At 71.9% G+C, this 222,351-nt stretch carries 228 protein-coding genes and 6 pseudogenes (2 of these 234 running past the window's edge); 129 read left to right on the forward strand and 105 right to left on the reverse strand.

Annotated features, from left to right (window positions below):
- Positions 1-358, forward strand: the final stretch of a protein-coding gene (locus tag MUY14_RS07380) for a tetratricopeptide repeat protein (protein ID WP_247022009.1). It extends 3,734 nt beyond the left edge of the window; only the last 358 of its 4,092 coding nucleotides appear in the window; its start codon lies off the left edge, out of view; its stop codon occupies positions 356-358.
- A gap of 756 nt (positions 359-1,114) precedes the next feature.
- Here the strand turns inward: MUY14_RS07380 and MUY14_RS07385 are convergent.
- A complete protein-coding gene (locus MUY14_RS07385) occupies positions 1,115-1,507 on the reverse strand; it encodes a hypothetical protein (RefSeq protein WP_247022010.1) in 393 nt (130 codons plus the stop codon).
- A 408-nt stretch (positions 1,508-1,915) separates the two neighbouring features.
- Between MUY14_RS07385 and MUY14_RS07390 the strand changes: the two genes are divergently transcribed.
- From MUY14_RS07390 to MUY14_RS07420, 7 genes are all read left to right on the forward strand, one after another.
- The gene (locus MUY14_RS07390) at positions 1,916-2,917 is read left to right on the forward strand and encodes an IS481 family transposase (protein ID WP_247022011.1); all 1,002 of its coding nucleotides are present in this window, start codon (positions 1,916-1,918) and stop codon (positions 2,915-2,917) included.
- 267 nt (positions 2,918-3,184) lie between these two features.
- Positions 3,185-3,508, forward strand: coding sequence for a hypothetical protein (locus tag MUY14_RS07395; RefSeq protein ID WP_247022012.1), 324 nt, complete (start codon positions 3,185-3,187; stop codon positions 3,506-3,508).
- On the forward strand, positions 3,505-6,198 hold the full coding sequence (locus MUY14_RS07400; protein WP_247022013.1) for a cation-transporting P-type ATPase: 2,694 nt from the start codon (positions 3,505-3,507) through the stop codon (positions 6,196-6,198). Before MUY14_RS07395 ends, MUY14_RS07400 begins: the two co-directional genes overlap by 4 nt.
- Entirely contained in the window at positions 6,195-7,313 is a 1,119-nt protein-coding gene (locus MUY14_RS07405; RefSeq protein ID WP_247022014.1) for an acetate/propionate family kinase, read from the forward strand. Before MUY14_RS07400 ends, MUY14_RS07405 begins: the two co-directional genes overlap by 4 nt.
- Before the next feature lie 64 nt (positions 7,314-7,377).
- Positions 7,378-7,998, forward strand: coding sequence for an HPP family protein (locus tag MUY14_RS07410; protein ID WP_247022015.1), 621 nt, complete (start codon positions 7,378-7,380; stop codon positions 7,996-7,998).
- 37 nt (positions 7,999-8,035) lie between these two features.
- Complete coding sequence (locus MUY14_RS07415; protein ID WP_247022016.1) at positions 8,036-10,453, forward strand: phosphoketolase; 2,418 nt, start codon at positions 8,036-8,038, stop codon at positions 10,451-10,453.
- Between the two features lie 204 nt (positions 10,454-10,657).
- The gene (locus MUY14_RS07420) at positions 10,658-11,122 is read left to right on the forward strand and encodes an STAS domain-containing protein (protein WP_247022017.1); all 465 of its coding nucleotides are present in this window, start codon (positions 10,658-10,660) and stop codon (positions 11,120-11,122) included.
- A gap of 238 nt (positions 11,123-11,360) precedes the next feature.
- Here MUY14_RS07420 and MUY14_RS07425 read toward each other — a convergent pair whose 3' ends face one another.
- Positions 11,361-12,269: a helix-turn-helix transcriptional regulator gene (locus MUY14_RS07425; protein ID WP_247022018.1), complete on the reverse strand. Its 909-nt coding sequence runs from the start codon at positions 12,267-12,269 to the stop codon at positions 11,361-11,363.
- 105 nt (positions 12,270-12,374) lie between these two features.
- On the opposite strand from MUY14_RS07425, the gene MUY14_RS07430 reads away from it, so the two are divergent.
- The gene (locus MUY14_RS07430; protein ID WP_247022019.1) at positions 12,375-13,073 is read left to right on the forward strand and encodes an SDR family NAD(P)-dependent oxidoreductase; all 699 of its coding nucleotides are present in this window, start codon (positions 12,375-12,377) and stop codon (positions 13,071-13,073) included.
- A 113-nt stretch (positions 13,074-13,186) separates the two neighbouring features.
- Here the strand turns inward: MUY14_RS07430 and MUY14_RS47250 are convergent.
- The 4 genes and pseudogenes from MUY14_RS47250 to MUY14_RS07445 form a co-directional block, all read right to left on the reverse strand.
- Positions 13,187-13,414 (reverse strand): annotated as a pseudogene (locus MUY14_RS47250) (aldehyde dehydrogenase family protein); the annotation flags it as partial.
- 47 nt (positions 13,415-13,461) lie between these two features.
- Positions 13,462-14,310, reverse strand: a complete 849-nt coding sequence (locus MUY14_RS07435) for an SCO6745 family protein (protein WP_247022020.1) — start codon at positions 14,308-14,310, stop codon at positions 13,462-13,464.
- A 42-nt stretch (positions 14,311-14,352) separates the two neighbouring features.
- Positions 14,353-14,841 (reverse strand): hypothetical protein, encoded by a 489-nt coding sequence (locus tag MUY14_RS07440; protein WP_247022021.1) that lies wholly within the window; start codon positions 14,839-14,841, stop codon positions 14,353-14,355.
- Positions 14,838-15,008: a hypothetical protein gene (locus MUY14_RS07445; protein WP_247022022.1), complete on the reverse strand. Its 171-nt coding sequence runs from the start codon at positions 15,006-15,008 to the stop codon at positions 14,838-14,840. Before MUY14_RS07445 ends, MUY14_RS07440 begins: the two co-directional genes overlap by 4 nt.
- Before the next feature lie 188 nt (positions 15,009-15,196).
- Between MUY14_RS07445 and MUY14_RS07450 the strand changes: the two genes are divergently transcribed.
- Both MUY14_RS07450 and MUY14_RS07455 read left to right on the forward strand, forming a co-directional pair.
- Positions 15,197-15,904, forward strand: a complete 708-nt coding sequence (locus MUY14_RS07450; protein WP_247022023.1) for an acyltransferase — start codon at positions 15,197-15,199, stop codon at positions 15,902-15,904.
- 118 nt (positions 15,905-16,022) lie between these two features.
- Entirely contained in the window at positions 16,023-17,066 is a 1,044-nt protein-coding gene (locus MUY14_RS07455; protein WP_247022024.1) for an acyl-CoA desaturase, read from the forward strand.
- A 377-nt stretch (positions 17,067-17,443) separates the two neighbouring features.
- Here MUY14_RS07455 and MUY14_RS46810 read toward each other — a convergent pair whose 3' ends face one another.
- From MUY14_RS46810 to MUY14_RS07480, 5 genes are all read right to left on the reverse strand, one after another.
- Positions 17,444-18,313, reverse strand: coding sequence for a hypothetical protein (locus MUY14_RS46810; protein ID WP_281506265.1), 870 nt, complete (start codon positions 18,311-18,313; stop codon positions 17,444-17,446).
- Positions 18,314-18,919: 606 nt separating this feature from the next.
- Positions 18,920-20,101, reverse strand: a complete 1,182-nt coding sequence (locus tag MUY14_RS07465) for an ice-binding family protein (RefSeq protein WP_247022025.1) — start codon at positions 20,099-20,101, stop codon at positions 18,920-18,922.
- 305 nt (positions 20,102-20,406) lie between these two features.
- Complete coding sequence (locus MUY14_RS07470; RefSeq protein WP_247022026.1) at positions 20,407-21,891, reverse strand: glycoside hydrolase family 130 protein; 1,485 nt, start codon at positions 21,889-21,891, stop codon at positions 20,407-20,409.
- Positions 21,888-22,907, reverse strand: a complete 1,020-nt coding sequence (locus tag MUY14_RS07475; RefSeq protein WP_247022027.1) for a hypothetical protein — start codon at positions 22,905-22,907, stop codon at positions 21,888-21,890. Before MUY14_RS07475 ends, MUY14_RS07470 begins: the two co-directional genes overlap by 4 nt.
- Entirely contained in the window at positions 22,904-24,028 is a 1,125-nt protein-coding gene (locus MUY14_RS07480; protein WP_247022028.1) for a glycosyltransferase, read from the reverse strand. Before MUY14_RS07480 ends, MUY14_RS07475 begins: the two co-directional genes overlap by 4 nt.
- A gap of 384 nt (positions 24,029-24,412) precedes the next feature.
- Here MUY14_RS07480 and MUY14_RS07485 point away from each other — a divergent pair, with 384 nt between their 5' ends.
- The 3 genes from MUY14_RS07485 to MUY14_RS07495 all read left to right on the forward strand — a co-directional run bounded on the left by MUY14_RS07485 (position 24,413) and on the right by MUY14_RS07495 (position 26,197).
- Positions 24,413-24,625, forward strand: a complete 213-nt coding sequence (locus MUY14_RS07485) for an RGCVC family protein (protein WP_247022029.1) — start codon at positions 24,413-24,415, stop codon at positions 24,623-24,625.
- Positions 24,622-25,095, forward strand: a complete 474-nt coding sequence (locus MUY14_RS07490) for a DUF5994 family protein (RefSeq protein WP_247022030.1) — start codon at positions 24,622-24,624, stop codon at positions 25,093-25,095. The genes MUY14_RS07485 and MUY14_RS07490 overlap by 4 nt, the downstream gene beginning before the upstream one ends.
- 115 nt (positions 25,096-25,210) lie before the next feature.
- A complete protein-coding gene (locus tag MUY14_RS07495) occupies positions 25,211-26,197 on the forward strand; it encodes an Acg family FMN-binding oxidoreductase (RefSeq protein ID WP_247022031.1) in 987 nt (328 codons plus the stop codon).
- Positions 26,198-26,232: 35 nt separating this feature from the next.
- On the opposite strand, the gene MUY14_RS07500 is transcribed toward MUY14_RS07495, so the two are convergent.
- The 7 genes from MUY14_RS07500 to MUY14_RS07530 all read right to left on the reverse strand — a co-directional run bounded on the left by MUY14_RS07500 (position 26,233) and on the right by MUY14_RS07530 (position 33,678).
- On the reverse strand, positions 26,233-27,102 hold the full coding sequence (locus tag MUY14_RS07500) for a universal stress protein (RefSeq protein WP_247022032.1): 870 nt from the start codon (positions 27,100-27,102) through the stop codon (positions 26,233-26,235).
- Entirely contained in the window at positions 27,099-28,043 is a 945-nt protein-coding gene (locus tag MUY14_RS07505) for a universal stress protein (RefSeq protein ID WP_247022033.1), read from the reverse strand. The genes MUY14_RS07500 and MUY14_RS07505 overlap by 4 nt, the downstream gene beginning before the upstream one ends.
- A complete protein-coding gene (locus tag MUY14_RS07510) occupies positions 28,040-28,480 on the reverse strand; it encodes a flavodoxin domain-containing protein (protein WP_247022034.1) in 441 nt (146 codons plus the stop codon). Before MUY14_RS07510 ends, MUY14_RS07505 begins: the two co-directional genes overlap by 4 nt.
- An 80-nt stretch (positions 28,481-28,560) precedes the next feature.
- A complete protein-coding gene (locus MUY14_RS07515) occupies positions 28,561-29,385 on the reverse strand; it encodes a universal stress protein (protein WP_247022035.1) in 825 nt (274 codons plus the stop codon).
- Between the two features lie 224 nt (positions 29,386-29,609).
- Entirely contained in the window at positions 29,610-30,293 is a 684-nt protein-coding gene (locus MUY14_RS07520; protein WP_247022036.1) for a CBS domain-containing protein, read from the reverse strand.
- A 42-nt stretch (positions 30,294-30,335) separates the two neighbouring features.
- Entirely contained in the window at positions 30,336-30,926 is a 591-nt protein-coding gene (locus MUY14_RS07525; RefSeq protein WP_247022037.1) for a DoxX family membrane protein, read from the reverse strand.
- A gap of 31 nt (positions 30,927-30,957) precedes the next feature.
- A complete protein-coding gene (locus MUY14_RS07530) occupies positions 30,958-33,678 on the reverse strand; it encodes an HAD-IC family P-type ATPase (protein WP_247022038.1) in 2,721 nt (906 codons plus the stop codon).
- 197 nt (positions 33,679-33,875) lie between these two features.
- Between MUY14_RS07530 and MUY14_RS07535 the strand changes: the two genes are divergently transcribed.
- Entirely contained in the window at positions 33,876-34,043 is a 168-nt protein-coding gene (locus tag MUY14_RS07535) for a hypothetical protein (RefSeq protein WP_247022039.1), read from the forward strand.
- 142 nt (positions 34,044-34,185) lie between these two features.
- On the opposite strand, the gene MUY14_RS07540 is transcribed toward MUY14_RS07535, so the two are convergent.
- The 5 genes from MUY14_RS07540 to MUY14_RS07560 all read right to left on the reverse strand — a co-directional run bounded on the left by MUY14_RS07540 (position 34,186) and on the right by MUY14_RS07560 (position 37,585).
- The gene (locus MUY14_RS07540; protein ID WP_247022040.1) at positions 34,186-34,368 is read right to left on the reverse strand and encodes a hypothetical protein; all 183 of its coding nucleotides are present in this window, start codon (positions 34,366-34,368) and stop codon (positions 34,186-34,188) included.
- A 345-nt stretch (positions 34,369-34,713) separates the two neighbouring features.
- Entirely contained in the window at positions 34,714-35,193 is a 480-nt protein-coding gene (locus MUY14_RS07545; protein ID WP_247022041.1) for a DUF1003 domain-containing protein, read from the reverse strand.
- Between the two features lie 38 nt (positions 35,194-35,231).
- Complete coding sequence (locus tag MUY14_RS07550) at positions 35,232-35,771, reverse strand: DUF5994 family protein (RefSeq protein ID WP_247022042.1); 540 nt, start codon at positions 35,769-35,771, stop codon at positions 35,232-35,234.
- A 120-nt stretch (positions 35,772-35,891) separates the two neighbouring features.
- The gene (locus MUY14_RS07555; protein WP_247022043.1) at positions 35,892-36,197 is read right to left on the reverse strand and encodes a hypothetical protein; all 306 of its coding nucleotides are present in this window, start codon (positions 36,195-36,197) and stop codon (positions 35,892-35,894) included.
- 212 nt (positions 36,198-36,409) lie between these two features.
- Positions 36,410-37,585 carry a YbdK family carboxylate-amine ligase gene (locus tag MUY14_RS07560; RefSeq protein ID WP_247022044.1) on the reverse strand — a complete coding sequence of 392 codons (1,176 nt, stop codon included), beginning with the start codon at positions 37,583-37,585 and terminating at the stop codon, positions 36,410-36,412.
- Positions 37,586-37,861: 276 nt separating this feature from the next.
- Here MUY14_RS07560 and MUY14_RS07565 point away from each other — a divergent pair, with 276 nt between their 5' ends.
- From MUY14_RS07565 to MUY14_RS07575, 3 genes are all read left to right on the forward strand, one after another.
- On the forward strand, positions 37,862-38,764 hold the full coding sequence (locus MUY14_RS07565) for a hypothetical protein (RefSeq protein ID WP_247022045.1): 903 nt from the start codon (positions 37,862-37,864) through the stop codon (positions 38,762-38,764).
- Positions 38,765-38,933: 169 nt separating this feature from the next.
- Positions 38,934-39,290, forward strand: coding sequence for an HPF/RaiA family ribosome-associated protein (locus MUY14_RS07570; RefSeq protein ID WP_247022046.1), 357 nt, complete (start codon positions 38,934-38,936; stop codon positions 39,288-39,290).
- On the forward strand, positions 39,287-39,733 hold the full coding sequence (locus MUY14_RS07575; RefSeq protein ID WP_247022047.1) for an STAS domain-containing protein: 447 nt from the start codon (positions 39,287-39,289) through the stop codon (positions 39,731-39,733). The genes MUY14_RS07570 and MUY14_RS07575 overlap by 4 nt, the downstream gene beginning before the upstream one ends.
- Before the next feature lie 51 nt (positions 39,734-39,784).
- Here MUY14_RS07575 and MUY14_RS07580 read toward each other — a convergent pair whose 3' ends face one another.
- The gene (locus MUY14_RS07580) at positions 39,785-40,114 is read right to left on the reverse strand and encodes a hypothetical protein (RefSeq protein ID WP_247022048.1); all 330 of its coding nucleotides are present in this window, start codon (positions 40,112-40,114) and stop codon (positions 39,785-39,787) included.
- Positions 40,115-40,151: 37 nt separating this feature from the next.
- Positions 40,152-41,285 carry an AI-2E family transporter gene (locus MUY14_RS07585; protein WP_247022049.1) on the reverse strand — a complete coding sequence of 378 codons (1,134 nt, stop codon included), beginning with the start codon at positions 41,283-41,285 and terminating at the stop codon, positions 40,152-40,154.
- Between the two features lie 431 nt (positions 41,286-41,716).
- Between MUY14_RS07585 and MUY14_RS07590 the strand changes: the two genes are divergently transcribed.
- The 7 genes from MUY14_RS07590 to MUY14_RS07620 all read left to right on the forward strand — a co-directional run bounded on the left by MUY14_RS07590 (position 41,717) and on the right by MUY14_RS07620 (position 46,933).
- Positions 41,717-42,748, forward strand: coding sequence for an acyl-CoA desaturase (locus MUY14_RS07590; RefSeq protein WP_247022050.1), 1,032 nt, complete (start codon positions 41,717-41,719; stop codon positions 42,746-42,748).
- Positions 42,745-43,179: a DUF5994 family protein gene (locus MUY14_RS07595; RefSeq protein WP_247022051.1), complete on the forward strand. Its 435-nt coding sequence runs from the start codon at positions 42,745-42,747 to the stop codon at positions 43,177-43,179. Before MUY14_RS07590 ends, MUY14_RS07595 begins: the two co-directional genes overlap by 4 nt.
- A gap of 127 nt (positions 43,180-43,306) precedes the next feature.
- Entirely contained in the window at positions 43,307-43,909 is a 603-nt protein-coding gene (locus tag MUY14_RS07600; protein ID WP_247022052.1) for a hypothetical protein, read from the forward strand.
- 19 nt (positions 43,910-43,928) lie between these two features.
- Entirely contained in the window at positions 43,929-44,492 is a 564-nt protein-coding gene (locus tag MUY14_RS07605; protein WP_247022053.1) for a sigma-70 family RNA polymerase sigma factor, read from the forward strand.
- A 138-nt stretch (positions 44,493-44,630) separates the two neighbouring features.
- Positions 44,631-45,356 (forward strand): GAF domain-containing protein, encoded by a 726-nt coding sequence (locus MUY14_RS07610; protein WP_247022054.1) that lies wholly within the window; start codon positions 44,631-44,633, stop codon positions 45,354-45,356.
- Between the two features lie 42 nt (positions 45,357-45,398).
- Positions 45,399-46,169 (forward strand): GAF and ANTAR domain-containing protein, encoded by a 771-nt coding sequence (locus MUY14_RS07615; protein WP_247022055.1) that lies wholly within the window; start codon positions 45,399-45,401, stop codon positions 46,167-46,169.
- A 107-nt stretch (positions 46,170-46,276) separates the two neighbouring features.
- The gene (locus tag MUY14_RS07620) at positions 46,277-46,933 is read left to right on the forward strand and encodes a phosphoribosyltransferase (protein ID WP_247022056.1); all 657 of its coding nucleotides are present in this window, start codon (positions 46,277-46,279) and stop codon (positions 46,931-46,933) included.
- Positions 46,934-46,954: 21 nt separating this feature from the next.
- On the opposite strand, the gene MUY14_RS07625 is transcribed toward MUY14_RS07620, so the two are convergent.
- Positions 46,955-47,590: a hypothetical protein gene (locus MUY14_RS07625; protein WP_247022057.1), complete on the reverse strand. Its 636-nt coding sequence runs from the start codon at positions 47,588-47,590 to the stop codon at positions 46,955-46,957.
- Between the two features lie 17 nt (positions 47,591-47,607).
- On the opposite strand from MUY14_RS07625, the gene MUY14_RS07630 reads away from it, so the two are divergent.
- Positions 47,608-47,784 (forward strand): hypothetical protein, encoded by a 177-nt coding sequence (locus MUY14_RS07630; protein WP_247022058.1) that lies wholly within the window; start codon positions 47,608-47,610, stop codon positions 47,782-47,784.
- A gap of 7 nt (positions 47,785-47,791) precedes the next feature.
- Here the strand turns inward: MUY14_RS07630 and MUY14_RS07635 are convergent, their stop codons facing one another.
- The 3 genes from MUY14_RS07635 to MUY14_RS07645 form a co-directional block, all read right to left on the reverse strand.
- Positions 47,792-48,289, reverse strand: coding sequence for a GNAT family N-acetyltransferase (locus MUY14_RS07635; protein ID WP_247022059.1), 498 nt, complete (start codon positions 48,287-48,289; stop codon positions 47,792-47,794).
- Between the two features lie 90 nt (positions 48,290-48,379).
- Positions 48,380-49,228 (reverse strand): slipin family protein, encoded by an 849-nt coding sequence (locus tag MUY14_RS07640; protein WP_247022060.1) that lies wholly within the window; start codon positions 49,226-49,228, stop codon positions 48,380-48,382.
- Between the two features lie 36 nt (positions 49,229-49,264).
- Positions 49,265-49,939 carry a BON domain-containing protein gene (locus tag MUY14_RS07645; protein WP_247022061.1) on the reverse strand — a complete coding sequence of 225 codons (675 nt, stop codon included), beginning with the start codon at positions 49,937-49,939 and terminating at the stop codon, positions 49,265-49,267.
- A gap of 92 nt (positions 49,940-50,031) precedes the next feature.
- Between MUY14_RS07645 and MUY14_RS07650 the strand changes: the two genes are divergently transcribed.
- A complete protein-coding gene (locus tag MUY14_RS07650) occupies positions 50,032-50,700 on the forward strand; it encodes a response regulator transcription factor (protein ID WP_247022062.1) in 669 nt (222 codons plus the stop codon).
- Here MUY14_RS07650 and MUY14_RS07655 read toward each other — a convergent pair.
- Positions 50,660-51,562, reverse strand: a complete 903-nt coding sequence (locus MUY14_RS07655; protein ID WP_247022063.1) for a hypothetical protein — start codon at positions 51,560-51,562, stop codon at positions 50,660-50,662. The two genes, MUY14_RS07650 and MUY14_RS07655, sit on opposite strands and share 41 nt — an antisense overlap.
- A 145-nt stretch (positions 51,563-51,707) precedes the next feature.
- On the opposite strand from MUY14_RS07655, the gene MUY14_RS07660 reads away from it, so the two are divergent.
- Complete coding sequence (locus tag MUY14_RS07660; protein WP_247022064.1) at positions 51,708-53,300, forward strand: GAF domain-containing sensor histidine kinase; 1,593 nt, start codon at positions 51,708-51,710, stop codon at positions 53,298-53,300.
- Positions 53,301-53,440: 140 nt separating this feature from the next.
- Here MUY14_RS07660 and MUY14_RS07665 read toward each other — a convergent pair whose 3' ends face one another.
- Positions 53,441-53,980 (reverse strand): SRPBCC family protein, encoded by a 540-nt coding sequence (locus MUY14_RS07665; RefSeq protein ID WP_247022065.1) that lies wholly within the window; start codon positions 53,978-53,980, stop codon positions 53,441-53,443.
- A 68-nt stretch (positions 53,981-54,048) separates the two neighbouring features.
- Between MUY14_RS07665 and MUY14_RS07670 the strand changes: the two genes are divergently transcribed.
- Positions 54,049-54,519, forward strand: a complete 471-nt coding sequence (locus tag MUY14_RS07670; RefSeq protein WP_247022066.1) for a MarR family winged helix-turn-helix transcriptional regulator — start codon at positions 54,049-54,051, stop codon at positions 54,517-54,519.
- A 5-nt stretch (positions 54,520-54,524) separates the two neighbouring features.
- On the opposite strand, the gene wrbA is transcribed toward MUY14_RS07670, so the two are convergent.
- A complete protein-coding gene (wrbA, locus tag MUY14_RS07675) occupies positions 54,525-55,151 on the reverse strand; it encodes an NAD(P)H:quinone oxidoreductase (RefSeq protein WP_247022067.1) in 627 nt (208 codons plus the stop codon).
- A gap of 106 nt (positions 55,152-55,257) precedes the next feature.
- Here wrbA and MUY14_RS07680 point away from each other — a divergent pair.
- Together MUY14_RS07680 and MUY14_RS07685 are read left to right on the forward strand one after the other, a co-directional pair.
- Positions 55,258-56,064 (forward strand): annotated as a pseudogene (locus MUY14_RS07680) (SAM-dependent methyltransferase).
- Positions 56,065-56,071: 7 nt separating this feature from the next.
- Entirely contained in the window at positions 56,072-56,461 is a 390-nt protein-coding gene (locus tag MUY14_RS07685) for a RidA family protein (RefSeq protein WP_247022068.1), read from the forward strand.
- Between the two features lie 32 nt (positions 56,462-56,493).
- Here the strand turns inward: MUY14_RS07685 and MUY14_RS07690 are convergent, their stop codons facing one another.
- The 3 genes from MUY14_RS07690 to MUY14_RS07700 are packed head-to-tail and all read right to left on the reverse strand — an operon-like array spanning position 56,494 to position 58,471.
- On the reverse strand, positions 56,494-56,793 hold the full coding sequence (locus tag MUY14_RS07690; RefSeq protein ID WP_247022069.1) for an antibiotic biosynthesis monooxygenase: 300 nt from the start codon (positions 56,791-56,793) through the stop codon (positions 56,494-56,496).
- Positions 56,794-56,802: 9 nt separating this feature from the next.
- On the reverse strand, positions 56,803-57,984 hold the full coding sequence (locus MUY14_RS07695; protein ID WP_247022070.1) for an NAD(P)/FAD-dependent oxidoreductase: 1,182 nt from the start codon (positions 57,982-57,984) through the stop codon (positions 56,803-56,805).
- Positions 57,985-58,009: 25 nt separating this feature from the next.
- Entirely contained in the window at positions 58,010-58,471 is a 462-nt protein-coding gene (locus MUY14_RS07700; protein ID WP_247022071.1) for a MarR family winged helix-turn-helix transcriptional regulator, read from the reverse strand.
- A 64-nt stretch (positions 58,472-58,535) separates the two neighbouring features.
- Here MUY14_RS07700 and MUY14_RS07705 point away from each other — a divergent pair, with 64 nt between their 5' ends.
- Positions 58,536-59,147, forward strand: coding sequence for a DUF3159 domain-containing protein (locus MUY14_RS07705; protein WP_247022072.1), 612 nt, complete (start codon positions 58,536-58,538; stop codon positions 59,145-59,147).
- A gap of 189 nt (positions 59,148-59,336) precedes the next feature.
- The gene (locus MUY14_RS46815; RefSeq protein WP_396126841.1) at positions 59,337-59,516 is read left to right on the forward strand and encodes an IS3 family transposase; all 180 of its coding nucleotides are present in this window, start codon (positions 59,337-59,339) and stop codon (positions 59,514-59,516) included.
- Between the two features lie 208 nt (positions 59,517-59,724).
- Here MUY14_RS46815 and MUY14_RS07715 read toward each other — a convergent pair whose 3' ends face one another.
- The 3 genes from MUY14_RS07715 to MUY14_RS07725 form a co-directional block, all read right to left on the reverse strand.
- Positions 59,725-60,459, reverse strand: coding sequence for a GAF and ANTAR domain-containing protein (locus MUY14_RS07715; RefSeq protein ID WP_247022073.1), 735 nt, complete (start codon positions 60,457-60,459; stop codon positions 59,725-59,727).
- Between the two features lie 1,044 nt (positions 60,460-61,503).
- On the reverse strand, positions 61,504-63,309 hold the full coding sequence (locus MUY14_RS07720) for a glycoside hydrolase family 15 protein (RefSeq protein ID WP_247022074.1): 1,806 nt from the start codon (positions 63,307-63,309) through the stop codon (positions 61,504-61,506).
- On the reverse strand, positions 63,306-64,487 hold the full coding sequence (locus tag MUY14_RS07725; RefSeq protein ID WP_247022075.1) for a glucose-6-phosphate dehydrogenase: 1,182 nt from the start codon (positions 64,485-64,487) through the stop codon (positions 63,306-63,308). The genes MUY14_RS07720 and MUY14_RS07725 overlap by 4 nt, the downstream gene beginning before the upstream one ends.
- Before the next feature lie 193 nt (positions 64,488-64,680).
- Between MUY14_RS07725 and MUY14_RS07730 the strand changes: the two genes are divergently transcribed.
- From MUY14_RS07730 to MUY14_RS07740, 3 genes are read left to right on the forward strand one after another with little or no spacing between them, the layout of a single operon-like run.
- Positions 64,681-65,160, forward strand: coding sequence for a pyridoxamine 5'-phosphate oxidase family protein (locus MUY14_RS07730; RefSeq protein ID WP_247022076.1), 480 nt, complete (start codon positions 64,681-64,683; stop codon positions 65,158-65,160).
- A gap of 52 nt (positions 65,161-65,212) precedes the next feature.
- Entirely contained in the window at positions 65,213-65,650 is a 438-nt protein-coding gene (locus MUY14_RS07735; protein WP_247022077.1) for an SRPBCC family protein, read from the forward strand.
- Positions 65,651-65,656: 6 nt separating this feature from the next.
- Positions 65,657-66,490, forward strand: coding sequence for a DUF1295 domain-containing protein (locus MUY14_RS07740; RefSeq protein WP_247022078.1), 834 nt, complete (start codon positions 65,657-65,659; stop codon positions 66,488-66,490).
- 5 nt (positions 66,491-66,495) lie between these two features.
- On the opposite strand, the gene MUY14_RS07745 is transcribed toward MUY14_RS07740, so the two are convergent.
- From MUY14_RS07745 to MUY14_RS07775, 7 genes are all read right to left on the reverse strand, one after another.
- Positions 66,496-67,479: a putative zinc-binding metallopeptidase gene (locus MUY14_RS07745; protein ID WP_247022079.1), complete on the reverse strand. Its 984-nt coding sequence runs from the start codon at positions 67,477-67,479 to the stop codon at positions 66,496-66,498.
- A 798-nt stretch (positions 67,480-68,277) separates the two neighbouring features.
- A complete protein-coding gene (locus tag MUY14_RS07750; protein ID WP_247022080.1) occupies positions 68,278-68,835 on the reverse strand; it encodes an alkaline shock response membrane anchor protein AmaP in 558 nt (185 codons plus the stop codon).
- Positions 68,832-69,359, reverse strand: coding sequence for a DUF6286 domain-containing protein (locus tag MUY14_RS07755; protein ID WP_247022081.1), 528 nt, complete (start codon positions 69,357-69,359; stop codon positions 68,832-68,834). The genes MUY14_RS07750 and MUY14_RS07755 overlap by 4 nt, the downstream gene beginning before the upstream one ends.
- Positions 69,356-69,730, reverse strand: coding sequence for an Asp23/Gls24 family envelope stress response protein (locus tag MUY14_RS07760; RefSeq protein WP_247022082.1), 375 nt, complete (start codon positions 69,728-69,730; stop codon positions 69,356-69,358). Before MUY14_RS07760 ends, MUY14_RS07755 begins: the two co-directional genes overlap by 4 nt.
- Positions 69,731-69,733: 3 nt before the next feature.
- Positions 69,734-69,910, reverse strand: a complete 177-nt coding sequence (locus MUY14_RS07765; RefSeq protein ID WP_247022083.1) for a hypothetical protein — start codon at positions 69,908-69,910, stop codon at positions 69,734-69,736.
- An 11-nt stretch (positions 69,911-69,921) separates the two neighbouring features.
- A complete protein-coding gene (locus MUY14_RS07770; RefSeq protein ID WP_247022084.1) occupies positions 69,922-70,197 on the reverse strand; it encodes a hypothetical protein in 276 nt (91 codons plus the stop codon).
- The gene (locus tag MUY14_RS07775) at positions 70,194-70,643 is read right to left on the reverse strand and encodes an Asp23/Gls24 family envelope stress response protein (RefSeq protein ID WP_247022085.1); all 450 of its coding nucleotides are present in this window, start codon (positions 70,641-70,643) and stop codon (positions 70,194-70,196) included. The genes MUY14_RS07770 and MUY14_RS07775 overlap by 4 nt, the downstream gene beginning before the upstream one ends.
- Positions 70,644-70,825: 182 nt before the next feature.
- On the opposite strand from MUY14_RS07775, the gene MUY14_RS07780 reads away from it, so the two are divergent.
- Entirely contained in the window at positions 70,826-71,035 is a 210-nt protein-coding gene (locus MUY14_RS07780) for a CsbD family protein (RefSeq protein ID WP_247022086.1), read from the forward strand.
- A gap of 110 nt (positions 71,036-71,145) precedes the next feature.
- On the opposite strand, the gene MUY14_RS07785 is transcribed toward MUY14_RS07780, so the two are convergent.
- The 5 genes from MUY14_RS07785 to MUY14_RS07805 form a co-directional block, all read right to left on the reverse strand.
- Positions 71,146-72,129 (reverse strand): YdcF family protein, encoded by a 984-nt coding sequence (locus MUY14_RS07785; RefSeq protein ID WP_247022087.1) that lies wholly within the window; start codon positions 72,127-72,129, stop codon positions 71,146-71,148.
- Between the two features lie 190 nt (positions 72,130-72,319).
- Positions 72,320-73,090: an SDR family NAD(P)-dependent oxidoreductase gene (locus MUY14_RS07790; protein WP_247022088.1), complete on the reverse strand. Its 771-nt coding sequence runs from the start codon at positions 73,088-73,090 to the stop codon at positions 72,320-72,322.
- Between the two features lie 10 nt (positions 73,091-73,100).
- A complete protein-coding gene (locus tag MUY14_RS07795) occupies positions 73,101-74,015 on the reverse strand; it encodes an NADP-dependent oxidoreductase (RefSeq protein ID WP_247022089.1) in 915 nt (304 codons plus the stop codon).
- A gap of 15 nt (positions 74,016-74,030) precedes the next feature.
- Positions 74,031-74,438: a PPOX class F420-dependent oxidoreductase gene (locus MUY14_RS07800; RefSeq protein ID WP_247022090.1), complete on the reverse strand. Its 408-nt coding sequence runs from the start codon at positions 74,436-74,438 to the stop codon at positions 74,031-74,033.
- 17 nt (positions 74,439-74,455) lie between these two features.
- Positions 74,456-75,913, reverse strand: a complete 1,458-nt coding sequence (locus MUY14_RS07805; RefSeq protein WP_247022091.1) for a DHA2 family efflux MFS transporter permease subunit — start codon at positions 75,911-75,913, stop codon at positions 74,456-74,458.
- 91 nt (positions 75,914-76,004) lie between these two features.
- Between MUY14_RS07805 and MUY14_RS07810 the strand changes: the two genes are divergently transcribed.
- Positions 76,005-76,676: a TetR/AcrR family transcriptional regulator gene (locus tag MUY14_RS07810; protein WP_247022092.1), complete on the forward strand. Its 672-nt coding sequence runs from the start codon at positions 76,005-76,007 to the stop codon at positions 76,674-76,676.
- 286 nt (positions 76,677-76,962) lie between these two features.
- Here MUY14_RS07810 and MUY14_RS07815 read toward each other — a convergent pair whose 3' ends face one another.
- Together MUY14_RS07815 and MUY14_RS07820 are read right to left on the reverse strand one after the other, a co-directional pair.
- Positions 76,963-78,018 (reverse strand): alpha/beta fold hydrolase, encoded by a 1,056-nt coding sequence (locus tag MUY14_RS07815; protein ID WP_247022093.1) that lies wholly within the window; start codon positions 78,016-78,018, stop codon positions 76,963-76,965.
- Between the two features lie 11 nt (positions 78,019-78,029).
- Positions 78,030-79,289, reverse strand: coding sequence for a triacylglycerol lipase (locus MUY14_RS07820; RefSeq protein ID WP_247022094.1), 1,260 nt, complete (start codon positions 79,287-79,289; stop codon positions 78,030-78,032).
- A 673-nt stretch (positions 79,290-79,962) separates the two neighbouring features.
- On the opposite strand from MUY14_RS07820, the gene MUY14_RS07825 reads away from it, so the two are divergent.
- A complete protein-coding gene (locus MUY14_RS07825) occupies positions 79,963-80,484 on the forward strand; it encodes a LuxR C-terminal-related transcriptional regulator (RefSeq protein ID WP_396126842.1) in 522 nt (173 codons plus the stop codon).
- 443 nt (positions 80,485-80,927) lie between these two features.
- Here the strand turns inward: MUY14_RS07825 and MUY14_RS07830 are convergent, their stop codons facing one another.
- The 4 genes from MUY14_RS07830 to MUY14_RS07845 all read right to left on the reverse strand — a co-directional run bounded on the left by MUY14_RS07830 (position 80,928) and on the right by MUY14_RS07845 (position 84,261).
- A complete protein-coding gene (locus tag MUY14_RS07830; RefSeq protein ID WP_247022096.1) occupies positions 80,928-81,173 on the reverse strand; it encodes a hypothetical protein in 246 nt (81 codons plus the stop codon).
- 157 nt (positions 81,174-81,330) lie between these two features.
- Positions 81,331-82,128, reverse strand: coding sequence for a GAF and ANTAR domain-containing protein (locus MUY14_RS07835; protein WP_247022097.1), 798 nt, complete (start codon positions 82,126-82,128; stop codon positions 81,331-81,333).
- Between the two features lie 661 nt (positions 82,129-82,789).
- Entirely contained in the window at positions 82,790-83,248 is a 459-nt protein-coding gene (locus MUY14_RS07840; protein ID WP_247022098.1) for a VOC family protein, read from the reverse strand.
- 47 nt (positions 83,249-83,295) lie between these two features.
- Positions 83,296-84,261, reverse strand: a complete 966-nt coding sequence (locus MUY14_RS07845; RefSeq protein WP_247022099.1) for a ferritin-like domain-containing protein — start codon at positions 84,259-84,261, stop codon at positions 83,296-83,298.
- A gap of 79 nt (positions 84,262-84,340) precedes the next feature.
- On the opposite strand from MUY14_RS07845, the gene MUY14_RS07850 reads away from it, so the two are divergent.
- The 3 genes from MUY14_RS07850 to MUY14_RS07860 are packed head-to-tail and all read left to right on the forward strand — an operon-like array spanning position 84,341 to position 87,253.
- Positions 84,341-84,553, forward strand: coding sequence for a hypothetical protein (locus tag MUY14_RS07850; protein ID WP_247022100.1), 213 nt, complete (start codon positions 84,341-84,343; stop codon positions 84,551-84,553).
- A 34-nt stretch (positions 84,554-84,587) separates the two neighbouring features.
- Complete coding sequence (locus MUY14_RS07855) at positions 84,588-85,484, forward strand: hypothetical protein (protein WP_247022101.1); 897 nt, start codon at positions 84,588-84,590, stop codon at positions 85,482-85,484.
- 53 nt (positions 85,485-85,537) lie between these two features.
- Positions 85,538-87,253 carry a hypothetical protein gene (locus MUY14_RS07860; RefSeq protein WP_247022102.1) on the forward strand — a complete coding sequence of 572 codons (1,716 nt, stop codon included), beginning with the start codon at positions 85,538-85,540 and terminating at the stop codon, positions 87,251-87,253.
- A 324-nt stretch (positions 87,254-87,577) separates the two neighbouring features.
- Here MUY14_RS07860 and MUY14_RS07865 read toward each other — a convergent pair whose 3' ends face one another.
- From MUY14_RS07865 to MUY14_RS07875, 3 genes are all read right to left on the reverse strand, one after another.
- The gene (locus tag MUY14_RS07865) at positions 87,578-88,297 is read right to left on the reverse strand and encodes an anti-sigma factor domain-containing protein (protein ID WP_247022103.1); all 720 of its coding nucleotides are present in this window, start codon (positions 88,295-88,297) and stop codon (positions 87,578-87,580) included.
- A complete protein-coding gene (sigK, locus tag MUY14_RS07870; protein WP_247022104.1) occupies positions 88,294-88,887 on the reverse strand; it encodes an ECF RNA polymerase sigma factor SigK in 594 nt (197 codons plus the stop codon). Before sigK ends, MUY14_RS07865 begins: the two co-directional genes overlap by 4 nt.
- Positions 88,888-89,187: 300 nt before the next feature.
- Entirely contained in the window at positions 89,188-89,325 is a 138-nt protein-coding gene (locus MUY14_RS07875; RefSeq protein WP_247025559.1) for a hypothetical protein, read from the reverse strand.
- Positions 89,326-89,356: 31 nt separating this feature from the next.
- Between MUY14_RS07875 and MUY14_RS07880 the strand changes: the two are divergent.
- The 7 genes and pseudogenes from MUY14_RS07880 to MUY14_RS07905 all read left to right on the forward strand — a co-directional run.
- Positions 89,357-89,431: pseudogene (locus MUY14_RS07880) on the forward strand (hypothetical protein); the annotation flags it as partial.
- Between the two features lie 255 nt (positions 89,432-89,686).
- Positions 89,687-89,884 (forward strand): 3-oxoacyl-[acyl-carrier-protein] synthase III C-terminal domain-containing protein, encoded by a 198-nt coding sequence (locus tag MUY14_RS07885; protein WP_247025079.1) that lies wholly within the window; start codon positions 89,687-89,689, stop codon positions 89,882-89,884.
- An 82-nt stretch (positions 89,885-89,966) separates the two neighbouring features.
- On the forward strand, positions 89,967-91,550 hold the full coding sequence (locus MUY14_RS07890; RefSeq protein ID WP_247022105.1) for a molybdopterin-dependent oxidoreductase: 1,584 nt from the start codon (positions 89,967-89,969) through the stop codon (positions 91,548-91,550).
- 113 nt (positions 91,551-91,663) lie between these two features.
- Positions 91,664-92,335: a fasciclin domain-containing protein gene (locus MUY14_RS07895; protein ID WP_247022106.1), complete on the forward strand. Its 672-nt coding sequence runs from the start codon at positions 91,664-91,666 to the stop codon at positions 92,333-92,335.
- Between the two features lie 340 nt (positions 92,336-92,675).
- Positions 92,676-92,984, forward strand: coding sequence for a hypothetical protein (locus MUY14_RS07900; RefSeq protein ID WP_281506266.1), 309 nt, complete (start codon positions 92,676-92,678; stop codon positions 92,982-92,984).
- Positions 92,985-93,038: 54 nt separating this feature from the next.
- Positions 93,039-93,167, forward strand: a complete 129-nt coding sequence (locus MUY14_RS46820) for a hypothetical protein (protein ID WP_281506267.1) — start codon at positions 93,039-93,041, stop codon at positions 93,165-93,167.
- Between the two features lie 288 nt (positions 93,168-93,455).
- Positions 93,456-99,188 carry an RHS repeat-associated core domain-containing protein gene (locus tag MUY14_RS07905; RefSeq protein WP_247022108.1) on the forward strand — a complete coding sequence of 1,911 codons (5,733 nt, stop codon included), beginning with the start codon at positions 93,456-93,458 and terminating at the stop codon, positions 99,186-99,188.
- 13 nt (positions 99,189-99,201) lie between these two features.
- Here the strand turns inward: MUY14_RS07905 and MUY14_RS07910 are convergent, their stop codons facing one another.
- Positions 99,202-99,456, reverse strand: a complete 255-nt coding sequence (locus MUY14_RS07910; protein WP_247022109.1) for a hypothetical protein — start codon at positions 99,454-99,456, stop codon at positions 99,202-99,204.
- Here MUY14_RS07910 and MUY14_RS07915 point away from each other — a divergent pair.
- Both MUY14_RS07915 and MUY14_RS07920 read left to right on the forward strand, forming a co-directional pair.
- Positions 99,455-99,748, forward strand: coding sequence for a hypothetical protein (locus MUY14_RS07915; RefSeq protein ID WP_247022110.1), 294 nt, complete (start codon positions 99,455-99,457; stop codon positions 99,746-99,748). The two genes, MUY14_RS07910 and MUY14_RS07915, sit on opposite strands and share 2 nt — an antisense overlap.
- A gap of 112 nt (positions 99,749-99,860) precedes the next feature.
- Positions 99,861-101,630 carry a hypothetical protein gene (locus MUY14_RS07920; RefSeq protein ID WP_247022111.1) on the forward strand — a complete coding sequence of 590 codons (1,770 nt, stop codon included), beginning with the start codon at positions 99,861-99,863 and terminating at the stop codon, positions 101,628-101,630.
- A 359-nt stretch (positions 101,631-101,989) separates the two neighbouring features.
- Here the strand turns inward: MUY14_RS07920 and MUY14_RS07925 are convergent, their stop codons facing one another.
- From MUY14_RS07925 to MUY14_RS07935, 3 genes are all read right to left on the reverse strand, one after another.
- Complete coding sequence (locus MUY14_RS07925) at positions 101,990-102,313, reverse strand: hypothetical protein (protein ID WP_247022112.1); 324 nt, start codon at positions 102,311-102,313, stop codon at positions 101,990-101,992.
- A 470-nt stretch (positions 102,314-102,783) separates the two neighbouring features.
- Entirely contained in the window at positions 102,784-103,968 is a 1,185-nt protein-coding gene (locus MUY14_RS07930) for a serine/threonine protein kinase (protein WP_247022113.1), read from the reverse strand.
- A gap of 10 nt (positions 103,969-103,978) precedes the next feature.
- Complete coding sequence (locus MUY14_RS07935) at positions 103,979-104,515, reverse strand: AlpA family transcriptional regulator (RefSeq protein ID WP_247022114.1); 537 nt, start codon at positions 104,513-104,515, stop codon at positions 103,979-103,981.
- A 96-nt stretch (positions 104,516-104,611) separates the two neighbouring features.
- Between MUY14_RS07935 and MUY14_RS07940 the strand changes: the two genes are divergently transcribed.
- Genes MUY14_RS07940 through MUY14_RS07950 form a run of 3 tightly spaced genes read left to right on the forward strand, consistent with a single transcriptional unit; the run spans position 104,612 to position 105,880 of the window.
- On the forward strand, positions 104,612-104,914 hold the full coding sequence (locus MUY14_RS07940) for a hypothetical protein (protein WP_247022115.1): 303 nt from the start codon (positions 104,612-104,614) through the stop codon (positions 104,912-104,914).
- 16 nt (positions 104,915-104,930) lie between these two features.
- Positions 104,931-105,254 (forward strand): hypothetical protein, encoded by a 324-nt coding sequence (locus MUY14_RS07945; RefSeq protein ID WP_247022116.1) that lies wholly within the window; start codon positions 104,931-104,933, stop codon positions 105,252-105,254.
- Positions 105,254-105,880: a hypothetical protein gene (locus MUY14_RS07950; RefSeq protein ID WP_247022117.1), complete on the forward strand. Its 627-nt coding sequence runs from the start codon at positions 105,254-105,256 to the stop codon at positions 105,878-105,880. The genes MUY14_RS07945 and MUY14_RS07950 overlap by 1 nt, the downstream gene beginning before the upstream one ends.
- Before the next feature lie 451 nt (positions 105,881-106,331).
- Here the strand turns inward: MUY14_RS07950 and MUY14_RS07955 are convergent, their stop codons facing one another.
- On the reverse strand, positions 106,332-106,802 hold the full coding sequence (locus tag MUY14_RS07955) for an ArsI/CadI family heavy metal resistance metalloenzyme (protein WP_247022118.1): 471 nt from the start codon (positions 106,800-106,802) through the stop codon (positions 106,332-106,334).
- Positions 106,803-106,875: 73 nt separating this feature from the next.
- Between MUY14_RS07955 and MUY14_RS07960 the strand changes: the two genes are divergently transcribed.
- Genes MUY14_RS07960 through MUY14_RS07980 form a run of 5 tightly spaced genes read left to right on the forward strand, consistent with a single transcriptional unit; the run spans position 106,876 to position 110,053 of the window.
- A complete protein-coding gene (locus MUY14_RS07960) occupies positions 106,876-107,238 on the forward strand; it encodes a metalloregulator ArsR/SmtB family transcription factor (RefSeq protein WP_247022119.1) in 363 nt (120 codons plus the stop codon).
- Complete coding sequence (arsB, locus tag MUY14_RS07965) at positions 107,235-108,290, forward strand: ACR3 family arsenite efflux transporter (protein WP_281506268.1); 1,056 nt, start codon at positions 107,235-107,237, stop codon at positions 108,288-108,290. The genes MUY14_RS07960 and arsB overlap by 4 nt, the downstream gene beginning before the upstream one ends.
- Positions 108,287-108,487: a hypothetical protein gene (locus MUY14_RS07970; RefSeq protein ID WP_247022120.1), complete on the forward strand. Its 201-nt coding sequence runs from the start codon at positions 108,287-108,289 to the stop codon at positions 108,485-108,487. The genes arsB and MUY14_RS07970 overlap by 4 nt, the downstream gene beginning before the upstream one ends.
- A complete protein-coding gene (locus MUY14_RS07975) occupies positions 108,471-108,869 on the forward strand; it encodes an arsenate reductase ArsC (protein WP_247022121.1) in 399 nt (132 codons plus the stop codon). Before MUY14_RS07970 ends, MUY14_RS07975 begins: the two co-directional genes overlap by 17 nt.
- Positions 108,866-110,053, forward strand: coding sequence for an MFS transporter (locus tag MUY14_RS07980; RefSeq protein WP_247022122.1), 1,188 nt, complete (start codon positions 108,866-108,868; stop codon positions 110,051-110,053). Before MUY14_RS07975 ends, MUY14_RS07980 begins: the two co-directional genes overlap by 4 nt.
- Here MUY14_RS07980 and MUY14_RS07985 read toward each other — a convergent pair.
- Positions 109,957-110,424 (reverse strand): arsenate reductase ArsC, encoded by a 468-nt coding sequence (locus MUY14_RS07985; RefSeq protein ID WP_247022123.1) that lies wholly within the window; start codon positions 110,422-110,424, stop codon positions 109,957-109,959. The genes MUY14_RS07980 and MUY14_RS07985 overlap by 97 nt on opposite strands.
- 79 nt (positions 110,425-110,503) lie before the next feature.
- Complete coding sequence (locus tag MUY14_RS07990) at positions 110,504-111,541, reverse strand: permease (protein WP_247022124.1); 1,038 nt, start codon at positions 111,539-111,541, stop codon at positions 110,504-110,506.
- A gap of 333 nt (positions 111,542-111,874) precedes the next feature.
- Between MUY14_RS07990 and MUY14_RS07995 the strand changes: the two genes are divergently transcribed.
- Genes MUY14_RS07995 through MUY14_RS08030 form a run of 8 tightly spaced genes read left to right on the forward strand, consistent with a single transcriptional unit; the run spans position 111,875 to position 119,867 of the window.
- Positions 111,875-113,128, forward strand: a complete 1,254-nt coding sequence (locus tag MUY14_RS07995) for an RCCLKC-tail radical SAM protein (RefSeq protein ID WP_247022125.1) — start codon at positions 111,875-111,877, stop codon at positions 113,126-113,128.
- Between the two features lie 36 nt (positions 113,129-113,164).
- Positions 113,165-114,424 (forward strand): GNAT family N-acetyltransferase, encoded by a 1,260-nt coding sequence (locus MUY14_RS08000; RefSeq protein WP_247022126.1) that lies wholly within the window; start codon positions 113,165-113,167, stop codon positions 114,422-114,424.
- Positions 114,425-114,443: 19 nt separating this feature from the next.
- On the forward strand, positions 114,444-115,556 hold the full coding sequence (locus MUY14_RS08005) for a GTP-binding protein (RefSeq protein WP_247022127.1): 1,113 nt from the start codon (positions 114,444-114,446) through the stop codon (positions 115,554-115,556).
- A gap of 15 nt (positions 115,557-115,571) precedes the next feature.
- Positions 115,572-116,330 (forward strand): methyltransferase domain-containing protein, encoded by a 759-nt coding sequence (locus MUY14_RS08010; RefSeq protein WP_247022128.1) that lies wholly within the window; start codon positions 115,572-115,574, stop codon positions 116,328-116,330.
- Between the two features lie 36 nt (positions 116,331-116,366).
- Positions 116,367-117,404 carry an inorganic phosphate transporter gene (locus MUY14_RS08015; RefSeq protein ID WP_247022129.1) on the forward strand — a complete coding sequence of 346 codons (1,038 nt, stop codon included), beginning with the start codon at positions 116,367-116,369 and terminating at the stop codon, positions 117,402-117,404.
- A gap of 9 nt (positions 117,405-117,413) precedes the next feature.
- Positions 117,414-117,764 (forward strand): helix-turn-helix transcriptional regulator, encoded by a 351-nt coding sequence (locus tag MUY14_RS08020; protein ID WP_247022130.1) that lies wholly within the window; start codon positions 117,414-117,416, stop codon positions 117,762-117,764.
- Complete coding sequence (locus tag MUY14_RS08025; RefSeq protein ID WP_247022131.1) at positions 117,761-118,975, forward strand: ATP-grasp domain-containing protein; 1,215 nt, start codon at positions 117,761-117,763, stop codon at positions 118,973-118,975. The genes MUY14_RS08020 and MUY14_RS08025 overlap by 4 nt, the downstream gene beginning before the upstream one ends.
- A gap of 49 nt (positions 118,976-119,024) precedes the next feature.
- The gene (locus tag MUY14_RS08030; protein WP_247022132.1) at positions 119,025-119,867 is read left to right on the forward strand and encodes a metalloregulator ArsR/SmtB family transcription factor; all 843 of its coding nucleotides are present in this window, start codon (positions 119,025-119,027) and stop codon (positions 119,865-119,867) included.
- A 4-nt stretch (positions 119,868-119,871) separates the two neighbouring features.
- Here the strand turns inward: MUY14_RS08030 and MUY14_RS08035 are convergent, their stop codons facing one another.
- From MUY14_RS08035 to MUY14_RS08050, 4 genes are all read right to left on the reverse strand, one after another.
- A complete protein-coding gene (locus tag MUY14_RS08035) occupies positions 119,872-122,325 on the reverse strand; it encodes a molybdopterin-dependent oxidoreductase (RefSeq protein WP_247022133.1) in 2,454 nt (817 codons plus the stop codon).
- A gap of 535 nt (positions 122,326-122,860) precedes the next feature.
- Entirely contained in the window at positions 122,861-124,372 is a 1,512-nt protein-coding gene (locus MUY14_RS08040; protein WP_247022134.1) for an FAD-dependent oxidoreductase, read from the reverse strand.
- A 140-nt stretch (positions 124,373-124,512) separates the two neighbouring features.
- Positions 124,513-125,265: a PIG-L deacetylase family protein gene (locus MUY14_RS08045; RefSeq protein ID WP_247022135.1), complete on the reverse strand. Its 753-nt coding sequence runs from the start codon at positions 125,263-125,265 to the stop codon at positions 124,513-124,515.
- A gap of 46 nt (positions 125,266-125,311) precedes the next feature.
- Positions 125,312-125,689, reverse strand: coding sequence for a DUF5684 domain-containing protein (locus MUY14_RS08050; RefSeq protein WP_247022137.1), 378 nt, complete (start codon positions 125,687-125,689; stop codon positions 125,312-125,314).
- Positions 125,690-125,888: 199 nt separating this feature from the next.
- On the opposite strand from MUY14_RS08050, the gene MUY14_RS08055 reads away from it, so the two are divergent.
- Positions 125,889-127,688, forward strand: a complete 1,800-nt coding sequence (locus MUY14_RS08055; RefSeq protein WP_247022139.1) for a ricin-type beta-trefoil lectin domain protein — start codon at positions 125,889-125,891, stop codon at positions 127,686-127,688.
- A gap of 684 nt (positions 127,689-128,372) precedes the next feature.
- Here MUY14_RS08055 and MUY14_RS08060 read toward each other — a convergent pair.
- Positions 128,373-128,582, reverse strand: coding sequence for a CsbD family protein (locus MUY14_RS08060; RefSeq protein ID WP_247022140.1), 210 nt, complete (start codon positions 128,580-128,582; stop codon positions 128,373-128,375).
- 226 nt (positions 128,583-128,808) lie between these two features.
- Between MUY14_RS08060 and MUY14_RS08065 the strand changes: the two genes are divergently transcribed.
- The 7 genes from MUY14_RS08065 to MUY14_RS08095 all read left to right on the forward strand — a co-directional run bounded on the left by MUY14_RS08065 (position 128,809) and on the right by MUY14_RS08095 (position 135,686).
- The gene (locus MUY14_RS08065; RefSeq protein ID WP_247022141.1) at positions 128,809-129,276 is read left to right on the forward strand and encodes an Asp23/Gls24 family envelope stress response protein; all 468 of its coding nucleotides are present in this window, start codon (positions 128,809-128,811) and stop codon (positions 129,274-129,276) included.
- Positions 129,273-129,581 (forward strand): hypothetical protein, encoded by a 309-nt coding sequence (locus MUY14_RS08070; RefSeq protein WP_247022142.1) that lies wholly within the window; start codon positions 129,273-129,275, stop codon positions 129,579-129,581. The genes MUY14_RS08065 and MUY14_RS08070 overlap by 4 nt, the downstream gene beginning before the upstream one ends.
- Entirely contained in the window at positions 129,578-129,754 is a 177-nt protein-coding gene (locus tag MUY14_RS08075; protein WP_247022143.1) for a hypothetical protein, read from the forward strand. Before MUY14_RS08070 ends, MUY14_RS08075 begins: the two co-directional genes overlap by 4 nt.
- Before the next feature lie 5 nt (positions 129,755-129,759).
- Positions 129,760-130,140: an Asp23/Gls24 family envelope stress response protein gene (locus MUY14_RS08080; RefSeq protein WP_247022145.1), complete on the forward strand. Its 381-nt coding sequence runs from the start codon at positions 129,760-129,762 to the stop codon at positions 130,138-130,140.
- Positions 130,137-130,667: a DUF6286 domain-containing protein gene (locus tag MUY14_RS08085; protein ID WP_247022147.1), complete on the forward strand. Its 531-nt coding sequence runs from the start codon at positions 130,137-130,139 to the stop codon at positions 130,665-130,667. Before MUY14_RS08080 ends, MUY14_RS08085 begins: the two co-directional genes overlap by 4 nt.
- On the forward strand, positions 130,664-131,236 hold the full coding sequence (locus tag MUY14_RS08090) for an alkaline shock response membrane anchor protein AmaP (protein WP_247022148.1): 573 nt from the start codon (positions 130,664-130,666) through the stop codon (positions 131,234-131,236). The genes MUY14_RS08085 and MUY14_RS08090 overlap by 4 nt, the downstream gene beginning before the upstream one ends.
- A gap of 364 nt (positions 131,237-131,600) precedes the next feature.
- On the forward strand, positions 131,601-135,686 hold the full coding sequence (locus tag MUY14_RS08095; protein WP_247022149.1) for a hypothetical protein: 4,086 nt from the start codon (positions 131,601-131,603) through the stop codon (positions 135,684-135,686).
- Positions 135,687-136,444: 758 nt separating this feature from the next.
- Here MUY14_RS08095 and MUY14_RS08100 read toward each other — a convergent pair.
- The 3 genes and pseudogenes from MUY14_RS08100 to MUY14_RS08110 all read right to left on the reverse strand — a co-directional run.
- Positions 136,445-136,540 (reverse strand): annotated as a pseudogene (locus MUY14_RS08100) (fasciclin domain-containing protein); the annotation flags it as partial.
- A 247-nt stretch (positions 136,541-136,787) separates the two neighbouring features.
- Entirely contained in the window at positions 136,788-137,390 is a 603-nt protein-coding gene (locus MUY14_RS08105; RefSeq protein ID WP_247022151.1) for a DUF305 domain-containing protein, read from the reverse strand.
- Positions 137,391-137,444: 54 nt separating this feature from the next.
- A complete protein-coding gene (locus MUY14_RS08110) occupies positions 137,445-137,831 on the reverse strand; it encodes a hypothetical protein (protein WP_247022152.1) in 387 nt (128 codons plus the stop codon).
- 120 nt (positions 137,832-137,951) lie between these two features.
- Between MUY14_RS08110 and MUY14_RS08115 the strand changes: the two genes are divergently transcribed.
- The 4 genes from MUY14_RS08115 to MUY14_RS08130 all read left to right on the forward strand — a co-directional run bounded on the left by MUY14_RS08115 (position 137,952) and on the right by MUY14_RS08130 (position 141,542).
- Complete coding sequence (locus tag MUY14_RS08115; protein WP_247022153.1) at positions 137,952-138,200, forward strand: hypothetical protein; 249 nt, start codon at positions 137,952-137,954, stop codon at positions 138,198-138,200.
- Between the two features lie 338 nt (positions 138,201-138,538).
- A complete protein-coding gene (locus MUY14_RS08120; protein WP_247022154.1) occupies positions 138,539-139,744 on the forward strand; it encodes a sodium:proton antiporter in 1,206 nt (401 codons plus the stop codon).
- A gap of 39 nt (positions 139,745-139,783) precedes the next feature.
- Positions 139,784-140,230, forward strand: a complete 447-nt coding sequence (locus MUY14_RS08125; protein WP_247022155.1) for a CBS domain-containing protein — start codon at positions 139,784-139,786, stop codon at positions 140,228-140,230.
- Between the two features lie 16 nt (positions 140,231-140,246).
- Positions 140,247-141,542, forward strand: a complete 1,296-nt coding sequence (locus tag MUY14_RS08130) for an SLC13 family permease (RefSeq protein ID WP_247022156.1) — start codon at positions 140,247-140,249, stop codon at positions 141,540-141,542.
- Positions 141,543-141,680: 138 nt separating this feature from the next.
- On the opposite strand, the gene MUY14_RS08135 is transcribed toward MUY14_RS08130, so the two are convergent.
- From MUY14_RS08135 to MUY14_RS08160, 6 genes are read right to left on the reverse strand one after another with little or no spacing between them, the layout of a single operon-like run.
- Positions 141,681-142,217, reverse strand: coding sequence for a DUF2231 domain-containing protein (locus MUY14_RS08135; protein ID WP_247022157.1), 537 nt, complete (start codon positions 142,215-142,217; stop codon positions 141,681-141,683).
- Between the two features lie 44 nt (positions 142,218-142,261).
- On the reverse strand, positions 142,262-142,957 hold the full coding sequence (locus tag MUY14_RS08140; RefSeq protein WP_247022158.1) for an FAD:protein FMN transferase: 696 nt from the start codon (positions 142,955-142,957) through the stop codon (positions 142,262-142,264).
- A 41-nt stretch (positions 142,958-142,998) separates the two neighbouring features.
- The gene (locus tag MUY14_RS08145) at positions 142,999-143,442 is read right to left on the reverse strand and encodes an FMN-binding protein (RefSeq protein ID WP_247022159.1); all 444 of its coding nucleotides are present in this window, start codon (positions 143,440-143,442) and stop codon (positions 142,999-143,001) included.
- A gap of 13 nt (positions 143,443-143,455) precedes the next feature.
- Positions 143,456-144,838 (reverse strand): ferric reductase-like transmembrane domain-containing protein, encoded by a 1,383-nt coding sequence (locus tag MUY14_RS08150; protein WP_247022161.1) that lies wholly within the window; start codon positions 144,836-144,838, stop codon positions 143,456-143,458.
- A gap of 48 nt (positions 144,839-144,886) precedes the next feature.
- The gene (locus MUY14_RS08155) at positions 144,887-146,266 is read right to left on the reverse strand and encodes an ATP-binding protein (protein ID WP_247022162.1); all 1,380 of its coding nucleotides are present in this window, start codon (positions 146,264-146,266) and stop codon (positions 144,887-144,889) included.
- Positions 146,263-146,961 carry a response regulator transcription factor gene (locus MUY14_RS08160; RefSeq protein ID WP_281506326.1) on the reverse strand — a complete coding sequence of 233 codons (699 nt, stop codon included), beginning with the start codon at positions 146,959-146,961 and terminating at the stop codon, positions 146,263-146,265. The genes MUY14_RS08155 and MUY14_RS08160 overlap by 4 nt, the downstream gene beginning before the upstream one ends.
- Before the next feature lie 586 nt (positions 146,962-147,547).
- Here MUY14_RS08160 and MUY14_RS08165 point away from each other — a divergent pair.
- Positions 147,548-147,880 carry a DUF2267 domain-containing protein gene (locus MUY14_RS08165; protein WP_247022165.1) on the forward strand — a complete coding sequence of 111 codons (333 nt, stop codon included), beginning with the start codon at positions 147,548-147,550 and terminating at the stop codon, positions 147,878-147,880.
- 185 nt (positions 147,881-148,065) lie between these two features.
- Here the strand turns inward: MUY14_RS08165 and MUY14_RS08170 are convergent, their stop codons facing one another.
- The 7 genes from MUY14_RS08170 to MUY14_RS08200 all read right to left on the reverse strand — a co-directional run bounded on the left by MUY14_RS08170 (position 148,066) and on the right by MUY14_RS08200 (position 151,836).
- Positions 148,066-148,698: a DUF4232 domain-containing protein gene (locus MUY14_RS08170; RefSeq protein WP_247022166.1), complete on the reverse strand. Its 633-nt coding sequence runs from the start codon at positions 148,696-148,698 to the stop codon at positions 148,066-148,068.
- A complete protein-coding gene (locus MUY14_RS08175) occupies positions 148,647-148,925 on the reverse strand; it encodes a hypothetical protein (protein ID WP_247022167.1) in 279 nt (92 codons plus the stop codon). Before MUY14_RS08175 ends, MUY14_RS08170 begins: the two co-directional genes overlap by 52 nt.
- Positions 148,926-148,937: 12 nt before the next feature.
- Entirely contained in the window at positions 148,938-149,162 is a 225-nt protein-coding gene (locus MUY14_RS08180; RefSeq protein ID WP_247022168.1) for a hypothetical protein, read from the reverse strand.
- A gap of 158 nt (positions 149,163-149,320) precedes the next feature.
- Positions 149,321-150,226, reverse strand: coding sequence for an NAD(P)H nitroreductase (locus tag MUY14_RS08185; protein ID WP_247022170.1), 906 nt, complete (start codon positions 150,224-150,226; stop codon positions 149,321-149,323).
- A gap of 29 nt (positions 150,227-150,255) precedes the next feature.
- Positions 150,256-150,588 carry a hypothetical protein gene (locus tag MUY14_RS08190; RefSeq protein ID WP_247022171.1) on the reverse strand — a complete coding sequence of 111 codons (333 nt, stop codon included), beginning with the start codon at positions 150,586-150,588 and terminating at the stop codon, positions 150,256-150,258.
- Positions 150,585-151,022 carry a pyridoxamine 5'-phosphate oxidase family protein gene (locus MUY14_RS08195; protein ID WP_247022172.1) on the reverse strand — a complete coding sequence of 146 codons (438 nt, stop codon included), beginning with the start codon at positions 151,020-151,022 and terminating at the stop codon, positions 150,585-150,587. Before MUY14_RS08195 ends, MUY14_RS08190 begins: the two co-directional genes overlap by 4 nt.
- A gap of 172 nt (positions 151,023-151,194) precedes the next feature.
- A complete protein-coding gene (locus MUY14_RS08200) occupies positions 151,195-151,836 on the reverse strand; it encodes a phosphoribosyltransferase (protein WP_247022173.1) in 642 nt (213 codons plus the stop codon).
- A gap of 419 nt (positions 151,837-152,255) precedes the next feature.
- Here MUY14_RS08200 and MUY14_RS08205 point away from each other — a divergent pair, with 419 nt between their 5' ends.
- Positions 152,256-152,516 carry a hypothetical protein gene (locus tag MUY14_RS08205; RefSeq protein WP_247022174.1) on the forward strand — a complete coding sequence of 87 codons (261 nt, stop codon included), beginning with the start codon at positions 152,256-152,258 and terminating at the stop codon, positions 152,514-152,516.
- A gap of 162 nt (positions 152,517-152,678) precedes the next feature.
- Positions 152,679-155,309: a SpoIIE family protein phosphatase gene (locus MUY14_RS08210; protein ID WP_247022176.1), complete on the forward strand. Its 2,631-nt coding sequence runs from the start codon at positions 152,679-152,681 to the stop codon at positions 155,307-155,309.
- On the opposite strand, the gene MUY14_RS08215 is transcribed toward MUY14_RS08210, so the two are convergent.
- Positions 155,281-155,532, reverse strand: coding sequence for a hypothetical protein (locus MUY14_RS08215; protein WP_247022177.1), 252 nt, complete (start codon positions 155,530-155,532; stop codon positions 155,281-155,283). The two genes, MUY14_RS08210 and MUY14_RS08215, sit on opposite strands and share 29 nt — an antisense overlap.
- A 454-nt stretch (positions 155,533-155,986) precedes the next feature.
- Between MUY14_RS08215 and MUY14_RS08220 the strand changes: the two genes are divergently transcribed.
- Positions 155,987-156,493, forward strand: a complete 507-nt coding sequence (locus MUY14_RS08220) for a MarR family winged helix-turn-helix transcriptional regulator (protein ID WP_247022178.1) — start codon at positions 155,987-155,989, stop codon at positions 156,491-156,493.
- 7 nt (positions 156,494-156,500) lie between these two features.
- On the opposite strand, the gene MUY14_RS08225 is transcribed toward MUY14_RS08220, so the two are convergent.
- The gene (locus tag MUY14_RS08225; RefSeq protein ID WP_247022180.1) at positions 156,501-156,860 is read right to left on the reverse strand and encodes a spore germination protein GerW family protein; all 360 of its coding nucleotides are present in this window, start codon (positions 156,858-156,860) and stop codon (positions 156,501-156,503) included.
- Between the two features lie 159 nt (positions 156,861-157,019).
- On the opposite strand from MUY14_RS08225, the gene MUY14_RS08230 reads away from it, so the two are divergent.
- The 9 genes from MUY14_RS08230 (at position 157,020) to MUY14_RS08270 (ending at position 166,906) form a co-directional block, all read left to right on the forward strand.
- Complete coding sequence (locus tag MUY14_RS08230) at positions 157,020-157,913, forward strand: class I fructose-bisphosphate aldolase (RefSeq protein WP_247022181.1); 894 nt, start codon at positions 157,020-157,022, stop codon at positions 157,911-157,913.
- A 62-nt stretch (positions 157,914-157,975) separates the two neighbouring features.
- A complete protein-coding gene (locus MUY14_RS08235; RefSeq protein WP_247022182.1) occupies positions 157,976-158,566 on the forward strand; it encodes a 2-oxoacid:acceptor oxidoreductase family protein in 591 nt (196 codons plus the stop codon).
- Positions 158,550-159,788, forward strand: a complete 1,239-nt coding sequence (locus MUY14_RS08240; RefSeq protein WP_247022184.1) for a transketolase C-terminal domain-containing protein — start codon at positions 158,550-158,552, stop codon at positions 159,786-159,788. Before MUY14_RS08235 ends, MUY14_RS08240 begins: the two co-directional genes overlap by 17 nt.
- A gap of 4 nt (positions 159,789-159,792) precedes the next feature.
- Positions 159,793-160,788: a thiamine pyrophosphate-dependent enzyme gene (locus tag MUY14_RS08245; protein ID WP_247022185.1), complete on the forward strand. Its 996-nt coding sequence runs from the start codon at positions 159,793-159,795 to the stop codon at positions 160,786-160,788.
- Between the two features lies 1 nt (position 160,789).
- Positions 160,790-162,412: an NAD(P)-binding protein gene (locus tag MUY14_RS08250; protein WP_247022186.1), complete on the forward strand. Its 1,623-nt coding sequence runs from the start codon at positions 160,790-160,792 to the stop codon at positions 162,410-162,412.
- 10 nt (positions 162,413-162,422) lie between these two features.
- Positions 162,423-162,692 (forward strand): DUF1876 domain-containing protein, encoded by a 270-nt coding sequence (locus tag MUY14_RS08255; protein ID WP_247022187.1) that lies wholly within the window; start codon positions 162,423-162,425, stop codon positions 162,690-162,692.
- Positions 162,693-162,703: 11 nt separating this feature from the next.
- Positions 162,704-163,210, forward strand: a complete 507-nt coding sequence (locus MUY14_RS08260; RefSeq protein ID WP_247022189.1) for a flavodoxin domain-containing protein — start codon at positions 162,704-162,706, stop codon at positions 163,208-163,210.
- On the forward strand, positions 163,182-164,324 hold the full coding sequence (locus tag MUY14_RS08265; RefSeq protein ID WP_281506269.1) for a glutamate--cysteine ligase: 1,143 nt from the start codon (positions 163,182-163,184) through the stop codon (positions 164,322-164,324). Before MUY14_RS08260 ends, MUY14_RS08265 begins: the two co-directional genes overlap by 29 nt.
- Positions 164,325-164,335: 11 nt before the next feature.
- Positions 164,336-166,906, forward strand: coding sequence for an HAD-IC family P-type ATPase (locus tag MUY14_RS08270; protein WP_247022194.1), 2,571 nt, complete (start codon positions 164,336-164,338; stop codon positions 166,904-166,906).
- A 27-nt stretch (positions 166,907-166,933) separates the two neighbouring features.
- Here the strand turns inward: MUY14_RS08270 and MUY14_RS08275 are convergent, their stop codons facing one another.
- The 3 genes from MUY14_RS08275 to MUY14_RS08285 all read right to left on the reverse strand — a co-directional run bounded on the left by MUY14_RS08275 (position 166,934) and on the right by MUY14_RS08285 (position 169,350).
- Positions 166,934-167,887 carry a magnesium transporter CorA family protein gene (locus tag MUY14_RS08275; protein ID WP_247022196.1) on the reverse strand — a complete coding sequence of 318 codons (954 nt, stop codon included), beginning with the start codon at positions 167,885-167,887 and terminating at the stop codon, positions 166,934-166,936.
- A 7-nt stretch (positions 167,888-167,894) separates the two neighbouring features.
- Positions 167,895-168,335: a hypothetical protein gene (locus MUY14_RS08280; RefSeq protein WP_247022198.1), complete on the reverse strand. Its 441-nt coding sequence runs from the start codon at positions 168,333-168,335 to the stop codon at positions 167,895-167,897.
- A 139-nt stretch (positions 168,336-168,474) separates the two neighbouring features.
- Positions 168,475-169,350, reverse strand: coding sequence for a universal stress protein (locus tag MUY14_RS08285; RefSeq protein ID WP_247022200.1), 876 nt, complete (start codon positions 169,348-169,350; stop codon positions 168,475-168,477).
- A 170-nt stretch (positions 169,351-169,520) separates the two neighbouring features.
- Between MUY14_RS08285 and MUY14_RS08290 the strand changes: the two genes are divergently transcribed.
- Entirely contained in the window at positions 169,521-170,522 is a 1,002-nt protein-coding gene (locus MUY14_RS08290; protein WP_247025081.1) for a zinc-binding alcohol dehydrogenase family protein, read from the forward strand.
- A gap of 20 nt (positions 170,523-170,542) precedes the next feature.
- Here the strand turns inward: MUY14_RS08290 and MUY14_RS08295 are convergent, their stop codons facing one another.
- Entirely contained in the window at positions 170,543-170,890 is a 348-nt protein-coding gene (locus MUY14_RS08295) for a hypothetical protein (protein ID WP_247022202.1), read from the reverse strand.
- A 151-nt stretch (positions 170,891-171,041) separates the two neighbouring features.
- On the opposite strand from MUY14_RS08295, the gene MUY14_RS08300 reads away from it, so the two are divergent.
- Together MUY14_RS08300 and MUY14_RS08305 are read left to right on the forward strand one after the other, a co-directional pair.
- Positions 171,042-171,926, forward strand: coding sequence for a universal stress protein (locus tag MUY14_RS08300; protein WP_247022204.1), 885 nt, complete (start codon positions 171,042-171,044; stop codon positions 171,924-171,926).
- A 2-nt stretch (positions 171,927-171,928) separates the two neighbouring features.
- Entirely contained in the window at positions 171,929-172,561 is a 633-nt protein-coding gene (locus MUY14_RS08305) for a CBS domain-containing protein (protein ID WP_247022206.1), read from the forward strand.
- 162 nt (positions 172,562-172,723) lie between these two features.
- Here MUY14_RS08305 and MUY14_RS47255 read toward each other — a convergent pair.
- Positions 172,724-172,786 (reverse strand): annotated as a pseudogene (locus MUY14_RS47255) (hypothetical protein); the annotation flags it as partial.
- Between the two features lie 18 nt (positions 172,787-172,804).
- On the reverse strand, positions 172,805-173,830 hold the full coding sequence (locus MUY14_RS08310) for an Acg family FMN-binding oxidoreductase (protein ID WP_247022208.1): 1,026 nt from the start codon (positions 173,828-173,830) through the stop codon (positions 172,805-172,807).
- Between the two features lie 170 nt (positions 173,831-174,000).
- Here MUY14_RS08310 and MUY14_RS08315 point away from each other — a divergent pair, with 170 nt between their 5' ends.
- Entirely contained in the window at positions 174,001-174,444 is a 444-nt protein-coding gene (locus MUY14_RS08315; protein ID WP_247022210.1) for a DUF2267 domain-containing protein, read from the forward strand.
- On the forward strand, positions 174,434-176,698 hold the full coding sequence (locus MUY14_RS08320; RefSeq protein ID WP_247022212.1) for a heavy metal translocating P-type ATPase: 2,265 nt from the start codon (positions 174,434-174,436) through the stop codon (positions 176,696-176,698). Before MUY14_RS08315 ends, MUY14_RS08320 begins: the two co-directional genes overlap by 11 nt.
- 290 nt (positions 176,699-176,988) lie before the next feature.
- On the opposite strand, the gene MUY14_RS08325 is transcribed toward MUY14_RS08320, so the two are convergent.
- A complete protein-coding gene (locus MUY14_RS08325; RefSeq protein WP_247022214.1) occupies positions 176,989-178,119 on the reverse strand; it encodes a site-2 protease family protein in 1,131 nt (376 codons plus the stop codon).
- A 129-nt stretch (positions 178,120-178,248) separates the two neighbouring features.
- Here MUY14_RS08325 and ppk2 point away from each other — a divergent pair, with 129 nt between their 5' ends.
- Positions 178,249-179,055: a polyphosphate kinase 2 gene (gene ppk2, locus MUY14_RS08330; RefSeq protein WP_247022216.1), complete on the forward strand. Its 807-nt coding sequence runs from the start codon at positions 178,249-178,251 to the stop codon at positions 179,053-179,055.
- 16 nt (positions 179,056-179,071) lie between these two features.
- Positions 179,072-179,263, forward strand: a complete 192-nt coding sequence (locus MUY14_RS08335; RefSeq protein ID WP_247022218.1) for a hypothetical protein — start codon at positions 179,072-179,074, stop codon at positions 179,261-179,263.
- Here the strand turns inward: MUY14_RS08335 and MUY14_RS08340 are convergent.
- The gene (locus MUY14_RS08340; RefSeq protein ID WP_247022220.1) at positions 179,254-179,787 is read right to left on the reverse strand and encodes a hypothetical protein; all 534 of its coding nucleotides are present in this window, start codon (positions 179,785-179,787) and stop codon (positions 179,254-179,256) included. The two genes, MUY14_RS08335 and MUY14_RS08340, sit on opposite strands and share 10 nt — an antisense overlap.
- A 129-nt stretch (positions 179,788-179,916) precedes the next feature.
- Here MUY14_RS08340 and MUY14_RS08345 point away from each other — a divergent pair, with 129 nt between their 5' ends.
- The 16 genes and pseudogenes from MUY14_RS08345 to ctaD all read left to right on the forward strand — a co-directional run bounded on the left by MUY14_RS08345 (position 179,917) and on the right by ctaD (position 195,116).
- Complete coding sequence (locus MUY14_RS08345) at positions 179,917-180,723, forward strand: universal stress protein (RefSeq protein ID WP_247022222.1); 807 nt, start codon at positions 179,917-179,919, stop codon at positions 180,721-180,723.
- A gap of 20 nt (positions 180,724-180,743) precedes the next feature.
- The gene (locus MUY14_RS08350) at positions 180,744-181,328 is read left to right on the forward strand and encodes an HPP family protein (RefSeq protein ID WP_247022225.1); all 585 of its coding nucleotides are present in this window, start codon (positions 180,744-180,746) and stop codon (positions 181,326-181,328) included.
- Positions 181,325-181,849, forward strand: coding sequence for a flavodoxin domain-containing protein (locus tag MUY14_RS08355; protein WP_247022227.1), 525 nt, complete (start codon positions 181,325-181,327; stop codon positions 181,847-181,849). Before MUY14_RS08350 ends, MUY14_RS08355 begins: the two co-directional genes overlap by 4 nt.
- The gene (locus MUY14_RS08360) at positions 181,846-183,225 is read left to right on the forward strand and encodes a DUF4389 domain-containing protein (protein WP_247022229.1); all 1,380 of its coding nucleotides are present in this window, start codon (positions 181,846-181,848) and stop codon (positions 183,223-183,225) included. The genes MUY14_RS08355 and MUY14_RS08360 overlap by 4 nt, the downstream gene beginning before the upstream one ends.
- A gap of 14 nt (positions 183,226-183,239) precedes the next feature.
- The gene (locus MUY14_RS08365) at positions 183,240-183,518 is read left to right on the forward strand and encodes a DUF1918 domain-containing protein (RefSeq protein ID WP_247022232.1); all 279 of its coding nucleotides are present in this window, start codon (positions 183,240-183,242) and stop codon (positions 183,516-183,518) included.
- Positions 183,502-184,413 (forward strand): universal stress protein, encoded by a 912-nt coding sequence (locus tag MUY14_RS08370; protein WP_247022234.1) that lies wholly within the window; start codon positions 183,502-183,504, stop codon positions 184,411-184,413. Before MUY14_RS08365 ends, MUY14_RS08370 begins: the two co-directional genes overlap by 17 nt.
- Complete coding sequence (locus MUY14_RS08375) at positions 184,410-184,817, forward strand: hypothetical protein (RefSeq protein WP_247022236.1); 408 nt, start codon at positions 184,410-184,412, stop codon at positions 184,815-184,817. Before MUY14_RS08370 ends, MUY14_RS08375 begins: the two co-directional genes overlap by 4 nt.
- Positions 184,814-185,236, forward strand: coding sequence for a CHAD domain-containing protein (locus tag MUY14_RS08380; protein WP_247022238.1), 423 nt, complete (start codon positions 184,814-184,816; stop codon positions 185,234-185,236). Before MUY14_RS08375 ends, MUY14_RS08380 begins: the two co-directional genes overlap by 4 nt.
- A gap of 15 nt (positions 185,237-185,251) precedes the next feature.
- A pseudogene (locus MUY14_RS08385) lies at positions 185,252-185,932 on the forward strand (CHAD domain-containing protein); the annotation flags it as partial.
- A 98-nt stretch (positions 185,933-186,030) separates the two neighbouring features.
- Complete coding sequence (locus MUY14_RS08390; RefSeq protein ID WP_247022242.1) at positions 186,031-186,639, forward strand: HPP family protein; 609 nt, start codon at positions 186,031-186,033, stop codon at positions 186,637-186,639.
- Positions 186,636-187,541, forward strand: a complete 906-nt coding sequence (locus MUY14_RS08395; RefSeq protein ID WP_247022244.1) for a universal stress protein — start codon at positions 186,636-186,638, stop codon at positions 187,539-187,541. Before MUY14_RS08390 ends, MUY14_RS08395 begins: the two co-directional genes overlap by 4 nt.
- Positions 187,538-189,883, forward strand: coding sequence for a phosphoketolase (locus tag MUY14_RS08400; RefSeq protein ID WP_247022246.1), 2,346 nt, complete (start codon positions 187,538-187,540; stop codon positions 189,881-189,883). Before MUY14_RS08395 ends, MUY14_RS08400 begins: the two co-directional genes overlap by 4 nt.
- 3 nt (positions 189,884-189,886) lie before the next feature.
- Positions 189,887-190,888, forward strand: coding sequence for an inorganic phosphate transporter (locus MUY14_RS08405; RefSeq protein ID WP_247022248.1), 1,002 nt, complete (start codon positions 189,887-189,889; stop codon positions 190,886-190,888).
- Entirely contained in the window at positions 190,885-191,490 is a 606-nt protein-coding gene (locus MUY14_RS08410; protein WP_247022250.1) for a hypothetical protein, read from the forward strand. The genes MUY14_RS08405 and MUY14_RS08410 overlap by 4 nt, the downstream gene beginning before the upstream one ends.
- Before the next feature lie 80 nt (positions 191,491-191,570).
- A complete protein-coding gene (locus MUY14_RS08415; RefSeq protein ID WP_247022252.1) occupies positions 191,571-193,262 on the forward strand; it encodes a GAF domain-containing protein in 1,692 nt (563 codons plus the stop codon).
- Positions 193,263-193,403: 141 nt separating this feature from the next.
- Positions 193,404-195,116 (forward strand): cytochrome c oxidase subunit I, encoded by a 1,713-nt coding sequence (ctaD, locus tag MUY14_RS08420; protein WP_247022254.1) that lies wholly within the window; start codon positions 193,404-193,406, stop codon positions 195,114-195,116.
- Positions 195,117-195,123: 7 nt separating this feature from the next.
- On the opposite strand, the gene MUY14_RS08425 is transcribed toward ctaD, so the two are convergent.
- Positions 195,124-196,095: an SDR family NAD(P)-dependent oxidoreductase gene (locus tag MUY14_RS08425; RefSeq protein ID WP_247022256.1), complete on the reverse strand. Its 972-nt coding sequence runs from the start codon at positions 196,093-196,095 to the stop codon at positions 195,124-195,126.
- Positions 196,096-196,158: 63 nt separating this feature from the next.
- On the opposite strand from MUY14_RS08425, the gene MUY14_RS08430 reads away from it, so the two are divergent.
- Positions 196,159-196,713 carry a TetR/AcrR family transcriptional regulator gene (locus MUY14_RS08430; RefSeq protein WP_247022258.1) on the forward strand — a complete coding sequence of 185 codons (555 nt, stop codon included), beginning with the start codon at positions 196,159-196,161 and terminating at the stop codon, positions 196,711-196,713.
- 21 nt (positions 196,714-196,734) lie between these two features.
- On the opposite strand, the gene MUY14_RS08435 is transcribed toward MUY14_RS08430, so the two are convergent.
- The 4 genes from MUY14_RS08435 to MUY14_RS08450 form a co-directional block, all read right to left on the reverse strand.
- Complete coding sequence (locus MUY14_RS08435; RefSeq protein WP_247022260.1) at positions 196,735-197,208, reverse strand: GyrI-like domain-containing protein; 474 nt, start codon at positions 197,206-197,208, stop codon at positions 196,735-196,737.
- A 68-nt stretch (positions 197,209-197,276) separates the two neighbouring features.
- On the reverse strand, positions 197,277-200,633 hold the full coding sequence (gene cydD / locus MUY14_RS08440) for a thiol reductant ABC exporter subunit CydD (RefSeq protein ID WP_247022262.1): 3,357 nt from the start codon (positions 200,631-200,633) through the stop codon (positions 197,277-197,279).
- Positions 200,630-201,649, reverse strand: a complete 1,020-nt coding sequence (gene cydB, locus MUY14_RS08445; RefSeq protein WP_247022263.1) for a cytochrome d ubiquinol oxidase subunit II — start codon at positions 201,647-201,649, stop codon at positions 200,630-200,632. The genes cydD and cydB overlap by 4 nt, the downstream gene beginning before the upstream one ends.
- Positions 201,650-201,662: 13 nt before the next feature.
- Positions 201,663-203,063: a cytochrome ubiquinol oxidase subunit I gene (locus MUY14_RS08450; RefSeq protein ID WP_247022266.1), complete on the reverse strand. Its 1,401-nt coding sequence runs from the start codon at positions 203,061-203,063 to the stop codon at positions 201,663-201,665.
- A 165-nt stretch (positions 203,064-203,228) separates the two neighbouring features.
- On the opposite strand from MUY14_RS08450, the gene MUY14_RS08455 reads away from it, so the two are divergent.
- Together MUY14_RS08455 and MUY14_RS08460 are read left to right on the forward strand one after the other, a co-directional pair.
- Positions 203,229-203,867 (forward strand): response regulator transcription factor, encoded by a 639-nt coding sequence (locus MUY14_RS08455; RefSeq protein ID WP_247022267.1) that lies wholly within the window; start codon positions 203,229-203,231, stop codon positions 203,865-203,867.
- A gap of 82 nt (positions 203,868-203,949) precedes the next feature.
- Positions 203,950-204,960: a DUF3644 domain-containing protein gene (locus tag MUY14_RS08460; RefSeq protein WP_247022269.1), complete on the forward strand. Its 1,011-nt coding sequence runs from the start codon at positions 203,950-203,952 to the stop codon at positions 204,958-204,960.
- Between the two features lie 22 nt (positions 204,961-204,982).
- Here MUY14_RS08460 and MUY14_RS08465 read toward each other — a convergent pair whose 3' ends face one another.
- Positions 204,983-205,960, reverse strand: coding sequence for an Acg family FMN-binding oxidoreductase (locus MUY14_RS08465; RefSeq protein WP_247022272.1), 978 nt, complete (start codon positions 205,958-205,960; stop codon positions 204,983-204,985).
- Positions 205,961-206,106: 146 nt separating this feature from the next.
- Between MUY14_RS08465 and MUY14_RS08470 the strand changes: the two genes are divergently transcribed.
- The 7 genes from MUY14_RS08470 (at position 206,107) to MUY14_RS08500 (ending at position 216,028) form a co-directional block, all read left to right on the forward strand.
- Positions 206,107-207,801, forward strand: a complete 1,695-nt coding sequence (locus MUY14_RS08470) for a GAF domain-containing protein (protein WP_247025082.1) — start codon at positions 206,107-206,109, stop codon at positions 207,799-207,801.
- Positions 207,802-208,049: 248 nt separating this feature from the next.
- Positions 208,050-208,457, forward strand: coding sequence for an Hsp20/alpha crystallin family protein (locus MUY14_RS08475; protein WP_247022273.1), 408 nt, complete (start codon positions 208,050-208,052; stop codon positions 208,455-208,457).
- A 71-nt stretch (positions 208,458-208,528) separates the two neighbouring features.
- A complete protein-coding gene (locus tag MUY14_RS08480; protein ID WP_247022274.1) occupies positions 208,529-211,180 on the forward strand; it encodes a bifunctional GNAT family N-acetyltransferase/acetate--CoA ligase family protein in 2,652 nt (883 codons plus the stop codon).
- Positions 211,181-211,199: 19 nt separating this feature from the next.
- On the forward strand, positions 211,200-212,285 hold the full coding sequence (locus tag MUY14_RS08485) for an acetate/propionate family kinase (protein WP_247022275.1): 1,086 nt from the start codon (positions 211,200-211,202) through the stop codon (positions 212,283-212,285).
- Positions 212,286-212,289: 4 nt separating this feature from the next.
- Positions 212,290-212,685, forward strand: coding sequence for a hypothetical protein (locus MUY14_RS08490; RefSeq protein ID WP_247022277.1), 396 nt, complete (start codon positions 212,290-212,292; stop codon positions 212,683-212,685).
- Positions 212,682-213,410, forward strand: a complete 729-nt coding sequence (locus MUY14_RS08495; protein ID WP_247022279.1) for a hypothetical protein — start codon at positions 212,682-212,684, stop codon at positions 213,408-213,410. The genes MUY14_RS08490 and MUY14_RS08495 overlap by 4 nt, the downstream gene beginning before the upstream one ends.
- Positions 213,410-216,028 carry a cation-transporting P-type ATPase gene (locus MUY14_RS08500; protein WP_247025083.1) on the forward strand — a complete coding sequence of 873 codons (2,619 nt, stop codon included), beginning with the start codon at positions 213,410-213,412 and terminating at the stop codon, positions 216,026-216,028. Before MUY14_RS08495 ends, MUY14_RS08500 begins: the two co-directional genes overlap by 1 nt.
- On the opposite strand, the gene MUY14_RS08505 is transcribed toward MUY14_RS08500, so the two are convergent.
- Complete coding sequence (locus MUY14_RS08505; RefSeq protein ID WP_247022280.1) at positions 216,009-217,244, reverse strand: hypothetical protein; 1,236 nt, start codon at positions 217,242-217,244, stop codon at positions 216,009-216,011. The genes MUY14_RS08500 and MUY14_RS08505 overlap by 20 nt on opposite strands.
- Positions 217,245-217,312: 68 nt before the next feature.
- Entirely contained in the window at positions 217,313-217,762 is a 450-nt protein-coding gene (locus tag MUY14_RS08510) for a universal stress protein (protein ID WP_247022281.1), read from the reverse strand.
- 170 nt (positions 217,763-217,932) lie between these two features.
- Between MUY14_RS08510 and MUY14_RS08515 the strand changes: the two genes are divergently transcribed.
- The 4 genes in view from MUY14_RS08515 to MUY14_RS08530 are tightly spaced (each overlapping or abutting the next) and all read left to right on the forward strand, a layout consistent with a single transcriptional unit that may run on beyond the window.
- A complete protein-coding gene (locus tag MUY14_RS08515) occupies positions 217,933-218,910 on the forward strand; it encodes an Acg family FMN-binding oxidoreductase (protein ID WP_247022282.1) in 978 nt (325 codons plus the stop codon).
- The gene (gene ppsA, locus MUY14_RS08520) at positions 218,907-221,150 is read left to right on the forward strand and encodes a phosphoenolpyruvate synthase (RefSeq protein ID WP_247022283.1); all 2,244 of its coding nucleotides are present in this window, start codon (positions 218,907-218,909) and stop codon (positions 221,148-221,150) included. The genes MUY14_RS08515 and ppsA overlap by 4 nt, the downstream gene beginning before the upstream one ends.
- Complete coding sequence (locus MUY14_RS08525) at positions 221,147-222,055, forward strand: ABC transporter ATP-binding protein (RefSeq protein ID WP_247022284.1); 909 nt, start codon at positions 221,147-221,149, stop codon at positions 222,053-222,055. The genes ppsA and MUY14_RS08525 overlap by 4 nt, the downstream gene beginning before the upstream one ends.
- Positions 222,052-222,351, forward strand: the 5' portion of a protein-coding gene (locus MUY14_RS08530) for an ABC transporter permease (RefSeq protein ID WP_247022286.1). Its footprint extends 1,293 nt past the window's final position; the window shows 300 of its 1,593 coding nt (coding positions 1-300); its start codon is at positions 222,052-222,054; its stop codon lies off the right edge, out of view. Before MUY14_RS08525 ends, MUY14_RS08530 begins: the two co-directional genes overlap by 4 nt.

Below are 222,351 nucleotides of genomic sequence, written 5' to 3' on the forward strand. Positions count from 1 at the left end.
CCGGGGAGTGGCGGTGGTCCAAGAGCGCCTAGCCCAGATTACGAACCTCTCGGAACGCCACGCCGATGCCATGACCCACTTCAACCAGGCGCGGGCCATCCGCGAAGCACTTGCCGAGCGTTTCCCCGGCCGGGTGGACCTCGCCGAGGAGTACGGAGTCCTCATGCTCCTGCTCGAGCGACTGGAGCCAGATCAGGCGGCGGAGGCGAAGCGCCGCGCGCTCGAGGTTCTGACTCCCGTTAGTGACCAGTTGTCTGAGACCCAGGCGGCCCTGCTGACCTGGGCCGCGGCGGGCCCCGACGCGACCGTCGAGGTCGCGCGATACGACATGGGTTTTCGCACTTCACCGCCACTGTGACCGGGTGCCGCAACTATCGCAGGGTTTCAACCTCTTCTCGCAATACGATGATCTGCTGCCGTTAACCTGCTCCACGTGCCGCCGCCCGGTCATGTAGCCGCAGACCGGTCGTGCGGCGTTCCGCTGAGATTCAACGATGGATCAGCAGCGACCCGTCAACAATCAGCGTCCGCTCGTCGGCGCATTCAGAACCCGGCCGTCCACGCGAGATCACCCTTGAGCGGAGGCGTGAGCCTGACGGAGGAACGCAGCTGAGCCCATGCCAGCCTCCCGAGGTCGAGGGATCATCGCCTGGCTCGAAGGTAACCCGGCTAGCCCAACTTTGCTGTGTTTGCGCTGGTCAACATCCTGCTCGGCGACAGTGGGTACGGAGCTGAGCGCCGTACGCGGCGGCAGCGTCACGGAGGGGTGAGGTTGTCCGGCTTGGCTTGACAGCGCCCGCGTCGTCTCGCAGACTTCGAACAAATGTTCGAGGAGTTCGGGGTCGCTCGCGGCTTCCCCTCGTGGCGTCTCCGGTGGGCGTTCGTGGTGCTGGAGGTGCGTGGTGGCGGGACTCGCGGCGATCCCCGGCGTCCGCACAGCCGCGCAGCTCGGCGAGCCGACGGCGCGAGCTTGTCGTAGAGATCCAGGTTCAGCCAGTGCCCACGCGAACACGTCGTGACGGTCGTGACCCGCTCGACGTGTAGATTATCCGGCGACCTCGCGCAGCCCTCGGCCAGCAGGCTCCTCACCAGACGCGACGTCGTACTCAGGTAACTACGGCTGACCGGGCAAGAGTGTCCGCTTGGGGCCGTTCTTCGCTCGGAGCACCAGCCGCTCACCGCCGGCAAGCCAGTTTGTCGCGACCACCGCGACATCCGTCACCGGATCAGTTCCCACGTTCTCGATCTTCATCGTCGGGCGCTTGTTCTCCAACCTCTGCTCGCCGTTGTTCGTGCCGACGTGGACCACGTCGGAGTAGGTCCACGAGCCGCTGACGAAGTACGCGTGCACCCGCAGCCGCTCATTCTCGCGCCGGTTCTCGCGGCCGGCCTCATCGCGGGCGATCCGCAGTGCTGCCCATGCGGCGTAGAACGCGCCGAGCCCGCCGACCCACTGGCCGAGCCCAGCCCAGTCGTTAGTGCCGAGCCAGACGCGGAGACCGATCATGGCCAGGACTGCTGCGGCGATGCTAGCCAGCAACCATCACGGGCGGGAGCCGCTGAACAGCGCCTTCAAACGCTGCACCGAGACATCCCGGTTCACAGCGACGCCTCGGGGCAAGTGGGATTCAGGCACTGGACGCGTCCCTTCGTGTTCGTAGCCGCGTTGCCTCGGCGGACCAAAGACTACGGAGGGTCGCAGCCAGCCGCGCCGCCACACGTGGGCTCAGCTCGCACCCACTGTGAGCACTCACTGTTCGACCGGTTGCTGGCGCGAGGCCTGCATCGGCCAGGCGCTAGCTGTTGCGGGTCATTACGTTGGTGACGTGGGCGAAGGCCTAAGACGAGGGACGGGTCTTTCGACGGCAGGATGAGAAGTGCGACCAACACATCCGCCGAGGAGAAAGACCCGTCCGTGCACCACCGTAATGCCCCACTGTCCCTCGAGGGCCGCCGCCGGCTCGTCGCGCGTTGCCAGACCCGCCCGATCGCCCACGTCGCCGCCGAAATGGGCATCTCCCGGCAATGCGCCTCCAAATGGGTCAACCGCTGGCGCCGCTATGGCGAGACCGGCCTGCTCGACCAGCCCAGCGTCCCGCACCACCAGCCCACCGCCACCCCCGCCGAGGTCGTGGCCCGGATCGAGCAGCTGCGCAGGCAACGCAAGTACTCCGCCCGCCGCATCGCCACCGAACTCACCACCGAAGGCATCACCCTCTCCGTCCGCACCGTCGGCCGGCACCTGCTGCACCTCGGGCTCAACCGGCGCCGCTTTATCGACCCCACCGGCGCCACCAACCGGGAACCCCGCAAGATCATCGCCCGCTGGCCCGGGCACATGGTCCACCTGGACGTGAAGAAGACCGGCCGGATCCCCGACGGCGGCGGCTGGCGCATCCACGGCAAAGGCAGCGACCAGGACAAACGCGCCCGCCGCGGCAAGACCCGAGGCCAGCGGGCCCGCTACACCTACCTGCACTCCGCCGTCGACGGCTACTCACGCCTGGCCTACACCGAAGCCCTGCCCGACGAAACCGCCCGGACCGCGATCGGGTTCGTCCACCGCGCCCGAGCCTTCTTCGCCCGCCACGGCATCACCCACATCCACCGCCTGGTCACCGACAACGGCGCCTGCTACCGCGCGAACGACTTCGCCACCGTCCTGCGCGGAGCCCGGCATCAGCGGATCACGCCCTACACCCCACGCCACAACGGGAAAGTCGAGCGCTACAACCGGATCCTGGCCGAAGAGTTCCTCTACGCCCATGTCTGGCTCAGTGAAGAACACCGCACCGCAGCCCTGGCCGTCTGGAACATCCACTACAACTACCATCGACCACACACTGCCGCTGGGAACCAGCCACCGGTCACCCGGCTCCACACCGGCGTCACCAACGTCATGGCCTCATACAACTAGTCCTGCCCGCGCAACTGGATGACCCAGGCCGACGCCGACGCGACCGCCTCGGCGACGAGACTGCGTACTTCGCGGGCGGTATCGATATCGCGGTGGCCTGCTCGAGTCGCCCTGGTCGGGGACCCGGCCGGCATGGCACAGCCGGCTCTGCCGGGCGTTGCTTGTTCGTCACCTCGTCTCGGCGCGAGGTGCGGCGGGTCGGCGCGTAAGCTGACGGCGAGTGCCCCGGACCCCGGTGCGACGACCAGTCGACCCGAGGGGACTGTCATGGCGCGCGTTGAGTTCGCGGGGATCGCCGAGCCCTACCGGAGCACGGTGACCGCGATCATCGGTCTCGGCCGTCAAGGCCGGTCCACCGGTGCGCCGGCGCTCCCGATGGCCGGTCGGATCCGCGCCGTGGCCGGTGCACGTCTTCCGGCCCGGTGCCACCGGCTCTTCGGGCTCGGCCTGGCGGGACTGACGAAGCTCGCAGCGCGCCGGTCCGTCGCCGGGCACGAGGGTGTCCGCCGGTTCGTCGCCGACGTCCTGGCGGAGAACGCGGTCGCCGGACAGGCCGTCGCCGTGCGCTACCGGGACGGTGAGCCGCGATGACCACGCGGGTGGGCGCCGAGCCCGCCGCCGCCGCGGAACCGCAACCGGACGCCCGGGAACCCGTCGCGCGGTTGCTGCGCGACCTCCGTACCACCACCGAAGGGCTGACCTCTCGGGAAGCCGCCCGCCGGTTGCTGGCACGGGGTCCGAACGAGCTGCCGTCGCACCGCTCCCGGCAGTGGCCGCTCGCCCTGGTGCGCCAGGTGATCCACCCGCTCGCGCTGCTGCTCTGGGTGGCGGCGGGCCTGTCGTGGCTCGCGGGCACCACCAGCCTGGCGTACGCGATCGTCGGGGTGATCGTGCTCAACGGCGTCCTCGCCTTCGTCCAGGAACAGCAGGCCGAGCGGGCCGTCGACGCGCTCGGTGCGTACCTGCCCGCGCAGGCGTCCGCGCTGCGCGACGGCCGGCCGCGGGCCGTGCCGGTGCGGGAACTGGTCCCGGGCGACGTCCTGCTGATCGCCGAGGGCGACCGGGTCCCCGCGGACGTGCGGCTCGTCGACGGCGTCCTCGAGGTGGACGCCTCGATGCTGACCGGCGAGCCGGGGCCGGTGACCCGCACGGCGGACGCGGTCGACGACGCCGATCGTGCCCTCGACTCGCCGGTGCTGGTGTTCAGCGGCACCGCCTGCGTCGGCGGTGCCGCCCGGGGCGTGGTCCACGCCACCGGACGGCACACCGAGATCGGGCGGATCGCCGCGCTGACCGCGGGGGTCGGCCACGAGGAGAGCCCGCTGGAACGGCAGGTCCGGCGGGTGGCCTGGCTCATCGCCGGCGTCGCGCTCGCCGTCGGGATCGGCTTCCTGCCGCTGGGCGTCGCGGCGGGCCTGTCGTGGCCGGCCGCGTTCGTGTTCGCGATCGGCCTGCTGGTGGCGAACGTGCCGGAAGGGCTCCTGCCGACGATCACGCTGGCGCTGGCCGGCGGGGTGCGTTCGATGGCGAAGTCCGGCGCGCTCGTCAAACGGCTGTCCGCGGTGGAAACACTCGGGTCGACGACCGTGATCTGCACGGACAAGACCGGGACGTTGACCCGCAACGCCATGCACGTCGTGGAGGCGCATGACGCGGCGGGGGAGCCACTGACCGGATCGATGCCACTGGCCGAGACTCTCGCGCGGTGCAGCACCGCCGATCTCGGCTCGCGCACCGGGGATCCGACCGAGCTGGCCCTGCTCGACTTCGCCGCGGCGAGCGGTGTCCGGCTCGACGCGTCGACCCGGGACGCCGACCGGCTGGTGCTGTATCCGTTCGACCCGCGGCTCAAAATGATGTCCACAGTGGACGGATCGCGCACCGGGCCCCGGATGCGCGACACGAAGGGTGCGCCCGAGCAGGTCGTTCCGCGCTGCCTGACCGCCCTCGACGCGGCCGGTCACGAGGTCGGCCTGACCGCGCCGCGCCGCGCCCGGATCACCGCGCTGGTGGACGAGATGGCCGGCCGCGGGCTCCGGGTGCTGGCCGTCGCCGACGGACCGGTGCCCGGCGAGGCCCCGCTCACCCGCGACGCGGCCGAATCCGGGTTGCGCCTGCTCGGCCTCGTCGGGCTGGCCGACCCGCCGCGTCCGGAAGTCGCCGGCGCCGTCGCGGCGTGCCACTCGGCCGGGATCACCGTGCACGTGGTGACCGGGGACAACGGGCTGACCGCGGCGGAGATCGCGCGCCAGGTGGGGATCCGCGTGAGCCGCGTCATCGACGGCGGCGAGCTGCTCGCCATGCCGGAGGCGGAGCTGGATGCGGTCTTGGCGGGCGGCGGAGAGATTGTGTTCGCCCGGGTGGCGCCGGAGGACAAGCTGCGGATCGCGGACGCGCTGCGCCACGGCGGCGCGGTCGTCGCGATGACCGGTGACGGCGTGAACGACGCTCCCGCGCTCCGGCGGGCGGACATCGGCGTCGCGATGGGGGCCGGCGGAACGGACGTCGCCAAGGAGGCGGCGACCGTCGTGCTCACCGACGACAACTTCGCCACGATCGTCGCGGGCGTCCGCGAGGGCCGCCGGGTCTACGACAACGTCCGCAAGTTCGTGCTGTACATCTTCGCGCACGCCGTCCCCGAGGTCCTGCCGTTCCTGCTGTTCGCGATCTCGGGCGGAGCGATCCCGCTGCCGCTGACCGTGCTGCAGATCCTGGCGATCGACCTCGGCACCGAAACCCTGCCCGCACTCGCCCTCGGGCGTGAGCCGGCCGAACCCGGGTTGATGGACCGCCGTCCCCGCAGCCGGTCCGAGGGTGTCGTCTCCGGGTGGATGCTCCTGCGTGCCTGGGGAATCATGGGGCTGCTCTCGGGAATCCTGGTGCTGGCCGCTTTCTTCGCCGTCCTGTACGAGGCGGGCTGGCACTACGGTGTCGACGTCTCGGCCGGCGCACCGCTGCACCACGCCTACCTGCAGGCCACCACGGCGAGCTTCGCCGCCATCGTGTTCTGCCAGCTCGGGACCGCCTTCGCCGCGCGCACCCAGCGGGCGTCCCTGCGTTCGGTCGGGCTCACCACGAACCGGCTGCTGCTGGCCGGCCTGGTCTTCGAGCTGGCGTTCGCCGCGGCCCTGATCTACGTCCCGGCGCTGCAGCCGGTGTTCGGCACCGCCGCGCTGCCCGCCTGGGTGATCGCACTGCTGCTGCCGATGCCGCTGCTCGTGTGGGGTGCCGACGAGGTGTTCCGCTGGGCGGGGCGCCGGCACACGCGGGACGTCCGATGAGAGTGCTGACGGTGAACCCGGGCTCCTCGAGCGTCAAACTCTCGGTCGTCGACGACGGCCGTGAGGTCGACCACGCCACGGTCGGCGCCGCGTCCGCTGCCGAGGCCCGGCAGCCGCTGGCCGACCTGGTGGTCCGCCGGCACCCGATCGACGCGGCCGGCGTCCGGTTCGTGCACGGCGGGCTGAGCACCGACCCGGTCCCGCTGGACCACGCGGAAACCGCGCGGCTGACCGCCTTGACCCCGCTGGCGCCGCTGCACCAGCCGCTGTCGCTCGAACTGGCCGCGGTGGTCGCCGAGATCGTGCCGGGCCCGGTGTACGCGTGTTTCGACACCGCTTTCCACGCCCGGATGCCGGAATCCGCGGCGCACTACGCGCTGCCGAGGAGCTGGGTCCGCGAGCACGAGCTGCGGCGCTACGGCTTCCACGGTCTCTCCTGCGCGTCCGCCCTGCGCCGCACGGCCGAGCTGCTCGACCGGGAACCCACCGGGCTGCGGCTGGTCTGCTGCCACATCGGGGCCGGCGTTTCGGTGACCGCCGTCCGCGACGGCCACGGCGTGGACACGTCGATGGGCTTCACCCCGCTGGAAGGGGCGGTGATGGCCACCCGTTCCGGCAGCGTCGACCCGGGCCTGCTGCTGTACCTGCTGCGCTCCGGCGTCACCGACGCGGCCGGCCTCGACGACGCGCTCGACCGGGGGAGCGGCCTGGCCGGGATGACCGGCACCGGCGGTGACGTGCGGGACGTGCTGACCGCGCGGGACCGCGGCGACCCGGACGCCCGCACCGCGATCGAGGTCTACCTGCACCGGCTGCGCCGGGAGATCGGCGCGATGGTGGCGTCTTTGGACCGGCTGGACGCGCTGGTGTTCACCGGCGGCGTCGCCGAACACCAGCCGGCCTTGCTGGCCGAGCTCTGCGAGCGGCTGGGGGTCTTCGGGGTGCGAACCGATTCCGGGCGCCTGGCCGCTGACGGCGACCGGCAGGTCGGCCGGGCGCACGGGGCCGTGCGGGTGCTGGTCGTGTCCGCGCGGGAGGGCCTGGAGATCGCCCGGCAGACGACCCTGGCGATGGCCGCCCGCGCCGCGGGTGCCGGTGGACCCCGCGATCGGTGACGAACGGCCGCAGCGCGCCCGGCGCGCACGCCCCTAGCGTGAAGGCCGACGGAAGAGGAGTTCGATGCAAGCACGCGACATCATGAGCAGCCCCGTCGTCACCGTGACACCGGGCATGACGGTGAAGTACGCCGCGAACCTGTTGTCCGCCCACGGCTTCACCGCGCTCCCGGTCCTCGACGACGACGGCCGGCTCGTCGGCGTGGTGACCGAGGCGGACCTCGTGCGGGACCGGTTCCCGCGTGACGCCCGGTACCACCCGGCCGACGGCACCGGCCCGGACGAGCCGCCCGAGCCACCGGCCGGGACCGTCGGCGGCGTGATGACCACCCCGGCGGTCGGGATGGGCGCGGGCACCGACGTGGTCGACCTGGTGCGCGTCCTGCTCGAAGACCGGATCCGCAGCATGCCGATCGTCGACGGCGCGCACGTCGTCGGCATCGTCACCCGGCGCGACCTCGTCCGGGCGCTCGCCCGCGACGACGAAGTCATTTCGGCCGACGTGCGCCACCAGCTGTCGATCTACGGCGGGCCGGCGCGCTGGACCGTCGCGGTGCACGGCGGCGAGGTCGAGGTCGTGGACGCGTTCGACGACGAGACCGACCGGCACGTCGCGACCGTGCTGGCCCAGGCCGTGCCCGGGGTGACCGCGGTCCGCGTGAGCGGCACCAGCCCGGCCGGCTGACCGGCCGGCCAGACCCACCTGGCGGAAGGCCACGGCGATGCAGCGGACCACGATCTCGACCAGCACCACGACCACGGCTTCGGCGTACGAGGAGCACGAGCGGGACCTGGACCTGAGGTGGTGGGCCGCGGCGAACTACCTGACCGCCGCCCAGATCTACCTGCAGGACAACCCGCTGCTGCGCGAGCCCCTTTCAGTGGAGGACATCAAGCCGCGCCTGCTCGGGCACTGGGGCACCAGTCCCGGGCTGTCGATGATCTACACCCTGCTCAACCGGCTCATCCGCGACACCGGCGCCGACTGCGTGTACGTCGCCGGTCCGGGCCACGGCGGGCCGGCCCTGCTCGCGAACGCCTATCTCGAAGGCACCTACGGCGAGGCGTACCCCGCCGTCTCCGCCGACGTCGCCGGGCTGACCCGGCTGGTGCGGCAGTTCTCCACGCCCGGGGGCGTGCCGAGCCACGTCGGCGTCCAGACGCCCGGCAGCATCCACGAGGGCGGCGAACTCGGCTATTCCCTGGCCCACGCAGCGGGCGCCGCGTTCGACCACCCGGACCTGATCGTGGCCTGCGTGGTCGGGGACGGTGAGGCGGAGACCGGGCCGCTGGCGGGGTCCTGGAAGATCCCCGCCTTCCTCAACGCCCGCCGCGACGGTGCCGTGCTGCCGATCCTGCACCTCAACGGGTACAAGATCGCCGGGCCCACCGTGCTCGGCCGGGCCGACGACACCGACGTGCTCGGGTTGCTGACGGCGCAGGGCTGGGACCCGGTCGTCGTGGCCGGGGACGACCCCGCCGCGGTGTTCACCGACCTGCACCACGCCCTGACCGCGGCGCACGACCGGATCCGGGACAACCAGCGGCGGGCGCGCACGGGCTCGGCCGAGCCGTTCCGGCCGGTCCGCTGGCCGGCGATCGTCCTGCGCACGCCGAAGGGCTGGACCGGCCCGACGATCGTCGACGGTGTCGTCGTCGAAGGCACGTTCCGGGCGCACCAGGTACCGCTGACCCTGGTCCGGGAGGACGTCGGACACTTCCGGTTGCTCGAGCGGTGGCTGCGGTCCTACGCCCCGGAAACCCTGTTCGACGCCGCCGGACGGCTCGTCCCGGAACTGAGGGCGCTCGCCCCCGCAGGTGACAAGCGGATGTCCGCCAGCCCCTACGCCAACGGCGGCCGGCTGCTGCACCGGCTCGACATCCCCGCCCTGGCACCGTATTCCGTCAGCGTCCCGGCGCCCGGTGCCGTGCACCACGGCAACACCCGTCCGTTCGGTGAGCTGCTGCGCGACGTCTACCGCGCCAGTACCCGGGAATCCGACGGTGGCGGCACGTTCCGGTTGTTCTGCCCGGACGAAACGGCCAGCAACCGGCTCGGTGCGGTCTTCGAGGCCACCGACAGCTGTTTGCAGGCGCCGGCCCTCACCACCGACGATCACGTCTCACCCGAAGGCCGGGTAATGGAGGTGCTCTCGGAGCACCTGTGCCAGGGCTGGCTGGAGGGGTACCTGCTGTCGGGCCGGCACGGCGTGTTCGCGACCTACGAAGCGTTCGCGATGGTCTCGGCCTCCATGCTGATCCAGCACGCCAAGTGGCTGCAGCACGCCGCGGACCTGCCGTGGCGGCGCTCGATCGCATCGCTCAACGTGTTGTTGACCTCGACCTGCTGGCGCAATGACAACAACGGTTTCTCGCACCAGGGACCGGGCCTGATCGACATCGCCATCCCGCTGGCGCCCGCTGTCGTGCGCGTCTGGTTCCCGCCGGACGCCAACACCACGCTGTCGGTGGCGGAGCACTGCCTGCGCAGCCGCGACCACGTCAACCTGATCGTCGCCGACAAGCAGGAGCACCTGCAGTACCTCGACCTCGAGGAAGCGGCCGCGCACTGCGCCGCGGGAGCGTCCACATGGGACTGGGCCGGCACCGAGACGGCCGACAGCGAACCCGACATCGTGCTCGCCGCCGCCGGTGACGTGCCGACGCTGGAGGTCCTGGCCGCGGCCCGGCTGCTCCGCGACTACGTCCCGTACCTGCGGGTGCGGGTGGTCAACGTGGTCGACCTGATGGGCCTGCTCCCGCCCGCCGACCACCCGCACGGGTTCGGCGAGCGGAAGTTCGAGCGGCTGTTCACCGCCGCCACCGACGTCGTGTTCGCCTTCCACGGCTACCCCCGGGCCGTGCACCAGCTGCTGCACGGCCGCCCCGAGCCGGGCCGGTTCCACGTCCGCGGCTACACCGAGCAGGGCACCACCACGACGCCGTTCGACATGGTCGTGCTCAACCGGATGAGCCGCTACCACCTCGCCCTCGAAGCACTGCGCAGGTCCGCCCGGGTTCCCGAAGGCGGCGCGGCACTGGCCGAGCACTGCCACGCCATGCTGACCCGCCACCACGGCTACATCCGTGAACACTTCGAGGACATGCCGGAAATCCGCGGGTGGACCTGGGCCGGCTGACCGCGGGTTTCGCCTGCCGGGAAACGAAGTTGGGCTGAACGACCAGGCTCACCGGTACCGGGGCGCGGTATGCTGAGGAGGACAGCGCCGAAGTGCCGAGTCCCCGCTCTTGCGACGACCGACAGCCGATGACTGAACGTCCGCACCGGACCCGTGCAGTGTCCGACGTGGCGGGAGCCGGACGGCGATGCTTGGAGCGAATCCATGAACCTCAGCGCGCTGGCCACCCGCCGTCGTCACGGCCTCGCAGCGGAACCGTTGGTCCTGGTCATGTTCGGCCCGCACGGGACACCGTCGCTCCCGGCCGGGCTGAAGCTGTCGGAGGAGCTGATCGGCCGCACCGCGATCCTGGCCCTGGACGGCGAATTCGACCTGTACACCGCGCCCGAGGTCGACCTGGCCCTCGACCTGATCCTGCGCCGGGCCCCGCGGCGGCTGGTGGTGGACCTTTCGCAGGTCAGTTTCCTGAATTCGGCGGGACTCGAGGTGCTGCTCGGCTGCCACCGGCGCGCCGCACCGCAGACCGATCTACGCATCGTGGCGGCGACGCGATCGACGTGGCGGTTCCTGCAAATCGCCCGGCTGCACGAAACCCTGGTGATCCACACCTCGCGCGCGGCCGCCGTCGCCGCTCCGGTGTCCAGGGATCCGCGCGCCTGGTCGCCGTGACCGTCGTCTCCGGTACCTCGTTCCGCCGATCAGGAAGCACGACAAGGGCTCGTGGCCGAGCCCGAGCCGGCGTCCCGCGTCTGCTTGCTGTTGTCCCGGTCGCTGCGCGCGTCGATCACGGCGTTGTCCGCGCGAGGTGAACGCCGAGCGGCAGCCCGCTGCGTGGCCGCGCACTCGAGCACCACACCACGGAGCACCGCGTAGGTGCGGATGGCCAAGACGGCCGCCGGGCGGACTGCTACGAGATCGACGACGTCTCATCACCGCTTGGCTTGTCGCGACTGGTGATCGCCGGGCTGACGATCGCCGCGAGGCGCAGCTTGGTCTCGTCCTCGCTGCCGGGCGCGGCGCTCATGATCACGATCTTCAGCTCGGAGTCGCCGTCGGTCAGCACGTCGCAGTCCACCGTGACCGGGCCCACCGCAGGGTGTTCGATCGTCTTGTGGTCTTCACGATGAGCGGTCACCGTGCCGGTCGCCCACAGTTCGGCGAAACGCCGATTGCCCTTGTGCAGGAGGCGGATCAGCTCGGCCAGGCGCTGGTCACCGGGGAAGCGTCCAGTGGCGCGGCGCAGGTCGGACACGACGGCCGCGTCGGTGGCGTCACTGTCTGCTTCGGACACCGGCCAGAGCGTGAGGTGTGCTGGACCGGCGTTGACCGGGAACCTGTCGCGGGCGAAGTTCCGCAGGTGCGGAGGCGATGAAGCGGGGTGCCCGAGCAGCGCGGCCCAGCCGGGGTTCCACCAGATCAGCTGCCAGTCGGCCGCGAAGACGGCGACCGCGACGTCACCCAGCCGGGTGAGTACCCGGCGGACGCCGGGCGGGATGTGGTCGGAGATCGCGCCGTCCGCCGGTGGCGCGAGACGGGCCAGCCGGTACAGGTGTTCACGCTCGGCGGTGGACAGCTGCAAGGCGCGCGCCAGCGCCGCGACCACCGGCGCCGAAGGTGTCGTGGCCCGCCCCTGCTCCAGGCGCACGACGTAGTCGACCGACACGCCGGCGAGCTCGGCGAGCTCCTCGCGGCGCAGCCCGGCCGCGCGGCGCGTCCGGCCGGCCGGCAGCCCCGCGGCCGAGGGCGGCAGCCGATCCCGCCACGTGCGGATCATCGCACCGAGCTCGGTGCCGGAAGCAGGGGTCACGACGGCCATCTTCCCGCAGCCGCGGCCGCCCGGCCGGGTAAGAGGGTGGTACTGCTGTTCCTCCCGTCGAGGCGTCCCTGGCCGGGGCGCCGTGAGCGGACGAAGGTGGATTCCATGACGATCACCTTCATCACCGGAGCGAACAAGGGGCTGGGCCGCGAGACCGCCCGCCGGCTCGTCGAACTCGGCCACACCGTGCTGGTCGGCGCCCGCAACGCCGAACTGGGCGCCGAAGCCGCTACGGCGCTCGGCGCGCGGTTCGTCCCCATCGACGTGACCGACGACGCTTCCGTCGCCGCCGCGGCGGCGAACGTCGCCGGGCACGAGGGTTCGATCGACGTCCTGATCAACAACGCCGGCGTCAACGGCCCGGTCGGCGACCCCAGCGCCTTGACCGCGGCGGACGCCTTCGGGGTCTTCGACGTCAACCTGGTCGGTGTGGTCCGGACGACCACGGCGTTCCTGCCGCTGCTGCGCCGGTCGGCGGACCCGGTCATCATCAACGTCAGCAGCGGGCTCGGCTCCCTGGCCATCACCCACGACCCGGCGCGGATCGAGTCGAAGGTCATCGCGCCGCTCTACACCGCCTCGAAGGCGGCGCTGACGATGCTGACCACCCAGTACGCCAAGGCGCTGACCGACGTTCGCGTCAACGCCGTCGACCCCGGCTACACCGCGACCGACCTCAACGGCCACAGCGGGCCGCAGACCGTGACCGAAGGCACGGACGCCATCGTCGGCCTCGCGACCGAGAAGCCCGGCGCCCCCTCCGGGCGCTTCGTCGACCGGGACGGCGTCATCACCTGGTCCTGAGCCACGCCGCGGCCGACGGTGACCTGCTGGGTCTGGGTGAACCCGGCGAACACTGCTTCCAGTGGCACCTCACGGCCGCTGTCCTCGTCCCCGCCGTCGGACCGCGACCACCTGCCCGCCTGGTCCGGGGCGTGCGACCACACGTGGGCCGCGAGCCCGTGATCGCTTTCGTCGGCCATGCCAATCGCGCTCCTCGCGGTCCCGGCGCGGGATGACCACCAGGACGGGACGGGACCGAAGATCTCCTCCCGAGCGAGCCGGAAATCGTTGCGGGTCGCGGCGAACACCCTCGTCGAACTGCTTCTCGTCGAGCACCCTTGCCCGCGTCGCCGGCCGGCCACGCCGGACTGTCAGCTCGGCCCGCCGGTGAGCAGTGGCAACCGCGCCGCTATTGCCTCGTGAGCACCCACGGCATGAGTTTTCCGGCGAGCGCCCGGGTGAACGGGCGAACCAGTGCCTGCAGTTCGGCGCAGGCGGACTCGCCGATGTGCGCGTAGGGAGTCACGCTGTTCTCGTCGGTCGCTTCTTCGATTTCCGCTCGGCGGGCCGCGCCCGCGGGCGTGAACGCCGGGTCGGCGTCGCCGGTGAGCCAGTCTCGCTCACGGAGGCGGGCGGCGGCCCGGTTCCAGTCCCCTTCGGACCACGACCGGGAGGTGCGCAACGTCTCGGCGGGGACGGCGCCGGAAGCAGCGTGGGTGAGGAGGGCTTCGATGCCGTCCAGACGTGCCGTCAGCAGGGCCGCGATGTGCGCGTCGCCGCGGTACTCCCGGAGCAGGGTCTGCGCGTGCCACAGGACCAGATGGGGCTCGGTGGGCGACGGCAAGGCCGCGTGGGCGGCGAAAAGGGGCCGGCCGATGACATCGCCGGCGACCGTTTCGGCGGCCTCGCGCGCCAGAGCGGCGGCCCGGCGCATCTCCGGTGAGCCGGTCGCCTCGCCCAGGATGCCGCGCAACGCCCGGTCGGCCGCGGCGTACCGCGCGGCCAGGACGGCGTCCGGGTCGGTGGTGGACCAGGCGGCGGTGATCGACGCCCGGACGAGGGCCGGGTTGAAGTTGTAGAAGGTCGCGACCACGACCGGCGCCGGGACCGCGCCGAGCGCCGCCGACCTCGACGCGAAATAGCCGGCGCGGCCGGTGAGACCGAGCTTCTCGTACGCGGCAGCGGCTTCCGGGGCGAAGTAGATCATTCCGTGGTAGGGCTCGAGAAGTCGCCAGGTCCGGCGCGCCGCTTCGATCACGCGGGCAACATACCATCCGGTCGGTACGGCGTGAGTCGCCTTTCACCCGGGCAAGGTGGCTTTCGAAGTCACGGTTCGCAGTGCGCCTCGCAGCAGCCGGGCGATCTGGGGGGACGTCCAGCCGGTGCGGATGGCGAGTTCGGCCGTCGTGAGGTGGTCCACCGCCGTCGACCACAAGGCGAAGCGCTGGCGAGGCGGTAGCTGCGTCACCTCGTCGAGCAGCACCGCGTCCCGCAGTGCCGCGTCCAGCCGTGGCCGGTCGATCCGCCGGCCCAGTTCGGTGCGCAGCTGCATCAGGACGCGCGCGCGCACCTGCCGCCCGGCGTCCGCGACCGCTCGTGAGTCGGTGGCATCCGGCTGTGCGCAAAGGATCCGGCTGCACAACGTGGCACTCCGCCGGCGGGAATGGCCGGTCTGGCACGCGACCCGGTAGACCAGCGTCAGCATCCGGCCGGGCAGGTCGACCTCCGCGGGCTCCCACTCCGGCACCGGGCGCGTCGGCGAGGGCCGGGAGTGGCTCTCGGTCGTCATCCGGTCACCTTCGGCCGCGCTGAGTCCGCCGGCAGGTGCTCCAGCAGCCAGACGAGTTCCGCGGCGTCGATGATCCCGGCGTCCGCGGCGCGGACCCAGGCATCGGCTGCGCGCCGGGTGAACTCGCGCGTGAGGAGGGCTTTGGTCGTGTGCTGGACGCTGGTCATCGGCTGCTCCCGGTGGGCGGGTGACGCGGGTTGGCCACCGGGGTCCGGGGTTGCCGTGACGTGTTGTTCTCCCGAATCCTAGGCCCGTTTCCGCGGGCAAGCGATTCGGTGACCGATACTCCGCCTCCGGCGGCAGCCGGTTCCCGATCCTGGACCCGCCCGGCAGTCTCTGGGGTGCGGACTTCACGGTGGCGCTGTGGTACCTCCGCGCCTACCTGTGGTTCGTGCTGCTCAGCCCGCTGCTGCTGCTCGCGTTCCGCCGCCGGCCGGTCGTCACCGTGCTCGCCCCGCTGGTCTTCGTCGCGGTGGACGCCGTACTGGGCTCCCCGCTGGCCGATTCGGGGCCGGTCGGCGAGGGGGTGCTGGACTTCGTCACCTTCGGGGCGTGCTGGATGCTGGGCTTCGCCCACCGGGAAGGCATGCTGCGCCGGATCCACCCGGCCGTGCTGGCAGGACTGTTCATCGCCGCGGTGGGGCTGGGCGCCTGGTGGACGGCGGGGCACCCGCTGCCGGACGGGACGTTCGACCTCAACGAGATCCCGCTCGGGCAAGCGCTGATCTCCGCCGCCGCGATCCTCGTGTTCCTGCGGGTGTCGCCCAAGCTCGCCTGGCTGGACCGGACGCCGGTGCTCGGCCGGCTGGTGACCGTGCTCAACGCGCGTGCGGTGACGATCTACCTGTGGCACAACGTGGCCATCGACCTGTCCTATCCCCTCGGCGACCGGCTCGGGTGGTCGTCCCAGCCGGTTCGGCTGGCGACATCGGCCGTCCTCACGGCCGTGGCCGTGCTCGCCTTCGGCTGGGTCGAGGACGTGGCGGCCCGCCGTCCCCCGCGGCTCGTTCCCGGTGGCCGCCGGAAGCCGGTCGTTCCCGCGGTCGTTCCGGCGGGCGTCTGACGATCCTCGTGGTGTCGATCTTGTCTCGTTTAGCGGGGATTCTGCGGGGAATCCCGGAGCAGTAAGTGCACCAGTGGTCGCCCCGGTCCCCGGCGCCATGACTTGGGGAAAGGCTTCCATGGTTGTATCTCCGGAGAGCGTCGATGTTCGCGCGAAGTCGCGTGACGACTTCAGTGAACTTGTTCGCCTCGTGCGGGGTGAAGGCTTGCTCGACCGTCGCCGCGGCTACTACGCGGTGAAAACCGGTCTCACGCTGCTCGCGCTGGTCGGCGGGTGCGTCGCATTCGTGGTGCTGGGCGATTCGTGGTGGCAGCTGGCCACCGCGGTCTTCTTCGCGGTGATGTTCGCCCAGATCGCTTTCCTCGGCCACGACGCCGGGCACAACCAGATCTTCCGCACCGGGCAGGCCAACGATCGCGCCGGCTACGCCTTCGGCGCCGTCGTCGGGATGAGCTACGGCTGGTGGATGGGCAAGCATCGCCGGCACCACGCCAATCCCAACCACGAAGGCGACGATCCCGACATCGACATCCCGCTGCTCGCCTTCACCCGGGGACAGTCGGTCGGCAAGAGCGGGTTCGTGCGCTGGACTTCGAAGCATCAGGCGGTGCTGTTCTTCCCGTTGCTGTTGCTGGAAGGGCTGAGCCTGCACTGGGCCGGCATCCAAGCGGTGTGGCGCGGCGAGGTCAAAGCGCGCCGGCTCGAGGCGGTGCTGCTGATCGCCCACGTCGGTGTGTACCTCGGTGCGCTGTTCGTGGTGTTGTCGCCGCCGGTGGCGGTCGCGTTCATCGCGGTGCACCAGGGGCTGTGGGGCGTCTACCTGGGCTGTTCGTTCGCGCCGGGCCACAAGGGCATGCCCATCTTCACCGACAAGACGCAGCTGGACTTCTTGCGCAAGCAGGTGCTCACCAGCCGCAACGTCCGTGGCGGTCCGTGGGTCGACTTCACGCTCGGCGGGTTGAACTACCAGATCGAGCACCACCTGTTCCCGAGCATGCCGCGCGCCAACCTGCGCCGCGCGCAGCCGCTCGTGCGCGCGTTCTGCGCCGACCACGGGATCGACTACGCCGAATGCGGACTGCTGAAGACCTACCACTACGTCCTGCGACACCTGCACGACGCGAGCGCGCCACTCCGTGCGAAGAGCGCACCCGCCCGGTAGCCGCGGCCTGACCCCACCGCCGCAATCCCGCGGTCGGCCGCGAGAAGCGGCACTTTCACGTGAAAGTGCCGCTCAGCCGGGGGAGACGTGGGCAACCGGTCGACGGTACTTTGCGCCGCGACCCCGGTGACGCGGCCAAAGGGGTGGACACGTTCGGCCGATCAGGGCTATCCGGACGACCCCCGCCGGCGGGGTGGCCTGCGGGGGTCGTGGTGGTCGAGCCGGGGCGCTACAGCGGCAGGAGGGGGAGGAAGACGGCGCCGGCGGCGCTGGTGATGGCGACGACGGCGCCGTTGACGATGCCGATGACGGAGTCGATCAAGCCGCCGACGATGACGATGCCCATGATGGGTTCTCCTTCGTGTTCGGTGTGCTGGTCATCCGGTGCAGTTGGGGACGGCGGGGACGCTGCCGACGCAGTTGTTCGGGGTGTTGGCGGTGATGGGTGCGTTGGTGGTGGTCATGGTGCCGCCCTGGCGGTAGACGCCGCCGGCGTCGCCCAGGAGCAGCAGTGCGTGGTTGTTGGTGACGGCGGTCTGGGTGAGGGTCGTCGCGGTGGCGGCGACGGCGGAGATCCCGCCGCCGCGGCCGGCGTTGTTGCCGGTGATGAACAGGGGGCTGCCGGTGACACCGGTGACGGTCAGGGTGCCGCGGAGCCCGTTGTAGATGGCGCCGCCGTCGCCGAGGAGGGTGGTGTTGCCCGACAGCGGGCTGTTGGTGAACGTCGCGGCGGGTGCGGTGCCGGTGGGGGTGTCGGCGTTGGCGAGGCCGCCGCCGTTGCCGGAGGCGGTGTTGCCGGTCAGGGTGCTCCCGGTCAGGGTGACCGCGCCGCGGTTGAGGATGCCGCCGCCGTCGCCGACGACGTTGCCGCGGGTGAAGGAGACGCCGGTGGTGAGCGTGAGGCTGCCGGTCGGACCGACTTCGGCGATGCGGAAAAGCCCCAGGCCCAGCAGCGAGGCGTTGGTGACGGTGGCGGGGCCGATCATCTCGATCGGGGTGGTGATCACGGGGAGTGCGTTCGCGGCGCCACCGTGGGCGGTGGTCATGCCGTAGGTGCAGCCACCCGCCAGGACGAGGGTGTCCGGGGTGGGGGTGGAATTGGCCAGGTTGACCGCCGCGACGAGGGCGTTCTGGCTGCAGGCCACCGGAATGGTGATGGCTTGCGCCGCCGGAGCCAGCGCGATCAGGCCTCCGGTCACGACGGTGGCGCCGAACATGAGCCTGGCTATGCCGTGGATGCGTCGCATGACGATTTCTTTCCTGGAACACAATAGTGTCGGGCTGCGGCGCGGCGCGCCGGCAGGAGAATTTCGCAGTGGCCGGCCCGATTCATAGAACCGGCCGGATGAGATTGGTCCATGAAAAAGGACCTCGGCTCGTGATCTGCGCCGTAATCGTGGGGCGCGGATCAGGTACCGAGGTCCGGGGCAACAGAAGTCAGCCTATCGCGGCCCGCCGGATGATCGATACCGGGGTCCCCCGAATGGCGGCACATGAAGGGATTCACCTGCCACAACTGTACCGATTCGATTAGTGTCCAGGCTTGCGTGATTAATCGGATTCATGGGAAATCGCTCGTTTGTCTACGGATTCGACTCTCTCGTCGGCGAATATCCTCGCGGAAGGGTGAACTACCCTCTTCTGGTCGCCGAAGTGTCCGCGACGAGACGGGTGTGGGTCTTGAGAGTGCCGGCCGACCTTCGGCGGTACGGCCGGCCTCACCGTCGTGTGCTTCGCCTGAACGCAACTCGCCGAACCGGCCCGGGAGCCTTGTCGGGGGCCCGGCGAGCTCCGTTCATTCAAGCGGGAAGTGCGGGTGAACGACACCCGACGGCCGCGGCCGGGGCCGATGGCTACGGCCTCGCCCTGCGGCGACGGGCGATCGTGAGCAGCAATCCGCCGAGGACGACGAGCAGCACTCCGAGCGCGATCAGCGGCCGGAGCAAGGGGCTGGCTCCGGTGCCGGCGAGGTTGGACGTACCACCGGGCACGGTGTCTTGAGTCCCGCTACCACCGTTGCGGTCGGTGGTAGTCCAGGTCGCGCCGAGGCCTGCCGCGGGTGAAGTGGTCGTCGTCTCGCTGCCGATGGTCTCACTGCCGGTGGAGGACGTGGTGCTCGTGGTCGATCCCGTGGTGGTGCCGGTGTCCGAAGTGGAGGGTGTAGTGGTTTCGGTGGTGGGGGGTGGCGTGGTGGTGTCGGTGGTGGGAGCTGGTGTGGTCGTGTCGGTGGTAGGAGACGGCGTGGTCGTGCCGGTGTCCGAAGTGGAGGGTGTGGTGGTGTCGGTAGTCGGAGGTGGTGTGGTGGTGTCGGTGGTGGGGGATGGTGTGGTGGTGCCGGTGGTGCCCGGCGTCGTGGTGGGGTTCGGGGTGCAGCCGGGGGTGGTGAAAGTGTTGTCGTCGAGGGAAACCTGGCCGTTGCGGGCCAGCGCGCGCCCCGCGACGGTGGTGCCGGTCGTCACCGTGATCGAGGTCAGCGCCATGATCGTGCCGACGAAGTCCGAGTTCGTGCCCAGGGTCGCCGAGCTGCCGACCTGCCAGAACACGTTGCACGCCTGAGCACCGTTGATCAGCGCCACCCTGCTCGACGAAGCCGTGATCAAGGTCGAGGCGACCTGGAAGATCCAGACGGTGCCGGAGGTGCCCTGGCCGTCCAGGGTCAGGGTTCCGCTGAGCGCGAGCGGGCCGGTGGACTTGTAGACACCACCGACCAGTGTCTGGCCGACGAGGTCACCGGCGACGTTCGCGGTCGGCGCGCGGCCGGCCGCGTCGTCGTAGGCGACGACGAGGTCGGACTGGGCCTGACCGGCCACCGCATCCCCCGCGTGCGTGGCCCCGGCCGCCGTGCCGGGCGGGAAGCCGGTGATGGCTGTCCCGGGGGAAACGCCGAGGTCCCCGGCCAGCGTGCTGGGGCCGGTGTTGGTCACCGCCTGCCCACCCAGCACGGAATAGGGCCCCGCGGTACCGAGCCCGACGGGTGCTTCGGCGGCGACGGCCTGAGGCACCCCGATCACCAGGCCCAGCACCAGCGTGCTCACGGTTGCGCACAGTCCCATGACCGCGCTACCCCGGCGCCACGTCCGCGCCGGCCGGGTGGTGCGGAAAACGCGTTTCATTGGTGTTGCCTCCGCCGACTCGATGATCGAAGCCGGCGAGGTCCGGGCCGGGAAGTTCGTCCCACATCGGAGCGGTGCGCATACGCCACCTGCCCTCGATCCGGTGAACGGTAGGCCGAGTCGGCTAGCCCCACCAGGGAATGCCCCATAATGAACACGAAAGTGTAGGCACGCATTAACTCACACGAGTGGCGGCAACTTTTCGTCGCAATGGCAGCTCGTACGGGTCACGGGCCCGCTTCTTCGAGCCGGGCGACGAGGGCGTCCACCGGTACGGTGGCCAGGGCGACCCGGGTGTCGCTGCTGCCGTAGGGCAGCCAAAGCGTGCCGTCGTGGATCAGCCCGCCGCAGGAGTAGACGACGTTGGGAACGTAGCCGTCACGCTCGTCCTCGTCCGGCACCAGCAGTGGTTCGGGCAGCGCGCCCACGATCCGGGCCGGGTCGGCGAGGTCGAGCAGCAGCGCGCCGATGGCGTAGGTCCGCATCGGGCCGACGCCGTGGGTGAGCACCAGCCAGCCCGACGGCGTTTCCAGCGGCGAGCCGCAGTTGCCGACCTGCAGCAGCTCCCAGGCCGCCGTCGGGCCGTGCAGCGGCACTTCGCCGGACCAGGAACGGCCGTCGGACGAGGTCGCCAGGCTCATCGTTTCCCCGTCCCCGCGGCACAACGCGAGGTGCCGGCCGCCGACGGGCCGGGGGAAGAGCGCCATTCCCTTGTTGCGGGCCGCCGGTCCGGTGAGGGCGAACGCGGTGAACGACGTCAGGTCGGCGCTTTCCAGCAGCCGGGGGGTCACGGTGGCGCCGTTGTACGCGGTGTAGGTGGCCCGATATCCGGTCTCGCCCGTGTCGGCGGTGAAGCGGACGAAGCGGGCGTCTTCCATGCCGTGGCTTTCGGTCGCGCCGACCGGCCACAGCAGCCGTTGCGCGAGATCGGTGTCGCCGGGGAAGCTCACCGTGTAGCCGGAGGCGGCGAGTTCGCGGATGCGCTGGGTCGTGCCGGCCGCCCCGGCGCGTTCGAGCAGGCGCGGATCGAGGGTGGCGAGCGCGTGGTCGAGGTCGGACTGGCCGAAGGGATCGGGGAGGGTCGCGGTCACGGTGGCGGTGATCTCGTTGTCGCAGTCGTCGTGGTCCAGGGCGGCGCGCAGCCACGAGCGGCTCCAGGGGTCCGGCCGGCGCTCACCCGTGCTCACCGGCCCGGTCCGGGAATGCCACTCCGCGCGGGTCCCGGGCCCCAGGACGCCGGTGGCGAACCCGATCGAGGAGATGTGTCCTTCGCCGATCCCGCGCAGGCTGAGCACCACTCGGACCTGACCGGGCGACAGCCCGTCCTGCCGGGGGTGCGCCACCAGGGACGGGTTGCACAGCGCGGCCGCCTCGACCGCGTATTCGTGCGTGAAGTACGCGCCGAGGAGCAGCCGGCGCCGAGCGTCGAGCGAGCGGGGATCGACGAGCCGGTGGCTCATGATCGACGCGTTGTGCTCGAGGACCGCGAGCAGATCCCGGTGGCGGCCGGCGAAACCGGCCAGGACCCGGTCCACTGTGGAATCGATCGACCCTTCCGGCAGGGCGAGGACGCGCGCGATCAGCGCACCCGCCCGCGACCGGGTCTCCGGTGCCTCCTCGCCGGGCACGAACAGCTTCGTCACGACCCGCGTGGGGTCGGGCCGGAACCCGGCCGGGTGCCGGGTCACCAGTCCCGCGCTCTCGCCGATCACGCCGTACCGACGCCCGTCAGCGCGCCGGTGCGCAGCCGCGTGAGCTGGAACGTCGCGAGCATCGCCAGCGTCGATTCCGCACCCTGGTTGCGGTTGACGCCGTCGGCGCGGAGCCCGTCGCCGCAGCCGCCGGTGTCCCGGTCCAGCAACGGCACACCGGCGTCGTTGGTGCCGAGGAACCAGGCACGGGCCAGCTCCACAGTGGACGTCCAGCGGGGGTCACCGGTGACCGCGTGGGCCCGGGCGCAGGCCGCCGCTAGTGCGGCCACCTCGATCGGCTGCTGGTCGAATCCAGGTGGCGACTGGCTCGGTGCCCAGCCCCCGGTGGGCACCACCGACAACCGGGCCTCCCGGGTCTGCCGGTCCGCCAGCCAGTCCAGGGCACGCAGGCCGTCGGCGAGTGCGCCGGAATCGGGCAGTAGTGCGCCGGCGGCGATCAGGACCTCGGCGACCGCGGCGTTGGCGTATGCCAGCCGGGGCTCGGGCCACGGCCAGTCCCGGCCGGGCGGAACCGGCCCGATCGCCGTGACAGCGGCGCCGAGCAGCGCCCGCGCCGGCTCGTCCGCCGGGAACCGGGTGAGCACCTCGGCGGCACCCAGCGCGGCGAACACCATCGCGCGCAGGTCCGGAGACCGGCGGCGGGCTCCCGCGTCGAACAGCAGGCGGGCTTCGGCGCGCAGCCACGCGCGTCCGGCGTGGGCCGCTGTGCTGCCGAGGCCCCAGAGCGCGCGGCCCCACCAATCCCCGAGACCGGGGGCGTCCTGCCAGCGGCGGTCGTAGCCGAGCCGGTTGCGGAAGCGGCCGTGTTCGTGCGCGTGCGCGGTGAAGGCGAAGAGCGTTTCCTGCGCGCGCGACAGCTGGGGGGTCAGGTCCTGCTCGCGGCTCAGCACCACCAGGCCGCGAGCGGCGTCGTCGAGGCAGTACCCGTGCTCGCGACGCGGGATGGCCCCGCACGCGTGCTCGAAGAGACCGACGTCGTCGGACATGCGCAGCAGGTGCCGGTCGTCCAGCATCACGCCACGACCCGGGGCCGGGCGGAGACGAGCTCGGCGCCGAGCCGGCTGTACTGCGCGGCCACCGACGCCCAGCCGAGGTCACCGGCGACGATGCCGGCGGCCGCGGCCATCCGGCCCGCCGCGGCCCGGTCGGTGAGGATCTCCTGGAGCGCGTGCGCGATGGCCGCCGGATCCCGGTGGTCCACGAGCAGGCCCGCACCGCCGGAGAGCAGCTCGACGGCGTGCGGGAAGCGGGTCGCCACGACCGGTGTCCGTGAAGTGACGGCTTCGATGAGCACCCCCGAGGTGACCTGTTCGCGGGAGTCGTAGGGCAGGAGGACCACCTCCGCGTGGGCCACCAGGCGCCGCAGCGACGCGGCGGCGAGGTAGCGGGCGTCGAACCGGACCCGGTCCCGCACGCCGAGCCGCTCGGTCCGCAGCTGCAGCGACCGGCGGTAGCTTTCCCCTTGCTGCGCCTGCACCTTCGGATGGGTGCGGCCGGCCACCAGATAGCGCGGCTCCGGCCACTGGGCGGGGAGCAGGGCCATCGCCTCGATGCCCCATTCGATGCCCTTGCCGGGACCGAGCAGGCCCCACGTCAGGATCTGGCGGTGCTGGCTGTGGTGCGGCACCGCCGCCGGGCCGCCGTGGTCGGGGGCACCGTGCGGGATCACCACGAGCCGGCCGGCGGGGACGTCGTAGCCGGCGACGAGCCGGGCCCGCGCGGTCTCGCTCATCACCACGACCGCGGCCGCGGTGGCGAGCACGCGGTCGAGGACCACGCGCTGGTGCGGTGTCGGCGCGCTGAGGACGGTGTGCAGCACGACGATCGCCGGCACGCGCAGCAGTTCCAGGACGCGCAGGACGTCTTCGCCGTCCGGGCCGCCGTAGATGCCGTATTCGTGCTGGACGATCGCCACGTCGTCCCGGTCGAGCAGGGCCGCCGCCGCGTGGCAGCTCGCCGGCGAGCCGGCGATCAGGTCCCCGACCACTTCGGGGCCGGCCGTGGGAGCCGCGGACTCGACCGCGCGGACCACCCCGCCCGCGGAGCCAGGCGGCAACGCGGCGCGCAGCGAGGCCGTGAACGACGCGAGGCCGCAGAGCGTGGGCGGATAAGTACTCAGGAGACCGAACGTAAGCACACGGGCCCTTCGGGTCGGAGGCTGCACGCGGCAGCCGTCAACGGCTGAACGGTGGCGCTCGGGCTCACCGGGCGGGGAACGTACCGCGACCGCGGTACGTCGTCCTCGTGTCCGGAGCGGCGCCGAGGTCATGCCGCGACTCTGTTTCCTCACGTGGCCCGGGCCTAGAGTCGTGAGACCTTTTTTCGAGGGGCGTTCGGCGGCCGGGGCCGGGGCGCGGGTGTGGCCGGCACGGCGCGTAAGGTGGAGGTATCGTCCCGGACCCCGGCGTATTCGGTGAAGCCGGGACCCGAAGCCGGAATACCCGGCGATTCCTGACTTTTCTCGTCTGATCAGCGGACCGCGCCCGCGTGGTCGGCCATCCGAAAAAAAGGAGAATCCGGTATGTCGGGTATCGATGTCGAATCGGGCGTCGCCGTCGCGGAAATCGGCGATCCGGTGGTGACCGCCTGTGCGGTGTGCCCCCATCCTGCCGAATCGCACGACGTGATCGCGCGCCGATTCTGCACGGCAACGCAGGCGGGCGCGTTCACCCGTGGCTGCGTCTGTTCGGGCGGATCGGAAAAAGCCACCGCCGCGATGCGAGTCCGGAAATGACGTTCTGGTCGGAGAGCACCGCGGGGCCCGTGGTCGGCTCCCCGGCCGTCGAGCGGCGGCTGCGGCTGAAACCGCCGGGTGCGGTCAAGGGCTGCTTCGACGGCGGCTGGTGGCCACGCTCGCGGGAGCCGGTCGCGGAGTTCAGCGCCCTGGTCACCGCCCTCGCCGCGGACTCGGGCCCGGTCGACCGGATCGGCTTCAACCCGGGTGTGTGGGATCTGGCTCCCCGGACGCTCGCGCTCGAGAGCGGTTCCGTCCGGCTGGCGGGGTTCTTCGGCCTGGATCGGCACACGATCGTCGTGATCGGACCGCGCATCCGCCGGTTGACCCTGCTGGTGGTCCCGGCCGGCGCCGACCCGGCCGCGGCGGAGCGAGCGCTGGAAGCGGCCGCCGCGCCGGACGCGGTGGGTTCCGCCGAGCTGATCCTGACCATCAGCGGCGCCCTCGGCCCGCCCACCGGGACGGCTTGAACGCCACCGCTCGTGGGCCATAGGTCCCGGCCACCGGTGACCAACGGCCGGCGCGCGGGACGGCCGTCTTCCGCGATGCTGGAGTGGTACAGGATCCCGACGTCCGGAGCGCGCGATGAGCCGACCGCACCCGGCGATGTTCGAGCAGGCCCTCGCTTCGGCCGTCGGCGCACCGTCTCCGCACAACACCCAGCCCTGGCGGTTCGTGCTCGAGGGCGAAGCGATCGAGGTGTGGCTGGATCGCGAGCGCGTGCTCGCGGTGGCGGATCCGCTCGCGCGCGAAGCACGGCTGTCCTGTGGCGCGGCCGCGTTCAACGCGGCCGTCCACCTGGGAGCCGGCGGGATCGCGACGACCGTCCGGACGATCCCGGATCCCGACGCACCCGACCTGCTGGCCGTGATCCGGTTCGACGGCAACCGGAGGGTCACGCAGACCGACCGCGATCTCGCCGCGGCCGTGTTCCGGCGGCACACCAACCGCAGGCCCTTCCTGGACCGGCTGGTGCCGCCGGTCGCCCGCGTCGCGCTGAAGTCGGCCGCGCTGCGAGAAGGCGGGCAGGTGGAGTACCTCGACGAGGCCGGGCACTTCTCCACCGTCACGACGTTGGTGCGCCGTGCCGAAGCACTGCAGGGGAACGATCTCGCGTTCCGGACTGAGACCTCGTCCTGGATGCGCCGCGATACCGCGTCCCCGGACGGCGTGCCGGCGAGCGCCTCCGGGCCTCCGCCGTACGGGGCCAGAGCGGTATCGCTGCGTGCCTCGCACGCCAACCAGGAGCTGCCGCCGCGCGAGTTCGAGCAGGACCCGCTGCTGGCCGCCGTCCTCACCCGGGACCGCGGGCCGCACGCCGAGGTCCGGGCCGGGATGGCCATGCAGCACGTGCTCCTCACCGCAACCGCGGCGGGCCTGGCGACCTCGTTCCTGTCGCAGCCCTTCGAGACACCGCAGACCCGGGAAGCGCTCGACCGGATCTTCGACGGTCACGGGCAGGTCCACACACTGCTGCGCGTCGGCTACGGCCAGCCGACGGCGACGACGGCACGACGAGCCGTGGCCGACGTCCTGACCCGCCGCGTCACCCCGGATGCTCCCGTGCGGTGAGCGACGAGGCGGCGGCCGGGCAACGGTCCGGTGCTTCATTCCGCGACCGGGTCCTCCGGACGGACCACGAGCACCGGGCAGCCGGCGTGCTGCACGAGCGCCTGGCCGGTCGAACCGAGCCGCATCCCGGTGAACCCGCCGCGCCGCGGTTGCCGACGACCACCAGCTGGGCCTTCTCCGCGGCTTCGAGCAAGGCGTGCCGGGGGGCGGTCGCGGCGCAGCACACGGCGGATTTCGACGTCCGGGTACTTCTCCTGCCAGCCCGCCGGCCGCTGCGCGAGCAGCCGCTCCTCGTCGTCCTTCACCGCCGCCCACCGCGGCATGATCCGGATGGTGTCGGAGAAGTCTTCGTCGGCGACGTCGCTCCAGGCGTGCACCGCGACGAGCGGCGCACCGCGTGCCGAGGCCCCCGAACGCCGCGGCGATCGCCAGCTCGCTCGGCGGGCTCCCGTCGACCCCGACCACCACCGGCCCCGGATCACCGCCACCGGGGAGTGCGTGTGGTTCACGAGGGTGGCCGTCGTGGTGCCGAGCAGCATTCCGGCGAGGCCGCTCGAGCCGGTCGCGCCGACGACGACCAGCCGGGCCCGCCGCGAACGTTCGGCGACCAGCGGCGCCGGCGCCTCGATCGGCGTCTCCGTGGTGATCACCAGATCCGGATCGACCTGGGCGGCCAGCGTCCGGGCGAGGGCGACGACGCGTTCGCCGTCCTGGCGGACCGCCTCGACCAGGACGTCCGTGCCCGGCCGGCCGCCGCCGTGACCGAGCGCCGCGATCTGCAGGCCGTGCACGATCTCGAGGTCGAGATGACGGGAGGAGGCGAGCTCGGCGGCCCACGACACCGCCGTCGCCGAGGCTGCCGAGCCGTCGGTCCCCACGACGATCGTGCGGTTCCGGTCCTTCATCGGACCCCCTCGCTTCCCGCGTCGTGGGGCCGGATCACCGCGACCGGGCACGGCGAGTGCACGATCAGCGCCTGGCTGGTCGAGCCGACCAGCATCCCGGTGAAGCCACCGCGGCCCCGGCTGCCGACCACGATCAGCTGCGCGTGCTCCGCGCGCTCGAGCAGCGTCCGGACCGGGCGGCCACGGGCGGCCTCGAGGTCGATCGTGAGGTCCGGGTACTTGTCCTGCCAGGGCCGCACCTGCTCGGCGAGCCTGGCGCGTTCTACCTGTTCGAGCTCGGCGGGGTCGTCCTGCAGCGGATGCGCCCGGAGCACTTCGCCGGCGACGATGTCGCTCCAGGTGCGCACCGCGGTCAGCCCGACGCCGCGCAACCGTGCCTCCTCACAGCCGAACGCCAGTGCGCCGTCGCTGGGGGACGAGCCGTCCGTGCCGACGATGACCGGGCCGGTGTCCGGTGGCGGATCCTGCGGCCGCCGGCCACGCACCACCACGATCGGGCAGAGCGCGTGCGCGACCACGGAAACGGCCGTCGAGCCGACGAGCATCCCGGTCAACCCGCCGAGGCCGCGGGAACCCAGTACCACCAGCTCCGCGTGCCGTGACTCCTGGACGAGGGCCGCGACCGGGTTCCATTCCCGCGCGGCGACCCCGATGTCGAGGCCGGGAGACCGCGCGAGCACCGCGGCCCGCGCCTCGGCCAGCCGGCCTTCGGCGTACTCGGCCAGGCCGGCGCGCACCTGTTCGCCGGCTCCGACCGCGATCGGCGCGCGGACCGGCGGCAACGCGTAGACCTGTACCAGCCGCAGTGGCCGGTTTCGCCGGAGCGCTTCGGTACCGGCCCAGACCGCGGCGCGCAGCGCGGAGGACGAGCCGTCGACCCCGGCGACGACGGCGCCGTGCGTGGCCCGGGCCGCCCGCCGGACCCCGGGTGGTGTGGTCATGACGTACTCCGGGCGACGGCCGCGGTGGCCAGGATCGCGCCGATCTCGTGGCCCCAGGCCCGGATCAGCGGCCGGTCGGCGGTTCCGTCGAACACCCGGTGGTCGCGGGCCGCCAGCTGCCGGACGAGTTCGCGGGCGGGTTCGTCCCGCTCGTCCACCGGACCGCGGGAGAACAGCCAGACCGGCAGCCACCGCAGACCGTCCGAAAAGGACTCAGCGAACTTCCGGGCCGGGTCGAGCCACTGTCCCAGGTGCACGGCGCTGCCGAGGACCACGGCGTCGAAGCCCTCGAGCGAAGCGACGAGCCCGACGTCGCGCACCTCGACCTCGGGCGCCACTCCGGCCTCGGTCAGCGCGGAGCCGAGCGACGTGGCGAGGTGTTCGGCGATTTCCCGGGTGGCGCCGTGCCGGGTGGCCACCGCAACGAGGATTCTCATGGTGCCAGCCTCGCGCGTCCGCGGCTTCGTGAGCAGAGGCCAACGACCTCGGCGGACCGGCGAAAGGCTCCGCCACCCGCTCAGTGGACGACGGCGACCGGGCAGGTGGCGTGCGCGAGCAGGTCGTTGCCCGTCGATCCCAGCAGGGCACCGGCGAGCGGGCCGCGACCGCGGCTGCCGACCACGATCAGCTGGGCGGCGGGCGTGATCCCGATGAGCGCACGCGACGGATCACCGTCGTCGACGACCCGCGTCGTGATCTCCAGCCGGGGGTGCTTCCGTGACCAGCCGGCGACCAGCTCCTCGACCTTGCGCCGGTCCTCGGCCTGCTGGTCGGCGAAGGAGGGTTCGATGCTGGGTGCTCGTTGGCGGGCGGCGTGCGCCACGACCAGCGGTACGCCACGCGCGGCCGCCCCGTCGGCGGCGAAGTGCAGCGCTTCCGCGCTCGCCGGTGAGGAGTCCACGCCGACCACGACCGGGCCCCGCGGGTCGGCGTGGCCGCGGAAGACGACCACCGGGCACTTCGCGGCCGCGGCGACCCGGAGGGCGACCGAACCGACCAGGACGCCCCGGAGTCCGCCGAGGCCGTGCGAGCCGAGCACGAGCAAGGGGGCGGTCACGGACTCGGCGAGCAGCAGGTCGACCGCGAGGCCGAGCCGAACGTCGATTTCGACTTCGAGGCCCGGTGCCGCGGTGCGGGCGATCTTCGCCGCGTGGCGCGTCCGCCGGGTCACGTGTTCGGGCAGGAATCCGGCCTCGTCGCCCGGATCGACCACGCAGGCGTGGAGCAACCGCAGTCCCGTGGTGCGCCGAGCCGCTTCCCGCGCCGCCCACCGGACCGCGCGCAGCGACCCTTCCGAGGCATCCACCCCGGCGATCACCGCGGCCGTCGTCTGTTCGGACATCGCCGACTCCTGCCCTCCGGCGCCGCCCGGACGGCGGCCCTTGCCAGCATGTCCTCCGCCGCGTCCGCGCGGCAGAGCACGAAGACCTTTCGCCGGGTGACCAAATCCGCCGAACGGAATCGCTGCTGCCGGAGAGGGGCAACGCGGCCGTCCCCGGAGCCGCCCAGTCGCACCCGGCTGGGGCGTGCTGCCCTCCGACCGCGCTCACCGGGCGGGGACAGCGGTCAGCCGCCGGCGTGCTGCGGTCCCTCGCCCCGCCAGACGAAGTCCATCCGATTCCGGACCCCGACCACGCCGGGAACGGCGAGGGCCAGCCGTTGCGCGGTGGCCACGTCGGCTTCGTACTCGAGCCGGCCGGTCAGCAGGACCACGCCGTGCTCGACGCTCGCGAGCACGCTGTTCTGGTCGGCGTGCAGCGCGTCCTCGAACACGGTGCGGTCGATGTCGGCCCGCACGTCTTCGTCCGTGCGGAGGAACGTGCGCAAGAGGTCCCGCCGCGCGACGACCCCGACCAGCTGCCCGCCGTCGAGCACGAACAGCCTGCGGACACCGCTCGTCGTGAGCAGCCGCGCGACCTCGGGCAGGGTGGCGCCCGGGGTGGTGGTCCGCGGCGCCGCGGACATCAGCGTGGCCGCGGTTTGCGCGGCCGCCTTCCGCCAGTCGTCCCGCGTCAGGTGGCCGGCGAAGTGCGGACAGCTCGCGCCGAGGGCGTCGTCCTCGTGTGCCTGCCGGCACAGCAGGTCCGCTTCGGTCACGACGCCGAGCAGGCCGCCGCCGGGGCTCACGACCGGGACCGCGCTGACGCGGTCGGTGACGATCATGCCGGCCAGGTCCTTGAACGACGTCGCCGGCGTCGCGGTGATCACTTCCCGGGTCATGACGTGGCCGACGGTCGTGCTGGTGCGCATGGTTCCTTCTTCCGGTGTCCGTTGTGGACGAAATGGCGGCGCTCAGCGAAGCCAGCTATTGCGCCGGACGAGTTCCAGCTTCGCCCAGCGGCGGCCCAGGCCCCAGGTGTCGCCGGCCGCGAAGGCGGCCAGAACGACGATCGCGACGAGGTACACGAGGTGGTAGTCGAGCAAGGGATTGGTCGAAGAGGTGGCCGTGCCGTCCGAGGTCGTGCGGGCGAGCGGCCATTCGGCGATCCACATCAAGGCGAGCAGGATCGTGCCCGCGACGGCGGCCGGGCGCAGGCCCACCCCGAGCAGCAACGCGAGCCCGATGCCGAGCAGGGCCAGCATGAACAGCCCGTCGGCCCAGCCGGTGCCCGCCCAGTCCCGGAGCATCGACTGCAGCGGGCCGACCTGCACGTGCCCCAGGAAACCCTTGGTGGGCGACCCGCCGCCGACCCAGGCCTGCGCCGGGCTCGTGGCGTACCCCAGCCCGAACGCCTTGTCGAAGAACGCCCACAGGAAGGTCAACCCCAGGACGATGCGCAGGATCGCCAGCGCCGGGCGGCGGCCCGGTTCGGCCGCCTCGTTCGCCGGCCGGTCGGAGAGGAACGTTTCCTGCGTGGACGGACTGCGGTCCCGGATGGACATGAGGGGCTCCTTCTTGGGGTCACCCGGAGTATCAGCCCCGGGTGGCGGCCGGCGCTGGTGCCGAAGTCCCCTTTTCGGAGGGTCTTGGGGAACCGGGACCGCGGCGCGGCCGGGGACGCCAGAGGTACTTGTCGAGCTCGGCGATCAGGAACGTCGTGGCGGCGAGGCCGAGGACCAGCAGCCAGCCCCCGACGGTCAGCGGCGCGGTGTGGAACAGCTCGTTCATCAGCGGGACGTAGAGGATCGCCACCTGCAGTGCGATCATGACGGCGACGCCGCCGAGCACCCAGGGGTTCCAGCCCGCCGGCCGGAACCGGTCGAGGGACCGGCAGCTGAACAGGTACGCGATCTGCGCGAACACGAACACGGTCACGGTGATCGAGCGCGCTTCGGTGACGGAGGCGCCGGTTCGCAGCTGCCAGGTGAACACCGCGAAGGACCCGGCGACGAGGATGACCGACACGAGCGTGATCCGCCGGAGCAGGTCGGCGGTCATCAGCGCCTGTCCCGGTGGGCGGGGGCGGCGGGCCATGATGGCTGTTTCCTTCGGTTCGAACGCCAGCGCGAGGCCGAGGAAGACCGCGGTGGTCATGTTGATCCACAGCACCTGGACCGGCAGCATCGGCAGCTGGGCGCCGAGCACGATCGCGACCAGGATGACCAGCCCTTCGGCGATGTTGGTCGGCAGCGTCCAGGCCATGAACTTCCGGATGTTGTCGAACACCGCCCGGCCTTCCTCGACGGCGGCCTCAATGGTCGCGAAGTCGTCGTTCGCCAGCACCATGTCGGCGGCTTCCTTCGCGACTTCGGTCCCGCTGCGGCCCATCGCGATCCCGATGTCGGCTTTGCGCAGCGCAGGCGCGTCGTTGACCCCGTCGCCGGTCATCGCGACCACATCGCCGCGCTCCTGCAGGAGGGTGACCAGCCGCAGTTTCTGTTCCGGGGAAACGCGGGCGAACACGTCCACGCCGGCGAGGGCGTCGTCCGGGGTGACGGCGATTTCGGCACCGGTGAGGACCACCGGTTCTCCTTCGGTCAGCGCGAAGTTCCGGGCGATCGCCCGTGCGGTTTCGCCGTGGTCACCGGTGATCATCTTGACGGTGATCCCGGCTCGTCGGCACGCGGCGACGGCGGCCACCGCGGCCGGCCGGGGTGGGTCGTGCATGGCCTGGAAGCCGACGAGGGTCAGCCCGTCCGGAGGCGTGTCCGCGGGGAAGGCGGCTTCGGCCGCCGGGGTGAACATCGCGAAAGCCAGTACCCGCAGCCCGCGGCGGGCGAGGGCTTCCGCCGTGCCTCGTTGCGACTCCCGCTCCAGTGGTTCGCCGATGCCGTCTTCCCGCAGCTGGTCGCGGCACAGTGCGAGCACCTTTTCGGGAGCGCCCTTCAGGTATCCGGTCAGCCGGCCGTCGGCGGTCCGGTGCACCGTCGCCATCAGGTTCCGGCCGGATTCGAAGGGCAGCACGTCGACGCGCGGCCGGGCCGACCGTTCCGCGCCGATGTCCAGCCCCGCTTCCCGCGCCGCGGTGAGGAGGGCGGTTTCGGTCGGGTCGCCGATCGCCGCAACGGTGCCGTCGGCCGGTTGCGCCTCGTTGCACAGCACCCCGGTGAGCAGGCACTCCCGCAGGGCCGGCGGGAGCGGGTCGCCACCGGCCCACTCGTGGGTGCGTCCGCCGGCGAACACGGTCGTCACGGTCATCCGGTTGGTGGTGAGGGTGCCGGTCTTGTCGGTGCAGACGACCGTGGTGCTGCCCAGGGTCTCCACCGACGGCAGCCGCCGGACGATCGCGCCGCGCCGGGCCATCCGGACGACGCCGATGGCCAGGACGATCGACACCGCGGCCGGCAGGCCTTCGGGGATCGCGCCGACCGCCATCGTCACCGCCGCGGTGAACATCTCCCCGGCGCGGTAGCCCCGCAGCAGGCCGACGAGGAACAGGACGACCGCCAGCGCCACGATGCCGACCGAGAGCCGGCGGCTGAACCCGGCCAGCTTGCGGGTCAGCGGTGTGGTCGGCACCCCGGTCGCGGTCATGAGCTGGTTGATCAGGCCCAGTTCGGTCGCGGCGCCGATCGCCACGACGACGGCCGTGCCCTCGCCCCGCGTCACCACGGTGCCCGCGTGCGCCATGTTCCGCCGGTCGGCGAGCGCGGTGGCCCGGGGGAGCGCGCCGGGGACCTTCGTGACGGGTGCGGCCTCACCGGTGAGCGCGGATTCGTCGATCTGCAGGGTGCGCGCCGAAATCAGGAGCGAGTCCGCCGCGACCTTATCCCCGGCGCGGAGAAGCACGAGGTCTCCCGTGGCCAGTTTTTCGGCGCTCAGCCGGATCGGTGCACCGCCGCGCACCACCCGGACCTCGGTGGTCACCATGCCGGCCAACGCGGCGAGCGCGTGCTCGGCCCGCGACTCCTGGAGCAGCCCGACGACCGCGTTGAGCAGCACCACGGCGAAGATGACGCTCGAGTCGACCAGCTGGCCGAGGCTCAGGGTCACGGCGGCCGAGGCGAGCAGGACGTAGACGAGCGGATCCTCGAACTGGCGGAAGAACCGGCCGAGCGCGCTGGTGGGCCGGCCGGTCGGCAGCACGTTCAGTCCGTTGTGGACGTTGCGGGCGGCGGCCTCGGCTTCGGTCAGCCCGGTTCGCCCGTCGGTCCCGAGCAGGGTGATCGTCTCGGCCGCGTCCAGCGCGTGCGCCGGTGCCCGGCCGGCTGTGTCGGCCTGGCCTCCCGGCCGGGCCGGTGCCGGCACTCGCATGATCGGTTCCCTTCGACGGTCGTGGCGAACCTTTCGTCCCGATCCTCCAGGTGATCGAGGTGCCGGGCACAGGGCCGAACTGCTCCACCTCCGGGGTCCGAGGGCCTCGAACTCCTCGACGTCGCCAACCGGACGCGTAGCATGTGTGGTGAGTGCCCCGGACCCGGCGCGACGACCAGCCGACCGAGGAGCACACCATGGCATCCGTTGATCTCGCGGGAATCGCCGAGCCGCACCGCAGCGCGGTGACCGCGATCATCGACCTCGCCCGGCAGGGGCTGTTCACGGATGCGCAGGCGCTCCGCATGATCGGCCGGATCCGCGCCGTGGCCGATGACCTCGTCGTCCGGGAGCGGACACCGTGACGGCCGCGCGGGTCCGGCCCGCTCACCGGTGACGGGCACCGCGAACCTCTTGTCCGCTCACGGTTTCACCGCACTGCCGGTCCCGGCGCCGACGGCGGCCCGGAAATCCGCGGCTGCCCCGGGCCGGCTGACCGACGTCGGTTCAGCCCGGGACGGGGGGCTCGTCGTCCGGCGCCGTGAGGCCGTCGGCGGGTTCCAGCCCGAGGATCGCGAGCAGCGTGGCGCAGTCGCCGGCGTCGTCGGCCGACGACGCGACCACGCGGGCGCCACGCCGGCGTTGCTCGGAGCTGAGCGCGAACGGGTCCGGCTCTCTGCGCTGGGCCACCTTCGGCTGCCTCACCGGCGTGGGGACACGAAGGGGGCGCCCGGCTCCGCCCGCGGGTGACCCGGTGTGCCCGGTGTCGCAATGATCATCACAGCCCTCCGTCCGGACCGGCCACTTCGAGGTGGCACCGCCGAGGTCCGGGGCGGACACCTCCGAGGATAACCCGCCCGGCCCGCTCGGAGCGTCGGCGAACGGGTGGGCCCGGGTGGCCCGCTGCCGGCGCCCTCGACCAGGTTCGGCGCTGTGCTCGCACGAGACCCCGGTCAGCCACAGCTCGCGAGCGGCCGCCGTCGCCGCTCCCGGGTTCGGGGAGCCACGCGCGTGAACCGCGGTTTCCGGCGGCTTCTAGGGGGTCGCCGTCGCTTCGCGTGCGATCACGTCGTCGGCCAGCCGGGCGAGGACGGTGTCGACGGCGGGGCCGAGCTTCTGCACGCAGTCGCAGCCGGGGCCGTGGGCGTCCCGGTGCCAGGCGAAGAGGTACTGCAGGGCGAGCTGGTCGACGCGGAAGTCGTGCTCGGCTTCGATCCGGTCGCGTTCGGCCTGCCGGTTCTGCGACAGCAGCAGCAACGGGGCCGCGTAGGCGGCTTGGGTCGAGAACACGAGGTTCAGCAGGATGAACGGGTACGGGTCCCAGCCGCCCGCCCAGGCCACGAGGTTGAGCCCGATCCACAGCAGCACGATCACGCTCTGCCCGACGATGAACGGCCAGGAGCCGAACGACGCGGTGACCCGGTCGGCGATCCGTTCACCCGCGGTCCGGTGCTCGTACCGGTGCCGGTTGGCGGGGGAGCGGTACTCACGCTTGTGTCCTTTTCGGACGTTCATCGGCCCGTTCCGGTCGTCCTGTGGTTCGGCGGGGGAGGTCAGGAGACTTGCCCGCCTTCGGTTTCCCAGCCGTCTTCGCTGGTGTCGGGGTGGAGCCGGGGTGCCGCCGGAGCGACGAGGGCCCCGCTCGCGGCCAGGATGTCCGCGGGCCGGTCGGTGTTGCCGCGACGGGACGCGGTCGTCAGCGCTCGGTGGCCCGCGGGGGCCGCCGCCTCCGGTGGAACGACGAGGAGCGTGAGCTGGTCCGGTTCCGGGCCGGTGATCGACAGGACGTGGCCGTCCCGGTCGAGGAGACCGTCGAGCCGGACGACGTGGCCGCCGATCTCCAGTCGCCGCGGCGCACTGTCCCATTCGGACACGGGGTACGCCACCCTGGTGAGGTGGCCCATCCGCGCCGTGAGCGCCGCGGCCAGCCCCGGCAGTTCCGCCGCGAGATCACGCGACCGCGGCCACCAGCCGCCGTCGACGTGACCAACCGGCCCGCCCTGCGGTTTCCACCCCAGCCTGGGGGCGGGAGGGGTAGCTCCACGCGGTCGCGCGGAGGGCGTTCCGGTTCTGGTGGGCGATTCCGGCGTCATGCCGTGTCCCGTCCCGATCGCGGTGATCGATGTGGAGGGCGACCGAGGACGGCGCGGGCTCGGCCGCCGACGCGCGAAATGCTCTCGGTACCCGGGATTCTACACCGGTCGCCGCGCATTTCACGGCTCGCCCTGCTGCGAGACGTGATCCGGCCGGCCGGCCGGCTGCGCGGTCACGGCGATGATGTCCCGGTCGTCGACCCAGCGCACCGAGGTCGCGGGGCCGTCGTCGGCGACGATGGGGACGCGGGCCCCTCCGGGGCCGAACTCGGGCCGGCCGGCGAGGGTGCCGGTCCGCGGCGAGCGGGGATCCGGGCCGGCGTAGGTGACGCGCCAGTTCCCGACGCTGAACGCGATCTGGCGCCGAGGCGGGAGGGGAGTGCCGTCGTCCGCCGGTGCGCCGCGGTCCGGGTTCCCGGCAGTCATCCGTCTCCTCCTCGGCCGTGGGTACGTTCCGCGCGGTGCGGGGAACGGCGGGCACGCCGAGGTCTGGGGCGGTCCGGACAGCCTAGGCGTCCTACGCCATCCACCAGGGTTGAATCCCCCGGACGGGGGACCTCGAATGGAGGCGACGGTTGCGGGTCCGGTCGGCGCGCGAGATCGGTCTGCCGCGGACCGAGGTCGTCCCCGGAGCCGGCTCAGCCGTCGTGGACGGCCACCGGTCGTCGCCTCGGTGCCGGGCCGTAGCCGCCTCTCCCGGCGAGTGTCGCCGAGGCCAGCTCCGCCACGAGCGCGGCCGGTGAGCCGGCGTCGGCGAACAGCGCGCGTTGGCGTGCCGCGCCGGTTTCCCCGGACCGCACCGCGGCGAGCTGCCGATCGATCGTCGCGAAGTCCCCGTTGGCCTGCAAGGCCGGCCGGACGTACTCCAGGAGCCGGGCAACGAGCACGTGGTTCGGGACGACCTGGCCTGTGCCGGGGTCGATGCCTTGGCCGGGGTAGCCGCCGCGGGCCGCTGCGGTGAGCGATGCGGCGACCGGCGCGGTCCGCACCGGCCGGGGCGCGAGGCCGGCCCGGGCCTCCGCGAGGATCGTGACCACCAGGGCGCGGATCAGCCCGGCGAGCAGCACCGCGTCTTCGGCCGTCAAGCCGACGTCCGCGATGCGGACTTCGACTGTCGGGTACTTCGGTGAGAGCCGGGCGTAGTAGTAGACCCCGTTCGCGTCCAACGCCTCGCCACGGCTTACCGCGCCGTCGACGCTCGCGGCGTAGGCGGTCGCGTCCGGCCAGTCCAGCGGCGGGTTCGCGGTCGGCCAGCGCGACCACAGCGGGTACCGCCCGCTGGCCCACCCGGAGTCCGCGTCGTGGGCGAGCGGCGAATTGGGGCTGATGGCGAGGAGCGGGGCGAGCCAGGGGCGCAGGCCGGCCAGGACCCGGACGCCGAGTGCCGGTGACGGGATGCCGACGTGCACGTGGCAGGCGCACGTGCCGGCGTCCGGGAGGAGAGCGGGATATCGGGCGGCCAGCGCGCGGTAGCGGGGTTCGGCGGTGACGCCGGGCAGGCCCGGCAGATCACCGCAGGGCGGCGTCCCGGACGCCAGTACCAGGCAGCCGGCGTGGCCGGCCGCGTCGGCCACGAGCCGGCGCAACCCGAGCAGCTCCGCCCGGATCTCGTCGAGGCGGGTGTGGATCCCGGTGGCGGTTTCGATCTGGAAGCGCAGGAACTCCGGCATCACGGCGGGTTCGCCGTCGAGCAGCTCCAGCACCCGGGGCGCGGCGAGCGCCACCCCACCGGTCGCCGGATCCGCGAGGACGAACTCCTCCTCCACACCGAGGGTGAGATCGTTCCTTTCCGGCAGGGAAAGTCGCACGTGCACGGCCGGGCTCCGTCCCTCGGTGGATCGCCAGTCTCAACCGGCTCACCCGGTCCTGCGTAGGGCCTCAGGTCACCCATCGGGGATCTTTCGGCCCTTTCGCGGTTGTGTTCCAGCGAATGCGCGTGAATGTTCCCGACCTTTTCAAAAGAATCTTCCGGCATTACCCTTCCGGTCGGTTCGTGGCGCTCACGATCGGTTGAACTCGGTTGACGCTCCGGACCCTGGTGGTGCATCCGGTCACGCCTGGAAACGGAGGCGCTGCCGTTCCGGGTCGAGGTGAGCGATCTCGAAGCGCTCGAGGCGACGACACGCGCGTTCCGCGCCCTCGACTACCGGTACGGCGGCGGGTACTGCCACACCCCGCTCGCCGCGCTCGCCTCGTGGACGGTTCTGCTGCGCGAGGGATCCGTGGCGCCGCGGCTGCGGCGCCGGCTTTGCCGCGGTCTGGCCGACCTGCACAACCTGCTGGCGTGGACGGAGTTCGACTCCGGTCGCGACGGGTCGGCGCTCCGGTCGTTCGACGTGGCGGCGGAGCTGGCCGGGGAAGCCGGGGACCACGATCTGCTCGCCAACGTCAGCTACCGGCGCGGTCGGCTGCACCTGCACCGCGGCTCGGTCGACGACGCGCTGGCGGAGTTCGATCGGGGGCAGGACGCGGCAGCGCGGGCCGTCCTTTCGATCAACCAGGCGTGGGCCTGGGCGATGCGGGCGGACGAGTCCGCCGCCTTGCGGTACCTGGGCCATGCGATCGACGCGTTCCCCGGCGAGGCGTCCGCGGCGCCCTGGACGCGGTTCTTCGACGCGAACGATCTCGCCGCCATGACCGGAACGGTCCGGGTCGAGCTCGGCCGTACCGTGGATCGCCACCACGCGGTGCTCGCGATCCCGTTCCTCGACGACGCAGTGGCCGCTTACGGGCCGGAGATGAGCAGAAGCCGCTCGCTGACCCAGATCATGCTCGCCCTCGCCCACACCCTCGGGCGTGACACCGAGGCGGCCGCACGGGTGGGGGCGGAGGCCATCAGCCTCGCCCGCGAAATCCGGTCGGTGCGCGCAAAGGGGCGCTTGCGGCCGCTGGAGGCCGCGCTCCGGGCCCGCCCGGGCAGCCGGGCCGGCGGGGAACTGCTGACCCGGATCGCCGAGTTCCGGGCGGAACCCGGGGACGTCCCGGCCGGCTGAGCCCGGCCGGAGGCTGTCACGGCAGCGCGGTGGCGGCGGGAAAAGGTCCCTTCGGCCTTCGGGTGGGGGACGTGTGACTCTGGGCGGATCGTCGCCGCGGTGGACACGATGGTCGGAGGCCGGACGCCCGCGTCGTGCAGACCCGGGCCGGCCGGCGAGAGGACAACGCATGCAGATCCAGATCAGCACGGAGCGGACCGTGCCCGGCGGCGAAGAGCTGGTCCGGTACTTCGAAGGAGAGCTGGCCGCCAAGTTGTCGCGGTTCAGCGACCACATCACGCGGCTGGAAGCCCACTTCAGCGAGGAATCCGCTGCCGCCGACGGAATGGACCGCCGCTGCGTGCTCGAAGCCCGGCCGACCGGACGCCGGACCGTGGCCGTCAGCCACCACGCGGGTTCGGTCGCCGAGGCGTGCCGGGGTGCCGTGCACAAACTCGAGAGCGTGCTCGAAGGTGTGTACGGGCGGACGGACCACCACAAGGGCGGGGACTCCATCCGGCACCAGGGTGGGCGGGCCGGGTCATGACCGCCCACTGTGGACAGAGCGGGTGGATCGTGCCGTCCGTCGTCATCGACTTCTCGCGCGCGCCGGTCGCCGGTCGCCGGCACCAGGATCTGACCATCACCGTGGAGCGGCTCGGCGAGACGCTGGTCGTCGCCGTGGCCGGGGACGTCGACCTCGGCACGGCGCCGATGCTCCACGACGTCCTGGACGCGAACCTGAGCCGGGCGCCGCGGCGGATCGTCGTGGACCTGTCGCTCGTGCGGTTCCTGAACGCCGCCGGGCTGGAGGTGCTGCTCGACGCCCACCGCCGGGGCTCCCCGGGCACCGACGTGCGGCTGGTCGCCACGACGCGCGCGACCCGGCGGCCGCTGCAGCTCACTCGCACGGATGAACGCCTGGCCGTCCACACCTCCAGGGCCGCGGCCATCGCCGCGCCGCGATGGGCGGCGGCGGGAACCCGCTGACCGCGGACCCCGTTCCACTGCTCGGCCGCGCCTGCGTGAAAGCGCGGCGGCTCAGATGCCGGTTCGCTCGTCGGAACCAGGTGGCCGGGCGTCGAGGATGTCGGTGGCCCGCACCAGGCTGATCTGCGCGTCCGAGGCGGACCCCTGCCGGCGGATGGGCACCCAGGTGGTGCTGGTGTGCTCGTCGCGCAGGCTGCGCCCCGCGACGGTCCCGACGGTTTCGCGCCACGCCGGGGTCGCGCGCGACGCGCGATCGGCGCGGTTGCGGTAGCGGACGAGCCACCCGGGTGGGTAGCCACCGCCGTGGCGCGTGGGCCAGTTCCGGTTCGCGCTCCCCGCGGTCCGTCCCGCCGGGTACGCATCGGTCTGCTCGTCGTCCACCGTGCCCGCCTTCGCTCGCGGCGCACGGAGTGCACCGTCATGCTTCGCCGGGGTCCGGGGCGCGGTCTTCCAGACTAGAACGGGTGGCCCCGGGCGCGGTTCGCCCGGGCGGGTGGTTCTCCGGCCGCGCGGTCAGGCTGCGCACGCCCGAGCTGAAGACGGCGAGCAGGGGCACGGCGAACAGGGCACCCACGATGCCGGCAGCGACCAGTCCGACCGCGAGGGCGAGGACCACGGCCAGGGGATGCAGCCGGACCGCGCGCCCGAGCAGCAGAGGCTGCAGGACGTGGCTTTCGAGTTGCATGACACCGACGACGACGGCGAGCACGATGACGGCCGCCCACACGCCGTTGGTCACCAGCGCCACGAGGACGGCGATCGCGCCCGCGATCACCGAGCCGATGACCGGGACGAACGCGCCGAGGAAGACCAGCGCGCTCAACGGAGCCGCCAGCGGGACCCCGATGATCACCAGCCCGAGGCCGATGCCGGCGGCGTCGACGAACGCGACGGCGGCGGTGCCGCGGATGTAGTGCGCCAGGGTGGTGAACCCGCTGCGCCCGGCCACGTCCACGCGGTCGCGCAGGCGGACCGGCACGGCCCGCAGCATGAACACCCAGATCACGCGGCCCTGGGCGAGGAAGAAGATCAGGCAGAAGACGACGAGCAGGGACTCGGCGAGCAGTTCCCCCACGGTCACCGCCGTGGTGAGCGCGCCCGAGGCGATCGCCGACTTGTTCCGGCCGAGCATGGCGGTCAGGTTGCCGAGCATCTCGTCGAGCTGGCCCTGGCTCAGGTGCAGCGGCCCGGTGCGCAACCAGGTGTGCAGGTCGGTCAGGCTCGCGGTGATCTGGTCGATCAGCCCGGGCATGCCGACGGTGACGCTGATGACCACGAACGTCACCACGCCGCCGGCCAGCGCGATTCCCCCGACCAGCACGATCGCGGCCGCCAGTCCGCGGGGGACCTTCTTGCCCGCCAGCCAGGAAACGGCCGGGGCGAACAGCCCCGCCAGCAGCAGGGCAACGGCGACCGGGACCAGCACCGAGGCCAGCTTGACGGCCAGGAAACCGACGACCGTCAGAGCGGCCGCGACGACCAGCGCGCGCCAGGCGACGGCGGCCGCGACGCGGAGCCCGTACGGTACCGGGGAAGAGTCGGGGTCCGGCATCGGATCAGCGCGCGATCGGGTGCGTTGCGATCATGAAGATCCTGCTCCTGGTGTGGGACGGCCGGACCGGCGATACTGCCGGTCGCCGCGAGAGCAGGGGCCGGACGCTCGGGAAGCCGCAGCCCGATCCTACCGCCGGCGGGCTTCCGGCGCGCCTGCGGCTTCGGCGGGATCGGTTCCACCGCGAGCGACCCGCCGCGCGTGTGTTCGCCACGCCAGGCGCGGTACCGGTCCGTGCCCGAGGGGATCCACGGGAATCTTTCCAGGGTTTCGTGCGTTGGAGAAAGTGGTTGCTCTCGTCCGCACAGCACCTTCGCGGACCTCTTGCAAGTCTTCACCTCCTCCGGGTTTGCTCCGCCGTCGGCGGGCGACCCGATGTTCACTCGCTCCGGACCCTGGCGAAGGCAGATGTCACGGAAAGAGCGATGGAAATGACCCACACCCTGGACCGCCCGCCCCGGGCCGCCGAGCCGATGCTCGCGGGCGAAAAGTCCCGCACCGAAACCTTTCTCGTCAAGCTGTTCGCGGTGGTGCCGTTGCTCGCGCTGGCCGCGGCGGTGCCGTTCGCGTGGGGCTGGGGCCTCGGCTGGACCGACGTCGCCCTGACGGTCGGGTTCTACTTCCTGACCGGGCTCGGGGTGACGATCGGGTTCCACCGCTACTTCACCCACGGAGCGTTCAAGGCCGGCCGCGGCCTGCGGATCGCGCTCGCCGTCACGGGCAGCATGGCGATGCAGGGGCCGGTGATCGGCTGGGTCGCCGACCACCGCCGTCACCACGCCTACGCCGACCGCGCCGGCGACCCGCACTCGCCGTGGCGCTACGGCACGTCCGCCGCCGCGCTCGCGAAGGGTTTCTGGCACGCCCACATGGGCTGGTTGTTCGACCGCGAGAAGACCAACGCGCAGCGGTTCGCGCCCGACCTGCTCGCCGACCGCGACATCGTCCGGATCGACCGCGGGTTCCCGGCGCTCACCGTGCTCACCCTGCTCGCCCCGGCACTGATCGGCGGCCTGGTGACGCTGTCCTGGTGGGGTGCGCTGACCGCGTTCTTCTGGGCCGGCCTGGTGCGGGTGGCGGTGCTGCACCACGTCACCTGGTCGGTGAATTCGCTGTGCCACCTGATCGGCGAACGGCCCTACGCCGCCCGCGACAAGTCCGCGAACTTCTGGCCGCTGGCCATCGCCTCGATGGGCGAGTCCTGGCACAACTCCCACCACGCCGACCCGACCGGCGCCCGCCACGGCGTCCGCCGTGGCCAGCTGGACATGTCCGCGCGGCTGATCTGGCTGTTCGAGAGGTTCGGCTGGGCCACCGACGTTCGCTGGCCCCGGCCCGAACACCTGGCCCGCAAGCTCAACCCCGGCTACACCGCGGCCCCCCGCGGGTTCGGCAAGCCGGAACGCGGACTGCTCACCGGGACACCGGCCCGGCAGCAGCCCGGCGACGGGAGCCGGTCATGACCGCCGTTCGCGACGAGGTGCGCCTGCAGCTGAAACCGGCGGCCGGCGGCGGCTACGTCGACGGAGCGTGGTGGCCGCGCTCCCGCGACGCCGGCGCCGAGTTCGCCGGCGTGCTCGCGGCGGTGCGCGACCAGGTCGGCCAGGTCGAGCGGATCAGCTACCCGCTGGGCGACGGCTGGGAGATCACCCACCGCAAACTCGTGGTGGACGGCCACCTCGTGCGGCTGGAAGGGTTCCACGCGATGCCGGCGGACACCCTGGCCCTCATCGGCACGCAACAGCGGCGCCTGATCCTGCTCGTCGTGGCACCCGGCACTCCGCACGACACCGCCACCACCGCCCTGAAAACCGCCGCGGACCCGGACAACACGGCGAGCCCCGACGACCTCCTCGCCGCGCGGACCGGGGTGCCGGCGCGGGCGAACGGGTAGCGAACGGGCGCCGGGGCTAGACTGGGCACCACGCCCCGGACCTCGGCGATCCTGGTTTCCCCGGCACGGCTTTCCCGGCCGGCGCCCGACCCGGACGGTGAGGCGCACGATGGTGGGACGTTTGGCGGTGGCCGTTCTGATCGGTCCCGTCAGTGCCCTGGCCGCGATCGGTGCCCTCACCTTGCCGGGCGACGTCCTGTTCGGCTGGATCCTGCTGGGCGCCGGCACGGGGATCCTCGTCGCTTTCGGCGCTTCCCGGCTCCGGCGTGGGCGGGATGCGGCGCGGGGACCCGATCTACCGGTGGGCGTGGCCACGGCGGCGGCGTTCGTCACGGTGTGCCTGGTCCTCGTCGGCTTGCTCGCGACCGTGGGCGGCGCCCTGACGGCGACCTTCCTGGTCCTCCTGGTCTCCGGGGGGCTGGGGGCCGGCTATCGCCACCGCGTCACGCCGCCCACCGCGCCGGGGCTCCACGACGGCCCGGTCGCGCGCCCCGTGCCGCCCGTCCCGGTGGCCGACCTGGCCACCGAGGACCTGTGCGTGGCGTGGCGGCGCAGTTACTTCCTCCTGCTCCTCGCCACCGACGAGCCGGCTCGCCGGCTCGTCGTCCAGCGCCGGCAGGACTTCCTCGACGAGATCGAACGACGGGACCGCCGCGGATTCCTCCGCTGGCTCGACAGCGGCGCCAAGGCGGGCAGCGATCCCGGCCCGTACCTGACCACGCGAAGCTGACCGAGGAGGGAAGGACATCATGTGGGTCGACGGCGCACTCCTGGCGTCAGCGGTGTCGGGCGACCGCGCCGCGACGGGCGCGTTGCTGGGTCTGCTGCACCCGGGCGTGCTGCAGTACTGCCGGGCGCGGCTGGGGGACCGGTGGCACCGCGACAGCGATGCGGACGACTGCGCGCAGGAGGTCCTGATCGGCGTGCTGGGCGCGCTGCCGGGCTACCGGCACGGTGCCGGCAAGTTCGTCGGTTTCGTGTACGGCGTCGCCGCGCACAAGGTCGTCGACACGTACCGGCGCCGCGGTGCCGATGTCAGCGTCCCGGTTCCGGCGTTCGCTCCGGAACCCGCCGGGCACCAGGAACCGCTCCACCACGTCGAAGACCTCGAGTGGCGGCAGCGGCTGCACCACCTGCTCGCCCTGCTGGCACCGCAGCAGCGCGACGTCGTGGTCCTGCGGGTCATGGTCGGCCTGTCCGCCCAAGACACGGCCGCGGTGCTCGGGGTCGCCAGCCCGGGAGCGGTGCGGGTGAGCCAGCATCGGGCGCTGACCTCGCTGCGCCGGCACCTAGCCGCCGCGCCGGTGCCGTGATGGCCCGGGCCGGCCCGCGGTTGCGGGTAGGGTGGGTGCCCGCGGCCGCGACAGCGGTGCTGATCCGGACCTGGCTGTGTCCGAGTTGGTGTGGCGATCACGTGCACCGACATGGGCGGAACTGGATGTGGAAACGCGGTGGCTGAGGTCGAAGTCTTGCGCGCGAGTGTGCTGGCCGCCCTGGGCGAGGGAGGGGCCGGCAGCGGCGTCGACGTCGTCGGGCGGGTGTGCCGAGCGTGCGTGCGCCTGTTACCGGTGGACGGCGCGGCGGTGTCGGTGATGGTCGACGCCGGGCACCGGGAGGTCGTCTACGCGAGCGACGCGGTGAGCACCGCGCTGGCGGAGCTGCAGTTCTCCCTGGGGGAAGGGCCGTGCTTCGAGGCGTACAGCCTCGGTGGCCCTGTGCTGGTGCCGGATCTGGCAGCGGGATCGCCACCGGCGTGGCCGGTGTTCGCGGCCGAGGCCGCGGCACAGCCGGTGGCCGCGTTGTTCACGTTCCCGGTGCAGATCGGCGCGGTCCGGGTGGCGACCCTCGACACCTATCGGTCGACACCGGGCTCGCTGAGCGCCGGCGAGCTGTCGACGGCCCTGCAGGTGGCCGACATCGCGGCGCTCGCCCTGTCGGGACTGCGCGGCGGAGGTGGTCTTTGGCTCGACGGGGACGGGCGGTGGATGGCGGGCGCGGGGATGCGGCACCGGGAGGTGCACCAGGCCACCGGGATGTTGATCGCGCACCTGGACCTGCCCGCGTCCGCCGCGTTGGCCCGGTTGCGAGCGTACGCGTTCGGGCACGGACGTTCCCTGCTCGAGGTCGCGGCCGACATCGTGGCCGGGCGACTGCGACTGGACGAGGAGTTCGGGTGAGGATCACCATGAAAGCAGCTGACGAACCAGGAGATGGTGGGCATGGCCGACCGTGAACGACAAGTGACCCGGGCGTTCGTCGCGCTGGCGGACACGCTGGTCGACGACTACGACGTCGCCGACCTGCTGCACACGCTGGTGCAGCAGTGCGTGGAGCTGCTCGACGTCGCCGCGGCCGGGCTGACCCTGGTCGACGAGCGGGGCGGCTTGCAGCTGCTCGCCTCCTCCACCGAGCAGGCGCGGCTGCTCGAGCTGTTCCAGCTCGACATCGACGAAGGGCCGTGCATCGAGTGCTTCACGACCAGCACGCCGGTGCTGGTGGCCGACATCGCCGCGCAGGCCGCGCGGTGGCCGCGGTTCGCCATCGAGGCGGCCAAGGACGGGTTCGCGTCGGTGCACGCGCTGCCGTTGCGACTGCGCAAACAGACGATCGGAGCGCTGAACCTCTTCGGGCTGAACTCGGGGGACCTGTCGGCGGACGACGTGGCACTGGCGCAGGGGCTGGCCGACACCGCGACCATCGGCATCCTCCACGAACGAGCCTTCCGCCGAGGGGAGATCCTCTCCGAGCAGCTGCAGACCGCGTTGAACAGCCGGGTGATCATCGAGCAGGCCAAGGGTGTGCTCGCCGTCAGCGGGCAGCTGAGCATGGACGCGGCCTTCCAGGCCCTGCGCGGCTTCGCCCGGCGGAACAACCTCCGGCTCAGCGACGTCGCACGCGCGCTGGCCGACCGCGATCTCGCTCCCGCGGTCGTGCTGGCCCCCGTGGAGACGGCCACTCCCACTCACCTGGGTCCGTTGCGGCACCGGTGAAAGGGTGCCGAACGGTCCACCTGGCGGTGACCAACGGCCCTCGCGCCGCGGACGCGGTGCCGTGATGCTGGAGCCGGCCGAACGGCCTTCGACTCCCGGGAGTGCCCATGCGGTTCCGTGATCGCCGGGAAGCCGGCGAGCGGCTGGCCCTGCGGTTGCGACCGCTGCGCGGCGACCGGGCTGTGGTCCTCGGCCTGTCCGAGGGCGGGCTGGTGGTGGCCGGCGAGATCGCCGACGTCCTCGGCGCGCCGCTGGACATCCTGCTCACCGGCCGGATCGAGGCCGCGGGGCCGCCGCCGACGACGCTCGGCGCCGTCGGGGAGGGCGGCTTGGCCGTCTGGGACCACGACGCCATCCGCCGGTTCGACATCGAGGCGGGCGAGCTCACCCGGCTCGCCGACGAAGCGCGGGCCGGGCTGGCCCGGCAGATCACCGGGTACCGGGGCACGGTGGTGCCGGCGGCGATCGCCGGCCGCACGGTCGTCCTCGCCGACGACGGCGCCGCCACCGGCACGACCGCGCACACGGCGATCCGCGTCCTGCGGGCCCGCCAGGTCCGCCGGATCGTGCTGGCGGTTCCGGTCGCCCAGGCCGACGTGGTCGACCGGCTCGCCCGGGAGGTGGACCAGTTCGTCTGCCTGCGCACGCTGCCCTGGCTGCACGCGGTCGGCAACAGCTACCGGAAGTTCCCCGCGGTCGCCGACACCGAGGCGCTCGAACTGCTGCACCGCGAACCCCGCCTGCCGACCGAGGTCCGCCGGTGACGTCCACAGTGGACTGACAAGTCAGCTCTGGAGGCGCACGGTGATTTCGTCGCCCAGCGCCGCGCCGCCCGCCAGCTCGAGGTCGTCGCCGCTCCAGAACCGGCCGGCGTCGTACCAGTTCGGCCGGCGGCCCGGGGACAGCAGGCCCATGGCTTCGTAGGTCAGAGCGACGATCTCGGCGCAGTAAGCGCTTTCGAGGCCGGCCTCCCGGGCCTCCCGCCTGCGCCGGGGCAGCCGGCCGCCGAGCCAGCGCGACGCGAGGCGCGCGGTCGACGGGAACGGCGTGCCGTCCAGCCGCGCGATCGTCCGCAGGACTGCGTCCTCCACCTCCCCGGTGACCGGGTGGTCGAGCTGGCGCAGCCACACCCGCTGGTGGTACTTCTCCGCCCACACGAGCACCGCCTGGCGCAGGTCGTGCAGCTGGGCGCCCCGCTGGTGGGTCCCGGACCAGACGTCCGGCAGGGCCCGCCCCAGCTCCGCGTGCCACAGCAGCGGCGGCAGGTCCTCGATCACCACGGCCATGCCGACGTGGTTGACCGGGCTGTTCGTCACGACGCGGATCGTGCGGTCGGCCGCGGACCGGCCCCGGAACAGCCACAGGTCACCCGTGCGCGTCCCGGCCACGGCTTCGTCGAAATCCAGCTCGCTCCCCGGCACGGCAGTAGCCTAGGCCGATGCGCTGGTGGAAGACAGTGGGACTGGCCGGGCTCGTCGGGGTCGCCGCGACCGGGGTGGTGATCGCCCGGGAAGAACGCCGGCGGCGGGCCTACACCCCGGACGAGATCCGCGAACGGCTGCACGCCCGCCTGGATGCCTCGTCACCGACGCCCCAGGACCGAACCGACGGCTGACCGGACGTCACTCCGGGGAGCGGTTCCGCCCCGGCAGGCCGGGGCGGAACGGGATGCCCAGTGCCGCGAAGACGCCGAGCATCTTCGCGTTTCCCGCGTCCACGTCGGCGACGAGCATCCGCACACCCTCGTGTTCCGCCGAGACGACGAGCTGTTCGAGCAGCAAGGCCGCCACGCCGAGCGTCGGGCCGTGGCCGTCGACCGCCAGCGCGACCTGCGCTTCGGCCGGGTCGGTGAGGATGTCGTAGCGGGCGATGCCCACCAGCCGGGAGTGCAGGAAACACCCCACCGCGGTGTGCCCGACGCCGGAGCCGCGGGACAGCTGCGTCGAAAGCTCGGCCAGGCCGGCCACGCCGAGACCGAAGAACCGCAGGTGCCGATCCCGCCCGGAGACCCGGGCCCGCAGCGCGAGGACCGCGGCGGCGTCGCGAGCTTCCAGCGTGCGCACCCAGGCGACTTCGCCGTCCGGGAGCAGGGCTCGTACCGGTGGGGTGGCGGTGGACATGGCGTGCTCCTCACGGTTCCGGCGGCCCGCCCGAGTCCGCGGTGCTCTGTCCTTTTCGGACAGAACACCGCGGAGTCCGTGGGCCGCGGGTCAGCGGTCTTCGGCCCGGGTTCCGTTCACGGCCGCTTTCGGCGGCACGATCGGGGCCGTGGTGACCGGTTCCGGCCGGGTCGCGGCGGCGCTCTCGCGGGCCAGGAAGGAGCCCAGCTCGCCGATGGTGCTCATCAGCGGGGCGGGGAAGACGACGGTGGTGTTCTTGTCCACGCCGATCTCCACCAGGCTCTGCAGGTTGCGCAGCTGCAGCGCGAGCGGGTGCGCCATCATCGTGTCGGACGCGTCGCCGAGTGCGGCGGCGGCCAGGGATTCGCCTTCGGCGCTGATGATCTTGGCGCGCTTTTCGCGTTCCGCTTCGGCCTGCCTGGCCATCGCCCGCTTCATCGTGTCCGGCAGCTGGATGTCCTTCAGTTCCACCAAAGTCACTTCCACACCCCAGTCGAGAGTGGTGACGTCCAGGATCCGGCGGATGTCGACGTTGATGCTGTCGGTCTCGGACAGCGTCTCGTCCAGCGTGTGCTGCCCGACGACCTTCCGCAACGTGGTTTGGGCGATCTGGTCGATCGCGGCGTAGACGTTCTCGATCGCGACGACCGACTTCACCGCGTCCCGCACCCGGAAGTACGCCACCGCGGACACGTCGACGCTCACGTTGTCCCGGGTGATGATGCCCTGGGACTGGATCGGCATCGTGATGATCCGCAACGGCACCCGGCGCAGGACGTCGACGACGGGGATGATCAGCCGCAACCCCGGCTCGCACACGCCGATCACCCGGCCGAGCCGGAACAGGACACCCTGTTCGTACTGCTTGACGATCCGCACCGCGGTAGCGAGGAGAAGCAGCAGCGCGGCGGCGATGAGGACGATCACGAGAACGTTCATGGTGCTCCAGACTTCGCGGCTAGCGCGGGAGGAGGCTCAGCCGGAGAGCTTCACCTGGTTGTCGACCGCGGTCACGCCGGGGGCGAACCACGCGGTCTGCTCGGCCGAACGGCGTTCGGCCGGGGTGAGGACCTGGCCGGTCAGGGTGACCTGGCCGTCGTCGATGCCGACCTCGACGTGCTGCGCGAACCCCGGGGCGTGCCGGGCGAGCGCCGCGACGATCTGCGCCTTGGTCTCGGCTGCCGAGACACCCGGCGAAGGCCGCAGCGTGATCAGGTTGCGCACCCCGCTGATGCCGGGGAGCACGGCCACCGCCCGGCGGGCGGCTTCACGCTGGTGGTGCCAGTCCACCGAGCCGCGCAGGGTGACGACCTGGTCGCGCACGTCGACCTGCACCGAGTCCTTCGGTACGAGGATCGTGTGGTGGTCGAACACGGCCATGGCCGCCCGGGCGAGATCCGCGTCCACCGGAACGTCTTGACCGTGCCGGACGATGATCTTGTCCGTGGTCGTGGTCACGCCCTGGACCCGGGCCGCGGCGCGCAGCGCCTCTTCCTTCTCGGGGTAGGTGCCCACGTGCCCGGACAGCGCCGCGACACCGCCCGAGACGGTCACGCCGATCCCTTCGGCGTTGACGCTGGGGGTCCAGGCGAGTTCATCGGTGACAGCGGTCTTGAGGTGATGATCGGGCCTGTGCTGGATCTCTGTCATCCCTCCACCGTGGTCCGCGCGCCCCGCGCGGCCTAGTGCCGCCGGACCTTTCTTCCGGGGTCGTTCGGCGCGGGCGGGCGTAGCCTGAGAACGTGGACGAAAACGCGCTCGTCATCACGGTCTTCCTGGTCGACGACCACGAACTCGTGCGGCGCGGGGTCGCCGAACTCGTCGACGACGAACCCGACCTGACCGTCGTCGGACAGGCTTCTTCGGTCGCGGAGGCCATGGCCAGGGTCCCCGCGCTGCGCCCGGACGTGGCGGTGCTCGACGTGCGGCTGCCCGACGGGAACGGCGTGGAGCTGTGCCGCGACCTGCGCGTGGCACTGCCCGGCCTGCGGTGCCTGATACTGACCTCTTTCACCGACGAGGATTCGATGGTCGAAGCGGTCCTGGCCGGCGCCGAGGGGTACGTCATCAAGGATGTGAAGGGTTTGCAGCTAATCGACGCCATCCGCCGGGTGGGGTCCGGCGAAACCCTGCTGGACACCCGGGCGGTCGCCGCACTCATGGCCGAGCTGCGGGCGAAGGCCGGGAAACCGGGTCCGCTGGCGGGGCTGAGCGAGCAGGAGCTCGTCCTGCTGGACCTGCTCGGGGAAAGCCTGACGAACCGGCAGATCGCCGAGCGGATGTTCCTCGCGGAGAAGACCGTCAAGAACTACGTGTCCCGGCTGCTGGCGAAGCTCGGGTTGGAGCGGCGGTCCCAGGCGGCGGTGCTGGTCACCGGGATCCACGACGCGGAGCGCCGTCCCGGCGGTTAGTGGCGAACGGGTGCTCGTCGCTGATCACGACGTCCTCGAGCGGTGTCCGCGCCGACGACGGCACCGCGGTGCCGTGGCCGAGGCGCAGCATGATCTGGGGCCAGAGCCCGCCGCCGAGCAGCTGCCGCAGTTCACGCCGGCTCGCCGGCTCGGCCATCGCCTGTGAGGAGAGTGCCGCCGAAATCCCGGCGGCGGCAGCCGTCAGCAGCACCCGCTGCATGGCCTGGCCGGCCTGGAGCCGGCCCAGGGCGGTGTCGTGCAGCGAGCCGATGACCACGACCAGCCGGTCGGGTTCGACGTCGAGGTCACTCCCGCCACCGGGACCCGGGGGTGCCGGCGGGACTTCGGCGTGGCGCATGATGTCGCGCAGCTGTGGCACCTGGTCGGCGGTGATGGTGGCCAGCCACGCGCGTTCCACCTCGGCCGCGCGCCGGAGCTGCCGCTGCACCGCGTCGGGGACGACGGCAGCGGTGAAGGGACGCCGGTTGCTCTGCCGGCCGGCGATGGCCGCCACGAGTTCCTCGTCGTGCGGGGCGATCGTCTCGTACCCGTGCGGCTGCACGACGGCGAGCAGGTCGGGCCGCCCCGCCGTGGGGAACAGCCGGACGTCGGCGTGGCTGCCCTGCGCCTTGATCGCCAGCCGGAGGTTGAGCAAGGCCGCACCGCAGTCCAGCATCCGTTCCCGTTGCTCGCTGTCGGTGCCGGTGGTGAGCGGATCCGCGTACAGCTCGACGGAATCCGGGGTGCACTGGAACCGCCACGGCCGGGCGGACAGCAGCGGCGGAGGAGCCGTGGCCGCGAGGAGGGCGGCGTGCACCTGGCTTGCGCTGAGGTGCCCGACGGGCATGACACCGGTCTTCATGGACGGCTCCGAACTCCTGGACTACTGGATGCGCTTTCACCGTCCGCCCGGGCCGCGGGCTCCGCCCAGTGCCGAACGGCCTCCGCCTCCGGGCGAAGGTCGTCGGTTGCGACCCGGATCGAGACCGCTGTGTCACAGTGGTGGCATGCCCGAGGAACCGACGTCGGGCCGGGACCGGATGGACGCGCTGCCGGCGGCCGTCCTCGCCTTTTCCGCCGGTCTGGAGCTCGAGACGACGCTGCGCCGGATCGTCACGGCCGCGGCCGGCCTGGTCGGCGCCCGGTACGGCGCGCTGGCCCTGCTCGACGAGGACGGCCGCACGACCGCGTTCGCCGTGACCGGCGTCGACGACGCCACGCGGGAGCGGCTGGGCCCGCCACCGGACGGCCACGGGCTGCTCGGCGAGCTGGTGACCGGCCGGGCCCCGGTACGCCTGGCCCGCCTCGGAACCGGTGGGTTCCCGCCGGCCCACCCGTCGATGCGCGCGTTCCTCGGCGTCCCGCTGCCGGTGCGGGGCGAGGTCCTCGGGCGGTTGTACCTCAGCCGCGAGCAGCCGTTCACCGCCGACGACGAACGAGCGACCGTGGCGCTGGCGGCGGCGGCCGGGATCGCGGTCGACAACGCGCGGCTCTACGAGGAGAGCCGGAGCAGGCAGCGGTGGCTGGAAGCCATCGGGGAGATCTCCGCCGAGCTCCTGGGCGGCACGGACGTCCGTGCGGTGCTGCACCTGATCGCGACCCGGGCCGCCGAGCTCACCGGCGCCGACGACGCGCTCATCGCGCTGCCCGAGTCGCCCGGTGGGGCATTGGTCGTCACGGTGTGCGCCGGCCCCGACGCCGACTTGCTGACCGGTCGCCGGATCCCGCTCGACGGGTCGACCTCGGGTGCGGTACTGCGCGACCACGTGCCGCGCAGCGTGCCGAGCCTGGCGTTCGACCTGGCCGGCGGCCTCGGCGTGGACCTCGGGCCGGCGCTGGTGGTGCGGTTGCGGTCCGGCTCGCGGTCCGGCGCGGCGGTGCTCCTGGCGATCCGCGGCCGCGGCGCGGCGCGGTTCGACGAGCACGAGCTGCAGCTGGTGTCCGCCTTCGCCGACCAGGCCGCGCTGGCGCTGCGGGACGCCGAAAGCCAGGCCGCCCGCCGGGAGCTGGACGTCGTGGTGGACCGCGACCGGATCGCCCGCGACCTCCACGACCACGTCATCCAGCGGTTGTTCGCGGTGGGCCTGGGGATCGAGGGCACCCGTCGCCGGTCCGGTTCGCCCGCGGTCACCAGCCGGCTCACCCAGCACATCGACCAGCTCCAGGACGTCATCGAGGAGATCCGCAGCGCGATCTTCGCCCTGCACGCGCAGCCGGGAGCCGGGCGGGGCCTGCGGGCCCGCCTGCAGAACGCGATCGCCGACACGACCGCCGACTCCGCGATCCGCACGACGGTGCGGCTGTCGGGTGCGTTCGACCGGGTGCCCGCCGGTCTGGCCGAGCACGCGGAGGCCGTCGTCCGCGAAGCGGTCACCAACGTCCTGCGGCACGCGAGGGCGGCCGAACTGGCGGTCACCGTGTCCCTGGACGGCGCCCTGGTCGTCGAGGTATCGGACACGGGGATCGGGATGCCGGAAGCCGTGGCCCGCAGCGGACTCCGCAACCTCGAGCAGCGCGCCGCGGAGGCGGGTGGATCGTTGCGGCTCGACCACCCGGCCGGAGGCGGAACCCGTCTGGTGTGGACGGTCCCCGTTCCCTGACGCCGGGCGACCCTGCGGACGTCACCGACCGGGTGGTCCTGCGTGACCCGTTCGGCACCAGCATCCGGTTCAACCAGCCACTGTCCGGTTCCCGAGCAAGCCGTCCGTTGTGGACGACTTGCACAGATCGGGTACCCGGGTCAGCCGGGGCGCAGCCGGTCGCGCAGACCGGCCGCGAGCCCGGCGACGGTCAGCAGATCGACCAGCCCACCGCCGTGCTCGACCAGCCGCGGCCGGCGTGCGCCGCTCAGCCGGAAGCGGAGGTGGACCCGGGTGGTGCCGCCGCCGTCGTCCGTGAGGCGGATCGCCCAGCTGATTTCGAGGTGGCCGCGGGTGGAGCGGTGGACCAGGGTGTGGGGCGGGTCGTGGGTGACGATCTCGAAGGTCGCGTCGCGGCCGCCCCAGTCGTCGATCACGTCGCCCGGGCTCAGGTGCTGCAGCGCGGGGTCGAGCCGGCGCAGGGCGCGGCGGCGCCGGGGAAGGAGCGCCTCGATCCCGGTGGGCAGGTACCAGCCCGCGCGGTTCTTGCCGAGCTGGGCGAACCAGGGCCAGACCCGCTCGGGCGGCGCGTCCAGGGTGAACCCGCGGTCCATCACGACGTCCGGGTGGGGGACGAGGTCGTCGCCGGGCACAGCGGCGGCGACCTCGTCCGCGCGGGGTGCCACTCCGAAGCCGATCACACTGACCACCACCGTTCCGTATCGAATGAAACCGTATCACTTGACGCCCTTTGGGGTAGGGTGCTCGCATGACCGGTAAGCCCAGGATCCGCGCCACCGACCGCCCGGGGGACGTGTCCCCCTTCGCATTGGGACTGCTGCTGCGCCGGGCGCACGCCCGGGCGGCGGGGGCGATGGCTGCCGCTATGCGCCCGCACGGGTTGGAGCTGAGGCACTTCGCCGTGTTGATCGTCCTCGCCGACCGCGGGCCGACGATGCAGCGGGACTTGGTCGAGGCGACGGGTTCGGACAAGGCCGGGGTCATGCGGGTCGTCGACGACCTGGAAGCGAAGGGGTTCGCGGTCCGCAACACCGTGCCGGGTGACCGGCGGGTGCGCGAGATCGAGATCACCCCGGCCGGCCTGAAGGCGTTCGACGCCGCACACGAGGAGGCGCTCACCCCGGCCCGGGAATTGGTCTCGCATCTGGGCGCCGGCGAGCCGGCGAAGCTGATGGACCTGCTGACCAGGTTCACCTATCCGCCCGTCGACGAGGCGTAGGCCGGTCATGCCGCGGCGAGTCCGTGCTTGAGGGCGGCGGCCATCGTCGCGACCCGGTGACCTTGCGAGCGTGCCGCCGTCGATGCCGTGTCGTCGACGGCGATCGAGCCGTCGTCGCCGGTGACGTGGCTTGCCCCATAAGGGTTTCCGCCGGAGTCGTCGTGGTGGTCCTTGTACCCGGGCGGGACGATGACGCCGCCGAAGTGATACGCGGAGTTGTACAGCGCCAACAGCGTCGATTCCTGGCCCCCGTGCGCGGACGCCGTCGAGGTGAATCCACTGTAGACCTTGTCCGCGAGCAGATCCCGCGTCCAGAGCCCGGACAGGGTGTCGAGGAACTGCTTGAGCTGGCTCGCGACGTTCCCGAACCGCGCCGGGGTGCCGAACACGATCGCGTCGGCCCAGAGCAGGTCGTCGTGCGTGGCCACCGGGATGTGCCCGGTGCCGGCCAGGTGCTCGACCCAGGCGCCGTTGCGGGCGATCGCCTGGACGGGCACGATCTCCTCGACGCGCCGTAGCCGCACCTCCGCCCCGGCGTCGGCGGCGCCGGCGCGCACGGCGTCGGCGAGGGTGAAGATCGTGCCGGTCGCGGAGTAGTAGACGACGGCGACGTGACAGGTCGGCTCGGGCATGACCGCATCTCCTCGGTGATTCATCACTCGGTGAATCCTTCACGAGTGAACGTATCACATGATACCGTCGCGAACGCAACCAAATAACTGCGTCGAGAGGAGGCGTATGGACCTGGACGGGATCGACGCGATCGGGCGGACCGCGTTCGAGGTGGCGCTGCTGCGCGCGGCCGAGGACCGCCGTCCGGACCGGCTGGCCGCCGATCCGTGCGCGCGGCTGTTCCTGGAGGCCGCCGGGATCACCGAACAGAAGCGGGACTTCGCCGCGCTGATGGGACCGCAGGTCGCCGTGCGGACGCGGTTCCTCGACGACGCCCTGCTGTCCGGCGGAGTTCGGCAGGTCGTGCTCGTGGCGTCCGGAATGGACGGACGTCCGTGACGGCTCGGCTGGCCCGACGGCACCGAGGTCTTCGAGATCGACCAAGCCCCGGTGCTCCGGTTCAAGGACGCCGCGGCGGCGTCCTTTACGGCCCGCTGTGTCCGGCGTCCCGTGGTCGCCGACCTGCGTTCGGACTGGGCCGGGCCGTTGCGGGCGGCCGGGTTCCGGCCCGGCCGGCCCACGGCGTGGCTGACCAAGGGCCTGCTCTACGCACTGGACGAGGCTGCCGCGGACGGGCTGCTGGCGGCCATCACCGGGCTCAGTGCGGCGGGCAGCACGCTCGCGTTCGACCACCTCGAGACCAGTGAACCCCTACGCGTGGCGATCGGTCCCGACCTGGCCCGGTTGTGGCGGTCGGGGCCGGTCGATCCGGCGCGATGGCTGACCCGGCACGGCTGGGAACCGGACATCAGCGAACTCGCCGACGTCGCCGCGAAGTACGGGCGGCGGATCCACCCGGCCTACGACCCGGCGGCCGGTGGCACAGCACGAGCGTGGCTGGGCCAGGCCGTGTTACTCGGACAAGAAAGGTGATCGGCCCATGAGCACCACGAAGTTCGTCACCCACCCCGACGGCGTGCACCAGCCGCCGGGCAACGCGTTCTCGCACGCGGTCGTCGCAGGTGGCCTGGTGCACACCTCGGGCCAGGTCGGCATCAACCCCGACGGTTTGCTGCTGGACGGTTTCGAGGGCCAGGCGCAGCAGGCGTTCGAGAACCTGAAGGTGGTGCTCGGCGCGTGCGGCGCCGGGCTGGCCGACGTGGTCAAGGTGAACGTCCTGGTCGCCGAGACCGCCGATGTCCGCAAGTACCTCCCGATCGCGGCCAGGTACCTCGCCGACCGCCCGGCGAGCACCCTGCACGCGGTGAAGGCCTTTGCCATGCCGGGGCTGCTGTTCGAGGTGGACGCGGTCGCGGTACTGCCGCGCTGAGAGGCGGTTCCGGGGAACCTCCCCGGAACCGCTCACTTCGCCGGCACGTGCGTCGACGACACCGTGAACTGCTGCACCACCGGCCGGGCGATCGCCCACGCGGGCGCCATCCGCTCCCGCGTCGCCGGATCTTCCATCATCGTGCGGACGGCCGCCGCGCCGGTCCACCGGGCGTGGTTGACGACCGTGGTGCCGTCGGGGGTGGCCAGCAGGTCTGCCGTCACGAAGCCGGGCTGGTGGCGCAGCACCTCCTCGGCATTGGCGCGCAACAGGTCCAGGAGTTCTCGCTGTTTTCCGGGCGGGACCGTGAAGGTCGAGATCACCACGAGCACGTCTGCTCCTCAGCTGACCGGGAACATGCGCTGCTTGACCGGCGGCAGCGCTTCGGCGAGGCGCAGTACCGTCCGGAAGGCGTGCCGCGGCAGCCGGGACGTCGTCGCCGCGCCGCGGGCGTTGCGGGTGGACAGCGCCAGCGCCGCGTTGGCGTAACCGCGCATTTCGTCTTCGTAGCCCGGCACACCGCCGTCGCCGGCCAGGTGCCGGCGCAGCGTGCCGGCGTCGCGCAACGCCGTGTTGGCGCCGATCCCGGCCATCGGGGTCATGGTGTGGATCGCGTCGCCCAGCAGGGTGACGGCCGTCGGTGCCCACCGCGGCAGCTCCGGCATGGTCTTGAGCGGGATTGCCGCGACGGTCGCCGGATCGGTCTCGGCGATGATCCGCCGGAGCGGGGGCGCCCAGGTGGCGGTCCGGTCCCGGACCAGCTCGAGCAGGTCGGTGCTGCCGAGGTCGCCCGGGTAGGTCGAGCGGTCCGCGGCCCACGCCCACACCACGTACCGCGTCTCGGCGCCGGCGTCCCAGGTGGACAGGAACATCCAGCCGGGCCGGGCGGGCACCACGTTGTTGACGGCGCCGTCGATGAGCATCGCCGGCAACGCGCTTGCGAGCTCGGGAGTCAGCCGGACGCGGCCGGCGACGTTGACGATGCCCAGGTCCTGACGTCGGAGGTCAGGCAGCCGCTGCTCGCGGAGGCGGGAGTTCGCGCCGTCGGCGCCGACGAGCAGGTCCGCGTCGATCGCGCGGCCGTCGGCGCTGTACACGCGGACGCCGTCGCCGGTGTACTCGAAGCGGTCGAACGAGGTGCCCCAGCGGATCACGTCGTCGCAGCCGAGGAGCAGGGCGTCGCGCAGCGCGTCACGGTTCACCGCCCGCCGGCGCGTGACGGGATCGGTGTTGGCCGGGGTGCCGGTGTGGTCGCGCTCGGCGAGCACCCGCAGGTCTTGGTCGTGGAAGCGGACGATGTCCGGCGCCGGGGCCGACGTCTCGATCAGCCGCGCCCAGTTCTCTCCGGGGAGACAGGCGTGCAGGGCGCGCAGGCCGTCGGCGTTGAGGTGGATGCCGTAGCCGGCGGGCCGGGAGTCCCGGGTCGGGTGGCGTTCGAGTACGACGACGTCCACGCCGTCGCGGCACAGTCCGTGGGCCAGGCACAGGCCGCCGAGCCCGGCGCCGGCGATGACGACTCGCATGAAGGTTCTCCCAATCGGTGGTGGATCAGGCTTCGCCGGGAAAGGCGAGCCGGGTGAGCAGGTCCAGGAGGAGCCGGACGTCGCCGAGGCCTTCGCGCAGGTGCGCGGCGACGGGCTCGGCGTGCCGGTGGGCGGTGTCGAACACGGCTGTGCCGGCGGGGGTCGGGGTGATCGTGTGCACCCGCCGGTCGCCGGGTCGCGGGTCGCGGGTGACGAGCCCGGCGCGCTCGAGGTCGTCGACGACGCGGACCATCGTGGTCTTGTCGCTGCCGACGGCGCCGACCAGCGCCCGCTGGCTCATCGGCCCACTGCGGTGGAGCGCGACGAGCACGATGAAGTGCCGGAACTCCAGCTCCAGCGGCCGCAGGACGCCCAGCAGCTCCGCGGCGACGCGGTCGTGGGCGCGCCGCAGCAGCAGGCCGAGGGCGAACGGGGATTCGTCGCCCGGTCCGTCCGTCGCTCTCGCCGTGCCCAGCCGCATCGTCATGACCGAGAACGTATCAGTCGATACAACCTTGTGCAAGAAAGTTTCATGTGAGACGTTCTCTGGTGTGAACACGAACCACGAAGTCCGCGTCCCGTCCGAACCCGCGGCCCCGCCGCGCAAGAACCGCTGGGAGACCGCCGTGGTGACCGCCGCGCCGACGGTGGCGTTCGTGGCCGCCAACGCCGTCGGCGATCTCACCGCAGGCCTCGTGACCGCCGCGGGCACCGCGATCGCCGCGTTCGGCTGGCGGCTGTATCGGCGTCAGCCGCTGCGCCAGGCCGCGCTGGGCTTGCTGCTGGTCGCGGCGTGCGCGGTGGTGGCCGCCGTCACCGGTGAGGCGCGCGGGTTCTTCCTCATCCCCGCGCTGATTCCGTTCGCGGTCATCGCCGTCTGCCTGACGACCGTCCTCATCGGACGCCCACTGACCGGCCTCATCCTCAACCGCGTCGCCGGCGGCCCCGCCGACTGGCGGTCGGTGCCCCGGCTGCGGCGGATCCACACGGTCTCGACGCTCACCTGCGCGGCGGTCAACGTCGTCAACGGTGCGCTCCAGGTGAGCTTCTACCGGGGCAACCAGCCCCTGGTCCTGGGCGCGGTGCACATCGCGACGGGCCCGGTGTTCGCCGTCATCGTGGCGGTGACGATCGCCTGCGTCCGCCGCGCCCGGCGTCCCTGACCTGTCATCCACGGCGGCGGGCGGAAGTCGTTATGGCCGGCCGGCAGCTCGCCACGGCGGCGCCACGCCCGCCAGTGCCTGGCCGACCGCGATCGTGCGGGGCACTCAAGCTGCAGGTCGGTCACGAATTTTCGGGTGAGGCTATAACGGGAGTCGGCCCCGTCGGCTCGCGCGGTCCGGGACGAATGGCTGAAGGAGGGGATTCTCCGGGTGTGGCGTGGGCCGGGACGTGGTCTGTGCGGGGCACGGAAGGTCTGGGGCCAGCTCCATCGCGAGGGCATCGAGGTGGCGCGGTGCAAGGTCGAGCGGCTGATGCGCGAGCTGGGCATCGGGGCGACCGACCCGCCCCGGAGACGACGGGCTGGCTGAGGCGCTTCCGGTGCTGCTCGTGTCGGCCGGTCTGCTGCCGGGTGGCGAGCCCGCGGGCGCTGTCACGCTGACCTGGAAAGCACCTCGCTCCGTGGCACTGCGGCCGACGACAAGCCGGTCAGCTCGCGCCGGCCTCGGCTTGGCTTCGAGGGCGGCGACGAACGAGATGCATACGTATGATTTTGCGGATCGTAGATTTGATCGGCGGTCAGTCAGCGGTCCTCGGCCGACTCGAAACCTCGACGACGAATCGGCCGGCGACGTCGCGCAGCTTGGTGTTGGTCTGCTGGGATTCGGTGACCAGTCTCCGCATGGCGGTTTCGGCGTCGACGCGGTGAATGGCCATGAGCATGCCCTTGGCTTGTTCGATCACCGCGCGGGACCGCATGGCGGTGGTGAGGTGCTCGCACTGTTCGGCCGCGTGACGGTAGCGGCGCGCGCTGCGCAGCCCGAACGAGACGAGGGTGGTGTAGACGGTGATCAGGTGCGATTCCGCCGCGGCGAACCCGTGGTCGCCGAAGCCGAACAGGTTCAGCGCACCGGCGAGCGTGTCATCCACGCGCAGGGGCGCGGCCAGGTAGCTGCCGACGCCGAAAGCGGAGGCGTGGCGGGCGAACTCGGGAAACCGGTCGGCCGCGTCCGGCATGGCGATCCGCACGACGTCACCGGTTTCGGCGGCGCGCAGGCAGGGGCCGGTACCGGCCTGGTACTGGCCGCGGTCGATCTCGACCGCGCGCGGGTCGGAGTGCGCGGCGGTTTCGGGTTCACCGTGGTGGAAGGCGGTGATGCTCGCCATATCGGCATCGGGGAACGCTCGCACAGCCTCGGCGACGATGGTGTCGAGAACGTTTTGTTCGCCTTCGTCGCTCTCGAAGGACTCGGTCAGCGATCGGGCCGCGCCGGCGAGCTCGTCGAACGCGCGGGGCAGGTCGTGGTCGAGCATGGTCGCTCCTGTCGAACCGTGGCGGGTGCGTGCGGAGGCCGATCCCGGTCTCGTGCCGCCGCTGTGGTTTCAACGGAGCGGTCGGAAGCGTAACCGCCGGCACCGACACTTTCCGAGCAGCGGCGGTCCAGCGTCGCACGTGATCGGGGGAAGGGCCGGTAGTTGCGCTGGATGCCGCCGGGACAGCCCCACAGTGGATGGGCAGTGTGGTTGATCACATCCGGTGGTCGTTTCGCGCGAGCCGCGTGTGAGACGGTGCGAAAGGGGTATGCGCCGGTGTCTTGCGTACGCGCAAGGCGGCTGAAAAGGGGTGGCGCCGGTTCAGCCAGCAGCCGGCGCCACCGCCGGGTCGGGAATTTTCGACCGGCGTTCTCGAGCGGCGCCGTCTGCCGGGGACGTGGTTGCGTCATGCCTGGTCGAGCCGAGGGTAGAGCACCTCCTTGACCAGCAGGAGAATCGCCGCGGCGATGGGAATGGCGCGATGGCCAGCAGCGCCGCGTTGGGCACCCCGAAGACCAGCAGCCAGACCAGGGTGAGCGCGCCGGCGATCACGGAGACGGCCAGGTTGCCCAAGACGTAACCGCCGGCCTTGGCCAAGATGTCGTCTCCGGTCAGGATGGCGCGTGGCCGCTTGCCCGCGCCCAGGACGCCACTGGTGACGGCGGTGGCCCGCTGGCGTCAGCCGGTCGGCGTGGGCCAGGCACAGCCTGCCGGCATCGCCGTCCTCGTCGGTGACGACCGCGGCGACCGGTTTCCGCACGCGGGCTGTGGAGCCGGTCGTAGCTCCACTCGCGGCCGCAGCCGATGACGGCGCACCGGGCCCGGTCGGCGTCGGACCGCAGCGTCATCCCGTGGACGGAGCAGACGCCCCGCGGAACGTCGGCGTCCGCGGCCGGCGCGCGCAGCTCGGTCGGCACGGCTCGGGCGTCTTCTGCTCACGCATCGTCGTCCTTGGAGGTGAGGGAGCGGGAGGAGGAAATCGATCCGCTTTTGCTTACCCAGCAGCGAATCCGGGTAATCGGATCGTCTCGGGTGAATCGTGGCTCACCCGTCCAAGGCGCGGTCGAGGTTGATCGCGGAGCTGATCAGGGACAGGTGGGTGAACGCCTGGGGAAAGTTGCCCAGCTGGTCGCCGGTCAGGCCGATCTGCTCGGCGTACAGACCGACGTGGTTGGCGTAGGTGAACATCTTTTCCAGCGCCAGCCGGGCGTCTTCCACCCGGCCGGTGCGGGCCAGGGCTTCCACGTACCAGAACGAGCAGATGGAGAACGTGCCTTCGGCGCCGTCCACCCCGTCCGGTGCCTCGTCCGGGTCGTAGCGGAAGACCAGGCTGTCGACGACGAGGGACCGCTCGAGGGCGGCCATGGTGGAGACGAACCGCGGGTCGGTGGGACTGCAGAACTTCACCAGGGGCATCAGCAGCAGCGACGCATCCGGGGCGAAACCGTCGTAGCGCTGGGAAAAGCTGTTCTCCTCGGCACTCCAGCCGCGGGTCTGGATCTGCTCGTAGATCTCGTCGCGGACGCTCGTCCAGCGGCCGAGGTCGGCCGGCAGGCCCCGGCGGCGGGCGACGCGGATCATGCGCTCGATCCCCACCCAGCACATCAGCCGGGAGAACGTGTGGTCCTGCCGCCCGGAGCGCGCTTCCCAGATCCCTTCGTCCGGCTGGTCCCAGTGCTCGAACAGCCAGTCCAGCACCCGGACGAGGTTGTGCCACGCCTGGTGGGAAATGCCGGCGCTGTACTTGTCGAACAGGTAGATCGAGTCGATCAGCTCGCCGTAGATGTCCAGTTGCAGCTGCCGGGCCGCGGCGTTGCCGATCCGGACCGGCGCGGAGCCGCGGTAGCCCTCCCAGTGGTCGAGGACTTCTTCTTCGCGCGCGGGTTCGCCGTCGATGGTGTACATCACCCGCAACGGGCCGAGGTCGCCGTCGCCGGGGTCGTCGAAGCGATCGGTGAGCCAGCTGAAGAAGTCCTCCGCTTCGCAGGTGAAACCCAGGCGCAGCAAGGCGTAGAGCGAAAAGGCGGCGTCCCGGATCCACACGTGCCGGTAGTCCCAATTGCGCTCGCCGCCGACCTGTTCCGGCAGCCCGCAGGTCGGCGCGGCGATGATCGCGCCGGACGGTTCGTGGGTGAGCAGTTTCAGCAGCAGCGCGGAGCGGTGCACCATCTCCCGCCAGCGGCCGGTGTAGGTGGACTGCTCGATCCAGGACCGCCAGAACCCCACCGTGGCCCGGAAGAGGTCTTCGACCTCGTCGTCCAGCGGGCCGGCGGGCAGGTCGCCGTCGAGCACCTCGAGCACGAACACGGCGGTGTCGCCGGGGCCGAGGTCGAACTCGCCGCCGAGACCGCCGTCGGCGGGCTCCAGCGGGATCGACGTGCGCAGGCCCAGCCGCAGCCCCGGGCCTTCGAAGACGGTCCCGGTCCCGTCGGTTTCGGTCCGGTGTGCCGCGCGGCCGTAGTCGAAGCGGGGGCGGACGTCGGTCCTCAGGCGGACGTGGCCGCGGATGTTGACGACCCGGCGCACCAGCCGCTGCCGGTGCTCCGGGTCGCGCCGGCACCGGATCGGCATGAAGTCCTGGACCTCGACGATGCCGTCCTCGGTGAGGAAGCGGGTGACCAGGATGTTGGAGTCGGGGATGTAGAACTGGTGCCGGTTGGTCACTTCGCACACGGGGTGCAGCGCCCACCGGCCGCCGTCGTCGGCGTCGAGCAGGGCGCCGAACACGCTGGGGGAGTCGAACCGGGGTGCGCAGAACCAGCTGATCCCGCCGTCGGTGCCGACGACGGCGGCGGTGCGCAGGTCGCCGATGAGACCGTGCTCGGCGATCGGGAGGTACCGCTCGCTCATCGGCCCGCCGCGTTCCGCGGTCCCTGCGAACCGCGGTCGTACCGCCGGGTGGGCGGCGGCGAGTCCAGTACCGGCGCGGCCACCTCCCACAGCCGCTCGACCTCCTCGGCGCTGTTGAACCAGGTCCGGTCACCCCGCAGCGCGTCGTGCAGCAAGTGCGCGTACGGCGTCGCTTCCGACTCGTCGGCGAGGTCGAAGCGGTGCGGACCGGCCGTGACCACGATGTGTGTCTCGGCCAGTGCCTTGCCGGTCCGCAGGCGGAAGGGCACGCCTTGCCAGCGCCCGGTGTCGACGAATGCGTCCAGCTCGACATACGTTTCCCGGTCGGATTCCGGGTCGACGTCGTCTTCGTCGCGGTAGCCCTCGTACTGGCCGAACACCGTGCGTTCCGGGTCGAAGGGCCGCAGCGCGCGGAACACCGCCAGTTTCGCGGCGTGCAGGCTGTCCGCGTCGAGGGCGTCCGGGGGATCCATGGCCAGGACGCCGAGGACCTGGCACAGGTGGGTGGGGATCATGTCGCGGAAGGTGCCGGTGGACTCCATGAACGACCCGCGGCCTTCGATGTCGATTTCTTCGGGCACGTCGATCCGCACGGACGACACCGGCCCGGTCACTGTCCCGGCCAGGTCTCGGACCGCGTCCTTGCCCAGGAAGTGGTCGATCCGGAAGATCCGCTCTTCGGGGAAGACAGCCCGTACGGTCTCGTTGAGCTCGCGTGCGGAGGCGAGGTCGTGGCCGAACGGCTTCTCGACGATCAGGCGCGCGTCCTCGGCCAGACCGGTGTCACCGAGCATGCGCACCATGGGCCCCATCGCCTCCGGCGGCACGGACAGGTACAGCATCGTCCGGGCGCCGTCGCCCAGCTCCGCGCGCGCCGCGCGCACGGCCGCGGCGAGGTCTTCACCGTCGTCGCTGTCGGACGTCACGAACGAGAGGTGGCCGGCGAAGGCATCCCAGGTCGCCGTGTCGACATCGCCGAACTCCCGGACGTCCCGGCCGAGGGTGTCGCGGAATTCACGGTCACTTCCCGGCGACGTCCTCCCCGTGCCGATGACGCGGAATCCGTCCGGCAGGCCGCCCGCGCGCCACAGCTGGACAACCCCGGGGAACAGCAGCCGCTTGGCCAGATCGCCGGTGGCACCGAAGATCACCAGGACGTGCGGAGGGATCTCCGACATAGGGCACCTCGTTCGATGGCGGGGTCTCGCATTGATCGGATGCTAAGCGGCCGCTCGGGGCCTCGCACCGCGAAGGACGGCCGGCTGTCCTCTCGTCCGGGGCACTTTCAACCGATTCACCCTCGTGGAGCTTCGCCGGCGACTTCGTGGGTACCCCGAGTGCACCAGTAACCGGATGAAAACGGAGGAGCTCGTGAGCGACGACGACCACCGCATCGTCACCGAGATCGCGCGGAAGGTCCGCACGGCGATGATCACCAGCCGCGGCGCGGACGGCAAGCTGACCAGCCGGCCGATGACGAGCCAGCAGGTGGACTTCGACGGCACCGCCTGGTTCTTCGTCAGCAGGACCGCCGACCTGGTCGCGGACATCGCCCGGGACGGCCAGGTCAACGTCGGCTACGCGGGCTCCGGCTCGTGGCTGTCGCTGAGCGGCACCGCGTCCGTGGTCGACGACCGGGCCCGCAAGAACGAGCTGTGGAACGAGTTCGTCCAGGCCTGGTTCCCGAACGGTCCGGACGACCCCGACGTCGTGTTGCTGAAGGTGGACGCGGACTCAGCGGAGTACTGGAACACACCCGGCGGCAAGCCCCGGGCCCTGTTCGAGATGGCGAAGGCCCGGGTGACGGGGCACCGGCCGGATCCGGGGGACAACGACACCGTGGACCTCTGACCCCGGCGGATCCCGGTTCGCAGGCCTGCCACGACTACCGAAAGAAGACGCTGTGACCACCGTTTCCCGTACGTTCACCGTCGGCCCCGCGCCCGACGTCGTCGTCCCGTACCTCGCCGACTTCGGCCACGCCGAGCAGTGGGATCCCGGCACCGAGCGGTGCACCCGCAACGACGACGGGCCCGTGCGGGTCGGGTCGTCGTGGCACAACACCTCGAAGATCGCGGGCATCAGCACGGAGCTGACCTACACGCTCGAGCAGCTCTCCGCCGACCGGATCGTGCTGGTGGGCCGCAACGACACCGCGACCTCGACCGAGACCATCGACGTCGTCCCCGACGGGAGCGGGTCGCGCCTGACCTACACGAACGACCTGGAGTTCAAGGGAGTCGCGAAACTCGCGGCGCCGCTGGGCAAGGTGGTGTTCGAGAAGCTCGGCAACGACACCGAGCGGCAGCTGACCGACGTGCTCAACGGCCTGGGCCGGTAGCCGCCGATGCGATCGCGACGGCGGATGACGCCGGACGTGCGCAACCTGCGCCGGGTGGCCGTGCTCTCGGCCGGGGTCGTGGCGGGTGCCCAGGCCGCCACCGCGGTGGCCGCGCTGCGTGCGGGCCGGCGTGATTACGCCGATGCGGTGTGGGGCCCCGGCTTGGCCGCGGTGGCCGTCACGAGCGCGCTGGCCGGGCGGGGCGACGCTCGTCGGCGGTGGGCGCTCGCGGCCGCGACGACCGCGTGGGCGGCCCGGCTCGAACGCCAGATGCTCGCCCGGATCCGCGGCAGCCGGGAAGAAGACCCGCGCTACACCGAGTTCCTGGACGGCGACTCGACGGCGGCCGTCGTCGGCAAGGTCTTCGTCACCCAAGGGCTGAGCCAGCTGCTGGTGTCCGTGCCGATCCAGCTGGCCGCGGCGAGCGCGCTGCCGCGCGGCCGGCGCAAGTGGCTCGCTCCGGCGGGGCTCGCGGTCATGGCCGGTGGTGCACTGGTCGAGGCGCTGGCGGACCGCCAGAAGGCGCGGTATTCCGAGCGTGGCGAGGACGAGCGGCCGGCCGTGCTCGACACCGGGCTCTGGGGCTGGTCGCGGCACCCGAACTACTTCGGCGACTCACTGGTGTGGGACGGGGCGTGGCTGGCCGCGACGGCGTCCCCCTTCGGCGGGTGGACGCTGCCCGCCCCGGCCTTGATGAGCTACCTGCTGATGTTCGCCACCGGAGCCAAGCGCACCGAACGGCGGATGCAGGACCGCCCGGGTTACCAGGACTACCGAAGCCGGGTCGCGTTCTTCTTCCCCCGGCCACCGCGGACCGCACCGACGGACGATGCACGGTGACGGTGTCACTCGGCCCGGCCGAGCTTGCGGTCGACGAACCGGAGTTTCGCCTGCACGGCCGGTGACAGCGCGAACGGGTAGAGGTCGTCCTTGCCCATGCTGCGGTTGAGCTGGTTGAGCGCCCGCGACAGCGGGACCCAGGTGGCCATCAGGGCGTCGACGTCACGCGGGTGGTCTTCGGGCTCCGCGTCGACCGGGCTGCCGGGATGCGGCGCGATCGGCGTGCCCGCCACGAGCACGCCCAGTGCGGCGGCGGTCTGGACCGTGTCGCGGATGTGGAGCAGGTGGGCGAACGTCTCCGCCCAGTCCTCCCACGGGTGCGCGGCCGCGTAGTGGCTGACGTGGGTGTCGGTCCAGCCGGTGCCGGGGTCGGTCGCGTAGTGCGTCGCCAAGGCTTCTTGGTAGTCGGCGCGCTCGTCACCGAAGACGCGCCGGAACTCGCCGGGGTCGCCGGCGACGAGCACGTCCCAGTACCAGTGGCCGACTTCGTGGCGGACGTGCCCGAGCATCGTCCGGTAGGGCTCGGCCAGCTTCGCGCGCAGCCCTTCCCGGAACCCGTCGTCGCCTTCGGCGAGGTCGATGGTGATCACGCCGCCGGCGTGTCCGGTGATCACCGGCTCTTCGGCGCTGGACAGCAGGTCGAACGCCAGTCCGTGCTCCGGGTCGTCGGTCCGTGGCGTGGTGGGCAGGCCGAGGTCGTCGAGCTGGTAGAGCAGCCGCCGCTTGGCGGCCTCGGCGACCCGGAAGGTGTCGTCGACGTCCACGTCGGCGGGGCGGGTGCGGGTCAGGGCGCAGCAACCGCACAGTGGGCCGTCGGCGGCGAGCCAGTTGCACCCGGCGAGTTCGGCGTTGGCGCAGCGCCGGTTCTCGTCGGCCCGCAGCATCGACGCGCTTTCGCGGTCGAAGCCGACATCGGTGCCGCACACCACGCAGGCCGAGTTCTCGAAGAACAGCAGGTTCGCGCATTCCGGGCAGGTGAAGGTGCGCACGGGTCCCCTTTCGTGATCGTCGCCGCCCGTACGCGGTTCCGGCGTTCGGGCGACGGTCCCGCACCGAACCGAACAGACGGTGATCCGGACGTTGACGGACGTTCCGGTTGTCGCGGACCTATGAGCTCATCAGGCACCCCTTGCGCGACCGCTGCGTGTCGTCCTCGGAGCCGCTCGAGGCAGTGGCGGTGGCTCGTCACCCCGCGGGGCGTTCGAAGATCTGATCGATCCCGTTCCGGGCGTCGTCACGGACGTGGCCGAAGCCGTGGCGTTCGAAGAGGCCGCGGATCCGGCTGCCGCGGTCGATCGCGAGCCGGAACGGTCGCCGGTCCGCCGTCCCCCGCGGGATCGGCGGCCAGGACCTCGCCGCCGATCCGGCGTCCGTGGACCACCGTGGACAGGGAGAAGTGCCCGATCCACCGAGCGTCCCGGCTCCGGGCGAGGACGAATCCGGCGAGGAACCTGCCGCGCGCCCAGTCACGGTCCCAGAGCCCGAGTCGTTCGAGGTCCCGCCGCATGGCCTCCGCCTTCAGGACGGCCGGCCATTCCGAGTCGTCCGCCGTCGCCGCCCGGAAGGTCCACCGCACCACGCCATCTTTTCACGGGTGCCCGGTGCCGGCGCGACGGTGTCGGTCCACCGGGCACGACCTCTCCGAGGTGCACCGCGGCGGAGAGCTCGACGACGCGTGGCCGGCGGTGACCGAATCGGTCGGCAACGCCTGCGAACACGGCGGCGGACCTCTGCACCTGGCGTTGTCAGTCAGTACGGCGCCGTGTACTCCGGCTAAGCGGGGGCCGTCAGGCGACGCGGGAGCCGGCTGCGGTGGTGAAGCGCAGTTCGACGCGGGTGGGCAGGTCGTCGAGGTCCAGGGCCTGGCACAGCCGCGGCACCCCCTCGTCGCGGATGCGGTCGCGGATCTCGGCCGGGTCGCCGTCCTGCTCGACCGAGACGACCACGAGCAGGTCCGGGTGGTCGCGGGAGCCGGTGAGGGACGCCGTCGCGGTGCGCACGCCCGAGTAACCGCGCACTTCTTCGGCGAACGGGGCGACGGCCGTGGTGGTGGCCAGGTCCGTGGTGCCGGTGTCGGTTTCGAAGTGCCAGGTGCGGTTGCCGGGTTTGCGGATCAGCTGGGCGGCCAGCCAGCGCAGCCCGGCCAGCGCGACGACGATCCCGGCGGCCGCGGCCACGTACCACGCCCAAGTCGGCGGCAGCTCGGTGCCTGGCACGATCGGCCGGTCCGCGCCGAGCGCCGGGAGCCAGTGGAAACGGATCGCGGCCGGGATCGCGCCGGCGGCGAGCAAGAGCAGCCCGAGGATGGCGAGCAGGGTGCGGTTGAGTCCGGCGGGACGGTTCACGACGTGCTCCTCACTGCGCGGAGACGGACCTTGACCTCGGGACGGCGGACCGGATCGATCCGGTCGAGCCGCTCCGCGACGGCGACGCGGACCGCGTCGGCGATCCCGTCGGGGCGGGTGCGGCGCGTCCGCACCCGGACGCGGACGCTGCGCCGTCGCACCTTCAGCCGCACTTTCTCCACGCCGTCGACCCGCGCCGCGGCGGCCCGGAGGGTGGAGCCGTAGCTGTGGCGCGAGGCGCCTGAGTCCAGGTCACCGCGCAGCGGCAGCACGGTGAGCTTGCCCGGTAGCACCGCCGCGAACACCAGGACCAGGCCGAGCAGCGCGACGGCCCCGCCGGTGATGACGACGGGCAGGTCGGCCCAATGCAGGTCGTGCAGCCGCCGTGCGGTGGCGCCGTAGTCCAGCCACGGGCGCTCGCCGAGGATCATCTGGACGGCGACGATCGCGGCGAGCGCGCCGGTCGCGGTCACGACCAGCGCGGTCAGCGCAGCCGGGGTGCTGCGGCGTGGGCGGCGTTTCACGACACCCTCCTCGAGGACGTGGCCGGCGGGTGCAGTGCGGTGACGGTGATGTCCACCCGTTCGACGTCGAGCCCAGTCAATGCGCTCACCCGCTCACGCAAGTGGGTCCGGGCCTGTTCGGTGGTGCGGGCGACCGACGCCGGGTAGGTGATCGACAGCCGCGTGGCCAGCCGCACCCGGTCGCCGTCGACCTCCGCGTCGACCTTGACCGAGCGCCCGGCGTCTTCGCCGCCTAGCGCGACCCCCAGCACCCGCCCGGCGGCGCCGCGGACGTCATCGAGCTCGCGGGCGGCGTGCGCGGCGATCCGTTCGACCGCGTGGCCGGCGATGACCAGGTCACCCCGCTCTTCGGCGGGCACGGTGGTGGTCATGGCTCAGCCTCGGTCCCGGCCGAACAGCTGGACGAGGTCGATCTTGCCGTCGAGGTGGCGGCCGATCAGGGAGCCGATCGCCCCGAGCACGAGCACGGCGAGGAACGCGCCGAACCCGCCGAAGGCGAGGGCGAAGCCGAGCACGAGGCCGGTCAGCAACCCGGTCCTGGTGGCATTCATGGGTACCTCCGTCAAGAAGTGGTGGGTGCGGCGATGTCGCCGATGAACACGCGCACGGGCCGGTCGAGCGGGCCGATCGCGGCCTGGACTGCGGTCGCCGCCGCGGCGGCGGTGACCGGGTAGGTGAGCACGACGCCGATGGTCACCTCGTCGTCGGTGACGCGGACCCCGGCGACTCGCCGGCCGGGCAGCAGCGTCGCGATTTCTCCGACCCGGCCGCCGTGCGGGCCCGCCACCTCGGGCAGGCCCGCCACGGCTGCGGCGATCGCGACCGCGTCGGGCGTCACTGCACCCGGCCGGTGTCGGTGCTCTGCTCGTCGGCGTCGTCGCCGGGGAGGTTGAGGTCGCCGACGGCGATGTTGACCTCGACGACCTCGAGGCCGGTCATCTGCTCGACGGCGGTGATCACGTTACGCCGCACCGAGCGTGAGAGGTCGGCGATGGACACGCCGTACTCCACGACGACCTGCAGGTCGACCGCGGCCTGCTTCTCGCCGACCTCGACCGAGACGCCCTGCCCCGCGGAGGCGGTCGCACCCGGGATGCGCTCCCGGATCGCGGAGAAGGCACGGGCGGCACCGCCACCGAGGGAGTGCACGCCGGACACCTCACGGGTGGCCAGACCGGCGATCTTCTGCACCACGGTGTCGGCGATCGTGGTCGAGCCTTGGCTGGTGACGAGGGCGCCGGTCGCCTCGGTGGTGGCGGGGGTCTTCGTGGTCGTCTCGGCCATGGTGTTCCTCCTTCGTCGGGTGAACTGTTGTGCCGGGAAGACCCGGGGTGGGCCGGAATCGTCACGGCCACGATCGAGTGAACACGGTCACGCGGCCGGGGAAGTGACGAATGGGTCGCCGGGGTGTCTTGATGGGCATGGCCGTCCACAAGGGACGGTGACGGCACCGGAGGAGCGAAGACATGTCGTTGGGCGACAAGATCGGGAACAAGGCCGAAGACTTCGGCGGCAAGGCCAAGGAGACGGCGGGCACGGTCACCGGCGACGACGAGCTGCGCGCCGAAGGCCAGGCCGACCAGGCCAAGGCCGGTGTGAAGGACGCGGTCGAGAACGTCAAGGACGCGGTCGGCGACGCGGTCGACAAGGTCAAGAACGTCCTGAAGAAGGACTGAGCCCGCCCGGGAGACCGGTGGCCGGCGCGGCAAGAGGGAGCGCGCCGGTCACCACCCGGGGACAGCGCCGGTTCGGCAGCGCATCGCGGATCGGGCTGGTCCGGTCCGGCTCAGGGGAGAGCGGCCAGGAAGCCGGTGAGCGCGAGCAGCCCCGTCACTCCGAAGTTGACCAGCCGGTGCTCCATGAGGATGGCGGTGAACTCCCGGATGGTGGCGCTGGGCCAGTAGTAGAGGGCGGTGGGGGCGCCGACGACCTGACCGTTCACCTTCGCCGTGCGGGCGAGGATCGCGGTGCGGAAGGCGTGGAAGTTGTTGGTGACGACCACGCACCGGTGCTCAGGCCGGTGTTGCCGCATGAGTTCGCGGCTGAAGGTGAGGTTTTGCGCGGTGGTCGCCGAGCGGTCTTCGCGGAGCACCTCGCCGTCGGGAACGCCGTGCGCGACGAGGTAGTCGGCCATGGCGTGGGATTCGGGCTGGTTTTCGTCCGTTCCCTGGCCGCCTGAGGTGATGACGATCGGCTTGCCACCCTGGTCCCGTTCGTTCCGGTAGAGGGCGATCGCTTTGTCGAGCCGGGAGGCCAGCAGCGGCGGGATTCTGCCGTTGATGATCCGGGAGCCGAGCACGACCACGAAGTCGACGCCGGAACGGACGCGGAGCCGGCCGTAGAGGAAGGCGTAACCCAGGTAGCAGCAGAACAGGAAGCTCACGTAGGCCACGGCGGCCAGCGCCGAAACGGCGACCGCGCCGATGGCCGGGTGCTGGGTGTACTCGGCGGCGATCAGCAGGACGACGAGGGCGAACAGGCCCAGGCCGGTGAGGAAGGAGAGGAGGTTGCCCAGTGACCTGCTCTCGCGCCGGATCATGGTCACACCGTTGGCGAGCAGGAAGACCGCCAGCACCAGGACCGTGATCAGCGGTATCAGGAGGACGAAGAACACGACGGTGCCGGCCACGTCGAGGGGAAGCCGGTCGATGTCGCCGAGCAGCGCGATGATGAGGCTGGCGACGGCCAGGCCGAGCAGGACCGCGTTGCGGAACCGACGGCGGTCTTGACGGATGCTCACCAGCGCCACGACGAGGAACAGCGCGGCCAAGGCGTAGAGAATGGCTATCGCCTCCGGGGTCTCGGTGTCGGATCGCCAGCAAGGATCTTCGGACTTCAGGGGCCGACGGGCAGGCTGTGTCACTCTTTGGTGCTTGTTGTTCACCTGCCCGGACGTCGCCGGGGAAATCGCCGCGGGGCAGCCGAGCCGAACGAGGTGTGCTGTGCCGGCCAGAGCGAGCTCACATCGTGACGACCGCGTTTTTGCCGCCGTCGACGGAAAGGGTCGCGCCCTGGATGTAGGACGCCTGCGGGGAAACCAGGAACCGGATGGCTTCGGCGACTTCTCCGGGTCGGGCGCCGCGGCCGGCCGGGAGCGTGGCGAGGTAACCGCCGAACATGTCGCGGATGTGCTCGTTGACGCGGGTGAGGACGTAGCCGGGCTCGACGGAGTTGACCCGCACCCCACGCGGGCCGTACTCGGCGGTCCACGACTTGGTCAGCATGCTCAGGGCGGCTTTCGCCGCTTGGAAGGCGCTGGTTCCCGAGGCGGCCATGGTGGTGCTGAGACTGCCGACGTTGACGATCGCGCCGCGGCCGCGTTCCGCCATGCCGGGAGCGAACGCCCCGGTCAGCAGGTAGGGCGCTTTGACGTTGAGGGCGAACGCCGTGTCGAACATGGCTTCGGTGGTGTCCTCGGTGGGCGCGAACCCACCGCCGCCGGCGTTGTTGACCAGGACGTCCACGGTGCCGCCCGCGGTCGCTTCCCGTGTTCCGGCGATGAGCCGCCGGACCTCGGCGGGGTCGGCGAAGTCGGCGATCAGGTGGACCGCGCGGCCGCCGGCGGCCTCGATGGTCTTGCGGGTTTCGGTGGCCCGGTCGGCGTCGCGGCCGCAGACGACGATCGCGTACCCGTCTTCGGCCAGCTTCAGTGCGGTCGCCCGCCCGATGCCGCTGGTCGAACCCGTGACGAGCGCCCAGGAGTTCGGTGGGGCGGATTCGGTGTCGCTCATGGGGTTTCCTTCAGTTGACGATGAGGACCAGGCGGCCGCGGACGTGGCCGGTTTCGGCGGCGTGGTGGGCTTCGGCGATGTCGGCCAGGGGGAAGGTCCGTTCGACCGGCAGCCAGAACTTGCCGGCTTCGATGAGTTCGCCGATGGTGGCGAGGGCGTGGAAGGCGTTGCCGTCGGCGAAGCCGTTGCTGAAGTGCACGCCGTGCGCTTCGGCGCCGGCGAAGTCTGCGACGGTGATGACGTTCTTCGCGTCGCCTCCGGCGAGGGCGATGAGCTCGGGCAGGACGCCGTTGCCGGCGACGTCGAGGGCGACGTCGACGCCGTCGGGAGCGAGCGCGCGGACGCGGTCGGTCATGCCGTCCCCGTAGACGACCGGTTCCGCGCCCAGGGTCTGCAGGAAGCCGGTGTTGCGGGCGCCGGCGGAGCCGATGACCCGGGCGCCGCGGGCGAGGGCGAGCTGGACGGTCGCGGTGCCGACGCCGCCGGAGGCGCCGTTGACGAACAGGGTGGTGCCGGCGGTGACGTGGAGCTGGTCGAGGCCGCGGGTGGCGGTTTCGAGAGCCGCGGGGATGCCGGCCGCGTCGACGAACCCGAGCGAGGGCGGGATCGGTGCCCGGTAGGTCAGCAGCGCGTATTCGGCGGTCGCGGCCTGGGTGTCGGAGATCCCGAAGACGCGGTCGCCGACGGCGAGGTCGGTGACGCCGTCGCCGATTTCGTCGACGATTCCGGCGACGTCGGCTCCGGTGGTTTGGGGGAGGGTGGCGCCGAAGCTGAGTTCGCCGCGGCGGATTTTGGTGTCGCTGGCGCTGATCCCGGCCGCGCGGACGGTGATCCGGACCTGGCCGGGGCCGGGGTGCGGGTCGGGGAGGTCGACGAGTTCGAGGACTTCGGGGCCGCCGTACTGTTTGAACTGCACTGCTTTCATGGTGGTGGGCTCCTGTCAGACGTTGCGGCTGTGGGGGGTTTGCTGGGTGTAGTCGACGTCCCAGTCTTCGACGCCGATGGCGATGATGCGTTTCGGGTGGACGCGGATCATCGCGTTGTCGTGGTGTCCGGGGGTTTCGACGTCGGTGAGCGCTTCGGCGTGGCCGCGGATTTCCAGGGAGCGGACTCGCCAGGGGTCGGTGCTGGGGACGTCGTCGATGACGAGGGCGATGCGGCCGTTGTCGGCGACGTTGCGGAAGCGGCGGCTCTTGCGGAGGTCGAGGCCCATCAGGTCGATGGTCTGCGTGTCGGGGTTGTAGGTGAAGCCGACCGGGCTGACCTGGAGGGTGCCGTCGGGCTGTGCGGTGGCCACCCGGCACAGGGGCTGGTCGTGCAGGTATTGGACTTCCTTATCGGTGAACATGGTTCTCCTCGGTCTGTTCAGTGGGTGAGCACGGGTTCAGGGGTGACCGGGAGCGGGCCACGGCGGAAGAGGCCGGCGGCGAGCAGGGCACCGGCGAAGAACAGCGCGGCGGCGATCCAGAACACGAAGTGGTAGCCGGCGAAGGTCGCCGCGGCGAGGGTGGCGGGGTCGCTCCCGGTCGCCGCGTGGGCGGTGAGGTAGCTCGTGGTGGCGGTCGCGCCGAGGGAGCTGAACACCGCGAGGCCGATCGAGCCGCCGACTTGCTGGGTGATGTTGGCCATCGCCGAGGCGACGCCGGTTTCGTGCGGCCGCACGCCGCTGGTGGCGGCGTTCTGGCCGGGTCCGAAGATCAGGCCGAGGCCGAGGCCGATGAGGAGCAGGGCCGGGAGCACCCCGCCGGGGTAGGTCGAGTCCGTGTCGATGCCGGTGAGCAGGACCATGCCGGCCGCGGCGAGGAGGCTGCCGATCGGGACGATCGGGCGGGGGCCGACGCGGGGGAGCAGCACGGCTCCGGAGACGACCGCGCCGGCCATGACGAGGACGACCATGGGCAGGAACGCCAGGCCGCTCTGCACCGGGGTGAACTTCAGGGTGTCGGCGAGGTAGTAGGTGACGAAGAGGAACACGGCGAAGCCGCCGGTGCCGGAGATCCCGATGGTCAGGTAGGAGGCGCCGCGGTCGCGGTCCAGGACCACCGACAGCGGCAGCAGCGGGTTGCGGACCTGGCGTTCGACCAGGACGAACGCACCGACGAGCAGCAGCCCGAACACGGTCGGACCGAGGGTCCACAGGTCGGTCCAGCCGCGGGTGGCGGCGTTGCCGAGGCCGTAGACGACACCGAACAGGCCGAGCAGCGCGAGGACGGTGCCGGCGAGGTCGAGCCGGGTGCGTTCCGGGCGGGCGTGGTCGACGAGGAAGAGCAGGGCGCCGGCGACGGCGATCGCGGCGATGACCACGTTGACGTAGAGGCACCAGCGCCAGGACAGGTGCTGGGTGAGGACGCCGCCCAGGAGCAGGCCGAGTGCGCCGCCGGCGCCGGAGATGGCGCCGAAGACGCCGAAGGCCCGGCCGCGTTCGTCGGCGTTGTCGGCGAAGGTCACCGACACCATCGACAGCGCGGCCGGGGCGAGCACGGCCGCGAACGCACCCTGCGCGATGCGGGCGATGAGCAGCAGGGTGAAGCCGTCCGCTGCGCCGCCGAGGGCGGAGGCGGCGGCGAAGCCCAGCATGCCGATGGTGAACAGCCTTTTGCGACCGAAGAGGTCGCAGAGCCGGCCGCCCAGCAACAGGAGGCTGCCGAAGGCGAGGGCGTAGCCGGTGACCACCCATTGCCGGTTGTCGTCGGAGAACGCCAGGTCGTGCTGCGCGGTCGGCAGGGCGATGTTGACGATCGTGGAGTCCAGGATCACGGTCAGCTGGGCCAGGCTCAGGACGACCAGCGCGAGCCACCGGTTCGGAACGGCTTCGGATTTCATGGGGACCTTCGATCGCTCACGGGCTTGACTTACCGATGTTATATTAACTTACCGATGATAAGTCAAGTGTCGACGGGTAAGGTGATCTGCCATGACCGACGACGTCCTCTGGCTGCGGGACGAGCCACCGCGACCGCCGAGGCGGAACACGCCGCTCACCCTGGAGCGGATCATCACCGCGTCGATCGCCGAACTCGACGCGGCGGGGGCGGAACGGCTGACGATGCGCAAGCTCGCCGAACGGCTCGAGGTGACTTCCACCGCGCTCTACTGGCACGTCGCGACCAAGGAAGACCTGCTCGACCTCGCGCTCGACCACGTCGTCGGCGAAGTACCGGTGCCCCCGCCCGGCTCGGAGCCCCGGCCCGGACTCCGGACGCTGCTCGTCGGCTGGCGCGCCGCGATGCTCGCCCATCCGTGGTCGCCCGCCCTGCTCGGCCGCCCGCTGCTCGGACCCAACGTGCTGGCGCGCACCGAGTTCATCCAGGCGAAGCTCGTCCAGGCCGGGCTGGCGGGGCTGGAACTCGCGGCCGCGACCCGCACGCTCGCCGGCTTCGTGCTCGGGGCGGCGATGGCGGACGCCACCTGGCGCCGGCTGGACGACCCGGCCGCGATCGCCAAGGTCCGCGCGCACATCCTCGATTCCGCCGAGCGCTACCCGACCCTCAGCTCGTCGGGGTTCGTCGATGCCGGGTGGCCGGACGACGAGCTGTTCGTCTTCGGCCTCGACCGGGTGCTCGACCGGCTTCTCGCCGGAACCTGAGCGCGACGGGCTCGCCGAACTCGCGAACCCGTAGCACATCTGCCCGGAGACAAGGCCGAATGCGGCGCGAGGTAGTCGGCGCAAGTGCGGCCGTGGTTCCTCGGCTTCCGCAAGCAGCCACGCCGGTGCAACCCGCCGACTGCCACCCGAACCGCCGCTTCGCCGTCAACTCCGTGGTCCGCCGTCGTGGCGCGAAAGCGGCCTGGCGACACCGCATACGAGCGGTGCAAGGCGGCGGAGAAGGTGAACTCCGTATCCCGCCAAGGCGGCAGATGGCGGTGACGGATCAGCCCTTGGCCAACCCCTCGAGCAGTGCCGCCGAGAACTCCTTCGGATTCTCGATGTGCGGGCTGTGCCCGGTGTCCGCGATGACCACTTCACGGTAGTCGCCGCCCGTCGCCGCGTAGCGGTCGAGGACGGCTCTGGTCTGGGTGACCATCGGCTGCGCGGGATGGGTGTCCCCGCCCGGCCAGCCGGGCACCGCGCCGAGCCGGCCGAGGTGGGCGAGGTCGAACAGGGAGGTGTCGGACACGATCTGGTCGTCGGCGCCCCGCATCCAGAGGATCGGAGGCTTGGGCTCGATCGCGTCGAGGTCGTCGAGGCGGAAGTTGCCGGGCGCCAGGGTGTTGAGCACGCCACGGGTGCCCGGCGCGACGCCCGGCCACGCGTCGGTCGCGGCGAAGTCGCCGGGGTAGTGGTCGTCGCCGACCCGGGTGGTGAGCATCGACTCGACGAAGTCGTCGAGGCGGGCGGGGCGGAACGGGGGTTTGACGTAGAAGGCCAGCAGCACCTGCCGCGGGGAGAACGGCGACTCGTCCGAGGTGTCGCCGTCCTTGAGCCGGGCGACGAAGTCGGGGTTGGCGCCCCCGCCGCCCGAGCCCGTGCCCGCCGCGTCGACCAGCTCGCCGTCCGCACCCTTGGTACCGCCGAAGCCGTAGGGCGAGACCGGGTTGACCAGCGTCACGGTGCGCGCGACCGCGGGGTGCTCGCGCAGCAGCTGCAGCACCACGCCGCCGCCCAGACTCCAGCCGGCCAGGTGCGCGGCGTCGATGCCCAGCGCGGCCAGCGTGGCGGCCACGTCGTCGGCGTAGTCGCGCACGCCCCGCGTCGCGTCCACCGGCAACGGGTCGGTGCCGCCGAAGCCGCGCAGGTCCACCGCGATCGGACGGTACCGCGGCGGCAGGTCGAGCATCGACTCCTGCCAGAAGGCGGCGGATGAGACGTTGCCGTGGACGAACACGACCGGCTCGCCGTGCTCCCGGCCGGCCACCTCCAGCACGTGCACGGTCAGCCGGTCGGTCGGCACCTTCGCCGAAGTGATTCCGTCGAGGAGTGTGGTCACTGCCGTTCCTTTCACGCCAGCCAGCTGGTCACCTGGGACATCGACGCCGATGCCCAGCCCAGCTGCAAGTGGTTCACCGATCCGACCAGCGCGGTCGCGGCGAGGTGGCCGATGCCGGTGCTGTCCAACGCGCTGGTCGTGAACACGATGCCGTCGCTCGGGCCGCGGTTCTCGTTGAACACGCCGACGATGCTCGGCGAGCCACCGGCCAGCAAGTACACCGAGACGCTGGCCGGGGTGCCGGCGGACTGGATGGTGGAGATCATCGAGCCGGCGTCGATCGCGGCCTGGATGCCCGTCCCGTCGGTGTAGAAACCCTGGCCGCCGTAGTAGGTCGTGTACCAGTCCTGTTGCGAGCCGTCCACGCCGAACGTGCTGTCGAAGCGGGCCAGCATCTGCCGCTGCCCGGGGTAAGTGTCCCAGCCGGCTGTGGGTGTGATCGACAGTTCCGGGTGGTAGGTGTACCTGCCGTAACACGTCATCCTGGTGTGCGGGCTCGGCGCGTTGATGTTGACGCCGCACTCCGGCCAGATCGACAGGTCGTGCGCGTAGCCGTGCGCGAACGGGTAGTCGAAGCCACCGTTCGGTCCGCCGAGGGTGATCAGCTTGCGCACGTCGCCGGCGTAGGCCCGTCCCCACGGGGGCTTCACCGAGGAGACATACATCCGGGTGGACAGCTCGCCCTTGCTCCAGCCGACCAGGTCGACCTGGCTCACGCCCAGCCGTGCCTTGATCAGCGCGATCGCGTCGCCGACCTGCTGTGCCTGCTGGCGGTTCTCGCCCTGCTTGTGCGCGAAGCCGATGGCGAACACCCGGTACCCGCGCGAGCTGAGGTACTGCATCAGCCCGGTCGACGGGCAGGTCGCCGAGCCGCATCCGAAGCCGCCGGATTCGTTCGGATTGGCCCATGCCCGGTCGGGGTTGTCGTTGGCACCGTGGACGAGCAGCACCGGCGTGGCCTTCGCACCGGTCGACCAGCCGGGTGCGGAGTAGAGCAGGAACCGCGACGAGGACGGCTGCGTCACGCCGCCGAAGAAGGTCAGCCGCTGCCCGTCCTGGTTGCCCCGTCCGTCCGGCGGGTACTGCTCGTCGGCGAATCCCGCCGTGGTGTCGCGGTACCGCTCCACCTTGTCCCACCCGTTGGCGACGGTGCCGAATGTCGCCTCCTTGGTCAGGTAGGCGGGATCAGCGGCGGCAACCGGCAAGGCCGGCGCGGCGACCTCCACACCGGCGACGATGGCCGCAGCGACCACCAGGCTGAGCAGGTGCACGACGGGCTCCTCACGACATCGGGAGAACTCCGCAACTATCGGCCACCGGACGAACCGGGGGCAATGTGCACCGCCCACGCCTCGCGTGCCTCGGACATGGTCGTGGGCGCCATGTCGAGGGGTGCGGTCACGGGTCGCCGAAGGTGCTCGATCCAGGGTGCCGTGGGTGAGGGCCACCGCCGCGTCGACGCACACGCAAAGCCCGCCCTGAACACGCAAACGTGGGAGATTTCCCGCAGGGAGGCAGCTCACTCGAGCTGCAGGACAGTGGCGAACTTCAGGATGGAGTTATAGATCAACTCGGTCCTCGGACACAAAAACCAGGAATATCTCCCGCATCGCAGAGTAACAGGCCCGCCACGGCGGGTCTTTCTGGCGTTCAGCCTCAGTCAGGCTCGGCGACGCTGATCTTGACCGTGCCCTCCTCGCGCGACCGTTGTCGGGGAGGTGCGTCATGACCGGCATCGCGCCGCTCGCGCTCCCGCCTCGCACCGGCGGCCCTGAACCCGCTCCTGTACGAACCGGAGCCCTCGTCCCGCTGCCGATACCGGCGCTGCCGGACCTGGCCACCGACGGGCAGCGGCGATTCTCCACCGCGCTATTGGACGCCTCCGGCCGGATCCAGGACCGCGGCATCGTCACCGCCCTGGACTGGAAACCCGGTGACCGTCTGCTGATCACCCAGCTCAGCTCGTCCGCTGTAATCTGCCGCCGCAGCGACGGCGTCTTTCGGATGATGGACATTCGGATGCCCGGCGTGGACGGGCTGCGGGCTACGGAGCTACTGGCCGGCCCGGGCGTCCCGGAGCCACTGCACGCCGTGATGGTCACGACGTTCGGGCTGGACGAGAACGTGCACGCGGCGCTGCGGGCCGGCGCCTGCGGGTTCCTGCTCAAGGACGCGGGGCCGAACCTGCTCGTCGAAGCCGTGCACGCGGCCGCGAACGGCGAGGCGATGGTCTCCTCCGCGATCACCGCGCGGCTGCTGGAGCACTTCGCGCGCCGCGGTCCCGGACGGGCCGGCACCCCGGAAAACCCGCTCACGCCCCGGGAATCCGATGTCGTGCAAGCTGTGGCGCGCGGTCAGACCAACGAGGAGATCTGCCGCTCACTCGTGGTGTCGATGCCCACGGTCAAGACCCACATCGGCGCGGTCATCGCCATCTGGGCCTGGGAAAGCGGGCTGGTCCGCTGAGCGCGGGACGCGCACGACGAGCGTGCGCGCCACGATGTCGCCGAACCGCTGCCGCCGCTTGCTCACCAGCATCACCACGATCCCGGCCAGCCCCCAGGCAAATCCGTCGACCAGCATCAGCAGCTCGCGCGCGGCGAAGGCGCCCAGCGACGGGGTGCCCGCCGTCGACGGTGACGACCCGCAGGCGCAGCCAGCGCATCGCCGGCGTCTGCCCGCCGTGGCGGTACGGCCACCACGCGCCGACGAACCACAGGCCGGCGAAGTCGAGCGCCTCGTCCGGCAGGAACTGCGCGAGGCAGCGCCCGACGACGCCCAGCCCCGGCCGGGAACCGGTCGTGGAGCCCATGATCTCGGTCCCGCCGGCGTCGGGGCGGCTCCACTCGTCTACATTCTCCCGTTCCGCACAATTCGAGGGTTCTCAAGAGACATCAGCAGGCTATCTCTTACCCGCGCCCGTTCCAGGTAGCCGTGGGAGAGGCGGATGTCGAGCGTTGCAGCGCCGTCGGCGACGTGTGCGGTGACCTGGACCGGGCCGCCGGATCTTCAGTACCGAGGCTGAGGCCGAGGAGCCGGCCGGACGCACCGCCGATGTCGTCGACCGCCAGCACCTCGCTGGCGGTCAGGCATTGCGCCGCCTGCTCGACGATGATCAGCATGCCGCGATCCCGGGCGGCCAACGTGGTCGTCACGGCGCTCACTTCGGTTGCACGGAAGGATTGTCGGGGAACCGGCGTCGATGGTTTCTTCCGCACAGGACAGACGCCGGCTCGGAAGATCGTCGCGACCAGCTCCAGTGAATCAGGCCACCTTCAGGCGGCGAGGGTCTCTTTACGCTGGGTGCGATGGTCAGGGGGTCGGCAGGTCGACCTCGGTGTGACGCGTTGCCAAGGTCGAAGCCACTTCGGCCAGCTTGACGTTGAGGTCTTGGGAGGTGCGCCGGAGCACGTCGAAGGCTTCGCCGGCTGAGACGCCGCGTCGGGCCATGATGATGCCCTTGGCCTGGCCGATCACGTCTCGGCTTTCGATCGCCTTGCGTAGGTTGGCGGCCTGCAGCTCGGCTCTCGTCACAGCGTCGGTGGTGGCCAGGGCGAGCGATGCGTGCGTGGCCAGCAGGAGCAGGACGTCCCGGTCGGCCTCATTCAGCCCGCCTGCGGACCGCGAGAAGACGTTGAGCGCTCCGATGGACCGGCCGGCCGGGGGACCGGGGATCAGCGCGGTGGCCAGGACCGACCGGACACCGAGGCTCAGCGCCGCGGGCGCCCACTGCGGCCAGCGTCGCTCGTCGGCCAGATCGGGGGAAACAGCCATTGCGGGACCGCCCGGGAGGGCTGCTTCGACGCATGGTCCCTCGCGGAAGCGGTACTGCAGCACATCGAGGTCTGTGGCGGTGTCTTCGGTCTCGGCGGGGGTGTGGAAGCCGCCGTCGTCGTCGAGAAGGGTGAAACTGGCCAGGTCGGCGGCCGGGACCATCACGGTGGTGACATCGAGTATGCGCTGAAGCACGTCTTCGACCGAGGGCGCGGCGAGCAGCGTGGCGGTCAGCTGTGCGAACTGTTCGGCCAGCGCTCCTGGACCGGGCTCGGTCTGGTCGGTGCCTGATGTGAACGCTTTTCGGTCGAGTTGCCAATCCTGCTCACGGGTCATGCCGTTCTCCCTGATGTCCGCGGAGGACGGCTGCTTGCTCAACCATCGCAACGACCAACTTAGCCCCCGGCGTCGCTGCTTCAAGAGTGGGTTTTGATCCGCGCAGGCGGGTAGGGTGTCTCAGGTCTGGTGGTCTCGTACGAGTTCGGGCAGACCTAGACCCCGTTGGCTCTAAAACCAGGGCCAACGGGGTCGCCGAAGTCGGCAGTTCGATGCGGCTTCGGCGGGGTTGGGCAAGCCACGCGCCGACCTGCTCGCCGTTGACCTTCGACGTGACGCCGGTCGACGACGCAGGGTAGCGAGACACCGGGACGTCCTGTGTCCCGCTTCGCCGGGTCAGCCGAGGTCGAGCAGACCGTCGTAGCAGCCGTCGTCGTGGTGGCCGCCGGTGACGGGCACGCGGTGGGGGGTGACCGGGTTCGTGGCCGGCGACCGGGTGCGGCGGGCAGGTCCGCGACGCGCGTATCAGTCCTGTGGGTGACGAACCGGCGGTTCGAGCGATGCCGGGCATCGCCGGTTCGGTCACGCAAACATCGTCATACCGCCGAAGAAAAGCTCCAGCAGCGCCCCGATTCCGAAGCCGTGTGCGTCATCATGGTGACCTACCCGTCGGATCACCCCAGTCTCACACGGTTCACGCCCGGTGACCCTTGCCGCACGGTTACCGCGTTTCGGGAGCCTGCAGTTCCTCGGCGAGCATCACGATGATGCCGCTGGGACCGCGGACGTAGGTGAGCTTGTAGGTACCTTCGTAGGTGGCCACGCCGCGAAGCGGGTGGCATCCGTGTTTCGCTGCCGTCTCGAGGGCTTTGTCGATGTCGTCGACCGAGAAGGCGACGCGGTGCATGCCGATCTCGTGGGGAAGCGTGGGATCCGACTCGATCGCTTCGGGGTGGATGTACTCGAAGAGCTCGAGGCGGCCGGCGCCGTCGGGCGTCTGGAGCATCGCGATGCGGGCGTGGTTGCCATCGAGGCCGACGGCTGTGTCGGTCCACTCGCCACTGACGGTGTCGCGGCCGACGACCGTGAGACCGAGGTCTGTGAAGAAGGAGATCGCTGCTTCGAGGTCGCGGACGGTGATGCCGACGTTTTCGAGTTTTCTGATGGCCATTTGCCGCATGCTACCGAGGCCGGACCGCCCCGACGGCGGTCCGGCACCCGCTTCGATCAGTTGGCGGCGCTGGTGTTCACTTCGCCGTTGACGCCCTTGGGGAAGAAGCCGCCGGACTTGGCGGCCTTGTTCGTCAGGTACACGATGTTGAGCACCTGACCCGGCGAGCGGCTGTAGGCGATACCGTTCGCGTCCGTCGGGACGATGTTCGCGTTGCCGTGGCTGTCGATGACGCCCTGGTCGTCGTCGGTGGGGCCGTCGAGGCTGTCGCGGGCGTTGGACAGCTTGACGGTCGCCTTGGCGTCGCCGCGCTGGTAGAGCGCGCTGCGGATGTTGGCCGCGTGGTACGCCTCCACCGCCAGGATGCCCGCCGCGGCTTCGAGGTAGGTCTTGTTGGTGATCAGCGGTGCGGCCCCCTTGTAGGCCGTGACGCCGACATCCTCGAACAGGAACGCCGCGAGCAGGAAGTTCTCCTCGCACGAGAACGCGTCGAAGCTCTGGCCCGGCTTGACCAGCCCGGCGGCCTGCGCGGCGGCGGTGAAGCTGGACTGCAGGTCGATCGCCGGCCGGCTGACCGCGGCCGAGCCGAGCGCGGTGCGCAGGAACTGGACGTGGGCCTTCTCGTCGCTCGCGATCTCCTGCGCGTACTGGCGGGCGGCGCGGGTCTGGAACCGGACGGCGCGGCCGCCGGTGACGCCGCCGCGGGTGCCCGTGCCGGTCGTCATCGAGTCGGCGAGACCCTTGCCGGTGGTGGCGTGCAGGTAGAACTCGGCTTCGAGGTACTCGAGGTTGAGGGCGAAGTTGAGGACGGCGCCGTCACTGACCTCAGCGGACGCGGCGGCCGCCGCTGCGGTGGGCCTGGTGTTCGCGGCGGATGCGGTCCCGGTGGCGAGGCCGCCGAGCGCACTCGCGCCGACGACCCCGAGGCCGGTCATGCCGGCCGCTTTGAGGAAACGGCGGCGGTCCTGGTCGTTCTCCGCGCTCCGGTTGATCATCGAAGCGGCATAGCGTTTGCCAAACACGGACGAACTCCTCCCCACCCGCGCGAACGGCGGGCGTCACCCGGCGTCGAGCGTTCCGGCGCTGGGGGATGGATCCTTCGTGGACAGTTCGCTTTCGAGGCTGGGTGCGCTGCGGATGGGTGGTGGCCTCGAGTGGGTGACCGCGGGCACGACTTGGGCGATTCGTGCTGTTCGCCGACGAAAAATACGATGGTTTACCCGCTACTCAGCGGTAGAAACCCGTGTGGCCGGAAATAAAAAACTTGGATTTGCACCCAATCCGGTGAAGGTCGTCGCCCCGAAATACGACTGACAGTGAAGTCCACACTCGAAGGGGGGTGAGATGGATGGATACTTCCCTGACGGATGACGCACCGACGGGGCAGCCGCTCTTGCTGCGGATGCTCGTGGTCGCCGGCGCGTTGTTCGGGTTCACCCTGCTGGCCTTGGCCGTGTCGGGGACCGCGGACGCTTCCGAGGGTTCGCCCCTGGATCGGCCCGGGTTGCTCGACCACGTCGGGAGCACGGCTCACAGTGTGCTCAAGCCGGTCGAACCGGTGCTGACGTCGGTTACGAAGCCGGTGCACGCGGTGACGTCGCAGGTGGCTCAGGTCGCGAAGCCGGTGACGAACGGGCTCGAGCCTGTTCTCGCGCCGGTTACGCGTCCGGTGCTGCGCGCGGCGGAGCCGCTCCTGTCGGCCCTGCGTCCGGTCACCGAGCCGGTGGTGCACGCGGTGTCCCCGGTGACCTCGCCGGTGCTGCACGCCACGGCACCGCTGACCGCGCCGGTGGCTCGGTCGATCGGGGCCGAGGACGTGGTTCCGGTGGTGACCGGGCGCCAGGACGGCGACTGGCCGGCAAAGCCCACGCCGCGTGAAGACGTCGTGTCTTCGCCGAGCGTGGCCGCGCCTGCCGGGAGCAGTACTCCGGTCACGGTCACCTCGGCCGATCCGTGGCGTTCTCGTTTCGTGCACGCTGCTGTCCGGTCGGCTGCCGAACAGCCCGGTTCGCGGATCGGTGTTGCCGATCCGGTGCCCCTGTCGGGCGGTGGCGGGCTGCCCGCCGACGTCTCCGGTGCGAGCGGGGCGATGTCGGCGAGTCCGGGTGGCCAGCACGGTGGCGAGTACGCCGTGACCACGGCCGGGAGCGCTGTTCCCGGTACCGATCGCACGTGGCGGGCACCACCCGCCGGGGCGTGGTCGTTGCACTGGCTGGAGTACTACGGCAACGACCACCCGAGCTGACGGGCCCTTCCACCTCAAAATCCACAATGGACAGAGAGCTAGGAAGGGAAGTCATGCACAAGTACGTGCGACGCGGCCTGACCGCCGCGTTCATCTCCGGCGGGTTCGTCCTGCTGGGATCAGCGGTGGCCAGTGCGGACACCGGGAACTCGGGCCCGCTGGGCGGGCTCGGCACCACGCTGCACTCGGTGGTCTCCGGCGCTTCGGCCGGCGGCACCGGCGGGGACTCCGGTTCCGGCGGCAACGCGAGCAGCAGCAACAACGCTGTCAGCGGGAACTCCGGCAACTCGGGCAACTCCGGGTCCACCGGGCACAACAGCGCCTACGGCGTTTGCGTGCTGGCCAAGTGCACCACCTCGGTGTCCTCGGGCAACTCCGGGAACACGGGCGCGACCGGCTCGACCGGGAACGCCTCGAACACCAGCAGCACCGCCGGCGGCCACTCCGGGAACGCCGGCAACGGCGGCTCCGGGACCACGGCGGCGTCGGGCAGGAACACCGCGGACTCGCGGGGCGCCCGCGGCGTCCTCGGCTCGGTGACCGGCACCGCCAGGGGCGGCAACGGTGGCGACTCCGGTGACGCCGGGAACGCCACCAGTTCCAACTCGGCGGTGTCGGGGAACTCGGGCAACTCCGGGAACTCCGGGTCGACCGGCGGCAACAGCGCCTACGGCCTCTGCCTGCTGGCGCAGTGCTCCACCACGGTGACCTCGGGTGACTCCGGGAACACCGGCGCCACCGGCTCGACCGGCGACGCGAGCAACACCAGCACCACCACCGGCGGAAATTCCGGCTGGGCGGGCAACGGCGGCGACGCCACCGTCGTCAGCGAAAGCCGCAACTCCGCCACGAACACCGGTGGGCACAGCTGGAAGCGTCACGGGCAGGGCGGCGACACGGGCGTCCTGGGCTGGGTCACGGGCACGGCGAAGGGCGGCAACGGTGGTGACTCCGGCGACGCCGGGAACGCCACCAGCCACAACAACGCGGTGACCGGGAACTCCGGCAACTCGGGTGACTCGGGCTCCACCGGTGGCAACACCGCCATCGTGTGGACGCTCGGCGGCCAGGACAAGGGCCGCGGCCACGGTGGGCACCAGTACTGCGGTGGGAACCACGGCGGCACCTGGAACCACCACGGCAGCTGGAAGCACGAGGGCACGACGTCGCACACCGCGGTGACGTCGGGCAACTCGGGTGACACCGGCGCCACCGGTTCGACCGGCGACGCGGGCAACTGGAGCACCACCACCGGCGGGAACTCCGGCTGGGCGGGCAACGGCGGCGGCGCCACCGTCGTCAGCACCGGCCAGAACTCCGCGATGAACAACGGTGGGCACAGCTGGAAGCGGCACGAGCAGGGCGGCCGCACCGGCGTCCTGGGTGTCGTGACCGGCATCGCCAAGGGTGGCAACGGTGGCGTTTCCGGCGACGCCGGAAACGCCACCAGCAGCAACAACGCCGTGAGCGGCAAGTCCGGCAACTCGGGCGACTCGGGCTCGACCGGCGGCAACACCGCCGTCGTCTCGACCCGCGGGCACGAGCAGCAGGGCCGTCACCACGGTGGCTGGAAGCACGAGGGCACGACGTCGCACACCGCGGTGACGTCGGGCAACTCGGGTGACACCGGCGCCACCGGCTCGACCGGCGACGCCTGGAACACCAGCACCACCACCGGCGGCAACTCCGGCTGGGCGGGCAACGGCGGCGACGCCGGCGTCATCGCCACGGGCTGGAACACCGCCGCGCACACCCCGCACACCGTCTGACGGTCAACGGGGAGCGCATGAGTGGGGCACCGGCGAGATCCGGTGCCCCACTTTTGTCGGAGGACCGCGCGACCGCTGGGCGGGACTGGTGGAGGCGGACGCCGTGGCGGGCAGTGCGGCAGTCACGAGCAGATGACGGCCGGAATGTGCCTGCGATGTTCTCCTTCTCCTCAAACGGTCACCGGTCACGATCCGGATGGCGAATGGATCACCAGGAGTTCAGCGGAATCAGGCCCGGCGGACAAGTTCCCGGCACTGGACGAGGCCCTGTGGCTGCCAACGCGGAAGGCCCGGTCACCTCGGTGACCGGGCCTTCGCGCTGGTTCAGCTGACTACGAGGCTCGCGACGGACGGTGTCGTCGGCTGCAGCGACCCGGTGGCGGGTTCGACGGTCACCGCGACACCGTCGGTCGTGGCGGGCAGGGCGGTCTCGACGGTGCCCCCGGGCCCGAGCAGTCCCGCCGATCGTGGCGTGCCCGGTCCGGTGAGCCACAGCTCGTAGGCGTGGCCGGCGTCCAGCTGTGGCAGGGCCTGCGCGGTGACCAGTACTTTGCCCAGCTGCCGGGAAGCCGTGGCCGAGACCGAGCCTCCGCCGGCCACGGCCGCGCGCACGGTGGTCGCGTCGGGCGCGGATGCCACCGCGCCACTGTCGGCCACCGGCACCGGGCGGCCGGAGACCGACTGGTCCAGCCCGATGCTGATACCGCCGGCAAGTACCGCGGCCGCTGCGGCGACCGACACCGCTGCGGTCAGTGCGCGCTTGCGCCACCGGGAGCGTCGTGCCGGGGCGGCAGGCTCAGGGGTGACGCGGGGCGGCTGCTGCCGTGTCTGGGAGATCTCGGCGAGCACCCGCCGTCGCAGTCCCGGGCCGGCAACGACTGTTGTGGCAGCGCCCAGTCTGGCGGCGGTTTCCCGGAATTCGGCGACCTCGTCCGCGCACGCGGCGCATTCGGCCAGGTGCCGGGCGAAAGCGGCATTTTCGAGGTCGTCTACCGCGTCGAGGGCGTACGCGCCGGCGAGGATGTGGACGTCGGCGGTGGTCATCGGTGCACTCCCAGAGCATCGCGCAAGCGGAGCAGTCCGTCCCGCATACGGGTCTTGACGGTGCCGACGGCGACACCGAGTTCTTCGGAAACTTCCCGGCAGGTGTAACCCTGAAAGTAGGCGAGCAGGATCGACTCCCGCTGGAGCTCGGTCAGGACCGCCAATGCGGCGCGAACCTGCGCCCGGTCGTGCTGATCGAGCATGGTCTCGGTGACGTCGTCGTAGGGACGGCGCAGGTCCAGCCGCTCGGCCCGGTCCTCCCGGTTGACCGCGGACTGCTCAGACCGAACCCGGTCGATCGCCCGCCGGTGCGCGATGGTCAGCGCCCAGGTCTGCACCCGTCCGCGCCCGGCGTCGAACGTCGGCGCCTTGCGCCAGATCTCGAGCAGCACTTCCTGCGTGACCTCTTCCGCATGCGCCCGGGAGCGCAATACGTGGAACACGGTGCCGAAGATCGGCCCGGCCAGCTGGTCGTAGAGCGCGGCGAAAGCCTCCTCGTCACCGAGAGCGGTGCGGGCGAGCAGCTCTTCCGGTTCTAATTCCGGCTCCGCTCCGGGCACGGCGCGGAGCGCGACTGTGCGGGCTGTCATGGCACCTGTCCTTCCCGGCGGGCGCCGAGTCACACGCCGCCCTCGGCGGCGTGTCACCAGGAGTTCGTTCCGGCCGGCCCGCGCGGATTGGTGCTGTGCCGAGATACGCAGCTCTCACCCATAAGGAGGGGCGAAGCGACGCTGTCCACAAAGGATCACCCAACCCGCGAGGTCACTCGGCTCTCGTTCGGGCACTACCAGCCGAACCGGACGGTCACGAACGACGGACTCGCAGACCGGCTAGGTACGTCCAACGCGTGGATCCGCGAGCGCGTGGGCGTGCGACGTCGACGGATCCGGTCACGACGCGGCCGAGGTCGACCTCGTGATCGTCGCCACGTACACCACGTTCGACCGGATGCCCAGCGTCGCTTGCCGAGTCGCCGAGCGGCTGGGGATCACCGCGCCCGGCGCGTTCGCCACGGCCGCCCACGCCATCCGCGCGGATACTGCCTCCCGGGCCATCGTGGTGGGCGTCGACAAGATGAGCGACTTCCTCGACTGGACTGACCGCTCGACGTGCGTGATCTTCGGCGACGCTGGGGGCGCGGCTGTCGTCGAGCGGGCCCCGGGCGGGATCGGACCGGTGGTGTGGGGCTCGGACCCGGCGAATGGCCACTGCATCACGCTCGAAGCCGCCGGGCCCGGTGTGCTGCCCGCGGTGTTCGGCAGAAGGGCCAGGCAGTGTTCCGCTGGGCCACCACCGCACCAGCCCGATCGCCCCGGAAGCGTGCTGCCGCGCCGGCGCCGACCTCGGCGGTGTCGGGACCCACAGGCCGACGTTCGCATCATCGATGCGTTGGCCCGCAAGATCGGTGCGACCGGCGCGGTGCTCGCGACGGACGTGACGGAGTCGGGCAACACCTCGGCCGCGAGCATCCCGCTGGCGTTGTCGAAGCTCGTCGAGCGCGGGGAAATCGCGGCGGGCGCGCCGGTGCCGCTGTTCGGGTTCGGCGCCGGGCTGACCTACGCCGGGCAGGTCATCAGCTGCCCGTAATGCTCAAGTCTTTCACCCGATCCGGCGAAACAGAACTACCGCGCGGACCAATACTTCGACCGAGCCGCCTCGAATCACTGTCATGACCGCAACCGAGCTCGACACCCCGGAAGCCCCGTCAGCGCCGCCGCGCGCCCGGTTGCGATTCTTCGCGGCCGCGTTCACCGGCATTCTGGCGCTGGCCGCCGCGCTGGCCGCCGGGCATCTGGTGGCCGGTCTCATCAGTATCAACGCCTCTCCCTACCTCGCGGTCGGCAACGGCGCCATCGACCTCACCCCGGTCGAGCTGAAGGACTTCGCTGTCCGCACCTTCGGCACCTACGACAAGCTCGTGCTGCTGGGCAGCATGGCCGTGGTCATGGTGCTGGCCGCGGCGCTCGCCGGTGTGCTGTCGCGGCGTTCCCCGGTGCCCGGGACGGTCATCATCGTCCTGTTCGGACTGCTCGGCGGGTTCGCCGTGTCCCGGCGCCCGGATCTCACGGTCGTCGCGCTGCTGGCGCCGGTTGCGAGCCTCGTGACCGGCGTGGCCGTTTTCCTTCTCCTGCACCACATCGCGCCCCGTGTCTGGCGGGAACCGGACTCCGACGAGAAGACCGGAACATCGCGGCGGTCGTTCCTGCTCGGCGGAGCCGGGGTGGCCGTCGGCGCGGGCGCGATGGGTCTCGGCGGCCAGCTGATCAGCTCGACCCGGGACGCGACGGCGTCGCGGGAGGCGATCGGCAAGCTCGTGCCCGCGCGGACCGCGCCGATGATCCCGGCCGACGCGGACTTCGCCAAGCTCGGAACCCCGCCGTTCCTGACGCCGAACGACAAGTTCTACCGCGTCGACACCGCGTTGTCGGTGCCTCAGCTGCGCGCCGAGGACTGGAGCCTGCGCCTGCACGGCATGGTCGACCGCGAAGTCCGCTTCAGCTACAACGACATCCGCAACCGGCCGTTGGTCGAGCGGACGGTCACGATGACGTGCGTGTCCAATGAGGTCGGTGGCGACTACGTGTCGACGTCGAACTTCATCGGCGTCGACCTGGCCGACCTGCTCGCCGAAGCCGGCGTGAAACCCGGCGCCGAGCAGCTGTTCTGCACCAGCGTCGACGGCTGGACGTCGGGCACGCCGGTCGCGGCGGGGCAGGACCGCGCCCGCGGCGCGATGCTCGCGATCGGGATGAACGGCGAGCCGCTGCCGCTGGAGCACGGCTTCCCGGCCCGGCTCGTCACCCCCGGCCTCTACGGCTACGTCTCGGCGACGAAATGGGTCGTGGACATCGAGGTCACGACGTGGGCGGCGCGCCAGGCGTACTGGCTCAAGCGGAGCTGGAGCCAGGAGGCGCCGATCAAGACGGAGTCCCGGATCGACTCCCACCGCGGCTTCGCCAACGTCCAAAAGGGAAAGGTGCGGGTCGCCGGGGTCGCGTGGGCACAGCACACCGGGATCGAGAAGGTCGAGGTGCGCATGGACCAGGGTCCGTGGCAGGAGACGACGTTGTCGAAGGAGGTCAACCTGAACACCTGGCGGATGTGGTGGACCGAAATCGACATCCCTGCCGGGGTGCACCAGGTTTTCTGCCGTGCCACGGACAAGTCCGGCTACACCCAGACCGACATGCGCGCGGGCACCGTCCCGAACGGCGCTACAGGATGGCACAACGTCACGTTCACCGCCGCCTGAGAAATATTTTCCGATCGACCAATCCGGGCCCGCCCGGGCACCGAATCACCAGCAACAAGAGGTTCTCGCCGACTGGGCAGCCTCAGCCGCGTAATCAATTGGAGTGAATTCTCGTGCGTAACCTTCGTATTGCCGGTATCGGCCTCACCGCGGCCGCCGCGCTCACCCTCACCGCGTGCAGCGGCAGCGACACCGCGTCTTCGGGCAGCTCGAGTGCGCCCGCGCCGTCCTCGTCCGCGGCCGCCCCGTCCTCCAGCGCCGACGCGGGCGCCTCGGACGGCATGACCACCAACGCCGACGTGTTCGGCCCGGCCTGCTCCCAGCTGCCGCAGGGTTCCGCGCCGGGTTCGCTGGACTCGATGGGCCCGCAGCCCGTCGCTTCCGCTGCCTCGACCAACCCGCTGCTGACCAAGCTGGTCGCCGCGGTCAAGGCCACCAACCTGGTCGACACCCTCAACAGCGCCCCGGCCATCACCGTGTTCGCGCCCGCCGACCCCGCCTTCGCCGCTCTCGGCGACGCGAAGTTCAACGAGCTGGCGGGCAAGCCGGCCGAGCTGGCGCCGATCCTGCAGTACCACGTCGTCGGCAAGCGCTACAACGCCAAGGGCCTCGAAGGCGCCGGCACCCTCGACACGCTGAACGCCGCCGGCGGGCCGCTGAAGATCGAAGGCACGGGCGAGAACATGACCGTCAACGGCGCGAAGATCCTGTGCGGCAACATCCCCACGAAGAACGCGACGGTCTTCGTGATCGACAAGGTCATGACCCCGGGCACCAACAAGTAACACCACAGCGTCCGGTCGCCGACGGGTGACCTGACACCGCACGGCCGCCTCGCCTCCACTTACCTCCTGGAGCCGAGGCGGTCGTCCTTTCGCCGCCCGAGGACTTCTTCCGGGCTCGGGCGGCGACCATGTCTGGTGGCGGATTGCAGAAATCCTCTACCGGGGACGCCGAAGCGGCGGCGTCCGCCGGTCGTCGCCACCGCCGGATCACTCCAGGGTCGGTGGCGGCGATCGGCCCTTTGCTGTCATTGCCAGCTCGCACACCCCCATCGAGGTAAGGTCGCCGACCAGTCGGAGACCGTAGCGGCCGGACCCGGTTTGCCTTGGTGACGGCTGGATCGTGGCCGCTGACTTTGCCCATCGGGCTCTCGCAGTTGCGGGTGCGATCAGTTCGCGAGCCGCCGAGGAGCCGGAGCCCTTGATGGCGATGCGGCGCGGCGCGGCCGGCAACGAGAACGCGTGCGTGCAGCTGCGCGACTTCATCCAGTCCCGGTTGCTGCATGGCGCAGGCGGCGGTGGCGATGCGATGCTGCGCGCCGGCCTGGCGGCGGCGATGCTGGTCGGCATCGTCACCGGCAGGCGGATCGTCGGGGGTGCCCGTCCGACGCGGGCCACCGTGGCCGAGGCTGTCACCGTGGTCGAAGGCTGAGGCGGCCGTACAGGAAGTCACAGTAACTGCCTCTTTTTTGTCGTCGTAGAGGACTTGCAGGCTGAAGTCCTGGTAGACCTCCGCCACGTCGATCGCCTGTGCGTCCGGCAGGTGCTCACCCACGGCTTGACCTTCCTGCTCATGGCCCGCGTCGTGCTGCCCGGTCACACGTCCTTGGCTTGACCGCGGAGGACTTCAGCGGCTCACGCCGGGCGAGCCTGGCCTGGGACCTTGTCCGCGACGTCGCCGGGCTCGACGGCCCACCCTCTTGGGTGGGCAGAGAGCTGACTGTGCGTGACCGAGATGGCACGGGCGATGTAGCGATCTGTAACTCCACTGTGACACAGACCCTTTCAAGTGCACGGACTGCGATGTAGCATCGGTCCGATCAAGCCGACGGATCAAGCCGGACGGCACAGTCGCCCTGGACGGTGTGCCCGTCCACTCCGAGAGTGCCGAGGGGTCAGGCCCATGGAGTCCGCAGTAGTCGGCCGCGCGCTGCGCGGAATTCTGGTCGTCGTCCTGTTGCTGGCCGGCAGCGTGGGCACCGCGGGGGCGGTGACCGCGCCCGCCGATGGCCCATCGGCCAAGGAGAAGGAGCGCACCTCGCTCGCCGACGTCGCCAAGACGCCGGAGCCGCAGGTGCCCGACAAGTCGTGGCAGGTCGACGGGAACGGGACGTTCACCGATTCGATCGCGCTCCGGGTCCCGGCCTTCCACGACATCACCCCGCAGTTCTCGCTGGCCTACGATTCGTCCGCCCTCAACGGGCTGGCCGGGGTCGGCTGGACGCTGAGCGGCCTCAGCGAGATCGAACGGGCCGGCGCCGGCAAGGGCGCCCCCCGCTACGACGCCTCGGACGTCTACCTCGCGGACGGCGAGGAGCTCGTGCCCTGCGTCGCCGGCAGCGTGAGCCCGAGCTGCACCTCGGGTGGCACGCACGCGACCAAGAACGAGTCCTTCCGGAAGTTCGCGCTGACCGGCACCGGAGCCGCCAGCCGGTGGACCTTGACCGCGAAGGACGGCGTCAAGCGCGTCTACGCGCCCGTGCTGTCGGCCGGGACCGATCTCGTCTACCGGTGGGGCCTGAGCCAGGTCGTCGACCCGAAGGGCAACACGGTCACCTACAACTGGGCGGCCAACCAGTTCGCGTGCTGCTGGGAGTACCTCGATTCGGTCACCTACAACGGGACGACGGTCAAGTTCACCTACGAGCAGCGCACCGACACCGATCTGCGGGCGATGGGCAACGGCGGCATCCGGACCGTCCAGGGCCGCATCAAGACCATCGACGTGAGCGTCGGCGGCAGCCGGGTCCGCGCGTACAAGCTGACCTACGCCACCAGTGACGCGACGGGACGGTCACTCCTGTCGGCCGTGCAGCAGTTCGGCACCGACGCCGTCCTGGACGCCGCGGGCACCGTCACCGGCGGCACCGCGATGCCACCCGTGACGGCGACCTACCAGGCCGGCGCGCCCGCGTTCGTCTCCGGCAGCAACAACCAGGCGTTCACCGGCAACAACAACGCCGCCAAAGACTTCCCGATGGACATCAACGGCGACGGCAAGACCGACATGCTGGAGCTGTGGCCGAACTTCGGGACCTACCAACGCAAGACGTGGCTGTCCGACGGCACCGACTTCACGCTCGCGTCGGCGGAAGGCGCGACGTCGCTCAACGAGAACGCGCGCTACCTGCCGGGTGACTTCACCGGCGACGGGAAGTCCGACCTGCTGGAGTTCTCCCCCTCCGGCCTCGGTATGGCGCGGCAGCTGTGGGTGTCCACCGGCACCGGCTTCACGGCGGGTTCGACCGGCGCGGCCCAGGGCCGCAACGACGCGAACGCGCGCTTCCTCCCGATGGACGTCAACGGCGACGGCAAGACCGACGTCCTGGAACTGTATTCCTGCGGCATCTTCCCGGTGAACTACTGCCGCGCGACGTGGCTTTCGGACGGCACCACCTTCACCCTCGCCTCCAACGACGCCGGTATCGCCTACGACGCGAATCGGCAGTTCGAGGCCGCCGACGTCAACGGCGACGGCAAGACCGACTTCGTCGAACTGTCGCCCGCGCTCTTCGGCGCCGGCAACCGGCACATCTGGCTGTCCACCGGAACCGGCTTCGTCTCCGGGGCGAGCGACTCCGGCATCTCCTGGAGCGCGCCGAACGCGGAAGGCGCCGGCAGCCGGTTCCTGATGATGGACGTCAACGACGACGACAAAGTCGACATGGTCGAGCTCTACCCGCTGTTCGGCACGTACACCCGCCGGACGTGGCTCTCCACCGGCTACAGCTACAAACTGGGCGCCACCGACACGAGCATGGCCTACGCCGAGACGTCCAAGCAGCTCGTGATGGACGTCAACGGCGACCACCGGATGGACATGGTCGCCCTCTCCCCGGGATTCCTGGGGGCGTCGACGAAACGCGACATCTGGTTGTCCACCGGCTCCGGCTTCACGCCCGGCGCGAGCGACCCGACGATGGGTACCTACTCCTGCAGCAAGGGCACCTGCACCAGCGACTTCCTCGAAATGGACGTCAACGGCGACATGCGCACGGAAATGGTGGAGCTCTACAACACCAACTTCGGCCTCAACAAGGGGCGCCACATCTGGAACATGGGCGGCGCGGCGACCGACGTGCTGACCTCCCGCACCAACGAGTGGGGCGACAAGACGTCGGTGAGCTACCAGCCGTCGTCGGCGTGGGCGAACACGAACAACCCGCCGCTGACCCAGACGGTGTCCGCCGTGACCGACAACGCCGGCCCGGGTGGCGCCGCGACCACGAACTACAGCTACTCCGGCGGGGCGTACCACCACCCGGAGCGCACGTTCCTCGGGTTCCGCACGCAGCGGGAGACCAAGCCGTGCAACGCGGGCGAGACGCAGTGCCCGTACGTCGACACGACGTTCCGCCAGGACCTCGCCGCGATCGGCCAGGCGGAACGCGTCGAGAACCACGGCGGCGACGGCGCGCTGCTGAGCTCGACGGTCACCGACTACGTCACCAACGGCACGACCGTGCCGAGGACGGCGCTGCCGACCGGCACGATGGAGACCGCGTACACCGGCAAAAGCGCGGTGTGCCCCGGAGCGGACTGCAAGCGCAGCTACACGAGCCGGGCGTACAACGCCTACGGCGAAGTGGTGACCCAGATCGAGAACGGCGACAACGAGCAGGCGGGTGACGAACGCACGACGGTGACCACGTTCGTGCCCAACACGGCCGCCTACATCGTGAACAAGCCGGCCGCGGTGAAGGTAGTCACCGGGGTCGGCGCCGGCGGGACGAAGCTCAGCGAGACCCGCACCGGGTACGACGGCGCGGCGTGGGACCAGGCTCCCGCGGCCGGTTACGCGACGTCGTCGGCCCAGTGGCTTTCGACGCGGGACGCGTTCGTCGGGACGGGCAAGGAGTACGACGCGTGGGGCAACCTCACCGCTGAGATCGACGCGCTCGGCGGACGCACCACACTCGGCTACGACCCGGCGTACCACAGTTTCCAGACCTCGGAGACCAACGCGCTGTCCCAGACGGTCGACGCGACGTGGGATCCCGTCTGCGGCACACCGACCCGGGTGAACGACCTCAACCGGCAGGCGACCACGGTCACCTACGACCCGCTGTGCCGGGCGGCCGAAACCACCCAGCCCGGCGGCAAGTTCGAACGCCACAAGTGGGTGGACGTCGGCGATCCGGCCAAGCAGTACGAGCAGATCGAGAAGCCGGCCGCGGACGGGACGAGCGCCCCGCAGTGGAGCCGCCGCTACGTGGACGGTCTGCAGCGCCCGTACCGCACCGCGAACAAGGGCCCGGACGCGGCGACCGGTGACATCTACGTCGACACGGCGTACAACGCCCGCGGCCAGGTCGCGTCGAGGACCGCGCCGTACTACTGGGTGGCGGGCACCGCGCAGCCGGTGACGTACCCGACGCTCACCGCCTACGACGGGCTCGACCGGGTGGTCAAGACCACGCTGCCGGGTGGCGCGGTCCAGACCAAGAGCTACGGCCCGTGGTCGACCACCAGCACCGACGAGAACGGGCACGCCACGACCGACCGCCTGGACGCCTACGGCAAGCGCGCCGAGCGCCAGGAGCCGGTCGGCGGCAAGCCCGTGACCGCGCGGTACGACTACGACCTGCGGGGAAACCTCGCGAAGTCCACCGACCCGTCCGGGGCCGTCATCACCTACACCACCGACTCGTTCGGGCGGCAGACGAAGGTGGCGGACCCGGACAAGGGCGTCACCACCTACGAGTGGGACGACGCCGGCCGCGCGGTCGCGCAGACCGACGCGAACAACCAGCGCACGACGTTCACCAACGACAAGCTGGGCCGCAAGACCGCCAAGACGACCAACGCGGGAACCGCGTCCGCAACGACGGTGTCCTGGACCTACGACGAGGTCCGCGCCGGCTACGCCAACGTCGGCAAGGTCACCGCGAACACGGACGCCGCCGGCACCCGGACGTTCGACTACGACGCCCTCGGCCACACCGTCAAGACCGTGCGGACCGTGGGCGCCGCGAGCTACGAGTTCCGGTACGGCTTCGACGCGGGTGACCGCAAGCTGTGGACCACCTACCCCGACGGGGACACGCAGGGCACCGCGGCGGCACCGTTGCGCTACGACAGCGCGGGCCGGCTCACGGCGATCCCCGGCTACGTCACCTCGGCGACCTACAACGCCGACGGCAAGGTGACCCGGATCGCCAACGCCAACGGCACCACGACCACCCGCCCGCACGACGCGGAACGCGGCTGGCTCACCGGCATCGAGACGAAGTCGGGCGCGAACGTCGTGCAGGACAACAAGTTCACCCGCGATCCGAGCGGCAACATCACGAAGGTCACCAGCCCGTTCCCCGACGAGAGCTGGACCTACACCTACGACGACGGCGGCCGGCTCACCAGCGCGACCGACGACGCCGGCCCGGCGAACAACCAGTCCCTCACCTACGACGCGGCCGGCAACATCGCCGCGAACTCCCGGACCGGTGCCTACGCCTACGACCCGGCGCACCCGCACGCGGTGAGCACCGCCGGGGCGAACACCTACACCTACGACGCGGCGGGCAACATGACCTCCGGCGCCGGCCGCACCCTCACCTGGAACGGCAACGGGCTGCTCGCTTCGGTCGTCAAGGGCGGTGTCACGTCGACGTTCACCTACGACGCCGACGACACCCGGCTCCAGCAGGTCGAGGGCGGCGTCACCCGCCGCTACCTCGGCGTCGACTACGAGGTGAACGTCACCGCCGGCACGACCACCAAGTACATCTCGATCGAGGGCACGCCGGTGGCCCGGGTCGACGGCGGGACGAAGTACTGGGTGCACACCGACATCCAGGGCTCGGTGCAGGCCGAGACCGACGCCGCGGGGGTGGAGGTCCACCGCAAGAAGTACCGGCCCTTCGGCGAGGTCCTGTCGGCCGGTGGGTCGCTGCCCTTCGAGTCGCGCGGCTTCATCGCCGAACGCCAGGACTCGACCGGGCTGGTGTACCTCAACGCCCGCTACTACGACCCGCAGCTCGGCCGGTTCATCTCGCCCGACCCCACCATCGACGGCGAAGACACCATCGGCCTCAACCGGTACGCCTACGCCGCGAACGACCCGGTGAACCAGGTCGACCGCACCGGCCTCTCGTGCCAGAAGGCGGACGGCAACAAGTGCGACCCGGAGAACGAACCCAAGATCACCCGGTCGGAGATCATCGCCCGGGCGCAGTACTGGGTCGACCACAAGCCAGGGCCGTACTACGACCCGGACAACTTCGCCCCCGGTGACAACGGTTTCTCACCCGGGCCGGGTGACGGACGCGTCTACCGCCGCGACTGCTCCGGGTACGTCTCGATGGCCTTCCACCTCAGCTGGAGCGCGAGCACGTACACCCTGCCCTACTACGGAGAGAAGATCGACCGCTCCGAGCTCCAGGCCGGGGACATCCTGAATTCGACCACCGAACACGTCCTGCTCTTCCACAAGTGGCTCGACGACAAGGGGAACTTCGAGTACTACTCGTTCGGCGCGACCCCGGTGAAGCGCGCCACGGCCAACATCAACGACTCCACCCTCGACAGCCACGCGAACGGCAACTACCAGGCGTACCGCTACGTCAACGTCGTCGATGACCCCCCGCCGCCACCCGGCGTCATCGGAAATTCCGTCGGCCGTTCGCCGTTTTCCTGACGGCCCGCGCTCGCTATCCAGCCTGACCTGGCACTCGGACGCAGTGTTCGGGAAGGACGGTGCTGCTCCAGTGCTCGAGGCCGGCAGGATCGGGCTCGGCGGGGAACTCGATGTCGACGGTGACGATGGGGGACTGTAAGGCACTGGCGAACGCGATGCCGTCGGATCCGAACGCACAGATATGTCCGGTGCCGAGCAGGCCGTCGACGAGGAAGAACAGGCCGGGGTGGACGGCGACGGTGCGGTCCGTCCGGAAGCCGACGCGCATGCGAGCCGCCGACTTCGTCAACGACCCGGACCTCGCCGCCCCGCTGGGCATGTTCTCGCGGTCGGTGATCGAGCGCTGTCACCAGGCCGAGTCGCAGTTCGCCAGCGAAGTCCCGCAATGGCTGGACCAGTGGCACGACAACGCCGTTTTCCTCGACGCACGGCTATCTCCGACTCCCGAAGAGGCGGCGGCTATGAGCGCAGAGGTCGACGCGGTGATCGACCGTTACCGCCGCGAGCCCGCCGGGTGGCTGCTACCGCCTGATCACGCCGCTCACCGGCACAAGAAATAGGAGCGATAGCCGGCTTGTCCGCCATCCGGCGATCGAGGTTGGGGTGAAGTCGCGGGCCTACGCCACTCGTTCGCCGCAGTGGGAGCGTCACTGGCGTCGGGATACTGGCGGTGTGAACCACGACCCAGCCGACGGTGAGCACGAGGAGATCGCGAGGATCCTCGGCCTGCGCTCCGGCACGGCGAACGTCATCCGCGGTCCGGTGTCAGGCACGGTGGTGCAGGCGGGCACGATCGGCTCGCTGCACGTGCACCACGAAGGCTTGGCACGGCCCCGGCAATCGGACCACTTCGCGATGTGCGTCGCGCGGGTGTTGTCGCGGGCAGACGAGCCCGCCGGCGTGGCGATGGTGGTCGACCGGCGCACACTGGTCACCGACATCGAGGTCGTGAGCCGGGTGCTCGGAGCCGACGCGACGCCAGGCGGGTCGATCACCGTGGACTTCCCGCTGCTGGCTCCGGGCCGCACGCACACGGCTGTGGTCGAACGGTGGCGGCCCGACGGGCTCGACATCGCAGTGCTGAGGCTGACGAGCGCGCCGACGCAGCGACTGCTGCGGGTGTGGCTGGTCGACCCGGGCAACTGCTGGGGCCACCGAGCCGGGCTGGTCGCGATCGGCCTCGGCGCACCGGACGGCGTCCCCGTCAATGCGGTGCTGCTGGCGCACCAGGACGAGAACACGATCGCGATCGACATCCAGGCGCCAGCGCGGCCGGACCTTCTCGGCTCTCCGGTGTGGGACGACGACGCGGCGGGAATCGTCGGCGTCGCGGTCCGCGGGAGCCGCGTCCTGTCCGGGCGCCGGATCGCTGCCGCCGTCGGGCTGGACCTCGGACCGGTCACCGCCCTGGCGCCGCCCGATGACGCCCGCGCCCGGCGAGCCCTGCGGCTCGGGTTCGCGCACGTGCTCAGCGCCCGGCTGGAAGCCCTCCCCGCCGGCGAGGACCGCGACCGCCAAGTGGATGCCCTGCTGTGGGAGTCCGCCGACCACGCCGACTTCCTCGGTGTCGACCTGCCCCAGTCGGCGCCGGACCCTGATCCGCGCGTCGGTGTCCTGCTCGGCCGAATCCGTGACGGACACGCGGTGCGGAACCGGCTGGCCCGCACGCACGGCCCTGGGGTCGCGGCGGCGCACTGGGTGGGCGTGCGGCTCGCGGCGGTGTCGGAGAAGCTGGCGCCCGTCGACGACCGCGCCCGCGACGCCGATGGGATCGCGACCGGGTGCCGCACCTCGGGTCTTCCGGACGACCTCGCTCAACGAACGGCCGACCTGGTGCGCCAGCCCTCGGCCGCCGCCGCGGACCTCTCGGACGTCTGGCGCTGTCGCGACGAGTTGGTGGGGTGGTGGGACGAGCGGCTGGCGACCGATCGATGGACCCGGGCCGCCCAGCGCGACCTGTGGGGCTACACCCGCTCCGCCGCGTTCGCCGGGATAGCCAGAGCGCGCGGTGTCGACACCCGTTTCGCCGCGACCGCCCGCCTGCACGCCGATGCGCTCGACATCGACGTCCCGGCCCTGTTCGACCGCACCGGCGACACGGTGACCGACGACGTTCGGGCGCTGCACTACATCCTGGAGGAGATCCCCGCCCCCATAACGCGCGCGATGGTTGCGCGCTACGGCCCGACCGCGGATCGCATCCTGTCCCTGTCCCGCCGCCTGTTCGGCTGGCTGCTCTACCCCGAACCGGCGCTCTGCCGCGACCTGGCCACCACCATCACCGACACGTGCCACGCATTGCGTCTCCCGAACACCCTGGGCGCCCCGCACGCGTCCAGTCTCGCAGGCGATGCCGACTACGACACCGCGTCGAGCGCGATCCTGGCCTTCGACCGGGAACTGCGGACGTTCCTCGACCAGGCGGTTCGGACCTGGGCATGAACAAGCTGATGGCGCGCCCGTCTTGATCATCGCAAACGCCGCGGCAAACCGTCGCGCAGTTCCAGCTAGGTGTACCTCAGTAGGTGGCGCAGAGCCGGTCGCGGATGGATCGACAGCATGGCCTGCGGGGACGGCTGTTCGAACCACGTTGCCCCATCGGTCGCCGGGATGCCGCCCGGGTAGCTGCCGTCGGCAGTGTGGCAGCTACCCGTGCCCGGCCCCCGTGACTGCCGTGAAATCATGACACCGCAAGTATCCCTTGATGCGCACGGCGAGACACGTTGGTGGCGATTTGCCGTTTCAAAGCTCTGCCTGGTTCGTGTAGGTTACTTCTCTTCAGGGGTTGCGTTTGATCGATCTCAGCCGCACCAGGTGTTGCCGGTGTAACTGAGGTTGCTCGACAGCACCCAGCCCCATTTGGAGCTGCCGGTGTTGAATCCGTAGTAGCGCGGGTTTCCTTGGATGCGAACGTTGATCAGGTCGCCGACGTACGCATCGCCCACGTAGTTTCCGCCGGACTCGGCGTCCGTCATGTTTCCGGGGTTTGTCACGCGGTACTGCCACACGGTCGAGCATCGGGCTTGTGCGGTCGATGCGTGAGCGGACGGAGCGATGTCTCCGCCGGCGGTCGCAACGCCGATCGCGGACATGGCAACGGCGATGAGGCAAAGCTGTCTCAGCATGATTGTTCCCTCCCTCGGGCAGAAATTTGCTGGCGAGCAACACTGTAGGGCAGGAATTGCTGACCTTTTGGCGTTTCCTGTCAGACTGCCTGATCGGTCCAGGGCGGTCGTCTGTTCTTCTTGATCGTGATACGCAGTGCAGTTGAACAAATGCGCCGGTGGAATGAATCAAGCTGCGGTCGGGTGAATGAGCACGTCATCGATCGGTCCGGTACCGACCTGGGCCGGACCTCCTGTCGCGGGGATGGGGTACACGTGTGACGGGTGATCGACTGCGCGCTGTACCCAGGCGGTGAGCGGCCAGGGGAGAGTCGAGGTGGCGTTCGACGAGGAAGATCGTGCTGCACGTGCAGATGGTGCCCGGAGGGCCGTTCGACTTACGCTGCCTAGGAAATAGCCAAACCTGGCAACCGGACAGCGGGGAGCTGATCACCCTGCCGATCGCGGTTGCTCGGTGGGGAACCGGACGCTCAGCAGCTCGTACGGAGGTACTGGTTCAGGGCCCAGCCGGTCCGGCCGTCGGCAGTGTGGACGTACGACCAGGGGCCCGCGTCCTCGTGGTGGTCCAGCGTGACGACGTCGCCGCGGGTGAGGTGGCCGATGTCGTGGCCGTCGCCGCCCGGCCGGTCGCGCAACGTCGCCGACTCCGCGCATTCGGACCGGCTCACCGTGGCGTGCGCCGCCGGGGTGGGCCGAAGCACCAGGTAGCCGCCCGTCGCGGCCAGGGCCACGACCACGATCACCGCCGCCGCGAGCCACCAGCGGCGGGCCGGGGCGGGTCCGCGGCCGGTGGTCAAGGCGGCGGCGAATGCCGGGACGTCGGGGAAGCGGCGCGCCGGGTCCTTGGCCATGGCGTGGCGGACGACGGCGTCGAACCGGGGCGGGGCTCCGGTGCGGCTCGGTGCCGGTGGTGGCTCCACCGCGACGGCCATGGCCAGCTCGGTCAGCGTCCGCTGCGGGTAGGGCCGCTGCCCGGTCAAGGCCGCGTACAGCAAGCCGCCGAGGGCGTAGACGTCGGTGCGGGGCGTTGCGCGTTCGCCGCGCCACTGCTCGGGGGCCATGTAGGTGACGGTGCCGGCCAGCTCGGCCGGTTCGTCGGCGGTCCGGTCGAGGCTGTGCAGCCAGTCCGCCTGCCCGAGCGAGCCGGTGCCGAGGGTGGCGTCCACCGTGGCGACCGGGGCGGCGAGGCCGAAGTCGGTGACGCGGGCGCGCAGCCCGTCGGCTGTCTCGGTGAGCAGGACGTTCGCGGGCTTGAGGTCGCGGTGCACGATCCCGGCCGCGTGCAGCGCCGCGACCGCGTCGGCCACTTGCCGCACCACCGCGACGGCCGTCGCGGGGTCGAGCGGGCCTTCGTCGAGCCGGCGCTGCAGGTCGGGGCCGTCGATGCGCTCCATGGCCAGCCACGCGCCGGCGTCCGGGTCGACGTCGAGGATGCGCACCACGCCCGGGTGGTCGATCGTGCTCGCGCGTCCGGCCTCCGCGCGCAGACGTTCGCCGTGTCCGGGCACCGCTGTCAGCTCCGGGTGCAGCACCTTCAGGGCGACGTCGAGGCCGTCGGACTCCCGCGTGGCCGCGTACACGACCCCGGTGCCGCCTCGGCCGAGTTCGGGACCGAGCCGGTAGCCGGTGACCATGGGGTGCGGCGATGCGGACACAGCGGGAAGGTTATCCGTTCGGGTGGGTTTCGGCCGTGTGTTCGGGATTCGCCGTCCTGGCCAGCTGCGCGAGTGCGGGCAGGACGCCGACGAGCCGGGCCCGGACGGCCGCCGGGGCGCTCTCGCCCGCCAGCGCGGCCAGCACGGTGCGGGCGTGGCGGCCGTCGTCGTCGGCCGGGGTGGCTTCGACGGCTGGCTCGAGCTCCCGCACCGCGGCGACGGCCTGGGCGAGCAGGTGCGGGCGCGGGTGCTCCTCCAGCAGCAGCGCGAGCAGGCGCAGAGCGCGCCGGGCGAGGCGGGCGGCCAGTTCGGGGGAGAGGGGCGCAGCCTCTCCTTCGCCGCGCCGGGCGCGCATCCGGTCGATCCACGGCTCGACGGCCGCGCCCTCCCAGATCGGGCCGGAGGAGAGCTCGGCGGTCGGTTCCGGGATGTCGTGGCTGCGGCGGCGGCGCCACACGGTCACGAGCTGGCGGCTGAGGCCGAGCGCGTCCGCGATCTCGGCCAGGCCGTAGTACGCCCGCCGTGGCGCCGTGTCCTGCTGCATCACGTGATCAATGTAGCTGGAGAAGTCACCACTTGCTATTTGCGATGACGCGACTTACCGTCGAGATGTCATCCAAAATAACGCGAAGGGATCGTGAAGATGACATCAAGGAGTGTTCTCGGCGGTGTCGCCGTCGCCCTGTCGGCGCTGGGGCTCGCGGCCGCCGCACCGGCCGCGTCGGGCGAGGCGATCACCGAACCGGTGACCGTGCACTGCGACCTGGCGCACTACTACGCGAACTACGACCAGGCCAACGACAAGTTCTACGGCGAGCAGACCGACTCCGTCGCCCGCGGCGGCACGATGAACCGCCGCATCAAGACCCCGTTCGAAGGGCCACGCGGGGTCGTCGTCTTCCACGTCGACCAGTGGTACTTCACCACCCGCGCCTGCCTCGGCTGACCGAAGGAGCCTTCCCATGAACCGCAGGACCACGTTCGTCGCGGCGCTGGCGGCCACCGGCCTGGCCACCGCGCTGTGCACCACGCCGGCCGCCCAGGCCAGTGAAGACGTCCTCTACGTCTGCCACGCCCAGGACACCTACGTCCGCGCCCAGCCGGTCGGGGAGATCGTCGGCACGATCTTCCACAGCCAGACCTTCCACCGGCTCGAGCCGACCACGCCCGGCGGCTGGATCAAGGGCTACGCCCCGGCGGTGCTCGACGGGCCGGCCGCGCAGCAGCACGGCCGCATCGACGGGTACGTCGACCACGACTACGTCTGCACGGGACCCCAGGACTGATGCGCGCGACCGCCCTCGCCACCGCGCTCGCCGCCGCCCTGGCCGTCACGGAGTCGCCGGCGCAGGCCGCCGACGACACGCACTACACGACCTCGGCGACGCTGACCCAGGCGTCCTGCACCATCTACGAGAACTACCCGAAGGCCGGCGTGCCGGACCGCCACTGGGTCAAGGACCGCACCACCGCCGACGGAACGCCGTACCACCTGGGAGTGCGCTACACCGTCAACGACTACGCGCTGGTGCTGGACTACGCCCGGTCCGACGCGGCCATCCACTGGGGGTTCACACCCGCGAGCTGCGTGGATCCGGGGTACGCGAAGGACACCCACGGCGCTCGCATTCCGGAGCTGCACGGCCTGGACAGCCACGACGCCGTCGTGGCCATCCCGTTCCAGCCCGCGCACGACGGTGACTCGGTGGCCACGATCCACGCCACCAGCGCGGGTTCGCTGCGCAGCGCCCCGCAGTCGTTCGTGATCGGCAACGTCCGCGACGGCGACGAGTTCCGCATCACGACGGCCCACTGCGGCTCGCACGCCCCGACGGCCTGGATCCTCGGCTACGCGCCGAGTTCCGGGCGGTGGGGATACCTCGAGGCGATGCACTTGGCCGCCTGCACGTGACCCGTCCCGGGCCGGCCGGATCCGGCCGGCCCGGGTTCCGGCAGTTCGCGTGTGGTACCGGCGATTCCGCCGGAGACCTCGGAAATACGGCAGCGCGGTCGCTCTCTTCGATTTGGCCACGGCCCGAGTTGGGTGAACTGGTCTCGGACGAACGTGTAGCCGCCCTCATGGGTCTGTCCTTTGCCGACCGTACGGGCCGAGCACACCACCAGCGACCGGGTGTGCCCGCTGTGCCGGGTGCGGGGATGTCCTGGTAGAGATCGGCGGTGTGCTCGGCCAGGAACGCCCGGGCGGTCGAGCCCATCGAGCAGTTCTGCGCCGAAGCGGCGTTGTTCCTTGCCAAGCCGAGCGTGTCGGCTGCCATCACGCGTCATGATCGAACGCCGTAGCTCCCGCGTCGGGAACTAGCGGAGCCGGTGCGCCCCTCGATTGCGCACCGGCTCCAGGGGCTTCAGTTGCAGCAGCCCTCCGGCTGGGCCGTCGCGCCGGTCTCGGCGTCCGGTGTGCAGCACGTCGCCGGGGTGGCCAGGGCGGCGCTGTCGGTGCCGAACGTCGTCGAGTCGCCCTTCACCGTGTAGACCTCCCAGGGCTCCTTGCCCGGCCCGTGGACCCACACCTTGTCCTGCACGGCGTAGCAGCACGTGGTGTCGTCCTCGGTGAGTGTCTCGAGGCCTTCGCCGGTCAGCCGCTGGGTGGCCGCGTTGACCTGGTCGGTCGAGGAGACCTCGACGCCGAGGTGGTCCATGACCGTTTCCTGGCCTGGTTCGCCCTCCAACAGCACCAGCTTCAGTGCGGGCTCCTCGATCGCGAAGTTCGCGTAGCCCGGCCGGAGCTTGGCCGGCTCAGTGCCGAAGAGCTTCGAGTAGAAGTCGATCGACCCCGCCAAGTCGCCCACCCGCAGTGCCAGTTGCACCCTGGACATCGTCGCTACCTCCTTGGATAGATGACAGTCTAAGTAGATTGCACTCTATATGTAAGTCTGTCAATATAGAGGGATGTCGAAGCAACTGCCGCTCGTCGCGATGGACGCCTGCTGCGCGCCCCTGGCGCGGGAGCCGCTGACGCAGGACCAGGCGATTGAGCTGTCGCACCTGTTCAAGGCGATGGCCGACCCGGTGCGGCTGCGGCTGCTCTCGCTGATCGCCTCCCACGCCGGCGGCGAAGCGTGCGTCTGCGACCTCACTGAAGCTTTCGACCTGACCGGTCCGACCATCTCCCACCACCTCAAGGTGCTGCGCGAGTCCGGGTTGATCACCGGCGACCGGCGCGGCACGTGGATCTACTACCGCGTGCACCCCGAGGTGCTGGCGCGGTTGTCGACGGTGCTCACCACCACCGGCGAAACGGTCACCGCGTGACGACGCTCGAAGCACCGCCGCGCCTGTCCACTCTGGACAAGTTCCTGCCGGTCTGGATCGCGGCCGCGATGGTCGCGGGGCTGCTGGCCGGGCGCTGGGTCCCCGGCCTGAACTCCGCGCTGTCGGCGGTGCAGGTCGACGGCATCTCGCTGCCGATCGCGCTCGGGCTGCTGGTGATGATGTACCCGGTGCTGGCCAAGGTCCGCTACGACCGGCTCGGCACGGTCACCCGCGACCGGCGGCTGCTGTGGCCCTCGCTGGTGCTGAACTGGCTCGTCGGCCCGGCCTTGATGTTCGCCCTCGCCTGGTTGCTGCTGCCGGACCTGCCTGAGTACCGGACCGGCCTGATCATCGTCGGTCTCGCGCGCTGTATCGCGATGGTGATCATCTGGAACGACCTCGCCTGCGGCGACCGGGAAGCCGCCGCGGTGCTGGTCGCGCTGAACTCGGTCTTCCAGGTCATCGCATTCGGCCTGCTGGGGTGGTTCTACCTGTCGGTTCTGCCTGGCTGGCTCGGCCTCCCGCAAGCCGACCTCGCGGTGTCCGGGTGGCAGATCGCCAAAAGCGTGCTGATTTTTCTTGGCATCCCGCTGGTCGCCGGCTACCTCAGCCGCCGCGTCGGCGAGGGCGCCAAGGGCCGTGACTGGTACGAGAGCACGTTCCTGCCGAAGGTCGGGCCGGTCGCGCTGTACGGGCTGCTGTTCACCATCGTCATCCTCTTCGCCCTGCAGGGCGACCAGATCACCAGCCGCCCGCTCGACGTCGTGCGCATCGCCGTTCCGTTGCTGGTCTACTTCGGACTGATGTGGGCCGGGTCCTACGCGCTGGGCAAGGCCGTGGGGCTGAACTACGAGCGGACCACCACGCTGGCGTTCACCGCCGCGGGCAACAACTTCGAACTCGCCATCGCCGTGGCCATCGCGACCTTCGGGGCCGCGAGCGGCCAAGCGCTCGCCGGGGTCGTCGGCCCGCTGATCGAAGTTCCCGTGCTCGTCGCCCTCGTGTACGTCTCCCTCGCGCTGCGGCGCCGCTTCGCAAGGAGCCCTCGGTGACACGGACCTGGATGTGGCTGACCCGGCACCGCCAAGTGGCCGGTGCGCTTGCCGGCGTGGTCTGGGTGCTGGCGCTGTGGCCGTTCACCGGCCTGGCCGTCGCGGCGGTGTGCGGCCTCGTCTTCGCCGCGATCATCGCGACGATGCTGCCCGTTCCGCACGTCGAAGGGGAGAACACCCGTGACCGGCAAGCCTGAAGTCCTCTTCGTCTGCGTGCACAACGCCGGCCGTTCCCAGATGGCCGCCGCGCTGCTCGCCCACCACGCCGACGGTGCGGTCGACGTCCGCTCGGCCGGCTCCGCGCCCGCCGAGAGCATCAACCCGGCCGTGCGCGAGGCGATGGCCGAAATCGGGCTCGACCTGTCCCGCGAGGTCCCGAAGAAGCTGACGACCGACGCGGTCGAGGCCGCCGACGTCGTGATCACCATGGGCTGCGGCGACGCCTGCCCGATCTTCCCCGGCAAGCGGTACCTGGACTGGCAGCTCGAAGACCCCGCCGGCAAGGGCGTCGAGGACGTCCGGCCGATCCGGGACGAGATCGATCGCCGGGTGCGGGAGCTGCTCGCCGAGCTCCGTTGAGCCGCGGGGAGCGCAAGCTCGCGACGGTGCTCGCGACCTTGTGCGTCACCGAGATCGTCAGCTGGGGCGTGCTGTTCTACGCGTTCCCGGTGCTGGTCCCGGCCATCGCCCGCGACACCGGCTGGTCGCCTGCCTCGCTCACCGGGGCGCTGTCGGCCGCCCTGCTCGTGTCCGCCTTGACGGGCATCGTGATCGGGCGGGTGCTGGATCGCCGAGGTCCGCGGCAGGTGATGGTCGCCGGGTCCGTGGCCGGCGTGGTGGCCGTGGTGCTGATCGCGACCGCGCGCACGCTGCCGTGGTTCTTCGCCGCTTGGGTCTGCGCGGGGCTGGCGATGGCGGCGACGTTCTACCAGCCGGCGTTCGCCGCCCTGACCCGCTGGTACGGCACGCACCGGGTTCGCGCGCTGACGACGCTGACGCTCGTCGCCGGGTTCTCCAGCACCGTGTTCGCCCCGCTGACCGCGCTGCTGGCCGCGAACTGGAGCTGGCGAACCACCTACCTCGTCCTCGCGGCCGTGCTGGCGGTGATCACCGTGCCCGGGCACTGGTACGGGCTTCGCCGTTCGTGGCCGCCGCTCGTCGTCGACACCGAGCAGTCGTCAAAGCCGCGCAGCGAGGCGCGGAGTCCGGCGTTCGTCGCGCTGGTCGCGGCGTTCAGCCTGACCGCGCTCGGCACCTACGCGGTCGTCGTCAACCTCGTCGCGCTGCTGGCGGAGCGGGGGCTGTCGACGGGGACGGCGGCGATCGCGCTCGGGCTGGGTGGGGCCGGGCAGGTCGCCGGGCGGCTGGGGTTCGCGACGCTGGTGAACCGCACCGGCGTCCGGACCCGCACCGCCATCGTCATCGTCGTGCTCGCCGCGACCACCACGCTGCTGGGCAGCCTGACGTCGGCGGGAGCTCTCGTGGTCGCCTCGGTCCTGGCGGGCATGGCGCGCGGCGTGTTCACGCTGCTGCAGGCGACCGCCGTCGCGGACCGGTGGGGCACCGCGGGCTACGGGCGGCTCAGCGGCCTCCTGTCGGCACCCCTGACGATCATGTCCGCGGTCGCCCCCTACACCGGCGCGATCCTGGCCGCGATCACCGGCAGCTACTCGACCGCGTTCGTCGTGCTCGGCGTGCTCACCGTCGCCGCGGCGCCGGTATCGTTCGCCGCAGCGCCGACCAGCTCGAAAATCAGGTCCTGAACGCGGCGCTCGATGTCGTCACGGATGGGGCGCACAGCATCGACGCCTTGGCCGGCGGGATCCTCGAGCTGCCAGTCCAGGTAGCGCGTGCCGGGAAAGACCGGGCAGGCGTCGCCGCAGCCCATCGTGATGACGACGTCGGAACGCTGGACGTTCTCGGTGGTCAGCTTCTTCGGCTGCTCGCCGGTGAGGTCGATGCCGCGTTCCGCCATGACTTCGGCGACCGCCGGGTTGATGGTCTCCGCGGGAGCTGAACCTGCCGAGCGGACGACGACCCGGTCGCCGCCGTGGTGGCGCAGGAACGCGGCGGCCATCTGTGAGCGACCGGCGTTGTGGATGCAGACGAACAGAACCTCGGGCACCGACGTCACGAGAAGTCCCTCCAGGACAATGAGAACCGGTCGAGAGGCGTGCCGGGCGGGCGCGGGGGGACGCCCGCCCGGCACGAGTTCACAGGAGCAGCTGCGCGAGGAACCCGAGCAGGATGCTGCCCAGCATGCCGAAGGCGATGTAGAGCGCGAACACCTTGTTGTTGACCACGCTGCGGACGGCGACCATGGCCGGGATCGTCGTCACCGATCCGGCGAGCAGGAACGTCACCGCCGCGCCCTGCGCCATACCCTTCGCCAGCAGGCCGCCGACGATCGGGATCGCACCGACGCCGTTGAGGTACAACGGGATGCTGATGAACGCGGCGAGCGGGATGGCCAGCCAGCCCTTGTCGCCACCGAGGATGGCGGTGATGATGCCGTTCGGGACGTAGACGCGGATGACGCCTTCGAAGACGCACGCGAAGACCAGCCACTTGCCCAAGGACACGGTGTCGCGCAGGAAGTTCCGGCCGGTGATGCGCCAGTTCCGCTTCGACTTCAGGCTCGCCTTCGCCTGCGGCCACCACGGGGCGCCGTCGTCATCGTCGTCGTCGGGTGCCGGGCCGCCGGTCGACGCGGGAGCCTCGGTGAGGACGGTCGTGCCACCGCCGGTGGCCACCGCGACCTCGGCCGGCGCGGCGTGGCGCTCGCGTTCGTCGACGGCGGGCTTCTTCTCCGGGCGCAGCACGTCCTTGAAGCCACCACGCTTCTCGACGAGCAGGATGATGACGCCGGCGCCGATCGCCAGCACGAGCGCGCCCAGCAGGCGGGCGGTGGCCAGTGGCAACCCGATCTCCTTCGCGGTCAACGCGAAGATCGGCGGATCCATTGCGGGAGAAGCGATCCAGAACGACATCACCGCCGACAGCGGCACGCCGCCGCGCAGCAGCTTGCGGATCAGCGGGATGACGGTGAAGGAGCAGAACGGGCTGAACGCGCCGAGGCACGTGGTGAACAGGACGCCCAGCAGTCCGTGCTTGCGGAACGAGCGGCGGGCGACGATGTCGAGGTAGAGCAGGTCGACGGTCGCGGCGATCGCCAGGGCGATGAAGAAGAAGATGCTCAGGTCGACCAAATTCTCCCAGGCCAAGCGCAGGACCTCGAGGATCTTGTCCATGCCACCATCCTTGACATCGGGGACCGGTTTCGCGGTGCCGAGGACGCGCAGCTTCCCCCAGCTTTCATCGATGCTAGTCGATTAAAGGGTGGCGGTCCATACCTTGCACGTGGCGGGCGATCCGCGCTTCACGGAGCCCGTCGAGGCGTGATCACAACGTCCGAAAGGATGAATTACCACCTTGAAAACCGTGATCTACCTGCGTTTATCGATCCATTGACATGTATCGCTGAAGCATGCAATCGTCATCCCTCGTACGAGGAAAGGCCCGCCGCCGGGCCGGTTCCACTGGGGGAACCAATCCTTTTTGTCCGATTCAGTTGTGGGGGAAGCATGCCCGCTGCGCGTGTACTGGTCGCGTCCGCCTTCGAAGCCGAGCTGCAGCCGCTGACCTCCGCGTGCGCCGGCGCCGCGATGCGGGCGCAGGACGCCGACGTCGTGGGCTGGGACGCCCACAAGCACCCGGATGCCGTGCCGGACGGTGAATTCGACCTGGTCCTGCTGTCGGTGCAGCAGTTCGAGGGCGTCGAGCGTGGTCTGAACCTCGCGGCCCGGCTGCGGGAATCCTTCAGTGGCGCCAAGCTGGTCGCCTTCGGGCAGTACGCCCAGATGAACCACCGCCGGTTCCTCGAAACGGTCGACGCGATCGTGATGGAAGAACCAGAACTCGTCGCCACCGAACTCGCCGAGGTGGCCCGGGGCGAGCGCGACGTCGCCACCGTGCCGGCATCGATGACCGAGAAGGGAATGCGGCCGAAACCGTCACACCGGCGCATCACCGTCCCGGCCCCGGCTCGTGATTTGTTCCCCTCTTTGGTGCATTATCCGGCGCACCATTCACCCTTCGGGTTGATGGGCAACGTCGAGACCACCCGTGGCTGCCACCACAAGTGCACGTACTGCTCGGTGTACGGCGCCTACGACGGGGGAGTCGCCGCGTACAACGCCGACACCGTCCTGGCCGACTGCCTGCAGCTGGCCGAGGAAGGCGTGCGGCACTTCTGCTTCATCGACGCCGAATTCTTCAACTCCCGCACCATCGGCGCCGGTGTCGTCCGCCGCCTGGTCGACGAGATCGGGCCGATCACCTTCGAGTTCACCACGCGCGTCGACCACATCCTCAGCTACCAGAAGGAACTCACCGAGCTCGTGTCGCTCGGCTTGGTGAAGGTGACCTCGGCGCTGGAGTTCCCCTCCAACCGGATCCTGCGGATTTTCGACAAGCACATCGACGTCGACCACATGCGCGCCGCGATCGCCGAAGCCGAGCGGATCGGGTTCGTGCTCTACCCGACGTTCATCCCGTTCACGCCGTGGATCGAGTACGAGGAGCTGCTCACCTTCGAGGACTTCCTCGTCGACACCGGGCTGGCGAAGGTCACCGACCCGACCGCGCTGCAGACCCGCCTGCTGCTGTTCAAGGGCTCGCCACTGCTGTCCTCCCCGTGGATGGAGGACATCGCCACCGTCGACCGCGGCCTGTGGGTCGAATGGACCCACCCCGACCGCCGCGTCGAGGACCTGTGGATCGAACGCCGCGCCGACGCCGAAGACGTCGGCAAGGTCCGCTGCTGCGTGAAGTGCTGAGCCAGGCCGGAACCGGATCGGGAGGGACAGGAAGCAATGGGTGGAGCACCGCGCGTCGTGGTGAAAACCGGGCAGGGACTGCCGGACCTGGACTGGAAAGGTGAGCTGGCCGACCTCACCGACGTCTTCCCCTACCTCGGCCCGACCTGGCTCGGGGCGAGCGAGAAGGCGCTGACCGACCTGCAGCCGTGGCACACGGTCGCGAGCCGGGCCCGTGGTGAACTCGCGCTGCTGCCCGGCTATGTGATGACCACACCGCCGGTCGTCGACCACGAGCCGCGCACCTACCTCGGATGGCAAGCGCCGACCGGCGAAGAAGTCTGCTGCGGCGCGCAGACCGACGCCTGCATCAGCGGCGAGGTCGACGCGCTGGGCACCGAGCCGTTCTTCCCGGCTCTGCTGCTGGGATCCCCGCTGGGCTACCGCACCGAAGTGGCCTACAACTTCTGGACGCCGAGCCTGATGGCGCAGCTGGTGTCCGAGCTGGTGCCGGCGGCGTTCGAGCAGGGGATCAAGTGCGTCGTCGCGCCGTGGATCTCCGGGCGCAGCGGCAACGACGCAATCGTCACCGCGCTGCAGCAGGTCGGCGGGCACAGCACCTTCTGGGGCTACGAGGACTACCTGCGCCTCGACGCCGACTCCTGGGACGGCCACCTGGCCGCGCTGCCGCTGAAGAAGCGCCAGCGGATCAAGAGCGACGTCCGCCGCGCCGAGGCCGCCGGGGTACGGGTCGAGCGCGTCGACGGCGAAGCCATCCGCCCCTACGTCACCCGCATCGCCGAGCTGACCTGCCTCAACCGGGAGAAGAACGGCGCTGGCGAGGAACCCGCCCACATCGTCGACGTCCTGACCGCCCTGCTGGACGCCCGCGCGGACGTCCGCGCCTACCTCGGTACCAAGGACGGTGCGCTGGTCGCCACCTGCGTCGTGATCCGCAAGCACCACCGGCTGTTCCCGAAGTGGGCGGGCTTCGACTACGCCGCCATCGGCGAGCGCAGCGGCATTTACTTCGCCCTCGTCCTGGACGCCCCGGTCCGCGACGCCTACGCCGAAGGACTGCGCACCGTCGAGTTCGGTGCGGGCGCGCACCAGGCGAAGGCGCTGCGTGGCTGCTCCCCGCGGCCGGTGACCACCGCGATGGTCGTGTCCGATCCGGAACTGCGCCCGCAGGTCGCGAAGTGGATGGACGCCTTCGGCGCCAGCCGCCGCGTCGCGTTCGGCGATGCCCCCGCCGCCACCCGTACTCCGCTGCCGGTCGTTTCCGGTGGCTCCGGCGCCTGCTGCTCCGACGGCTGAAATCACTGGAGGAACGTTCGTGATCACCTTCGTGCCGCTGACCGGGTTCCTCGGGGCCGGCAAGACCACCACGATGATCGCCACCGCGCAGGCGCTGCAGGAGCAGGGCCGCCGCGTCGCGGTGATCACCAACGACCAGGGCGTCGAGCTCGTCGACACCGCCTTGGTGCGCAGCAAGCTCGACTCCGTCGCCGAAGTCACCGGCGGCTGCTTCTGCTGCCGCTTCGAGGACCTCGTCGACACCATCCGCGCTCTCGTCGACGGCGCCGGCGACACCCCGGTGGACACGGTGATCGCCGAGGCCGTCGGCTCGTGCACCGACCTGCAAGCCACGGTGGTCCGGCCGCTGCGCGCCTACTACGGCGACAGCATGGTCGTCAGTCCACTCACGACAGTCATCGACCCGTTGCGGTACCTGGCCTTCGACCGCGCCGCCGAACGAGGTGAGCCCGAGTCGGACCTGTCGTACCTGTTCCGGCAGCAGCTGATCGAAGCCGACGTCATCGCCGTGAACAAGCTCGACACGATCGCACCGGACCGGGCCACCGAGCTGATGGCGCGGCTGTCCGCCGACTACCCGAACGCGACGGTCGTCGGCTACAGCGCCAAAGCGGGCGACCGGGTCGACGACCTGGTCAAGGCGTGGGACGGCCCGTCCGGCAACCAGGCGGTCGACCTGCAGGTCGACTACGACCGCTACGCCGCCGCCGAAGCCCAGCTGGCCTGGATGAACCAGGACGTGCAGCTGACCTCGGAGGTGCCGCTCGACCTCACCGCGTGGGGACGTCAGGTGCTCGCCACCCTCGGCAGCTGGGCGAACTGCGCCGGAGCCGTTGTGGGGCACGCCAAGCTCACCGTCGAGGCCGGCGACGGCGACTTCGCCAAGCTCAGCCTCACCGCCGCCGGCGCGGACCCGACGGTCGACCGGGCTGCCGAGAGGACGGCCACAACGGCGAGGGTGATCGTCAACGCCCGAGTCGCTTGTGAGCCCGCCGAACTCGACGCCGCCGTCCGCGATGCCGTGGCCACGGCGAACGCCGCCACCGGCGCCCGTTCCGCGGCCACCGCACCGGTGTCGTTCAAACCCGGCTATCCCACCCCGGTCCACCGGCTCGCCGCCACCGGCGCCTGACCCCGAAAGACGACCATGACGGACACCACCACCGCCGAGATCCAGGACTACTACCGCGGAAAGGCCGCCGAGGCCGCGGAGGCGAAGAGCTGCTGTGCCCCGGACCCGACGCGGTTCGGGCCCGGCGCCTACGGCGACATCGGCCCGGACGAAGCCACCGACGCCGCGCTGCTGGCCAGCCTCGGCTGCGGCAACCCGACCGCCGTGGCCGAGCTGCGCGACGGCGAGACCGTCCTGGACCTCGGCTCCGGCGCCGGACTGGACCTCATCCTGTCCGCGCGCCGCGTCGGCCCGGACGGGCAGGTCTTCGGCCTGGACTTCCTCGAGGAGATGCTCGCCGTCGCCCGGCAGAACATCGAGGACGCCGAGGTCGGCAACGTCATCCTGCTCAAGGGCACCATCGAGCAGATCCCGCTCCCCGCCGCCACGGTCGACGTCATCATCTCCAACTGCGTGATCAACCTGTCGCTGGACAAGCCCGCGGTGTTCGCCGAAATGGCGCGCGTCCTCGCGCCGGGCGGCCGGCTCGGAATCACCGATGTCGTCGCCGAGGACCACCTCACACCTGCCGACCGGGCCGAGCGCGGCGGCGTCAGCCAGTGCATCGCCGGCGCCCTGTCCCAGGCCGAGTACCTCTCGCTGCTGGCCGAGGTCGGGCTGACCGGCGCCGAGGTCGTGTTCACCCAGGACGCCGCCGACGGCATGCATTCCGCGATCATCCGCGCCCGCAAGCCGGACGCCGACGAGTGCGGGCCCGACAGCGGCTGCTGCTGACCACCGAGGTTTTCGATCACTGAGGGGAGTACCTGGATGTCTTTCACCGCGATAGTCGTGTTCGTCCTGGTCGCCGCGCTGGCGGCGGTCAACGGCAGCAACGACGTCCCCAAGGGCGTCGCCACCCTGGCCGGGGCCGGAGTGACCAAGTACAAGACGGCAATCATCTGGGGCACGATCACGACGCTGATCGGCTGCGTCTTCTCACTCGGCCTCGCGTCGAAGATGACCGCCTTGTTCTCCAAGGGCATCATCACCGGCGCCACGACCGACGCGTTCGCCGTCGCCGTGCTCGCCGGGGCCGCGTTCTGGGTCGGGCTGGCCACCATCCTGCGGCTCCCGGTCTCGACCACGCACGCCCTGATCGGCGGCATGGTCGGCGCCGGCCTGCTGATGAGCACCGGTGGCGTCTCCTGGAGCGCCGTCGGCAGCAAGCTGGTCACGCCCCTGCTGGTCAGCATCGTCGTCGCCTACGCCATCACGCTGATCCTCGCCGTCGCCACCGGCACCGCGAACAAGCGCCGGTCCGCGGCCACCCCGCCGGTCACGTCCTCCGGCGGCGGGGACGTCGCCGTGCAGACGGCGCCCGTGGTGACGCCGGAGAAGACCTCCGCGAAGTTCATGACCGCGGCGCACTGGTTCACCAGCGGCGCCACCGGCTTCGCCCGCGGCCTCAACGACACCCCGAAGATCGTCGCCATCGGCGCGTTCGCCCTGGTCCCGGCCGGGATGAAGCCGTGGCACATCATGATCCTGGTGACCGCCGCCATGGCCGCCGGATCACTGCTGGGCGGGATGCGGGTCGCGGAGAAGCTCGGCGAAGGCGTGGTCAAGATGAACCACCGCGAAGGCTTCCTGGCCAACCTGACCACCGCCGCCCTCGTCGGGGTCGGTGCCGGGGCCGGGCTGCCGATGTCGACCACGCACGTGTCGACCGGCGCGATCGCCGGGTCCGCCGGACCGAACCTGAGCCGGATTTCCGGCGGGACCGTCCGGAACTTCCTGATCGCCTGGCTGGTCACTCCGCCCGTCGCGGGGGTCGTCGCGGCGCTGGTGTTCATCTTGGCTCGCTAGCCTGGGTGAGTGAGCGAGCACAAGCTGGAGCGGGAGACCGCCGAGTCCTACGCCCGCTGGTTCCACGCGCTGTCGGACGCGAACCGGGTCATGATCGTGCACTTCCTGGCCCAGCAGAGTGACCCGGTTCCCGTCGGCGCGATCGTGGACCACCTCGGCATCTCCCAGCCCACGGTCTCGCACCACCTCAAGATCCTGTCCCAGGTCCGGTTCGTGACCCGCCGCCGCTCCGGGACCAGCATCCTCTACGCGATCAACCACAACTGCGAGGTCGGGCTGCCCACCGCCGCCAACGCCGTGCTCGGCCTGCTGGCCACCCGCGACGGGAACGACCCGCTTCCGCTGGAAAGGACGTCGTGACCGAGCACCCGGCGCTGTTGCTGGTCGGCAGCGGGGACCGCCGCTACCGCGAGTACATCCTGGCCGCCCTGCGCCCGCACTTCCGGCTGTGGCTGCTCGACGCGGTCGACCCCACCTGGCAGACCGAGCACGTCGACGGTGTGACCGTCACCGACACCCGCGACCCCGCTGCCCTCGCCGACGCCGCGGGCAAGCTCGAGTTCCGGCCGGACGGCGTACTGACCTACGACGAATCGCTGGTCACCGCCGTCGCGCGCTTCGCTCAGGACGCCGGTCTGCCCGGCAGCCCGCCGGAAGCCGTCCAGGCGTGCCGGGACAAGGCCGCCACCCGCTCAACCCTGGCTGACGCCGGGGTGCCGCAGCCGGCATCCCGTCCGGTTGCCTCCGCCGAGGACGCGGTCGCCGCGGCCGAGGACATCGGCTACCCGGTGGTCGTCAAGGCCCGCGGGCTGGCCGGCAGCCTCGGCGTCCTGCGCGCCGACACCGCCGAGCAGGTCGCGGACGCCTTCACCGCGGCCGCCGGCGCGTCCTGGCCCGGCGTGCCGCGCTACGAGGCGGACGTGCTGGTCGAGGAGCTGCTCACCGGGCCGGAGATCAGCGTCGACGTCGTTGTCGACCACGGCGTCTGCCACCCGCTGGTGATCGCCCGCAAGCAGACCGGCTTCGAGCCGTTCTTCGAGGAGACCGGCCACGTCGTCGACGCCGATGACCCGCTGTTCGACGACGCCGACCTGCTGGACCAGCTCGACCAGGTCCACAAGGGCATCGGCTTCACCTGCGGAGCCACCCACACCGAGTTCAAGCTGACCCCGCGCGGCCCGCGCCTGGTCGAGATCAACGCACGCCTCGGCGGCGACTTCATCCCGCGGCTCGGCATCCTCGCCGCCGGCGCCGACCCGGTCGTCGCGGCCGGTCAGGTCGCCGTCGGCCTCCCGCCGACGCCCCGGCGTGTGCTGCGCAAGACCGCGGCGATCCGCTTCCTCTACCCGTCCCGCGACTGCGAGGTCACCGCCACCACCGTGCGCCCCGAGCGGTTCGGCCCGACCATCCACGAGGCCCTCGGCACCGCCGGACCCGGCACGAAACTCGCGCTCCCGCCGAGGGCCTACCTGGCCCGGTACGGGCACGTGATCGCGGCCGGTGAGGACCGCGCCCAGGTCGTCGCCGACCTCGCCGACGCCGAGCGGATCGTCGAGCTGCAGAGCACCTGAACCATCGACGGCCGTCGATCCCTCACCCGGGTGAGGCACAATCGGAGGCATGACGACCACCGCGCCGGACGCCGCGCTGCTGCCCGCCGAGGACGCCGCGACCTACGCCGAATGGTTCGCTTGCCTCGCCGACACCACGCGGGTGCGGATCCTGCACGCCGTCGCGGCCGCGGGCAAGGCCGTCACGATCGGCGAGCTGACCGAGCAGATGGCGATCAGCCAGTCCAACTGCTCCCACCACGTCCGCAAGCTCGCCGACGTCGGCTTCGTGCGGCTGCGCAAGGTCGGCACCGCCACCCTCGTCTCGGTCAACGCGTCCTGCGCGGTCAGCCTCCCGCACGCCGCCGACGTCGTGATGGGCCTGCTCGCCCCCAAGCCCACCGGCGCCGACGACCTGGCCCCCGACGTCACCGTCCGGCCGCTGCGCGCCAAGGACTGGCCGGCCGTGCGCCGCATCTACGGCGAAGGCATCGCCACCGGCGACGCGACCTTCGAAACCGAGGTCCCGCCGCGCGCCGACCTCGAGGCGAAGTGGCTGCGCGGGCACCGGTGGATCGCCGAGGTCGACGGCCAGATCGCCGGCTGGGCCGCCGCGGCGACGGTGTCCACCCGCGACTGCTACGCGGGTGTCGCCGAGACCTCGGTGTACGTGGGGGAGAAGTTCCGCGGCCGCGGCGTCGGCAAGGCCCTCATGCACCAGCTGGTCACGGCCGCCGACGAGGGCGAGCTGTGGACGCTGCAGACGTCGATCTTCCCGGAGAACCGCAACAGCGTCGCGTTGCACCACGGCGCCGGGTTCCGCACGGTCGGGGTTCGCGAGCGCATTGGCCGGCTCGACGGCCGGTGGCGCGACACCGTCCTGCTCGAACGGCGCCGCGCCTCCCAGCTTTGACCGCTCAGGCCTTGCTGATCCGGCAGGCGAAGCACTTGTACGCCTGCTGACCGGACAGGTTGTCGTAGAACGCGTCGTCGACGAGCCCGTTGGCGGCCTCGTAGCGCGGGTCGCCGAACTGGTCACCGACCTGCTGGGCCGGGCCGAAGGTGTTGGGCACGAAGATCGTGTCCGGCCGGATCGCCGGCCAGAACAACGCCGTCCCGGTCACCTTCCCTCGCGGGCTTTCCACGACGACGGTGTCGCGGTCGCCGATCCCGAACCGGCGCGCGGTGTCGGGGTGCACCTGGACCAGCCGGACGCCGTTGAGCTGTTCGCCGGTCGGCGTCCAGTGCGTCACGCTCGCGAAGTGGACGACGCTCGGCCGTCCGGTCATGCCCATCAGCGGGAAGTCCCGGTGCACCGCGTCCGAGCCCGGGACGCCGAGCTTCACCTTGTGCGTCAATGCCTGCGGGTTGACCGGGTTGGTGACGAACCCGGGCTCGTAGGCGAGCGTCGGGTTCGCACCGGTGACCTCGGGATGGGTGTAGAAGACCGGCAGCGCCCGATGCCCGGCCCCGGCGAGCTTGCGGTCCAGCTCCGGGGTGAAGATCTCGACGTTGCCGCTCGGGGTGAGGAACCGCTTGCCGGGCGCCCCGAGCGCGGCCGTTGCCTCGTACCAGGACGGGTGGTCGAGGTAGAGCGTGCTGACGCCGGGGTGCGACGGCGTCGGGCACGGCCACCGCAGCGGCTCGGCGCGGGCGTCCATCCGCTGCTGCGTCATCCCGCCCATCGCCGGGGTGTGCTTCACGAACTCCGCCCAGAGCTGGGAGTAGTCCTTCCAGCTCTCCGGGAACGCGTCGGTCCAGTAGCTCGCGGGCTTTTTCCGGTCCCGGCGGGCGAAGGCGTGGGCGAGGTCGATCCAGATCTCCCAGTCCGGCTTGGACTGCCCGACCCGCGGCACCGCGGCGTGCTGCCAGCGGATCGCGCGGTCGTCGCGTCGCATGTAGACGCCGTCCAGCTCGAGGCCGTTGGTGACCGGCAGGATGACGTCGGCGTAGTAGGCGGCTTCCTCCATGAACAGGCCGGTGTAGACGTAGAAGTCCAGCTTCTTGAACGCTTCGCGGACCTTGTTGGTGTTCGCGCTCGAGATGAGCGGGTTGCCTTCGGTGATGACGGCCTTGAGCGGGTACGGGCGGCCGGTGAGGATGGATTCGGCGAAGTAGTCCGGCCCGACCGGCAGCGCCTGCTCCAGCGGCGGCGTGCTGACGGTCAGCTCGGGTAGCCGGAGGTCGCCGGGCCAGGTGTTGTGCATGAAGTTGCAGCCGCCGCCGGGGACGCCGATGTTGCCGGTGACCGCGGCCAGGAAGGTCAGGACGCGGTAGGTGTCGAAGGCGCCGAGCTGGTGGGAGATCCCGGCGTTGCAGAAGATCGCGGCGGGCTTGGCCGTGGCGTAGTCCTCGGCGAGCTGCCGGATCGTCGCCGCGGGTACCCCGGTGACGCCGGCGGCCCAGTCCGGGGTGTAGTCCTTGACGTGATCGCGTAGTTCGGCGAACCCGAGCACCCAGCGCCGCACGAACGCCTTGTCGTGGAGGTTGCGGGCGATGATGTGCTGGAGCATGCCGAGCACGAGCGCGAAGTCGGTGTGCGGCTTCGGCGCGACCCAGCTGTCGGCGGCCGCCCCGGTCGGCGTCCGGCGCGGGTCGACGACGACGAGCTTGGCTTTGGTTTTCGCTCGGCTTCTGAGCAGGTAGTCGAAGGTGACGGGGTGGGTCTCGGCCTGGTTGGTGCCCAAGAACAGGAAGTACTTCGCGGCCCCGAGGTCCTCCCGGCCGGTGGCGGCGTCGACGCCGTAGCCGTTGGTGAAGTTGCCGAGCCCGAACGTCGCGGCGAGGGCGTTGCCGCCGGCGTCGTTGCAGACCGGGCCGACGTCGGTGTTGTTCGGGCTTCCCAGCAGCGCGAAGAGGCGCGCGACCAGCGAGCCGGTGCCACGGGGAAGCCGCCCGGTGGTCCGGTTGGCGATCGATTTCACCTGGCCGCTGTCGCGCAGCTGCAGGAGCCGGTCGGCGATGAGGTCGAGGGCCTGGTCCCAGGAGATCGGTTCGAACTTCGAGTCCTTGGAGCCCTTGGTGCCGGACACGCGGCGCAGGGGAGTCGTCAGGCGCAGCGGGCTGTAGGCCAGTTCCGGCATCATCGACGCCTTCACGCAGAAGTTGCCGGCCTGGACCGGGTCGTCCGGATCGCCGGAGACGCTGATGACCCGACCGGCCCGGACGCCGACCTTCAGGCGGCAGTTCGAGTTGCAGAACTGACAGGCGGTCGAGACGACGGTGTCCGGGTGGAGGGCGGCCGAGTCGGTGGTGAAGCTGAGCTCTCCTCCGCCGATCGGGCCGCCATCGCGGGCGTCCGGCTGTGCGGCGACCGCAGGATCCGCGGCGGCGATGGCCGGGTTGACGAACAGGGAGGCGCCGCTGATCACGGCACCTTGCACGAAACCTCTGCGTGACAGACCGGTGAAATCGTCCATAAGGACCTACCCCCAGAAGACGAAACGGACACAGCGCGCGACTCCATCGACGCACGTCGATCCACACTAGAGAGTGTCGGAACCGTTTCATAGCAACGAATGTCGCAATCGATCGGCGATGATCGATGCTGGACGCAAAGTCTCCGCGAACGCGGCTCCCATGCTGCCTGCGGCTCTGCGATTGCGGCGCCAACGAGAGGATTTCGGGGCTGCCCGGTTCTCGTCATGTGACTGAGCGTGGTTGTACGCCGCCTTCATGCCGCGGGCGGCCTCGCGCTGTGGAGGGGAGGCAATCGGCACCCATGGACGAGCGGAGCCGGTGCGACCTCGATGGCGCACCGGCCCCCGGCCGACAGTTGCAGCAGCGCTCCGGCTCCCACGGTTCCAGCCGCGGGCCGTGCACGTGGTGTCGTCCTCGGTCAGCGTTCGAGCCCTTCGCCAGTCGGGCACCCGGACACCGGCCCCCCGCCGGACGAGTCCGTCCACACTAGACGCTCGCGTCGCCGAACCAGCGCCGGGCGGCTCGCTCGAACGAGTCGCGATCGGGCCCGCGCTCGCCGGCCCAGGCGACGACCCCGTCGGGGCGGATCAGGACCGCCGCGAATCCGAGGTCGTTCTCGGCGGGACCCGCGGCGTACCGCAGGTCGCCTTCCCAGGCCGTCGCGGAGGCACGCAGGCCGGCCTCGGCGCTGAAGTCGAGGACGACGCCACGGCCGTCCTGCATCAGGTCGGTGAGGCTCGTTCCGTCTTCCAGGCGGAAAGCCGGGGCCGTCCGGCCGACCAGTGGCCGGGTAGTGCCGAGGTCGTAGCGGACCGAGGTGCCGGAAAGCTTTTCGAACACGTACGTCGTGCCCTCCCGGGTGCCGAGCAGGTCGCGCAGCACGCCCTGGACCGCCTGGGCGTGCGGATCCGGCCGCATCGACGCCACCTGGGCCCGCGTCCAGTCCAGCGCCCAGGCACCGACCGGGTGGCGCTCGCGCGAGTAGGTGTCGAGCAGCCCCTCCGGCGCTCGCCCGCGGATGGTCGCCGCGAGCTTCCAGCCCAGGTTGACCGCGTCGCCGATGCCCGTGTTGAGCCCCTGCCCGCCGAGGGGCGACACGATGTGCGCGGCGTCGCCCGCGAGCAGGACCCGGCCGCGCCGGTAGGTCGTCGCCTGCATCGCCCGGTCGGTGTAGCTGGAGGCGAGGTGGAGCTCCGTCAGCGTCACGTCGGTGCCGGACACGCGGCGCAGCACTTCCTGCAGGTGCTCGCGGGTGACCTCCTGCGAGCGGTCGAACGCGCCGCCGTCGAAGTCCATCACGCCGATGTGCCCGGCCGCGGGCATCCGGATGTACATGCCCTCCGGGGTCAGGGTGAACCCCGGGTTCAGCTTGTCGGCGTCGGGGATGGTGGCGAGCGCGACGTAGCCGGTGAACTGAGGTGCCGTGCCGGCGAACTCGAAGCCCGCGAGCCGGCGCACCGCGCTGCGCCCGCCGTCGCAGCCGACGGCCCAGCGCGCCGGGTACTCGTGCGCGCCGGCGTGCACGACCACGTGCTCGCCGTCCTGGGTGAGACCGTCCACCGCGACCCCGCGGCGGACCTCGACGCCGAGCTTGGCGGCGCGCTCCGCCAGGACCGCTTCGACGGTGTCGAGACTCGTCATGAGGGCGTCCGGCACGGGGCTGGGCAGCCGGAACGGCAGGGCCGCGAGGTCGACGTCGGCCGCGTCGAGCACGATCCCGGCGAAGTGCCCCGCCAGGCGTGGCCGGCCCGGCTCGTCGGCGCCGGCGAACCGGGGGAGCCCGGCCGCTTCCGCGAGCAGCGGCTCCAGCAGCCCGCGGCGGTCGAACGCCGCGATGGACGTGGCGAACAGGCCGCGCCGGCCGAGCGGGGCTGTCCGCCAGGGGCTGCCGGGCTCCGGTTCCCGTTCCAGCACCAGGACCGAGCAGCCCGCGAGGCCGAGCTCGCAGGCCAGGAACAGACCGACCGGGCCGGCGCCCACGATCACTGCGTCATGCATGAGAAATCCCCTTCCGTAGCCGGCTTTCGGCGACCGGTCCAGGCTGCTGCGCGGCGCGCTCAGGGCGCGCACACGGCGCTGGTACGGGGGTGTCAGGCGCGCACAGCGGCGCACGCGGGGCCCGTTCAGTCGGGGGACGGTCAGTCGTTGCCGGGCAGGTCCATGGGTGCCTGCAGGTCGTCGGCGCGGAACAGGACCGCGTGCTCGACGCCCATGGCCTTCCCGTTCACCGCGGTGAACTCGGGGATGAAGTCGGCGGGGGCGGGGTGGTCCGGGAGCGCGGCCAGGTAGGCGGCGTGCGCCTCCAGCGAGGCGACGCCGCGGCGCAGCGGCTCGCCGGTGACGTCGACGCCGTGGGTGGCGCCGGCGCCACCGAAAGCGGGAGTGATGAGCCAGCGCACGGAGTGCGGTTCGAGGTGTTCCTCGTCGATCTGGTCCGGGAAGACCCACCGGTTGCCGGCATCGCGCACCGCGTCGAGCGCCGCGAGCCCGGCCGCACGGTGGTCGGCCTGGTCGTAGCCGTAGGGCGTTTCGACGTCGTGGCCGGTGCGGTACACGACGTCGGGCTTGAACCGGCGGATTTCGCGGCAGATGTCGCGGCGCAGGTCGAGGCCGTAGACGAGGACGCCGTCGGGGTGCTCGAGGATGGTCAGGTGTTCGACGCCGACGACGTCGCAGGCGGCTCGCTGTTCGGCGGCGCGGAGGCGGGCGGTCTCCTCGGGCGGGTTCGGCATGCCGGCTTCTCCGCGGGTGAGCAGGAGGTAGCCGACCTCGATGCCGCGCGCGGTCCAGCGGGCCACCGCCGCGGACGTGCCGTACTCCATGTCGTCGGGGTGCGCGACGACGCAGAGCACACGCCGGAAGGTCTCTTCGGGAAGGGCAGGCAGTGTCATGGGGACAGCTTGCCGCTTCCGGGCCGAACACCGGCCGGCCGGCGCGTCACGCCCGGGCGGCCGGCCCCGTGTACCGCGCGTTGCCGAAGCCGAGTACCAGGTAACCGATGATGGAAAACACGAACAGCCCGAAGAACCCGAAGGCCCCGCTCTTGCCGAACGCTTTCGCGACGTCGATCGAGACGACGATCGCGACGACCAGGTTGACCAGCGGGATCAGCAGCAGGAGCAGCCACCACCCGGAGCGCCCGGCGACCTTCAGCAGGGTGTAGGCGTTGTAGATCGGGATGATCGCCGCCCAGCCGGGCCGCCCGGCCTTGGTGAACACCTTCCACAGCGCGATGACGGTGAGCACCGCGAACAGCAGACCGGAACCGAACCCGAGGCCGAGGCCGAAGACGGACGTCGAATCGTGGTTGTTCATCGAACAGGAGTGTCCTTTCCGGACTGATGGTGGTGACGGACGACTGTAGCGCCGTCCGGTTGCCTCGGTGATCGGCGTTGACAACGACGCGATCGAGGTGCACCATAACGCCACTTGATGCTCGAATCTGGTCGAAAGTGCGCTGAAAGGTGCAAGTTCGTACAGTAATGGTCGAGTCCCGGGAGAGGTGGAGTACGACATGACGTGGTTCCAACGCGCCGGTAAGGCCGGCGTCGCCGCGGTGCTGCTCGTCGCCGGCTCGGTCTCCTGGGGCGCGCCGGCCGCGGGCGCGGATCCGATCGCGGCGAACACCGACACCGCGACCGGCGTGCGGCCGATGATGGGCTTCAACAACTGGGCGAGGTTCACCTGCGCCGCGCAGGCCCGGCTCGACGGCACCCGCGACGGCTATTCGTTCCAGCGCTTCATGCAGGACCAGGCGAAGGCGATGAAGGACACCGGCCTCGTCGCCGCCGGGTACACCAACCTGACCGTCGACGACTGCTGGATGCAGCGCACCGGCGCCGGCTACCTGCACGGAGCGACCACCTGGGGCGGCAGCTCCCAGCCCGGATTCGACTTCGAGCTGACGGACTACGCGAACTACGTGCACACACAAGGCATGGAGGCCGGCCTGTACAGCACATCGGGGGTCGACACCTGCCAGGGAGTCCCCGGCGGCGTCCAGGGCCACGAACAGGCCGACGCGACCTCGCTGGCGTACTGGGGCATCGACTCCCTCAAGCTCGACAACTGCGGCACCACCTGGAGCACCCGGCGCCAGGAGTTCACCACCACGGCCAACGCGCTGCGTTCGGCGACGACGGGCAACCCGCGGAAGATCTTGTTCAACGAATCGGCGCCCGCCGGGGCCGGACCGGACTCCGCGACCAAGTACGACGCCATGGAGTGGGTTCGCGCCCTGGGCCAGATGTGGCGGGTCAGCCCGGACATCGCCGTCTGGCACAACCCGGGCGCCTCCGCCTGGGACTGGGCGCACGGCGCCGACTACTACGAAGGCGGGGTGCTGCAGAACTTCACCGACACCGTCGCCCTCGCCCGCTACAACGGCCCCGGCAACCACAACGACGCCGACATGCTCCTGATCGGCGACAACAACCAGCTCACCGTGGCCGAACAGCGCAGCCAGTTCGCGCTGTGGTCGGCCATGGGCTCCCCGTTGATGATCAGCACCGACGTCCGCCGGATGGCGGCCGACCCCGTGACCTACGCCCCGCAGCTGGGGATCCTGAAGAACGCCGACATCATCGCCGTGGACCAGGACACCACCGCCGGCGGCTACCTGGCGTCCCGCCAGGGCAGCTCGAACACCGCGGGCGTCGACGTGGTGGTCAAGCCGCTGGCGGGCGGCGCCCGCGCCGTCGTCGTGCTGAACAAGAACGCCACCGCGACTTCCTACGCCCTCGACCTCGGCCGGGTCGGCTTCGGCAACCTCACCTGCCTCCGCACGGCGAAGAACCTGTGGACGCACGAGAGCAGCCAGGTCGGGGCCACCGTCACCACCACCATCGCGGCCCACGACAACGCGATGTACGTCATCGCGCCCGGCAGTTGCGGCCCGGCCCTGCCCACCGGCCAGATCCAGGCCGCGCAACCGGGGTTCCAGCGGAACGCGTTCTGCTTGGACGCCTTGGGCGGCGCGACCGCGGGCGCGAAGGTCGGTCTGTACCCCTGCACGGGCAACGGAAACCAGCAGTGGCAGCGCACGGCCACCGGCCGGATCGTGTCCCTGGCCGAGACCGCGTTGTGCCTGTCCGGCGGTGCGGCCGGGCTGAAACTGGCCGCCTGCAGCGCCTCGACCCCGCAGCAGACCTGGACCTACAACCGGGCCGGCCAGCTGAAAGCCGACGGCTACTGCGCGGACATCAGCGGCGGCGCACTGGACGACGTCAACGCGACGGTCACGACGTACGCCTGCGGCGCCCACCAGCCCAACCAGACCTGGAGCGCTCCTTTCGCCACCCCGCCCGGCGCTTGACCTGCCGGACAAGGTCGGCCGTGCGGATCCCGCCCCCGATCACCATGCAGGCGTAGTCGTCCTCGAGCGCTACGGTCGCCGACCGCCCATGCTCTCGCCGGCGGGTCGGCCTGGCCAACCCTTTCGTCGCAATTTCCCGCCATCATCGCCGAAATCCGGGCACGGGTTGCTTCGCCGGAGCCCTGGCGAGCCAGTGGACGATCCCCGACTTCGGCCCGGCCGACGTCTTCGCCCACCAGCTCCGGGCCATCGCCGAAGGGCGGTCGGCACGGCCCAGTCCTCAAGGGCTCGAACCCGCACATCGTGCGCAGCAAGTACCTCAACCCGGCCTGGGCTCGGCGTCGCCGGAGGTGCTGCGCCGTGACGAGCTCGTGGTGCTCGCGCGGAATCCAGCCGCGGCAACCCTCGGCGCCGAGTCGATCAGTAGGTTTCGGCTCCCGGCCGGTCGTCCGAATCTCGCCGCGAAACCAGCCTGCGGCCACACGTTCGTCACAACGTCGGGCAGGCACGCTCATCCGAAGGCATTGCCCGATGGATGCCTCACCCCTCGCGCTGGTGATCCAACTCCTCGGGGGTGCCGGCTGCGACGACCACGAAGTTTCGAGTCTCGTGGCCGCGTCCGACGAGGCCGCGGTCATCCTTGCAAGCGCTCAGCCGTCTGCATTCGGCCGGAAGCGCTGGAGATCAGTCCTTGCCGACCACGTTGCGCAGCTTGGCGGCCGCGTTGCCGACGGCGTCCTTCACGTCCTCGACCGCTTCCTTGAGCCCGGCCTTGGCCTGGTCGGCCTGGCCTTCGGTCCGCAGGTCGTCGTTCCCGGTCACGTTTCCGGCCGCTTCCTTGCCTTTGCCGGCCAGGTCGTCGGCCTTGGCCCCGATCTTGTCACCCAACGCCATGCCCGTGCTCCCTTTCTCCGGTGGACGTTCTCACTGTGCACGACACCCGGGCGAAAACGGTCCTCATGCCCCCGACCGGGTGATCACCGCGACCGGTTCGGGAGAGACGCAGGACACACGATCGGGTCGTGACAGTCCGGCGAACCGCGTGTCTGTCCAGTGTGGAGGGAACAATGAAACGACGTTCCCTGCACCGCACGGTTTCCACACGAGTGAAGGAGATGCCATGACGAACGCCACCAGCACCAGGGTGCCCGCCCAGCAGGCTTCGGCCGAGGCCGCCAAGAAGGACGGCGCGCTGGTGACCTCGCAGGGATCGACCTCGATTTCCGAGGTCGTGGTGCAGAAGATCGCCGGCCTGGCCACGCGGGAGATCCCTGGGGTGCACGCCCTCGGCGGCGGTGCCGCGCGGGCGTTCTCGGCCATCCGCGAGCGGATCCCGGGCGCGACAGCGTCGGCCGGGCAAGGCGTGTCGGTCGAGGTCGGGGAGAAGCAGGCCGCCGTCGACCTGCAGATCGTCGTCGAATACGGCGTCTCCATCGCGGACCTGTCGCGCTCGGTGCGCCGCAACGTGATCACCGCGGTCGAGAAGATGAGCGGACTCGAGGTGGTCGAGGTCAACATCAACGTCGGCGACCTGCACATCCCGTCCGAGGACGAAGACGGGGCCGGCGAGACCGGCCGGGTGCAGTGACGCCCGAGCCGGACGCCGTCCGGATCGCCGATGCCGTGCGGGCCGTGCCCGGGGTGAGCGGCCTGCACGGCGGGCGGTTCGGCGAGATCGCCACCCTCCTCCCGCCCCGGCGGGTCACCGGCGTCCGTGTCCGCGACGAGGACGTCACCATCGCGATCGCCGCGCGCTACCCGGTGGTGGTCGCCGACGTCGCCGCGGCCGTGCGGGCCGCCGCCGGAGTCGACGGGCGGCCCGTGCACGTCGTCGTCGCCGACCTGGTCGAACCGTCGACCGTGGAGGAACAACCGAAGGAGAAGGTCTCGTGAACTCGACTCAACTCGGTCTGCTCACCGGCCTCGTGCTCGGGCTGGCCGTCGCGATCGGTGGCTTCGGCGCGTTCGCGATCGTCGCCGTGCTCGGCGTCATCGGCTTTCTGGCCGGCCGCTACCTCGATGGCAAGCTCGACCTGTCGCAGCTCAGTGGCCGCGGTCGGGGCTGAGTGCCGTGACCACGACACTGACCGCCCCGAGCGCCGAGCGCGGGGCGCTGACCATCGCCGACCAGGTGGTCGAACGACTGGCCGTGCACGCGGTTCGGGAGGTCGAGGACGTCGGCGGCGCGGCCGGGCGCGTCCTCGGGCTGAGCGTCGGCGGGGAGGATCTCGACCGCTCCGCGAAGGTGAGCGTCCGCGTCGACGGCGAGGCCGTCACGCTCGACGTGCGGCTCTCGATCGTGTACCCCGCCTCGGTCGCGCGGACCACCGGCCGGGTGCGTGAGCACCTGCGACAGCGGGTGGCCGAGCTGACCGGGTTGACGGTGACGCGCGTCGACATCACCGTCACCGCGCTGCACACCACGGCGGCGACACCCCGGAGGGTGGCGTGAAGCGCCACCCGCGCCGCAGCCTCCCGGCCACACTGACCGCGCTCGTGCTGCTGGCCGCGTGCGTGCTCGTCGCGGTGGTCGCCGTCCAGCTGATCCTCGGGCAACGGCCGTGGATCAGCGTCGAGGCCGTCGCGTCATGGCTGCACGGGCAACGCTGGACGGACCTGCTGCCGGCCGCCGCCGGTGGGATCGCCGCGCTGCTCGGACTGGTTCTGCTGCTGGTCGCCGCACTGCCGGGTGCCGCCACCGTGCTGCCCGTGGAGGGTGGTCCGTTCGAGGCGGGGGTCGCTCGCGCCGGCTACCGCTCGACGCTGCGGGCGGCGGCGGCCGCGGTCGACGGTGCCTCCGCCGCCGCGGTCAAGCTCACCGCTCGCCGGGTCAAGGTCCGCGTCACCACCGCCCGTACCCGGCCGGACGGCCTCGCCGACGCCGTCCGCGAGGCGGTCGGTCACCGGCTCGACCAGATTCGCCCGGCCAATCGGCCCACCGTCTCGGTTCGGGTCCGCGCACCCCGGAGGTCGTCGTGACGAACCTGAACCGCCCGGCCCGGCTCAACCGGCTCCTGCTCGGCCTGTTCGGGCTCGTCCTGCTGGCGGCGGGCGGGTTCGCAGTCGCCACCCACTTCGGGCGGCTGCGCGTCCTCGACCCCGCGTCGCCGCTGGTGCCGGGCACGGCAAGGCCGCCGACCTGGGTGCTGTACGTGGCCGCTGCGTCGGCGGTCGTGCTCGGGCTGCTGGTGCTGCGCTGGCTGCTCGCCCAGCTCGCCCGCAGGCCCCGAACGCAGATCTGGCGGTTCGAAGCCGACCCGGAGCACGGCCGGACGGAGCTGGCGGCCGACGCCGCGGTCGTGCCGTTCGCCGAGGAGCTGCGGGCCTACCCCGGCGTGCACGGCGCTCGCGCGACGCTGGCCGGGCCCCGCACGGATCCCGGCCTGGCGCTGGTGATCTCGGTGACGCAGGACGGCGATCCCGCGCGGATCCGGGAGCGCGTGGAAACCGAGGGACTGCCGCGGCTGCGCCAGGCCTTGGACTTGGACGAGCTGCCGGTCGCGGTCGAATTCCGCTTCAGCTCGGCGACCGGCCTCCGGGCCCGCTGACGCGACCGGCTCCTCAGCGCCCGCATCCTGGGATGGACGATCCACGGGCCTGGTCGCGCGAGAACGCGACGTGCCGGCCCGCCGCCGATCACGAGGGGCCGGTGGGTGGCCGCATTGCACGACGTCGCCCGTCGTGTCGAGGGCAAGCGCCGGCGCCGGCGCTGTGGTGCTGCGCGGCGAGGACGTCCCAGCGGTACGGCGGTTCGCGGGCAAACCGATCGGCCCGCAGTGGAATCGGGTGGCGGACCAGCGCGTCTGGCACGGTGCACCCGGACCAGGCTCGGCCTGAGCGAAGGCATCCGGGGCACCACGATCGATTGAATGATCATCTTTCTGCCAGCTGTTTTCCGCCCGGGCACGCACGATGACCGGAGCAACAGCCGAGGTGGAGGTGTCCGGTTCGATGGGTGGCTGGTCGCGGCGGAAAGTGCCGGCGCTGGTGGCGGTGGTGGCGTTGCTCGCGTGGTGTGTGTCCGCGTTCGGGCCGGCGGCGCGCGCCGCCGCCGCGACCCACGACTGCGGGTTCGCCTCGGCGGGCACCGGTACCTACGCGCGGACGCTGTGCTGGTTCGACCTGTCCGGGTACGACGCCGCGGAGGCCACCTCCGCGGCGGGGCAGCGGCTGACCTTCGCGCTGCCCGGCGGGTACCGCCTCGCGGTCACGCTCAAGGTGTCCGGCGGTCCCGTGGCCGCGAACCGGCTGCCGACCTACTCCGCGGCCTACCTGGGCAACTCCGGGCACTACACGGGGGTTCCGGGGCAGCCGGCGCTGTACCAGACCTCCTTCGGCTCGACGACGGTCGCCGCGCTGACCGACATCGTGGCCACCGACAGCACCGGGGCGGTGGTGCAGGGCTACGCGCTGGTCGGCGCCGACGCCGAATCGACCGACGCCGGCGAGTCGATCGAGTGGACCTCGTCCTCGCGGCTCGAGTCGCTGACCGCCACCGGGACCGATCCGGGGATCGGCAACGCCTGCGGCGGCGCGTACACCGGCATCGGCACCCGGACGGTGCGGTGCGCCGGGCGCACGGGCGCCAACAAGACCGGCACCGCGATCATCTCCGCCGAAGACCCCACGTCGTTCAGCCAGCGCATGGTGGGTGGCGGGCGCCAGGCGGTGGGGTTCGGCGTGCTGGTCTCCAGCCTCCAGCTGACCAAGAAGGTCGTGCGGGGTTTCCCCGGCGACTCCTTCGCCGTCTCGGTCGCCGCGCCGGGCGGGAGCGTGCTCGGTGCCGCCGACACCGGCGGCGGCACCTCGGCGAGCACCGGCGAAGTCACGGTGCTGGCCGGTGCCCGCGGGGGCGACTACACCCTGGGGGAGACGGCGACCTCGGGGCTGGAGTCCAATTACGACAGAGCCTGGTCCTGCACGCGCAACGGCGAGACGGACGGGGAACTGCCCACCGGCGACGCCGGTGGCTCGGCGCGGGTGCACGTCGGCATCGGCGACTTCGTGTCCTGCACGGTCACGAACACGGCGAAACCCGCGACGCTGAAGCTGGAGAAGCACGCCGCCGCAGCGGTCGACGTGAACCGCAACGGGATCACCGACGCGGGTGACACCATCGGGTACACCTTCACCGTCACCAACACCGGCGCGCTGGAGCTGCACGACATCACCGTGACCGACGCCAAGGCCGGACCGGTCACGTGCCCTCGGTCGAGCCTCGCGCCGGGGGAGTCGCAGACCTGCACCGCGCGTGCCCCGTACGTCGTCAGCCCGGCCGACGAGAACTCCGGGGCGGCGGTCAACACCGCAACGGCCTCCGGGCTCCCGCCGGGCAGCGCCACCCGGGTGACGTCGGACCCCTCGTCGACCCGCACCCCGACCGAGAAGCCGGCGCCGGCCCTGACGCTGAAGAAGTCGGTCTCGCCCGACAACCCGGACGCTTACACCGCCGGCCGGCCGATCACCTACTCGTTCCGGGTGACCAACACGGGCAACGTGCCGCTGAACGAGATCGGCGTCGACGAGACCGCGTTCTCCGGCAGCGGCGTCCTGTCCACCACGCTGTGCCCGGTCGCCACGCTGGCTCCCGGCGCGAGCACGACCTGCACCGCCACCTACGTCCTGACCCAGGCCGACGTCGATGCGGGCCGGCTGGACAACACCGCCACCGCGCACGGCAAGCAGCCCGGCTCGACGGTCCCGACCACGTCGAACCCCTCGAGCGTCTCGGTCCCGACGCCGGCGCACCCGGCGATCACCCTGGTCAAGACCGCCGACCCGACCACCGTCGACCGCGCCGGCCAGTCCGTCGGCTACACGTTCCTGGTCACCAACACCGGTGACGTGACGCTGCGCGACGTCGGGGTCGCCGAGACCCGGTTCACCGGCTCCGGCCCGGCGCCCGTCGTGTCCTGCCCGTCCGGGGCGCTCGCTCCCGGTGCCGCGCGGACCTGCCGGGCGACCTACCCGGTCACGCAGGCCGACATCGACGCGGGTGCGGTCGAGAACACCGCCGTCGCGCACGGCACGGCACCGCGCGCGGCGGAACCGACCACGTCGGCGCCGTCGTCGGCGAAGGTGACCGTCACCCGCGCGGCCGCGTTGACCCTGGCGAAGTCCGCGGACCCGGCCACCGTCGCTTCCGTTGGCGAGCCGGTCCGCTACTCGTTCACGCTGCGGAACACCGGCAACGTGACGCTGACCGGGGTGGCGGTCACCGAAGGCGCGTTCAGCGGCCGTGGAACGCTGTCTCCCGTCGCCTGCCCGGCCGGGAGCGACGTGCTGGCCCCCGGCCAGGTCGTCACCTGCACGGCTGACTACGCGGTGACCCAGGCCGACCTCGACGCCGGCCGGATCACCAACAGCGCCACCGCGGCGGGAACCCCGCCCCCAGGGTTGCCGGCCGTGACCACGCCGCCGGCGTCCGCGGTCGTCACCGCCGGCGGCGGCCCCGCGCTCACCTTGGTCAAGTCCGCCGAACCGGCCACTGTCGCCGGTGCCGGGGAGACTGTGACCTACCGGTTCGCCGTGACCAACACCGGGAACCGCACCCTCGCCTCGGTGGCCGTGCGCGAGACGGCGTTCAGCGGCTCCGGCCCGGCGCCGGTCGTCGAGTGCCCGTCGCGGACGCTGGCGCCCGGGCAGGCACAGACCTGCACCGCTGCCTACACCCTGACCCAGGCGGACGCCGACGCCGGAGCGGTGACCAACACGGCCGAGGCGACCGGCACCGGTCCCGGCGGCGAACCGGTCACCTCGAGTCCGTCGCAGGCACAGGTGACCGTGCCCGGCAAGCCGGGACTGTCACTGGTCAAGTCGGCGGACCCGTCCGACGACGGCCACTTCCGGGCCGGGCAGGCGGTCACCTACACCTTCGTGGTCACCAACACCGGGAACCGCACGCTGACCGCGGTCGAGGTGCGCGAGACAGCGTTCTCGGGCACCGGCCGCCTTTCCCCGCCGGCCTGCCCGGGCGGCGGCGCGACGGTGGCCAGGCTGGCGCCGGGGGAGCAGGCGATCTGCACCGCCGGCTACGTGCTCACCCAGTCCGATGTGGACGCCGGGAAGGTCGTCAACACCGCGGTCGCCACCGGTACCCCGCCCGAAGGCGAACCGCCGGTCTCGGAGCCGTCGACGGTTGTCGTGCCGACGCCGCCGGACGCCGCGCTCGGCCTGGCGAAGACGGCTTCGCCGGAGACGGTTTCCGCGGCCGGACAGGAGGTCACCTACTCGTTCGTCGTCACCAACACCGGCAACGTGACGCTCACCGCGCTGTCGGTCCGCGAAACCCACTTCACCGGGAGCGGCAGGCCACCGGCTCCGGTCTGCCCCGCCGGCGCGTTGGCGCCGGGACAACATGTCACGTGTACAGCCACCTACCGCGTCACACAGTCCGATGTGGACGCCGGGCGGATCGACAACACGGCCGTCGCGGCCGGCACCCCGCCCTCGGGCGGGCCACCGGTGGAGTCGGCGCCCGCGAGCGCGGCGGTGCGGATCACCGCGGCCGCGGCCCTCACGATCACCAAGGCGGCCCGGCCGATCGACGTGAACGGCGACGGCTCGATCGGTGCCGGCGACCGGATCGAGTGGACGATCACCGTCACCAACACGGGCGCGGTCACCGTCCGGGAGATCCGGGTCGACGACCCGTCGGCGGGCGCGGTGACCTGCCCTGCGACGGCACTGGTGCCGGGGCAGGCGATGACGTGCACGGTGCCCGCGCACACCGTCACCGCCGCCGACGTGGCCACGGGTCGGGTGCGCAACGTAGCCACCGCGGCCGGCACCGGATCCGACGGATCGGCGGTCCCCGCCGGGCAGGCGGTCGCCGACGTCCCGGTCACTCCCGCACCGGCACCGGCACCGGCCCGGAGCCCGCACCGGCTACCCGACACCGGCACGGACGTGGGCAGGCTGCTCGGCCTGTCGGGCGTGCTGCTCCTGGCCGGAGCGGCGCTGTGCGCGGCCGTCAGGCGACGCGACGCGGGCCGGTGAACCGGTGCGGAGTCGTTCGGGCCGTTCCGTTCTTGCGCCCGACGAAGCCGAGGGTGTTCTGCAACGCCGTGTTCGGGCCGACGCCCGGGGGACCCGGCCGCGGGCGGCTGGGCGGTCGCCCTCGTCGTCGCGCCGGGCATGCCCGCCGCCCGGTTCAGCATCAGCGCCGTGGAACGCGAGAGATCGCCGGCTCGCCTTCGTTTCCTCGCTGGCGTCGCGGCGATGGGGTTGTGGCGCCACGCGGTTCACCCGCGGCGCGGGCAGTGGAACCGGCCGGCGTCGGAACGTGAGCTTCGGGCTCGTCAGCGGCGGGCCGTACTGGTGGCTGACGGCGCTCCCGCCGGGCATCGTCCTGGGCGGCCGAGAGTCCCGAAGCCCGGTAATCGTGCGGTAAGGATCATCGGGCGGGAACCGTGTGAGACTGGGGTGATCCGACGAGGAGGTCACCATGACCCGCAGTCACCCGCACCCGGCCTCGACCGGCGGTGCGACCTGGAACCGGTGGAGCCGCACGGGAATCTCGGTCGTTTTCGCACTGATCGTGGCCGGCGGCGCGAAAGTCGCGTTCGACCTCAGCAGCACCATGATGACGCACCTCGCCGCCGTGGGTGCCTGGATGATCCTCGCGCTGGGGCTGGCCTACGCGGGAGTCCGGATTCGGCCTGGCCTCGGCGGCGCGCTCTTGACGGGCTTCGGAATCGGGGCCTTGCTGGTGGTTTCTTCGGCGGTATGCAGATGTTCGCCTGACCGCCGTACACGATCACGAAGACGGTGGCGTTCTTGGTGGGGATGGTGCTGCAGAGGATCTTCGCGCCGTTGACGGTCATGTTCTCGCCCGAGCCCTCGGTAGCCACGAACCTGGCACCGACGGGCAACTTTTCCGCCGGAATTCCCTTCCGGACACGGAGTTGCGGCAACTCCTGAGTTGCCGGGCAAGCCGGCGCTCCGCAGCGTTCCAGCGCACACCCCTGATCGCCGCTTCGAATTCGCCGAACTGCTGCACGCCCCCCGGCCGGCGTGGCCGGGATAGAGCGACGGAACGGGCGAGTCTGGGCAACTGCGTCGCGTAGTTGCCCAGACTCGCCCGCCGACCGCAAGGGATCAGCTCTGCTGCAGCAGGCCCTGCATCTCGGTGATCTCCGCCTGCTGGGCGTCGATGATCTTCTGGGCGAGCGCCTTCGCATCGGGGTTGCTGCCCCTGCTCAGTTCGTACTCGGCCATGCCGACCGCGCCCCGGTGATGGTTGATCATCATGTCGAGCCACGCCCTGTCGAACTCGGTGCCCTTGGCGGCATCGAGCTTCGTCATGTCGTCGGCCGACATCATGCCGGGCATCGACTCGGCGGTCATTCCCGGCATGGTCGACGTCGCGCTCGCGCCCCAAGTGGACAGCCACCCCTGCATCAGCTTGATCTCGGGGTCTTGCGCCTTCTCGATCCGTCCGGCGAGATCGACGACCTTCGGGTTGGTGCTTCGCGTGGGCACCAGTTTCGCCATGTCGAGGGCCTGGCTGTGGTGCGGGATCATCTGCCGGGCGAACGTGACGTCGTCCGCGTTGTGCCCCGCCCGCGGACCGGAGGCGGGTGCTGGAGCCGGCGCGGAGGAATGCGACTCCATGCCGGACATCGAGTCGTTGCTGCTGCACGCGCCGAGGACGGCAGCTGAGGCGACGGCGAGCGCGCCGAGGAACAGTTTTTTGCGCACGACAAAACCTTCTCTGGGAGGTGGGTGTGACAGTGGCCGGTGTGGTCCGGCACATCACACCCGCAACACGCAGAGAACGTTCAGAACGGACCGCCCAGGTCTGTCCGGTGGTCGCTCCGGAATTGACGAGCCGCGCGGGTAACTCCGTGGGACGGGGTTTCCGGCCTCCGGGCGCCGTACGAACAAAAGCCGGGCCAACAGGAGCGCGCCGATCGCGGTCAAGACGGCGAGGCACAGGTGGAGCGTGTCGTGCGCGCCATCGGGGCCGGGAGCGTGGTGTTCGCCCGAGCCCGTGCCGGCGCTCATGCTTGTGGAAACGGAGGTTGTTGCCACGGTGTGGGGCTCGTCGTCGGACGCCGACACGTGGTGCATTGCGGTCACGCACAGCGCGAGCAAGCACAGCAGGATGACCTGCTGCACTCGGCCGATGCGCTCCGCCATGTCTCCACTGTACTCAGCTGTGGCTCGCAGCCGCCCGAGGGCGTGCCCGGCGCAGCGAACCTACTCGGTGCCCCGTAGTGCGCGTAGCGCCCGTCTTCCCGCTGTCCTCGAGCAGCAGTGATGCTGCTCTCCGACCTGCCGCCGATCCGGACTCGCGCCGAGGCCCTCGACGCGTTGTGCATTGCGGCCTGGGAGGAGTTCCGCTTGCACGGACTGCGTGTCGTCCAGCTCGGTGAGGGCACCGGTGTCGTCCGCTACGGCATCGCGGTGACGCGCTCCGCGCTGCCGTATTGGGCGCAGGTGAGCAGTGTCTACCCGCGCCGGCCCAGCGGCTGGAAGCTCACCTTCCCCCAGCGGACCCGCCGGTGAGACGTGCGGCCGCCACCGGCGCGTGGCGGTGGTCGCACGAACCTCAGCGGCCGGTGAAGGCCTGGTCGACGAACGCCGTGTGCTGCTCGAGGCACTTCTGCACGGAGGCCCGCTCCTGACCCTGGGGCGCCTGCTGGATGGCACGACGACTCCGACGAAGAGCGCCATCGTCGGACGCAGGGCGAGGTCCCCGCGCAGGGCCCGCAGCGCGGTTTCGATCGCGCCTCCGGTTTGCCCCCGGCCGGTCTTTGCGGCATCTTTACGCGTGGAGTGCCGGGAAGTCTGGTCGGCCCTTCGCCCGGAGCGGGTGGAGGTGGCGACTCGAGGACGGATTTTCCATGGCGCTCGTCTTGGCGTTCGGCGTCGTCCTGCTCATCAGTGTCTCCCTGTCCGGTGTCGCGGCGCGGACGGTGCTGTCGACGGCGCTGCTGTTCCTGCTCGCCGGCGCGCTCATCGGCCAGGGCGGTTTCGGCCTGGTGAAGATCGCGCCGCACGACCCGCTGGTGACCGCGCTGGCCGACATCGCGCTCTTCACGGTGTTGTTCACCGACGGCCAGCGAGCCAACGTCCGGGCGTTGCGGGAGGGCTGGCGGCTGTCGGGCCGGGCGCTGGGCCTGGGCATGCCGCTGACGATGATCGGGATCGCGGTCCCGGCGCACTTCCTGGTCGGCCTGGACTGGCCGACGGCCCTGCTGCTCGGCGCGATCCTCTCGCCGACGGACCCGGTGTTCGCGGCGGCGATCGTCGGCCGCGACGACGTGCCGCTGCGGCTGCGGCGGCTGCTCAACGTCGAGTCCGGGCTCAACGACGGGCTCGCGCTGCCGTTCGTGCTGATCTTCCTGGCCACCGCCGCGCACGCCGACTCCGACCTGGGAAAGGTCGGGATCGAGCTGGTGCTGGGCCTGGTCCTGGGCATCGCCATCCCCGCGCTGGTGACGCTGGCCTGGCGGCTGAAGGTGTTGACCGCCGAGCCGCGGCTGCAGGCGCTCGGCCCGCTCGCCGTCGCCGTGATGCTGTACGCCGCCTGCCACCTGACCCACGCCAACCCGTACCTGGCCGCGTTCGCTGCCGGATCGACGCTGGCCACGATGGACAAGATGGCCGCCGAGCACTTCGAGCCGCTGGGCGACCTGCTCTCGGAGATCACGAAGTTCGCGGCGCTGCTGGTCTTCGGCGCGCTGGTCACGCCGGAACGCCTGGGGCACCTGAGCGTGGGTGGCTGGGTGCTCGCCGTGCTGGCGATCGTCCTGGTCCGCCCGGCCGCGATGGCGTTGTCGCTGCTGCGGACGAAGATGTCCGGCCGCGAGCGGGCCGCGGCCGCCTGGTTCGGGCCGAAGGGGTTCGCCTCGGTGGTCTACGGGCTGCTGGCCCTGCAGTCGGGCATCCCGGACGCCGAGCTGGTGTTCGACCTGGTCACCGTAACGATCGCGTTGTCGATCGTGCTGCATTCCTCGACCGACGTCCCGGTGGCGAAGGCGCTGAGCTTCGAGCCACCGGACAACCTGCCCACCGGCCGTCAAGAAACCGGAAGGAGCACCGGATAGTGCGCCGCGACCCCGCTCCGCCCGCCGTACGCTGGGTGGATGCACGCTGTGGAGATGGCCGAGGAGTACCCGGTCGTGGACGTCGACTCCGACGCGCTCGCCGCGGCGAAGCTGCTGGCCGAGCGGCGGCTGCCGGGCCTCGTCGTGACCGACGCGTCCGGGTGCCCGTGCTCGATTCTGCCGGCGTCGCAGGTGGTGCAGTTCCTGGTGCCGCGGTACGTGCAGGACGACCCGTCGCTGGCCGGTGTCCTGGACGAGTCGATGGCCGACCGGATCGCGGACAAGCTGGGCCGCAAGACCGTCCGGTCGCTGCTGCCCGAGAAGCCGTCGGAGCTGCCTCGCGTGCAGGGCGACGACACGATCGTGGAGGTCGCGGCGATCATGGCCCGCCTGCGCTGCCCGCTGGTCGCCGTCATGGAGGACAAGCGGCTGCTCGGCGTCATTTCCGCGTCGCGGCTGCTGGAACTGGCACTCACGCACGGCTGAACCCGGGGGCGGCGCGATGAGCACCGTCCTCGCCGTCGCGGTCTTCGTCGTCGCGTACGTCTTCATCGCCACCGAGAAGATCCCGAAGATGGTCGCGGCCCTCGCCGGTGCCGGAGTCGTGCTGGCCTTCGGGGTGACCGGCGCCGAGGACGCGTTCTACTCCCACGACACCGGCATCGACTGGGACGTCGTCTTCCTGCTGCTCGGGATGATGATCATCGTCGGTGTGCTGCGCCGCACCGGCGTGTTCGAGTACGTCGCCATCTGGGCGGCCAAGCGGGCCAAGGGCTCGCCGCTGCGGATCATGGTCCTGCTGGTGCTGATCACCGCCGTCGCGTCGGCGTTCCTCGACAACGTCACCACCGTGCTGTTGGTCGCCCCGGTCACGTTGCTGGTGTGCGACCGGCTCGACATCAAGCCCACGCCGTTCCTGATCGCGGAGGTGCTGGCGTCGAACATCGGCGGCGCGGCGACGCTGATCGGTGACCCGCCGAACATCATCATCGGCAGCCGCGCCGGCCTGTCGTTCAACGACTTCCTGCTCACCATGACGCCGATCGTCGCGATCGAACTCGTCGCGTTCACGCTCGCGCTGCGCTGGGTCTTCCGGGGGTCCTTCGCCGTGGACCCGGCGCGGGTGGCCGACGTGATGCGGCTGAACGAACGGGAGGCGATCCGCGACCGCGGCCTGCTGGTCAAGTGCGGGGTCGTGCTGCTGGCGGTGTTCGCCGGGTTCGTGGGTCACTCGCTGTTCCACATCGAGCCGTCCGTGGTGGCCCTGCTGGGTGCCGGCGTCCTCGTGCTGATTTCGCGCGCCGAGCCGAAGGACTTCCTGGCCGGGGTCGAGTGGGAGACGCTGCTGTTCTTCGCCGGCCTGTTCATCATGATCGGCGCGCTGGTCAAGACCGGCGTGATCGGGGACCTGGCGAAGCTGGCGGCCGACGCCACCGGCGGGAACGCGCTCTTGGCGGTGATGCTGATCCTCGTGGTGTCGACGGTGCTGTCCGGGGTGATCGACAACATCCCGTACGTGGCGACGATGAGCCCGCTGGTGCTGGCGCTGACGCAGGACATCCCGGATCCGGGGCACTCGGAGGCGCTGTGGTGGTCGCTGGCGCTGGGCGCGGACTTCGGCGGCAACATGACGGCGATCGGCGCCAGCGCCAACGTGGTGATGCTCGGCATCGCGGCGCGGTCGGGCAGTCCGATCTCGTTCTGGGAGTTCACCCGCAAGGGTGCGCAGGTCACGCTGCTCACCGTGCTGATCGCGGCGCCTTACCTCTGGCTGCGTTACTTCGTGTTCGGCTGGTGAAGCCCTTGGCTGTGGCCGTCGGCGCGGCCAGGGAGCTGCCGGTGTTGCGGCCGCGCAGGCCTCTTCCGTCGTGGTGTGCCCGCCGAGCGTGTCCACTTCGGCCCCGGGATGCTCGGCGAAGGCTGACCGGCCGCTGCATCAACGCTCGGGACCCCGCGGCGCGGGGGTCGAGCTGTACTGGCCTTGCCAGGTGGCTTGGGCGCCGGAGTCGCCGATGCGGTAGACGTCGTAGACCGCCGCGCCCGCGGCCACCACGGCGAGGGCCGAGAGCGCCACCGTCACCGCGGTGGACGCCGGGGCCAGGAAGGTGCGGCGGCCGGTCGCGTTCGCGGTGTCGGCGGCTGGGGTCCGCAGGCTCTCGCGGCGGCGCCACCACACCAGGAGTGCGAGCACGGCCACCGGGATCGCGACCCACAGCGCCGTGTCGCCGAGTTCGGTGTGGGTGCGGACCAGCGGGGTCGACGCGACGCGGCGTTCGAGCCATTCGCCGGCGTCGGTGGTGATGGGGACCAGGATCACGACCAGGGCGGCCAGGATCGCGTTGGGGCCGGCCAGTTTGGCGCGCGCCGCGGGCCAGAGTGCGCTCAGCACCAGCAGGAGCGCGGACAACGGCAGCAGGACGACGATGGCGTGCACGAGCAGGATGTGGGCGGGCAGGCCGCTGACGGTGGTCATGGTGTCCTTTGTGGAGTGTGGTCGGGGGCGGGGCCGGCGGTCGGTCAGGGAGCCCGGGCGAGCGCGGCTACCCGGTAGCCCGGGGCGTGGGTGGCGACCCAGCGTTCGACGTCTTCGCCGCCGCGGGCGAACGCGGCCGTGGCGAAGACGTCGGCCCACAGCAGGCTCGGGCCGGTGACCGTCACGGCGAGCAGATCGCCGGGATGGCGGCCGGTGTGCGGGTCGATGATGTGCTTGCCTCGTTCGGCCGAGCCGGATGTGGCGACGCCGCCGCTGCGCAACTCGAGGATGGTGAGGAAGGCGTTGGTGTTCTGCGGGTCTTGGACGGCGACCTGCCACGCCGGGCACCGGGAGGCCACGCGGCCGGTGACGTCGCCGCCGGCGTTGAGGTAGTGGTCGAACCCGTGCAGGCGGGTGAGATGGGTGGCGGCGCCTTCGGCCGCCCAGCCCTTCACGAGGCCGGACGGGTCGAATCCGCCGGGGAGCCACGCGTCGAAGTACCCTCCGGTCCGCTGCCGGGCTTTCTCGCACAGCGCCACGACCTCGGTGACCCAGGGATGGGCGTCGCCGGGGGAGAGCTCCCGGCGGCGGATCGCGCCGACCTGGCTGTCCGGGCGGTAGGTGCTGAACAGTTCGTCGGCGGCGCGCAGGTGCCCGAACACCGCGGCCACGGCCGGTTCCACGGCCGGGTCGCTGTCCACCCGGGGGCCGCGCAGGTGCAGGCTCATCTCGGTGCCCATGATCGACCGGGTCCAGGACCGGCGCTGTCGCTGCGGGCTCGTCATCCGTGGGCCGCGTCGATCGCGGACTGCAGGGACTGCTGGTAGCCCTCGGAGGTGTAGGTCGCGCCGCTGACGGTGTCGATCTGCGCGCTCTGCGCCTGCAGCGCCTCCTGGTTCAGCTCGGGCACGGCTTCGGAGTTGATCCGGACGTCGCGGCCGCTTTCCTGGGGGTACTCGACGGCCTGGGCGTCGGTGATCCGGCCGCCGGCGACGGTGATCCGCACCCGCACCGGGCCGTAGCGGGTGTCGGCGGCGTCGCCGGTGAAGGTGCCGTCGCCGCCCGAGGCGCCACCGGACGTCGTCGGACTCGCCGCGGCGGACGGCTGGCCGCCGCCGAGCGGCCGTCCGGCGGCGACCGGGGTCTGGTCGGTGCTGGTGCGGTAGCTGAACAACAGCACGACGATCGAGACGGTCGCGGCGAGGGCGATGGCGATCCTGCGCATCGGAAGTCCTTTCCTACCAGGCGAACCGCTCGGCGTGGACGCGGTCGGCGGGGACGCCGGCGCGGCGGGCGCTCTCGAGCACGGCGGCGGTCCAGGTGGCGGGGCCGCAGACGTAGACTTCGTGGTCGGCGATGTCGGGCACCAGGTGGCGCAGCACCTGCTCGTCGGGCACCGGGGCGTAGCCGGCGGGCAGCCACGACGCGCGGGCGCGGGAGCGGCGGCCGAGCAGGTAGTGGAGCCGGACCCCGCGCCGGGCGGCGAGGTCGTCGAGTTCCTGGCGGAACAGCAGGTCGGCCGCGCGGCCGGCGCGCTGGAACAGCACGGCTTCCCCCGGGTGGTAGGGGAGTTCGTCGAGGAGCGCGCGCAGGGGCGTGATCCCGATGCCGGAGGCGAACAGCGCGATCTTCCGTCCTTTTCGGACAGTCGAGGTCAAGCGGCCGTACGGGCCCTCGAAGAGCGCCGGCGTACCGGGCCGCAGGGTGGCCAGCCGGCGGCTGCCCGCACCGAGGTCTTTCGCCGTGATCCGCAGCCGCTGCCCGTCGGGGGCGGCCGAGAGGGAGAACGGTTTGCCACGTGTCCAGCCGGGCCCGGAGCGGAATCGCCAGATGAAGAACTGGCCCGCGGCCACGGGAAGCCGGTCGAGGTCGCGGCCGCGCAGGTACACCGAGACGACGCCGCGGCCTTCCGGCACGACCTGTTCCACTACCAGCCGGTGCCGGAGGTTGAGCCACCCCGGCAGCCCGAGGCGGAACACGAGCACGGCGCCGGCCGCCACCGCGTAAGCGGTCCACCAGAAGACCGTGGCGGCCGGGGACGCGGTGAAGTCGGCGCCGGTCCACAGCTGGTGCGGCAGCGCCAGGCCGGCGCCGAGGTAGGCGTAGAGGTGCAGCAGGTGCCAGGACTCGTAGCGCAGCCGCCGGCGGGCCGCGCGCACCGACGTCCCGGCGACCATGCCCAGCGCGGCCGTCCCGGCGGCCGCCAGGAGCATGCCCGGGTAGGTCGTGACCAGCGCCCAGGTCTCGGCGAGGACACCGGAGCGGTCCGTCGCGGCGTAGCCGAGGGTGATGAGCACGATGTGCGCGGCGAGCAGGGTGATGGAGGTGAAGCCGGCGAGCCGGTGCCGGCGGGTGAGCTCGTCCTGGCCGTAGCTGCGTTCGACCCACGGGATCCGGGCCATCAGCAGCAGCTGCAGGAGCAGGAGGTCGGCCGATACGAGGCCGGTCAGCCGGCCGGTGGCGGTGAAGAAGTCCGTGCGGAGGTCCTGCAGGCCGCGCCCGGACACCCAGAGCGCGACCACGAACAGCACGCTCAGCCAGGCCGTCAAGCCGGCGACATCACGCCACCACGCGCGGACCGCGGGCCGCGCGACGCGGTGGGTGACGAGAGTGGCGGACATCGGGCTCCTCGGGTGATCGCTTTCGGGATCCACCCTTCCGGAGCCCGGTTAGCCGCCGACGTGACCAGGGTGAGAACTCGGTAAGAGAAGATCGGCGCCGACGGTGAACCCGACCACCGCGCCGCCGCCCGGCCGCGGTCCGGCGAACACCGACCCGCCGTGGGCGAGGGCGATCTCGCGCACGATGGCCAGCCCGAGGCCGGAGCCGGGCAGGCCGCGGGCCCCGTCCGCGCGGTGGAAGCGGTCGAACACGCGGGCCGCGTCCTCCTCGCCGACGCCGGGACCGCGGTCGAGCACCCGGACCCGCCCGTCCCGCACCTCGACCTCGATCGGGCCGTCCGGGGCGAACTTCACGGCGTTCTCCAGCAGGTTCGCGACCGCGCGTTCGAGTGCTTTGGCCTGACCGGTCAGGGTCGTCGCGTCGGCCTCGACGGTGATGGTGCGTCCCGAGCGGTGCCGGACGCGAGCGGCGGCGTGGCCGGCGATCTCGCCCAGCTCGACCGGGGCGGGCTCTTCGGCTTCGTAGCGGCGGGTGGCGAGTTCGACGAGCTCGTCGATCAGGTGGGTCAGCTCGCGGGCTTCCCCGTCGACGTCGTCGAGCAGCCGGGCGCGGGCGTCCGGGCCGAGCTCGGCGAAGCGGCGCAGGACGGTGGCGTTCGTGCGCAGGCTGGTCAGTGGGGTCCGCAGCTCGTGCGCGGCGTCCTGGACCAGGCGTTCCTGGTCGGCGCGGGCGTCGGCGAGCCGGCCGAGCATCCGGTCGAAGGACGTCGCGAGCCGCCCGACCTCGTCGCGGCCGCCGGTGGGGACGGCGACGTCGTCGAGGCGGCCGTCACTGACCTGTTCGGTGACGTCGGTCAGCCGGACGAGCCGGCGGGTGATCTGGCGGGCCAGCAGCCAGCCGGCGAGCGCCGCGGCGGCCAGGACCAGGGCGCTGACGCCGGTGATGCGGGCGGCCAGCTCCTTCAGCACGTGGCGGGACTCGTCCACGTCGATGCCGAGCTGAACGGCTCCGCGGCCGGGGCCCAGGGCGACGGTGATCACGCGGTAGTCGTCGCGGCCCGCCGTGACGTCCCAGTAGCGGTGGTCACCGAGGGAGCCGGTGGCGGCCAGGGCCCGATCGGCGTCGGCGACGTCGAGGTGCACCCGGCGGCCGCCGATCGGGCGGGCGGTCCCGTCCGGGGCGATCGACTGGGCGACCATCGGCTGGGCCTCGTCGTGGTCGTCGTCATCGGGACCGCGGGTGACCGGGCTCGGTGCGAGCACCTGCGTCGCGCCGGCCGCGACTTCCGCCGAGGTGGTGAGCAGCGAGCGGTCCAGCTCCGCGTCGATCCGCTGGGAGGCCGCCTGGTAGCTGAACACCCCGACCAGGATGGCCGCGGCGGCGCCGACGCCGGCGAACGCGATCGCGAGCTTGCTGCGCAGGTTCACGACGGCCGCACCGAGTAGCCCACGCCGCGCACGGTGTGGATGAGTCCGGTGGCGCCGGCCTGGTCCAGCTTGCGCCGGAGGTAGCCGATGTAAACGGCGAGGTTCTTCGAGTCCGAACCGAACTCGTAGCCCCAGATCCGCTGGTAGATGGTGGAGCGGTCGAGCACGATGCCGGCGTTGCGGACCAGCAGTTCCAGGAGGTCGAACTCGGTCTTGGACAGGGTGATCTCGGTGCCCTGCCACCAGACGCGGCGGGCGGCGGGGTCGACCGCGAGCTCGCCCAGCCGCAGGGTCCTCGCGGTGGCCGTGCCGGGTTCGGCCGAGGTGCGGCGCAGCAGGGCCCGCAGCCGGGCGAGGAGCTCGTCGAGTTCGAAGGGCTTGGACAGGTAGTCGTCGGCGCCGGCGTCCAGGCCGGCCACCCGATCGGGGGTTTCGACCCGGGCGGTGAGCATGAGGATCGGGGTCTGGTCGCCTTCGGCGCGCAGCACGCGGCACACGCCGAGGCCGTCGACGCCGGGCATCATGACGTCGACGATCAGCACGTCGAACTCTTCGCGCCGGGCCGTGGCCAGCGCGCTCACACCGTCGGTCACCTCGGTGACGTCGTAGCGTTCAAGCTCGAGCGCGCGCACGAGCGATTCGCGGATGGCGCGGTCGTCGTCGGCGAGCAGGACGCGGTGCGGCATGCCCGCCATCATGCCCGCCCGCCGGGAGCGCGGCGGATCGGCGGGCGCAAGCGGTCGAGCACGGACTGGAGCCGCGTCGCCGCGACAGGTCTCGTCGTCGGCCCGCGATGCCGCGGGCCGGTGAACCGCTCGAGGCGTCGGTGGGTCCTCTCCGGCGGCGAAGCACTCACCCGGCGCCTCGAAGGTGAGCTGGCCCGCTTCGCCGACCGGATCACCCGCTGGAAGTCCACCTCGGCGACGAAAGCGCCGCGGGAGCGGACCGGCGGTGCGTGCTCGAGGCTCGTCCTGTCGGCCGTCGGCCGGTTTCCGTCACCCACCACGCGGGGGCGGTGGCCGAGGCGTGTCATGGCGCCGCGGGCAAGCTCTACGACCTGCTGGACCGCGTGTACGACCGCGCGCACCACCACAAGGGCGGCCGGACGATCCGGCACCGGGAAGCAGCGGCGGCCGCCGTCGCGAGCCCGGCCACAACGCTCCTCGGTGGGGAAACCGGCCTCGTGGAATCCGGCGCCCGAGGGGCCGGAAGGCCTGACCGCCGGTGACTTCCGGCCAAAGCCCCGGCCGGGGCTCCGCCGGAGGAGAACCTGAGTTCGTCGTGGGAAGATGGCCCACCGCGTGCTGCGCGCGTGGCTGCGCGTCGTCCGCGACCGGCTGCCCGGCGGTGCTGCTGCGCGGCGAGTTCTTCGACGGCTGGAACCCCGGCCGGGTCCCGGTGGCCTACGACGTCGCGGAGTTCTGCGAACGGTTCGCCGCTGAGGCCGGGATCCACCAGAGCCAGGTCGCGGACGCGGCCGTCGCGGTCAGCACCGCGCTGGACACCTTGTGCTCCGCCGGGAACCTCGATCACGTCCTGGCGTCGTTGCCGGGTCCGCTCAGGAGCCTTCTCGCTCCGGATCCCCTTGGCAGCCGCCGCCGCGAACGGTGGTGACCGCCGGGTGGCGGGGAGGGGAGGTCGGCCCGCGCCGTCACCACCGTTGCGGGGGAGGGGTCCGCCGCCGATCGTGCGGGGGCGGCTGGTGTCCCTCACCCCTGATGCTCCTCGCGTCCGCCGGTCCACGGCAGAGCCGGAAGTCCTTGCCGGCCAAGCACAAAGGCCTCACGGGGAGGCGTGCTTCACGGTGCGCCGGTGTCGCGGCGCACGGCTTGGACGGCCAGGGTTCGTCGGCCGGGCAGGTGCTTGGCACAGGCGCGGGCTCCGGGCTCGGGCAGCAGCACCGGCGCGGTGCCGCCGGGCGGGTACACGCGCAGACCGGTCACCGGAGTGGGACCGCACACGGCCGGGTCGTAGTTGTCGGGATTGACCTGGTCGACCCAGGCCACGGCGGATTGCCCGCGCCGCAGGACCAGCACCGGCGTGGCGCCGGGGTCGCGGACGGCGGCCTCGCCGACTTGGTGGTGGTCGCCGCCGGCGAAGTAGGAGACCCCCGGGTAGCCGGTGATCGTGCAGGCGCGCCCGGTGTTGGTGAACGAGACGGGCACGTAGAGGTGCCCGGCGGCGCCGTCGCCCGGCCCTAGGCTGACGCGCAGCGCGGCCGGGGCGCACCGGGTGATCGGGGGCGTGCTGTTCCCCGGCGTCGGGCGTGGAACCGGGGAGGGAGTCGCGGTCACGGTCGGCACCGGCGGCGCCGCGGTCGCGCTCGACGCGGAGGGCGGCGACGCGGTGTTCGCTTCGTGGCCGCAGGCGGCGACCGTGATCAAGAGGAGGCCGGCGGCCGCGGCCGTCCGCCTCGTACCGGATGGGGACATGCTCCACCCCTGTTCTTCGTTGCCCGTTCGGCGGCGACCGGCGCCAGCATCGCCTGCAGTTCGGCTTGCGACAGCGGACCGTGCGGCCGGTGCGCCGGTGGTGCCGCTTCGGTGTGGTCCAGGCCGAGCATCGCGAGCAGTTCGGCCTCGTCCCGGCGGTCGCGGGCGCGCCGCTTCACCAGCCGGGTGGCGAGGTCGCATTGTTCGGACGTGGGCTCGTCGAACACGGCGGTACCCGCTCAGTCGTCCGGCTCGGCGACGTCGAGCCGGTAACCGGGTACGAGCCGCGCGTGCCCGGGGCTGAACTCGACCCAGACCGAGCCGGGGCGGAGGTCGGGGACGCGGCCGACCACGACGCCGGTCCGGCCGGTGAACCGGCCACCGTGCGCGCGCACCCGCAGGCCGCTGGGGAACCCGCCGGTCCGCGCGGGCCCCGGGTTCCGGTCTTGGTGGGCGAAAGTCATCTCGGCCTCCCGTCCGGGGGAAGTGCCGGGCGTGCTGCCGGCCCTGCGAGGTTCCCGCACGGCGGGGGAACGCGGCGAGAGGCGGAAGCCAGGTCCGGGTGAGTCGTTCCTCCTGTGCCGCCGGGCATTTGTGCCCACGGACGGCGCACGACCGAGCATCAGTCCGCTGCGGACGCCGTGGTGCTCGGGTCGACGCCGAGCGCGGGAAGCCGGTGGTGGTACTTCGGTGGCGCCTGCAGCGGCTCCAGGACGTGGCCGAGGGGACGCCGCGGGGTCGGCGGCGGCGGTTCGGTGCCGGGTGGCGCCCACCCGACCCGCAGCAGGATCTGCGGGTGCTGCCCCGGAGCCGCGAACGCGAGTGCGGCCCGGCGCAGCTCCGGGTTCTTCAGCGGATCGGTCAGCGGGCACGACGACAGCCCAAGCGCGGTCGCCGTCAGCAGGACAGCGCTGGCCGCCTCGCCGGCGCGCAGCCGGTCCACCCGGCCGTCGGCGGCGGTGCTCAGCACCAGCAGTTCACCGCCGCTCGCCAGGGGCCGGGTGAGCAGGGTGCCGGGCCGGTCCCGGCTTCCGGCGGCCACCGCGGCTCGCCGGAGCCCGCGGGCCGTGTCCGCGATCTGCCCGAGCTCGGCTCCTTCACACGCCGCGACGTGCGCCAGCCTGGCGAGGTGGTCGCGGGGAACCGGCCAAACGCCGTGGCGGCCGCGGTCGGAGCGCCGGCGGGGGATCGCCGCCGCCAGGGCGACGGTTTCCTCCGACGGACCGGCCGGGTGCGGCGTCACCACCGCGAGGTGGGCCGGGTCACCCGGGTCGGGCAGCCGGCTGACCTCGGTGCGCCACCCCAGCGCGGCGAAGCCCACCCGGACGTGGTGCAGCGCCGCGCCGCAGCCGAGCAGCAGGTCGCGGTCGCCGGGGTCGGGCTGCCGGCGCTCCTGGTCGGTGAACAGGTGCACCGAGCTGTACCCGATCCGCCAGCACCACGGCTGGGAATTGCCGGCGGACGGCGCGCGAAGGGCCAAGGCGACCGCCGCTTCGATGGTCGCGGTGTCCGGGATTCGTCGGTTCATGTCCGTGCCTCCGTCGCACCGGCGGGGGGTCAGCGGCCGGGGGAACGCCGGGTCCGCCTGCGGCGTGTGTAGCCCGGGCCGTGGAAGACACCGGCCGCCAGGACGATGCCGAACACGAACCCGAAGTCGTACAGGTGACCGCTGTTGTGCACCTCGTAGACCCCGACGTGGTCGTCGAACAGTGAAACCACGAAGCTGATCGGGCAGATGAACCCGTGCCACAGACCCAGCCAGAAGCCGGGCTGCGAAGCGGAGCCGGCGAGGACGTCGGCGGCCGGAGCGCACGCCGTCAGGAGCACCGCGAGACCGGCAGCCAGGAGCGCGAGGGCGGTGCGGCGGTTCAGAAAGCGTGGTGTCGTCATGGTGTTCCCGATTCCGGTGCGGCGTCCGTGTCCGGGCGGGGGGCGAGCAGACGGCCTTCGATCCGGTCGACGCCGATCCGCAGCACCCGGTCGCGCGGTGCGGGAGCCCACGAGCGCAGGCCCGCGCCGAGCTGGGCGGCCACGGTTCCGACGTCGGTCGTGAGGGTGGCGACCCCGGTGACGATCACGCTCCAGCCCGTGCGGCGGCCGGAGTCGTAGGCATCGGCTTCGAAGGTGACCGGTTGCCCGTCGAGCCGGTCGGCCCAGGAGTTCCGGCCCGCCCGCAGCCAGATCGCGTCGTCCGCCAGGGTGAAGTTGACGGGCCGGATCGAAGGTCTCCCGTCTCGGACGAAACCCAGCCGGCCGAGCGGGACGGAGGCGAGCAGCGCCCGGCAGCGCGCCGGCCCCAACTCGCTCAGCTCCGATGTGCTCACTGGTCGTCTCCGGTCTCGGATTCCTGTCGACGGAAGAAACCCTTCGCCGGCGGCGGAGGTGGTCCCAGGGGACGAGGTCACCCGCCGTCGGGACCGAAGTCACCGCGGCCGATTCGGCGTTCCACCGGGTGAGGCTCGGGCAGGCGGGCGTGGGCCTTGTGCCGCCACCCGATCAGGGCTGCGCGTGCTCCCGCGGCAGCAGGCTGAGCACGTCGGCCTCCGCCACGTCCCGGAAGTCGTGGTACCACAGCGCGACCGCGGTCCGCCGGCGCAGCGGCAGGGGGCAGACGGTCTGGTCGACGTGGCGGGACACCGCGCGCAGCACGTCGAGCGGAGCGACCGGCGCGGCCAAGACGATGCGCGCGGCGCTCCGGGCCCGAAGCACGCGGATCGCCGCGCGCACGGTGACACCGGTGGTGATGCCGTCGGCCACCAGGATCACCGTCTGCCCGCCGACTGCGACGGGCGAGCTCCACGGGTGGTAGACGGCGGCCCGGCGGGCGACCTCGGCCTTCGCGTGGGCCGCGGCGCGGCCGAAGTCGCCGGGTGAGATGCCCAGCTTGCGGACGAGAGCCGGATTGCTGACCACGACGCCGTGTTCACCGACGGCCCCGATGACCGCCCGGGGCCTGCGAGGCGCGACGATCTCGCCGATCAGCAGTGCGTCCAGCGGAGCGGCCAAGGCTTCGGCGATCTCGTCGGCGACGACGACACCCCCGTGGGGCAGGCCGAGCACGACCGGCCGGTGCGCCTTCAGGTACCGGAGCCGGGCGGCCAGCATCCGGCCGGCCTCCCGTCGGTTGCGGTAACGCACGGGGCCTCCCGCTCTCGGTGTCCCCGCCAGGATCCCGGGCGCGCGCCGCAGCCGGCAGGGCCGGAAGTCACCGCGGCCCGCGGCCCGAAGTCCCCGCCGCGGACACCGACGGAGTCACCGCCACACGCGGCGATCCGGCCGGCTCGTCACCGACGTCCCGGCGCCCGCCCTTCCGAAATCGTCGGCTCCCGAAATTCTCCGGTTCCGCTCGGCGTGACCCTTCTCGTTTTCCGAAAATCTCCGGTGGATCCTCGTCCGTTCGGTGGCTCCGCCGGGCCGGCGCGGGCTGTCAGCCTGGACGGGTCGTCCTGGGCTCCGCCGCCCTCGGGTCCGGGGTGACACACCCAGGGAAGCGCCGCCGGCGGCCCCGCCCCGCGGGCCGCCGGCGGTGCTGTGGTCCGGATTGGACGGTGCGGGCGATGGATGTACCCGAGCTGATGCTCTGCGAGCACTGCTGGCACCCGATCAGCGCGGACGGCGAATTCGTGGTGCGCGGGATCCGTGACGAAGCGCACCCGCTGCTCGCCACTTCGTTCAGCTACACCCACCCGGACGGCGACCCGGCCTGCCAGGCCGCCCGGCCGTCGCGGGTGCGGGTGGTGCACGAGCGGCCGGCCTCGCCGGTCGTCGTCGACCCGCCTGCGGAGGAGGAGCCCGGGGCCGGCGGGCCGGCGGGCTGACCACAGCTCGGCTCCGCGGGCGGGAAATCGCCTTCGCCGCGCTGGTTCGACGGTTTTCTCCCGGCGGCGAAGGTACTCCGCTGCGAACGGGGGATTGCCTCGCACGACGCCGGTCCAGCAGAGTGGTCCGCGCGCTGCGCGAGGGCGCGGGGAGTGACAGTGGTGCGCGAGAGACTGCGAAGGCTGGGCAAGCCGGCGCTGTGGGGTGTGGCGGCCGGGGCGGGGTACGCGGCCGGCTCCCAGCTGGCTTTCACCGTGCTCGACCCCGCCGGGGCGGGCCCGACCTTCTTCCCGTCCGCGGGATTCAGCTTGGCCCTGTTGTGCCTGCTGCCGCGGCGGGTCTGGCCGTTCGCCTGCGCCGGCATCGCGACCGCGGAGTTCCTCGTCGACGTCGCAGAAGGGCTCGGTCCGCTCGCCGCGGCCGGGTTCGCCGTCGCGAACACCGCCGAACCGGTGCTGGGCGCGCTCCTGCTGGGGACGGCCCGGCCGGGCGGCACCTGGCGCGGACTCACGAGGTTCGTGGCCGCCGCGGTGCTCGCGGCTCCGGCGGTGGGTGCGGTGGCCGGGGCGACGACCGCCGTGCTCGCGAGCGACGGTGGTGCCGCCTGGTGGGCCGTGGCCGGCCGGTGGTGGCTCGGCGACGGGCTCGGGGTGCTGGTGGTCGGCACCGCCCTGCTCGTGTGGGGCGACCGCGAGCCGGCTCCGGCGCGACGCGGCGGGGCCATCGCGGCCACGGCCGCGATGGGCGGGCTCGCGCTCCTCGTGTTCTGGGCGGACGTCTCCGTGGCCGGGTACGCCGGGGTGGTCGCGCTCGGGTGGGTCGCCTTGTGGTGGGGGCTGCGCGTGGTGACGGCGGCCGGTGTGGTGATCGCGTTCGTGGCGACGACCGCCACGGCCGCGGGGCGGGGACCGTGGGCCGGCGACGCCCCGGCGGCGGGGCTCGTCCACTTGCAGGTGCTGCTGGCGGTGGTGCTGCTCACGATGCTTCTGCTCGCGGTGACCGGCAGCGAACGGGACGCCGCGGTGCGCGGTGCGGTGGTGGCGGAGGAGCGGCGGCGCCGCGCCGAGTCGGTGGCCGCGGCCGAGCACGCGGCGCACGAACGGGCGCGGCTGCTGCAGGCCGTCGCGGGCGAACTGGGGGCCGCGAACGGGATCGACCGGATCGTGACCGTCTTCGTCGAGGCCCACGACGGTGCGCTGGCCGCGGCGGCGGTGGGGTTGCTCGGCGACGGCGAAAGCCCGCAGGTGTGGACCGGCACCGGTGCCGGTCCGGTGACCCGCACGGTGGCCGGGGCCGGGGCCGCCGAAGCCGCCGTGGTGCGGGACGGGCGGCCGCGCTTCTTCGCCGGCGGGCACCCGGTCCCGGGCGGGACCGCGGCCGGGCACGCCGCGGCGGTGTTGCCGCTGCGCACGGCGGGGGACGTCTTCGGCTTCCTCGGGCTCTACTTCCGCGAGCCGGGCGCCGACCCCGGTGCCCAGCGCACCCTGCTGCTCACAATGGCCTCGCAGGCCGCCCAAGCCGTGCACCGGACCCGGCTGTACGAAGCCGAGCAGCGCTCGCGCCGGCGGGCGGAGGACGGCGAACGGCGGCAGCGGCTGCTGGGCGACCTCGTGGCGGCGCTGAGCAGGCCGGGAAGCACGGCCGAACGCGCGCAGCGACTGGTCGACGCAGTCGTCCCGGCGCTCGCGGACTTCGCGGTCGCCGAGTTCGGCGAAGACGGCGACACGGTCGTCGTCTCGGCGTCGCGCGACGACGGCGGAACCGCGGCCTCCGCCGCGCGGAGCTCGGGCGTCTCCGCACTGAAGACCGTGCTGGTGACCGGGGAGCGGCACGTCGCCGGGCAGCCGCCCTCGGCCCTCGGCGTGCCGCTGGCCGCCGAGGGCGGCGTGCGCGGCGCACTCGTGCTGGGGCACGCCGGCTCCGGCCGGTGCTTCACACCGGACGACCTCGCTCTGGTGGCCGACCTCGCCGTCCGCGCCGGGCTCGTGCTGCACGCGGCGCGGGTCGCCGATCACGAGCACTCGATCGCGTGGACCCTGCAGACCAGTCAGCTGCCCCGGCACCTGGCCGTCCCCCGCGGTGTGGCCGCTGCCGCCCGGTACCGGCCGAGCGAACGCAGCCTTTCGATCGGCGGCGACTGGTACGACCTGGTCACACACCCGGACGGGCGCGTGACGGTCACGATCGGGGACGTCGTGGGGCACGGGCTGTCCGCCGCCGCGGCGATGGGGCAGATGCGCAGCGCAGCGACGGCGCTCATCCTCGCCGAACTCCGCCCGGCCGCCGTGCTGGACCGGCTGGACCTGGTTGCCGGGCGCACCGCCGGTGCCGAGCACGCCTCCGCGCTGGTAGCCGAACTCGACCCGGCGACGGGCCGGTTCCGCTACGCCGCGGCCGGGCACCCGCCGCCGGTGCTCGTCGCACCGGACGGGACGGTCGCTCTGCTCGACGGGGCCCGGTCACCGCTGCTGTGCCTGCCGCCCCGGTGCGGCCGCCCGGAGGCCGAACGCACCGTCCTGCCGGGATCCGCGCTCGTCTGCTACACCGACGGGCTGATCGAACAGAACCGGCTGCCCCTGCACGAGGCGTTCGCCGGCCTGCTGTCGGCGGTGACCCGGTACGCCGGGGCAGGCCCGGAGGACCTGTGCGACGGTCTCGTCGACGTCCTGGTGGGAGACACCCCCGCACGGGACGACATCGCGCTCGTCTGCCTGCGGTACGCGCCGGTCCCGGCGTCGCACGCCGCGCAGCCGGCGCCGGGCCTCAGTTCCGGTCTCGGTGCGGCCGGGTGAGGTCGGCGAACGACCCGATCACCGCGGGGCGCTGTTCGATGACCGCCAATGCGTAGGTGAGCACCAGGTGGGCGGTGCGGGCCTGTTGCGTTTCGGGCTCGTCCGCCCGGGTGCGTCCCAGGACCAGATTCGCTTCGTGGCGCAGCCAGCGGTTGCGCTCGCGGCGCAGGAGCGCGACCTCGGGCTGCGGTGCGGGGGCTTCGGGAAAGAGTGCGTCGGGCATCGGTGAATCTCCTCGAAAACGTCGTTCCTGGTCGAGGATAACGAGGCCTTCGGCAATTCACCGCTCGGTGCGTACGGGGAATTTCTCCGTTCCCCGGTATCTCCGCGTTGATTCTGGCCGACTTTTCGGCGAAGTCGGAAAGTGGCTGGCTGGTCCCGGCGTTTTCCTGCGGGGCAACCGAAGCGGTGGCGGACGGTGCCGTGATTCTCGGCTACGGCTTATTTCGGGATCCGAGAATCTTCGGGTGGTCGCAGGCAGCGGGTCCGGCGTTTTTCCTCGATCGGCGTGGCGGGTGCGAGCGGATGTGGCTGCTGCCCTATCTTTGCGCGAACGAAGCGGAAAATCGGCCGAGTGGTACGGAACGAGGTGTGGAGTATCACGAGCTGCGGGAGCCTAGGTGGGCTAGTATCTAGTTAAGCTAGTTATCTCGACTGCGATCTTGTGGGTTGTGAGTATGGAACGTCTGGCTGAGCAACTGAGAGCGGTGATCGTGGCCACCGACGAGTACCGGCGCGCGGTGGCGTCCGCTCTCGGGATCGGCGTCCACGAGGCCGCAGTGCTGGGCGAGCTGCTGCACGAGGGGCAGTTGCCGCCGTCGGCACTGGTGAAACGGCTGGGCATCGCGTCGGCCAGTGTGACCGCGCTCCTCGACCGGCTCGAGGCCGCCGGGTTCACCCGGCGCGAACGGCACCCGACCGACCGGCGCAGCGTTCTGGTCGTCTTGACCCCCGTCGGCCGCAGGGCGATCGAAGCCTCGTTCGCACTGTTCCGCGAGGACGTGTACCAGTCGGTCGCGCGCTCGGAACCGGCTCACATCCGCGAATTCACCGTGGTGCTCATCAAGATCGCCCAAGCGCTGCGGGAGCGGGCCGCCCAGCCCGCGTCGATCGGCGAGGCGCTCACCGACCGGGTCCGGATGGCCGGTGAGGAAGAAGATCGGTCCGCCGAACCGGCCGGGTAGGCCGCGCTCAGGATTCGCCGGCCGCAGGCTGCGCGCGGTACTTGAGCTTGGCCAGCCGCGTCGCGGCGAAGAGCGCGGCCACGGCGATCGCGCCGAGGGTCGCCAGGAGGCGGTTCACGTCGACCGCCGGCTCCCAGCGGAGCTTGCCGTCCTTGATGACGTACGCCCCGACCGGTTTAGCGGACAGCCCGAAGCCGCCCCCTTCGCCGGAGCGGCCGTTTTCGTCGCGGCCGTCCCCGCCGCCACCGCCGGTGCCGACGGACGAAGCCACGATCACCGTGACGCCGTCGACCTCGTACGGCTCGCCGTAGACCATCCTGGTCTCCAGACCGTCTTTCGCCTTCGCGATCAGTTCGTCGACCTTCATGCCGTGGAGTCTCCGCACCGCGAGCCCGCGAGCGGCAGTGCCGATGGTCCTCGCGGCCGGTGACCGAGGGCCCCGGTGCCGGTGGCGTTCGCCAGCGGTGGCGGCCGTCACCGCGCGATTTGCTGGGCTCGTCACGCATCAGCGACTCCGGAGGCCGCCATGGCGCACCGTCCCCCGCTGGCCGAGCTCGGGCTGAACACCGGCAAGAAGACCCGGCTGCACCGCATCCTGCACGAACACGGCCTGCGCAACGGCACCGCATTCTTCCTGCCCTACGACCAGGGCCTGGAGCACGGGCCCCGTGACTTCTTCGCCAACCCGGCCGCGGGCGATCCGAAGTACATCCTCAAGCTGGCGCTCGAGGGCGGCTTCAACGGCATCGCGATCCAGATCGGGCTGGCCGAGAAGTTCTACTGGGACTACGCGGGCGAACTGCCGCTGGTGCTGAAGCTCAACGGCAAGACCGAGATCCCGTCCGACGCCGAGGCGCTGTCCCCGCTGCACGGCAGCGTCGAGGACGCGGTCCGGCTCGGCGCCGACGCCGTCGGTTACACGCTCTACGTCGGGACGCCCGCGCAGGAGCAGGACTTCGCGCAGCTGCGACGGGTCCGCGCCGACGCGCACCGGTTCGGCATGCCGCTGATCGTCTGGGCCTACCCGCGCGGCTCGGCCATCGAGGCCAAGGGTGGCCGTGACTCGTTCTACGCGGTCGACTACGCCGCCCGGACCGCGTCCGAACTCGGCGCCGACGTCGTCAAGGTGAATTTCCCGCACCCGGCGAAGATCGACAACGTTCCCGGCGGCTACGCCCGGGAAACGACCAGCCAGCAAGCGATCGACGCGGTCGTGCGCTCGGCCGGGCGCACCCTGCTCCTGGTCTCGGGTGGCGGCAAGGCCGGTGACGACGCGATGCTCGAGAAGGCGCGCGAGTCGATGGAAGCCGGCGCGACCGGGCTGATCTTCGGCCGCAACGTCTGGCAGCGCGACCACGACGAGTCCCTGCGGTTCGTTTCGGCGCTGCGCGAGATCCTCGCCAAGTACCCGAGCTCATGACCACGACCACATCCTTCGGGGGTCCGGGTGGCGAAGCCCCCGGCCCGGGGCGAAGCCCCGGCATGACAGAGGTTCGCATCCACGGGCGCGGCGGCCAGGGCGTGGTGACCGCGGCGGAACTGCTGTCGGTCGCCGCGTTCACGGAGGGACGGCACGCGCAGGCGTTCCCCAGCTTCGGCTCCGAACGCACCGGCGCGCCGGTGGTCTCGTTCTGCCGCATCTCCGACGCGGTGATCCGGACGCGCGAGCCGATCACCGCACCGGACGCGCTGATCATCCAGGACGCCACCCTGTTGCACCAGGTGAACGTCTTCGAGGGACTGAAGCCCGACGGGTACCTGCTGGTGAACTCCGCGCACGGCTTCGAAGAGCTGGGCTTGGGGGAGTTCGTGCGCGGCTTCCGGCGCGAGCGGCTGCTCGTCGTCCCGGCGACCGAGCTCGCGCGCGAGCACCTCGGCCGTCCGGTGCCGAACGCGGCCCTGCTCGGCGGGTTCGCCGCGCTGAGCGGAGTCGTCGGGATCGCATCGGTGCTCACCGCGATCTCGGGTCGCTTCCGCGGCGCGAAGGCCGAGGGGAACATCGCCGCGGCCACCGCGGCCCACGCGTTCGTCCGCGCCGAGCGGGAGGAGCTGACCGGTGCTCAGGCAGATTGAGGGTTCCCGGGCCGTCGCCGGCGCGGTCGCGCTGTGCCGCCCCGAAGTCGTCTGCGCGTACCCGATCTCGCCGCAGACCCACATCGTCGAAGGCTTGGCGGAGCTGGTGAAGTCCGGTGCGCTCACGCCGTGCGAGTTCGTCAACGTCGAGTCGGAGTTCGCCGCGATGTCGGTCGCCATCGGCGCGTCCGCCGCCGGTGCGCGCGCCTACACCGCCACGGCCAGCCAGGGACTGCTGTACATGACCGAGGCCGTCTTCAACGCCGCCGGGCTCGGCCTGCCGATCGTGATGACGGTGGCGAACCGGGCGATCGGCGCGCCGATCAACATCTGGAACGACCAGAGCGACAGCATGGCCCTGCGCGACGCCGGCTGGATCCAGCTCTACGCCGAGACCAACCAGGAAGCGGCGGACCTGCACGTCCAGGCGTTCCGGATCGCCGAGGAGCTGTCCACGCCGGTGATGGTGTGCATGGACGGCTTCGTGCTGACCCACGCCTGGGAACCGGTGGACACGCCGGCGCAGGAGGAGGTCGACACCTTCTTGCCGCCGTACGAGCCGCGGCAGGTCCTCGACCCCGACGAGCCGTCGTCGATCGGCGCGATGGTCGGGCCCGAGGCCTTCACCGAGGTGAAGTACCTCGCGCACGCCCGGCTGATGGAAGCGCTCGACGTCGTCCCCGACGTCGCCGACCGCCTCGCCGAGGCGTTCGGCCGGAACTCCGGTGGCCTGACCCGGTCCTACCGCACCGAAGACGCCGAGACGATCGTGCTCGCCCTCGGCTCGGTGCTGGGCACGCTCAAGGACACCGTCGACGAGCTGCGCGCGGACGGCCTGCGGGTCGGCGTGCTCGGGCTGACGTGCTTCCGGCCGTTCCCGGCCGAGGCCGTCCGGGCGGCCATCGGCCACGCGCGGCGCGTGGTCGTCCTGGAGCGGGCCTTCGAGCCCGGCGTCGGCGGGATCGTCACGCAGAACGTCGTCACGGCGGCGCCCGCGACCGAGGTGCACACGGTGGTGGCCGGGCTGGGCGGCCGGGCGATCACGAAGCCGTCCCTGTCCGGGATGTTGCGAGCGGACCGGCTGCCGCCGTTGACCTTCCTCGACCTCGACCGTTCGCTGATCGACCGCGAGCTGGGCCGCCTCGCCGCGGCCCGGCGCTCCGGTCCGACAGCCGAGAACATCCTGCGCGACCTCGGTGCGGTCGCTTCCGGAATCGGGTGATGACATGGCGGTGATGCCGATCAAGTTCTACCAGACCGGCAGCTTCGCGGTCGGTGGCCGGCTGCTGGGTGAGGACCAGCGCAGCGGCCAGTCCGACCGGAGGCGGATCAACTCGATCGACTGCGGGCACCGGGCCTGCCAGGGCTGCGGCGAGGCACTGGGCGCCCGGTACGCGCTCGACGCGGCCATGCGCGCCACCGGGAACCGGATGGTCGCGGTCAACGCCACCGGCTGCCTGGAGGTCTTCTCGACGCCGTACCCCGAGACGTCGTGGCGGATCCCGTGGCTGCACTCGCTGTTCGGCAACGCGCCGGCCGTGGCCACCGGCGTCGCCGCCGCGATGAAGGCCAAGGGCCGCGACGACGTCCGCGTGGTCGGGCAGGGCGGGGACGGCGGGACCGTCGACATCGGGTTCGCCTGCCTGTCCGGGATGTTCGAGCGCGACGACGACGTGCTCTACATCTGCTACGACAACGAGGCGTACATGAACACCGGCGTCCAGCGCTCCGGGGCCACCCCGGCCGCGGCGCGCACGGCGACGACCCCCGCCGTCGGCCCCGAACCCGGCGCGGTGTTCGGCCAGGGCAAGAACCTGCCGATGATCGCGATGGCGCACGAGATCCCGTACGTGGCGACGGCGACCGTCGCGGACCTGCGCGATCTGGAGGCGAAGGTCACGCGGGCCATGGAGTTCCACGGTGCCCGGTACCTGCACGTCCTCGTGCCGTGCCCGCTCGGCTGGGGCAGCGCATCGCACGACACCATCCGGATCGCCCGGCTGGCCGAGGAAAGCGGGCTCTTCCCGGTGTTCGAGGCCGAACACGGCGAGGTCGTCGCGACCTCGAAGATCCGGCACCGCGTGCCGGTCGAGGACTACCTGCGGCTCCAGACGCGGTACGCGCACCTGTTCGGCGACGAGCCGCGGACCGGCGTGATCGCGGGGATCCAGGCGCAGGCCGACCGGAACATCCGCCGTCACAAGCTGCTCGGGGAGGTCTGAGGTGGAGCACGAGAAGCCGTTCGCGATCACGCTCGACGTCGGCTCGAGCCGGGCGAACAAGACCGGCGCGTGGCGCACCGAGCGGCCGGTCTACGTCGACCTGCTGCCGCCGTGCAACCAGGCCTGCCCGGCCGGGCAGGACATCCAGAAGTGGCTCTACCACGCCGAATCCGGCGACTACCAGGACGCGTGGCGCGGCATCATGGCCGACAACCCGCTGCCCGCCGTCCTCGGCCGGATCTGCTACCGGCCGTGCGAGAGCGCGTGCAACCGCGGCCAGCTCGACGAAGCCGTCGGCATCAACTCCGTCGAGCGCTTCCTCGGTGACGAAGGCATCAAGCGGGGCTGGACGATCCCGGTCGCGGCGCCGTCCGGCAAACGGGTGCTCGTCGTCGGCGCCGGCCCGGCGGGGTTGTCGGCGGCCTACCACCTGGCCCGGCTCGGGCACGCCGTGACCGTCCGCGACGCCGAGGCGGCGCCCGGCGGGATGATGCGCTACGGCATCCCGCGCTACCGGCTGCCGCGCGACGTGATCGACGCGGAAATCGGCCGGATCCGGGGCATGGGCGTGGTGTTCGAGCAGAACAGCCGCGTCACCGACGTCATTTCCGCGAAGGCCGGCTTCGACGCCGTCTTCCTCGCGGTCGGGGCGCAGGTGGGCAAGCGGGCCTACCTCCCGGCCGGCGATTCGGCGCGGGTGCTCGACGCGATCACCCTGCTGCACGACCTGGAAAGCGGTGAGCGGCCGCTGCTCGGCCGCCGCGTCGCGGTGTACGGCGGGGGCAACACCGCGATGGACGCCGCCCGCACGGCCAAGCGGCTCGGTGCCACCGATGCGGTGGTGGTCTACCGCCGCACCCGGGACCGGATGCCCGCGCACGAATCCGAGGTGGCCGAGGCGGTCGAAGAAGGCGTCGCGATGCGGTGGCTGTCGACGATCAAGGAGGTCGACGGCGAAGGCATCACCGTCGAGAAGATGAGCCTGGACGAGTCCGGGTTCCCGCAGCCGACCGGCGAGTTCGAGCGGCTGGCCGCCGACAGCGTCGTGCTGGCCCTCGGCCAGGACGCCGATCTGTCCCTGGTGGACGGAGTGGCCGACGTCGAAACCGCGGACGGCGTGGTGCGCGTCGGCCCGGGCCTGATGACCGGGCACCCGGGCGTTTTCGCCGGTGGTGACATGGTGCCTTCGGGGCGCACCGCGACCGTCGCGGTGGGGCACGGCGCGAAGGCGGCCCGGGAGATCGACTCCTGGCTGCGCGGGACCGCCGCCGACGCACCACGGGACCCGCGCCCGGCGACGTTCGAGAACCTCAACACCTGGTACTACAGCGACGCCGACCGCAAGGTCCGCCCGCACCTCGACCTGTCCCGGCGCGTGTCGACGTTCGACGAGATCAAGGGCGGCCTCGACGCGTCGACCGCGCTGTTCGAAGCCCGCCGCTGCCTCTCCTGCGGCAACTGCTTCGAATGTGACAACTGCTACGGCGTCTGCCCGGACAACGCCGTCATCAAGCTCGAGCCGGGGGACAAGTACGCGATCGATCTCGACTACTGCAAGGGGTGCGGGATCTGCGTCGCCGAATGTCCCTGCGGCGCCATCGAAATGGTGCCAGAAGAATCCTGAGGAGGAAGCCATGCACGAGAAGCGTTGGCACGTCGAAGTGCACATCGACGAAGACGACGACGGCCGCACCCGCGCCACCGCCCGGCTGGAGACCGCCGACGACACCCGCATCTCCGGGGTCGGGGTGGCGCGGCTCAACCCGGCCGACCGGGACGTGCCCGAGATCGGCGACGAGCTCGCCACGTCGCGCGCGCTGAGCGACCTGGCCCACAACCTGCTCGACGTCGCCGTCGGCGACATCGAAGCGCTCACGCGCCAACCCGTGCGGCTCGAGCACTGAAAGGAACGGACATGCGGATCCTCGTCGTCTTCGAATCGATGTTCGGTGCCACCGAAGAGGTGGCCGAGGCGATCGGCAAGGGACTGGCCGGGTCCGCCCCGGTCGAGGTGGTCAACGTCGACAAAGCGCCATCGGACTTGACAGGCGTCGATTTGCTCGTCGTCGGCGGCCCGACCCACGTGCACGGCATGAGCCGCGCCGCGACGCGGAAGTCGGCCGAGGACCAGGCCCACGGCCCCACCCGCTCGCACACCGGGGTTCGCGAGTGGCTGGACTCCGTCGGCACCGTGCCGGCCGGGCTGCCGGCCGCGACCTTCGACACCCGGATCGACAAGGCACGCGTGCTCACCGGGGCGGCGTCGCTGGGCGAGGCCAAGCGGCTGCGCCGGCGCGGGTGCCGGCTCGTCGTGCCCGCGGAGAGCTTCTTCGTCGGGACGGCACCGGAAGACGGCTTGAAGCCCGGAGAGGCCGAGCGCGCCGAGGCGTGGGGTGCGGCACTGGGCCGCATCGTGTCCTGACCGCCGTGGGGGCCAGCCGACGGTCGGGGTGGAGGAGGAGTTCGTACTGCTGGACGCGCGGACGGGGGTGGCCGTCCCGGCGGCGCCGCGGGTCCTCGGCGCGCTGGGCGGTGAACCCGGTGTGGTGCCGGAGTTCCTGCGCTTCCAGGTCGAGACGATGACGGGGGTCTGCCGGTCGCTCGCCGAGGTCCGGGCGGACCTGGCCCGGCTGCGCGAGCGGCTGGGCGACGCCGCGGACGAGGCGGGCTGCCTGGCCGTGGCCACCGCGGTCGCGCCGTTCGGTGCCGTGCCGCTGGTCACCGCCGACGCGCGGTACGAGCGGCTGGCGGCCCGGTTCCCGGCACTGGTCGAGCGCACGGGCACCTGCGCTTGTCACGTCCACGTCGGCATCCCGTTCCGGGCGGCGGGGATCCGGGCGCTGGCCGGGCTGCGGCCGTGGCTCGGCGTGCTCTTGGCGCTGAGCGCGAACTCGCCCTACGTCGACGGTCTCGACTCGGGCTGGGCGAGCGCCCGGTACCCCCTCTGGTCGCGCTGGCCGACGGCCCGGCCGCCCGCCGCGTGGCGCGATGTCGCCGAGTACGACGCGGCGATCGGGGAAGCGATCCGGAGCGGGGCCGCGCCGGACGCCCGCGGCGTGTACTTCTACGCCCGGCTGTCACCGCGGCACCCGACGGTGGAGGTCCGGATCGCCGACGTCTGCCTGGACGTCGGGGACGCCGTCGTGCTCGCCGGGCTGGTGCGGGCGCTCGTGGTCACGGCGCTCGGCGAAGACGCTCCGCCGCGGCGCACACCGGACTCGGTGGTCCTGCGGTCGCTCCGGACCGCCGCCCGGCACGGCCTGGCCGGACCGGGCCTGGACGTCACCACCGGATCGACGGCCCCGGCCGAGAAGCTCGTCGAAGACCTGCTGGCGTACGTCCGGCCGGCGCTGCGGGCCGCCGGCGACCTCGACGAGGTCCGCCGCGGGTGCCGCGAACTCGAGACCCTGGGCGGCGGCGCCGGCCGGCAGCGGGTGCTGCGGGCGGCGGCGGCGACCCCGGCGAGGTTCGCCGCCCGGCTGGCCGCGGCGACCAGGGGAACGGACGACGGCCAGAACGTGGAGGCGGCACAGTGAACTCGGGAACAGTGACCGGCACGGGTGAGTTCCACGCGCTGCCGGTGGCCGCCGTCGCCGAGCGGCTCGGCGTCGATCCGCGGCGCGGGTTGAGCAGCGCCGAGGCCGGTACGCGGTTGAGCCGGTTCGGCGCCAACACCGTCAGCGTCCCCGCCGGACCGGGGCCGCTGTGGCGGTTCCTCGTCCAGTTCCACAACCCGCTGATCTACGTCCTGCTGCTCGCCGGCGGGGTGACGTGGGTGTTCGGCGGGCACGTGGACGCCGGGGTGATCGGCGGGGTGGTGCTGCTGAACGCCGTCGTCGGGTTCGTGCAGGAGTCACGGGCGCAGCGGGCGCTGGAAGCCTTGTCCACCATGGTCCCGGTGACGGCGACCGTCGTCCGCGACGGTGTCCCGCGGCGAATCCCGGCGGCCGAGCTCGTGCCGGGTGACGTCGTGGAGCTCGCCGCTGGCGACCGGGTCCCCGCCGACGTCCGGCTCGCCGAAGTGCACCTGGCCGAGATCGACGAGTCCGCGCTGACCGGGGAGTCGGTGCCCGTGGTGAAGTCCGTCGAGCCGGTGGTCGCGGCGGCCCCGGTCGCCGACCGCGCCGGCTCGGCGTACTCGGGGACGCTGGTGACCCGCGGCCAGGCTCGCGGCCTGGTCACCGCGACCGGCGGTGCCACGCAGCTGGGCGACATCCAGCACCTGGTGGCCACGGCCGAAGCCGTCACCACGCCGCTGACGCGCAAGCTGGCCCGGTTCTCCCGGCAGCTGAGCTTCGTGATCGTCGCGGTCTCGGCGGGCGCGTTCGTGCTCGGTGTCGTGCGGGGTACGCCGGCCCCGGAGGTGTTCACGGCCGTGGTCGCCCTCGCCGTCGGCGCGATCCCCGAAGGGCTGCCGGCCGCGGTCGCGATCGTGCTGGCCATCGGCGTCGTGCGGATGTCCCGGCGCGGCGCGATCGTCCGGCACCTGCCCGCGGTGGAGACCCTCGGCGGGACGACGGTGATCTGCACCGACAAGACCGGCACCCTGACCCGCAACCGGATGACCGTGACCACCCTCGCGGCGGCGGGCGAGCTGGTTCCCGTCGCCGGCGGCGAGCTGCGGGAATGCCTGGTCGCCGGGGTGTTGTGCAACGACGCGGAGCTCGACGAGGGCGACCCGACGGAGATCGCGCTGCTCGGCTCCGCGATCGAGGCCGGGCTGGACCCCGCCGCGCTCCGGGCCGCCGCGCCCCGCACGGAAACCGTCCCGTTCGAGTCCGAAACGCGGATGATGACGACGGTGCACGGCTCGGTCGGCTACCTCAAGGGCGCGGTCGAAGAGGTCGCGGCCCGGTGCGTGACCGAGGTGGTGCCCGGCGGCGGCGAGCGTCCGCTCGACCGGGAGGCCCTCGACCGGCTGCACCGGACGTTGACCGCGCAGGGTTTGCGGGTGCTCGCGTTCGCCCGCCTCGCGCCGGAGCCGGTTCTGCTGGGCCTGCAGGCGATGCAGGATCCACCGCGGCCGGAAGCGATCACCGCGATCGAGGCCTGCCGGAGCGCGGGGGTCGACGTCAAGATGATCACCGGCGACCACGCGGGAACGGCGGTCGCCGTCGCGGGCGCCGTGGGGCTGGCCGACTCGCCGCGGGTCCTCACCGGGGCCGAGCTGGCGGAGCTGCCGCCCGCGGAGTTCGACGACGCCGTGGCGGGTACCCAGGTGTTCGCGCGGGTGTCGCCGGGCCAGAAGCTCGAGCTGGTGCAGGCGTTGCAGCGGCGCGGTCACGTGGTCGCGATGACCGGCGACGGGGTGAACGACGCGCCGGCGTTGCGCCGCGCGGACATCGGGGTGGCGATGGGCGCGGGCGGGACCGACGCCGCCCGCCAGGCCGCGGACATGGTGCTCACCGGCGACGACTTCGCGTCGATCGAGGCGGCCGTGCGGGTGGGCCGCGGGGTGTTCGACAACCTGCGCAAGTTCATCGCCTGGACGCTGCCGGCGAACATCGGCGAGGGCATGGTCGTGCTGGTCGCGATCCTGTTCGGCGCGACGCTGCCGATCGTGCCGGTCCAGATCCTGTGGATCAACATGACCACAGCGGTTTTCCTGGGCTTGACGATGGCGTTCGAGCCGACGTCGCCCGGCGTCATGCGGCGTCCGCCACGACCTCCTTCACGGCCGTTGTTCACGGCGGCGTTGCTGCGCCGGGTCGTGCTCGTCTCGCTCCTGCTCGTGGTGGCGGCGTTCGGCGCGTACCGCCTGCAACTGGGCTTGGGCGAGCCGGTGGCGGAGGCGCGGACGACCGCGATCAACGTGTTCGTCGGGGTGCAGGCCGCCTACCTGCTCAGCTGCCGTTCGCTGGACCGCCCGGTGCTGCGCGCGTGGCCGGGGCACAGCCGGATGTTCGCGCTGGGCGTGGGGTTGACGGCCGGGCTTCAGCTGCTGCTGACCTACGTGCCGGTGATGAACTCGTGGTTCCACACCGCACCGGTCGGGATTTCGTCGTGGCTGTGGGTGCTGGGCGCTGCGGTGGCGGCGTTCGCAGTGGTGGAGGTGGACAAGCTGCTGTGGCTGCGGTTCACCGCGGTCCGGGCAGGCGCGCGAGAGCGGCACCGGTGACCGCGGAGAAGCCGCGTCGCGGCAGTGTCAGAGCCAATCCCGGCGCTTGAACAGCGCGTACAGCGTCGCGGAGATGAGCAGGATGGCGAGCGTCGAGACCCACACCCCCGAAGCCTGGCCGAACCCGGGGTACGGGATGTTCTGCCCGTAGAAGCCGGTGATCGCCGTCGGCACCGCGATGATCGCCGCCCAGCTCGTCACCTTCTTCATGATCGTGTTCAGGCGGTTGCCTTGGATGCTCAGCTGGGTTTCGCGGATCGTCGCGATCAGGTCGCGCAGCGACTCCGTCCACTCCGTCACGCGCAGGACGTGGTCGTAGACGTCCTGGAAGTACGGCAGCAGCGTGTCGTCGCGGCGCATCAGCGAGGCGACGATCTCCCGCATCGGCACGGCCAGGTGGCGCAGCCGGCTGAGGCTCCGGCGCAGCCGCAGGGACCGGCGCTGCAGGTCGGTGTGGTCGACGTGGTCGGCGAACACCAGGTCCTCGAGGGCCTCGACCTGCTCGTCCAGCACCTGAACGGCGTCCAGGTGCGCGTCGACCAGGTAGTCGAGCAGCCCGTGGAGCAGGAACGCGGCGCCGTTCTTCGCCAGTTCGGGCGTGCTGTCCCAGCGGGCGGTGAGCGCGTCGATGTCGGCGGTGTTGTTGTGGTGCACGGTGATCAGCACCCGGTCGGTGACGAAGGCGTCGAGCTCCGACGCCGTCAGCGCGCCGTCGGTCACCCGCACGAGGTACGCGGCGAGGAACGCGTGCCGGTCGTAGCGGACGAGCTTCGGCCGCTGGTGCTCGTCGTCGAGCACGGCCGCGACGGCGAGCGGGTGCAGGCCGAACTCGGTGGTCAGGTCCGCGAGGTCCTGAGCGGTGGGCGCGTCCAGGTCGAGCCACAGGGTCACCGACGGGTCGGCGAGGTGGCGGGCGGCCTCGGCGGCGGGGAAGTCCTCCGCCTCGAGGACACCGCTGCGGTACAACCGGCTGCGCGTCATCGCCGGCTCAGTGGTCGTGCGCGGCGGCGAGGCTGGCGCGGCAGGCGCGGACCAGCTGGCGGGTGGCGCGCGTCGCGGGGGTTTCGCCGCAGGACGGGCAGTGCACCGAGACGTCGCCGGCCAGCTGGTCGACCGCGACGTTCAGGGCGCATTCGCAGGCACGGCACCAGCGGGTGCCGGTCACGATGACGACGTGCAGCGGGGAGGCGACGCAGTCGTGCAGCCAGCGGCGGTGGGTGCGGCACGTGACGCGCTCCAGTGCGTCCAGACCGTCCTCTTCGGACTGGTCTTCCGCGGTGAGCGTGCGCGCCAGGCGCCGGTCGGCGACGTCGGCGTAGCGGGCGTCGCCGACGCCCGCGGGCCGCAGGGCCAGGCGGTCGCGGCGGTTGCGGCGGGGGGACGTCGGTTCGGCGGTGGTCGCCGGGGCGGGTCCGGGCTGGGCGTCCATGGTGTGCCTCACTTTCGTCCGGTCCCAGCCTCCGCCGGGCGGGGCCGGGCGGCGAGGGCCGGACCGCCCCGGTCGCCGGGGCCTCCCGGCCCCGGTTCCGGTGGGGCGAAGGCCCATCCGCGTGAGGACTTCGGTCGTCTCAGGTGGCGGTGCGCACGAGGTACACCGGGCACGACGCGTTGTGCAGCAGCGCCTGGCCGGTGGAGCCCAGCAGCAGGCCGGGGAACCCGCCGCGGCCGCGGTCGCCGAGCACGACGAGCTGAGCGGTCGTGCTCTGCCCGATCAGCTCGCGGCGGGGATGGCTGCGGACCACGACCCGGTCGATGCGGACGTCGCCGGCGTCGTGCTCGCCGGTCAGCCCGGCCAGCAGCCGTTGCCCGGCTTCGGCGGAAGCCTGCGGGTCCAGGTGCGGCTCGGTCTCCGGGCGGGGCGGATCGTCCGCCGACGCGTGCACGACGACCAGGCGGGCGTGGCGCGCCTTCGCCTCCGCGACGGCCGTCGCGAGGATCCGGGTGCTCTGCTCGCTGCCGTCGATCCCGGCGACGACCGGACGGTCTTCCGCGCCGGGCTCGTCCCACGTGTCGCCGCGGACCACCACCACGTCCGAGCACGCGTGCGCGCCCACGGCGGAGGCGACCGAGCCGGCGAGGAGACCGGTCAGCCGGCCGTGCCCGCCGGAACCGACCACGACGAGCGCGGCCTTCCGCGACGCTTCGATGAGAGCTTGTGCGGCCCGGTCGGGGTCGAGCCGGGCGGTCACCGCGGGCGCGCCCTGCGCTTCGGCGATCTCGCGGGCGGCGCGCAGGTACCGGTTCCCGTGCGCGCGCAGGACGTCCCTCATCTCTTCCGGCGGGGGGACGACGCCGCCGGCGAGCAGCGCCGGGAAGTCGAGGGCGTGCACGATTTCCAGCGGGGCGTCGTGCAGGCGGGCGGTCCGGCCGGCCCAGCGGACGGCGTCGAGCGCCTCGCCCGACCCGTCCACTCCGGTGACGATCGGGCGATCGGTCGTGGTCATGGCGGCTCCTGAATACGGGTGTCGTGAGCCGGACCGTAGGTGGCACCGCCCTGGGCGGCTGCGGCCGGAAGTCCTCCGGTGGTGGGACTTCCGGCCGCGGTCCGGTGGCGGCATGCTGGGCGGGAGAGTCCCGCGAGCGCAGGAGGCCCGTCGTGAACCTGCCGGCAACCATGACGGCCTGGCGCGTGACCCGGCCCGGGCCGATCGCCACGGGCCCCCTCGACCGGTCGCGGGTACCGGTGCTGCGCCCTGCGGACGGCGAACTGCTCGTGCGCGTGCTGGTGTGCGGCGTCTGCCGGACGGACCTGCACGTGGCGGAAGGCGACCTCCCGGTGCACCGCGAAGGTGTGACGCCGGGCCACGAGGTCGTCGGCGAGGTCGTCGCGCCCGGCGGCGACGTCACCGGCTTCGCGGCCGGTGACCGGGTGGGGATCGCGTGGCTGCGCGGAACCTGCGGCCGCTGCCGGTACTGCCTGTGCGGGCGGGAGAACCTCTGCCCGGAGTCGCGCTACACCGGCTGGGACGCCGACGGCGGGTACGCCGAGTACGCCGTCGTCCCGGCGGCCTACGCACTGCCGCTGCCCACCGGCTATTCCGACGACGAGCTGGCGCCGTTGCTGTGCGCCGGGCTGATCGGCTACCACGCGCTCGCCCGGGCCGAGGTGCCGGAGAACGGACGGCTGGGGATCTACGGTTTCGGCGGCAGCGCGCACCTGACCGCCCAGGTGGCGATCGCGCGAGGTGCCACCGTGCACGTCATGACGCGCAGCGCCGAAGCGCGCGAGCTCGCCTTGGCGTTGGGTGCGGCCTCAGCCGGCGACGCCGCCGACCCGGCGCCGGAGCCGTTGGATTCCGCGATCCTGTTCGCGCCCGCCGGCGAACTGGTGCTCCCGGCGCTGGCCGCCCTGGACCGCGGGGGAACGCTGGCGATCGCGGGCATCCACCTGTCCGACGTGCCCGCGCTGAACTACCAGCAGCACCTGTTCCAGGAGCGTCAGGTGCGCAGTGTCACGGCGAACACCCGGGCCGACGCGCGGGAGTTCCTGGCCTTCGCCGGGGTGCACCACCTCGGTGTCAGCACGGTGCCGTACGCGCTGGGCGAGGCGGACCAGGCCTTGGCGGACCTGGCCGCGGACCGGGTCAACGGCGCGGCGGTGTTGCGGGCCGGCTGAGCCGGGCCCCAGCCGGACGGTCACGGCCGCCTCACCGGGATCCGGAAGTGCCGGACCGTCGTGGCCGCCCACAGCACCGCGATCAGCCCGATGAGCACCGCGAGCGTCGGGCGGTCACCCGTGACCAGGGTGAAGACCGCGAACAGCAGCACGGCCACGCCGAGCGGGACACCGAGCCACAGCGACGCGCGGGTCCACCGCTGCGCCCCGAGCACGCAGGCGGTCAGGCCCAGCGCGAGCGCCGTCGCGGCCATGGCGCGAGCGCCGTGTACCCACAGCGCCGTTCCGTCGGGCAGGTAATCGACGTACAGGGCGACCGTGACCAGCACCGGCACGGTCGCCGCGGCGTCTCGCCATTCCTGGGGCATCGCGGAACCTCCTCCCCGCTCACGATGCCCGCCTGGCCGCGTACCAGGAGCGGCCGAAGGTCACCTGGGGCGAGGACGAACGACCGCAGCGGGTGCTTCCGGCGGCGACCTACCGTCGGGGCCACGAACTTGACCCCCCGGAGGAAACGTCATGAGCGCAACCGGAAACCCACCGATCGTGGTGGCCGTGGACGGTTCGGAAACGGCTGCCGCGGCTGCACTGTGGGCGGCCGGGGAAGCCGCCCGCCGGCACGCTTCGCTGCTCGTCTTCACCGCATACGGCTACGAAGACGCCGCGTTCGGCGGCAAGCTCTACCCGCCGTCGGACTGGCTCGCGGTCAAGGAAGCGGAAGCCGACCAGCTGGTCCGGCAGACGCGCGCCACCCTCGAAGCCGCCGTTCCCGGGCTGGAGATCGCCACCGAGACCAGTGACCGCGGGCCGGTTCCGGGGTTGCTGGAGGTGTCGGGCCGGGCCCGGCTGCTCGTCACCGGGGAGCCCGTCGGCTCGATCGCGGGGTTGTTCAGCGGCTCGCCCGACGTGGACCTCGCGGCCAAGGCGCACTGCCCGGTGGTCGTCGTGCGCGGGAACGAAAACGCCGACGGCCCGGTCGTCGTCGGCACCGACGGCAGCCCGCTCAGCGAGGCCGCGATCGCGTGGGCCTTCGAGGAGGCTTCGCTCCGCAACGCCCCGCTGATCGCGCTGTACACGTGGCACGACGGCGACACCGCCGGCTTGTTCAGCGACGGCAACGTCGCGTTCCAGGGCGAAGGTCTGCAGGATTCCGGCCGCCGGCTGCTCGCGCAGCGGCTCGCCGGGTGGCAGGAGAAGTACCCGGACGTGGCCGTCGAGCGCCGGGTCGAGCACGACAAACCCCGCGCCCGCCTGCTTTCGGCGAGTCACGACGCGCAGCTGGTCGTCGTCGGCAGCCGCGGCCGCGGCGGTTTCACCGGCCTCGTCCTCGGCTCGACGAGCCAGGCGCTCCTGCACCACGCGGGCTGCCCCGTCATGGTCGTCCGTACCGAGAAAGAGGTGTGAACATGAACGCCGGCCCGGTGTCCGTGGTGATGACCGCCGACCCGATCACCGTCTCCGTGCAGACGCCGTTCAAGGACATCGCCCAGCTGCTCACCGGCAACGGGATCAGCGCGGTCGGGGTGCTGGACAAGACCGGCGCGCTCGTCGGGGTCGTCTCCGAGGCGGATCTGCTCCCGCACCTGTGGGACCGCAAACCCCGGTGGCGCGACCGCCGGCTCGCCCGCAAGGCGACGGCGTGCGTGGCGAAGGACCTGATGACCAGCCCGGCCGTCACGATCGACGCCGGCGCCACGCTCGCCGAGGCGGCCGCGACGTTCGCGCACAGCGGCGTCCGGCGGTTGTTCGTGCTGCGCGGCGGAAAGGTGGCGGGCGTGCTGTCCCGCCGCGACCTGGTCTCGGTCTTCACCCGCGGCGACGCGGACCTCGAGCGCGAGGTGAGCGACCGGGTGCTGCGCGAGCAGCTGAACCTCGGCCCGGACCGCGTGCGCGTCGAGGTGCGCGCCGGCATCGTGACGGTCGTGGGCCGCGTGGAGCGGCGCAGCGACATCGACCCGGTGACGCGGCTGATCCAGGAGCTGTCCGGCGTCGTGGAGGTGCGCAACCGCCTGGACTACGTCTGGAACGACGTGGCTTGAGCGAGGTACCGGAAAGGCCTCCGTCCTGAGTGGACGGAGGTCTTTCCCGTAGGTGCTTCGGTTCTTGTCGCGCGGCGGGTTCGGGTCGTGCCCCTTCGGCGAGGTGTCCTTCTGCCGGATCCGGCCGTCGCGGCCGTGCACCACGGTTTCCCCACCGGTGTTCGCGGTGATGCCACGAGCCCGGGCTGTCGCCTGTGCCTGCGTGTCGGTGCAGGCGCTCGGCACGCTGTGCCCTTCCGGCGGTCAGCGCGCCCGCAGCTGCTCCGGGATCGGCAGGCCCGCGCCGTACGGGTGGGGGACCGGGCGCAGGACCTCGCTGATCGGGCGTCGCGGTGTGGCCGGCAGCGGGGGCGCGCCCGGTGGCAGGTGGCCGACGCGGATGACCAGCTGCGGCTCGAGCCGTCCGTCGAGGACGCAGTCGCGGACCAGGGCGCGCGTGCTGGTGAGCTCGAACGGCTCGGTGTACACGCACGATGCGAGGCCGAGCCGGGTCGCGGTGAGCAGGACCGCGCTGGTGGCCTCGCCGGCGTGGAGGCGGTCGAGGGCGGTGTCGCCCGCGGTGGCCAGCACGGTGAGGGCGGCGCCGTCCGGACCCGCCGTGTCGGGCAAGCGGGCGCCGGCGAACTCGCGGACCCGCAGTTCGTGCGGCGAAGCGGGGGCACGGACCGCGTTCCGCGCGGGTACTCCGTCCGGTGCGTAGTTCCGTCCGCTCCACGCCGCGAGCTCGATCTCGTAGTCCGGGTCCGCCCGGTGGAGGCCGTCGGCTTCGGTGGCCGCGCCCGTGAGCGCCGACCGGCGGGGTGCTTCGGTGACGATCCGCAGAACGGCGTCCCGGTCGGCCGCGCTCTTCTGCAGGAAGATCTCGTCGCGCACCGGCAACGGCCCGGCTGCGTAGCGCCGGCGGTCCGAGCGGCGGCGGGGGATGGCCGCGGCGAGGGCGATGTCGGCGTCGCGGGTGTCGTGGGGCACCAGGTCGATGCGGGCGAGCAGGTCCGGCCGCGCCGGGTCGGGCAGCCGGTGGACCTGCGCCGCCCAGCCCATCGCCGCGGCGGCGATCGTGAAGTGGTGCAGGGCGCAGCCGCAGCTGACGAGCAGGTCGCGGCCGTCGGGGTCGGCGTGCCGCAGCCGGCGGCGCGGGTCGGCCCGCAGCTCGACCGTGCGGCCGCTGAAGTGCCACTGCCACGGCTGGGAGTTGTGCACCGATGGGGCCCGCACCGCGAGCGCGACGGCCGCCCTCACGGTGTAGGCGTCGGGCGTCGTGTGGTCCATCGTTCCTCCTCGGATCGCGTGCTCCCATGCTTTCCGGGCCGGGCGGCGGCCCCCAGGGCCGAAGGGCTTCCACGCGGGTACGCCGAGGTGACCCGGTCGAGGCCCTTAGGCCCTTTTCCGGCGCGGTCGCCGGGGCGACCCTGGTGCTTCCGATCGAACGGGAGGTGCGCATGCGGCACCCGGGAGTCCCCTTCGCCGGGGCAGCGGAGATCGCGGCCGAATGGCTGGCCGCCGTGGGCGAGCGGCTCGGCACCGACGACCGCGCGGTCGCCTACCGGATGCTCCGGGCGTGGTTGCACACCGTCCGGGACCGGCTCACCGTCGAGTCCGCCGCCCGCTTCGCCGCGTCACTGCCGGACTTGCTGCGCGGGCTGTTCTACGAAAGCTGGACCCCGCACCACGTGCCCACCCGCTACCACGTGCCGGGCTTCGTCGCGAGGTTCGCCGGTTCGGCGGACACCACCCGCGCCGAAGTCCCCGCGGCGGCCGCGGCCGTGACGGCGGCGCTGGAAGAGCTGTGCCCGCCCGGCCGGCTCGAGGACGTCTTCCGTGCGCTGCCGGACTCCCTGACGGCGCTGCTGACCGGTCACGCGGAGGTACCCCGTGCGTGGTGATCGTGTGCGGGAAGCCGGGCTCCTGGCCACCGTCGTGGCGCTCGTCGCGGCCGGCGGCGTCGCGTGGTGGCTGGCCGCCCCGGTCGCGGCGAACGCCGTCTGGGCGGCCGCGGACCTGGTCACCCTGATCCCGGCCGCCGTGTGGGTCGTCGCCGACCTGCGGGCCAAGCGCTGGGGTGCCGACCTGCTCGCGGTGCTCGCGCTGGTCGCCACCCTGGCGGTGGGGGAGTACCTCGCGGGCGCGATCGTCGCGGCGATGGTCGCCACCGGACGCGTCCTCGAAGCCGGGGCGCGGCGGCGGGCGAGCCGGAACCTGACAGCGCTGCTCGACCGGGCGCCGCGCGTGGCACACCTGCGCACCGAGACCGGCCAGGAGACCGTCCCGGTCGAGGAGGTGCGGTCCGGGCAGCTGATCGTCGTGCTGCCGGGTGAGGTCGTACCGGTCGACGGCGTGCTGCCGGACGGCGGCACCTTCGACGAGTCCGCGCTGACCGGCGAACCCCTGCCGGTGACCCGGCCCGCGGCCGAAACCGTCCACAGTGGAGTCGTCAACGCGGGTGCCGCCGTGGACGTCCGGGCGAGCGCCGCCGCGGCCGACAGCGCCTACGCCGGCGTCGTGCGGCTCGCCGAGCAGGCCGCCGCCCGCACGGCGCGGGTGGCCCGGATCGCCGACCGCGTCGCGATCTGGTTCCTGCCCGCGGCGCTGCTGATCGCCGCACTCGCGTGGCTGCTGAGCGGGGAACCCGGCCGGGCGGTCGCGGTGCTGGTGACGGCGACGCCGTGCCCGCTGCTGCTGGCCGTCCCGATCGCGGTGACCGGGGGCATGTCCCGGGCGTCGAAGGCCGGCGTGGTCGTGAAGGACGGCGCGGCGCTCGAAGCGCTCGGCCGGGCCTCCGTCCTGCTGATGGACAAGACCGGCACCGTGACGCGCGGCCGGCCCGAGATCACCGACGTCGTCTGCGCGCCGGAACACGACGTGGCCGGAGTCCTCGCCTGCGCGGCCGGCGTCGAACAGTACTCGCCGCACGTACTGGCGGCAGCCGTCGTGCGCGCCGCCGCTTCGGCCGGGGTCACCCCGGCGGCCGCCGAAGACGTCACCGAGGAGGTCGGGGCCGGTGTGCGCGGCCGGGCCGGCGGACGCGAGGTGCGGGTGGGCCGCTCGCGCCGGGCCGGACTGCCGGCGTGGGCGCGGGGCGCCGCCCGGCGCGGCCGGCTGGACCTCGCGTCCGTGCTGTGGGTGGAGTTCGACGGTGAGCCGGTCGCGGCACTGCTCGCGAAGGACCCGATCCGGCCCGACGCCGCCCGCACCATGCGGCGGCTGCGGGCCGCCGGGATCGGCGAGGTCCGGCTGCTCACCGGCGACCGCGTCGACAACGCCCAGGAGGTCGCCGCGATGCTCGGCCTGGACGACGTCGACGCCGAAGTGACGCCGGCGGGGAAGGTCGCCGCGGTGGCGGCCGCCTGCGCCCGGGGCGTGACCGTGATGACCGGCGACGGCGTCAACGACGCGCCCGCGCTGGCGGCGGCCGACGTCGGGGTCGCACTCGGCTCGCGCGGGGCGACGGCGGCCGCGCAGGCCGCCGACGCGGTGATCCTCGACGACCGCCTCGACCGGCTGGCGGACGCGGCGGAGATCGCTCGCCGGTCGCACCGGCTGGCCGTGCAGAGCGCGGTGGCCGGGACGCTGCTGTCGCTGCTGGCGATGCTCGCCGCGGCCGGCGGGTTCCTGGTCCCGGTGGCGGGTGCCCTGGTCCAGGAAGCCATCGACGTCGTGGTGATCCTGAACGCGTTGCGCGCCTTGGGCGACCGGAAGGCACGGGGGCCGGCGCCGGCGGCGATGGTGCGGCGGTTCGAGTCGGAGCACGAACGGCTGCTCCCGGCGCGCGCCGCGGTCCGGCAGGCCGCCGATGCACTGGCCGAGGGCGCGACCCCGGCTGCGGACGCGGCGGTCCGGGCCGCGTGCCGGTCGCTGACCGACCAGCTGCTGCCGCACGAACAGGCCGAGGAGACCGAGCTGTACCCGGCACTGGCCACGGCACTCGGCGGCCCGGAGGGCACGGTGACGATGAGCCGGGAGCACGCGGAGATCGGCCGCCTGGCCCGGCGCCTGCAGCGGCACGTCGCCGAGGCGTCCGGCGGGATCCAGCCCGACCAGGTGGACGACCTGCGGGCGACGCTCTACGGCCTGGACGCGGTGCTGACGCTGCACTTCGCGCAGGAGGAGGAAGCGTACTTCACGCTTCCGTCGACCTGAGCAGCCGAACGTCGCTGACAACTCGGCCAAACCGGCCCGCTGCTCACCGAGTAAGTTCCCCAGGCTTCGTGGGGCAGTCTTGATGCGTTGCGTCCGCGAAAGGCAGCGATGCCGCCAGATTGTGCCCACGCTGCGAAACCTGGGAAGGAACTGGTCTGCCCATGAGCTTCCGAGTCCTCCTTGCCGAAGTGGAAGCGGGCGAGTCCACCCGACCTGGAAGCCGTTGCAGCAGCAGGTTTCCACCAGGTCGTGACGGCCCCGCGGGCGTCACGCCGAGTCGCTGAGCTGCGCTACCGGGCCGAACGGCGGGCTTCGGCGCCCAGCACCGCCAGCTCGAGCGTGCGGGCGACGTCGGCCGGGCTGACCACGCCGGCCAGCACGCCGTCCGAGACCACCAGGACGAGGTCCTGCCCCGGCCGGTTGCCGATCCGGCCGAGGACCGCGCTCAGCGGCGTTTCCGGGGCCGCCAGGAGGCAGGCGGGTGGTCGCGCGCAGACGTCTTCGACCCGGGTCGAGGCCCGTACCTGCTCCGGTACGCGGCCGAGCCGGGCCAGGCTGACCACGCCGAGCGGGCGGCCGTCGAACGAAACCACCGGGAACGTCCGGAACCGCGCCGACGCGGCCTGCTCGGCGAATCCCCGGACGGTGAACCAGCCGGGAGCCGTGACCGGGTCCGGCGTCATGATCTCGCCGAGCCGGATCCGGCCGAGGACCTCGGGTGCCGGGCCCGCCGCGAGCTCGGCACGGGCGCTGAAGGCCAGGAACCAGCCGATGCCCGCCAGCCACAGACCGGCGAAACTGCCGAACCACAGCAGCTCGACCAGGCCGGCCACGGCCAGCAGCAGCCCGACGACGTTGCCCGACCGGGCCGCGGTGGCCTGCGCCCGGCGCTTGTCGCCGGTCAGCCGCCAGACGATCGCCTGCAGGACCCGGCCGCCGTCCAGCGGTGCGCCCGGCAGCAGGTTGAACACCGCCAGCGCCAGGTTCGTCCAGCCCAGCCAGGACGCCGTCACACCGGCGATGCCGGGAAGCAGGAAGGAGGCACCGAGGAAGCCCGCACCGGCCAGGAGGCTCGTCACCGGACCGGCGACCGCGACCGCGAACGCCGTCCGCGGGGTCGGGGGTTCGTCGGGCATCTCGGTGCTGCCGCCGAGCACCCACAGCGTGACGCGGTCCACGGCCAGCCCGCGGTGCCGCGCGACGAGCGCGTGGCCGAGTTCGTGCGCCAGCAGGGAGCCGAGGAACAGCACCGCGCCGAGCAACCCGGCCGTCCAGTACACCGCCGGGGACCGGCCGGGGACTGCCTCCGGCAGCAGGGATTGCGCCAGCAGCCCGGCCAGCAGGGCCATGATCAGCAGCACGGACCAGTGCGCGCCGACGCGGACACCGGCGGGCCGCCCGAGCGGGAAGGTGGCGTTCATGCCCCGACCGTCCTCCCGCGGGCGCGCGCGGGCGAGGGCCGCACCGCCTCGCGGAGAGGGACCAAAGACCCCTGCGCCGCCGACGTCCGGCCGCAGCCGGGCGGCCACCGCGGTTCGTAGCGTCGGGGTATGGGCGGATGGAAGAAGCTCCCGCGCGAGCTCTACGAGCGCGAACTGCTGCGGCTGCAGGCCGAGCTGGTAAAGCTGCAGGAGTGGGTGCGCCACGAAGGCGCTCGACTGGTCGTGGTGTTCGAAGGCCGGGACGCGGCGGGCAAGGGCAGCACGATCAAGCGCGTCACCGAGCACCTGAATCCCCGCGTCGTGCGGATCGCCGCGCTGCCGAGCCCGACCGAACGCGAGCGCACGCAGTGGTACTTCCAGCGTTACATCGAGCACCTGCCGGCCGCCGGCGAGATCGTGCTGTTCGACCGCAGCTGGTACAACCGCGCCGGCGTCGAGCGGGTGATGGGGTTCTGCACACCCGAAGAGCACAAGCGGTTCCTCCAGCAGTGCCCGATCTTCGAGCGCCTGCTCATCGACGACGGCATCCTGCTGCGCAAGTACTGGTTCTCCGTCAGCCTCGACGAGCAGGAACGCCGGTTCCGCGCCCGCATCGACGACCCGATGCGCCGCTGGAAGCTTTCGACGATCGACCTGCAGTCGGTGACGCACTGGGAGGACTACTCCCGCGCCAAGGACGACATGTTCGTGCACACCGACACCACCGAATCCCCTTGGCACGTGGTGGAAAGCGAGGAGAAACGGCGCGGGCGGCTGAACATGATCGCGCACCTGCTCGCCGGTATCCCGTACCACGAAGTGTCCCGCCAGGCGGTCTCGCTGCCGCCGCGGCCCGAGCCGACCGGCTACTTCCGCCCCGACCGGCGGCTGCAGACCTACGTCCCCGACCACGCGGCGACCCTGCTGCCGCGCTGAACCGAGGAGGAGAACCATGGACGACAAGGAAAAGGCGGCCATCGAAGCCGAGGCGCGGCGTGACGTCGCCGAGCGCGGACGGCACGGCCCGGCGCTGGGCCACTACCTGCGTGCCGTCGAACACCACGCGATCAAGGAGAACGAAGCGGACGTCGTGCCGGCCGCCGAGGACATGCCCCGGCAGCCGGCGGCGGAGCCTCAGGGCTGATCGGTCCGCGTGTAGGCCGCGAGCGCCCGCTCCCGGGCGTTCGCGGCCACCGCGCGGATGAGCGCCGTGTGGACGGAACCGAGCGCCGGCCGGGCGATCCGCCAGTAGCGGCGGAACTTCACCCAGCTCTCCGGATCGCTCATCCGGACCCGCGTGTGCACCGTCAGCACCGTGCGGTGCGGGCCGTAGGGGAACGCCGACACCGCCAGCACCAGCTTGCCGTAGCCGGCTTCGTCGAACGCCGCGAAGTCGTCGGCCTCGACCCGCCGCCAGGTGATCACCGGCCGCCAGAACTTGCCGGCGACGCCGAGCGCGAACTCACTGCCCGGCCGGTCGCCGAGGAGGGTCCAGGCCGAGCCCGCGTCCAGGTCGTCCGGGGTCAGCCGGGTCGGCTGCCGGGGTGGGCCGTGGCGGCGATTGTGCCGGCGCTCGGGCAGCGTGCGCAGCCACCCGGCGGCCGCGACGACGCCGCTCCGGACGTCGGTGAAGTCGAGTTCGCGCGCCGCCGCGCAGGCGTCCTTCACCGGCGCGCGCGTCAGCCTGTCCCGGCCGCCAGGACAGGCGGATTTGGTCCCCGGCGAAAGGGACTTCGTGCTCTGACCGGCCAGTACCCGCTCCGCTCATGCTGATTTCCCGACCCCCAGGAGGATCCGATGACCGCACCCGCGCACCGCCCCGTGCTCGCCGGGGTGGACGCCTCGGAGGCGTCCTTCGCCGCCGTCCGCTGGGCGGCGGAAGAAGCGATGCGCCGCGACGTGACGCTGCGGCTGGTGCACGCGTCCGTCTTCGACGACACGCCCCCGCGGGCGCACGAAGAGCTCCTGCTGGAACACGTCCACCGCTGGCTCCGCCGCGCTGCCGACGTCGCCCGCGAGCAGGTGCCCGGGGTGCGGGTCGAGACGGCGGTCCGGCTCGGCCTGGCGGTCGACCTGCTGCTCGAAGAGGCGGCCGACGCGGCGCTGGTGGTGCTCGGCTCCCATGGCCTCGGCGGCCTGCGTGGCGCGCTGATCGGTTCGGTGGCCCTGCGCGTGGCGGCGGAAGCGCCGTGCCCGGTCGTCGTGGTCCCCGGCCACCGGCCGGCCCGGAAGGGGCCCGTCGTCGTCGGGATCGACCGGACGGAGTCCAGCGAGCACGCGCTGCGGTTCGCCGTCGAGACGGCGGCAGCGACCCGGGCGCGGCTGCTGGTCGTGCACGCCTGGCACGCCGGAGACGGCGTCGCCGAACAGTACGAGCTCGAAACGCGGGTCGCGGCCTGGCAGGGCAAGTACCCGGACCTCGAGGTGTTCAGCCAGGTCGTGCGGGACCGGGTACCGGCGCGCGCCCTGCAGCACGTGGCTCCCGACGCTCGCTTGTTCGTCGTCGGCACGCGGGGCCGCGGTCCGGTCGCCGGTGGCGTCCTGGGGTCGACCGGCAACGCCTTGCTCGCGCACGCGGCCTGCCCGGTCGCCGTCGTGCATTGACCTCCAGGGAAGGAGCTGTCGTGAAGGCACGCGACATCATGACGAGGCCCGTGGTCCGGGTCGGCCCGGCGACACCGGTCCGCGAAGCCATCGTGCTGCTCACCGAACACTGCGTCGCCGCACTGCCGGTGGTGGGCGAGGACGACGCCGTGCTCGGCGTTTTCACCGAAGCCGATGCGCTCTCGAGCGGCGTGGCCGGGAAAGGACCGGCGCCGGACGTGCTCGTGGCCACGACGATGACCGCACCGGCCGAGACGGTCGGGCTCGACACCGACGTCGCCGAGATCGCCCGCCGCATGCTGGGCGACCGGCTGCGCAGCATCCCGGTGGTGGACGACGGTGTGCTCGTGGGCATCGTCAGCCGCCGCGACATGCTCACGCCGCTGGTGCGCCAGGACGACTCGGTCGCCTCGCACCTCAACGCCCTGCTCGCCGACTACTCCGGGCACCGCGACCGCTGGGCCGTCTCCGTCACCGGCGGCATGGTGACCATCCGCGGCGTGTTCACCGACGAGGCCGAACGCCGGGTCGTGACGGCACTGGCGAAGACGGTCTACGGCGTCGTCGGCGTCGAGCTCTGGGAAGAGGCGACGGTGACGACATGAAGGTCCTCGTCGCGGTGGCGACCCGGCACGGGTCCACCAGGGAAATCGCCGAAAGCGTGGCCACCGCGCTCGGCTCCGCGCTGACCGACGCCGGCACGCGGTCGTTCGTCGAAGTCCGCGACGCGGCTCTCGTGCACTCGATCGAAGGCTTCGACGCCGTGGTCCTCGGCAGCGCTGTCTACCTGGGACACTGGCTCGAACCGGCCAGGAAGCTCGCGGAGTCGTGCGCGGACGAGCTGCGCCGGGTTCCGCTGTGGCTCTTTTCCAGCGGTCCGGTCGGTGAGCAGACGCACCCGGCCGAAGAGCCCGTCGTCGTCGACGACCTCGTGCGCCGGCTCGACGCCCGCGGCCACCGGCTGTTCGGCGGCCGGATCGACCGCCACACCCTGAACTTCCCCGAACACGCCGTGGTGACGGCGCTTCGGGTTCCCGACGCCGACAACCGGGACTGGCCCTCGATCCGCGCCTGGGGCCGCGAGATCGGGACGAGCCTGGCCCACGCGGAACGGAGCGTGTCATGACCGACTACCCGGTCCGGGTCGAGGCGACCCTGGACGAACCGCTGTCCCGCGGGCTCTGGCTGGTGAAGTGGCTGCTGGCGGTCCCGCACTACGTCGTGCTGGCGTTCCTGTGGTTCGCCTACCCGTTCGCCACGATCGCGGCCTTCTTCGCGATCCTCGTGACCGGCCGGTACCCCCGGCCGCTGTTCGAGTTCACTTCCGGTGTGCTGCGCTGGAGCTGGCGCGTGCAGTACTACTCCTACGCCGCGCTCGGCACCGACCGGTACCCGCCGTTCACCTTCGCCGACGTCCCGGACTACCCGGCACGGCTCGAGATCGCCTACCCGGAACGGCTTTCGCGCGGGCTGGTGCTCGTGAAGTGGTGGCTGCTCGCGATCCCGCACTTCGTCATCGTCGGGTTGTTCGTCGGCGGTGGCAGCTGGCTGGCCTTCCGGGCGGACAATGGCGGCTTCGACTGGGCCGCCGGCGGTCTCGTGGGCGTGCTGGTCGTCGTCGCCGGTGTGGTGCTGCTGTTCACCGGCCGCTACCCGCGCCCGATTTTCGACTTCGTGCTCGGGATGGACCGGTGGGTGCTGCGCGTCGCGGCCTACGTGTCGCTGATGACCGACGAGTACCCGCCGTTCCGGCTCGACATGGGCGGCGCCGAAGCCGGCCACGAGCCGCCGCACCCGCAGGCGCCCCACCCGCAAGCGGCCGGCTGGACCGCCGGGCGGATCGCCGCCGCGGTGACCGGCGCGGTGCTGGTGTTCGGGTCGATGGGCCTGCTCACCGGCGGCGGGGCCGTGCTGTGGGCGGATCGCACCCAGCGCGACGCCGACGGCTACCTCACCGCGTCGGCCACCTTCGTCTCGGACGGCTACGCGGTCGCCACCGATCCCGTGGCGCTGCGGGGCGTGGCCGCACCCAAGGCGACGGCCGTCCTCGGCGACGTCCGGATCCGGGCCGCGGACACCGCCGGCCGCCCGATCTTCGTGGGCATCGGCCGCACGGCCGACGTCGAGCGGTACCTGGCCGCCACGGAGTACACGACCGCCGGGAACCGCACGCACCCGGGCGGTGCCCCGGCTGTCCTGCCCGGCGACGCCGGGGTGTGGGTCGCGAGCGCGTCGGGCGCGGGCACGCAGACCGTCGGCTGGCCGGTGCGCGACGGGCAGTGGACCGCCGTCGTGATGAACGCCGACTCCTCGCGCGGGGTCTCCGTGCGCGCCGACGCGGGCGCCACCGCACCCGCGCTCGGCTGGATCGCCTTGGCCCTGCTGGCTTCCGGTGCCGTCACGCTGGCCGGCGGCGTCGTCCTGATCGCCGTCGCCGCGCACCGCGCCTCGCGGCGCCCCGGCACACCGCACACCCCTGAGCCGTCCACTGTGGACGTTTGAGAAAGGAAGGGACGATGCACGCACAGCCGGGCGACTGGCTCGTCGTCAAGGGCCCGTGGGTTGACGCGCCGGAACAGCGCGGCCGGATCCTGGAGGTCCACTCGGCCGACGGCGGTCCGCCCTACGTCGTCCGCTGGACGCACGACGACCACGTGTCGACGGTCTTCCCCGGACCGGACGTGATCGTGCTGACCGCCGAGGCGGAGCAGGCCGAGGAGAACCGCGCCCGCACCCGCTTCGACCGGGTCCAGCGGCTCATCCACGAGGAGGACGGCCATGCACGGGTTCGTTGACGGCGCCGTCGTCGCCGGCATCGACGGCTCGGCTTCGGCAGTGCAGGCGGCCGCCTGGGCCGGGACCGAGGCCGTCCGCCGGGGCCGCCCCCTGCGGCTCGTGCAGGTTTACGCCCTGCCGCAGGTGAGCGCTCCGGTCGCGTTCGGCACGCACGAGCAAGTGCGCGAAGGCTTGGCGGCGAGAGCCGAAGAATGGCTCGCCGAGGCGAAGACCGCGGTGCTCGCCGAGCACCCGGGCCTGGAGATCACCACGGCCGCCCGGGAGTGGAGCCCGGTCACCGCGCTGGTGCAGGAGTCGCAGCACGCCGAGCTGGTCGTGCTGGGCTCGCGCGGGCTGGGCGGGTTCACCGGCCTGCTCGTCGGCTCGACCGCCGTCTCGGTGGTGGCGCACGCGCACTGCCCGATCGTCGTGGTCCGCGGCCGGACGCCGCACGACCCGCCGCCGGCCACCGGGCCGGTGCTCGTCGGCGCCGACGGCTCGCCCGACAGCGACGTCGCGCTCGCGTTCGCGTGCGAGGAGGCCCGGCTGCGTGGTACCGCTCTCGTCGCGGTGCACACGTGGAGCGACGTCCTCGCCGACGGCATGCTCCGCGCGCACCCGCTCGAGGAGGATCCCGTCGCGATCGCTACGGCGGAGCGCGTCAAGCTGGCCGAGCAGGTCGTGGGCTGGCAGCGGAAGTACTCCGACCTGACGATCGAGCTGGAGGTCACCCGCGGGCGCCCGGTGCGGACCCTGCTGGAACGCGGCGAGCGCGCCCAGCTGATCGTGGTCGGCTGCCGCGGCCGCGGCGGGTTCACCGGCATGCTGCTCGGCTCGACGAGCCAAGCGCTCATCGCGCACTCGCCGTGCCCGGTCGCGGTCGTCCGGCCGCAGCGGACCGGGAGCGGGACGTGAGCACGCTGCGGACGCGGGCCACGATGCGCCTGCTGGCCACGTTCGAGACGCTGCTGGCGGCGAGCGCGGTGTACGGCGGGATCTCGCTGGCCGCGGGCGCGCCGGGGTTCACGATGCCGGTCGATTGGCTGGCCCCGCTCGGGTTGACCAGCTGGGTGCTGCCGGGGCTCGCGCTGGCACTGGGCATCGGCGGCACCCTGGCCGCGGCTTCGGTGTTCGCCTGGCGGATCGACTTCCGCGCGCCGATCGCGGCACTGGCCGCCTGCGGGGTGCTGACCGGCTGGCTGGCGGTCCAGTTCGGCGTGATCGGCGTGCGGGCCCCGGTCCAGTGGGTGACCGCGGGCCTCGTGGTGGTGCTCCTCGGGCTGGCCTTGCTGGCCCGGCACCGGCTGGCGGGGTCATGACCACCACGGTCGCGGGCACCGCGTTCTTCGACACCGACGCCCTCCGGCTCCTCCGGAGCGGGTTGACGCTGGGCGTCCGCGGCGGCGAATGGCGTCTCGAAACGCCGGACGGTGAGGTGCGCTTCACCGGCTCGGACCAGGCCGTCCCGCCCACCCTGTCGCGGCTGCTGCGGGCGTACACCCGTGACGAGCGGCTGGTGCCGGTGGCGCGGCTCGAGGGCGGCGGTGCCGCCGGGCTGCGCGCGGCCGTGGGCGGCCGGATCGCCGAACCGCACCGGCCGCACGACGGTTCGGCTCGGGGCGCGGTCCTGCGGTACGTGCGGACGCAGATCGCGGCCCTGGCCGCGGCGGACCTGGCCGTGCGGCAGGACAAACCCGATGCGGTGCACCGCATGCGCGTCGCCGCGCGCCGGTTGTGAGGTGCTTTTTCGGCCTACGCGCCCGTATTGGGTGGCACCAAGCTGCTGCGTGAGATCGGCGGCGCCCTGCGCTGGCTCGGCGGTGAGCTCGCTCCGGCCCGCGACGTCGAGGTCCAGTGGGCTCGCTCGCGCGCCTGGGCGGGGGAGCGGACGGACGCCTACTTCGCGGCGTTGACCGGCGAGGCGCGGGAGCAGGTGCGGCGCGCACTGGACAGCCACCGGTACGTCCAGCTGCTCAACGCCCTCGACGTGCTCGAAGTGGTCTTGAGCGAACAGCCGCGCCACGAGTGGCGCAAGGCCGCTCGCCGCCCCGCCTCGAAGGTGCTGCCGAAGCTCGCCCGTGCGGTGGCGGAGGACGTCGACGGCCGCGTGGCCCGGGTGGCCGGGCTGCCCGCCGGGCCGGCGCGCGACCGGGCCGTCCACGACGTGCGCAAGGCCTCCAAGCGACTGCGGTACGCGCTGGAGGCCGGGGTCCGGCCGCCGGGCGCCAAGCCGGCGCTCGAGGCCTTCCAGGACCTGCTCGGCGAGTTCCAGGACGCCGTCGTCGCGCAAGAACTTCTGGCCGCGCTGGAAGCCGGGGACGGCGCGCTCGCGGCCGCCCGGGCGGCCGAGGCGGCCACGGCGGCCCGGTGCGCGGCGGCGCTGACCGCGGCGTGGCAGCGGCTCCGGCGGGACCTTCGTCCCTTGTGGACGTGAACGCGCGAAGGGACGTAAGTCCCCGCGACCGGTGACCGACGCCAGCGGTCACCGGGATCCCGCCTCCCTAGGTTGGGAGGTGACCGAAAGGAACCCCGATGCGCGCACGCGACCTGATGACCGCGCCGGTGATCACCGTGCACCCGTGGACGTCCGCCAAGGAGGCGGCCGAGCTGCTGTCCATGCACGGCTTCACCGCACTGCCCGTGGTCGACGACGACGACCGGCTGGTCGGCATCGTCACCGAGGCCGACCTGATCCGCGGCCGCATCCCGGCCGACTCCCGCTACTCCCACGAGCCCCGCGAATCCGTGGCCGGCAAGACCGCCGGCGACCTGATGACCACCCCGGTCACCGCCATGAGCTCCGGCACCGACGTCGCCGACCTGTGCCAGGCACTGGTGGACGCCCGCATCCGCGCGATGCCGATCGTCGACGGCTCGGCCGTCGTCGGCATCGTCACCCGCGGCGACGTCGTCCGCGTCCTCGCGCGGGAAGACGCCGAGATCGCCCGGGACGTGCGGCACCGCTTGGAAATCTACGGCGGCGGCGGCCGCTGGGAGGTCGCGGTCCGCGACGGGTCCGTGCACATCACCGACCAGTTCGACGACGAATCCGACCGGCACGTCGCCCGGCTGCTGGCGCTCGCCGTGCCGGGTGTCGTCGCCGCCGACACCGCGTATGCGGGTGAGGAGCAGAGAAGATGAGCGCCATCGACCCGAGGATCACCGTGGGCGTGGACGGCTCGGCGGGTTCCTCCGCGGCCGTCGTCTGGGCCGCGAAGCTCGCGTCCTTGCGGCACCTCGAGCTGAGGATCGTGCACGGCCTGCAGATCGCCGGTCTCTACTACGGCGGCGGGCTTTCCGGCGTCGGCGCGGCGACCTTGTTCGACGCGATCCGGGCCGACGCGGAAAAGCACCTCGCCGACGCCCGTGCCCTCGCGGCGGCGATCGACAAGGACCTGGCCGTCACGACCGACATGCCTGACGACCCCCCGGTTCCGCTGCTGATCGACGAGTCCCGCCACGCCCGGATGCTGGTCCTGGGCGCCACCGGCTCCGGCGGGTTCACCGGCATGCTGGTCGGCGGCACCGCCGGCACGGTCGCGGCGCACGGGCACTGCCCGGTCGTGGTCGTCCGCGGCCGCCGCCGCTCCGCGGTCGTCCCGGACTCGGGTCCGGTCGTCGTCGGCGTCGACGGCAGCCCGAACAGCGAGCAGGCCATTGGAGTCGCGTTCGAGGAAGCTTCGCTGCGGGGCGTGCCGCTGGTCGCGGCGCACGCCTGGAACGACGTCGCCTACGAGGACACCCGCGGCACGGCCCGGATCCTGACCCAGCCGGCCACCCTCGAAGAAGACGAGGAGCGACTGCTGGTCCAGCGGCTCGCGGGCTGGCAGGAGAAGTACCCCGACGTCGAGATCCGCCGCCTGCTCGTCCGCGAGCGGGCCCGGCACGTCCTGCTCGAGGCGAGCGAGACCGCTCAGCTCGTGGTCGTCGGCAGCCGGGGCCGCGGTGGCTTCACCGGGATGCTGCTGGGTTCCACCAGCCAGGCGCTCGTCCAGCACGCCCAGTGCCCGGTGCTCGTGGTCCGCCCGGAGAAGAAGGCATGACCGCCGTCGAAGTGCGCCCGACGGTGCTCGGCGGCACCGAGCTCGCCCAGGTCGACGCCCTCTGGCGGGCCGCGAACTACCTCGCGGCCGGCCAGATCTACCTGATGGCGAACCCGCTGCTGCGCGAGGAGTTGCGCCCCGAGCACGTCAAGCCGAGACTGCTCGGGCACTGGGGCACCTCGCCCGGCCTCAACTTCGTCTACGCCCACCTCAACCGGGCCATCCTGGCTCACGACCTGAACGCCATGCTCGTCACCGGTCCCGGCCACGGCGGCCCGGCCCTGCTGGCCAACACGTGGCTGGAAGGCAGCTACACCGAAGCCTGGCCCGAGGTCACCAGGGACGCCGCCGGGATGGCGGAGCTGTTCAAGCAGTTCTCCTTCCCCGGTGGCGTGCCCAGCCACGTCGCGCCCCAGGTACCTGGCTCGATCCACGAAGGCGGCGAGCTGGGCTACTCGCTCGCGCACGCCTTCGGGGCCGCGTTCGACAACCCCGGGCTCCTGGTCGCGTGCGTCGTCGGCGACGGCGAAGCCGAAACCGGCCCGCTGGCGACGTCGTGGCACGCCAACAAGTTCCTCGACCCGGTCCGCGACGGCGCGGTGTTGCCGATCCTGCACCTCAACGGGTACAAGATCGCCAACCCGACCGTGCTGTCACGCATCGCGTCGGCCGAGCTGGACGCTTTGCTGCGCGGCTACGGCTACGCGCCGATCTACGTCGAGGGCAGCGATCCGGAGGTGATGCACCAGGCGATGGCCGCGGCGCTCGACTCGGCGGTCGCCACCCTCGCCGAGCGGCGCGGGGTGTGGCCGGTGATCGTGCTGCGCAGCCCCAAGGGCTGGACCGGTCCGTCCGTTGTGGACGGACTGCCGGTCGAAGGCACGTGGCGCGCGCACCAGGTTCCGCTCGCGCAGGTCCGGCACAACCCGGAACACCTGAAGCAGCTCGAGGACTGGCTGCTGTCGTACCGGCCGGCCGAGTTGTTCGACGAGGCCGGCCGCCCGGTCGCCGACGTCACCGCGCTGATCCCGGCGGGGGAGCGGCGGATGGGCGCGAACCCGAATGCCAACGGGGGTGTGCTCCTGCGGCCGCTCACGCTGCCGGACACCGCGTCCCACGCCGTGGCGGTCCCGGCTCCGGGCGCGACCGCGGCCGAGCCGACCCGCGTGCTGGGCCGGTTCCTGCGGGACGTGTTCGCGCTCAACGCCGACCGGGCGAACTTCCGCCTCTTCGGCCCCGACGAGACCGCGTCCAACCGGCTCGACGCGGTCTACGACGTCACCGCCAAGGAGTGGCAGGCCGCGATCGAGCCGGTCGACGAACACCTCGCGCGGGACGGCCGCGTGCTCGAGGTGCTCTCGGAGCACCTGTGCCAGGGCTGGCTCGAGGGCTACCTGCTTTCGGGGCGGCACGGGCTCTTCTCCTGCTACGAGGCCTTCGTGCACATCGTCGACTCGATGGTGAACCAGCACATCAAGTGGCTGCGGGTGCACCGGCAGATCCCGTGGCGGCGCCCGGTGGCGTCGCTGAACTACCTGCTCACCTCACACGTGTGGCGGCAGGACCACAACGGCTTCTCCCACCAGGACCCGGGGTTCGTCGACCACGTCGCGAACAAGAGCTCCGAGGTCGTGCGCGTCTACTTCCCGCCGGACACCAACACGCTGCTGGAGGTCGCGGCGCACTGCCTGCGCAGCCGGGACTACGTGAACGTCGTCGTGGCCGGCAAGAACGACTCGCCGAACTGGCTCGACGCCGAGCAGGCCGCGCTGCACTGCGCGCGCGGGGTGAGCATCTGGGAGTGGGCCAGCACGCACACCGACCGCGAACCGGACGTCGTCCTCGGCTGCGCGGGCGACGCCCCGACGCTGGAAGTCCTGGCGGCCGCCCGGATCCTGCGCACCGAACTGCCGGACCTGGCGGTGCGGGTGGTCAACGTCGTCGACCTGATGCGCCTGCAACCCGAGGCCGAACACCCGCACGGCTTGAACGACCGGGAGTACGACGCGCTGTTCACGCCGGACCGGCCGGTGATCTTCGCCTACCACGGCTACCCGTGGCTGATCCACCGGCTGGCCTACCGCCGAACCGGTCACCACGACCTCCACGTGCGCGGCTACACCGAGCACGGCACGACGACGACGCCGTTCGACATGCTGGTGCTCAACCACATGGACCGGTTCCAGCTGGTGATCGACGTGATCGACCGGGTGCCGGGCCTGGTGGCGACGGCCGGGGTGCTGCGGCAGCGGATGACCGAAGCCCAGGGCCGGCACCGCCGCTGGATCCGCACCCACGGGGAGGACCTGCCCGAGGTCCGGCACTGGACCTGGGCGGGCTGAGGCGTGAGCGCCGCGGTCGCGCTGGCCGTGGCGGTCGCGATCACCCTGGTCTTCGACTTCACCAACGGGTTCCACGACTCGGCGAACTCGGTGGCCGCGCTGGTCGCGACCCGCGCGGCCACCCCGGGCGCGGCCTTGCTGCTGGCGGCCGCGTGCCACGTCGCGGGACCGCTGCTGGCCGGGACGACCGTCGCCGACACCGTCGGCGGGGTGGTCCGCCTGCCGGCCGCGGACGTGCTGCCCGCGGTCGGCGCGGCGGTCACCGCCGGGATCGCCTGGAACCTGCTCACCTGGTGGCGCGGGCTGCCGTCGAGCTCGTCCCACGCGCTGGTCGGCGGGCTGGTCGGGGCGAGCGGCTTCGCCGGCGTGCGGTGGGGCGGGGTAGCCGGGCTGCACGTCACCGGAGTGCTCGGCGTGCTGGCCGGCCTCGCCCTGTCACCGCTGCTCGGCGCCGGGCTGGGCGCGGCGGCCGACCGCCTGGCGCGCCGGGCCCTGCGCCGCGCCCGGCGGCGGGTGGACGTCGCGATCCGGCGCGCCGAGTGGGTGACCGCCGGCGCGCTGGCCTTCAGCCACGGCGCGAACGACGCCCAGAAGTCCATGGGCGTCATCACGCTGCTGCTGGTCGCGACCGGGCACCTCGGGGCTTTCGCGGTCCCGCTGTGGGTGAAGCTCGCGGCGGCGAGCGCACTGACGCTCGGCACCGCCTCCGGCGGCTGGCGGGTGGTGAAGACCGTCGGCCGCGGCATCTACCGGATGCGCCCGGTCGACGGCCTGGCGACCCAAGGCGGCTCGGCCGCGGTGATCCTCGCCGCGGCCGGCGTGGGCGCCCCGGTCAGCACCACCCACGTCGTCGCCGCGTCCGTGGTCGGCGCCGGTGCCAGCCGCCACGCCCGCCACGTGCGGTGGTCCGTGGTCGGCGAGATCTGTTCCGCGTGGCTGGTCACCCTGCCGGCGTGCGCCGTGCTGGGTGCCGCCGCGCTCCCGCTCTGGAGGTGGTTCGCGTGAGGCTCCCGAAGACGTGGTTCCTGCCGCACAACCCGGACGTGCTGGGGTTGCTCCGGGACCAGGCGAGCACGGTCAGCGAGGTGATGACCGCGCTGGCGGGCTGGGCCCGCGGCGAGCCGACCGGCGGGGAACTGCACACGCCGTTGCTGGTTCAGTCGGCCGAACGCCGTGAGGTGCTGATGGCGGTCCGGGAGGCGTTCAGCACGCCGCTGGAGGCCGAGGACGTGTTCGAACTCGCGGAACGGCTGGGCGAAATCGCCGAAGCGGCTTACATGCTGGTCCGCGAATCCGATTTGTCGCGGACGCCACCGGACGACCACTTGAGCGCGATGGTGCTGACGTCGGTGACCGCGTTCGACATGCTGCACGAAGCGCTCGACGCGTTGCCCGCGGCGAGCGCGGCGGCAGCGGCCGACACGGCTGTGTCCTCTTTGGACGCCGCGGAACACGCTTACCGCCGGGCGATCGCGGGCCTGGAGACCGAGCCGGACTCGCGCCGGGAGATGCGGCTGCGGGAGCTCTACCGCCGGGCCGAGCACCTCGCATCGGCTGTGCAACGATTGGGGCGTCGCACCTGGTACGCCGTTTGCAAGATCTCCTGAAACATCCGGTGGACGATTCACTTAAATGACGGTCGCCGCGGCTTGACCGCCACCCGGTAGGGGGCGGGACACTGTTTCGCGTGAATGGGACGGGCAAAGAGCAGGACCGGCTGACGTTCCCGGACCTGCCGAGGATGGAACTGGACCAGCTGCTGGGTCAGCTCGTGGAGCGGGCCCAGGAGGTCATGGGTACTCAGGGCCGCCTGCGCGGCCTGCTGCACGCGAGCCAGATGGTGACCGGCGACCTCGCGCTGCCCACGTTGCTGCGCCGCATCGTCGAGGCGGCCCGGGAGCTGCTGGGTGCGCGGTACGCGGCACTCGGCGTGATCGGGCCGGACGGGCAGCTCGCCGAGTTCGTCCACGTCGGCATGGACGACGAGACGGTCGCCAGGGTCGGGCAGCTCCCCGAGGGAAAGGGGCTGCTCGGAGCCGTGGTGGAGGACCCGCGGCCGATCCGGCTCGCGAACATCACCGACGACCCGCGCTCGTCCGGGTTCCCCGGCGAGCACCCGCCGATGCGCAGCTTCCTCGGCGTGCCGATCCGGGTCCGCGGGGTCGTGTTCGGGAACCTCTACCTCACCGAGTGCCGGCACGGTGAGTTCACCGCGGAAGACGAGCAGCTGGCGCTCGCGCTGGCGGCGACCGCGGGCCAGGCCATCGACAACGCGCGGCTCTACGAGACCGCGCGCAAGCAGCAGGAGTGGCTGGGGGCGTCGGGGGCGATCATGCGCGAGCTGCTCGCGACCCGGTCCGGGCGGCCGCTGGAGCTGATCGCCGAGCACACCCTCGACCTCGCGGACGCCGATCTGGTCACCGTGGTGCGACCCGACGCCGATCGGCTGCGCATCGAAGTCGCGGTCGGCCTCGGCGCCGACGAGCTGGTCGGACGCCAGGTCGAGCGCACCGGAACGATGTCCGGGCAGGTGTTCACCACGGGCGCGCCGGTGCTGGGGTCGTGGGTCGACCGGCAGGGCATGCCGGACGCGCCCCCCGCGCTGCGCACCGACCTCGACGCCGTGCTGGTGGTCCCGCTGACCGGGGCCGGGCAGGTGAACGGTGTGCTCACGGCGGCCAGGAAGATCGGCAGGCCGAGCTTCACGGGTGACGACCTGGAGATGGCGGCCGGCTTCGCGAGCCAGGCCTCGGTGGCGATCGAGCTGGCGGACGCCCGCGCGGAGCAGCAGCGCAACGAGCTGTACGACGAACGCGACCGGATCGCGGCGGAGCTGCACAGCCAGGTGGTCCAGCGGTTGTACGGGATCGGGCTTTCGCTGCAGACGACCGCGGGCGCGGCGCGATCGGAGGCGGTGGCGCGCCGGGTCCGCACGGCGATCGCCGACCTCGACGCGGTGATCGCGCAGATCCGCGACACGGTCTTCCAGCTGGACGATGTGCTGCCGCGGTCCTCGACCAGCGTGCACGACCGTGTCCTGGAGGTGCTGTCGGAGCTGGGGGACGAGCTCGGCCTCACGGCGTCGACGGAGTTTTCCGGCAAGCTGGACGCGATCTCCCCGCCGGACCTGGCCGACGAGCTGGTGACGGCGTTGCGGGAGGGTCTGACGCTGATCGCCCGCAGCACCGGCGCCGGGTCGGTGCGGGTGGCGGTGCGGTCGGGGGCGGAGAGGCTGAGCGTGGTGCTGGCGCACGACGGCAGCCCGTCGAGCGCGCCACCGGAGGAGGAGCTCGCGCGGATCGCCGACTCGGCACGGCGGCGCGGCGGGGTTTCGGAGGTGCACGAACGCGAGCTGACCTGGTGGGTGCCGATCCCGTAGCGCGGGAGCGCGGGCGTTCCGCTTCCGCTGGACCGGAACGGAGGACTTCGGTCGCGTCCGCGGGGACTTTCGTCCCTAAGCGGAGCAACGGCTTTCACGATCGACTGTGTCCCGGCCAGTACCCGGGAGACAGGAGTTTTCGTGGCGGCGATCGTTCCCGAGCCGATTGTCCTGCACCCGGCGCCGGCCCGGAGGCAGCTCAAAGGGGCCTGGCTGCTCCAGGTCTTCCGCACGACCGATCACAAGCAGATCGGCGTCATGTACCTGGTCACCACCTTCGGGTTCTTCCTGATCGGCGGGGCGATGGCGATGCTGATCCGCTCCGAGCTGGCCCGGCCGGGCTTGCAGTTCCTCTCGCAGGAGCAGTACAACCAGCTGTTCACCATGCACGGCACGGTGATGCTGCTGCTGTACGCGACGCCGAGCGTGTTCGGGTTCGCGAACTTCGTGCTGCCGCTGCAGATCGGCTCGCCGGACGTGGCGTTCCCCCGGCTGAACGCGTTCTCCTTCTGGCTGTTCCTCTTCGGCGGGCTGCTCATGCTGTCGGGGTTCCTCGTCCCCGGTGGCGCCGCCGACTTCGGCTGGTTCGCCTACACCCCGCTCTCCGACGCCATCCACTCACCGGGCGTCGGCGCCAACCTCTGGATCGTCGGCGTCGCGGTCGGCGGCCTGGGCACCATCCTCGGCGCGGTCAACATGGTCACCACCATCGTCTGCCTGCGCGCACCCGGCATGACGATGTGGCGGATGCCGATCTTCACCTGGAACATCCTCGTCACCAGCATCCTGGTGCTGATCGTGTTCCCGGTCCTCACCGCGGCCGGCTTCGGCCTGCTCGCCGACCGGCTCATCGGAGCCCACGTGTTCGACCCGGCCAACGGCGGCGCCGTGCTGTGGCAGCACCTGTTCTGGTTCTTCGGCCACCCCGAGGTCTACATCCTGGCGCTGCCCTTCTTCGGTGTCGTCTCGGAGATCCTGCCGGTGTTCTCCCGCAAACCGTTGTTCGGCTACCGGAGCCTGGTCTGGGCGACGCTGTCCATCGCGGCCCTGTCGGTCGCGGTGTGGGCGCACCACATGTACGCCACCGGCGCCGTGCTCCTGCCGTTCTTCTCGTTCATGACGTTCCTCGTCGCGGTGCCGACCGGGGTGAAGTTCTTCAACTGGATCGGCACCATGTGGAAGGGGCAGCTGAGCTTCGAGTCCCCGATGCTGTTCTCGACCGGGTTCCTGGTCACCTTCCTCTTCGGTGGCCTGTCCGGCGTGCTGCTGGCGGCACCGGCACTGGACTTCCACGTGTCCGACACCTACTTCGTCGTCGCGCACTTCCACTACGTGCTCTACGGCACCATCGTGTTCGCCACCTTCGCCGGCATCTACTTCTGGTTCCCGAAGATCACCGGCCGGATGCTGGACGAAGGCCTGGCCCGCTGGCACTTCTGGACCACCTTCCTCGGCTTCCACACGACGTTCCTGGTCCAGCACTGGCTCGGCAACGAAGGCATGCCCCGCCGCTACGCCGACTACCTGAGCACCGACGGCTTCACCACGCTGAACACGATCTCGACGATCGGCGCGTACCTGCTTGGGGCCTCGGTGCTGCCGTTCCTGTGGAACGTGGTCAAGAGCTACCGCTACGGCGAGATCGTCACGGTGGACGACCCGTGGGGCTACGGCAACTCGCTCGAATGGGCCACCACCTGCCCGCCACCGCGGCACAACTTCACCGAGCTGCCCCGGATCCGTTCCGAGCGGCCGGCGTTCGAGCTGCACTACCCGCACCTGATCGAACGCCTCCGCACCGAAGGCGACATCACCTTCACCGGCAAACCCAAATCCCGCGGCGGTGCGGGGTGACTCGCGCTCAGCCGCGCGTCATGGCGGCCGAGACGGTCCAGAGGCGCTCGGCCGCGGCGGGGTCGAGCGCCCACTGCTTCACACCGTGCGGGTGGTCGGCGAGCTGGGCGTCGTTGGCCACGGTGTACGCCTCCTGCCCGTCGTCGAGGTAGTGGCCGCCGGTCCGGGCGAACTGCGGGGCGACGGCGGCCACGATGCTCGTCGCGGCGCCTTGCCCGACGGTCTTGTAGGCGAAGACGCCGGCGGCTTCGGCCGCGGCGAGGGAATTCTTCTGCGCCTGGGTGAAGTTCCGCTGCAGCCCGGTCGCGACGCCGCCGGGGTTCACGGCGTTGGCGAAGATGCCATCGGGCGCCCAGCGGCGGGTCGCCTCGACCGCGAACAGGGAGTTCGCCGTCTTCGACTGCGCGTACGCGATCTGCGGGTCGTAGGCGCGGCGCCGGAAGTGCAGGTCGGCGAAGTCGATTCCGGCGCGCATGTGCGCGGTGGAGCTGACCGACACGATCCGCGCTTCGCCGCGGTCGGCGGCCCCGCGGGCGAGCGCGCCGTGCAGCCCGGTGGCCAGTGCGAAGTGGCCGAGGTGGTTCGTCGCGAACTGCAGCTCCCACCCCTGCGCCGTGTGGGCCGGCCCGCCGGTGACGAGACCGGCGTTGGCGACGAGCAGGTGCAGCGGGCCCTCCCACCCCTCGGTGAAGCGCCGGACGGACGGCGGATCGGCGAGGTCGAGCGGGGAGACGCGGGGGCGGTGCGCGGTGCCCGCGTCCGCGATGGTGGTGGCGACGGCCTCGCCGGCGGCGGTGTTCCGGACGGCGAGGGTCACCTCGGCGCCGGCCGCGGCCAGCGCCCGGGCCGTCTCGGCGCCGATACCGGAGGACGCCCCGGTCACGATCACCCGCACGCCGGCGAGGCCGACCCCGGCCAGCACGTCGTCCGCGGTCGAGGAGGCGGAGAAAGGCGTGGTGATGAGCTGTCGCGAGGTCATGGCTCGAACTATACAGACTCGACAGAAGTTGTTCAGTAAGTCGGCGACGCGTACGGTAGCGGGATGACCGAGACGTCGAAGGTCGCCGAGCCGGCCCGTCGCGACGCGGTGCTCGAGTCGGCGCTGCTGACGTTCGCCCGGCACGGCTACCGGAAGACCGCCATGGAGGAGATCGCGCGCACCGCCCGCATCTCCCGCCCCGGCCTGTACTTCCTGTTCGACTCCAAGCAAGTGCTGTTCCGCGCCGCGGTGACGCGGGCGCTCGAGCAGGACCTCGCCGCCGCCGCACGGCTCCTCGCCGACACCGGCAGGCCGTTGCGCGAACGCCTCGTCGACGCGTTCGACCAGTGGGCGGGCCGCTACGTCGGCCCGCTGGCCCGGGACATCCCGAGCGTCATCGAGCAGAACCCGGACCTGCTCGGCGAGATCGTCCGGACCGCTCCGAAGCGCTTCGAGCAGCTCGTCACGAGCGCGCTCGCCGCGGCGCCGGGGCAGGCGCCGGCGAGCGCGGTCGCGCAGACGTTGATCAGCGTGTCGGCCGGGCTGAAGCACCAGGTGGAGACCCGCGAGGCGTACCTCGCGCGCTTCACCACCGCGGTCGGCCTCCTGGTCACCTGACGAGCGCTCCGCGGCGCGGGATCAGTGGATCCGGTACGGCTGGACGATCGCGGTCCGCCAGGCGCCGGGGTCCGGTCGCGCGCCCGGCGACGTCAGGTAGACCTCCCACGCCGCACCGGCGAGCTCACCGTCGTGCTCGTGCACCCAGCAGGCGAGCGCGCCGTACGCGGGCTCGATCGTGTCGTAGGACCCGGTGTGGACCGTCTCCACGACGGGGCCGCCGGGCAGCGTCGACGGGCCGACACCATCGGCCGGCTCGATGACGGTGGTGACCGGGAAGCCCGCTTCGACGTGGAACCGACCCTCGGCCTCACGGTGGTGGTAGCGGGCGAACGGCGGACCCGACGGCACCGAGCCCTGCGCGGCCAGCACCTTGGCGATCGCACCGTATTGCCGCTCGAGCCAGGCCGCGATTTCCGAGACGTCGAGATCGGCCTCGGCCACCGCGGTCGGCTGTTCGTTGCGGTTACGGACCTGGATTTCGTAGGTCTGCATCCGGGTAGCTTCCCGGTGGTGGCGCAGCCGCGGCGAGGGCCGTTCGTCCCGGTCCGGCGGGCCCACGGTCACCTCACGGCCCCGGACGGCTCTTCGACAGCGCTGCCGGCGCCGGTCAGGTGCACCACCGACAACTGGGCGAATTCCGCGGGCCGGTGGGTGACCACCAGCGTGGACCGGCCCTCGGTCGCGGCCAGCACGTCGTCCGCCAGCGCCGCTGCCGTGGGCGCGTCCAGGTGGGCCGTCGGCTCGTCGAGCAGCAGGATCGGGCGGTCCGACAGCAACGCCCGGGCCACGCCGATGCGCTGGCGCTCCCCGCCGGAGACCGGGGTTCCGTGGGTGCCCAGTGCCGTGTCCAGGCCGTCCGGTAGCCGCGAGAGCCAAGCGCCCAGCTGGGCCAGCTCCAGTGCGGCCCGCAGGTCGGCATCGGGCGCCGCGGGCCTGGCCAGGCGGAGGTTCTCGCGCAGCGTGCTGTCGAACAGGTGCGTCTCCGGCCCGCACCAGGCGATCCGGTCCCGGACCGAATCCCCGTCGCAGCGCAGTGTGTCGGTGTCGTCGAGCAGGACGCGGCCGGCGGACGGGTCCAGGTAGCGCATCAGCGCGGCGAGCACCGTGCTCTTGCCCGCGCCCGAGCGGCCGGTCAGCGCGATCCGGCGGCCGTGGCCGATGCGCAGGTCGACGTTCCGGACCGCGTCGGCCGGAGCTGCCGGCCAGCGGACCGACAGCCGCTGCGCCGCCAGCTCGGCCGCGGGCGGCGCGGCCGCGGTGGCGGTGGTGTGCGGCGCGGCGAGTGCGTCCAGCTCGGCCAGGCGGCGCGCGGAACCGGAAGCCCCGAGCAACCGCTGCGCCGCCTCCGGCAGGCCGGCCACCAGTTCGGCCGTCGCCAGCGGCACCAGGGCGAGCACGGCGAGCGTGGGGCCGGGGACCGCGGCCGCGATGCCCAGCGTCAGGCACGCGATCGACGTCAGCCCGACGCCGAGGGTGGCCATCCCGCCACCCAGTCCGCGCCAGGCCGCAGAGCGGCGCTGCCGGGACGTCACGGCGAAGTCGAGCTCGCGCAGTCGTGAGTGCCGCCGGTCGGCCGCGTCGTGGGCGATCAGGTCGGCCGACGCCTGGAGCAGCTCGACCGTCCCCGCCGTGAGCTCCGCGCGCAACCGGGCCGTTTCGCGCTGGGCCCGGCGGGCCGCCAGCGCCGCCACCACCGGGGCCACCACCCCCGCGACGGTCAGGCCCAGAGCAGCCGCGAAGCCGGCGCCGGGCAAGAGCACGCCGAGGGTGACCGCGGTCGCGGTGAGGACCGCGAAGGTCGACACGCCGGGCACCAGCCCCCGCACCAGGACGTCCTGCTGGCTGTCCACATCGGACACCAGCCGGTGCAGCAGGTCGCCGCGCCGCAGGCGGGCGGTGCCGGCCGGCCCGAGCCGGACGAGCTGTGCCCACACCCGCACCCGCAGCTCGGCGAGCGCGCGGAGGGCGACGTCGTGGGACAGCAGCCGCTCGGCATAGCGGAAGATCCCCTTGGCCAAGCCGAAGGTGCGCACCGCGACGATCGCGACCACCAGGCTCAGCACGGGAGGGTGCAACGCCGCGCTGGCGATCAGCCACGACGACGTCGCGGTGAGCGCGACCCCGCAGCCCAGCGCGGCGGTCGAGGCGAGGCAGGCCAGCGCCAAGCGCAGCCGGTGGGGCCGGATCGCGCCGAGCAACGGCCGCCACTTCGGGCCGTCGAAGTCCACAGTGGACGTCTTGGTGGCGGCCGGCGAGGTGGCGCGCACCGCCGGCCGGGCGGCCGCGGCCGGTGAATCCGCCGCCGGGATCGCGCCGCCCAGGGAAACGACGCGGTCGCAGTGCGCCAGCACCGCGGGGTGGTGGCTGACGATGACGGCGGTCCGCCGGGCGAGCACCTTGGGCAGCCGCTCCAGGATGGCCGCCTCCGTCTCCGCGTCGACGCCCTCGGTGGGTTCGTCGAGCAGGATCAGCGGCCGGTCGAGCAGCACCGCCCGGGCCAGCGCCACGCGGCGGCGCTGCCCGGTCGACAGCCCGGCACCCAGCTCTCCGACCACAGTGGACAGCGGAACGTCGAGGGCGGCGGTGTCGGCGGCGGCGAGCACGGCGTCGTCGGTGGCGCCGGGAGAACCCAGCCGGATGTTCGCGGCGACCGTCCCGGCCACCAGGTGGGGCTGCTGCGGCACCCACGCCAGGTGACGGTGCCAGGTGGCGCGGCCGATGCCGGCCAGGTCGGTGGTGCCCACCAGGATCCGCCCGGCGTCGGGCCGGCGCCAGCCGAGCAGGAGGTCGAGCAGCGTCGACTTGCCCGCCCCGCTCGGCCCGGTCACGCCGACGATCTCGCCGGGCGGCAGGCGCAGGCTGAAGCCGTCGAGGATCGGCCCGGACCGGCCGTCGACCGTGACGTCTTCGCAGCGCACCGCGGTGCGCGCCAGGTCGGGCACGACGCCGGTGCCGTGGTCGCCGGACGGCGTGCCGGCGAGCGCGATGATCTCTTCGGCGGCGGCGAGACCCTCGGCGCTGTCGTGGAACCGCGCGCCGACCGCGCGCAGCGGCAGGTAGACCTCCGGCGCGAGGATCAGCACGACCAGCGCGGTCCGCAGGTCGAGCTCGCCGGCCAGCAGGCGCAGGCCGATCGACACCGCGACGAGGGCGACCGACAGCGTGGCCAGCAGTTCGAGGGCGAGTGCGGAGAGGAACGCGACCCGCAGGGTCCGCATCGTGTGCGAGCGGTACTTCTCGGTGATCTCCCGCAGGGACCGGAGCTGCGCCCGCGCGCGGCCGAACGCCGTCAGCTCGGCCAGTCCGGCGACGAGGTCCAGGAAGTGGTTGCCCAGCACGGAAAGCGTCTGCCACTGCCGCCGGACGTCGCGCTGGGTGTAAACGCCGATGAGGATCATGAAGACCGGGATGAGCGGCACGGTCAGGCCGACGACGACCGCGGCGATCCAGTCGGCGAACAGGATCCGCGTACCCACGACGAGCGGGACGACCGCCGCGATCAGCAGCTGCGGCAGGTAGCGGGCGAAGTAGCCCTCCAGCCGGTCGACGCCGTGCGTGGCGAGAGCGGCGATCTCGGCGGGGGAGCGGTCCGCCCGGCGCGGCCCGATCCGCAGCGCGGCCGTGATGACGGTGTCGCGCAGCTGCGACAGCGCCCGGGCGGCGGCGCGGTGGGCGGTCGTCTCCGACAACCAGGTGATCCCGGCCCGGGCGAGCACGACCAGGACGAGCATGCCGAGCGGCACGAGCAGGTCCCGGACCGCCAGCCCGTCGAGGAAGGCCCAGGTGATCGTCTTCGCCAGCAGCTCCGCCTGGGCGAGCACCAGCATCGCGGTCAGCACGCCCAGTGCGGCGCAGGCGAGGACGAACGGCCGGACCGCGCTCGCGTGGCGCAGCAGCCGCGGGTCGAGGGGCTTCACCGGCGGCCCGCGGGCAGGCCGCCGCCGGCGGGGATCGAGGCGCGGCTGATCCGCTTGCGGAACACCCAGTACGTCCAGGCCTGGTAGGCCAGCACGATCGGGGTGAACGCGACCGCCACCCAGGTCATGATCTGCAGGGTGTAGTGCGTCGAGGACGCGTTCGTCGTGGTCAGGCTGAAGGCGGGGTCGGTCGTCGAGGGCAGCACGTTCGGGTAGAGCGACCAGAAGAGCGTGAAGGTGACGGCGATGATCGCGCCGGCGGTGCTCGCGAAGGCGAGCCCGTCGCGGTCGCCCGCGGCGAACAGCACACCCGCGGCCAGCAGCAGCGCCGCGACCAGCGACGTCAGCCAGGACCAGCCGCCGTGTTCGATCGCCGTGTAGCCCAGGAACACGCCGCCGAACACGATCGCGGCGCCGCCGAGCGGGCGGCTCAGCGTCCGGGCGCGGTCGCGCAGGGCGTCGGTCGTCTTCAGCGTGAGGAAGACCGCGCCGTGGAAGGTGAACAGGCTGAGCGTGGCCAGCCCGCCGAGCAGCGCGTACGGGTTGAGCAGGGTGAAGAAGGTGCCGGTGAAGTGGTGCTGGGCGTCGAGGGGGACGCCGTGGACGATGTTGCCGAACGCGACGCCCCACAGCAGCGCGGGTGCGGCGGAACCGAAGACGATCACCCAGTCCCAGGTGTTCCGCCAGCGCGGGCTGTCGATCTTGCCGCGGAACTCGAACGCGACGCCGCGCAGGATCAGCGCGACCAGCACCAGGAGCAACGCCAGGTAGAAGCCGGAGAACAGGCTCGAGTACCAGAGCGGGAACGCGGCGAACGTCGCGCCGCCGGCGACGAGCAGCCAGACGTCGTTGCCGTCCCAGACGGGGCCGATCGTGTTGACGAGGACCCGGCGGTCGGTGTCGTCGTGGCCGAGGACGCGCAGCAGCGTGCCGACGCCGAAGTCGAAGCCTTCGAGGACGAAGTAGCCGGTCCAGAGGACCGCGATGAGCAGGAACCAGATGTCGGTGAGGGCCATGGCGGTGCTTTCGTCAGTAGGCGAACGCCGCGGGGCGCGGCTCGTCGGAATCGGTGTCTTCGCTGGGTGCTTCGGGCGGCGGCGGCCCGGCCTTGGCGTAGCGGACCATCAGCACGCCGTCGACGACCGCGAGGACGCCGTAGAGCACGGTGAACACGATCAGCGACGTCAGCACGGTGCCCGCGGAGACGGTGGGCGACACCGAATCGGCGGTCTTCAGCACGCCGAACACCGACCACGGCTGCCGTCCCATCTCGGTGAAGATCCAGCCGACGCTGTTGGCCAGGAACGGCAGGGCGACCCCGGCGGTCGCGACGGGGAAGAACCAGCGGGCGCGCGGGGTGCGGCCGCGGCGGAACAGCCACAAGCCCACCAGCGAGATCAGCAGGCAGAGGAAGCCGAAGCCGATCATCAGGCGGAACGTCCAGTACGTGACCGGGATGTCCGGCCGGTAGTCGCCGGGCCCGTAGGCCTGCTGCTCCTGGGCCTGGAGGTTGTTGATGCCCTCGACCCGGCCGTCGAACTTCCCGGTGGCCATGAAGGAGAGCACGCCGGGCACGCGGATGCTGAACTTCTCCTGCGAGCCGTCGAGCGAGCCGATGGTGAACAGCGAGAAGGACGCGGGCGCGACGGTGTCGTAGAGCGCTTCGGCGGCGGCCATCTTCATCGGCTGCTGCTCGGTCATCAGCCGGGCCTGCAGGTCACCGGTGACGATGACGCCGAGGCTCGCGATCAGGACGGTGACCAGCGCGAGCTTCATCGACGGCCGGTAGACGTCGGCGCTCGTGCCTTTTCGCAGCTGCCACGCGCTGATGCCCACGACGAACATGCCGGCGGTGAGGAAGCACGCGGTGAGGGTGTGGGCGAACGCGCCGACGGCGGTGGAGTTGGTGAGCACGGCACCGAAGTCCTTGAGCTCCGCGCGGCCGGTCGCGGGGTTCACGACGGAGCCGACCGGGTGCTGCATCCAGGAGTTGGCGGCGAGGATGAAGTAGGCCGAGAGCACCGTGCCGATCGAGGCGATCCAGATCGTGGCCAGGTGCAGCTTCTTCGGCAGCTTGTCCCAGCCGAAGATCCACAGCCCGAGGAAGGTCGACTCGAGGAAGAACGCCAGCAGCCCTTCGATGGCCAGCGGCGCGCCGAAGATGTCGCCGACGAACGTGCTGTAGTCCGACCAGTTCATCCCGAACTGGAACTCCTGCACGATGCCGGTCGCCACGCCCATGGCGAAGTTGATGAGGAACAGCTTCCCCCAGAACTTCGTCATCCGGCGGTACTTGTCGTTCCCGGTGCGCACCCAGGCCGTCTGCATCCCGGCGACCAGGAAGGACAGCCCGATGGTCAGCGGGACGAAGATGAAGTGGTACACGGTGGTGATCCCGAACTGCCATCGGGCGATGTCCAGGGCGCTCATCCGGTTCTCCTGCTCGCGCGGACGGTGTTGTCCGGGGCAGCATCCGGTCCGGGGGACCTTCGGCGAGAGGGTCCTTGGTCACTTCCGCGACGGTCACGGGTCCCTGCCATCCGAGGGCCAATGGTCGTACGCTGATCTCCGTCGAACCGTTTTCGGGAGGTCGGAATGCTCCGCGTGTTTCTGGTCGACGACCACGAGGTCGTCCGTCGTGGCGTCGCCGACCTGCTGGACGAGGACGAGAACCTCACAGTGGTCGGCCAAGCCGGCAGTGTGTCGCAGGCGCTGGCCCGCATCCCGGCGCTGAACCCCGACGTCGCGGTGCTCGACGTGCGCCTGCCGGACGGCAACGGCATCGAGCTGGCCCGTGAGCTGCGGTCCAAGCTGCCCGAGCTCAAGTGCCTGATGCTGACGTCCTACACCGACGAGCAGGCGATGCTCGACGCGGTGATGGCCGGGGCCAGCGGGTTCGTCATCAAGGACATCAAGGGCATGGACCTGGTCTCGGCGGTCCTCGACGTCGGCGCGGGCAAGTCCCTGCTCGACGCGCACGCGGCCGCCGCGCTGATGGCCAAGCTGCGGGACAGCCAGGCGAAGAAGGGCCCGCTGGCGGACCTTTCCGACCAGGAGCGGAAGCTGCTGGAGCTGATCGGCGAGGGCCTGACGAACCGCCAGATCTCGGAGCGGATGTTCCTGGCCGAGAAGACGGTGAAGAACTACGTGTCGCGCCTGCTGACCAAGCTGGGCATGGAACGGCGCACGCAGGCCGCGGTGCTGGCCACCGAGCTGCGCAACCAAAACGGCTGAGGTCTCGTTCAGTGCACAGCGGTAACGGACGGTGATGGAATTCCGACCTTGACCGTATGCCGCACGAGATCCCCGTTCGCGGTTGTTCGACCTGCCGAGCTTCGCGGAGGGACTCATGGCACCGCGGCCACGTTTCCTGCACATGGTCGACGCCTCTCGCGATGAGGCCCAGCTGGCTGTGCGCCTGTACAACGATCCGGGGGAAGTCCGTTCTTTCGAGGGCTTCGTCGTCCACATGCACCTTGCCTGGCTGTATCTGCTGCACGCCGAACTCTCGCGGGACGCCGTCGACTTCCGGTACTGGCGCACCAAGGGGCGCGCTCGGCGCCTCGAGCGCATCGACGGTGAGCCGAAGCGCTGGGACCTGGCCACCGCCCGCGAGCAGCAAGCGCTCGCTGCCGCCGTGGGCGGTCAGAGCCAAGCCCTCTTGCTCAACTACGAGGAGGAAGTCACCGGCCAGTTCGGCCTCGGCGCTTCCCTCGCGACCCGCCTGCGGTTCCCGGTCTTCATCGGCAGCTTCACCGACGAAGGCGAGCGTGCTCTGCGCCGGTTGCGCTCGCAACTTCCGGCTCAGCTGCGCACGTTCATCGCGGAGTACGACGCCGGATCGGACGACTCGGTCGCCCGTGACCCGCGCTATGACTTTCGGCTGCGGGTTTTCCAGGAGCTCGCACCGAAGGACCCGGACGCGCTTGCCGTTCAGTTCACCTGCTTCGACGATCTCACCGAAGAACAACGCGAAGCAGTGGAGGCGATCGGCAGGAAAGGGTACGTCGTAGTCCGAGAACACAAACGGCCCGTTGTCGGACACGGCTTGCTGAAACCGACTCAGGCTGCGCAGGCCGTCCAGAACCGTATTCCGTTCTGCTTCACCACGGCTCAGTTCACGAAGGCGTGGAAGAAGCATCGCCAAGCTCGCGCGCGAGTGCGCCACCGAAGCGGGGTTCCGGTCGTTGCTCGAAATGGCACCCAAGGACAAGGAGACCGGTGCGTGGGTGGGGCCACCGCCTCCGAACGCTACGCCGTCCTGGAGACGAGTGGCCCCACCGCCCGCGGAAGCGACCATGCGCTCGGCATGACCCAGTACCGCTGATCGAGAACCGTGTCGCCTGGGGTCAAGCCTTGGCCAGCAGGACGTCGTCCAGCGAGCGTCGCGGTGTCCACGGGACCGGCGCCCCCCGGCCCAGCCGCAGCACGATCTGCGGCCAGAGGCCGCCGCCGAGCAGCTGACGCAGCTCGGCCCGGATGGCCGGGACCTCGACCGGCTGGGAGATGAACGACGCGTCGAGTCCCGCGGCGGTCGCCGTCAGCAGGACGCGCTGCATCGCCTGGCCCGCCCGGACCCGGTCGGCCGGGCCGTCGTCGAAGGAGCCGATGACCACGACCAGGGGCTCGGAGTGGTCGGTCCGGCCCCGCGGCCGGGCCCCGAAGTCGCGCAGGACCCAGCCCCCGTTGTTCGACGGCATTGCGCCGGCCGCGTACTCGGGGACGCCGTCGCGGGTGTCCGGGGTCCGTGCGGTCCAGTACTGCCACTCGGCGAGGAAGGCCGGGTTGCCGAGCTGGACGTGGTGGGCCTTGTGCACCAGCTCCCGCAGGCCTTCCAGCTGCTTCGCGTCCAGGCGCGGCAGCCAGGCCTGTTCGACCTCGGCGGCGTGGCGCAGCTCGGCGACCACCGAGGGCGGGATGACGCCCTCCTCGAACGGGGTCCGGTTCGTGTGCCGGCGCGGGATCGCGTCGGCCAGCTCGACCACGCGCGGGTCGGGTCGGCGGGCCCCGAACGGCCGCACCAAAGCCAGCAGTGTCGGGTCGTCGCGCCGGGGGAACAGCGTCGTCGCCGGGTGCGCACCGAGCGCCTGGATCGCGGTGCGCAGGTTGAACAGCGCGGCGCCGCAGGAAAGCAGGAGTTCCCGCTGGTCGGCGTCGGCCACCGGCAGGGCGCGGTCCGGATCGGCGTGCAGCTCGAGGCCGGCGGGACCGCAGCGGAACCGCCAGGGCTGCGTGTTGTGCGTCGACGGCGCGAGGACCGCGGCGCCGATCACGGACTTCACCTGATCGGCGTCCAGCAAGCCGATCGAAGTGATGGGTAGTGTCATGGTTTCCCCTCGTGCCGCGGAGCGGCACACTGACGTTCCGAAAGCTTCCCCAGACGGTCTCTCGCGACGGAGCACGGCGGAAAGGGGACAAAGTCACCGATGATGCGGAGGCCTTGGTGAGTGAAGCCCGGCAGGAGCCGAGGCGGATGGCGGGAACGCTGTCCGGGCTGCGGCTGCGCGAGCTGCTGCGCGACCTGCAGGACCGCATCGAGCTGCTGATCGGCACCCGGGACAAGATGGACGGCCTGCTCGACGCCGTCCTGGCCGTCGCGTCCGGATTGGAGCTGGACACGACGCTGCGGCGCATCGTGCAGGCGGCGATCGAGCTGGGCGAGGCGAAGTACGGCGCGCTCGGCGTCCTGGCCGAGGACGGCAGCCTGGCCGAGTTCCTCTACCTCGGCATCGACGACGAGACCCGGCAGCTCATCGGCGACCTCCCGGCCGGTCACGGAGTGCTGGGTGTGGTCATCGAGGAGGCGAAGCCGCTGCGGCTCGCGGAGATCTCCGAACACCCCGCTTCGGTCGGCTTCCCGGCCCACCACCCGCCGATGCACACCTTCCTCGGTGTTCCGGTGCGTGTGCGGAACGAGGTGTTCGGTCGGCTTTACCTGACCGAGAAGAAGAACGGGGAACCGTTCACCGACGACGACGAGGTCGTCGTGCAGGCACTGGCCGCGGCGGCCGGTATCGCGATCGAGAACGCGCACCTCTACGAGCAGGCGCGGATCCGGCAGCAGTGGCTGGCCGCGACCAGTGAGGTGACGACCGAGCTGCTGGGCGGCACGGACCCGGCCGAGGCGCTGAACCTGATCGCGAGTCGCGCGCTGGAGCTGACCGGCTCGGACGTGACGATGCTGGCGCTGCCGAACTCCGGGCGCCTCGACGTCGATGAGGACTGGGGTGACGACGTCGACGACCTGACGGTCACCGTGTGCGCGGGGACGCAGGCCGCCGAGCTGTCGGGAACGCGCATCGACATCGAGGACAGCGTCCCGGGCGCGGTGTACCGGGACCGGACGCCACGCAGCGTGCCCGAGCTGGCCCTGCGCGCCCACCGATTCGGGCCCGCGATGGTCGTCCCGCTGCGGGCGGGTGACCGGACGACCGGGGTCCTGATCGCGGCGAGGGAGGCCGGGGCGGGCTCGTTCGAGTCGGCGCAGCTGTCCGTGGTGGCGTCGTTCGCCGACCAGGCAGCACTGGCCCTGCAACTGGCGGCGCAGCAGCGGGCCGCGCGTGAGCTGGACGTGCTCGGCGACCGCGACCGGATCGCCCGCGACCTGCACGACCACGTGATCCAGCGGCTGTTCGCGGTTGGGTTGTCGATGCAGAGCACCCAGCGCCGCACGAAGTCGCCGGACCTGCAGAAGCGGCTCGGCGACAGCATCGAGCAGATGCACGAGATCGTCCAGGAGATCCGGACCGCGATCTTCGACCTGCACGGCGGCGCGGCGGGGGAGACCGGCCTGCGCCTGCGCCACCGCCTGCACGACGCGGTCGCCGAGCTGACCGACGACGCCCCGCTCCAGCCGACGGTCAGCATGTCCGGCCCGATCGACACGCTGCCGTCGCCGCTGGCCGAGCAGGTCGAGGCGGTGGTGCGCGAGGCGGTGAGCAACGCGGTGCGCCACGCGGGCGCGTCGTCGGTGGTGGTGTCGGTCGCGGTGCAGGACCACGTGATCCGCGTCGTGGTCGTCGACGACGGCAAAGGACTGGCGGAAGGCATCTCACCGAGCGGGCTGGGCAACCTGCGGGACCGGGCCGAGGCCGCCGGCGGCACGTTCGCGCTGGGCCGCGGTCCGGAGGGCGGCGTGAAGGTGGAGTGGTCGGCCCCGGTCGGCTGAGCCCGTCCTGGGTTCACTCGTTCGCACGGCGGATCCGGTGACAGTCCGATAGCGTCCGTCACGCGGGCCGGCGCGCTACCTCCCCCTCGGTGCGCCGGCCCGCTCTTCTCCGCCGGTCGCGGTTCCACGCCCGCCCGGCTTCGGTGACCAAGGTCCTCGCGGTTCGGGCAATCCGGCCGCGTCGCCGCGTCCCGGACCCGAGGTCTCCTTGTCCCGCGGCACCCGATGTCGCGGAGAGGAGAGAACGGATGACCACCTTGGTGCCGGGCTCACGCCTGGCGTTGCCGAGCATCGCGGCGTGGCTGGACAACCCCTGGCCGTTCGCCGAGCACAACCCGGTCCGGATCGAGGAGTCCACTGAGGACGGAAAGTACCTCGTGCGGGCCGAACTGCCCGGCTTCGACCCGGAGAAGCACATCTCCGTGACCACGCACAACGGTCTGCTCACCATCGCCGCCGAACGGGAGGCGAAGGAGCAGACGGAGGGCCGCAGTGAGTTCTACTACGGCACCTTCAGCCGCACGGTCAGCCTGCCGGCCGGGGCCGACCCGGCCAAGGTCAAGGCGACGTACACCGACGGCATCCTCGAGATCTCGATGCCGGTTTCGGAGCACCCGCGCGACAAGCACGTCAAGATCCAGGTCACCAAGGACTAGGTGACCCCTCCGAGGTGGGCGCGGCCCCTTGGCCGGCCGCGCCCACCCCCGCACGCCCCGGAAGGACAGAAATGAGCGTGGAGGCGGGCTCCCGGGCCCTGCTCGCCGGCGGTGACGTGGTGCTCGTGCGTCCGCTGCACCCGGCCGACACCGCCGAGGTGCTCGCCCTGCACACCCGGCTGACCCGGCAGGACACCTACTTCCGCTTCTTCGGCGCACCGTCCGGTTTGGACAAACTGGCCGCCGGGATGACCGCCGAAGCCGGCCCCGGCCACTACGCGGTCGGCTGCTACCGCCGTGGTGAGCTGCTCGGCGTCGCGAACTACGAAGTGCTGGAGGGTTCCACCGACGCCGAGGTCGCGCTCGTCGTGGACGCGTCCGTGCGCACCCAGGGCGTCGCGACCCTGCTGATGGAGCACCTCGTCTCCCACGCCCGCAAGACCGGGCTGAGGCGGTTCCTCGCCGAGGTGCTCGCCGAGAACGCCAAGGTGATCCACGTCTTCAAGGACCTGGGCCTCAGCTTCGAGGCCAGCATCGGCGGCCCGGAGCGCGACGTCGTCATGAAGCTCGACGACGACCCCGCCTACCTGGAGGCCGTGCTCGAGCGCGACTCGGTCGCCGACGCGGCCAGCCTGGCGCACCTCTTCAAGCCCGCTTCGATCGCCGTGATCGGCGCCGGGCGGCGGCCGGGGTCGGTGGGCCACGCGGTACTGGCCAACCTGGCCGCCTCCGCTTACCGAGGTCCGGTCGAGGTGGTGAACCCGCACGCGCGCGTGATCCTCGGCGTGCCGAGCGTGCCCACCGTCGCGGAGCTGAGCCGCACCCCCGAGCTGGCCGTGGTCTGCCTGCCCGCACCGGCCGCCGCCGAAGCGGTCGAAGCGTGCGGGCGACGTGGTGTGCGGGCGATCGTGGTCATCTCCTCCGGGCTCACCGGCACCGAACACGGCGACCGGGTCCACGCGGCCGTGCGCGAGTACGGCATGCGGCTCGTGGGCCCGAACTGCCTCGGGGTGGTCTCCACCGACCCGGCCTGCCCCTACGACCTCACCTTCCTCGCCACCCGGATCCGGCCGGGCACCATCGGCGTGGTCACCCAGTCCGGCGGCGTCGGCATCGCCCTCGCCGAATCGCTCGACGACCTCGGCCTCGGCGTGTCCACGCTGGTCTCCACCGGCGACAAGTACGACGTCAGCGGCAACGACCTGCTGATGTGGTGGACGGCCGACCGCCGCACCGAGCTGGCGGTGCTCTACCTCGAGTCGTTCGGCAACCCCCGCAAGTTCAGTCTTCTGGCCCGCCGGCTGGCCAAGACGCGCCCGGTGCTCGCCGTCCGGTCCGGCAGCGGCGACACCGCCCAGCGCGCGGCCGCCTCGCACACCGCCGCGGCCGCGACCCCCGCCGTCACGAGGGACGCGCTCTTCGAGCAGGCCGGCGTCATCGCCGTCGACACCGTGGCCGAGCTGGTCGACGTCATCGCGGGACTGTCCTGGCAGCTGCTGCCGGGCGGACCGCGCGTGGCCGTGGTCAGCAACGCCGGTGGCGCCGGGGTGCTGGCCGCCGACGCCTGCGAGCGCGAAGGCCTGGTCATGGCGGAGCTGTCCGACGACACCCGGGCCCGGCTCGCGAAAGTCCTTCCGCCCGAAGCGGCGGTGCGCAACCCGGTCGACACGACCGCGGCGGTCGCGCCCGGGGTGTTCGCCGACGCGTTGCGCGCGGTCCTGGCCGACGACGGCGTCGACGCGGTCATCGCCGCGACCGTACCCACCGCGGTCGGCGATCCCGGAACGTCGCTCGCCGACGTGCTCCCGCCCGAGTACAAGACCGTCTTCGCGGTACGTCCCGGGCAACGCGCCCGCGTCGCGCCGCTGGTGCCCGGCACCGGGGTGACCGCCTGCTACGACGACCCCGCCGCGGCCGCGGCCGTGCTGGCCCGGCTCGTCCGCTACGAGCAGTGGCTCAACCGGCCCGAAACCGGGGAAGATCTGACACCGCTGGAGGACCCGGACGCCCTGCGCGCCTTCGCCGCCGGCCGCGAAGGCTGGCTGCCGCCCGCGGACGCCGCCGAACTGCTGCGCCTGGCCGACATCCCGATGGTGGAGACCCACTACGTCGAAGCCGGCGACTCGATGGCCGCCGCGGCCGCCGACGTCGGCTCGCCGGTCGTGCTGAAGGCCGACGCCGACGGCCTGCTGCACAAGACCGCCGGCGGCGGCGTGCTGCTGAACGTGCACGGCGCCGACCGGATCCTGGAGGCGTTCCGTACCCTCCGGTCCCGCTTCGGGGCCAAGCTGCGCGGCGTGACCGTCCAGCCGATGGCCGAACCCGGCCGTGAGCTGCTCGTCGGCGTGCGGTCCGACCCGGTGTTCGGGCCGCTGGTCGTGTTCGGCCTCGGCGGCGTCGACACCGACCTGATCGCCGACCACGCGGCCCGGCTGGCCCCGCTCACCGGCACCGACGCCGACCTGCTGCTCGACGGACTGCGCTCCGCGAAGGCGCTGTGGGGCTCCGGGCAGCTGGACCGCGCCGCCGTGCGCGACCTGCTGCTGAAGGTCAGCCGGCTGGCCGAGCTGGTGCCGGAGCTCGCCGAACTGGACCTCAACCCGGTGCGCGTGCGTGCCCGTGACAACCGAGGCTCCGCCCCGGGCTGCCTGGCCCTCGACGTCCGCGCCCGGCTGGAACCCTCCGCCGCACCCGACCCGTTCCTGCGCCGGTTGCGGGACTGACTTCGCCAGGAGGAATGCCGTGCGTGTGCTGACCCTGAACCCCGGCTCGTCCAGCATGAAGGTGTCGCTGATCGACAACGGCACGGGCGTCGGCTGGGCGGCCTGGGACCTGAGCGTCCCGGGCGCGATCGCCCAGGCGATCGGCCGGTGGTCCGAAGTGGACGCCGTCGCGGTCCGGTTCGTCCACGGGGGCTCGCAGAAGGACCCGGCCCTGGTCGACGACGCCCTGCTCGCGAACCTGGAGCGGCTCACGACGCTGGCGCCGAACCACCAGCCGCTGTCGCTGCGGGTGACCCGCGAGGTCCGCCGCCTGCTCCCGGACGTCCCGGTGGTCGCCTGCTTCGACACGGCGTTCCACGCCCGGATGCCCGAAGCCGCGGCGCGGTACCCGCTCCCGCGGTCGTGGACCGCGCAGAACCGGTTGCGCCGCTACGGTTTCCACGGCCTCTCGTGCCAGTACGCGCTGCGCCGGACCGGCGAGTTGCTGGGCCGGGTGCCGGCCGGGCTGCAGGTCGTGTGCGCCCACGTCGGTGCCGGGGTGTCGGTGACCGCGATCCGCGACGGCCACGGCGTCGACACCAGCATGGGGTTCACCCCGCTCGAGGGCGCGATGATGGCTACGCGGTCGGGTTCGATCGACCCCGGCCTGCTGCTGCACGTGATGCAGACGGCGCCGATGAGCCCGGCGGAGATGGCCGACGCGCTGTTCCACCGCTCCGGGCTGGCCGGCATGACCGGCACCGACGGCGACCTGCGCCGGGTGCTGGCCGCAGCCGCGCGCGGCGAGGAGGACGCCGCGGTCGCCCTCGACGTCTACCGGCACCGGCTTCGCCGCGAGATCGCCGCGGCCGCGACGAGCCTGTCCCGGCTGGACGCTCTCGTGTTCACCGGCGGTGTCGCCGAGCACCAGCCGGAGCTGATCACGTCCGTGCTCGACGGACTGGGCGTGCTCGGCCTGCGCGCCGGTGCGGTGCCGCACACCGACGTGGACCGGATCATCTCCCGCGTCGGCTCGCCCGTGCCCGCCTTGATCGTCCGGCCCCGCGAAGACCTGGAACTGGCCCGCGGCGCCGAAGCGGCGCTCGCCCGAGTGTCCGTGAGGTGACCCCATGCACGTCCTGCTGACCGAAGCGTCCTTCGGCGACGCCGATTTCCTCGTCCAGTCCCTGCGGGACGCCGGCTGCCTGGTCAGCCGCTGCCACAGCCGCGCCGGGCTCTGCCGTGCCCTCGCGGTCGGGGGCCGGTGCCCGCTCGACGAACCGTTCGCCCAGCCCGACCTGGTCGTCGACGTCCGCGGCCAGGAAGCCGAGCTGACCGCGCGCGAGTTCGGCGTCGTCTGCGCCGTCCGCGACCACGTGCCGATCGCCCTGGTCTCCCCGGACCCGTGCGTTCCCGCCGAAGTGCCATCGGGCCTGGAGAACCGGGTCACCGTGATCGACGTCGACGGCCTGCTGGCCACCTGCCGGGCCGCCACGAGACACCTCGGCGTCCCCTCGAGCGGATGACCCGGCCCGCGTTCCGCTGGGACGTCTCGTCCCGGGCCGTCCTCGGCGACGCGTTGGCCCGGCTGGGGCCGAACCGGTGCGTCGCCGAGGTCCGGCCGGACGAAGTCGTGCTGACCGAGCCGCCCGCCCGCCGCGAGCGTGCGGGCAACGCCGCTCTGCTCGAATGCGGTGCCGCGCTCTCGACCACCTGGACCGTCGTGCGGGTGCTGGGCCGCGACCCGGTTGTGGCCTTCCCGCACGACCCGGACCGGCCCGACGTCGCGGCCGTGGTCCGGATCGGCGGTCCGCGTCCCGCCTCGAGCGGGGAATGGGGGCGCTACACGGCGTTGCGCGAAGTGGCGGAGCCGGCGCGCGGCACGGTATTGCGGCCGGTCAGCCTCGCGCTGCTCAGCGCGGTGGCGGGCGACGACTTCTGGCCGGACACCGAGGTCCGGGTCGTCCGCCCCGCCTGGGTGCCGACGCTCGAGGGGCTCGGCGCCGACCTCGCCGGCCGGTCGGCCCTGCTCGTCACGACGCCCGGCGACAGCCGCCGCCACCACGTCCTCGCCGGGGCGGCCCTGCACGCGACCCGGCTCGCCGCGGCGGTGCGGGGGCTCGCGTCCGAGCGCGTCCCGCTGGCCTACCCGGCGATCGCCGAACGGTCCCGCCACGCCGAAGTCCTGCCCGGCGTCCCGCAAGGGCTGCTGCTGGTCGGCCTCGCCACCCCGAAGCGAAGGAAGGCATGATGACCACCCACCTCAGGACGAAACCGCCCGTCGCGGAGGAACCCGCGGTCGATGCCCGCGAGCCGGTCGCCCGGCTGCTGCGCGACCTGCGGACGGCGCCGACCGGGTTGACGGCGCGCGAAGCCGCGCGCCGGCTGCAGGTGAGCGGCCCGAACGCGTTGCCCGCGCGGAGCGGCCACCAGTGGCCGCTCGCGCTGCTCCGCCAGCTGATCCATCCGCTGGCGCTGCTGCTGTGGGTGGCGGGCGGGCTGGCGTGGGTCGCCGGGACGACGAACCTGGCGATCGCCATCGCCGGCGTCATCCTGCTCAACGGCCTGCTGGCGTTCGTCCAGGAGCAGCAGGCCGAGAAGGCGGTGGAGGCGCTGGGCAAGTACCTGCCGGACCGGGCACCGGTGCTGCGCGACGGCCAGGTCTGGCACGTGCCGGCGACCGAGCTCGTCCCGGGGGACGTGCTCGTGCTCGAGGAGGGCAACCGGGTGCCGGCCGACGCCCGGCTGATCGACGGCACGGTCGACGTCGACGCGTCGATGCTCACCGGCGAGTCGGTGCCGGTGACGCGGATGGCCGACGCGCACGACGACGCGACGCGCGCGCTCGACTCCCCGGTCCTGGTGTTCAGCGGCACGGTGTGCGTCGCCGGGGCCGCGCACGCCGTCGTCCACGCCACCGGGCGCCACACCGAGATCGGCCGGATCGCGTCGCTCTCGGCGCGCGTCGGGCGGGAGGAGAGTCCCCTGGAGCGGCAGGTGCGCCGGGTCGCGTGGCTCATCGCGCTCGTCGCCGTCGTCGTGGGGATCGGGTTCCTGCCGCTGGGCTGGCTGGCCGGGCTGTCGTGGTCGGCGGCGTTCGTGTTCGCGATCGGCCTGCTGGTGGCGAACGTCCCCGAGGGGCTGCTGCCGACGATCACGCTCGCGCTGGCCGCGGGCGTGCGGTCGATGGCGAAGGCGGGTGCGCTGGTCAAGCGGCTTTCCGCGGTCGAGACGCTGGGTTCCACGACGGTGATCTGCACCGACAAGACCGGCACGCTGACGCGCAACGAGATGCGCGTGGAGGAGATCCGTCCGGCGGGGGAGGAGGGGCCGCTGATCGCGGCGCTGGCCCGGTGCAGCACCGCCGACCTCGGTGGGGGCAGCGGCGATCCGACGGAACTGGCGTTGCTGCGCCACGCGGCTTCCCACGGGGCCGATCTGTCCACCCGGGACGCGCTGAGGAAGACGTTGTACCCGTTCGACCCGCGGCTCAAGCGGATGTCCACTGTGGATGCCGTAGATGACGGGCTGTGGGTGTCGACGAAGGGCGCTCCGGAGCAGATCCTGCCGCGGTGCGTACTGCCCGCCGGCGAACGGACCCGGCTGCTGGCCCTGGTCGACGAGATGGCCGGCCGCGCGTTGCGGGTGCTGGCCGTGGCCGGCCGCCCGGTCGGGGTGGTACCGGCGGACCGGGAGGAGGCGGAGACGGAGCTGCGCCTGCTCGGCCTGGTGGGCCTGGTCGACCCGCCCCGCCCGGAGGTCGCGGCGGCGGTGGCGGACTGCCACACGGCGGGGATCAAGGTCCACGTGGTCACCGGCGACAACGGCCTGACCGCGGCGGAGATCGCCCGCCGGGTCGGCATCGGCGCGGACCGCGTGATCAGTGGCGACGAGCTGGCCGGCCTGCCGGAACCGGCGCTCGACGAGGCGCTGACGGCCGACGGGGAGATCGTGTTCTCGCGCGCCGCACCGGAGGACAAGCTGCGCATCGCGGACGCCCTGCGCGACTGCGGCGAGGTGGTGGCGATGACCGGCGACGGCGTCAACGACGCACCGGCGTTGCGCCGGGCCGACATCGGCGTGGCGATGGGCGTGGGCGGCACCGACGTGGCGAAGGAAGCGGCGACGGTCGTGCTGACCGACGACAACTTCGCGACGATCGTCGCGGGTGTCCGGGAGGGGAGGCGGGTCTACGACAACGTCCGCAAGTTCGTGCTCTACATCTTCGCGCACGCGGTGCCGGAGGTGCTGCCGTTCCTGCTGTTCGCGGTGTCGGGCGGGATGATCCCGCTGCCGCTGACGGTGCTGCAGATCCTGGCGATCGACCTCGGCACGGAGACGTTGCCCGCGTTGGCGCTGGGCCGCGAACCGGCCGAACCGGGCTTGATGTCCCGCCGCCCGCGCCGCCGGTCCGAAGGCGTCGTCACCGGCCGGATGCTGCTGCGGGCGTGGGGGATCATGGGCCTGCTGTCGGGAATCCTGGTGCTGGCCGCGTTCTTCGCGGTCCTGTACGCGGCGGGCTGGCACCCGGGGGCGGACGTCTCGACGGGAGCGTTGCACGAGGCCTACCTGCAAGCGACGACGGCGAGCTTCGCGGCGATCGTGTTCTGCCAGGTGGGAACGGCGTTCGCATCCCGGACCGAGCGGGTGTCCCTGCGTTCGGTGGGTTTGACGACGAACCGGCTGCTGCTGGGCGGAATCGCGTTCGAGCTGGTCTTCGCGGCGGCGTTGATCTACTTGCCCCCACTGCAGAACCTGTTCGGCACGGCAGCACTGCCGGCGTGGGTGGTCGCGATGCTGCTGCCGATGCCCGTGCTGGTGTGGGGCGCGGACGAGCTGTTCCGGTGGTTCACCCGCCAGCGGGCGTGACGGGCGTACGTGCCGGCCAGGGGTTCGCGATGCTCCAAGCCAGGAGAAGACGAGTAGCGCTGCGAAGGCGCCAAAGTGTTCGCCAGCGGAAGTCACTCGCCGTGTCCTGGCTCCAAGGACCGAGGAACAGGACCCCCGGAGTCGTTTCTCCACCGTGGAGTCGTCCAGAGTGGACGGTTTTCGAACGGGCGTTGTAGACGAAGTCGAGGGCTGCCGCTTCTTCCTCGCTGACGACTTTGCGCAGCGACGCTTTGAAGGCTGCCCCGAGACGCAACCGGTTCTTGCAGCTCTCACAGCGCTCGAACTTGAACAGCTTACCTGCGACCGTTTCGACAGAAGCGACGAAAGACACCGCGGCGAGGGAGGGGTGGCGCGGAGCCGCCTGGATACCTTCGAGATAGGTGTCCAAGGCGGCGATCAGCACGGGCTCCTGCCGAACCCGCGACCAAGCCGAATCGAGCATCTCCGGCAGGGTCAGGGCGGTCGCCGCGGAAAGATCGAACGTGTCCGTGGCTGAAGGCCGGTACCACGGGAGACTGGCGGGAACCGGCCGTTCGCCCCACTCCGTCGGCGCGGGAACTTCGCGCACGACCAAGGATTCATCGGTCACCACCGACAGAAGCCCGCACAGCGTATGCAGATCCCGAGTCGCGGGGACACTGGCGGAAATCCAGTTGTAGCCGCGCGTTGATCCACTCACTCGAATGGGGATGGAACGTTGGATTCCCCACGACGAAAGGGAACGTTGCTGTGTCAAATCGGGCTCGACGAGGACCTGGTCGGTCGAGGTCAGCTTCATGGACCCGATTGACACCTCGGCTGTCAGCCGGCTCGTGCCGCCACTGATCCGTTCCGGGCCAGGACCGATGATCGCGGTCCAAGGGATTTCCTCGCCCTCGTCGCCAAGCGTGGCCGCCGCGTGCTCCGCCGCGGTCGTGACTACGCCGACGAAGTTCTCGTCGGCCGCCGACTCTCCGGCGAGGATGACGAAGACCGAGTCGGTGGTGAACGCGAGGAGGACCACCGTCCCGGCGCCGTTCCCACCCTGGAGGGTGATTCTGAGGAACGGTTCCGTCGTCGCGTCGTAGAGGTGGCCCACGACAGAAATCGAGGTTTCCGCGAGAGCGCGGGAAAAGCGGTGAAGCCACTCGTCGCCTTGCGCGGACCAGTCGATCGCGAGCGAGGCGGCGACGACGTGCCACGGGTAGCCGATCATCGAGGAAGGGTCTCACACTGCCGCCTGCATCGCCTTCGGATTGCCGCGAGGTCGCCTTCCGGGCATGATCAGGCCGGTGCGAGCCGGTGCGCCGCTTCCGGGGTGATGACCACCACCGGGCACCGCGAGTACCGCACGCACTCCCGCCCGACGCTGCCCAGCACCAGGTCCGCCATCACCCCGCCGCGGTGGGTGCCCAGCACCAGCAGGTCCGCGTCGGCCGACGCGGTCACCAGCTCCGTCGCCGGGTCGCCGTGCACCGTCCGGGTCTCCACCGCGGCCGCCGACGAGATGCCCAGTTCCCGCATGTGCTCGTCGAGGGAGTAGCCCGCCTCCGGGACCCGGCCGTGCGGCTGGATCGTGAACGACGTGCCGGGCAGCAGTGTGTCCCGTGGCCGGACGAGGATCGCGCGGACCGTGTCGCCGGCGTGCGCGCCGATCTCGAGCGCCCACCTCAGTGCCGCGTCGCCGCGGGGCGTCCCGTCCGTTCCGACGACGATCACGCGTCCGATGCTCATGGCTGCCTTCTTCCTCTCCGGTGACGCCCTGATCGTGCGACTGACGCGGAGACGCCGGTAGGGGCCGAATTCCGCCGGACCGAGGGACTTTGTGCTCCGGTGCGCGCGCCCGCCGCGGACTCACCATGGCTTCGGCGGAGCGCCCGACTCCGCGCACGGGAGTGACCGCGATGACCGCCGCCGCACCGGCCGCACTGACCAGCGAACAGATCGGCGTCCTCGCCCGCGCGGTGAGCCGCGCGCCTTCGGTGCACAACAGCCAGCCGTGGCGGCTGAGCGTGCGCGGCACCGAGGTGGACCTGCTCGAACGCCGGGAGGTCGAGCTGCGGCGGCACGACCCGTTCGGCCGGGACCGGCTGCTCTCCTGCGGGGCCGCGCTCACCAACCTCGAACTCGCGGTCCGGGTCCTGGGCCGGGACTGCCACACCGCGTACGGGACCGACGTCGCGGCGACCGTGACGATCGGCCGTCCGCACGCCACGTCGGCCCGTGACTTCGCGCTCTACCACGCGATCAACCGCCGCCGCAGCCACCGGCGCCCGTTCTTCCACGGCCGGGTGCCCGCGGGGGTCCGGGCCGCGCTCGTGGCCGCCGGGGAGGCGACCGGCGTGCACCTCGTCGAGCCCGGCCGCCTGGACAAGCTGGCCGAGCTGCTCGGCTTCGCCACGCGCGTGCTCCGCGACGACCGCGGTTACCAGCGGGAGCTGGAACTGTGGACCGCGCACACCCACGGCTGGGGCGCGCTCGGCGACGGCGTCCCCGAGGACGCGCTGAGCCCGGAAGCCCTGCCGGTCGCGGGACTCGTCCGCGGCGGCACCCCGGTGCCGGACGACGTCGTGCTGGCCGAACGGCTGGCGGAAGAGAGCCTGCTGGTCGTCTGCACCGACCGCGACGACCGGGCCGATCACCTCGCCGCCGGCGCGGCGCTGCAGCGCACCTGGCTCGCCGCGACGGCGAAGGCGCTGGTCGGCTCGGTGCTCACACAACCCCTGCACCTGACCGGCTTCCGGGCGCGGCTCGTCTCGGAGCTCGGCCTGCCCGGTGTCCCGCAGGCGATCTTCCGCTTCGGTTACCCCGCCGTCCCGGCGGCCCCCTCACCACGACTTCCGCTCGGCGAGCTGTTCCCACCTCCAGGAGGATCCCGATGACCTACGTATGCGACCTGGCCGAGATCCGGCTGACCGACGACGAAACCGTCGGCGGCAAAGGCGCCAACCTCGGCGAGCTGATCTCGGCGGGCTTCCCCGTCCCCGGTGGCTTCGTCATCTCGCGCGACGGGTACTGGGCCGCGCTCGAGCAGGCAGGCGTCCGTGCCGAGGTCGCCGACCTGCACGCCAAAGCACTGGCCAATGTGGACGACGCGACGTTCCTGGCCGCGCAGTGCGACCGCATCCGCGACCTCGTCCGCGAGGCCGGGCTCACCGGCGAACTGCGCGAAGAGATTGCGAAGAGCTACCAAGGGCTCGGCTCGGCGACGCCGGTCGCCATCCGGTCCTCGGCCACCGGGGAAGACGGCGCGGAAGCGTCCTTCGCGGGGATGAACGCCACCTACACCAACATCTGGGGGGACCACGCGGTCGCCGAGCACGTCGTGGACTGCTGGACGTCGCTGTTCAGCCCGCGCGTCGTCAGCTACCGCGCCAGCCGCGGGTTCACCGGCGAACCGGCGATCGCCGTCGTCGTCCAGCGCATGATCCGGGCGGAGCGCGCGGGGGTCATCTTCACGGCGGACCCGCGCACCGGCGACCGCGACCGCGTGGTGATCGAAGGCGTCTTCGGCCAAGGCGAGGCGATCGTCAGCGGCGCCGTCGAGCCCGACACCTACGTCGTCGGCAAGGAGGAGCTGCTGATCCTGTCGGTCCGGATCGGCAGGCAGACGCACAAGATCGTCGCCGGCGAGTCCGGTGGCGACGTCACCATCCAGCTGCCCGAGCCCGCCGGCGGCCGCCGCGTGCTCAGCGACACCGTCGTGCTCGAACTGGCCAGGATGGCCACCCGCGTCGAGGAGCACTACGGCGTGCCGCAGGACATCGAGTTCGCGATCGCCGACCACGAGATCTTCCTCGTCCAGTCGCGCCCGATCACGACGCTGCCCCCGCTCACGCCGGCGAGCGCCGTCGCGCTGGTGACCGGGCTCGGCGCTTCACCGGGTGAGGGCAGCGGCGCCGTGCGCGTGCTGCACGACCCGGTGGAGGCGAAACACCTGCGTGACGGTGAGATCCTGGTCGCGCCGATGACCAACCCGGACTGGGTGCCCGCCATCCGCCGGGCCGCCGCGGTCGTCACCGACGGCGGCGGGATGACGTGCCACGCCGCCGTGGTCGCCCGCGAACTGGGCGTGCCGTGCGTGGTCGGCACCGGTGACGCGACCCGCGTCCTGATCGACCGCAGCCTGGTCACCGTCGACGGCACCCAGGGCGAGGTCCGGGCCGGTGCGGCCAAGCACGAGGCCGTCCGCACCGCGCCGGTCACCGCCCCGGTGGCACCGGAAGCGATCGGCACCAAGCTGTACGTCAACCTCGCCATGCCCGAGCACGCCGAAGAGGTCGCGGCGCAGGCGGTCGACGGCGTCGGGCTGCTGCGCGCGGAGTTCCTGCTCACCGAGGCGCTCGGAGGCCGGCACCCGCGGGATCTGCTCGCCAAGGGCGAGGAGCGGTCCTTCGTGGACGAGATGGCCGAGTCGCTGCTGAAGATCACCAAGCCGTTCGGCACCCGCCCGGTCGTCTACCGCGCGACCGACCTGCGCACCAACGAGTTCCGCGGCCTGGCCGGCGGCGAGGAGTTCGAGCCGGTCGAGAGCAACCCGATGATCGGCTACCGCGGGTGTTACCGGTACGTCCGCGAGCGCGACCTGTTCGCCCTCGAACTGGAAACCCTGGCCCGCGTCCGGGAGCAGTCACCGAACCTGCACCTGATGATCCCGTTCGTGCGCACCAAGTGGGAGCTGGAGGAGTGCCTCGAGCTGGTCGACGCGAGCCCGCTGGGCCGCCAGCGCGGCCTGCACCGCTGGGTGATGGCCGAGGTCCCGTCGGTCGTGCACTGGCTGCCCGAGTACGCGGGCATGGGCATCGACGGCGTTTCCATCGGCAGCAACGACCTCACCCAGCTGATGCTCGGCGTCGACCGCGACTCGGCCCAGTGCGCCGAGCTCTTCGACGAAGCCGACCCGGCGGTGCTCGACGCCATCGAGCGGATCGTCCGCATCGCCCGGCACCGCGGCATCACGTCGTCGCTGTGCGGCCAGGCGCCGTCGACCAAGCCCGGCTTCGCCGAGCACCTGGTGCGCTTCGGGATCACGTCGATCTCGGTCAACCCGGACGTCATCGGCAGCGCCCGCGCGGCGATCGCGTCGGCCGAGCGCCGCGTCCTGCTGGAGGCGACCCGATGAGCCCGGCCATCGAGATCCGCGGGCTGCACAAGTCGTTCGGGCACACGCGTGCCCTCGACGGGCTCGACCTGACCGTCGAAACCGGCGAGGTGCACGGGTTCCTCGGCCCGAACGGCGCCGGGAAGACCACCACGCTGCGCCTGCTGCTCGGGTTGCTGCGCGCCGACGCCGGCGTAATGCGGCTGCTCGGCGGCGATCCGTGGCGCGACGCCGTCGCGTTGCACCGGCGGCTGGCCTACGTCCCGGGCGAGGTTTCGCTGTGGCCCAACCTCACCGGCGGCGAGGTCATCGACCTGCTCGGCCGGCTGCGCGGCGGTTCGGACCCGGTACGGCGCAAGCGGTACCTCGACCGGTTCGAGCTCGATCCGCGGGTCAAGGGCCACGCGTACTCGAAGGGCAACCGGCAGAAGGTCGCCGTCGTGGCCGCCCTCGCCTCGGACGTCGAGCTGCTGCTGCTCGACGAGCCGACCGCCGGGCTCGACCCGCTGATGGAGGAGGTCTTCCGCGAGTGCGTCCGGGAGGAGCGCGAGCGCGGCCGCACGATCCTGCTGTCGAGCCACATCCTGTCCGAAGCGGAAGCCCTGTGCGACCGCGTGAGCATCATCCGGGGCGGGAAGCTGGTCGACTCGGGCAGCCTCGACGACCTGCGCCACCTCACCCGCACCACGATCACGGCCCGGTTGGCCGGCTCGCCGGACGGCCTCGCGACCCTGCCCGGGGTGCACGACGTCGTCGTGGACGGCGCCGACGTCCGGCTGACCGTCGACACCGCCGCGCTGTCCCCGGTGCTCGAAGCGCTCGGCCGGTGCGACGTGCAGAGCCTGGTCAGCCGGCCGCCGACGCTCGAAGAGCTGTTCCTCCGGCACTACCGCGCCGAAACCGCCGCGGAGGCGGTGCCGGTATGAGCGGCGCCCTCGCCGGCACCGGCGCGCTGGTCCGGCTCGCGCTGCGACGCGACCGGATCCGGCTGCCGGTGTGGATCGTCGTGTTCGCGGCGACGGCGGCGTCCGCGGCCGCCGCGACGGCGGCGGTCTACCCGACCGCCGCCGACCTGCACGCGGCGGCGGACAGCATCAACGCCGTCCCGTCGCTGCGGGCGCTGTACGGACCGGTGCGCGAGGCGACGCTCGGGGCGACGTCGGTGTTCAAGCTGACCGCGTTCGGAGCCGCGCTGGCCGCCCTGCTGATGATCACCACCGCG

The organism is Amycolatopsis sp. FBCC-B4732 (assembly GCF_023008405.1).
Lineage (GTDB): Bacteria > Actinomycetota > Actinomycetes > Mycobacteriales > Pseudonocardiaceae > Amycolatopsis > Amycolatopsis pretoriensis_A.

Coding starts and splice junctions, on each gene's coding strand:
- MUY14_RS46810 (WP_281506265.1), bottom strand. CDS start 18,313: ATGCGACGCATCCACGGCATAGCCAGGCTCATGTTCGGCGCCACCGTC.
- MUY14_RS08145 (WP_247022159.1), bottom strand. CDS start 143,442: ATGCGCAGGATCGCCATCGCCCTCGCCGCGACCGTCTCGATCGTCGTG.
- MUY14_RS08205 (WP_247022174.1), top strand. CDS start 152,256: ATGGATGTACCCGAGCTGATGCTCTGCGAGCACTGCTGGCACCCGATC.
- MUY14_RS08050 (WP_247022137.1), bottom strand. CDS start 125,689: ATGAACAACCACGATTCGACGTCCGTCTTCGGCCTCGGCCTCGGGTTC.
- MUY14_RS07550 (WP_247022042.1), bottom strand. CDS start 35,771: ATGACGCCGGAATCGCCCACCAGAACCGGAACGCCCTCCGCGCGACCG.
- MUY14_RS08115 (WP_247022153.1), top strand. CDS start 137,952: ATGCTGCTCTCCGACCTGCCGCCGATCCGGACTCGCGCCGAGGCCCTC.
- wrbA (WP_247022067.1), bottom strand. CDS start 55,151: ATGCCCGAGCCGACCTGTCACGTCGCCGTCGTCTACTACTCCGCGACC.
- MUY14_RS08255 (WP_247022187.1), top strand. CDS start 162,423: ATGCACGAGAAGCGTTGGCACGTCGAAGTGCACATCGACGAAGACGAC.
- MUY14_RS08515 (WP_247022282.1), top strand. CDS start 217,933: ATGACCGCCGCCGCACCGGCCGCACTGACCAGCGAACAGATCGGCGTC.
- MUY14_RS07940 (WP_247022115.1), top strand. CDS start 104,612: ATGACATCAAGGAGTGTTCTCGGCGGTGTCGCCGTCGCCCTGTCGGCG.
- MUY14_RS07630 (WP_247022058.1), top strand. CDS start 47,608: ATGCGCTGGTGGAAGACAGTGGGACTGGCCGGGCTCGTCGGGGTCGCC.
- MUY14_RS07425 (WP_247022018.1), bottom strand. CDS start 12,269: ATGGCCGTCGTGACCCCTGCTTCCGGCACCGAGCTCGGTGCGATGATC.
- MUY14_RS07640 (WP_247022060.1), bottom strand. CDS start 49,228: ATGAACGTTCTCGTGATCGTCCTCATCGCCGCCGCGCTGCTGCTTCTC.
- MUY14_RS07510 (WP_247022034.1), bottom strand. CDS start 28,480: ATGAGAATCCTCGTTGCGGTGGCCACCCGGCACGGCGCCACCCGGGAA.
- MUY14_RS08120 (WP_247022154.1), top strand. CDS start 138,539: ATGGCGCTCGTCTTGGCGTTCGGCGTCGTCCTGCTCATCAGTGTCTCC.
- MUY14_RS07410 (WP_247022015.1), top strand. CDS start 7,378: ATGCAAGCACGCGACATCATGAGCAGCCCCGTCGTCACCGTGACACCG.
- MUY14_RS08110 (WP_247022152.1), bottom strand. CDS start 137,831: ATGGCGGAGCGCATCGGCCGAGTGCAGCAGGTCATCCTGCTGTGCTTG.
- MUY14_RS08140 (WP_247022158.1), bottom strand. CDS start 142,957: ATGGGCACCGAGATGAGCCTGCACCTGCGCGGCCCCCGGGTGGACAGC.
- MUY14_RS07945 (WP_247022116.1), top strand. CDS start 104,931: ATGAACCGCAGGACCACGTTCGTCGCGGCGCTGGCGGCCACCGGCCTG.
- MUY14_RS07585 (WP_247022049.1), bottom strand. CDS start 41,285: ATGCCGGACCCCGACTCTTCCCCGGTACCGTACGGGCTCCGCGTCGCG.
- MUY14_RS07530 (WP_247022038.1), bottom strand. CDS start 33,678: ATGCGAGTGCCGGCACCGGCCCGGCCGGGAGGCCAGGCCGACACAGCC.
- MUY14_RS08335 (WP_247022218.1), top strand. CDS start 179,072: ATGGACGACAAGGAAAAGGCGGCCATCGAAGCCGAGGCGCGGCGTGAC.
- MUY14_RS08185 (WP_247022170.1), bottom strand. CDS start 150,226: ATGAACCGACGAATCCCGGACACCGCGACCATCGAAGCGGCGGTCGCC.
- MUY14_RS08390 (WP_247022242.1), top strand. CDS start 186,031: ATGCGCGCACGCGACCTGATGACCGCGCCGGTGATCACCGTGCACCCG.
- MUY14_RS08475 (WP_247022273.1), top strand. CDS start 208,050: ATGACCACCTTGGTGCCGGGCTCACGCCTGGCGTTGCCGAGCATCGCG.
- MUY14_RS08305 (WP_247022206.1), top strand. CDS start 171,929: ATGAACGCCGGCCCGGTGTCCGTGGTGATGACCGCCGACCCGATCACC.
- MUY14_RS07765 (WP_247022083.1), bottom strand. CDS start 69,910: ATGAATGCCACCAGGACCGGGTTGCTGACCGGCCTCGTGCTCGGCTTC.
- MUY14_RS07430 (WP_247022019.1), top strand. CDS start 12,375: ATGACGATCACCTTCATCACCGGAGCGAACAAGGGGCTGGGCCGCGAG.
- MUY14_RS08160 (WP_281506326.1), bottom strand. CDS start 146,961: ATGGCGGGCATGCCGCACCGCGTCCTGCTCGCCGACGACGACCGCGCC.
- MUY14_RS08490 (WP_247022277.1), top strand. CDS start 212,290: ATGCACGTCCTGCTGACCGAAGCGTCCTTCGGCGACGCCGATTTCCTC.
- MUY14_RS07545 (WP_247022041.1), bottom strand. CDS start 35,193: ATGAACGTCCGAAAAGGACACAAGCGTGAGTACCGCTCCCCCGCCAAC.
- MUY14_RS08065 (WP_247022141.1), top strand. CDS start 128,809: ATGACGAACGCCACCAGCACCAGGGTGCCCGCCCAGCAGGCTTCGGCC.
- MUY14_RS08430 (WP_247022258.1), top strand. CDS start 196,159: ATGACCGAGACGTCGAAGGTCGCCGAGCCGGCCCGTCGCGACGCGGTG.
- MUY14_RS07570 (WP_247022046.1), top strand. CDS start 38,934: ATGCAGATCCAGATCAGCACGGAGCGGACCGTGCCCGGCGGCGAAGAG.
- MUY14_RS07740 (WP_247022078.1), top strand. CDS start 65,657: ATGCGATCGCGACGGCGGATGACGCCGGACGTGCGCAACCTGCGCCGG.
- MUY14_RS07620 (WP_247022056.1), top strand. CDS start 46,277: ATGCGGTTCCGTGATCGCCGGGAAGCCGGCGAGCGGCTGGCCCTGCGG.
- MUY14_RS08510 (WP_247022281.1), bottom strand. CDS start 217,762: ATGAGCATCGGACGCGTGATCGTCGTCGGAACGGACGGGACGCCCCGC.
- MUY14_RS08060 (WP_247022140.1), bottom strand. CDS start 128,582: ATGGCGTTGGGTGACAAGATCGGGGCCAAGGCCGACGACCTGGCCGGC.
- MUY14_RS07790 (WP_247022088.1), bottom strand. CDS start 73,090: ATGAGCGACACCGAATCCGCCCCACCGAACTCCTGGGCGCTCGTCACG.
- MUY14_RS07505 (WP_247022033.1), bottom strand. CDS start 28,043: ATGACCACACCACCCGGGGTCCGGCGGGCGGCCCGGGCCACGCACGGC.
- MUY14_RS07455 (WP_247022024.1), top strand. CDS start 16,023: ATGGTTGTATCTCCGGAGAGCGTCGATGTTCGCGCGAAGTCGCGTGAC.
- MUY14_RS07670 (WP_247022066.1), top strand. CDS start 54,049: ATGACCGGTAAGCCCAGGATCCGCGCCACCGACCGCCCGGGGGACGTG.
- MUY14_RS07865 (WP_247022103.1), bottom strand. CDS start 88,297: ATGACCACCGCCGACGTCCACATCCTCGCCGGCGCGTACGCCCTCGAC.
- MUY14_RS07440 (WP_247022021.1), bottom strand. CDS start 14,841: ATGACGACCGAGAGCCACTCCCGGCCCTCGCCGACGCGCCCGGTGCCG.
- MUY14_RS08125 (WP_247022155.1), top strand. CDS start 139,784: ATGCACGCTGTGGAGATGGCCGAGGAGTACCCGGTCGTGGACGTCGAC.
- MUY14_RS07890 (WP_247022105.1), top strand. CDS start 89,967: ATGACCGCAACCGAGCTCGACACCCCGGAAGCCCCGTCAGCGCCGCCG.
- MUY14_RS07660 (WP_247022064.1), top strand. CDS start 51,708: ATGCCCGAGGAACCGACGTCGGGCCGGGACCGGATGGACGCGCTGCCG.
- MUY14_RS08465 (WP_247022272.1), bottom strand. CDS start 205,960: ATGACACTACCCATCACTTCGATCGGCTTGCTGGACGCCGATCAGGTG.
- MUY14_RS07805 (WP_247022091.1), bottom strand. CDS start 75,913: ATGAAATCCGAAGCCGTTCCGAACCGGTGGCTCGCGCTGGTCGTCCTG.
- MUY14_RS08310 (WP_247022208.1), bottom strand. CDS start 173,830: ATGGACCACACGACGCCCGACGCCTACACCGTGAGGGCGGCCGTCGCG.
- MUY14_RS07925 (WP_247022112.1), bottom strand. CDS start 102,313: ATGCTGAGACAGCTTTGCCTCATCGCCGTTGCCATGTCCGCGATCGGC.
- MUY14_RS07810 (WP_247022092.1), top strand. CDS start 76,005: ATGACCGACGACGTCCTCTGGCTGCGGGACGAGCCACCGCGACCGCCG.
- MUY14_RS08425 (WP_247022256.1), bottom strand. CDS start 196,095: ATGACCTCGCGACAGCTCATCACCACGCCTTTCTCCGCCTCCTCGACC.
- MUY14_RS07400 (WP_247022013.1), top strand. CDS start 3,505: ATGACCACGCGGGTGGGCGCCGAGCCCGCCGCCGCCGCGGAACCGCAA.
- MUY14_RS08190 (WP_247022171.1), bottom strand. CDS start 150,588: ATGACGACACCACGCTTTCTGAACCGCCGCACCGCCCTCGCGCTCCTG.
- MUY14_RS08275 (WP_247022196.1), bottom strand. CDS start 167,887: ATGACGCGCAGCCGGTTGTACCGCAGCGGTGTCCTCGAGGCGGAGGAC.
- MUY14_RS08435 (WP_247022260.1), bottom strand. CDS start 197,208: ATGCAGACCTACGAAATCCAGGTCCGTAACCGCAACGAACAGCCGACC.
- MUY14_RS08180 (WP_247022168.1), bottom strand. CDS start 149,162: ATGACTTTCGCCCACCAAGACCGGAACCCGGGGCCCGCGCGGACCGGC.
- MUY14_RS07445 (WP_247022022.1), bottom strand. CDS start 15,008: ATGACCAGCGTCCAGCACACGACCAAAGCCCTCCTCACGCGCGAGTTC.
- MUY14_RS07855 (WP_247022101.1), top strand. CDS start 84,588: ATGGATACTTCCCTGACGGATGACGCACCGACGGGGCAGCCGCTCTTG.
- MUY14_RS08225 (WP_247022180.1), bottom strand. CDS start 156,860: ATGAAGGTCGACGAACTGATCGCGAAGGCGAAAGACGGTCTGGAGACC.
- ppsA (WP_247022283.1), top strand. CDS start 218,907: ATGACCTACGTATGCGACCTGGCCGAGATCCGGCTGACCGACGACGAA.
- MUY14_RS08505 (WP_247022280.1), bottom strand. CDS start 217,244: ATGATCGGCTACCCGTGGCACGTCGTCGCCGCCTCGCTCGCGATCGAC.
- MUY14_RS08455 (WP_247022267.1), top strand. CDS start 203,229: ATGCTCCGCGTGTTTCTGGTCGACGACCACGAGGTCGTCCGTCGTGGC.
- MUY14_RS08095 (WP_247022149.1), top strand. CDS start 131,601: ATGACCGGAGCAACAGCCGAGGTGGAGGTGTCCGGTTCGATGGGTGGC.
- MUY14_RS07605 (WP_247022053.1), top strand. CDS start 43,929: ATGTGGGTCGACGGCGCACTCCTGGCGTCAGCGGTGTCGGGCGACCGC.
- MUY14_RS08365 (WP_247022232.1), top strand. CDS start 183,240: ATGCACGCACAGCCGGGCGACTGGCTCGTCGTCAAGGGCCCGTGGGTT.
- MUY14_RS07535 (WP_247022039.1), top strand. CDS start 33,876: ATGGCATCCGTTGATCTCGCGGGAATCGCCGAGCCGCACCGCAGCGCG.
- MUY14_RS07685 (WP_247022068.1), top strand. CDS start 56,072: ATGAGCACCACGAAGTTCGTCACCCACCCCGACGGCGTGCACCAGCCG.
- MUY14_RS07415 (WP_247022016.1), top strand. CDS start 8,036: ATGCAGCGGACCACGATCTCGACCAGCACCACGACCACGGCTTCGGCG.
- MUY14_RS08360 (WP_247022229.1), top strand. CDS start 181,846: ATGACCGACTACCCGGTCCGGGTCGAGGCGACCCTGGACGAACCGCTG.
- MUY14_RS08045 (WP_247022135.1), bottom strand. CDS start 125,265: ATGACACTGCCTGCCCTTCCCGAAGAGACCTTCCGGCGTGTGCTCTGC.
- MUY14_RS07835 (WP_247022097.1), bottom strand. CDS start 82,128: ATGACCCGTGAGCAGGATTGGCAACTCGACCGAAAAGCGTTCACATCA.
- MUY14_RS08285 (WP_247022200.1), bottom strand. CDS start 169,350: ATGACCACGACCGATCGCCCGATCGTCACCGGAGTGGACGGGTCGGGC.
- MUY14_RS07775 (WP_247022085.1), bottom strand. CDS start 70,643: ATGGCCGAGACGACCACGAAGACCCCCGCCACCACCGAGGCGACCGGC.
- MUY14_RS08495 (WP_247022279.1), top strand. CDS start 212,682: ATGACCCGGCCCGCGTTCCGCTGGGACGTCTCGTCCCGGGCCGTCCTC.
- MUY14_RS07720 (WP_247022074.1), bottom strand. CDS start 63,309: ATGAGCGAGCGGTACCTCCCGATCGCCGAGCACGGTCTCATCGGCGAC.
- MUY14_RS07780 (WP_247022086.1), top strand. CDS start 70,826: ATGTCGTTGGGCGACAAGATCGGGAACAAGGCCGAAGACTTCGGCGGC.
- MUY14_RS08325 (WP_247022214.1), bottom strand. CDS start 178,119: ATGAACGCCACCTTCCCGCTCGGGCGGCCCGCCGGTGTCCGCGTCGGC.
- MUY14_RS07500 (WP_247022032.1), bottom strand. CDS start 27,102: ATGAAGGACCGGAACCGCACGATCGTCGTGGGGACCGACGGCTCGGCA.
- MUY14_RS07715 (WP_247022073.1), bottom strand. CDS start 60,459: ATGCTCGACCACGACCTGCCCCGCGCGTTCGACGAGCTCGCCGGCGCG.
- MUY14_RS07915 (WP_247022110.1), top strand. CDS start 99,455: ATGCGAGCCGCCGACTTCGTCAACGACCCGGACCTCGCCGCCCCGCTG.
- MUY14_RS08345 (WP_247022222.1), top strand. CDS start 179,917: ATGACCGCACCCGCGCACCGCCCCGTGCTCGCCGGGGTGGACGCCTCG.
- MUY14_RS08470 (WP_247025082.1), top strand. CDS start 206,107: ATGGCGGGAACGCTGTCCGGGCTGCGGCTGCGCGAGCTGCTGCGCGAC.
- MUY14_RS08245 (WP_247022185.1), top strand. CDS start 159,793: ATGGCGGTGATGCCGATCAAGTTCTACCAGACCGGCAGCTTCGCGGTC.
- MUY14_RS07495 (WP_247022031.1), top strand. CDS start 25,211: ATGAGCCGACCGCACCCGGCGATGTTCGAGCAGGCCCTCGCTTCGGCC.
- MUY14_RS08525 (WP_247022284.1), top strand. CDS start 221,147: ATGAGCCCGGCCATCGAGATCCGCGGGCTGCACAAGTCGTTCGGGCAC.
- MUY14_RS08450 (WP_247022266.1), bottom strand. CDS start 203,063: ATGAGCGCCCTGGACATCGCCCGATGGCAGTTCGGGATCACCACCGTG.
- MUY14_RS07395 (WP_247022012.1), top strand. CDS start 3,185: ATGGCGCGCGTTGAGTTCGCGGGGATCGCCGAGCCCTACCGGAGCACG.
- MUY14_RS07990 (WP_247022124.1), bottom strand. CDS start 111,541: ATGGACAAGATCCTCGAGGTCCTGCGCTTGGCCTGGGAGAATTTGGTC.
- MUY14_RS08500 (WP_247025083.1), top strand. CDS start 213,410: ATGACCACCCACCTCAGGACGAAACCGCCCGTCGCGGAGGAACCCGCG.
- ppk2 (WP_247022216.1), top strand. CDS start 178,249: ATGGGCGGATGGAAGAAGCTCCCGCGCGAGCTCTACGAGCGCGAACTG.
- MUY14_RS07645 (WP_247022061.1), bottom strand. CDS start 49,939: ATGACAGAGATCCAGCACAGGCCCGATCATCACCTCAAGACCGCTGTC.
- MUY14_RS08170 (WP_247022166.1), bottom strand. CDS start 148,698: ATGTCCCCATCCGGTACGAGGCGGACGGCCGCGGCCGCCGGCCTCCTC.
- MUY14_RS08380 (WP_247022238.1), top strand. CDS start 184,814: ATGACCACCACGGTCGCGGGCACCGCGTTCTTCGACACCGACGCCCTC.
- MUY14_RS07955 (WP_247022118.1), bottom strand. CDS start 106,802: ATGTCCAGGGTGCAACTGGCACTGCGGGTGGGCGACTTGGCGGGGTCG.
- MUY14_RS08315 (WP_247022210.1), top strand. CDS start 174,001: ATGCGGCACCCGGGAGTCCCCTTCGCCGGGGCAGCGGAGATCGCGGCC.
- MUY14_RS07590 (WP_247022050.1), top strand. CDS start 41,717: ATGACCCACACCCTGGACCGCCCGCCCCGGGCCGCCGAGCCGATGCTC.
- MUY14_RS08370 (WP_247022234.1), top strand. CDS start 183,502: ATGCACGGGTTCGTTGACGGCGCCGTCGTCGCCGGCATCGACGGCTCG.
- MUY14_RS07420 (WP_247022017.1), top strand. CDS start 10,658: ATGAACCTCAGCGCGCTGGCCACCCGCCGTCGTCACGGCCTCGCAGCG.
- MUY14_RS08280 (WP_247022198.1), bottom strand. CDS start 168,335: ATGGACGCCCAGCCCGGACCCGCCCCGGCGACCACCGCCGAACCGACG.
- MUY14_RS08150 (WP_247022161.1), bottom strand. CDS start 144,838: ATGTCCGCCACTCTCGTCACCCACCGCGTCGCGCGGCCCGCGGTCCGC.
- MUY14_RS08130 (WP_247022156.1), top strand. CDS start 140,247: ATGAGCACCGTCCTCGCCGTCGCGGTCTTCGTCGTCGCGTACGTCTTC.
- MUY14_RS07840 (WP_247022098.1), bottom strand. CDS start 83,248: ATGCGGCAAATGGCCATCAGAAAACTCGAAAACGTCGGCATCACCGTC.
- MUY14_RS07695 (WP_247022070.1), bottom strand. CDS start 57,984: ATGCGAGTCGTCATCGCCGGCGCCGGGCTCGGCGGCCTGTGCCTGGCC.
- MUY14_RS08235 (WP_247022182.1), top strand. CDS start 157,976: ATGACAGAGGTTCGCATCCACGGGCGCGGCGGCCAGGGCGTGGTGACC.
- MUY14_RS08030 (WP_247022132.1), top strand. CDS start 119,025: ATGACGACCACCGCGCCGGACGCCGCGCTGCTGCCCGCCGAGGACGCC.
- MUY14_RS07760 (WP_247022082.1), bottom strand. CDS start 69,730: ATGACCACCACCGTGCCCGCCGAAGAGCGGGGTGACCTGGTCATCGCC.
- MUY14_RS07520 (WP_247022036.1), bottom strand. CDS start 30,293: ATGCGCACCAGCACGACCGTCGGCCACGTCATGACCCGGGAAGTGATC.
- MUY14_RS07875 (WP_247025559.1), bottom strand. CDS start 89,325: ATGGCGTGGGCGGCCGTGGCGAACGCGCCGGGCGCGGTGATCCCCAGC.
- MUY14_RS08480 (WP_247022274.1), top strand. CDS start 208,529: ATGAGCGTGGAGGCGGGCTCCCGGGCCCTGCTCGCCGGCGGTGACGTG.
- MUY14_RS08010 (WP_247022128.1), top strand. CDS start 115,572: ATGACGGACACCACCACCGCCGAGATCCAGGACTACTACCGCGGAAAG.
- MUY14_RS07905 (WP_247022108.1), top strand. CDS start 93,456: ATGGAGTCCGCAGTAGTCGGCCGCGCGCTGCGCGGAATTCTGGTCGTC.
- MUY14_RS07860 (WP_247022102.1), top strand. CDS start 85,538: ATGCACAAGTACGTGCGACGCGGCCTGACCGCCGCGTTCATCTCCGGC.
- MUY14_RS08260 (WP_247022189.1), top strand. CDS start 162,704: ATGCGGATCCTCGTCGTCTTCGAATCGATGTTCGGTGCCACCGAAGAG.
- MUY14_RS07595 (WP_247022051.1), top strand. CDS start 42,745: ATGACCGCCGTTCGCGACGAGGTGCGCCTGCAGCTGAAACCGGCGGCC.
- MUY14_RS07515 (WP_247022035.1), bottom strand. CDS start 29,385: ATGTCCGAACAGACGACGGCCGCGGTGATCGCCGGGGTGGATGCCTCG.
- MUY14_RS08040 (WP_247022134.1), bottom strand. CDS start 124,372: ATGCATGACGCAGTGATCGTGGGCGCCGGCCCGGTCGGTCTGTTCCTG.
- MUY14_RS08055 (WP_247022139.1), top strand. CDS start 125,889: ATGACGTGGTTCCAACGCGCCGGTAAGGCCGGCGTCGCCGCGGTGCTG.
- MUY14_RS08290 (WP_247025081.1), top strand. CDS start 169,521: ATGACGGCCTGGCGCGTGACCCGGCCCGGGCCGATCGCCACGGGCCCC.
- MUY14_RS08230 (WP_247022181.1), top strand. CDS start 157,020: ATGGCGCACCGTCCCCCGCTGGCCGAGCTCGGGCTGAACACCGGCAAG.
- MUY14_RS07795 (WP_247022089.1), bottom strand. CDS start 74,015: ATGAAAGCAGTGCAGTTCAAACAGTACGGCGGCCCCGAAGTCCTCGAA.
- MUY14_RS07910 (WP_247022109.1), bottom strand. CDS start 99,456: ATGCGCGTCGGCTTCCGGACGGACCGCACCGTCGCCGTCCACCCCGGC.
- MUY14_RS07405 (WP_247022014.1), top strand. CDS start 6,195: ATGAGAGTGCTGACGGTGAACCCGGGCTCCTCGAGCGTCAAACTCTCG.
- MUY14_RS08135 (WP_247022157.1), bottom strand. CDS start 142,217: ATGACCACCGTCAGCGGCCTGCCCGCCCACATCCTGCTCGTGCACGCC.
- MUY14_RS07485 (WP_247022029.1), top strand. CDS start 24,413: ATGTCGGGTATCGATGTCGAATCGGGCGTCGCCGTCGCGGAAATCGGC.
- MUY14_RS07525 (WP_247022037.1), bottom strand. CDS start 30,926: ATGTCCATCCGGGACCGCAGTCCGTCCACGCAGGAAACGTTCCTCTCC.
- MUY14_RS08015 (WP_247022129.1), top strand. CDS start 116,367: ATGTCTTTCACCGCGATAGTCGTGTTCGTCCTGGTCGCCGCGCTGGCG.
- MUY14_RS08400 (WP_247022246.1), top strand. CDS start 187,538: ATGACCGCCGTCGAAGTGCGCCCGACGGTGCTCGGCGGCACCGAGCTC.
- MUY14_RS08000 (WP_247022126.1), top strand. CDS start 113,165: ATGGGTGGAGCACCGCGCGTCGTGGTGAAAACCGGGCAGGGACTGCCG.
- MUY14_RS08215 (WP_247022177.1), bottom strand. CDS start 155,532: ATGCCCGACGCACTCTTTCCCGAAGCCCCCGCACCGCAGCCCGAGGTC.
- MUY14_RS07950 (WP_247022117.1), top strand. CDS start 105,254: ATGCGCGCGACCGCCCTCGCCACCGCGCTCGCCGCCGCCCTGGCCGTC.
- MUY14_RS07725 (WP_247022075.1), bottom strand. CDS start 64,487: ATGTCGGAGATCCCTCCGCACGTCCTGGTGATCTTCGGTGCCACCGGC.
- MUY14_RS07700 (WP_247022071.1), bottom strand. CDS start 58,471: ATGACGATGCGGCTGGGCACGGCGAGAGCGACGGACGGACCGGGCGAC.
- MUY14_RS07960 (WP_247022119.1), top strand. CDS start 106,876: ATGTCGAAGCAACTGCCGCTCGTCGCGATGGACGCCTGCTGCGCGCCC.
- MUY14_RS07995 (WP_247022125.1), top strand. CDS start 111,875: ATGCCCGCTGCGCGTGTACTGGTCGCGTCCGCCTTCGAAGCCGAGCTG.
- MUY14_RS08395 (WP_247022244.1), top strand. CDS start 186,636: ATGAGCGCCATCGACCCGAGGATCACCGTGGGCGTGGACGGCTCGGCG.
- MUY14_RS07385 (WP_247022010.1), bottom strand. CDS start 1,507: ATGATCGGTCTCCGCGTCTGGCTCGGCACTAACGACTGGGCTGGGCTC.
- MUY14_RS08300 (WP_247022204.1), top strand. CDS start 171,042: ATGAGCGCAACCGGAAACCCACCGATCGTGGTGGCCGTGGACGGTTCG.
- MUY14_RS07575 (WP_247022047.1), top strand. CDS start 39,287: ATGACCGCCCACTGTGGACAGAGCGGGTGGATCGTGCCGTCCGTCGTC.
- cydB (WP_247022263.1), bottom strand. CDS start 201,649: ATGGCCCTCACCGACATCTGGTTCCTGCTCATCGCGGTCCTCTGGACC.
- MUY14_RS08355 (WP_247022227.1), top strand. CDS start 181,325: ATGAAGGTCCTCGTCGCGGTGGCGACCCGGCACGGGTCCACCAGGGAA.
- sigK (WP_247022104.1), bottom strand. CDS start 88,887: ATGACAGCCCGCACAGTCGCGCTCCGCGCCGTGCCCGGAGCGGAGCCG.
- MUY14_RS07615 (WP_247022055.1), top strand. CDS start 45,399: ATGGCCGACCGTGAACGACAAGTGACCCGGGCGTTCGTCGCGCTGGCG.
- MUY14_RS07555 (WP_247022043.1), bottom strand. CDS start 36,197: ATGACTGCCGGGAACCCGGACCGCGGCGCACCGGCGGACGACGGCACT.
- MUY14_RS07800 (WP_247022090.1), bottom strand. CDS start 74,438: ATGTTCACCGATAAGGAAGTCCAATACCTGCACGACCAGCCCCTGTGC.
- MUY14_RS07655 (WP_247022063.1), bottom strand. CDS start 51,562: ATGAAGACCGGTGTCATGCCCGTCGGGCACCTCAGCGCAAGCCAGGTG.
- MUY14_RS08295 (WP_247022202.1), bottom strand. CDS start 170,890: ATGCCCCAGGAATGGCGAGACGCCGCGGCGACCGTGCCGGTGCTGGTC.
- MUY14_RS07490 (WP_247022030.1), top strand. CDS start 24,622: ATGACGTTCTGGTCGGAGAGCACCGCGGGGCCCGTGGTCGGCTCCCCG.
- MUY14_RS08220 (WP_247022178.1), top strand. CDS start 155,987: ATGGAACGTCTGGCTGAGCAACTGAGAGCGGTGATCGTGGCCACCGAC.
- MUY14_RS07635 (WP_247022059.1), bottom strand. CDS start 48,289: ATGTCCACCGCCACCCCACCGGTACGAGCCCTGCTCCCGGACGGCGAA.